Raw genomic sequence first — 171,275 nt, forward strand, 5'->3', positions numbered from 1 at the left:
CCGGACAAGATCGACACCTGGCGCGAGGTCGGCTTCGACGTGATCTTCAAGGGCGACGACTGGCGGGGCACCGCCAAGGGCACCAAGCTCGAGCAGGACTTCGCCGCCGTCGGCGTGGAGGTCCGCTACTTCCCGTACACGATGCACACCTCGAGCACCGTCCTGCGCCGGGCGCTGGCCGCCATCGAGGCGCAGGCGCCGGCCGAGACGGGCGCCCCCGTGCTCGCCGACGCCGCCCGCCGCCGGTGACCGCCGCCCCGGCGCGGCAGGTGCGCCTGCACGTGCCGCCGGTGCTCATGTACCACTCGATCAGCCCGTCGGCCGAGCCCGACCCGCACCGGCTGCGGGTGCACCCGGACCGACTGGACCGGCACCTGCGGCTGCTGCGCCGGCTCGGGCTGCGCGGTGTCTCGCTGACCGAGCTGGTACGCGCGGTCGACCGCGGGGAGGCCGACCGCCTGGTCGGGCTGACCTTCGACGACGGCTACAGCGACTTCCTCGACCACGCCGTCCCGGTGCTCCAGCGCCACGGCACGACCGGCACCGTCTACGTCGTCGCCGGCCGCATGGGCGGGCAGAACGAGTGGGACACCGGGCCGCGCTTCGACATCATGGACGCCGCCCGCGTGCGGGCCGTCGCGGCCGCCGGCCAGGAGGTCGGCAGCCACACGATGACCCACGCCCGCCTCGCCGGCGCCGACCCGGCGACGCTGGCCGCGGAGGTCGGGGACAGCAAGCGGGTGCTGGAGGACGTCCTCCAGGCCGAGGTGCCCAGCTTCTGTTACCCGTACGGCAGCTACGACGAGGCCGCGGCGGACGCCGTCCGGGCCGCCGGCTACGACAACGCCTGCGTCACCGGCGACTACGCCCCGGGGAACCGGGTCACCCTGCCGCGCTGCTACGTCAGCCCCGGGGACACACGCGCGCACATCGTCGCCCGCCTGGCGCGGCACGTCGTCCGCCAGCGCCGCGCCGAGGCGTCGTCACGGGGCTGACCTCGTGACGTCGCGGGTGCTGGACCTGCTCCGCCGCCGGGCCGTGGCCGCGGTCGTGGGGCAGGGGACGCAGGCGGTCGCGGGACTGGCGCTGCAGGTGGCCGCCGCGCGCGTGCTCGGGGCCGGCGGGCTGGCCGTCTTCGCCCTCGTCTACGGCACGCTCGTGCTCGTCACCGCCGTCTGCAGCGGGCTGGTCGGCGACTCGCTGACCGTGCTGGACCGCACGGACCGCGGCGTGCGCGCCGGGCTGCACGTGTGGACGCTCGTGGTGTCCGCCGGGGCCGGCCTGGTCGGCGCCGTCGCCGCCCTGGTCAGCGGGCTGGTGCCGGTGTGGGCCGGGCTGCTGCTCGGCCCGGCCTGCGCCGCGTTCATCGTCGAGGACACCCTGCGCCGGCTGCTCATGGCCACCGGGCGGTACTGGTCCCTGGCCGTGGTCGACACGACCAGCCTGGTCGGCGCCATGACCGCGCTCGGCCTGGCGGGCGCGACCGGCGGGATCACGCTGAGCTCCTTCGTCGTCGCCCTGCTGGCCGGGCAGAGCGCCGCCGCCGTCGTCGCCTGGTGGCTCGTGCCGGCCGACGAGCGCCCGCGCGGCCCCTGGCGGCGGCCGGCGCTGCGCACCGTCGCCTCCTTCGGGGTGTGGCGGGCGGCGGCGCAGACGATCCGCCCCGGGTCGCTCACCCTGCTGCGCGTGCTCGTGGTGGCCGTGGCCGGCGCCGCGGCGTACGGGCCGCTGGAGGCCGCGCGGGTGTACACCGCGCCGACGCTGACGCTGCTGGCCGGCCTCGGGTCCTTCCTGCTGCCGCACTTCGTCGGCCTGCGGTCCGGCCCGATGGCGGCCGGCCTCCGCGTCGCCGACCGCGCCGCGCTCGGCATCGGCCTGGCCGTGGCGGTGATCGGCGCAGCCGGGCTGCTGGCGCTCCCGTGGCTCGGCCCGCTGCTGACCGGTGGCGACTACGCCGTCCCCGCCGAGGCCGTCGCCGGCTGGGCGGCCTACGCGGTCGCCGGTGCGGCGCTGCTGCCGTACTCCTCGCTCGCCTCCGTCCACGGCGGGCAGCGCCGCGTGCTGGCGCTGCGCTCGCTGGAGTTCGCGTCGCTGGGAGCGGTCGCGCTGCTGGTGCTGCTGGTGCCCGCCGGGACGCCGTGGGCGCCGCTGGCCCTGGCCCTCGGCCCGGCGCTGGCCGCGGTGGCGGTGCGGCAGTCGGTGGTGGTGCCGATGGTGAGACGCAGCTCGCCGGTGCCGGTGCGGGAGCCCGTCGCCGCCTGAGCGGGCGGCCTTTGCGGGCGTTCTCCGCGCTCTGCGGGTACTGCAGCGCCCGCAGAGCGCGAGTTCCACCCGCAACGGGTCTCACTCGTCGCGCGACGGGCGGGCGGACCTCCTCTTGTGCCGGCGGACGCGCTCCGTGCGCGCCAGCACGGCTACCAGCAGGCCGGCGCCCGCCAGGAGGAACGCGGCCAGGTAGGGCCGGATGCCAGGTGTGCTCAGGCGGACCTCGTCCAGGGCGGCGACCCCGCCGAGGAGCACCAGGATCCCGAGCACCAGGACCGCCTGGACGACACGGCTCGTCGCCCGGTCCGGCGTCTCCTCCACCGGCCGCCACCAGCGCGGGCTCATCCCGTGGCGTCCCCCATGCCGCTGATCCTCACGGATGCCGCGACGCGGCGCCTCAGCGACGCGGGTGCGATGCCGCTCGGCCACGTGCGGGCGTCCGCGCCGTCCTCGGACCCCGTGGACACGACGCCGTTCGAGGGACACCCTGCACCACCCTGGGGTGACGGCGCGGAGGAGCGGCCATGGCACGCAACGGGATCGGGGTGCTCGCGGTGCTGGCCGTGGCCGTCGTGGGCTGCGGGCAGACCGACTACTCCGGGGGGCTGGAGCAACCGCCCACCGAGGGTGTCCCGACGGCGGGGCCCGGGTCCGGCGAGAGCATCGCGGCGCACCTGCACTACACCATGCAGAGGAACAACCCCGAGACGCTGTTCGAGGACCCGGACTGCCCCGACGTCCCGGAGGCCGTGCCAGGCGCCGAGGTCACCTGCCAGATGACGGTCGGCGCGGACGAGCAGGAGCGGCGGGACTTCCTCCTCCGCATGGACGCCGCGGGCCTCTGGCAGATCGTGGAGGGATGACGCAGCCTCGCGCGCTCAGCGGCGGCGGAACTCCGGGACCAGCGCGGCGTCCTCCGCCAGCCGCTGCCGTGAGGCGCCCTCGCAGAGCGCCGAGATCGCCAGGAAGAAGAGGAACGCGGGGGTCGCGTCGAACAGGCCGCTCTCCACGACGCTGCGCCCCACGATGAACACCAGCAGGCCGAGGAAGAGCACCCGCAGCGGGTGCGGGGCGTGCAGCGCGCCGCGGAACACCCACAGCGCCCACAGGCCGGCCACGACCATCCCGAGCACGCCGGCCTGCACCAGCAGCGACACCCAGCTGCTGTCGAGGGGCTGGGTGTCCCACCACTGGCCGCGGACCGGGATGATCTTCATCGCGAGCCCGGCGCCGAAGGTCTCCTGCCACCAGGACGCCGGCAGGTCGACCGCGGCCCGCCAGGCGATGAACCGGGACTCCAGCGTGCTGGCGCCGTCCCCGTCGCGCTCCAGGAACGAGGTGACGACGCCGGTCGCGACGGCCGCGATGACCGCGAGCGCACCCAGCACGAGCGCGCTCACCACCAGGCCGACCCGCGGCCGGCGGATCTGCACGGCCATCACCGCGATGGCCACCAGGAGCATGAGCAGGCCGGTGCGGGACTCCGTCAGCCAGATGACCCCGAGGAACCCGGCCCCGGCGACCATCGCCCCGAGGCTGGCCTCCCCGAGGACCGCGCGCCAGGCCAGGAAGGCCACGGCGATGCCCGCCAGCAGCGACATCTCGTTGGGGCTGAGCGCCGGCACGCCACCGGCCAGCCGCCCGTCGGCCAGGGTGGGCAGCCCGGTGACCGCGGCGACCACGGCCACGGCGCCGCAGGCGGTCGCCAGGCTCGTCAGGACCTGCAGCCCGGGGGCGGCCCGGAGCAGGAAGTGCACGGTCGCGCCGAGGATCGCGACGCGGGCCGCGACCACGCCGCCGGAGACCAGGTTGCCGGTGGCCAGCGCGCCGAACATCGAGCAGCCGAGGACGACGCCGAGCCACCACAGCGACGCGCTGCCGACCCGGTGCCGGTGCTGCCCCGCCGACTGGGCGAGCAGGAACGCCAGGCCCATCGCCAGCAGGCAGACGGCCGCCTTGGCCGCGACGACCGGGTCGACCGACCCGGTGAAGTACTCACCCCGCCGCCAGCCCACCGTCGCGGCGACCAGCAGGAACGCGATGAGCAGCACGCTGCGCCGGTGCCGGCCGGCCGCGGGCGACCCCGCCGGCGCGGCGGTCGGGACGGGCGCGCCCACGCTCAGCGGGCGACCGTCAGGGGCTCGGCCGCCCCGTCCGCCACCTTCGCCGCCGCGGCCGCACCGGATGCCGAGGCCGGACGGCGACGGCGGACGGCGCTCACGACCACGGCGAGCGCCGCGACACCGGCACCGGCCAGGATCGACCGCAGCTCGGCCAGCTCGGCCCGCTCGACCCGGCCCGGGGCGACGACCGGGACGACGCCGTCGAACTCCTCGGCGACCTGCTTCCACGTGCGGAGGCTGAGCAGCGAGGAGCCGAGCACCAGGCGGACGCGAGCGGAACCCTCGCGCGGGACGGCGGGCAGCCGGGTGGGGTCCTCGGAGGGGCCGGTCACGATCGTGGCCACGCCGCGTGCGCGCAGCTCCTGGGCGACCTCGTCGGCGAACGCCCCCGGCACGAGCGCCGGGCTGGGGGACGGGGACAGCAGCAGCACCCGCACGGGCCGGTCCTCGGTGAGTGCCTCGATCCGGCGGGCCAGCCGGGCGGCGGGACGGCCGATCAGCGCGCTGCGGCGGGCGTGGCCGGAGGGCCGGGTCAGCAGCGGCGGCAGGTCCCCGTCGCCCCACGCCGCCCGGACGTCGTCGGGACCGTGCACGGTCGTGTCCATCCGGCTGCGGACGACGGCCAGGGCGGCACCCAGGGCCAGCCCGACCGCCAGGCCGAGGCCGAGCAGCAGCGTCGTCTGCGGGGAGTCGGGGCTGCTCGGGACGGTGGCCGGGTTGGTCACCGTGAGGTCGACCGGGGAGACGCCGCCCTCCGGCCGTTCGAGGTCCTCCACCACGACGCGGAACTCCTCGGCGATGGCGTTGGCCACCTCGGTGGCCTCGGTCGCGTCGTGGCCGGTGACGGCGATGTCGATCTGGGAGGTGTCCGGCGGGTTGACGGCCTCGACCCGGGCGCGCAGGTCGGCGAACGACCCGGTCAGGCCGAGGTCCTCGATGACCGGCCCGAGGACGGCGCGGCTGCGGGCGACGTCGGGGTAGCTGGTCACACGCTGGTTGACGAACTGGGACCCGCTCGTGCCCTCTCCGGTGCTCGCCACGAACACCTGGGCCGTGGCGCGGTAGCCGGCCGGCGTGGCCAGGACGACGACCAGCGCGGCCAGCACACAGGCCAGCGTCACGCCGAGGGCCGCCGCCCAGTGGCGGCGCAGCGCCACCGCGTAGTCCTGCAGTTCCATTCTTGACTCCCCGTTCTCGCCGGCCGACGAGGGCGGGGTGGCACACGTGGAGCGACCCGTCCCCCGCCCATCGCAGGTACTCCGGGGGCGACAGTAGGTCCGGGGCGCCTCCGGGCAGGTCGCCCGGACGGGGAGGCTCACTCGATCGGGCGTGCGCCGTGGTGACGCCCCGTGACGGCGGCGGGGGTGCGGTCCCGGGACTAACCTGGGGGTCCGGCCCCCCGCGCACCCGGCGCGACGTGCGTGGCCCGAAGTCTCAGGAGACGGTCTCGTGACCTTGCGCGGCGTGCTCGACGTCGTCCTCACCGACCCCGGCATGGCCCGCGTGGTGGCCGCCGCGGGGAACGCCGAACTGGCGGTCACCGCCCCGCCGCCGGTGCAGCCGCTGGTCGCCGCCGCGCTGGCGGCGGCGGGCGGGGAGGGCGGCGTCCCCGTCCTGGTCGTGACGGCGGGGGAGCGGGACGCCGACGCCGTCGCCGACCAGCTGCGCTGCTTCCTCCCGGACCGGCGCACCGAGGTGTTCCCCGCCTGGGAGACGCTGCCCCACGAGCGGCTCTCCCCGCGCGCGGACACCGTCGGCCGCCGGCTGGCGGTGCTGCGCGACCTCACGCACCCGGGCGTGGGCGGCGCGATCGACGTGCTGGTCGCGCCGGTGCGCAGCGTGCTGCAGCCGCTCGCGCCGGGGCTGGGCGACCTCGTCCCGGTGGAGCTGGAGCCGGGGGACTCCGCGGAGCTCGACGACGTCGCGCAGGCGCTGACCGACGCCGCGTACACCCGCGTCGAGCTGGTCGAGAAGCGCGGCGAGTTCGCCGTCCGCGGCGGGCTGGTCGACGTCTTCCCACCGACCGAGCCGCACCCCGTGCGCGTGGAGTTCTGGGGCGACGAGGTCGAGGAGCTGCGCTACTTCTCCGCGGCCGACCAGCGCTCCCTCGACGAGCGGCCCGAGCGGCTGTGGGCCCCGCCGTGCCGCGAGCTGCTGCTCACCACCGAGGTGCGTGAGCGGGCGGCTGCGCTGGCCGTGGAGCGCCCCGGGCTGCTGGAGATCCTCGGCAAGCTCGCCGAGGGGATCGCCGTCGAGGGCATGGAGTCGCTGACCCCGGCCCTGATCGGCGGCCAGCACATGGACCTCCTCACCGACCTCGTGCCGCGCGGCACCCACGTGCTGGTCTGCGACCCCGAGCGGGTGCGCAGCCGTGCCGCCGACCTGGTCCGCACCGCCGAGGAGTTCCTCGCCGCGTCGTGGGCCACCGCCGCCGAGGCAGGGGAGGCGCCGCTGGACCTCGGTGCGTCGTCCTTCCGCGACCTGGCCGACGTCGAGACCGCCGCCCGCGGCCGGGGTCTGCCGTGGTGGAGCACCGGCGCGTTCACCCTGGCGATCGAGGACGACGACACGCACGTCGCCCTCGACGCGGCCACCGTCGACCGCTTCTCCGGCGACGTGCCGCGCGCCATCGACCAGCTGCGCACGTGGTCGCGGGCCGGCTGGCAGCTGGTCGTCACCTTCGCCGGCCCGGGCCCCGCCCAGCGCGCCGCCGACCAGTTCGCCGAGGCCGACCTCGGCGCCCGGCTGGTGCCCGACATCGCGACCGCCCCCGAGCCGCGGCTGACCCACGTCACCCAGGGCAACCTGGAGGCCGGGTTCGCCTTCCCCGGCGTGGGCCTCGCGCTGCTCACCGAGCACGACCTCACCGGGCAGCGCGGCACCTCGATGCGCGACGCGGTCAAGATGCCGGCCCGCCGGCGCAACGCCGTCGACCTGGTGCAGCTGCAGCCCGGCGACCTCGTCGTCCACGAGCACCACGGCATCGGCCGCTACATCGAGATGGTCAGCCGCACCGTCAACGGCGGGCAGCGCGACTACCTGATCGTCGAGTACGCGCCGTCCAAGCGGAACCAGCCGCCGGACCGGCTGTTCGTGCCCACCGACGCCCTCGACCAGCTGACCCGCTACGTCGGCGGCGAGGCCCCGGCGCTGTCCAAGCTCGGCGGCGCCGACTGGCAGAAGACCAAGGGGCAGGCGCGCCGGGCGGTCAAGCAGATCGCCGCGGAGCTGATCCGGCTCTACTCGGCGCGGATGGCCACCCAGGGGCACGCGTTCGGCCCGGACACGGTCTGGCAGCGCGAGCTGGAGGACGCCTTCCCGTTCCACGAGACCCCCGACCAGCTGGCCGCGATCGACGAGGTCAAGGCCGACATGCAGAACCCGGTCCCGATGGACCGGATCATCTGCGGCGACGTCGGCTACGGGAAGACCGAGATCGCCGTCCGGGCGGCGTTCAAGGCGGTGCAGGACGGCAAGCAGGTCGCCGTCCTCGTGCCGACGACGCTGCTGGCCAACCAGCACTTCAAGACCTTCTCCGAGCGGATGGCGCAGTTCCCGGTGACGGTGAAGGCGCTGTCCCGGTTCCAGTCCGACGCCGAGAGCGCCGAGACGCTGCGCCAGCTGGCGGCAGGGGAGGTCGACGTCCTGGTCGGCACCCACCGGCTGCTGCAGCCGACCACCCGGTTCAAGGACCTCGGCCTGGTCATCGTCGACGAGGAGCAGCGCTTCGGCGTCGAGCACAAGGAGTACCTGAAGACGATGCGGACGGCGGTCGACGTCCTGTCGATGTCGGCCACCCCGATCCCGCGCACCCTGGAGATGTCGCTGACCGGCATCCGCGAGATGTCGACGATCCTGACCCCGCCGGAGGAGCGGCACCCGGTGCTGACCTACGTCGGCGCCTGGGACGACAAGCAGATGGCCGCGGCCATCCGCCGCGAGCTGCTGCGCGACGGCCAGGTGTTCGTGATCCACAACCGGGTGCAGTCGATCGACAAGGCCGCGGCGAAGATCCGCAACCTGGTGCCCGAGGCCCGCGTCGCCGTCGGCCACGGGCAGATGAAGGAGCACGAGCTCGAGCGGATCATGGTCGGCTTCTGGGAGAAGGAGTACGACGTCCTGGTCGCGACGACGATCGTCGAGTCGGGCCTGGACATCCCCAACGCCAACACCCTGATCGTCGACCGCGCCGACACCTTCGGCCTGTCCCAGCTGCACCAGATCCGCGGCCGCGTCGGCCGTGGCCGCGAGCGGGCCTACGCCTACTTCACCTACGACCCGTCGCGCCCCCTGACCGAGACGTCCGTGGACCGGCTGACCACGATCGCGCACAACACCGACCTGGGCGCCGGCATGGCGGTGGCGATGAAGGACCTCGAGATCCGCGGCTCGGGCAACCTGCTCGGTGGCGAGCAGTCCGGGCACATCGCCGGCGTCGGGTTCGACCTGTACGTGCGGCTGGTCGGCGAGGCGGTGGCCGACTACCGCGCCCAGGTCACCGGCGAGGAGGCCCCGGCCGAGCCGGCCGAGGTGCGGGTGGACCTGCCGGTGGACGCGCACCTGCCGCACGACTACGTGCCCGGCGAGCGGCTGCGGATGGAGGCCTACCGGAAGGTCGCCTCCGTCCAGTCCGACGAGCAGGCGCAGGCGGTGCTCGACGAGCTGACCGACCGTTACGGCGCCCCGCCCGCGCCGGTGCTCAACCTGATGGCCGTCGCCCGGTTCCGCGCCGCCGTGCGGAAGTGGGGGATCACCGAGGTGTCGATGCAGGGCCGGGCGATCCGGATCTCGCCGGTGCCGCTGCGGGAGTCCCAGCAGATGCGGCTGGCCCGGCTGGCCGACGGCGCGACCTACAAGTCCACCGTCGACACGATCTCCCTCAAGGTGCCGGTCGGCCCGGACCGGCGGACGCCGCTGCGCGACGTGGCGCTGCTGGAGAACCTGCACTCGCTGCTGGCCGCCGTCCTCGAGCAGCCCGTCGCCGCCTGACAGCCGCGGGAGCATCGCAGCGAGCGCCAGCGAGCGAGGAGCGGACCGGGGCGTGGAAGGCGGCTGTGTCGTCGCCGCCTGACAGCCGCGGGAGCATCGCAGCGAGCGGAGTCGGTCGAGTGCGGAACCGCACTCGACCGACTCCGCCTGCGTCGTGCGTCACAGGCGGTGTGGCACCCTCGGCCGCGTGCAGAGCCGTCGCCTGACCGCATCGCTGGCCCTCGGTGTCGTCGCCCTGGCCGGGGTGGCCGGCTGCCGCACGTCGCCCAACGTCGCCGCCTACGTCGGCGACGAGCGGGTCACCGTGGCGCAGCTGCAGACGGCGGTGGACGAGCGGCTGGCCGACCCGGCGCTCGCCGCGGCCACCGAGGGCCGCGAGGACGAGTTCACCCGGCTCGTGCTCACCCGGATGGTCCAGGCCGAGGTCTACGCGCAGGCCGCCGAGGCGTACGGGGTCACGCCGTCCGACGCCGAGGTCCAGACGTTGCTCGACGAGCTGATCGGCGACCAGGACCCCGAGGCGCTCTACAGCCAGGCCGCCGCCCAGGGCGTGGGGCGGACCGACATCTTCGAGACCGTCCGGCAGCAGCTGGTGCGCCAGCGCATCGCGGTGGAGGAAGGGCTCGACGCGGGGCTGACCGAGGAGCAGCTGCGCGCCGACTACGAGGAGGCGCTGCCCTCCCTCTCGCAGGTCTCGCTCGGCTACGTGACCGTGCCCGACCAGGCCGCCGCCGACGCCGCCGTCGCCACGCTGCAGGCCGACCCCTCCGCCTACCCGGCCGTCGCCGCCCAGTACCCGTCGAACACCACCCTCCCGCAGGTGACGCCGCGCGCGGCCGACCAGGTGCCGACCGCGATCGCCGACCAGGTCACCGCGGCCGCCCCGAACAGTGCGTTCACCGTCGCCGTCCCCGAGGTGGGCGGCGTGCTCGTCGTCTTCGTCGGGCAGCCGGTGGCGCCGAGCTTCGAGGAGGCGCGGGGCGACCTGGAGGACGCCGCCGCCTCCGAGGTCGACGACGCCGCGCAGCAGCTGGTCGTCGACGTCCGCGACGACCTCGACATCACCGTCAACCCGCGCTACGGGACGATCGAGGACGGCCAGATCGTCCCGGCCGACGACGGCGTCGTCGACGTCCTCGACGCCGCGGGCGGCACCGGCCCGGCCACCGGTCCGGCGGCTCCCGGAGACTGACCGGGTGCCCGTCGCGCTCGCTGTCACCGTCAGCCCCTCCCTCCCCGGACTGCTCGGTCCCGCCGGCTGGCGGGCGGTGACCGGCGAGCGCGCCGTCGTGGCGCTGCCGGGTGCCGCGGCTGCCGCCGCCGCGCTGCGCGCGGCCGGCTGGGCGGTCGAGGACCTGCCCGACGCCGCCGCGGCGGCGGCCCGCCCCGACGACGTCGTCGCCCTCGTGGCGGGGGAGGACGTCGGCGCCGCCGAGGTGGTCGAGGGAGCGCCCGAGCCGCCCGGCACCCGGCTGCTCGACGTCGTCACCGTGATGGACCGGCTGCGCTCACCCGGCGGCTGCCCGTGGGACGCCGAGCAGACCCACGCCTCGCTGCGCGGTTACCTGCTGGAGGAGGCGCACGAGGCCTACGACGCGATCGTGGACGACGACGCCGCGGCGATGCGCGAGGAGCTCGGCGACGTGCTGCTGCAGGTGGTGTTCCACGCCCGGGTGGCCGCCGAGGCCGGGGCCGACCGCCGGTTCACCGTGGACGAGGTTGCCGGCGACCTGGTCGACAAGCTGGTCCGCCGGCACCCGCACGTGTTCGGGGACGTCGGGAGCGCGGGGCCTCGCCCGGACACAGCGCAGGTCGAGGCCGGCTGGGAGGAGATCAAGAAGGCGGAGAAGCAGCGCCGGTCACCGACCGAGGGCGTCTCCCGCTCCCAGCCGGCCGCGGCGTGGGGCGCGGCGCTCGTGCGCCGGGCCGGCCGGGCGGGGCTGCCCGTCCCCGAGCCGGCCGAGCTGTCCGCCCGCAGCCCGGAGGAGCTGGGGGAGCGGCTGCTGGCCGTGGTGAGCGGCGCTGCCCAGCGCGGGTGGGACGTCGAGGACGCGCTGCGCGAGGCGGTGCGCCGGTACGCGGGCGAGCTGGACGCGGCGGCGGAGGAACGCACCCGGGGATGAGTGCCGGTTTCGACCGGCGGGACGGCGCGTCCGGCGGGATCATCCAGGGGTGGTCACCTCCGGCCGGCCGGGAGCGGGCGTGTCCCGGCACCGCACGTGGATCGCCGTCGCGGTCTTCGTCTGGCTGGTCGGCGGGATCGTCGTGGGTGAGTTCGTCGACGGGCCGTTCGACCCGGTCCGGGTGCTGGTCCACCTCGTGCTCGCCGGCCTGGTGGCCTGGTTCATCGGCTGGCTCTTCCGGGGAGCCGACCGGGACGGGGGCTGACCCGCCCGACCGGGACGGGCGCTGGCCCGCCCCGGTCGGACCCGGTCAGCCGGCGGCCGGCCCGTAGGTCAGGTGCGCCACCCCGTTGCTCAGGCCCTCGGCGCCGCGCAGGGACAGCGGCGTCCGCGGGGCGCCATCGGGGAACAGCCGGATGCCGGTGCCGACGGCCAGCGGGTACACGTACAGGTGCAGCTCGTCGACCAGCCCGTCGGCCAGCAGGGCCCGCACCAGCGTGGCGCTGCCGCTCACGTAGAGGTCGCCGTCCACCTCGCCCTTGAGCGTGCGCAGGCGCTCGGCGTCGTAGCCCCCGACCACCGTGGAGTTGCGCCACACCGACTCGGCGTCGGACAGCGTGGACGAGACGACGTACTTCTGCGTGTCGTTGAAGAAGGGCGCGCCCTCGTCCTCCTCCACGGTCCGGGTCGACCAGGCCGGCGCGAACATCTCGAAGGTGGTGCGGCCCAGCAGGATGCCCGAGGCCGTGCCGGTGAGGGCACCGATCGAGGCGGCGAGGTCCTCGGGGAAGCCGTAGTCCATCGTCCACATGGGGGCGTCGACCACCCCGTCGACGGTGGTGAACTCGTGGACCTTGATCGCGCCCAATGTCTTCTCCTCAGTTGGTCGTCGGCTCTGCGCCGCCGGAACGGTGTCGGAGGAGAGACGATGCCCGACGCCGGTTCTCATCGGTGCGGCGACACAGCGTCAGCGGGCCGTGGCGCCGGGGCAGGGCGGCGGGGGCGTCCACGCGCGGCGGGTGAGCGCTCCCGGGGTGGCTGGCTAGGCTGCCCCCGTGCCCAGCATCGACGCCGTAGGCGCGCGGGAGATCCTCGACTCGCGCGGAAACCCCACCGTGGAGGTCGAGGTCGCCCTCGACGACGGGACGATCACGCGGGCCGCGGTGCCCAGTGGCGCCTCCACCGGCGCGTTCGAGGCGGTGGAGCTGCGCGACGGCGGTGAGCGCTACGGCGGCAAGGGCGTGACCAAGGCCGTCGACGGCGTCCTCGACGTCATCGGCCCGGAGCTGGTCGGCTACGACGCCAGTGAGCAGCGGCTGGTGGACCAGCGGCTGCTCGACCTCGACGGGACGCCGGACAAGTCCCGCCTCGGCGCCAACGCGCTGCTCGGGGTGAGCCTGGCGGTGGCCAAGGCCGCCGCGGAGTCCGCCGGGCTGCCGCTGTTCCGCTACGTCGGCGGGCCGTCGTCGCACCTGCTGCCGGTGCCGATGATGAACATCCTCAACGGTGGCGCCCACGCCGACAGCAACGTCGACGTGCAGGAGTTCATGATCGCCCCCATCGGCGCGGCGACCTTCGCCGAGGCGCTGGCCGTGGGCACCGAGACCTACCACGCCCTGAAGTCGGTGCTGAAGGGTCGCGGGCTGTCCACCGGCCTGGGTGACGAGGGCGGCTTCGCCCCCGACCTGCCCAGCAACCGCGACGCGCTGGACCTCATCGCCGAGGCGGTCGAGAAGGCCGGCTACAGCCTGGGAACCGACGTCGCCCTGGCGCTGGACGTGGCCGCCACCGAGTTCCACGCCGACGGCGGCTACGACTTCGAGGGGCAGACCCGCTCGGCGGAGTACCTCACCGACTACTACCGCGAGCTGGTCGACGCCTACCCGATCGTCTCGATCGAGGACCCGCTGTCCGAGGAGGACTGGGACGGCTGGATCGCGCTGACCGCCGCGCTCGGCGACCGCGTGCAGCTGGTCGGCGACGACCTGTTCGTCACCAACCCGGCGCGGCTGGCCGACGGCATCGCCCGCAAGGCGGGCAACGCGCTGCTGGTGAAGGTCAACCAGATCGGCACGCTCACCGAGACCCTCGACGCGGTCAACCTGGCCCACCGCAGCGGCTACCGCTGCATGATGAGCCACCGCTCCGGCGAGACCGAGGACACCACGATCGCCGACCTCGCCGTCGCCACCGACTGCGGGCAGATCAAGACCGGCGCCCCGGCGCGCAGCGAGCGGGTGGCCAAGTACAACCAGCTGCTGCGCATCGAGGAGGAGCTCGACGACGCGGCCCGGTACGCGGGTGCGGCGGCGTTCCCGCGGCTGACCGCCCGATGAGGTCCGCCCGCCGATGAGCGCCGCGCGCGCCCGCCGGGGCGGGCCCGCGCCCACCGGGCGCCGCTCGACCGGGCGGCCGATCACCCATGCCGCCTCCCGACCGGTCCCGGCCGGCTCCCGCTCCGGCGCGGGCAGCCGGCCGGAGGCGCGGCGACCGGGTCGCCGCACCCCGCGGACCGCGGCGGCGCCGGGCACGCCCCGGCGGCCGCTGTTCACCGGCCGGGCGGTGGTGCTCGGCGGGCTGGTGCTGCTGCTGGCCCTCACCCTCGCCGGGCCGGTCCGCCAGTACCTCGCCGGGCGGGCGGAGCTGACCCGGCTGGCCGCCGAGGGCGTCGAGCTCGACCAGCGCATCGAGGACCTGCAGGACCAGCTCGAGCGCCAGGGCGACCCGGCCTTCATCGCGCGCGAGGCACGGGAGCGGCTGACCTACGTGCTCCCTGGCGACCGCCTCGTCGTCGTGGTGGACGGCGACGCGGTCGAGGGGGACGCCGGCACCGTGCCCGAGCCGGACGACGGCGAACGGCCCTGGTACGACGCGCTGCTGCAGTCGGTCGCGGAGGCCGACGGCGACGAGGAGTCGAGCGAGTGAAGGAACCGGTCACCCCGGCGGAGCGGGAGGTCGTCGCCCGCCAGCTGGGCCGGCCGCCGCGTGCGGTGCACGCCGTGGCCCACCGCTGCCCGTGCGGGCAGCCCGACGTCGTGGAGACCTCCCCGCGGCTGGAGGACGGCACCCCGTTCCCGACGCTGTACTACCTGACCTGCCCGCGGGCCAACGCCGCCGCCAGCCGGCTGGAGTCGGCCGGCCGGATGCGGGAGTGGCAGGACGAGCTGGCCACCGACCCGGAGCTCGCCGCGCGGTACCGCGCCGCCCACGAGGCCTACCTCGCCGAGCGCGACGCCCTGGGCGTGCTGCCCACCCGCAACACCGCCGGCGGCATGCCCGACCGCGTCAAGTGCCTGCACGCGCTGGCCGGCCACGCGCTGGCCGCCGGGCCGGGCGTCAACCCCATCGGCGACCGCGCGGTGGCCGAGATGGGGGAGTGGTGGGCGAACGGGCCCTGCGCGCAGGATCGCGAGGACGACGGCCGAGCGAGCATCGCAGGGAGCGCCAGCGACCGAGGAGCGGAACGAGCCAGGAGTCGAGCCGTGGGCGAGGAGCCGCGGTGACCCGGGTCGCCGCGATCGACTGCGGCACCAACTCCATCCGCCTGCTGGTCGCCGACGTCCCCCCGGAGGGGCCGCACACCGACCTGCTGCGCCGGATGGAGGTGGTCCGCCTCGGCCAGGGCGTCGACGCCACCGGCCGGCTGGCGCCCGAGGCGATCGAGCGCACCCGCGTCGTGCTGGCCGAGTACGCGGCCCAGGCGCGCGAGCTGGGCGCCACGGCGGTGCGGATGGTGGCGACCAGCGCCAGCCGGGACGCCGCCAACCGCGGGGACTTCGAGGCGATGGTCGTCGCCACCCTCGGCCAGCTGCCCGACGTCGTCGCCGGGGACGAGGAGGCGCGGCTGTCGTTCCTGGGGGCCACCGCCTCGCTGGACGCCGCGGTCGCCGCGCACGGCCAGCCCGCGCCGCACCCGCCGTACCTGGTGGTCGACATCGGCGGCGGGTCGACCGAGTTCGTGCTCGGCGACGCCGGCGGGGTGCGCGCGGCCCGCTCGGTCGACGTCGGCTGCGTCCGGCTGACCGAGCGGCACCTGCACGGTGACCCGCCCACCGCGGACGAGATCCAGCGCGCGGAGGCCGACATCCGCGCCGCACTGGCCGACGTCGTGGCCACGGTGCCGGTACACGAGGCGGCCACGCTGGTCGGGCTGGCCGGCTCGGTGACGACGGTCGCGGCGCTGGCGCTGCGCCTGCCCGCCTACGACCCGGTGGCCATCCACGGCTCGCGGATCCCGGTGGCCGGCGTCCGCTCGGTGACCGCCGGCCTGCTCACCGCCACCCGGGAGCGGCGGGCCCGGGAGGCGGTCATGCACCCCGGCCGGGTCGACGTCATCGGCGCCGGCTCACTCATCCTGCGGGTGATCATGGACGCCTTCGCCCTCGACGACGTCGTGGTCAGCGAGCACGACATCCTCGACGGCATCGCCCTGCAGGTGGCCCGCGGCTGAACCGGGCTCAGGTGGTGCCCTGGTTGATCCCCGGGGGCAGCTTGCCGGTCAGCTTCTCGTAGCTGGCCGCGGCGCCGCGGGCGGCCGCGAGGCGCCCGGCGGCGACGGCGAGCCCGGAGACGCCGGCCCAGGCCAGCGCCTCGGGCCAGCTGACCCCCGGCGCCGCGGGGTTCTTGGGCGGTGTCGTCCCGCGCACGCCGAACCAGGCGGCGTCGGTGAGCTTCCGGACGGCGATCCCCGCCGGCACCGCGAAACCCGCCGACAGCAGCTTCCAGCTGAGCGGGGCCTTCTGCTTCTTCTTCCTGGCCACGACGGTGATCATGCCGGGGTCGGCGTCGGCACGCAGGGCGCGGGTGGTTCCCTGACGGGGTGGCGACCGACGCGGCCGGCTTCCCGGTGACCCGAACCCCCGCCGGCGTCGCCCGTTCGGCGCGCAGCACCCGCGACCTCGCCGTCCTCGACGCCCGGGTCTCCGGCTGCCGGGCCTGCCCCCGTCTGGTGGCCTGGCGGGAGGAGGTCGCCCGGGTGAAGCGGGCGTCGTTCCGCGACGAGGACTACTGGGGCCGTCCGGTGCCGGGGCTCGGCCCGGCGGACGCCCGGATCGCCGTCGTCGGGCTGGCGCCGGCCGCGCACGGCGGCAACCGCACCGGCCGGGTGTTCACCGGCGACCGCAGCGGGGACTGGATCTTCGCCGCCCTGTGGCGGGCGGGGCTGGCCAGCCAGCCGACGTCCACGCACGTCGGCGACGGGCTCGAGCTGACCGGCGTCCGGGTGGCCGCGGCCGTGCGCTGCGCGCCGCCGGCGAACGCGCCGACGCCGGAGGAGCGCGACACCTGCTCACCGTGGCTGGCGCGGGAGCTGGCGCTGCTGCCGGAGCTGCGGGTCGTCGTCGTGCTCGGCGGGTTCGGCTGGACGGCGCTGTGGCCGGTGCTGGCCGAGGCCGGCTACCGGCTGCCGCGGCCCCGGCCGGCGTTCGGGCACGGGGTCGAGGTGACCCTCGAGGGGCCGCGCGGCCCGCTCACCCTGCTGGGCAGCTACCACGTCAGCCAGCAGAACACCTTCACCGGCAAGCTCACCGAGCCGATGCTCGACGCGGTGCTCACCCGGGCCACCGAGCTCGCCGAGGCCCTGCCGGGAGAGGTGCCGCGGCCCTAGGCTCCCTCCATGGCGCAGCGTCCGGTCGTCCTGGTCGTGGGTGGCGGTTACGTCGGCCTCTACACCGCCCTGCGGCTGCAGAAGAAGCTCTCCCGCGGGAGGGCGGAGATCGTCGTGGTCGATCCGCAGCCGCACATGACCTACCAGCCGTTCCTCCCCGAGGCGGCGGCCGGCTCGGTGGAGCCGCGGCACGTCGTGGTGCCCCTGCGGCGCACGCTGCCGCGCTGCCGGGTGATCACCGGCGCGGTCACCGGGCTCTGCCACGCCGAGCGGCGGGCCCGGGTCGCGCCGCTGGAGGGCGATCCGTTCGAGCTCTCCTACGACGTGCTCGTCATGGCGGCCGGGTCGGTGGCGCGCACCCTGCCCATCCCGGGGCTGGCCGAGCACGGCATCGGCTTCAAGAACGTCGGCGAGGCCATCTACCTGCGCAACCACGTGCTCGCCCGGCTGGACGCGGCCAGCTCCACCGACGACCCCGAGGTCCGCCGCCGGGCACTGACCTTCACCTTCGTGGGCGGCGGGTACGCGGGTGTGGAGGCGTTCGCCGAGCTGGAGGACATGGCCCGTTACGCCGTCGAGCACTACTACCCGCGGCTGTCGCCGGCGGACATGCGGTGGGTGCTGGTCGAGGCGATGGGGCGGATCCTGCCCGAGGTCGACCTGGACATGGCCGCGTGGACGGTCAAGCAGCTGACCGCGCGCGGCATGGACGTCCGGCTCAACACCCGCCTGGAGTCGGTGACCGACTGCCACGTCCGGCTCAGCGACGGCGACGAGTTCGACAGCGACACCCTCGTGTGGACGGCGGGCACCAAGCCCAACCCGATGCTGGCCGAGACCGACCTGCCGCTGGACGGCCGCGGCCGGGTCGTCTGCGAGCCGACCCTGCAGGTGCACGGGATGCCCGAGGCCTGGTCGGCCGGCGACCTCGCCGCCGTCCCGGACCTCACCAAGGAGGCCCCGGACGCGACGACGGCGCCCAACGCCCAGCACGCCGTCCGGCAGGCCAAGCGGCTGGCCGACAACATCGTCGCCGTCCTGAACGGCCAGCAGCCGCAGCCCTACCGGCACTCCTACGCCGGCTCGGTGGCCAGCCTCGGCCTGCACAAGGGCGTGGCCCAGGTCTACGGGGTGAAGCTCAAGGGCTGGCCGGCCTGGTTCATGCACCGCACCTACCACGTGAGCCGGGTGCCCACCTTCAACCGGAAGGCCCGTGTGGTGGCCGACTGGACCCTCGCCGCGGTGTTCCGCCGCGAGGTCATCTCCCTCGGTCAGCTGCAGGACCCGCGGCGGGAGTTCGTCGCCGCCGCCAGCACCGGACGGGCCGGCTCGCTGCCGCCGCCGTCGGCGGCCGACCGCGCGCAGTCCCGCCCGGCCCAGGCGTCCTGAGGTCGGTGCCGGTCGGGCTACCGTGCGCTGCGGGCCCCCGTAGCCCAATCGGCAGAGGCAGGCCCCTTAAAAGGGTCCGAGTGTCGGTTCGAACCCGACCGGGGGCACAGCGTGACGACGTGCGCCGCGCGAGTTCCGGAACGCGGGCCCGTCGCCGGTGGCGTCCGGACGGCGGTTGACGCCTGCCGGACACCGGGTCCACGTTCGCGCTGCCCTGAGCTCATCGGGGCCGATGTCGAGCCGAGAGCGAGGCCAGGTCATGGCCCGATCGCGCCCCTCCGACGTCCTCCGTGGTCGGGGGAGGCCCTGAGATGCGCCGGGCAGCGACCCTCGCGGCGGCACTCGCCGCGACCGTGCTGGCGACCTCCCCGGCCACCGCCGCGGACGACGGCGGCGCCGGGCTCGTCAGCGGCGTCGAGGGGACCAAGGCCGCCCTCGTCCGCATCGAGACGTCGGTGATCGCGGAGATCGTGCACATCAACCACTCGACCGGCGAGGTCGACCTGGTACGCGGCCGCTACACCGTCCCGCTGGGTACCGGGACCGGCGTCTTCACCTCCGCGGACGGCGTCATCGTGACCGCCGGTCGCACCGTGGAGGTCGATCCGGACGTGGTGTCCGTGTCGGCGGCCAACCAGCTGTTCACCGACCAGCTGGGCCTCACGCTCGTCGGCAACGACGGGGACACGGCGCGGCGCGCGACCGCCACCGACCAGTTCTGGAACGCCCACCTGCAGCACTGCTACGACCGCGTCGAGCACTGCGTCCAGTTCACCGTCACCGAGTACACCGTCATCCCGCACACCGGCACCCCGACCCGCGCCCAGGCCGACCTGATCGGTCAGCCCGACGGGCCGGGCGGCGTCGCCGTCCTGCGCATCAGCGGCGGTGGCGGGACGCCGACCGCGGAGCTCGCCGCCGACGACGAGAGCGCACCGGCCGACGCCCTGCTCGCCGGGTTCGACCAGCCGCCGGCGCCGGACCAGTCGGCCGCCACCATGCCGGTGCGGGCCGAGGAGGGCACCGACCGGCTGACCGCGGAGGGCGACCTCGCCGCGGCGCTCGCGGCCGGGATGGGCGGCGGCCCGGTCACCGACCCGGACACCGGCCGGCTGGTCGGCCTGGCCACGACCGCGGACGACGGGACGCCGACCCTCGTCCCGGCCGCCGCCGTCCGGACCGCTCTGGACGCCGCCGCGGCACCACCGAGCGCGTCGGCCTTCGACGCCGTGTTCCGCCGCGGGGTCGACCACCTCGCCGGCGGGGCGTCCGGTGGTGCGGCGACCAGCGCGTTCGAGGAGTCACTGACCTACTACGACTCCGCCCTGGCCGCCCAGCACCTGCAGACCGCCCGGGCGCAGGCACCCGGGGAGGGCGGCACCGACGCCAGCGGCGACGACGAGGGGCTGCTCGCCGGCACCACCGGGTGGCTGGTCCTCCTGGGCGCGCTGGTGGTCGCCGCCGTCCTCGCCGCCCTCCTGGTCCGCCGCGGCCGGACCCGGCGGCCCGCCGCGCGGCGTCGCGGAGGCGGGGCCGGGCGACCGGCCCGCACCGGCCGGGACGAACCGGCGCTGCCCGCCACGGCGGCCGCGATGCCCGCCACGACGGCCGGCGGTCAGGTGGCGCCCACCACGGCGGCCGCCACTCCGCGCAGCGGGCGGGGCGCGGGGTCCGACGGGGGGAGCCGGTCACCAGCCGCGGACGCCACGACCGCGGTGCCGCGCGCCACGCCGCCACGGATCGCGCCGGTGGCCGTGCCGCCGCCGGCCCGCGCCGGCAGTGAACCACCGCAGGCGGCCGCGGGCGCGGGCGCCGCCAGGGCCCGGGCGGCCGCGCCGGCGGTCGTGGACGCACCGGGCTTCTGCTCCGACTGCGGGAAGGGACTGCGCGCCGGAGCCCGGTTCTGCGGTGCGTGCGGTGCCCGGGTCGGATGAGATGGCTCTGCCGGAGTCCCTGCTGGAACCCGGCGGGCACTTCGGGAGCTACCTGATCGAGTCGATCGTCGGCCGGGGCGGGATGGGCGTGGTCTACCGGGCCCGCGACACCCGGCTCGACCGGCCGGTGGCGCTCAAGCTGCTGGCGCCCGAGCTCACCGTCAACAGCAACTTCCGCAGCCGGTTCGTCCGGGAGTCACGGCTGGCCGCCGCCGTCGACCACCCCAACATCATCCCGATCTACGAGGCCGGGGACGCCGGGGGCCGGCTGTACCTGGCGATGCGGTTCGTCCGCGGGGTCGACCTGCGCACCGAGCTGGACCGGCGTGGCCCCCTCCCGCTGGACGAGGCGCTGGACGTGCTCGGCCAGACGGCGGCGGCCCTCGACGCCGCCCATGAGGCAGGCCTGGTCCACCGCGACGTGAAGCCGGCCAACATCCTGCTGGCCGAGGCGCCGCCCGGAGGCCACCGGCACGTCTACCTGACCGACTTCGGGCTCACCAAGCGCTCCGCGTCGGAGTCCGGGCTCACCGCCACCGGCCACTTCCTCGGCACGCTGGACTACGTCCCCCCGGAGCAGATCCGGGGAGAGCAGGTGGACGCGCGCGCCGACGTGTACGCCCTCGCCTGCGTCGCCTACGCCGTGCTGGTCGGTCACCCGCCGTTCGACCACGAGGACGAGGCCGCGGTGCTGTGGGCGCACATGTCGACCGAGCCCCCGCCGCCCAGCGCGGAGCGGCCGGACCTCCCGGCCTCGGTCGACCGTGCGCTGGCGGCCGGGCTGGCGAAGGACCGGGACGACCGGCCGGCCACCTGCGGTGAGCTCATGGCCCTCCTGGAGGCCGCCCCGGAGGAGCGGCCGGTGCGGGAGCGGTCCCGTCCGCCGCTGCCGCCGGAGGACCGCGACGGGTCCCGGTGGCCGAGGCGGTCGGTGCTCCTGACGGTGGCCGCGGCGCTGGTGCTCGCCGTGGCCGCCGTGGCCGTCGTCCTGCTGCGCGGCGAGCGGGCGTGGACGACGTTCACCGACCCCGGCGTGCCCTACTCCCTCGACGTCCCCGGGGACTGGGTCGCCCGCACCGACGGCGCCGGGGACAGCACCGTCACGGTCCTCTCGCCGGCGGACCTGTCCGGGCTGTTCGCCGACGACCCCGCCGCGATGGAGGCCGCCGCGGCCGGTGCCGCGGACGACCCGGGGTCGGTCGTCGGGCTGGCCGTCTACCACCGCCCCCGGCTGGGCGGTGGGTCGGCGGCGGTGGTGCTGGAGTCCGCCCGCGCCCTGCTGCCGGGGCAGCAGGCCACGCTGACCCCGCGCGGGACGACGGAGGCCGGCGACCTCGGCGGGCAGCTCATGACCGGCCAGTTCGGGCTCACCGAGGACGCAGCGCTGCAGGTGCGCGTGCTGGTGGTCGACTCCACGCCCCAGCAGTTGCTGGTCTTCTTCGCGCCGCCGTCGGAGTTCGCCGCGCAGTCGGCGACCTTCGACCGGGTGCTCCGATCGCTGCGCAGCACCGGCTGACCCGGAGGCAGGCATGACGCGGACCCCCCACCGACCGACGCAGGACGTCCTGGAGGTCGCGGGCGCGGGCGGGGTGTGGACGTTCCCCCGGTCGCAGCCGGTGGTCGTCGGCCGGGACCCGCGATGCGACGTCCACGTGACCGACGAGCGGGTCAGCGGCATGCACCTGGCCCTGCGCTACGACGCCGACGGCTGGGCGCTGCGCGACCTCGGCAGCCGCAACGGCACGTGGGTCGACGGCGTTCCGCAGCAGCGGGCGCGGGTCGGCCCCGGGCGCGAGGTGAGCGTCCGGGTCGGCGGCGCGGACGGCACCGAGCTGCGGCTGCGTTGCGTGCCGCCCGGCGCGCCCGGCCGTGCGGACGACGGCGCCGGTCGGCGGGTCCTGGTCATCGGTCGCGACCCCGGTTGCGACGTCGTCGTCGCGGACGACCCCGTCCTGTCCCGGCGGCACGCGGCCGTGGACGTCCCGGAGGACGGCACCACCGCCGTCCTCCGGGACCTCGGCAGCTTCAACGGCACCTACCTCAACGGCCGCCGGATCCACGGGGCCGAGCCGGTGCGGCCGGGGGACCGGATCGGCGCCGGCGGGAGCACGTTCGGCTGGGACGGGCGCACCGTCACCCTGCCGGCATCGCGGCGTCCGGCCCTCGACGCCCGGCACCTGACCGTCACGACCCCGCGCGGCACCCGCCTGATGGACGACCTGAGCCTCACGGTGCGGGCGGGGGAGCTGGTGGCGGTCATCGGGCCGTCGGGAGCGGGGAAGTCCACCCTGCTGGGGGCGCTGACGGGGCTGCGTCCCGCCGGTGCCGGCCGGGTGACGTGGGACGGCCGAGACCTCTACGACGAGTACGAGCAGCTGCGGTTCCTGATCGGGCTGGTGCCGCAGGAGGACATCCTGCACCGCCAGCTCACCGTGCGGCGGGCCCTCGACTTCGCCGCCCGCCTGCGACTGCCGCCCGACACCACCGCCGACGAGCGGGCGCAGCGGGTCGGGGAGGTGCTCGAGGAGGTCCGGCTCACCGCGCAGGTCGACCAGCGGATCGACTCGCTGTCCGGCGGGCAGCGCAAGCGGACGTCGATCGCCCTCGAGTTGCTGACCGCGCCGCAGATGCTCTTCCTCGACGAGCCGACCTCCGGCCTGGACCCCGGTCTGGACCGGCAGGTGATGGACGGCCTGCGCGCCCTGGCCGACGCCGGTCGGGTCGTGCTGGTCGTCACGCACAGCGTGCTGGCCCTCGACCGGTGCGACCGGGTCCTGTTGCTCGCGCCCGGCGGCCGGGTGGCGTTCTTCGGGCCCCCCGACCGGCTGCTGCCGTTCTTCGGCGTCCGGGACCACCCGTCGGTCTTCGCCGCCCTCGAGGATCCCGGCTGGGTGGAGCGGTTCGCCGAGTCGACGCTCAAGCACCGCTACGTCGAGCCGACCACCGAAGGCGTGACGCCGTGCCCCGCCGGCACCGCACCGGTGCCGCCGCGGCCAGCACCGCTGCGGCAGCTGGCCACCCTGGTCCGCCGCAACCTGGCGGTCGTGGCCGCGGACCGGTTGTTCCTGGCCTTGCTCGTGGGCATGCCCGTCGTCCTCGCGGTCATGGCGCACGCCTTCCCGGGGGAGGGTGGCCTGTCGATGTCGGCGGCCGGTGGGGACCCGGCGGAGGCACAGCAGCGGATCATCGTGCTGGTCGTCGGTGCCGCCTTGATGGGCTCGGCCCTGGCGGTGCGGGAGCTGGTGGGGGAGCGGCCCATCTACCGCCGCGAGCACGCCGTGGGGCTGTCCCCGACGGTCTACCTGACGGCCAAGGTGCTGGTCGTGGGCGGCTGCGTGACCCTCCAGTCGGTCGCGTTCTGCCTGCTCGCGCTGCTGGGCCTGCCGGGACCGGACGACGGGCTCCTCTTGCCGTGGCCGCGGCTGGAGGTGGCCGCCGCGGTCGCCGCGGTGGGCGTCACCATGACGATCGCCTCGCTGGCGGTGTCGGCGTTCGCGCGGTCGGCCGACCAGACGATGCCGGCGCTGGTGGCGCTGGTCATGGGGCAGCTGGTGTTCTGCGGGGGGCTGTTCCCGCTGGCCGGGCGGACCGGCCTGGAGCAGTTCTCGCTGGTGCTGCCCGCCCGGGCGGGCTACGCGGCGATGGCGGCGACGGTGGGCCTGCAGCCACTCGACGGGCCGCAGCCGGACCGCCTGTTCCGGCCGACCGCCGGTCAGTGGGGGCTGGACATGGGCCTGCTGGCCGCGCAGTCAGCGGTGTTCCTGGCCCTGGCCGCCTGGGGGCTGTCCTGGACCATCCGGCACACCGGCGACGGGCGGTGAGGCCCGCGCTCAGAGGTCGCGATCCCGGACGACTCCGCTCTGCAGTGCCCGCTGGACCAGCCGCAGCCGCTTCTGGTTGTGGGGGAGGTCCTCGACGCCGAACTTGGCGAACAACGTCCGCAGGTGGGTCTTCACGGCGTCCGCGCTGAGGAACAGCTCCGCGGCGATCTGCTGGTTGGTCGCCGGCACGGCGTAGGCGCTGCCGTGCTTGAACGGCCGGCACAGCGCCAGCAGCACCCGGCGCTGGGTCTCCGACAGCGAGGCCGGGGTGGGCAGGACGGCGGCCGCCCGCGTCGACTCGTCACGACGCGGCTCGTACTCCCGGTACTGCAGCAAGGAACCGCCGACCCGGATGCCGTCCCCGGCCCGCAACGTGCACCGCCCGGTCAGCCGTTCGCCGTTGACGTAGGTGCCGTTCCGCGAGAGGCCGTCGTCGGTGATCGTCCAGCGCCCGGCGATCTGCTCCACCGTGGCGTGCAGGCGGGACACCTCGGCGTCCCACGGCAGGGCGAGGTCGTTCTCGGGCGCCCGGCCCACCGTCAGCCGCCGCGCCTCGCCGGTCAGGAGCAGTTCCCGCGTGCGGCCGTCGGCGTCGGTGTACCGCAGCAGCGGGCAGGCCCCGGGCCCCTCGTGCACCGGCACATCGTGCGGTGAGCCGTGCGGCAGGACAAGGGCACGCGGGCCGGCCGGAGGACGCCGGTGTCCTCTGGCCGGCAGGTGGGGTCACAGGGAGCACGCGGTGTCCTGCGAGTTGCCGAAGGCGCCTTCGGTCCAGTACTCGCTGAGCCACTCGCCGACGACCAGCCAGCCGCCGGAGGCGTCCTGCCAGATGTACTCGACGTAGACCGCGTACCGCCCCGCCGGGAAGGCGGCCTGGTAGGTGGCGAAGCCGGAGGTCTGGTCGCCCACGACCAGGGGGTCGAGCAGCAGGTCGCTGGCCAGTTCCCGCCCGGTCGTGAGGTCCCGGACGTGGATCCGGCCGATGGCGCCCGGGACCGGGGACGCCTGCACCCGGACGTCGTGGAGGATCGGGTCGCAGATGGCCAGGGAGTGGACCTGGGTGCCGTGGGGCGTGAGCACGTCCGCACTGGCCGGGGTGGCCGCGCCCAGGAGCCCGGCGGTGACGGCAGCGGCCGCCGCCGCGCGGGCCAGCAGGCGGGGGCGACGACGCCGCCGGGCGGTGCGGGTGGTCGTCGCGTCGTCCGTCGTGGTGCGGGGGGCGGAGGGGGTGCGGTGGAGGCTCATCGGGTTCTCCTCGGGTCCGGGCGGTCGTTCGATCCGCTGCGACCAGCGTCGGGGCCGTCGACGCGCCCCACGAGCACCCCTGGGGGTGGGATCCGCCCACCCTGCGGTGCCGGTCGGGCACCCTTGCGGTCCCGGGTCCCGGTGCCGGCGACGGGCGGGGAGGCCCGTCCTCCACCCCGTCCGGGTGCCCTGCCGGGGATCAGGAACGCAACGCGCCCTCCAGGCGTTGACCTGCTCGAGTGGGTGCAGCACCGTTGGGCCCACGAACCGCCAGGTCACCTCGAGGAGATGACGATGCCCAGCCACAACCCGGTCTTCGGACGGGGCTTCGCGAACGCGGGCGCCGGCAACGGCCAGCAGTCCGCCCAGTGGGGTGCCCCCCAGTACGGCGCGCCGCAGTACGGTGCCCCGACGCAGGACCCGTACGCCGCCCCGGCGCCGTACGCCCGCTCGCCGTACGCGCCGACGACGACCCGCTACATGACGATGGACGACGTCGTCCAGAAGACGGGTCTGTCCTTCCTGGTGACCGTCCTGGCCGCCGCCGCAGTCTGGGCGATGCCCGGGCAGGCCGCGTGGGGTCTGGCGCTGCCGGCCGTCCTGGTCGCGTTCGTCCTCGGCCTGGTGATCTCGTTCAAGCAGATCGCCAACCCGGCCGCCACGCTGGCCTACGGCGCGCTCTACGGTGTCGCGCTCGGCGCCATCAGCGAGGCGTTCAACACGATCTACCCGGGCATCGTCGTCCAGGCGCTGATCGGCACCTTCGGTGTCTTCGCCGGCATGCTCGTCGTCTACAAGACCGGCGCCATCCGGGTCACCCCGAAGCTGACCCGCTGGATCGTCGGCGCGATGTTCGGTGTGCTGGCGCTGGTGCTGGTCAACCTGATCGCCGGTTTCTTCACCCCCGGCGGACTGGGCCTGCGCGACGGCGGCCCGCTCGCCATCCTGTTCAGCGTCGTCGTGATCGGTGTCGCAGCGTTCACGCTGCTGCTGGACTTCGACACGGCTGACGAGGCGATCCGCCGCGGCGCCCCGGCGAAGTTCGCCTGGTTCATCGCCTTCGGTCTGCTCGTGACCGTCGTCTGGCTGTACCTGGAGATCCTGCGGCTGCTGTCCTACCTCCAGGACAACTGAGCACGGGCCCCGCTCCGGCGGGGCCAGCACGAGGCAGTGGCCCGGTCCCCGTGAGGGGGCCGGGCCACTGGCCGTTGGTGGGGCCGTCGCCCCCGCCGCGATCATGGCGCCGTGACCACCCCGGGAGCCCGTCGGGGGTCACGGCGCCATGATCGTCGGGTCGGCCGGTCAGGAGAGCCGCTCCAGCACCATCGCCATGCCCATGCCACCACCGACGCACATGGTCTCCAGGCCGAAGGTCTTGTCCTCGGTCCGCAGGCCGTTGATCAGCGTGCCGGTGATGCGGGCGCCGGTCATGCCGAACGGGTGGCCGACGGCGATCGCCCCGCCGTGCACGTTGAGCCGGTCGATGTCGATGCCCAGGTCGCGGTAGCTCGGGATGACCTGCGCGGCGAACGCCTCGTTGATCTCGACCAGGTCGATGTCGCCGATGCTCATGCCGGCCCGCTGCAGCGCCAGCTTGGAGGCGTCGACCGGCCCGTAGCCCATGATCTCCGGCGACAGGCCGGTGACGGCGGTCGACACGATGCGGGCCAGCGGGGTCAGGCCCAGGTCACGGGCCTTGGTGTCGCTCATGACCACGACCGCGGCCGCGCCGTCGTTGAGCGGGCACGCGTTGCCGGCGGTGACCCGGCCGTCGGGGCGGAACACCGGCTTGAGGGCGGAGATGCCCTCCAGCGTGGTGCCCGGCCGCGGGCCGTCGTCGGTGCTGACGACGGTGCCGTCCGGCGTCGTGACCGGGGTGATCTCCCGCTGCCAGAAGCCGCTCGCGATCGCCTGCTCGGCCAGGTTCTGGCTGCGGACGGCGAACTCGTCCATCTCCTGCCGGGAGACGTCCTTGAGCAGCGCCAGGTTCTCGGCGGTCTGGCCCATCGCGATGTAGATGTCGGGGATCTCGCCGTTCTCCCGGGGGTCGGTCCAGGAGTCGGCGCCGCTCTCGGCGATCTTGGCGACCCGCGCCTCGGCGTCTGTGAACACCGGGTTCTTGGTGTCCGGGTGCGAGTCGCTGCTGCCCTTGGCGAAGCGCGACACCATCTCCACGCCGGCGGAGATGAAGACGTCCCCCTCGCCGGCCTTGATCGCGTGCATCGCCATCCGGGTGGTCTGCAGCGACGACGAGCAGTAGCGGGTGACGGTGGTGCCCGGCAGGTGGTCCATGCCGAGCAGCACGCTCACCACGCGGCCCATGTTGTAGCCCTGCTCGCCGCCGGGCAGGCCGCAGCCGAGGATGAGGTCGTCGATGTCGGTCGCGTCGAGCGCGGGCACCTGGTCCAGCGCCGCGCGCACGATGGTGGCGGTGAGGTCGTCGGGGCGCAGGTCCTTGAGCGAGCCCTTGAACGCGCGGCCGATGGGGGAGCGGGCGGTCGCGACGATGACGGCTTCGGGCATGGGTCCTCCACGATGAGGCGGATCCGACGGTGACGCCGGACGTCGGGTCGGCCCCGAACCTACTCCCCGGTAACGGCCGCTGGGGGCCGCGTCAGCCGACGGTCGCCTGCTCGGCGCGCTCGGCCTGCTCGGCCGTCGGGATCTCCGGCGGGCGGCGCCGGCGCAGCCGTGCCCAGGGCCCGCGCGGACCGGTCTCGGAGCCGCGGACCTCGGTGGCCTGGACCTCGGTGCCGGTCCGGCCGGCGGCGTGCGCGGCGGCACGGGCGACCGGGCGGACGGTGTCGCGGCGCAGGTTGCGCAGCCCGCGGTCGGCGGTGGCCGGCCAGACGCCGAGGGCGTCGGCCACCGAGGGCAGCAGGACGGCGGCCGCCGCGGCGTACCCGGCGGCGCTCGGGTGGAACTCGTCGACGCTGAACAGGCCGCGGTCCTTGGCGAACGTCGGGCCCAGCACCGACCCGAGCGACACGGTGCGACCGCCGGCCTCGACCACGGCGATGGTCTGCGCGGCGGCCAGCTGCCGGCTCCAGCGGCGGGCCAGCAGGCGCAGCGGCTGCGCGATGGGGCGGATGGTGCCGAGGTCGGGACAGGTGCCGACGACGACCTCCGCGCCGCCCTCGACCAGCCGGTGGACGGCGTCGCGCAGGTGGCGGACCGAGACCGACGGCCGGGTGCGGCTGGTCACGTCGTTGGCACCGATCATGATCATCACGACGTCGGGGTGCTCGACCAGCGCCTTGTCGACCTGCTCCTCGAGCTCCCACGACTCCGCGCCGGAGACCGCGAGCCGCACCAGCCGCACCGGCCGCTCGGCCAGCTCGGCAAGGGCGGCGGCGAGCAGGACGCCGGGGGTCTCCGCGGAACGCTCCACGCCGAGCCCCACGGCGCTGGAGTCGCCCAGGACGGCCAGCACGATCGGCTTGCCCCGGCCCCGGCCATAGATGCCGTTGCCCGACGGCGGGTCGCCCTTCGACGTCCGCGACTCCACGCGACGCCGGGCGGACCGGGCCTGCGCGCGGAGGAGGGCCACCATCGCCGCCCCGGCCAGACCCACCCCGCCGCTGCCGTAGGCGGCGCCGGTGGCCAGCCGCCATGCCGTGCTCGCTCGAGTCACCGCCGTCCGACCTCCCCAGCTGCGTGGATCTCTGTCCCGCAGGTTAACCGCCGCCTACGGTCGCCCCGTGACAGATTCCCCCGCAGGGGTCACCGCGGGACCAACGGACGGTGAACGCAGTCAGGTGATCGTCGACGTGCTGGTCGATGCCTTCTCCGAGCTGATGACCGCCGACGCCGACGCGTTCCGCACCAAGTTCCGCAAGATGGCCGCCGACCCGTTCGCCTTCTACCGGGGCAGCGCCTGTCTCTTCTACGCCGACATGGCGCAGTTGGAGGACCGCTGGAGCGACGAGCGCACCGGCCGGGTGTGGATCCAGGGCGACCTGCACGCGGAGAACTTCGGCACCTACATGGACGGCGGCGGGCGCATCGTCTTCGACGTCAACGACTTCGACGAGGCCTACCTGGGCCACGTCAGCTGGGACCTGCGCCGGTTCGCCGCCAGCTTCGCCCTGCTGGCCTGGCGCAAGGCGCTCGGCGACGACGTCATCGCCGACCTGCTGCGCGGCTACCTCGGCGCCTACCTCGACCAGGTGGCGGCCTTCACCCGGCTCGACGACGACAAGTCCTTCGCGCTGGTGCGGGAGAACACCGAGGGCGCGGTGCACGACGTGATCATGCAGACCAGCGCGCGCAGCCGGCTGGCGCTGCTGGACCGGATGACCGTCGTCGAGCGCTACGAGCGGCGGTTCGCCGAGGGGCCGCGCAACCGCCGGCTGGACGGCGACGAGCGGGAACGGGTGCTGGCCGCGCTGGAGCGCTACCGCGGGACCGTCTTCCCCCCGCGCCGCCGCCGCGACGTCGCCTTCGACGTGAAGGACGTGATCGCCACCGGCGGGTTCGGCATCGGCAGCGCCGGGCTGCCGGCCTACAACGTGCTGATCGAGGGCTACGACCAGGCGCTGGAGAACGACGTCGTCCTCTCGCTCAAGCAGGGCAACGTCCCGGCGCCCAGCCGGATCGTGCGCGACCCGGGGATCCGCGGCTTCTTCGAGCACGAGGGGCATCGGACGGCGATCTCGCAGCGGGCACTGCAGGCCAACGCCTCGCAGTTCCTCGGACACACCGAGATCGACGGCGTCGGGTTCGTCGTCCAGGAGCTCTCGCCCTACGAGGTGGACCTGGACTGGGACGACCTCACCGAGCCCGAGGAGATCGCCCCGGTGATGGCCCAGCTGGGCCGGGCCACGGCGAAGATGCACTGCGTCGGGGACGCCGACAGCGACCACACGCTGGTGCCGTTCCAGACCGAGGACGCGATCACCGCCCTGGTCGGCGACCGTCGGGAGGAGTTCATCGCGGACCTCGTCGACTTCGCGCACTCCTACGCCCGGGCCACCCAGCGCGACCACCGGCTGTTCGTCGACGCCTTCCGTGCCGGGGCGATCCCGGGGATCAGCTCGAGCGGGGCGCAACCGGTACGCCGTTGACCCGTCCGGGCAGGTAGCCGGCGAGGTCGGCCGCCCGCCAGCGGTGCCCACTGCCGGGCACCACCGCACGCTCGGCGGTGGCCAGCGCGCCGACGATGGGGGCGGCGGCGTCGGCCGTGAACGGGACGGTCACGTACTCGGTCGTGCCGGTGCAGACCCCCCGCCGGCCGCGGAACTCAGCGCCCGGCCGGCTCCCGCAGCATCCCCAGGTGCGGCCCGATGCCGGGCTTGTCGTAGGGGCCGGCGACCACCGTGAAGCCGTGGCGCTCGTAGAAGCCCGCGGCCGTGGTCCGCGCGTCGCACCACAGCAGGTCCCCGCCCCGCTCGGCCACCAGGGCGAGCGAGGCCTCGACCAGCGCCCGGCCGACGCCTGCCCCGCGCACCGCCGGATCGGTCGCCATGCCCCGCAGCTGCCACGGGGCACCGGCGTGCGGCCGCCACGGGCAGGGCGCCGGCCCCAGCCGGGCCACGCCCACCACCCGGCCGTCGGCGTCGCGGGCGGCCAGGTGGACCGTCGCCGGGTCGTCGTCCCCCGGCATGCCGGCCGGGCCGCCGCCGCGCAGGACGGCGCTGCGCAGCGGCAGGACGACGTCGACGCCGACCTGCTCGATCGCCACGCCGCTCGGCTCGGTGGTCGGCGCACTCGGTTCGGCGGTCACCGGCGCAGTCTGCCGGTGGCCGGCGGCCCCTCTGCAGGGTCCCGACGCGGGCTTGCGAGTGGTGGGGGCAGAGGGGTCCTCCTTCAGCGTGCCCGACGGCCCCGGCGGGTGCGCAGGTAGTCGGCGACGACGTACTCGCCGAGCCGCTCGCTGTCGGGGGTGAACACCCGCCCGCCGGCCCGCTGGGTGATGTCGTGGACGAAGTGCACCAGCCCCGGCTCGGGGTCGAGGGCGAACACGTTCATCGTCGCGCCGGACCGCGCCACCCGCTCCACCTCGGCGACGGTGCGGGCGATCGTCTCGGGCATCGGCGGCCAGCAGAAGAACGGCGTGCCGTCGTCCTCCAGGTGGGCGGTGGGCTCCCCGTCGGTGACCACCAGGACCACCGGCTCGGCGTCCCGGTGCCGGGCGAGGAACCTCCGGGCCAGCATCAGCCCGTGCTGCAGGTTGGTGCCCTGCAGCGTGTCCACCGACAGCTCCGCGAGGGTCTCCGGCCGCAGCACCTGCGCGGTGGAGGAGAACCCGATGATCTGGATCGCGTCCTGCGGGAAGCGGGTCGTGACCAGCGAGTGCAGCGCCATCGCCGTCGACTTGGCCGCGCCCCACGTGCCGCGCAGCGCCATCGAGTAGGAGAGGTCGACCAGCAGGGCCACCGCCGCGCCGGTGCGCCGCTCGGTCTCGACGACCTCGAAGTCCTCGACGGCGATGCGGACGGCGCGCCGGCCCTCGACGTGCGGCTCGTGCGCGGTGCGCAGGACGGCGTTCTTCACCGTCCGGACGACGTCCAGCGGCTGTTCGTCGCCGAACCGCCACTCCCGTGAGCTGCCGGTGAGCTCCCCGGCCGAGCCCGCGTCGGTGACGTCGTGCTCGCCCCGGCCGGTGGCGTCGAGCTTGGCGAACACCCGCCGCAGCGCGGTCGCCCCCAGCCGGCGGACCGCCTTGGGGGAGAGCTCGAGCTTGCCGTCGGAGCGGTTGAGGTAGCCCTGCCGCTCCAGCTCGCGCTCCATCTGGCGCAGGGCGGCGAGGTCGTCGACGGCCGGCCGGCCCAGCGCCCGCTCCAGCAGCTCCTCGTCGACGTCGGACAGCGAGGCACCGGCGTAGCCCTGGGAGAGCTGGTTGGACAGCGACTCCAGGTCGGCGAGCTCGGCCACGGCGCTGGTCGCGTCGCCGAGGCCCAGGGACTGCTCGCCGTCGGGCACCTGGCCGCGCTGGCCCCACGGCAGGTCGGGGCGCGCCTGGCGCAGGGCGTCCTGCAGGTGCGCCATCTCGCTGGCCAGGCCCATGTCGGCCATCGTCTGGGCCATGAGGTCGGCCAGCTCGGCCCGCTGCTCCGGCGAGAGACCGGCCATCATCCGCTCCTGCGCGGCGGCCCGGCGGGCGAGGGAGTCGATGAGCTCCTCGACCGACTGCGGGTCGTCCGGGAAGAACTGGCCGTGCTTCTGCATGAACTGCTCGAACCGCTCGTCGGTGTCCTCGCCGCGGTTGTGCGCGTCGATGAGCTGCGAGAGGTCGGCGACCATGTCCTTGACCGCCTGCATGTCCTGCTCGGTGGCGTTCTCCAGCGCCTGCTTCATCGAGGCGAAGGAGCTGTCGAGCACCTCCCGGCGCAGCAGGTCCTGGATCTGCTCGTAGGCCTGGCGCGCCTCGTCCGACCGCCACGCGTAGTCCTTGAGCGCCCGGACCGCGCCGGCGGTGTCCTCCGGGAGGGCGTCGAGCTCGGACTCGGCCAGCCGCGCCGCGTCGTCCGGGTCCGGGAACAGCTCCCGCCGCTCGGCCTCGACGGCCCGGTCCAGCAGCTCGCGGACCTCCTGGAGCGTGCCGTCCATCCGCCCGGCGGTGCGGGCCTGGCGCAGCCGCTCGCGCACCGACCGGCGCAGCTCGTCGAGACCGCGGCGGCCGTCCATGCCGCGCCGCAGCAGCTCGCGCAGCGCCTCGCGCACCCCGCTGCCGCCGAGCACGGAGTCGCCGATCTCGTCGACGGCGCTGCCGAGGTCGTAGGGCGGGGCCAGCGGGTCGGGCCCGCCCCGCCAGCGCCCGTACCGGTAGCCCTTCCCGGGCCGCCTCACCATGTCAGGCCCCGTACACCGTGCGGGTGCCGTCGGTGTCCTTGGCCAGCCGGCGGGTGAGGTACAGCCCCTCGAGGGCGAACTCCACCGCGGCGGCGGCCTGCTCGGCCGACTGCTCGCCCTCCGGCACGCCGAGCCGGCCCAGCAGCTCGGCGAGCTTGGGGATGGTGCCGAGCTGGCCCAGCAGCGCCGCGGCCGGCACCAGCTCGCCGGACTCGACGGTCTCCCCGCCGGTGAAGTGCTCCTGCAGGCCGGTCAGGTCCAGGCCGGCGCAGCGGGCGCGGAAGGTCTGCGCGGTCGCCTGGCGCAGCAGGTGCTCGAGGATCTCCAGCTCCCGCTCGTCGTCCGGGTCGGCCCCGGAGTCGGCGAACTCGACCTTGCCGCGGCTGGCCGGGACGACGCTGGGCAGGTCGACCACCCGGGCCACCGGCCGCGTCTCCCCGGCCACCGCGGCGCGGCGGACGGCGGAGGCGGCGACGGTCTCCAGGCCCGCGATCGCGAACCGGGCGCTGACCCCGGAGCGCTGGTCGACGTGGCTGGACTCGCGGACCAGCCGGGTGAACCGGGCGATGATCTCGGCCAGGTGCTCGGGGACGACCGGGGTGTCGAAGTGCCCGTCGCCGGCCACCGCACCCAGCCAGCTGGTGTGCGCCTCCTGGTGCAGCAGCCGGATCTCGTCGGCGAGCTCGATCGGGTAGTGGGTGCGGACCTCGGCGCCGAAGCGGTCCTTGAGCGGGGTGATGATCCGCCCGCGGTTGGTGTAGTCCTCGGGGTTGGCGCTGGCCACCAGCAGGAGGTCCAGCGGCAGCCGCACCCGGTAGCCGCGGATCTGGATGTCGCGCTCCTCCAGCACGTTGAGGAGCGCGACCTGGATGCGCTCGGCGAGGTCGGGCAGCTCGTTGACGCTGAAGATGCCGCGGTTGGTGCGCGGCACCAGGCCGTAGTGCACCGTCTCCGGGTCGCCGAGGGTGCGGCCCTCGGCGACCTTGATCGGGTCGACGTCGCCGATCAGGTCGCCGACGCTGGTGTCGGGCGTGGCCAGCTTCTCGCCGAAGCGCTCGCCGCGGTGCAGCCAGCCGACGGGCGTGGCGTCGCCGTGCTCGGCGATCTGCCGGTGCGCCCAGACGCTGATCGGGTGCAGCGGGTGCTCGTTGAGCTCGCTGCCGGCCAGCACCGGCGTCCACTCGTCGAGCAGACCGACCAGCGTGCGGATCAGCCGGGTCTTGCCCTGGCCGCGCTCGCCGAGCAGGACGAGGTCGTGGCCCGCGATGAGGGCCCGCTCGACCTCGGGGACGACGGTGTCCTCGAAGCCCACCATGCCCGGCAGGCTGGGCTCGCCGGCACCGAGCCGGGCGAGCAGGTTGGCGCGGATCTCGGCCTTGACCGGCCGGAAGGCGGCCCCGCTGTCGCGGAGCTCGCCCAGGGTCGTGGGAGCGGGGGGAGCGGAGGCGAAGGCGCCAGGGTCCGTCACCCCCGACACGGTACGACGAGGGTGCGACCCTCGGCACCCGTCCGGGGACGCTCGCCGGCACTCCTGCCTGGGAGGATCCGGGCATGGTCGCGGACGAGGTGCCCCTGCTCGCCGGGGCTGACGTCGCCGCCGCGGCGGCGCTGCTCGGCGGCGTCGTGCGCCACACGCCGCTGGAGCACTCCCGGGCGCTGGCCGAGCGGGTGGGCGGGCCGGTGTGGCTCAAGTGCGAGAACCTGCAGCGCACGGGCTCGTTCAAGATCCGCGGCGCGTACACGCGGCTGGCCCGGCTGACCGCCGAGGAGCAGGCCCGCGGGGTCGTCGCCGCCAGCGCGGGCAACCACGCCCAGGGGGTGGCGCTGGCCGCGCAGCTGCTCGGCATCCGGGCCACGGTGTTCATGCCGGAGTCCGCCCCGCTGCCGAAGGTCGCCGCGACCCGCGGGTACGGCGCCGACGCGCGGCTGGTGGGGCACGACCTCACCGAGGCCATGGCCGCGGCCGTCCAGCACGCGGAGCGCACGGGTGCGGTCTTCATCCACCCGTTCGACCACCCCGACGTCATCGCCGGGCAGGGCACGGTCGGGCTCGAGGTGCTCGACCAGTGCCCCGACGTCGCCACGGTCGTGGTGTGCACCGGCGGCGGCGGCCTGGTCTCCGGGGTGGCGGCCGCGGTCAAGGACCGCCGTCCCGACGTCCGGGTGGTCGCCGTCCAGGCCGCGGAGGCGGCGGCGTTCCCCGGCTCCCTGGCCGCCGGGCACCCGGTCGCGCTCCAGGGCATGGCGACGATGGCCGACGGCATCGCCGTCGGCGCGCCGGGTGAGCTGACCCTCGCGCACGTCCGCGACCTGGTCGACGAGGTGCGCACGGTGACCGAGGAGGACCTCTCCCGCGCCCTGCTGTTCTGCCTGGAGCGGGCCAAGCTCGTCGTCGAGCCGGCGGGCGCCGCGGCGGTGGCCGCCGTCCTGGCCGACCCGGCGGCGTTCGCACCGCCGGTCGTCGCCGTCGTCTCCGGTGGCAACATCGACCCGGTCCTGCTGCTCAAGGTCGTGCAGCACGGCATGGCCGCGGCCGGCCGCTACCTGCGGCTGCGGCTGCGGGTCCCCGACCGGCCCGGGTCGCTCGCGGCGGTGCTCACCGAACTGGCCGACGTCGGCGCCAACGTGCTGGAGGTCGAGCACGAGCGGACGGCGACCCGCCTGGACCTCGGCGAGGTGGAGGTCTTCGTCGTCCTGGAGACCCGCGGCCCCGAGCACGCGCGGGAGGTCCTCGCCCGCCTGGACCGCGCCGGCTACGCGGTGACCACCGGCTGAGCGACGAGTTCCGGCCGTCGCCGCCGTCTCCACTGCGTGCCCCGCACCCGGCGGGGTCGTGGACGAGGGAGCGACGTGGACCAGCCGTCAGTGGACCGGGACCCCCGGGCCGGAAAACCAGTCGGGAACCGTCGGTGCCCCGGCCTAGCGTTCCGAGCATGACCGACGCGATTGTCGTCGAGGGGCTGGTGAAGCGCTTCGGCGCGACGACGGCGCTCGACGGGGTGGACCTGACCGTGGCCGAGGGCTCCGTCCTCGGGCTCCTCGGTCCGAACGGCGCGGGCAAGACGACGGTGGTGCGCATCCTCACCACGCTGTTGCGCGCGGACGCCGGGCGGGCGGAGGTGGTCGGCCTCGACGTCGTGCACGAGGCCGACGCGGTGCGCGCCTGCATCGGGCTGACCGGCCAGTACGCCGCCGTCGACGAGTACCTCACCGGGTTCGAGAACCTGGAGATGGTGGGCCGGCTGTACCGGCTCGGCCGGCGTGAGGCCCGGTCGCGCGCGGGGGAGCTGCTGGAGCGGTTCGACCTGACCGCTGCGGCCGACCGCCCGGCCAAGACCTACTCCGGCGGCATGCGCCGCCGGCTGGACATCGCCGCCTCGCTGATCGCCCGCCCGCGGGTGCTGTTCCTCGACGAGCCGACCACGGGCCTGGACCCGCGCAGCCGGCTGTCGATGTGGGAGTTCATCGCCGACCTCGCCGGTGGCGGGACGACCATCCTGCTGACCACGCAGTACCTGGAGGAGGCCGACCGGCTGGCCGACCGGATGGTGGTCATCGACCACGGCCGGGTGATCGCCCGCGGCACCGCCGACGAGCTGAAGGCGCAGGTCGGCGGCCAGCGGCTGGAGCTGACCGTCGGCGACGCCGGGGACCTCAAGGAGGCGGCCGGCCTGCTGCGCCCGCTCGCGGTCGACGAGCCGCGGCTGGACGAGTCGACCCGCCGGCTCTCGCTGCCGGTCAGCGGCGGCACCGACGACCTCGCCGAGGCGCTGCGGCTGTTGGCGGGCACAGCGGTGCAGGTGCTCGACATCGGGCTGCGTCGTCCCGACCTCGACGACGTGTTCCTCACCCTCACCGGCCACGCGGCCGAGGAGACGACCAGCGGCCCGGACGGCGACGCCGGTGCCGGAGACCGGACGCCGGTGCGCGCCGGGGGAGGTGCCCGATGAGCAGCACGCTCGCGCAGACGCTGGCCGACAGTGCCACCATCACCCGGCGCAACCTGATCAAGGTCAAGCGCGTGCCCGACCTGCTCGTGTTCGCGACGCTGTCGCCGATCATGTTCGTGCTGCTGTTCCGCTACGTGTTCGGCGGCGCGATCCAGGTGCCCGGCGGGGTCAGCTATGCGGAGTTCCTGCTGCCGGGCATCTTCGCCCAGACCGTGGTCTTCGGCAGCACCATCACGGGGGCCAGTCTCGCGGAGGACCTGCAGAAGGGGCTGATCGACCGGTTCCGGTCGCTGCCCATGTCGCGCTCGTCGGTCCTGGTGGGGCGCACGGTCGCCGACCTCGGGCTCAACGTCATCTCCATCGCGGTGATGGCGCTGACCGGTCTGGTGGTCGGGTGGCGCATCCACACCTCGGTGCTGGAGGCGTTCGGCGGCTTCCTCGTCCTGCTGGTCTTCGCCTTCGGCATCTCCTGGCTCATGGCGCTGGTCGGGCTGCTGGTCCGCACGCCTGAGGTGGTCAACAACGCGAGCTTCATCGTGATCTTCCCGTTGACCTTCATCGCCAACACCTTCGTGCCGCTGGAGACCTTCCCGCCGGTGCTGCGCACCTTCGCGGAGTGGAACCCGGTGTCGGCGGTGGTGCAGGCCGCCCGCGACCTCTTCGGCAACACCGTGCCGGGGACGCCGGTGCCCGACGCCTGGTCCCTGCAGAACCCGGTGCTGTACACGCTGATCTGGACGGTCGTGATCCTGGCGGTGTTCGTGCCGCTGTCGGTCCGGGCCTACATGCGCACCGCCAGCCGCTGACGGGGAGCGGCTCGCGTCGGGCTTCCCGGGGCGAGCCGCCGTCCCGACTCGCGGGCTGTCGCGGGCAGGGGCTCCGCGCAGCCGGGGGACGGCACCTGCCCGCGGTGCGGTCCGGTGGGAGCGCAGTGACACAGTGGGCGGCGATGAGCGCCACCGAGACCACCGCCACCGCCGTCCCGTCCGCCGACAACCCGCTGCTCGAGCCGTCCGAGCTGCCGTTGCAGCTGCCGCCGTTCGCGGCGATCACCCTGGAGCACTGCCGCGAGGCGCTGCTGGCGGGCATGGCCGAGCAGCGGGCCGAGGTCGCCGCGATCGTCGCGTCCGCCGGGGCGCCGACCTTCGAGGACACCGTGGTGGCGCTGGAGCGCTCCGGCCGGCTGTACCGCCGGGCCGGGGCGGTGTTCCACAACCTGGCCTCGTCGGTGTCCTCCGACCGGCTGCGGGAGATCGAGCGCGAGCTCGCGCCGCTGGAGTCGGCGCACGCCGACGCGCTGCGGCTGGACCCGGCGCTGTTCGCCCGCATCGACGCCGTCCACGCCGGCCGGCACGAGGCCGGGCTCGACGCCGAGGCGGTGCGGCTCGTCGAGCGCTACCACCTGGACTTCGTGCTCGCCGGCGCCCGGCTCGACGACGCCGGGCGGGCGAAGCTGTCGGAGCTCAACCAGGAGCTCTCGGCCCTGTCGACGACGTTCGGGCAGAACCTGCAGCTGGCCACCGAGGCCGCCGCGGTCGTGGTGTCCGACGCCGACGAGCTCGACGGACTCGGCGACGAGGAGGTCGCGGCGGCGGCCCGGGCCGCCGCCGACCGCGGCGTCGACGGCTTCCTGCTCCCGCTGCTGCTGCCCACCGGTCAGCCGGTGCTCGCCAAGCTGCGCAACCGGTCGCTGCGGCAGCGGGTCTTCGAGGCGTCGGTGGCCCGCGCCTCGGCCGGCGAGCACGACAACGGCCCCGTCGCGGCGCGGATCGCATTGCTGCGCGCCGAGCGGGCCCGCCTGCTCGGCTTCGCCACCCACGCCGACCTGGTGCTCGCCGACTCGACCGCGCGGACCACCGAGGCCGTCGACGCGATGCTCGCCTCGATGGTGGGTCCCTCACTGGCCAACGCGCAGGCGGAGGCGGCCGCGCTCACCGAGGTCGCCGCCCGCGACGGGGTGACCGACCTCGCGCCGTGGGACTGGGCCTTCTACAGCGAGCGGGTCAGGGCCGAGCGCTACGCCGTCGACACCTCGGCGTTGCGGCCGTGGTTCGAGCTGGACCGTGTCCTGGTCGACGGCGTCTTCCGCGCCGCCGAACTGCTCTACGGCTACCGGTTCACCCCGCGCGCGGACCTCGTCGGCTACCACCCCGACGTCCGGGTCTGGGAGGTCACCGACGCCGACGGGCAGACCATCGGTCTCTACCTCGGCGACTTCTACGCCCGCGAGGGCAAGCGCGGCGGGGCGTGGATGAGCTCCTTCGTCACCCAGTCGCGGCTGCTCGGCACGCGGCCGGTGGTCGTGAACAACCTCAACGTCACCCGCGCTGCCGACGGCCGCCCGACCCTGCTCACCCTCGACGAGGTCGACACGCTGTTCCACGAGTTCGGGCACACGCTGCACGGGCTGAGCTCCTCGGTCACCTACCCGCGCTTCGCCGGCACCGCCGTCCCCCGGGACTTCGTGGAGTTCCCCAGCCAGGTCAACGAGATGTGGGCGCTGTGGCCCGAGGTACTCGGCGGCTACGCCCGGCACGTCGAGACCGGCGAGCCCCTGCCGGCCGACGTCGTCGAGGCGATCGAGGCGGCCCGGCTGTGGGGTGAGGGCTTCGCGACCCTGGAGTACCTCGCCGCGACCCTGCTCGACCAGGCCTGGCACCGGATCACCCCGGAGACCGAGGTCGGCGACCCCGGGGAGTTCGAGCGGGCGGCGCTGGAGGCCGCCGGCGTCGCCTACGACCTGGTGCCCCCGCGGTACCGGACCACGTACTTCCAGCACGTGTTCGCCGGGGGCTACGCGGCCGGCTACTACTCCTACATCTGGTCGGAGGTGCTCGACGCCGACACCGTGGAGTGGTTCCGCGAGAACGGGGGCCTGCGCCGGGAGAACGGCGACGTCTTCCGGGAGCGGCTGCTGTCGGTCGGCGGGTCGGTCGACCCGATGGAGGCCTTCCGCGCCGTCCGGGGCCGGGACGCCGACCCGACGCCGCTGCTGCGCCGCCGCGGGCTGCTGAAGACGACCTGAGCGACGACGCGGGCGGAGTGTCACAGGCGTTCCCGCGCCGTGACACTCCGCCCGCGTCAGGGGCTCACAACCAGGGCAGCCCGAGGACGACGTCGAGGTCGTCGGGGCCGTCGCCCTCGCGGACCAGCCGGTTGGGCTGGCGGTGGCCGCACGCGGTGCAGCGGTGGACCACCTGCCAGCCCTTGCCCGACTTCTCCACCAGGCCGATCGGCTCCATGGGCGCCCGGCACTCGCTCGCGCGGTCGCCGGGGAGGTCGTCGACGTGCAGCGACCACAGGCACACGGGGCAGTGGTTGCGGTAGTGCCCGTCGGTGTTGGCCGGCACCGGGCAGCCGCAGTGCACGCAGGCGAACCCGGTGTTCTCCGCCCGCCGGGAGCGGGCGGGGCGGGTCACGGCGGAGCCCCGGTCAGGGGACGAAGGGCTCGACCGCGACGACCTCGACGGTGATGTCCCGGCCGTTGGGCGCCTGGTAGGTCACCGTCGTCCCCGGCGCGGCGCCGAGGATGGCCGACCCGAGGGCGGACTCGGGCGAGTAGACCTGCAGCCCCGTGGTGCCGGCGATCTCCCGGGAGCCGAGGAGGAACTTCTCGGTCTCGTCGTCGCCCTGGAAGCGGATGGTGATGACGGTGCCGGTCGCGGCATGGGTGGCCGTCGTCGGCGCGGCTCCGACCTTCGCGGTGCGCAGCAGGTCGGTCAGCTGGCGGATGCGGGCCTCCTGCTTGCCCTGCTCGTCCTTGGCGGCGTGGTACCCGCCGTTCTCCCGGAGGTCGCCCTCCTCGCGGCGGGCGTTGATCTCGGCGGCCATCGCCGGACGGCCCGCCACCAGCTGGTCGAGCTCGGCCTTCAGCCGGTCGTGGGCCTCCTGGGTCAACCAGACGCCCTGGTGCTGCTCGTCAGTCGGGGTGGACACGGCGCTGCTCCTGAAAATGTCGGTGGCCGCCCCCCGTCAGGGGAACGGCCGCGTTCGGAACGGTCAACGTAACACCGTCGGACGGCGGGGTGTTCCTCCGCACACCGACGGGAAGCGGAACGGTACCGTCTCGGCAGGTGACGAGCACCACGTCCACCCGATCGGTGGGTCCGGGAGCGGCGGGGCCCCCTCCGGACGGGGGATGATGTCCCGGTGACCGAAGCAGACCCGTTGCGCCTGCTCGCCGTGCACGCCCATCCCGACGACGAGTCGAGCAAGGGCGCCGCGACGATGGCGAAGTACGTCGCGGAGGGCGTCCGCGTGATGGTGGCCACCTGCACCGGGGGCGAGCGCGGCTCCGTGCTCAACCCGGCGCTCGACCGGCCGGAGGTCTGGGAGCGGTTGCCGCAGATCCGGGTCGAGGAGATGGACCGGGCGCGGGAGATCCTCGGCGTCGAGCAGGAGTTCCTCGGCTTCGTCGACTCCGGGCTGCCCGAGGGCGACCCGCTGCCGCCGCTGCCGGAGGGCTGCTTCGCGCTGGTGCCCACGGAGGAGGCCGCGGCGCCGCTGGTGGAGCTCATCCGCCGGTTCAAGCCGCACGTCATCACGACCTACGACGAGCGGGGCGGCTACCCGCACCCGGACCACATCAAGACCCACGAGATCTCCGTGCACGCGTTCGACGCAGCCGGGGACCCGGACCGGTACCCCGAGCTGGGAGAGCCGTGGCAGCCGCTGAAGCTCTACTACCACATGAGCTTCACGCTGCCCCGCACGCGGGCGCTGCACGAGGCCATCATCGCCTCCGGCCACGAGTCGCCCTACGCCGAGTGGCTGGAGAACTGGGACCCGGACCGCGACATGTCCCACCGGGTCACCACCCGGGTGCACTGCGCGGAACAGTTCGCCGTGCGGGACGCCGCACTCATCGCGCACGCCACCCAGATCGACCCCAACGGCCGCTGGTTCGCCTGCCCGCTGGAGGTCCAGCAGAAGGTGTGGCCGACCGAGGACTACGAGCTGGCCCGGTCGGTCGTCGACTCACCCGTGCCCGAGGACGACCTGTTCGCCGGCGTCCGCAGTGAGGTGACCGTTCGATGAACGCCGCGCTCGTCACCGTCGTGCTCGCCGCCAACGACGACCAGCTGCCCTCCGACGTCGGCAAGTCCGGCCCGCTCGGGTTGCTGTTGATCGTGCTGCTGCTCATCGCCACCGCGCTGCTGGTGAAGTCGATGAGCCGGCACCTCAAGCGGCTGCCCCGCAGCTTCGACCCCGCGGACGACGGCCGGCGGGTCGCCGTCCCCGACACCCCGGCCGAGCTGCTCGAGGAGCGCACCGAGCCGGGTCAGGAGCTGCTGGACACCCTGCGCCGGGCGCCCCTGGCCATCGAGCCGCCGCGCCGGGACGACGACGGCCGGCCGGAGGCCCCGCGGGGCTGACCGGCCGGCCGTCGCGCGGACCTACCAGCGGTGCGCGACGTCGATCACGAGCCGGTCGACGCGGCTGGAGCCGCCCTCGAGGATGAACGCGCGGAACGGCAGCCGCGCCCGCGTGCCGACGCCGACCTCCGACTGGCCCTCGAACGAGCCCAGCCAGGCCACCTGGCGCAGCGTGCGGAACCCCGCCACGTCGGCCGCCTCGAGCGGGTCGGCCGGCGAGTAGGTCGCCCGCCCCGCGTCGTCGTCGTAGCCGACGGCGCCGAAGGTCACCTGCAGCGCGGCGCCGCCGCGGAGGTCGACCGCCTCGCCGCTGCCGTCCCGCCGCACCACGGGCACGTAGCGGATGTCGTAGGAGTCGAAGTGGTCGACCTCGGCGACGTCGACCACCACCCGGTCGTAGCAGGTGTGCTGACCGGCGCGGACGTCCTGGACGAGGTCGCTGCCCGGTTGGTACGGGTTCAGCGTCTTCGCCCCTGAGCCCCAGGTGATGCCGCAGTAGGGCGCGGCGCTGGCCGAGGCGGGTGCGACGAGGCCCAGGGCGGCCAGCGCGGAGACGAGGGTGACGAGGATCCGGGAGCGGGTCATGGCGACCTCCAGGTGGTGTGTGCCCCGTCGTGAGAATCCGCCGACGCGCCGAACGGGCACCAGAGTCCCCGGCGTCTGCTCTCGACGAACCCATCCCGGTCGCATGGTCACAGTTCCACCATGATCCGGCGCGCCTGCTCGCCTCGTCGGGCAAGGTGTGCTCTCGGTGACGACGGCGGTGGAGCGTGTCCGGCCGCTACGGGCGGCGCCGGACGAGGGCCTTCCAGGCCGGACGCCGGGGGATCCGCTCGCGGACGCGCTCGCGCGGCAGGTCCGCGTCCCACGCGTCCTGCCGACCGCCCGGGCCGGTGGCGGTGAACCGGACCGCCGCGCGCCAGCCGGTGCCGTCGTCGTACATGCGCCACGCGTGCTGCACGCCGGGCCACCAGCGTCCGGCCGACCGGACCTCGACCTGCCGTGGCGGGTCGATCCGGCGTTCAACGAGGACCTGTCCGTCGTGCACGAGGCGGAGAGTCAGTTGCGTGACCCGGTCCACATGAGGGCCGACCCGGATCCCGGGGCCCGTTCGCGCGCGCACCGGGGAGGGAAGGGGAGGGGCATGCCGAACCGTCTCGCCCGTGCGACGAGCCCGTACCTGCTGCAGCACGCGGAGAACCCGGTCGACTGGCGCGAGTGGGGGGACGAGGCGTTCGCCGAGGCCCGCGAGCGCGACGTCCCGGTGCTGGTCTCGGTCGGCTACGCCGCCTGTCACTGGTGCCACGTCATGGCGCACGAGTCGTTCGAGGACGACGCGACCGCGGCGCAGATGAACGCCGACTTCGTCTGCGTGAAGGTCGACCGCGAGGAGCGGCCGGACGTCGTCGGCGTCTACATGACCGCCACCCAGGCGCTGACCGGCTCCGGCGGCTGGCCGATGACGGTGTTCACGACGCCCGACGGGCGGCCGTTCTACTGCGGCACCTACTTCCCGTCGCGGCCGGCGGGCGGCATGCCCGCCTTCCGGCAGGTGCTCGCCGCGGTCACCGACGCCTGGCGCACCCGGCGGGAGGAGCTGGAGTCGGCGAGCGCCCGGATCGTCGAGGCGATCTCCGCGCGCCTGGAACTCGGCCCGCCCGCCCCGCTGTCGGCCGCGGACCTCGACGCCGCCGTGACCGCCCTGGCCGACAGCTACGACGAGCGGTGGGGCGGCTTCGGCGGGGCGCCGAAGTTCCCGCCGTCCATGGTGCTGGAGTTCCTGCTCCGTCACTCCGCCCGCACCGGGGACGCCGAGGCGCTGCGCATGGCCCGCGGCACGCTCGAGGCCATGGCCCGCGGCGGCATCCACGACCAGCTCGCGGGCGGCTTCGCCCGGTACTCCGTCGACGAGCGGTGGATCGTGCCCCACTTCGAGAAGATGCTCTACGACAACGCGCTGCTGCTGCGGGCGTACGTGCACCTGTGGCGGGCGACGGGGGAGTCCTGGGCCCGCGAGGTCGCCGACGCGACGGCCGCCTTCCTGGTCCGTGACCTGGGCACCGCCGACGGCGGCTTCGCCTCCGCGCTGGACGCCGACACCGAGGGCGTCGAGGGGCTCACCTACGTCTGGACCCCCGCCCAGCTCGTCGACGTCCTCGGCGAGGACGACGGCCGGTGGGCCGCCGGGGTGTTCGAGGTGACCGCGCACGGCACGTTCGAGCACGGGACGTCGACCCTGCAGCTGCTCCGGGACCCCGAGGACACCGCCCGGCTGACCTCGGTGCGTGATCGGCTGGCTGCGGCGCGTGCCCGCCGTCCGCAGCCGGCCCGCGACGACAAGGTGGTGACCGCGTGGAACGGGCTGGCGATCGCCGCGCTGGCCGACCACGGCGTCCTGACCGGCGACGGGAGCTCCGTCGCCGCCGCCCGCCGCGCGGCCGGACTCCTCGCCGATGTGCACTGGGTCGACGGGCGGCTGCGGCGGGCCTCGCGGAACGGCGTCGCCGGCGCCCCCGCCGGTGTGCTCGAGGACTACGCGGACCTCGCCGAGGGGCTGCTCGCGCTGCACCAGGCGACGGGGGAGGGGCGCTGGCTGGAGCTCGCCGGAGACCTGCTCGACGTCGTCGCCGAGCAGTTCATCGACGTCGAGGGCTGGCACGACACCGCCGCCGACGCCGAGGCGCTCGTGCACCGGCCGTTCGACCCCGCCGACGGCCCCACCCCGGCGGGGATGGCGGCGGCGGCCGGCGCCCTCGTCACCTACGCCGCGCTGACCGGGTCGCCGCGGCACCGGGAGCTGGGTGAGGCGGCCGTCGGTTCCCTCGCACCCCTGGTCACCCGGGCGCCGCGCGCGGCCGGGTGGGCCGCTGCCGTGGGCGAGGCGCTGCTGGCCGGTCCGGTGGAGGTCGCGGTCAGCGGCCCGGCGGGTCCGGCCCGGGATGCGCTGGAGGCGGCGGCGCGCGCGGCGACCAGCCCCGGCGCGGTCGTCGTCGCCGGCGAGCCGGACGCGCCGGGTGTCCCGCTCCTGGCCGGCCGGCCGCTGGTGGAGGGGAGCCCGGCGGCCTACGTCTGCCGGGGCTTCGTGTGCACCGCACCGGTGACCGACGTGTCCGCTCTGAGCGCAGCCCTCGCACTTTCCTGAGTACGACACCGCGGCTTACGCTGCAAGCGTGTAATCACAGACGCGCCTGGAGGTCGTCGTGCACGGACACCACTCCCGCTTCTCCGACTCACCCAACCCCTTCATGCGTGGCTTCCGCGGGCGGGGTCCCGGCGGCCGTGGCCGCGGGCCCGAGGCGCCGCCCCCCGTGGAGCGCACCGAGGTGGCCGGGTGGTTCACCGGCCGGCTGCCCGACGGCTGGTTCACCGGGCCGGTGGAGCTGACCGTCGACCGCGACGAGATCACCGTCGTCGGCACGCTGCCCGAGCCGGCCCCGGGCGAGGGCGACGCGGCGGCCGCCCGCGCCGGCCGGATCGCCCGCTTCCGCGAGGAGACCCGCGAGCAGCGGATGGCGATCGCCGATGCCGCGCAGGCCCGCTACGGCCGCTCGGTGGCCTGGGGCGCGGCCTGCGGCGACGCCCGCGAGCTGTTCACCAACCTGTCGGTGCCGGTGATGACCCGGCTGCGGCAGCCGGAGCGCCTCGTGCTCGACACGCTCGTCGACGCGGGGGTCGCCCGGTCGCGCTCCGAGGCGCTGGTCTGGGCGGTCCGCCTCGTGGGCGAGCACGCCGAGGCGTGGCTGGCCGAGCTCCGCGACGCGATGGCCGCGGTGGAGGAGGTCCGCGCGCGCGGTCCCCGCACCGAGTGAGCTCTGCCAGGCTGGCCCGGTGCCCGACCCGGTCGACCTGCTGCGCACCGCCTACACCGACCTCGCGGAGGAGGTGCGCCACCTGACCGCGGCCGGCCGGGCGTGGACGCCGACCGGCTGCACGGGCTGGGTGGTCGGCGACCTCGCGTGGCACCTGCTCGCGGACGCCCGCCGGGCGCTCGTGGCCCTCAACAGCCCCACCGGCGGGCCTGCCGACACGGACGCGGTCAGCTACTGGCGGGGGTGGCGCCCGCCGGGGCCGGGCGACGAGGTCGAGCTGCGCCGCACCCGCGCCGTGGCCAGCCTCATGGCGCCGTCGGCCGACCTCGCGGAGCTGTACGCCGAGACCGCGGCCGCCGTGGTCGTGGCCGCGGGCAGGGTGGCCCCGACCGACCGCGTGTGCACGCAGGGCCAGGTGCTGACTGCCGGGGAGCTGCTGTCCACGCTCGTCGTCGAGGCCGCCGTCCACCACCTCGACCTGGTCCTGCACCTGGACCGGCCGGGGCCGGCCGCGGCGCCGCTCGCGGAGGTCCGCCGCGTGCTGGAGGGGTTGCTGGGCGGCCCACTGCCGGCCGCGTGGGACGACGCCACCGCGGCCCGGCGCGGCACCGGACGCGAGCCGCTGGACGCGGCGGACCGGGCGGCGCTCGGGACGGCGGCCGACCGCTTCCCGCTGTTCGGCTGAGCGCTGCACCGGCCGGTGGCCCCGACCAGGGACACTGGCCGGGTGACCGCCGACGCCGCCGCCCCGACCGCGACCGACGTCCTGGTCGTCGGAGCGGGCCCCGCGGGCGCCGCCGCCGCGGCCTGGGCGGCGCGGGCCGGGCACGACGTGGTGCTCGCCGACGCCGCGGTCTTCCCCCGCGACAAGACCTGCGGGGACGGCCTCACCCCGCGCGCCATGGCCGAGCTCGACCGCCTCGGCCTCGGCGACTGGGCCCGCGGCCACGCCCGCAACCGCGGCCTGCGCGCCGCGGGGTTCGGCCGGGAGTGGCAGCTGCCCTGGCCCGGCGGGGAGTTCCCGGCCCACGGCAGCGCGGTGCCCCGCACCGAGCTCGACGCGCGGATCCGCCGGGTGGCGCTGGACGACGGCGCGACCCCGCTGGAGGGGGCGCGTGCCGTCGACGTCGAGCGGGACGGCGACCGGGTGACCGGGGTGGTCTTCGAGGTCGGCGACGACACGGTGACCGTGGGCTGCCGCCGGCTCGTCGTCGCCGACGGCGCTCGTTCGCCGCTGGGCCGGGTGCTCGGCCGCGAGTGGCACCGGGGGACCGCCTACGGCGTCGCCGCGCGCGGCTACGTGCGGTCCGCGCGGGCGGACGACGAGTGGATCTCCTCCCACCTGGAGCTGCGGGGGGCCGAGGGGGAGTTGCTCTCCGGCTACGGCTGGGTGTTCCCGCTCGGGGCGGCCTCGGGGCAGGTCAACATCGGCGTCGGCACCCTCGCCACCGCCCGCCGGCCGGCCGGGGTGCAGCTCAAGGCGCTGCTGGAGACCTACGCCGACGCCCGCCGGGACGACTGGCGGCTCGACGGGCCCGTGGAGGCACCGGCCTCGGCGCTGCTGCCGATGGGCGGGGCGGTGTCGAACGTCGCCGGGCGGAACTGGGCGCTGATCGGTGACGCCGCCGGCTGCGTGAACCCGCTCAACGGCGAGGGCATCGACTACGGCCTCGAGACCGGCCGTAGCGTCGCCGGGCTGCTCGACGAGGACGACTGGACGGCGGCCTGGCCGGCGTCCCTGCGGCGGCACTACGGGGAGGCGTTCTCCATCGCCCGCCGGCTGGCCGGCCTGCTCACCGTGCCGCGGTTCCTGCCCGCCGCCGGGCCGGTGGGGATGCGGTCACGGGCGCTCATGACCGTCGCGCTGCGGGTGATGGGCAACCTGGTCACCGACGCCGACCGCGACCTCGTGGCCCGCGCCTGGCGGACGGCGGGCCGGCTCAGTGTACGGGTGGACGAGCGGCCACCGTTCAGCTGAGCCGGGGCCCCGGAGGGGTCCCCGGTGACATGGCGGTCCTCCGGACCGCACCGCGACCAGGTGCCGTGCCCCGGTGGCGTCGAGCCGGCCCCGTCCGACGTCGGGGAGCCCTCCGGGCTCCCGCTCCGCCGGACCGCGGCTCACGCCGCGGGTTCCGCCTCGGCTCACGTCCCGTTCGTCTTCGGGGGGTCCTCCGGACCCCCGCTCAGACGAACGGACTGTTGTAGAGGGCGAAGTAGACGGCGATGTAGTGGCAGATCGCGGCCACGATCGTCATCGCGTGGAAGACCTCGTGGTAGCCGAACACCCCGGGCCACGGGTTCGGCTTCTTGATCGCGTAGGTGACGCCGCCGGCCGTGTAGAGCAGGCCGCCGACCGCCAGCAGCACCAGCGAGGTCACGCCGGCGATGTGCAGGATGTCGGTGAGGATGAACACGGCCACCCAGCCGAGGCCGAGGTAGAGCGGCACCCCCACCCAGCGCGGCGCGGTCGGCCAGCTCAGCTTGAGGAACACCCCGGCGAGCGCACCGGCCCAGACCCCGGCGAGGATCCAGTACCCCGTCGGCTGGTCGACGGCCAGCAGGGCGAAGGGCGTGTACGTGCCCGCGATGAACAGGAAGATCATCGAGTGGTCGAGCCGCTTCATGATCTTCCAGCCGCGCGGTGACCAGCGGCGCCGGTGGTACAGCGCGCTGATGCCGAACAGGCCGCAGATGGTCAGGCAGTAGAGGGCCACCGAGAACCCCGAGCGGGCGCCGAGGACCGCGGCCAGGGGCACCAGCACGGCTCCCGCCACGATCGCTCCGAAGAAGGCGAACAGGTGCAGCCAGCCGCGCAGCCGCGGGCGGGTGTCGGGGTGGTCCCAGTCGTCGTCGGCGAAGTCCGCCGCCGTCCAGGTCTGCTCGACGCGCTCGCCCTCCTCGAGGACGGCGCTCACGGCCTGGCCGCGGGGGGCCTGCAACTCGGCGCCGTCCGCCTCGATCCGCACCGGTTCACGGTTGTCGGGGAGAGCGCTCATGACCCGAGGTTACGCAGCCGTAGGTGGACCCGCAGGGGCGCGCACGTGAGCTGCCCGAAGCTCCCGGGGGCCTTTCGTGCAGGTCGCTGACGGGTGCCCGGAGCGCCCGGGCGAGGGGCCTAGGGTGACGCCTCGTGGGGGTTCGGCAGTGGGTGCGTGACGTCCTCACCGAGATCTACGAGCGCCGGCTGGCCCGGGCCCTGGTGGGCGCCGACATCCCCCGCCACGTCGGGGTGATCGTCGACGGCAACCGCCGCTGGGCGCGGGCCATCGGGCTGGAGGACCCCAACGCCGGCCACCGGCGCGGAGCCGACAAGATCGCCGCCTTCCTCGGCTGGTGCGACGAGGCGGGCGTCGAGGTGGTCACGCTCTTCCTGCTCTCCACCGACAACCTGTCCCGGCCCGAGCCCGAGCTCGTCCCGCTGCTGCGGATCATCGAGGGCGTCGCAGAGGACCTCGCCGCGCCCGACCGGCGCTGGCAGCTGCGCCCGGTCGGGGCCCTGGAGCTCCTCCCGGCCGAGACCGTCGCCGTCCTCAAGCAGGCGGAGGAGACCACGCGCGACCGGCCGGGGGCGACGGTCAACCTCGCCGTCGGGTACGGCGGACGGCGCGAGATCGCCGACGCTGTCCGCTCGCTGCTGGCCGAGCACGCCGAGCGCGGGACGTCGCTGGACGAGCTCGTCGGCGTGCTCGACGTCGAGCACATCGCCGAGCACCTCTACACCCGCGGCCAGCCCGACCCCGACCTGGTCATCCGCACCAGCGGCGAGCAGCGGCTGTCGGGCTTCCTGCTCTGGCAGACCGCGCACTCGGAGTTCCACTTCACCGACGTCTACTGGCCCGACTTCCGGCGGGTGGACTTCCTCCGCGCCCTGCGTGCCTACGCCGCGCGGCACCGTCGGTTCGGCAGCTGAGAAACTCCCTGCTCATGGCGGCCCGACCTCTCGACGTCCCCCAGGCCTACGTGGAGCTCGGGCTGCGGTTCGACCGGCTGGAGTCCGGCTTCGTCGACGCCTACACCGGCGACCCGCGCGTCCGGGCCGCGGTGGACGACGAGCCGGCGCCCACCCCGCAGGCCCTGCGCGACCAGGCCCGCGCGCTGCTGGGGGAACTGGGTGCCTCCGGCCTCCCGGCGGACCGGGCGGAGTTCCTGCGCGGCCAGCTGGTCGGCCTGGAGTGCAGCGCCCGGAAGATGAGCGGCGAGCCGGTGGCCTTCCTCGACGAGGTGGCCAGCTACTTCCAGGTCGAGCTCACCCTCGGCGACCCCGCGGCCTACGCCGCCGCCCACGCCGAGCTCGACGCCCTGCTGCCCGGCAGCGGGACCCTCGCCGAGCGGTACGCGGCGTACCGGCGTCGCGAGGAGTGCCCGCCCGAGCGGCTGGCCGAGGCGGTGCACGCGCTGTCCAGCGCGCTGCGCGACGAGGTCCGCGGGGAGTACGGGCTGCCCGAGGCCGAGACGGTCCGGTACGAGGTGGTCACCGACAAGCCGTGGTCGGGCTTCAACTATTACGAGGGGGACTACCGCTCCCGCGTGGCGATCAACGCCGACCTGCCGCACCGCCTGGGCCAGCTGCCGCACCTGGTCGCCCACGAGTCCTACCCGGGCCACCACACCGAGCACTGCCGCAAGGAGCAGGGGCTGGTCGAGCGGGCCGACCGGGTGGAGCACACCGTCTTCCTGGTCAACACCCCGGAGTGCCTGATGGCCGAGGGGCTGGCCGACCTCGGGGTGCAGGCCTCGATCGGCGAGGGCTGGGGGCCCTGGGCCGCCGAGGTGCTCGGCGACCTGGGGCTGCGCCTCGACGGGCACCTCGCCGAGCGGGTCGCGGCCGCGGCCGCCCCGCTGAACCGGGTGCGCCAGGACGCCGCCGCCCTGCTGCACGACCGGGGCGCCGACGCCGACGAGGTCGTGGCATACCTGCAGCGCTGGTCGCTGGTGAGCGCCGACCGGGCGCGCCAGCAACTGCGCTTCCTCACCCACCCGCTGTGGCGGGCCTACATCACCACCTACGTCGAGGGCTTCGACCTGCTCTCGTCGTGGCTGGACGCGCGGCCGGCGGGCCAGCGCGTGGCCGACCGGTTCGTGCGGCTGCTGGACGAGCCGCTGACCCCGGCCGCCGTCACCGCCGAGCTGCGTGCCGCCTGATCGCATGGCGTCCCACGACCCCGAAGAGGCCCGCGACCTGGGCCTGTGGACGGCGGGCTGGCTGGCGGTCCTCCTGGTCGGCGGCCTGTGGTGGGTGGGCGACCTCCGGCTGCAGTGGCCGGTGCTGCTGGTCCCGCTGACCTGGGCGCTGGTCGCCGTCCGCCCCCGCCGGTCGCGCTGATGCGGCTGGTGCGCGTGGTGCCTCGTCAGGGTGACACGACGCCGTTTCGACACGTTCCTGTCACCTCCCGGGCCTAACGTCCGCGGTGGACGACGAGCTCACCTCGTCGTCCACGGGAGGCCCGGTTGGTGCGACAGCGTTCGTCGACCAGAGGGGCCGGTGCCCGGCCCCTGTGCCGGGGCCCGGCCGCCTTCGAGCCGGGGCGCAGACAGCGCCCCACGGGAGTCGACTCGTGACCACTCGCCGCACGTTCGTCCTCGACACCTCCGTCCTGCTCTCCGACCCCGGTGCGCTGCTGCGCCTCGGCGACTCCGACGTGGTGCTCCCGCTCGTCGTGATCGGGGAGCTGGAGGACAAGCGCAACCACCCCGAGCTCGGCTGGTTCGCCCGGCAGGCGCTGCGTCTCCTCGACGACCTGCGGGTGACCCACGGTCGCCTCGACGCGCCGGTCCCCGTGGGCGACGAGGGCGGCACCCTGCACGTGGAGCTCAACCACAGCGACCCGTCGGTGCTGCCGGCCGGCTTCCGCAACGACAGCAACGACAGCCGGATCATGGTGGTGGCGCTCAACCTGCGTGCGGAGGGGCGCGACGTCTGCCTGATCACCAAGGACGTCCCGCTGCGGGTGAAGGCGGCGGCGGTCGGTCTGGAGACCGACGAGTACCGGGCCCTGGACGCCGTGGACGCCGGCTGGACGGGGATGGCCGAGCTGTCCCTGGAGGACGACGAGCTGTCGGCGCTCTACGACCAGGGCGAGGTCTACGTGCCGACGGCGGCCGAGCTGCCCCCGCACACCGGGCTGGTGCTGCTGTCCTCCCGCGGGTCGGCGCTGGGCCGGGTCACGCCGGACAAGCAGGTGCGGCTGGTCCGCGGCGACCGCGAGGCGTTCGGCCTGCACGGGCGGTCGGCCGAGCAGCGGGTCGCGCTGGACCTGCTGCTGGACCCGGAGATCGGCATCGTCTCTCTCGGCGGGCGGGCCGGCACCGGCAAGTCGGCGCTGGCGCTGTGCGCGGGCCTGGAGTCGGTGATGGAGCGGCGGGCGCACAAGAAGGTGGTCATCTTCCGCCCGCTGTACGCCGTCGGCGGCCAGGAGCTGGGCTACCTGCCGGGCAGTGAGGGCGAGAAGATGTCGCCCTGGGCGCAGGCGGTCTACGACACGCTGGGCGCGCTGGTCTCCAAGGAGGTCCTCGAGGAGATCGCCGGGCGCGAGCTCATCGAGGTGCTGCCCCTGACCCACATCCGGGGCCGGTCGCTGCACGACTCCTTCGTGATCGTCGACGAGGCGCAGTCGCTGGAGCGCGGCGTGCTGCTCACCGTGCTCTCGCGGCTGGGCTCGGGGTCGCGGGTGGTGCTCACCCACGACGTCGCCCAGCGGGACAACCTGCGGGTGGGCCGGCACGACGGCATCGCGGCGGTGGTCGAGCAGCTCAAGGGGCACCCGCTGTTCGCGCACGTCACCTTGACCCGCTCCGAGCGCTCGCCGATCGCGGCTCTCGTGACCGAGATGCTGGAGGACATCCCGCTCTGAGTGCCCCGCGCCGCCCGGCGCCGCCTCGCGACTCCTGCGGTGTCTCCTCCCCTCTCGCGGTGCAGCAACACCGCGAGAGGGGACGGAAGACCGCAACAGTGCGCTCACCCGGCGCGGGCGCCCCTCGCGAAGGCCCGGCGCAGGCGGGCGCCGACCACCGGGGGGCGATCCAGGTCCGCCCACGTCCAGCGGGCCATCTCCCAGCCCGCGTCGCGCATCGCGTCCTCGCGGAGCTTCTCCTCGAACACGACGTCCCCGGGATGCTGCCCCGGACGTAGGGCCCGCCCGTACTTCACCCGGCCGTCGAACTCCGCCAGGATCCGGTGCTCGTGCCACCCGAAGTCACTCCGGCCGATCAGGTCGCCGTCCAGGTGGTGGACCCGGACCTGGAGATCCGGCGCCGGTAGGCCGAGCCGCCGGATCAGGACACGGCTGCGGCTCTCCCCGACGCTCTCGCTGCGCCCGTCGGCGAACTCCAGCACCCGCGCCGCCCGGCGCACGCCCGGGACAGCGCCCATCCCGGCGAGCCGCGCACGCAGCGACGCGACGGAGACGGCCCCGGCGGCGAGAGCCGCGTCCGCGGTGACCACGGCGGACTCGAAGGGCACGGTCCGGGCGAGGTCCACCACGGTGCGGGACGGATCGGTGACGAGCAGGCCGTCGACCAGGGTGACCTGCTCCTCGGGGAGCCGGGCCACGTGGAGGTGCACGCGCGCGCTCCCGCTGCCCGCCGCGGGCGGCCGGCGGATGAGGTGCACCCGAGAGGTGGCCACGCGCCAGAGCGGCAGACCGTGCAGGACGGCGGCCGAGGCGTGGCTGACCACACCGGGGCGACGCAGCCCGGCGACGGTCGCGACCACCCCCGCGCGGTGGCGGTCGACGGCCGCTCCCGCGCTCAGGAATGCGCCGCGCTGGAGGCGTTCCAGGTCGCCACGGCGGACCAGCCGGGCCAGTTCGCCGTCCGAGAGGCCGCCGGCGAGGGCGTCGACCCGGCGGAGCAGGCCGGGCCACGGTTCGGTTTCGTTCACGTCCGGAGCCTCACCCACATCCCGGGTCAGGCGGTTGAGCTGCCGGTTTCTGTGGACAAGGCCCCGGACACCTGCGGTGCCTCGCCCGCTCTTGCGGCGTTGCACGACCGCGAGGGTGTGCGAAGTACCGCAAGAGCGGCGGGGACAGCGGGTCAGGACGCGGGAGGCTCCGGCTCGCGATCCCTCGCCGCCGCCGGGGGACGACGCGGTGTGCCGGCCCAGCGCAGCAGCGCGACCGCCGCCCACGCGGCGCCCAGGCACCACGGCAGCCGGACGGCGACCTGGTCCATGCCGAGGTCGCCGCGAACGCCGAGGACCAGGACGGGCAGGGCGAGGAGCAGCCCCACCGCGAGCACGTCCCAGCGCAGCGGGCTCATCTCCCCGGGGTCTCCAGCCGCTCGCACAGCAGGGAGGCCCACCGGTGCACGGTGGCGCGGGCGCCGTCGAGGAGGGCCACGGGCGTGGCGGTGCGGCAGAGGACCGCCGCCGGGTCGGCGGTGAGGTCGGTGTCCTGCACCATGAGCGCGTCGACCCGGGCCAGGCCGTCCAGCCAGGGGCCGACGTCCTCGGGCTTGCGGGTGGCCTCGACCACGGCCCACACCCCGGCGGGGGCGAAGACGGCGACCAGCTGCTCCAGCCAGGTGCTGCTGCCGGCGCGCATCGGGGCGTCGACGGCGACGATCGTCAGCGTGCCGGAGCGGTCGATCTCCTGCTTGCGCTCGAGCGCGGCATCGATGCTGCTGATCCGGTTGCCCTGCGGGGCGAGGGCGGCCAGGTCGCCGCGGGAGGCCCACTGCAGGCGCTCGGCGTCCAGCCGCAGGGTGGCGGCCAGCGAGCGGGCGGCGGCGAGGGTCTCGACGCCCGGGCCCACCACGAGCAGCACCTCACCGGGTCCGCTGGGCAGCGCCGGCGGCGTCGGCAGGCCGGCGGCCAGGGCCCCGGTCAGCGCCGCGTACGTGCCGCGCCGGGCCACGTCGGCGGCGAAGTCGCCGCCCAGCAGCCGCTCCGGGACGCCGAGCTCCAGCAGCCGGCGGACGACTGCTTGCTCGGCCGCACCCGGGCCCGGGGGAACCGGGGCGCCGCCGTGCGGGTCCTCGCGGACCGACGTCACGACCATCGGCGCGCTGCGGCGCCAGGAGGCGGCCCGCTTGTCGACCGGCAGCCGGGTCACCGTGGCCAGCCCGGAGGTGGCACCCGAGGTGCGGGCGACCTGCCCGCCGGCGCCCGGACGGCGGATCGCCGGCGGCACGGGCGGGCGGGACAGCAGCGGCGGGACGGCGAGGGCGGTGCCCGGCGCCGGCGGCGGCAGCAGCGACAGCGGGGGCAGGACGGTGGTGGCGTCCAGGGGGAGGGGGGCGGGATCGCTCGCGGTCGGGGCGAGCACCTCGGCGACGACCTCCCACTCGTCGGCCTCGGCCTCGGCGTCCACGTAGGCCGGGATGCGGGCGGTGTGCGCCTCCGCGAAGGCGTGGTCGTCGAGGTAGCCGTCGGTGTACGCGTACGCGTCGGCGTCCTGCCCGACGGTCTCCTCGTGCGCCGCCGAGTCCGCGAGCACCCCGCGCAGGAGCTGGGTGAGGGCCGCGTCGGAGGTGTCGTGCGCGAGCGCGGCTCGCAGGACCTCGGCGATCGCCTCCTCGCGGGAGGTGATGGGGCCGGTGCTGAAGTCCGGCTCGTGCACCCAGTCGGGAACGCGCGGCGGCTCCGGCGCGACGGGCGTCGCGGCCGGCGGCACCTCCGCGGCCACGACCGGCTCGGCGACGACCGGCGGCGCGGCGGGCACGTCGGTGGTGACCGGGGCGGCCGACGCGACAGCGGGCGCCGGGACGTCGACCGGCGCCGGGGCGGCAGCCGGTGCCGGGGCGGCCACGGACGGCGCGGGGGCGGCCGCGGGCGCGGGGCCCCAGAGCGTGGCGGAGATCGGGTGCTCGGCGACGACCGGTGTCGGTTCGTCGGCCGGGGCGACGGGAGCCGGCGGCGCGACCGGGACAGACGCGGCTGCCGCAGGCGGGGCGACCGGTGCAGACGCGGCGGTCGCAGGCGGGGCAACGGACGGAGCGGCGGGCGCCACCTCGGCGACCGGCTCCCGTCCCGGGGCCTCCTCGGGGACCTCCGACCAGGCGTCCTCGGCGGCCGGCTCCCACGCGGGTGCGGGCGCCGCGGCGGCGACCGCGGCGATGGCCTCGTCGACCGCCTCGCGCACGTCGACGTCCCCGGCCACCATCTGCGCCAGGGCGGCGGTGAACGGCGAGGGCTCCGGTGCGACGTCCACCCGAGCGGCGGTCCGGCTGGGCGCTGCGGCCCGCGCGGCGGCACGCGCCGGCTCGGGCGCACGGGCGGGTGCACGGGCGGGCTCCGGCGCGGTGGCGCGGGCCGGTGCGGCGGCCGGCCACCCACCGGACCGCGGCGCGCGGCGGTCCGTGGCCGGGCGGGCCGCGCTGCGCGAGTACAGCCCCACCGCCGGCTCGTCGTCCCCGGCGAGCAGCCCGGCGACCTCGTCGACGGGGTCGGGCAGCACCGGGGCACGGCGCAGGGCGGCCTCGATGCGGGCCGCGGACTCGGCGCGGGAGGCCGGCCGGCGCTCGACGGGGGTGGGCGCGATCTCCTCCACCTCGGCGACGTAGCGCTCGGTGGTGAAGAACCCCATGACCCCGCCGGTGCGGACCCGGCGGATCCCGACGATCCGCACGGAGGAGCCGTACTTCTCGCGGGCGGCGGCGATGGCGGCCTCGCGCGAGGCGGCCTCAACGGACGGCAACGGCACCGTTCACCACTCCCAGTGACTCGATCTGGGCCGTCCGGGAGACCTCCGTGTAGGAGATCACCGGCAGGCGGGGGAGGATCTGACGCATCAGGCGGGACAGGGCGGCCCGGACCTGCGGGGAACACACGAGCACGGGGGCCAGCCCCAGCCGCTCGGCGTCGTCGAGCAGGCCGGTGCACCCGTTGACGAGCGCGTCGACCGTGCCGGCGTCGAGCGCGAGCACCTGACCGGCGTCGCTGTGCCGCACCGCCTCCAGGAGCCGCTGCTCGAACGCGGGCTCGAGGGTCAGCACGTGCAGCCGCTCGTCGGGGGTGACGTAGGGGTGGCTGATCGCCGCGCCGAGCGCCGAGCGGGCGGCCTCGACCAGCCCGTCGACGTCGGTGCCGACCTTCGCCCGCACCGAGAGCGCCTCGAAGATGCGCACCAGGTCGCGGATGGAGACGTTCTCGTCGAGCAGCCCGTGGAGCACCCGCTGGATCTCGCCGAGGGTGAGCAGCGCCGGGGTGAGCTCCTCGACCACGACCGGGTGGGTGCGCCGGACGGTCTCCACCAGCAGCCGCACGTCCTCCCGGCCGAGCAGCTCGGCGGCGTGCTGGCGGACCACCTCGGCCAGGTGGGTGGTGATGACCGAGGAGCGGTCGACGACGGTGGCGCCGGCCATCTCGGCCTGCCGCTGCAGCTCGACCGGCACCCACTTCGCGGCCAGGCCGAACACCGGCTCGCGGGTGGGCTTGCCGGGCAGCCCGTCGAGGGCGTCGCCGATGGCCAGCACGGTGCCGGCCGGCGAGATGCCCTTGGCGGCCGGGACGCCGTTGAGCCAGATGACGTACTGCGAGGCCGGCAGGTCCAGGTTGTCGCGGGTGCGCACCAGCGGGATGACCAGGCCGGTGTCCATCGCGACCTTCCGGCGCAGCGCCTTCACCCGGTCCAGCAGGTCGCCGCCGCGGGCGGTGTCGACCAGGTCGACCAGGTCGAAGGCCACCTCGAGCTCCAGCGGGTCCACCCGCATCTTCTCGGCGATCGCCTCGGGGGAGTCCGGCCGCGGCTCGTCGGCAGCGCCGGCCTGCACGGCGACGTCCGCGTCCTCGGCGGGGGCCTCCTTCATGCGGGCGGCCATGAGCAGGAACAGGCCACCGATGACCAGGAACGGCAGCTTGGGCAGGCCGGGGATGAGGCACAGCGCGATGGCCGCGCCGCCGGCGATCCGCACCGGCTGCTTGAACCGGCCGAGCTGGGCGATCAGGTCGCTGCCCATGTCGCCCTCGGAGGCCGAGCGGGTGACGATGATGCCGGTCGCGGTGGACAGCAGCAGCGCGGGGATCTGCGAGACCAGGCCGTCGCCGACGGTCAGCAGCGAGTACGTGGAGACGGCGTCGCCAGGAGCCATGCCCAGCTGCATGACGCCGATCGCGAACCCGCCGATCAGGTTGATCAGCGTGATGATGATGGCGGCGATCGCGTCGCCCTTGACGAACTTCGAGGCACCGTCCATCGAGCCGTAGAAGTCGGCCTCGGCGGTGACCTCGAAGCGGCGCCTGCGGGCCTGCTCCTCGTTGATCAGCCCGGCGTTGAGGTCGGCGTCGATCGCCATCTGCTTGCCGGGCATGGCGTCGAGGGTGAAGCGGGCGCCGACCTCGGCGACGCGGCCGGCACCGTTGGTGATGACGACGAACTGGATGATCGTGAGGATCACGAAGATCACCAGGCCGACGATCAGCGAGCCGCCGATGACGAAGTGCCCGAAGGCCTCGATGACCTTCCCGGCGTAGCCGTCGGAGAGCACCAGGCGCGTCGAGGAGACGTTCAGCGCCAGCCGGAACAGCGTCGCGATGAGGATCAGCGACGGGAAGACCGCGAAGTCCAGCGGCCGCTTGATCTGCATCGACACCAGCAGGATCAGCAGCGCGGCGGTGATGTTGAAGCCCAGCAGCAGGTCCAGCACCGCCGACGGCAGCGGCACGACCAGCATGAGGACGATGGCCACAACGCCGATGGGGACGGCGGCCTTCGTCAGTCTCTGCACGAGTCAACTCATCGGCAGTTCGGCTTGAGTGGGGCACCGCGGCAGCGCCGTCCGCCCCACCCGTCACAGGTGTCCCAGCGGGTCAGCCGGCCGGGACCCGCCGGCGGCCGGCCTTGGGGAGGCCCTCGACGTCGGGCGCCTCGAAGCCGGGCCGGTGCAGCCCGCCCCGGACGCCGCGGGCCGACAGCTGCATGACGAAGGCCAGCACCCGGGCCACCGCGGTGAACAGCTGGGTGGGCACCTCCTGGCCGAGCTCGCAGGAGGAGTGCAGGGCCCGCGCGAGCGGGATGTCCTGGACCATCGGCACCCGCGCCTCCGCGGCGCGCTCGCGCAGCTTCGCCGCCAGCTCGTCGGCGCCCTTGGCCACGACCCGGGGGGCGCCGCGCTCGGGCTCGTACTTCAGCGCCACGGCCACGTGGGTGGGGTTGACCAGCAGGACGTCGGCGGTGGCGACCTCGCTCATCATGCGGTTGCGCGACATCGCCAGCTGCGCGGAGCGGCGCTGGCCCTTCACGTGCGGGTCGCCCTCCGACTGCTTGTGCTCCTGCATGATCTCGTACTTGCTCATCTTGAGCTTCTTCATGATCTGCTTGCGCACGACGATGTAGTCGATGACCGCGATGGCCAGGCCGGTCACCGCCACGACGCGGAACATCAGGACGGCGGAGTCGGTGAACGTGGCCGCGATCGCCGACAGCGGCAGCGACCCGGACGACGACACCAGGTCCTGCGCCCGGTCGCTGGTCATGATCACGACGACCGCCAGCGCGACCGTCTTGATCACCGACTTGGCGGCCTCCCACGCGCCGTGGGCGCCGAACATCCGCTTGATCCCGGGGAACGGGTTCAGCTTCGCGAGCGTCGGCTTCATCGACTTGGTCGAGACCGTCACCCCGCCCTGGGCCGCCGTGGCGAGGGCGCCGATGCCCATGAGGGCCAGCGCCATCGGCAGCACCGTCGTCAGGAAGGTGCTCAGCGCCTGGCCGAGCAGGGCGGAGACCGCACTGACCTCCGGGTGGGCGGCGATCCCGCGGACCTGCACGAACAGCTCCGCCACCCCGTCGAAGGCGTTGCCCACGAGCATCGGCAGCAGCACGCTGGCCGCCGCCGCCCCGATCCAGGTGCCGAGCTCCTGGGTCCGGGGGATCTGCCCGTCCTTGCGCGCCTCCCTGAGGCGTTTCGGAGTCGGGTCCTCGGTCTTCTCACCGCCGGGTCCGTCCTGGGCCACGGGTCACCCGCTCCGCAGGGAGACCATGGCCCGCGCCGCGGCGTCCACCAGTGAGTCGAGGGCCGCGGGCAGCAGCGGGAAGGTCAGGCCCAGCAGGGCGAGCGTGAGCATGATCTTCACCGGGAAGCCGAAGGCGAAGATGTTCAGCGCCGGCGCGGCCCGGCTGAGCAGCGCGAGCGCGACGTCGGCGAGCAGCAGCACCGCCACCAGGGGTCCGGCGATCTGCAGCGCGGCCAGGAACATCATCGACAGGGCGGTGATCAGCACCTGGGCGAGCTGGTCGGTGGGCACGCCGCCCCCGACCGGCAGCCCCTCGTAGGAGGTGGCGAAGCCGCGGACGATGAGCAGGTGGCCGCCGCTGGTGAACAGCAGCGTGGTGGCCAGCAGGTAGTGCAGGCGGCCGATCGCCCCGGTCGTCGTCATCGACAGCGGGTCGTAGGACGGCTGCATCGTGAAGCCGCCGGAGGTGTCGATGAGGTCGCCGGCGTACTGGACGGCGGCGAACAGCAGCTGGACGACGAAGCCCAGGGCCGCGCCGATGACCACCTCCGTGATCGCGCCGACGACGAGGAAACCGGCCGTCGGCTCGGGCAGCCCGGGGGCGATCCGGCTCAACAGCGCCACCGACAGCGCCAGGGCCAGCGCGCCCTTCACGGGGGCCGGGATGCTGCGGGAGGCGAACGGGGGCGACAGCAGCACGAAGCCGGCGGCCCGGGCGGTGCCGAGCAGCAGTGCCGCCAGGGTCGTCGCCGGGACCTCGAGGTCCACGGCGGCTACGTCCGGTCGAGCAGGCGCGGGAGCATCTCGAACAGGCCCTGGGTGAAGCTGACCATCTCCGACAGCACCCAGTTGCCGGTCACCAGCAGCGCGATGGCGACCGCGATGATCTTCGGCACGAACGAGAGGGTCTGCTCCTGGATCTGCGTCGCGGCCTGGAACAGGGAGATGAGGAACCCGACCAGCAGGGCGGTCAGCAGGATCGGTGCGGCGATCTTCGCGGCGACCATCATGGTCTGCACCGCGATCTCGGTGACGTCGGCGTCAGTCATCAGCCGTAGCTCCCGACCAGCGCCGTCGTGATCAGCGCCCAGCCGTCGACCACCACGAACAGCAGCAGCTTGAACGGCAGGGACACGATCACCGGCGGCACCATCATCATGCCCATGGACATCAGCGCGGCGCTGACCAGCATGTCCAGCACCAGGAACGGGATGAACACGACCAGCCCGATGATGAAGGCGCTCTTGAGCTCGGAGAGCACGAACGCCGGCACCAGCGTGGTCATGCTGACCGCCTCGCGGTCGGCCGGCGCCTCCTCCCCGGAGAGGCCGACCATCAGCTCGAGCTCGTCCTCGCGGGTGTTGTCGAGCAGGAACTCCTTGAGCGGCACGACGCCGACGTCGTAGGCCTGCGTGACCGACATCTGCCCGTCGAGGTAGGGCTGCACCGCCACCTCGTTGACGTCGCCGAACACCGGCCCCATCACGAACAGGGTCAGGAACAGCGCGAGCCCGGTGAGCACCTGGTTGGGCGGCGCCTGCTGCATGCCGAGCGCGTTCCGGGTCAGCGACAGCACCACGACGATCTTGGTGAACGACGTCACGAGCAGCAGCGCCGACGGCGCGATCGACAGCACGGTGAGCGCCAGGATGAGCGTGACCGTGCTGCTCGGGCTGCCGCCGCCGACGGAGATGTCCACGCCGCCGTCGACGGCGGGGGCCACCGGGGCCGTGGGGGCGGTGGGGGCGGTGGGCGCGGTGGGCGCCGCGGAGGCCGGGTCGGCCAGCAGTGCCAGCAGGACGCCGACCAGCGCGACGAGCAGCAGGACGAGGCCGGCTCGCCGGGCGAAGGGGGCGCCCCGCGCGGGTGTGGGGGCGGAGGTCATCAGCGGCGGACCGTCCGCTCCCGCAGCTGCTGCACCAGCGTCGTCCAGCTGCCGCGGTCGAACACCGACCCGGACAGCGTGCCGGTCGCGGACGCCGGCAGCGGCCGGGCGGCCAGGAGCGACTGGCGCTCGGCGATGGCCTCCTCGACGGTGTCACCGTCGACCTCGGCCAGCAGGGTGACCTGCTCCTCGGTGGCGCCCACGACGAGGACGCGGCCGGCGATGCGGACGACGTTGACCGAGCTGGCCCGGCCCATGCGCTGGCGGGCGACGACCTCGATGAGCCCGTTCCCCTGGCCCAGGCCCCGCTTCTTGGCCAGCCGCGCGGCGAACCAGAGCACCACGCCGATGAAGGCCAGCGACAGGATCAGCCGGATGACCATCCAGGTCATGGGGTGACCTGCCCGATCTCGGAGTGGGCGTCGGTGACGATCTCGCTGATCCGCAGGCCGAAGTCCTCGTCCACGACGACGACCTCGCCGCGCGCGATGAGGGTGCCGTTGACCAGCAGGTCGGCCGGGGCGCTGGCCGCGCGGTCGAGCTCGACGACCTCGCCGGGGTGCAGGGACAGCAGCTCGCCGACGGTCATGCGGGTGCGGCCGATCTCGACGGTGACCTCCATCGCCACGTGCCGCAGCAGGTCCAGGCTGCCGCGCTGGGTGCGGGGCTGGGGAAGGGTCACCTGCAGCGCGAAGGTCGCCTCGACGGTGCCGTTGCCGGCCAGCAGCGGGACGGCGACGAACATGCCCTTGTCCCGCAGCCCGTCCATCGCGGTGTCGGGGTCCTCGGTGCGCTCGGAGTCCACACGCACCCGGCCGAGCGTGCCGGCGGCCGCCTCGAGGGCCGGGCGGAGCGCGACGGCGACGTCCATGGGGCCGACCGGGGAGTTGGCCAGGGCGTCGACGATCTGGTCGGAGACCACGAGGACGACGTCCCCGCTGACCTCCCCGGACAGGCGGGCCATCACGGCACCGGCGGCCTCGGCCGGCAGCAGCACCGCGTCGGGGTCGCTGACCGGCGCGCCGGGCGTCAGCTCGACGGTGGCCGGCACGTGGGCCGCCGCGGCGCGGGCGGCGGAGGCGACGACGGCGATCACGGTCTCGGAGGCCTGCGAGTGCTCCACGGAGGCGGTCATGCGGTGTCCTTCTGGGCAGCGAGGGGGGTGGGCACGATGGCGGCGGCGAGCCGGCGTCGGTGGTTGCTGGCGATCGCGTAGGCGAACGTCACGTCGTTGGTGGTGACCTCCAGCGGCGCGTCCTGCGGGTGGCGCAGGAGGAGGACGTCGCCGACGGCGAGGGACAGGAGGTCCTCGGAGGAGACCTCGAGCGGGGTGAACCGGACGCCGACCTCGACCGGCACCTGGGTCAGCCGCTCGGTGAGGGCCTCGGTGGCGCGGCGGCGCTTGGCCTGCGCCGACTCCGACAGCTGCGGGGAGGCGGCGTTGTTCAGCGCGGGGGCGAAGGAGGAGAAGGGCAGCACGAGGGTGGCCTCGCCGACCCGGTTGCCCACGGCCATGGTGAACGTCGCGACCATGACGGTGTCCGACCCGGCCGCGGCCTGCGCCAGCTGCGGGTTGTACTCGATCTCGCTGAGCTCCGGCTGCAGGCTCGCGATGTGGGAGAAGGCGGCGACCCACTCCTGCAGCAGCCGGTTGAGCAGGTGGTTGGTGATGGTCGTCTCCATCACCGTCATCGGCCGGTCGGGCTGGTCGGAGGTGCCGGAGCCGCCGAGCATGTGGTCGACGGTGGCCATCGCGATGTCCAGCGGGTAGGCCAGCAGGCCCTTGCCGGCCAGCGGCTCCAGCGTGAACGTCGCGACGAAGGAGGGGTTGGGCAGCGTGGCCACGTAGTCGTCGTAGGAGTGCTGCTCGATGCCGATGAGCTCCATCCGCGCGCCGGCGCGGAGCATGGAGGTCAGCACGGTCGTCGCCTGGCGGGCGAAGGCCTCCTGGGCGATCTGCAGGACCCGGACGTGCTCGCGGGAGAGCTTCGTGGGCCGGCGGAAGTCGTAGGTACGGGGCTCTCCGCGCCGGCTGCGCGTGCCCGGTACTGACAGCGGGCCCTGGGCGGGTCCGTTCTCGGGGCGGGTCACCCTCCCCTCATCGGCTGGGAACGACACCGCCCTGACCGGCGCCGCGGGGCGCTGCCGGTCAGGGCGGGCGGGTGTGACGGGTGGTTCGGGTGGGGCGCGGAGCCCCGCGGGTCAGCAGGTCACTGGGTGACGTACTCGGTGAGGTACACGTCCATGACCATCTCGTGGCCGTCGACGGTGTAGGCCTCGACGATCTTCTGCTCGAGGGCCTCCTTGAGCGCGTCCCGGGCACCGACGACGTCGGACGGCTGCGCCTGCGAGTAGGTGGAGATGACCAGGTCGAGGGCCTTGGAGCCGTCGACGCCGGAGCCCCCGTGGCCACCGCCGGCCGCGGACTCGGTCAGCTGCAGGGCGATGCCGACCTTCAGGTAGCCGCCCCCGGCGAGGTTCACCGCGATCGACTCCAGCGGCAGGACCTCCCCGGCCACCGGCTCCTCGGCCGCGGCCTCGCCGCTGCCGGCGAACAGGAAGTAGTACCCCGCCCCGGCCAGGACGAGCACCGCCACCAGGGCGATGACCAGGATCTTCTTCTTGCCGCCGCCCGTGGCCTCGCCGTCCTCGGGGGTCGCCGCCTTCTTGTCCTTCTTGTCCTTCTTGTCCTCAGCCATGGGTCTCCTCCTGGGACGTGCCGGCGGCCAGGCCGGGCAGCAGTTCGTTGGCCTCCGCAGAGGCGGTGGACAGGACGACGACGTCGACCCGCCGGTTGACGGTGATGGCCTCCGGGTCCGACGTCGGCACCAGCGGGCGGGTGTCCGAGTAGCCGTTGGCGGCCATGCGGTCCTGCGGGACGCCGTCGGCGGCCAGGGCGCGGACGACGGTGGTCGCGCGGTAGGCCGACAGCTCCCAGTTGGACGGCCACGGCCCGCCGGGGGTCACCGGCAGGTGGTTGGCGTGGCCCTCGACGCCGAGTTGGTTGGGCAGCTCGCGCAGGGCGGGGGCGATGGCGTCGAGGATCTCCCGGCCGTCGGGCCGCAGCTCGGCCTCCTCGGCGTCGAAGAGGACCTGGTCGGCGACGATGTGCACCACCAGGCCGCGCTCGTCGATCTCGAACCGGGCGGCACCCGCGTGGCCGGAGGCCTCGAGCGCGGTCTCGATCCGCTCGCGGGCGGCGGCCAGCGCGTCGTACTGGGCCTCGGCCTCGGCGGCGACCTGCTGCGACTCGGCCAGCGCGGCCTGGGCCGCGGCGGCGTCGACCTCGGCCTGCGGGACCGTCTGCTGCGGCGGGATGACCGAGGCGATGTCGATCGCGCCGGGCAGCCCGTCGAGCACGGAGCCGTCCGGGGAGGACGCCGGCATCACGCTGATCGGGCCGCCGAAGGCCTCGGACAGGCCGCTGGCCAGCGCGGCGAACTTCTCCTTGTCCACCTGGCTCATGGCGAAGAGCACCACGAACAGCACGAAGAGCAGGGTCAGCATGTCCGCGTAGGACACCATCCACCGCTCGTGGTTCTCGTGCTCCTCCTCCTCGTGCTTCTTCGGCCGGCGGCGGCCGGAACTCACGCCGCCTCCTTGGCGGCCTCACTCGGCGGCACGAGGGAGGTGAGCTTCTGGCGCACCGCGCGCGGGCTGGTGCCGGCCTGGATCTCGGCGATGCCCTCGACCAGCAGTTCCATCTGCGCCGCCTGCAGCTCGCTGACCCGCAGGATCTTGGCGCCCATGGGCAGGAACCAGAAGTTGGCGGCCATGACGCCCCACAGGGTGGCGACGAACGCCGAGGCGATCATCGGGCCGAGCGACGAGGGGTCGTCGAGGTTGGCCATGACGTTCATCAGACCGACGATGCAGCCGACGATGCCGATGGTCGGCGCGTAGCCGCCCATCGCGTTCATGAACTTGGCGGCGACCTTGTCCTCGGCCTTCTTGGCGGCGATCTCGCTCTCGAGGACGCCGCGCAGCTCCTCGGGGTCGGTGCCGTCGATGCCCATCTGCAGGCCGCGCTTGAGGAACGGGTCCTCGATCGCCTTGACCTGGGCCTCGAGCGCGAGCAGGCCCTCCTTGCGGGCCTTCTCGGCGAGGCTGACCAGCGTCTGGATCTGCTCGGTGGCCGGCGGGACCTTGCCCGGCATCAGCGCCATCTTGAACCAGCCGGGCATCTTCTTGAGGTCGGCCATCGTCTGGCTCGACATCGCCGCGCCGAACGTGGCCACGATGACCAGCACGATCGCGGGGAGGAACAGCAGCGAGGTCGGGTCGGAACCCTCCAGCACCATGAAGACCAGGAGGGCGACGAGCGAGACGACGAACCCGATCAGGGTGGCCGGATCCATGGGTCAGCGCTCCTCGCGGGCCGGGAAGGGGACGACGGCGGCGTCCCCGTCGTCCTCCGTCGTGTGCAGCGGCGAGCGGTAGGTGCCGCGGTCCATCTCGTAGGCCGTCGCGAGGATGCTGGCGCGGTACTCGCGGATCTCCACGAGCACCTCGTCCACGCTCTCCGACACGACGTACTTGGTGCCGTCGACCAGGAAGACGACGGTGTCGGGGTGGCCCTCGACCCGTTCGACGAGGTCGGGGTTGAGCGCGAACCGCTCTCCGTTCAGGCGCGTCACACGGATCACGGGTGGTCCTCTGGATCGATCGGAGGGGGACTGGGGGTGCTGTGGAGCGGCACCGCTCTGTGGTGGGTCATCGGCCCCGCGGGCGTGTGCCTTGAGCCGAACGGGTGGCCTCACCCCGCGGGGTGACCTGCGTGGACGCCCCCCGGACGGGCGACGGCCCGGCCCCTCGCGGAGGGACCGGGCCGCGGCGACGTGCTGGAACGGCCTCTCTGCAGGGCCCCGCGCTGAGCCTGCGAAGCGTGGGGGCAGAGAGCGGGAGGGCCCGCCTGCCCCCGTCGCTCGCACGGTCGCGGCGGGGTCCTGCAGGCGGGCCGACGAACTAGCGCTTGAGGTTGACCAGGTCCTGCAGGATCTCGTCGGAGCTGGTGATGACGCGGCTGTTGGCCTGGAAACCGCGCTGCGCGACGATCAGGCCGGTGAACTCCTCGGCCAGGTCGACGTTGGACATCTCCAGCGCGCCGGCGTTGAGGACGCCGCGGCCACCCGTGCCCGGCTGGCCGATCAGCGCCAGCCCGGAGTTGTTCGCGGGCCGGTAGGTGCTGCTGCCGGACTTCTCCAGACCGCCGGGGTTGGCGAAGGTGGCCAGCGCCAGCTGCCCGAGGACCTTGGTCTGCTGGTTGGAGAAGACCCCGGTGATCGTGCCGTCGTTGCCGAGGCTGAACGACTCCAGGACACCGGCGCTGTAGCCGTTCTGCTCGTCCGCCGCCACGGTCGTCGGGCTGCCGTACTGCGTCACGGCGGTGACGTCGATCGTCACCGGGCCGGTCCAGCCGGGCGGGAGGCTGTTCAGGGCGAAGGTCGTGGGACCGGTGAGGTTCCCGCTGCCGTCGAAGGTGAGCGCCACCGGGGCGGTCATGAGGTTGACCGGCGGCGCGGTGGTGGCCGGGGGCACCGGCGTGCCCGGCATGGTGACGTTGACCGTCCAGCCGGTGGCGCCCTTCTCGAAGGTGTAGGAGACGGGCACCTCCTCGCCGAGGTCGTTGTACATGGTGATCGACGTCTCGACCTTCTTGCCGGTCTCGGCGGCCGCGGAGAGGTTGCCCGTGACCGAGCCGCCGATCGCCGGCGCGGGGCCACCGGTCGCCTTGGGGGCGGTGCCCTGGCCGAAGGGGATCATCAGGTTCCCGATGCGACCGTTCGCGTCGACGACGCCGTTCACGTCCGCCGTCCAGCCCTGCAGGATGCCGCCGCTGTCGGTCATCATGTTGCCCGCCGCGTCGAAGCCGAAGGAGCCCGAGCGGGTGAACAGCTGCTGGTTGCCCACCTGGACGACGAAGAAGCCGTCGCCCTCGATCATGAAGTCGGTGGCGCGGCCGGTGGTCTGCGTGGCGCCCTGGGCCCAGTTCGTGCTGATGCCGGCGACCTTGACGCCGAGGCCGACCTGCGCCGGGTTGCTGCCACCGGCCGAGTCGGTCGGCGCCCCGCCGGCCCGCAGCGTCTGGGACAGGGCGGCCTCGAAGACGGTCGACTGGCTCTTGTAGCCGACGGTGTTGACGTTGGCGATGTTGTTGCCCGTGACGTCCATCTTCGTCTGGTGGGCACGCAGACCGGAGATGGCCGAGAACATGGAACGCAGCATGGAGGGGGCTCCTCGGGTTCGACGCCGGCCCGCCTGGGGACCGGGCGGGCGGGTCAGGACGTGGTGGTCTGGGCGATCTCGGTGATGCGGCCCGTCTCGACGGCGGTGGAGCCGATCATCGCCACCGCGTCGGAGCTGCCCGTGCCGAGCCGCACGGAGGTGACGACGCCGGAGACGCTGGCCCCGGTCGTGTCGGTGTAGGTGACGGTCCGGCCGACGAGCGCGCCGGCGCTGCTGGACCGCTGCAGCGCGAGCAGCGACGCGTTCTGCTCGACCATCTGCTCGAGCTTCTCGACCTGACTGAAGGTCGCGGTCTGCGACATCATCTGGCTGCTGTCGGCCGGGTTGGACGGGTCCTGGTACCGCAGCTGGGCCACGAGGAGCTGGAGGAAGGTGTCCTTCCCCAGCTGGTCGGGCCGGTCGACCGTGGACGTCGGCGGGGGATAGGCCGCTGCGACGCCGCTGATTGCGTCGGGCATGGGTCTGCGTTCTCCGTTCTCAGACGCGGACGTCCACGCCGCGGGACGTGGAGGTCGGGGGAGCGGGGGCCGGGCGGCCCTCACCGGGCTCGGTGGCGCGCGCCCACGACCGCGGCCGGCCGTCGCCGCGGTCGTGGCCGCCGGCCTGGTCCCGCCCGGTGTGCTGCTGGGCGGTGGTCCAGGTGCTGCCGGGATCGCGGTCGACGGAGGCGCTGGTGCAGGTCAGCCCGGCGCTCTGCAGGTCGCGGCGGAGGTCGGGGAGGGCGTCGAGGAGCGCGGCCCGCCCGGCCTCGGTCGCGCCGCGCAGGGTCAGGTCGACCGCGCCCTGCTGGAGGGTCACCTGCACCTCGACCTGGCCCAGCGTCTCCGGGGTCAGGACGACGGTCATGGTGTGCACGCCGTCGGGCGCGGTGCGCAGGACGGCGACGTGCCCCGCGACCTGGGTGGCCACCGGCGGCGCGGCGTCCGCGTCGGCCGGGGCGGCCGCCGGCTGGACCACGGTCGTGACCGAGACCGGCGCGGGGCCGGCGGCCGCCGGGCTCGCCGCGCCCGGTGCCGCCGGGGCGGGGGAGTCCTCCCGCGGGCCGGCGCCGGTGCCGGTGTCCGCCGTCGTGCTGCCGGAGGGGGTCGCGGCGGGTGGGGCCGCCACGGCGCCCGCGGTCGGGGCCGGCGGTGTGTCCTCGGCCGCGGGTGCGGAGGCCGGCACGACGACGACCGGCAGGCCGGGCAGCGGGCCGGCGTCCTGTGGCGCGGCGGGGGAGCCGGCCGCGACGGGGCCGCCCGGCACCGGTGCGGTCGCGTCGGCCGCCGGTGCCGGGGTGGGGACCGTGCCGGTCGGCACCGTGCCGCCCGCGAGGGCGGACCCCGCGGGGGCGGCCGCGCCGGGCAGCACCGCCGCGGCCGCGACGGCACCGGGTCCGGCCGCGTCCGGCACGACCGCGCCGGGGACGACCGCGCCGTCCGCCACGACGGGGAGGCCGCCCGCGGGGAGGCCAGAGGTGGCGACGGCGCCGACGCCGGCGGTCCCTGCCGGGGTCGTGGGGGTGGCGGTCCCGTGCAGCAGCAGCCAGAGGCCCGGGGGCATCCCGGTCACCGGCGGCACGGTGCCGTCGGCAGGGGCCGCGTCGGCGGGTGCCGACGTCGTCCCCTCGTCGTCGGGGGTGCCCTCGGCCGGGGCCGCGTCGTCCCGGCCGCCGGGGTTGCCGGCGACTGCGTCGTCCAGGGCCGCGGCGAACTCCTGGCGGGAGGCCGGGTCGGCCGGCGACGAACCCGGGGTGGGCACCGCCGCGGGCGCGGCCGGCATCACGGGGGCTGTCATCGATAGGTCTCCGCCTTGCTCATCACGGACCGGACGTAGTTCTGCGTCTCGGGGTAGGGCGGGATGCCGCCGAAGCGGCTCACCGTCCCGGGGCCGGCGTTGTAGGCGGCCAGGCCCAGCTCGGTGGACCCGAACCGGTCGGTCAGTTGGCGCAGGTAGCGGGCGGCGCCGTCGACGGCGGACGCCGGGTCGAGCGCGTCGACCCCGAGCCCGGCGGCGGTGGCCGGCATGAACTGCATGAGGCCCTGGGCGCCGGCCGGGGAGACCGCCGAGGCGTCGAAGCCGGACTCGGTCGACGCGACCGCCGCGAGCAGCGCCGGGTCCACGCCGTACCGGTTGCCGGCCCGCGTGAACAGGTCGGCGTACGGAACGCCGGACAGCGCCGCGCCGGAGGACGCCGACGCCGTCGCCGCGGCCTGCTCGGGCAGCACCCGGCGGATGACGGTGGGGTTGCCCACCGACTGGACCTTGACCGTCTCGCCCTCCTGCGGCGCGGCGATCATCTTGCCGTCGCCGACGTAGATGCCGACGTGGTCGATGCCGGGGCGGCTGGAGGTGTGGTCGAAGAACACCAGGTCGCCGGGGCGCGCGTCGGCCAGCGAGGCGACGGCGGTGCCGGCGGTGGCCTGCTGCGAGGAGGTGCGGGGCAGGTCGATGCCCAGGTTGCCGAAGACCAGCTGGGTGAACCCGGAGCAGTCCAGGCCCTTCGACGGGTCCGTGCCGCCCCAGAGGTAGGGGACGCCGAGGTACTTCTGCGCCTCGGTGACGACCGCCTGCTCCGAGGCGGTACCCGCCCGGCCGGCAGCGGGAGCCGTGGCCGATCCGGTGCCGGTGAGCCCGGCGGCGGAGGCCGCCGAGGCCCAGGCGCCGGCGGACGACGTCTGCACGGGCGCGGCGAAGCGGGCCTGGATCTCGCTGATCCGGCTCTGCACGGCGATCAGTCCGTCCACGGCACCTCCCCGGAGGGGGTGCGGCGGCCCGATCGGCCGGTCACGAGGTCGTCCACGGTCCTCTCCTCGGCAGCCTGCTCCGCGAGTCGCACCGTCTGGAGGTGACGTTCGCGCAACCGCTCCAGGCCCTTGGTCCGCTGCGCCGCCGCCGTCCAGGCCGCGCGCACCAGCGCGGCCTGCTCGGCGGAGGCGGTGGCCAGCGACCGCGCGGCCGCGGCGTCCTCGGCCGCGACCCGGGCGAGCACCATCGAGGCGCGGAAGACGCCGGAGCTCAGGGTGCCGGTCGGCGCCGCGGCGGCGAGGGCGTCCTCTGCCTCGGTGGCCCGGCGGTCGGCGTCGGCGGCCGCGCGGGCGGCCTCGGCGGCGGCCAGCGCGGCCGCGCGCTCCTCGACCCGCCGGACCTCGAGCACCGGCTGCAGGCGGAACGCGCGCGCCTTCACCACGTCGCGGTCGGCGCGCTCACGCCGACCTCACGATCCGGTTCAGCCACGCCCACGACTCCTGCGCCGGCGTCAGCTCGCCGGTGGGCTGCTGCAGGAACGACTCGATCGCCGGCGCCAGGTGGCGCGCCCGGTCGACCAGCGGGTCGCTGCCGGCCTGGTAGGCGCCGATCTCGATGAGCTCCTTGACGTCGCGCAGCGCCCCCATCAGCCGCCGCACCTCGCGGGCGTCGGTCATCTGCGCCGGCGGGACGACCGCCCCGGCCACCCGGGAGATCGACTCGAGGACGTCGATGGCAGGGAAGTGGCCCGCGGTGGCGAGCTTGCGGGTCAGCACGATGTGGCCGTCGAGGATGGAGCGCGCGGTGTCGGCGATCGGCTCGTTGTGGTCGTCGCCGTCGACGAGCACCGTGTACAGGCCCGTGATGGAGCCCGTGGCGGCGGTGCCGGCCTTCTCCAGCAGCTTGGGCATCATCGCGAAGACGCTCGGCGGGTAGCCGCGGGTGGCCGGCGGCTCGCCCGCGGAGAGCCCGACCTCGCGCTGGGCCATCGCCGTGCGGGTGATGGAGTCCATGAGCAGCAGGACGTCGCGGCCCTGGTCGCGGAAGCCCTCCGCGATGCGGGTGGCGACGAACGCGGCCTTGAGCCGCACCAGCGGCGGCTCGTCGGAGGTGGCGACGACGACGACCGTGCGCGCCATGCCCTCCGGCCCGAGGTTCTCCTCGAGGAACTCCTTCACCTCGCGGCCACGCTCGCCGATCAGCCCGATGACGCGGACGTCGGCGTCGGTGCCGCGGGTGATCTGGGCCAGCAGCGTGGACTTGCCCACGCCGGACCCGGCGAAGATGCCGAGCCGCTGGCCCTTGCCGCAGGGGACGAGGGTGTCCAGGGCGCGGACGCCGAAGGTCAGCGGCTCCTGCACGCGGCTGCGGGCCAGCGGGTGCGGGGTCTCGCTGGCCAGGTCGACGAACTCCAGGCCGGCGTCCAGCGGGGGGCCGCCGTCCACCGGCCGGCCGAGCCCGTCGAGGACCCGGCCGAGCAGTGCCTCGCCGACCGGCACCTGCAGCGGCATGCCGGTGGCGCGGACAGGGGCGCCGGAGTGCACGCCGGACAGCTCGCCGAGGGGCATGCAGGTCAGCCGGTCGCGGGTGACCGCGACGACCTCGCCGAGCAGGCCGCGCGGACCCGGGTTGACCTCCACGAGGTCGCCGACCGAGGCGACGATGCCCTCGACGGACAGCGTGAGGCCCATCGCCCCCACGACCTGGCCGGTGACCTGCGGCCGGGCCGCGGCCCGGGCCCGGTCGAGCAGCCCCGGACCGCTCACGGCGCCAGCACCGCCCGCACCCGCTCCAGCGCCGAGCCCAGCTGGGCGTCGACGCGGGACGGGCCGGTCTCGGCGACGGCGCCGGCCCGCTCCACCGAGAGGTCACCCACGACCCGCACCGTGGCGGGCAGCTCGGCGAGCGCCTCCGCGGGCAGCTCGGCGAGGTCGTCGGGGTGCAGCCGGACGACGACGGGCGCGTCGGCGGGGCAGAGGGTGAGCGCCCGCCGGACCGCGTCGAGGGCGGGGGAGTCGGCGATCGCCAGCTCCCGGCACAGCAGGTCCTCGACCAGGGTCAGCACGACGGAGATGACCGAGTCGCGGACGTCGTCGGCCACCGGGACGGCGGCCGCCTCCAAGTGGGCCACCGCCGCTCCGAGGGCGGCGGTGGCCGACACCATGCGGCGCTCCCACCGCGCCTGCACCTCGGCCAGGCGCGCCTCGGCGGCCCGCTCGGCCTCCGCCACGACCGCACCGGCGGCCTGGACGCCCTCGGCGTGGCCGGCGGCGTAGCCCTCCCGGCGCGCGTGCTCCCGCAGCCGGGCCAGCTCCTCGGCGTAGACGTCGCCCAGCCGGAAGGAGGCCCGGTTGGCCGGCACCGGCATGTCGGCGGCCCGCCGGATCGTCGTCCGGCGCTCGCCCACGGGCGGCGCCTCCCGCGGCGGCGGGACGGCGCTGCGGTACGGCGCGGCCGCGGCGGCCGAGGCCCCCCGCAGCAGCGACGTCTCCCTGGGGGAGTTGTCAGGCGAGGCCATGGCGTGCCTCCGCGCCGCTGTCCGCTCCTCGCTCGCCGGCGCTCATCGCGCTGACCTCGACGGCCCCTGGACGGGGTCCTCGCTCACGCGACGAACTCATCGTCCCCGCCGCGCGAGATCGTCAGCACGCCCTGCTCCTCGAGCGTGCGGATGACACCGACGACCTTGCCCTGGGCCTCCTCCACGGTCCGCGTGCGGACCGGGCCGAGCAGCTCGATCTCCTCGGCGAGGTTCTCCGCGGCACGCTCGGAGAGGTTGCGGACCACCTTGTCCCGGACGTCGGGGCGGACGCCCTTGAGCGCGGTGGCCAGGTCGTTGGCCTCCACCTCGCGCAGCACCAGCTGCAGCGACCGGTCGTCGATGGACACGATGTCCTCGAACACGAACATCTGGGCCCGCACCTGGTCGGCCAGGTCCGGGTCGGTGCTCTGCAGCCACTCGAGGATCGACCGCTCGGTCGGTCGCGGCGAGCGGTTGATGATCTCCACGAGCGTCTCGACGCCGCCGACGGTGCTCATGTCCTGGTGCGCCAGCAGCGACCCCATGCGCCGGCCGAGCTCCTCCTCGACCAGGCGGACCATCTCGGGAGAGGTCCGGTCCATGGTCGCGATCCGGTGGGCGACCGCGGCCTGCTGCTCCGGGGCGAACCCGGACAGCACCTCGGCCGACTGCGCCGGCGTCAGGTGGGCGAGGACCAGCGCGATCGTCTGCGGGTGCTCGTCCTTGAGGAACGTCACCAGCTGACGGACGTCGGCGTTGCGCAGCGAGGAGAACGGCACCTCGGAGTAGACGACGTTGAGCCGGGACAGGATGCCCTCGGCCTTGTCCTCGCCGAGCCCCGCGGCCAGGATCTCGCGGGCGAAGTCGATGCCGCCGCGCCCCACGAAGCGCTGGGCGGTCATCAGGTGGTGGAACTCCTCGAGGACGCCGTCGACGTCGTCGGGCTCCACCGTGCCGAGCTTCATGAGCTCGCGGGTGATCTGCTCGACCTCCCGCGGGCGCATCTTGGACAGCAGCGCGCCGGCCTCGTCCTTGGACAGCTGGGCGATGAACACCGCGGCCTTGCGCAGGCCCGGCATGGCGACCGGCTGCCGCACGGCCGGCAGCCGCACGGCCGGCAGGACGGCGGTCGGGTCGGCCGGGGTCATCCCGACCATCTGCTCCACGCTGGCGAGGGTCATGACCGCTTCCCGCTCCCGCTCTCGCTCAGCCAGCCGCGCAGCATCGCTGCGACCTCGTCCGGCTTCTCACTGACCATGCTGGCGATCTCCCCCCGCACCCGTTGCCGCTCGGCGGCCTCGAGCTCGGCCTGGGCGTTGTCGACCGGGATCTCCCGGGTGCTCTCGATCCGGATCCGGTCGAGCTCGGCGAGCACGTCGTCGGGCAGGGCGAGGTCCTCGTAGTCCTCGTCGTCCGCCCGGTTGCGGCGCGACCGCAGCCAGACGATGAGCACCAGCAGGGCGATGCCCAGCGCGATGCCACCGGTCTTGACCATCGACCAGAGCTGGGCCTGCTCCTCGGCGGCCTGCACGGCCTCCAGTTCGGCGGCGGCCTGGTCGGCGGCGGTCGTGTCGAACGCCATCGAGGCCACGGTGATGTCGTCGCCGCGGGCGGTGTCCAGCCCGACGGCGTTGCCGATGAGGTCCTCGACCTGGTTCTGGTTCAGGTTGCCCGCGACCGCCTGGTCCATGACCACCGAGACGGTCAGCCGGTTGATCGCACCCGGCGCGCCCTGGACGGTCTCGACGGTCTCGCCGACGGCGTTGTTCGAGGTGGTCGACTCCTTGCTGTACGTGGAGTCGCCGTCGGTGCCGGCGTCGGCGGTGTTCTCCGGGCCCAGCACGCCGCCGACGGTGGCGCCGGTGCCGCTGTACTCCTCGGTGCTGGTGCTCTCCGAGACCGGCGGCGTGCCCTCCTCGTAGGTGTAGGTCTTGGAGGTGGTGTCCCGCTGGCTGAGGTCGAGGTCCGCGCGCACGGACACCTGGGCGTTGCCCGGGCCGAGCACCCGGTCGAGGATGACCTGCGCGTTGGCGGCCAGGCGGTCCTCGTACTCCTGCTCCAGCTGGGACCGGGCGTCGCCGGCGGCGGCGGTCACGCCCTGGCCGGGCGCCGAGAGCACCTGGCCGGTGGAGTCGGCGACGGTGACCTGGTCGGGGTCCATGCCCTCGATGCTCGAGGAGACCAGGTTGGTGACCGCCTGGACCTGCCCGCCGGACAGCGTCGTGCCGGGCGCGAGGTCCAGCAGCACGGAGGCTGTGGGCTCCTTCTCGTCGGAGACGAAGACCTCGTCCTCGGGGAGGGCCACGTGCACCACCGCCGAGCGGACGCCCTCCAGCGCCTCCAGCGTCTTGGCCAGCTCCCCCTCGAGGGCGCGCTGGTAGGACACCTGCTGCTGGAACTCGCTGGTGGTGATGCCCTGCTCCTCGAGCAGCGCGTACCCGGTGTCGGAGCCGGCGGGCAGGCCCTTGCCGCTCATCGACAGCCGCAGGTCGTAGACCTGGTCGTTGGCGACCATGATCGTGCCGCCGCCGTCGGCGAGCTCGTAGGCGACGCCGGACGCGTTGAGCTCGTCGACGATCGCGGACGCGTCGGTCGACGCGAGGTTGGAGAACAGCGGTGCCATCGTCGGTGCGGTCGTCCACCGGACGAAGAAGAACCCGCCGAGGAGCAGCCCGGCAGCCAGCAGGCCGATGACGACCTTCTGGCCGAGGCTGATCGTGGACAGCGTGGAGCGGATGCGCTCCAGCGGTCCGGCGAGGGCGGGGGGCATCAGACCGGCATCCTCATGATCTCGGAGAAGGCCTCAACGGCCTTGTTCTTGACGGTCACGACCATCTCGGTCGCCAACTTCGCCTCGTTCGCGGCGATCATGTAGTCGTGCACGTCCCGCAGGTCGCCGGTGGCGGCCTGGGTGGCCAGCGCGTCGGACGCCGACTGGGTCGACTGCAGCTGGTCCAGCGCGGTGGCCAGGACGTCGGCGAAGCCGGTGCCCGTGGCGGACTGCGTGCCGGTGGTCGCCTCGGTGGCGGCTCCGACGTCCGCGACCGACCCGACGGCGGGGATGGACACGGTGGGGAACGAGATGGCGCCGATCGGCGAGGTCATCAGTTCTTCCCGAGCTGCAGGGCGGCCTGGTAGGCGTTCGTCGCCCGCTCGATGGTCGCGAGGTTCGCCTGGTAGCCGCGCTGGGCCATGATCAGGTTGGTCATCTGCTCCGACAGGTCGATGTCGGGGTACTTCACGTAGCCGTCGGCGTCCGCGAGCGGGTGGTCCGGCTCGTACACCAGCCGGCCCTCGGCGCTGCCGAACTCGGCGCGGGCCGTGCGGACGCCGCCCTCGCCGGAGCCGTAGTCGACGGCCTGGGCGACGATGAAGCGCTCCTGGAACGCGTCCTCGTCGGTGGTCGTGACCGTGTTCAGGTTGGAGATGTTGTCCGAGACGGCGTCCAGCCACTTCCGGTGCGCGAGCATCCCGGAGCCGGCGACGTTGAGGGCGTCGAACATCCCGTCACGCCGTCCGCAGGGCCGTGCGCAGGGTGCTGTACTTGCCGTCCAGCGCGTTCAGGGCCAGCTGGTATCGCAGCCCGGTCTCCGTGGCGATCAGCGTCTCGCTGTCGAGCTTCACGTTGTTGCCGTTCGTGTTGGTCGGCTCCAGGGACCGCGCGACCGTGCTGCCGCCGATCGTCGGCGCCGCACCGCTGCTGAGCTGGCTGCGCAGGCTGGACTCGAAGTCGACGCGGCCGGCGAGGAAGCCGGGCGTGTTGACGTTCGCGATGTTGTCGGCGGTGACGCGCTGCCGCTGGGACAGCCCGCTCAGTGCGGCGTGCAGCGTCGTCGCGGTGACGTCGCCGATCATCGGGCGGTCGCCACGTGGGCAGGGCAGGACACGATCGGCCTCCGGGTACGCGGAAGAGACACTCGCGAACGAGTGGGGGGTCCGCCGATCCGTGGCGAGGTTGTGCTGTCCGTGCCCCTGTTCCATCGGCATCCCGCGCCCCAGACATGACCAGATGTCGCCCGCGGGAGTGGCCGCAGTTGGCAGATGGTGTGTGCGGGACGGATGTGACTGCTGGGAGTGGGCAGCCGTCCGCGGGTCCCGGCAACGCGAACGCCCCCGCGGCGCCGGGAGGCGCCGCGGGGGCGGGGGAGTGCGGGGGTGCGGTCTCTAGAGGGCCCGGTCGATGAAGGAGGCGACCGGCCGGGGCGGGCCGTAGGACATCCGGGCGGCGACGTCGCGCTGCCGGCGGGACTGGATGATCCGCTCGACCAGCTCCTCGGCGACGGCCAGTTGGTGCTGCAGCAGCCGGGCGGCACGCTCGCGGAGCTCGTCGGGGAGCGGGCCGAGCCCGGAGGGCGGGATCCAGTCCTTCGCCCGTCGGCCCCAGGCGGCGATCTCCTCGGCCCGGTCCTCGGACACGTCGGCGGCCGCCATCGTGGTCTCGGCGGCGAGGACCTCACCCTCCAGCTCGTCGAGGACGGTCGCCCAGTCGGTGGCCCCCCGGTCGCCGCCGGCCGCCGGGGGACGGGGCGGGGTCATGCGGGGGTCGCGGCGAGGGACGCGGCGGCCTGCCGCCACGCGTCGCGGAGGGGCTCCACGATCTGGCGGCAGGAGGCGACCCGGTTGCGGTCGTGCTTGACGGTGGCGGTGGTCAGCTCGGTGATCAGCCAGGTGTAGAGCGCGGCCAGCCGGGGGCCGCCCTCCCAGACCTCGACGCGCAGGCTCGTGCGCAGCTCGAAGACGATGTCCTGGGCGTGGCGGAGCTGGTTGCCCGCCTCCTCGCGGTCGCCGGCGACCAGCGCGTTCTCGGCACGCTCGAGGTCCAGGGCCAGGCGGTCGTAGAGCATGACCAGCAGCTGCTGGGGCGAGGCGGTGGCGACCGAGTCGCCCAGGTAACGGGCACGCAGGGCGGCGGCTGCACTCATGGGAAGAGGACTCCTGGTTCAGGGGACGGAACGGGGGAGCGGCGGAGCGTGGTCAGTCCGAGGAGGTCGACCACTTGGGTAGGGAGGAGAGCTGGGAGGACAGCCACGAGGACTGGTTCTGCAGCGAGCTCAGCGCGGTCTCCATGGCGGTGAACTGCCGCGTCAAGGTCGCCCGGCGCAACTCCAGCCGCCGGTCCCAGTCCTCGATCCGCTTCTCGAGGTCCTTGGCTTCGGTGTCCTGGGTCTCGGCCCGCTTCAGCAGCAGGCCGGTGGTCGAGTCGGTGGCCTTCTTCGCCAGGGTCAGCAGCTTCTGGGCGATCCCGGGGACCGTGCTGTCTCCGCTGACCAGTTTCTGGGCGATCTCCGGATCGGTCTTCAGGGCGGCGGTGAAGGTCTCCGCGTTGAACACGATGGTGCCGTACCGATCGAGCTGGATCCCGGCGGTCGCCGCGGACCGGCCGCCGATGGCGGAGGACACCTGCGCGAGCACCTCGTTGGCCAGCCCTCGAAGCGTGCTGTCGCCCTTGAGCACGGCAAGGGGGCTCTCGCTCGTGGTGCTCGTGTACAGCGAGATGCTGGACAGGACGTCGTTGGCGGCCTTGACCAGTCCCTGCACCGCGGCGGTGACCGCCTCGGGGTCGCCGGCGACGGTCACGGTGACCGGACCGCCGGTCTGCGTGACGGTCAGGGTGGTGCCGGGGAGCACGTCACTGAGCGTGTTGGTGGGGGAGCTGACCTCGTACCCGACGGTGCCCGTGCCGACCTTCAGGACGGCGTCGGCACCCGTGGAGAGCGCCTGGAACCCGGTGCCCACCTCGAACTTCGACGCGACGCCGGTCGCGGTGGACGTGAGCTGCAGGCGGTAGCCGGTGGTGGTCCTCACCGTGGCCGCGGTGACACCCTCGGCCTGGTCGTTGATCGCCGAGACGACGTCGCCGAGGGTGGCGCCGGCGGCCAGGGTGATCGCCTGGGACGTGCCGGTGGTGGTGTTCTTGATGGCCAGCGGCAGCGTCAGGTCGTAGGTGTCGGTGGTCGCCGCCCAGCTCTTGTCGCTGAGGATCGAGTGGTTCACGGCGAGGGACGTGACGCTGAAGGTGAGCGAGCCGGGGCCGGCGCCGGCGGTCGAGGTGGCGGTCACGCCGCTGGCGGAGCTGGTCGCCTTGACCGCGCCCCAGGTGGTGGACCTGGTGAGCGCCTCGGCGGCCGCGCGCAGCGCGTCGAACTTGGTGTTGACGGTGCGGTAGGCCTTGGCGTCGTCCTGCGCGGCGGCGAGCTTCTGCTTCAGCAGGGTCTGCGGGTTCGCCTCGACCGCCATCAACTGGTCGATGAGGGAGGCGGTGTCCATGCCCGAGATGAGGCCGACGTTCATGCCTGCCATGTCGGTTCCTCCGGGGTGGGGAGTCGAGGGATGGGACGAGGTGAGGGGGAGGGCTGAGGCCCTGCCCCCTCACCTCGTGGTGCTCAGGTGGTGCGGAGTGCTCAGCCGAGCAGCTTGAGGATGCCCTGCGAGCCCTGGTTGGCCTGGGCCAGCATGGCGGTGCCGGCCTGGCTGAGGATCTGGGTCCGGGAGAAGTTGGTCATCTCCTGGGCCATGTCGGTGTCGCGGATGCGCGACTCGGCGGCGGAGAGGTTCTCCACCGAGGTGTTCAGGTTGTTGATCGTGTGCTCGAACCGGTTCTGCAGCGCACCGAGGTTGGCCCGCAGCGCCGACGTCAGGGTGATGGCCGCCTGGACGTCGTTGCTCGTGGTCCCCCCGACGCCGTCGTCGGCGGCACCGTCGATGTCCAAGCCCGTGACGGAGATGAACTTGCTCAGGTCGACGTCGATCTTGTCGGTGCTGGCGTAGCCCACCTGGAAGGAGAGCACGCCGGCGCTGCCGGCGGCCGCGGCGGTGTTCACGTTGGCCGCCGTTGCCGCAGTGGCACCGAACAGGCTCACCCCGTTGAACTTGGTGTTCGTCTGGATGCGGCCGATCTCGGTCTTGAGCTGCTCGTACTCGCTCTTGATGGCGGCCTTGGAGTCGGTGTTCTGGGTGCCGTTGTTGTACTGCACGGTCAGGTCGTTCATCCGCTGCAGCATCGAGGTGACCTCGGTGAGGGCGCCTTCCGCGGTCTGGACCACGGAGATGCCGTCCTGGGCGTTGCGGGCGGCGACCTTGAGGCCACCGATCTGCGAGCGCAGGCCCTCGGAGATGGCCAGGCCGGCGGCGTCGTCGGCGGCGCGGTTGATGCGGAAGCCGGAGGAGAGCTTCTCCAGCGACTTGCTCATCTGCCCGTCGGTGACCGACAGGTTGCGGTACGCGTTCATCGCCGCGATGTTGGTGTTGACGCTCAGACCCATGGTGTTCCTCCTTGGAATGGGGTCCCGGTGGTGATCCCCGCTGCATCCGTGCGGCGGGTCGTGCCTTCCTGTTGTCGGCCGGGATCAAGGAGACCTTGACCCCAAGCGCCGAACTTGTCCCGGACCACCACCTGCGAGACGCCGTCGGCCAGGACCGGGCCGCTGGACCCGGGTGCTTGCGCCTGTCGGCCACGTGCCGGCTGGATCGGGACTCGGGAACGCGATGAGGGGGAGGCCGTCGGGCCTCCCCCTCATCGGGTGTTCAGGTGGTGCGGAGTGCTCAGCCGAGCAGCTTGAGGATGCCCTGCGAGGCCTGGTTGGCCTGGGCCAGCATGGCGGTGCCGGCCTGGCTGAGGATCTGGGTCCGGGAGAAGTTGGTCATCTCCTGGGCCATGTCGGTGTCGCGGATGCGCGACTCGGCGGCGGAGAGGTTCTCCACCGAGGTGTTCAGGTTGTTGATCGTGTGCTCGAACCGGTTCTGCAGCGCACCCAGGGTGGCCCGCAGCCCCGAGGTCTCCGTGATCTTCGCCTGGACGGCGTTGCTGGTCGAGGTCGCGATGTCCAGCGCCGAGGCGTCGATCTCCTTGGACAGGTCCACCGTGATCTTGTCGGTGGAGGCGTAGCCCACCTGGAAGGAGACGACGCCGGACGCGCCGTCGGTCGTGTTCCCGAACAGTGCGACGCCGTTGAACTTGGTGTTGTCCTGGATCCGGCTGATCTCGGTCTTGAGCTGGTCGTACTCGCTCTTGATGGCGGCCTTGGAGTCGGTGTTCTGGGTGCCGTTGTTGTACTGCACGGTCAGGTCGTTCATCCGCTGCAGCATCGAGGTGACCTCGGTGAGGGCGCCTTCCGCGGTCTGGACCACGGAGATGCCGTCCTGGGCGTTGCGGGCGGCGACCTTGAGGCCACCGATCTGCGAGCGCAGGCCCTCGGAGATGGCCAGGCCGGCGGCGTCGTCGGCGGCGCGGTTGATGCGGAAGCCGGAGGAGAGCTTCTCCAGCGACTTGCTCATCTGCCCGTCGGTGACCGACAGGTTGCGGTACGCGTTCATCGCCGCGATGTTGGTGTTGACGCTCAGACCCATGGTGTTCCTCCTTGGAATGGGGTCCCGGTGGTGATCCCCGCTGCATCCGTGCGGCGGGTCGTGCCTTGTTCATCTCGGCAGCCACCGAGGTTTCCTTGAGCCGCGGACGGGACTTTCTCGACCGACCCGGCGGCGGAGGAGTGCGCCATCCTGGTGGACGGCGAGTGCTGGTGCCGGGAACGCGATGAGGGGGAGGCCGTCGGGCCTCCCCCTCATCGGGTGTTCAGGTGGTGCGGAGTGCTCAGCCGAGCAGCTTGAGGATGCCCTGCGAGGCCTGGTTGGCCTGGGCCAGCATGGCGGTGCCGGCCTGGCTGAGGATCTGGGTCCGGGAGAAGTTGGTCATCTCCTGGGCCATGTCGGTGTCGCGGATGCGCGACTCGGCGGCGGAGAGGTTCTCCACCGAGGTGTTCAGGTTGTTGATCGTGTGCTCGAACCGGTTCTGCAGCGCACCGAGGTTCGCCCGGAGGCTCGACGTCGCGGTGATGTACCCCTGGATCTGGGTGCTGGTGACGGTGGCGATGTCGGCGAGGTTCGCCAGAGGGTCGCCGTTGGCGTCGTTCATGGTCCCGTCGAGCACGACCTTCTTGCTCAGGTCCACGTTGATGCGGTCGCCGCTGGCGTAGCCCACCTGGAAGGACACCTCGCCCGCCGCCGTGCCGTAGGTGGCGTTGGCGGCCGTGGTGTTCCCGAACAGTGCGACGCCGTTGAACTTGGTGTTGTCCTGGATGCGGCCGATCTCGACCTTGAGCTGGTCGAACTCGCTCTTGATGGCGGCCTTGGAGTCGGTGTTCTGGGTGCCGTTGTTGTACTGCACGGTCAGGTCGTTCATCCGCTGCAGCATCGAGGTGACCTCGGTGAGGGCGCCTTCCGCGGTCTGGACCACGGAGATGCCGTCCTGGGCGTTGCGGGCGGCGACCTTGAGGCCACCGATCTGCGAGCGCAGGCCCTCGGAGATGGCCAGGCCGGCGGCGTCGTCGGCGGCGCGGTTGATGCGGAAGCCGGAGGAGAGCTTCTCCAGCGACTTGCTCATCTGCCCGTCGGTGACCGACAGGTTGCGGTACGCGTTCATCGCCGCGATGTTGGTGTTGACGCTCAGACCCATGGTGTTCCTCCTTGGAATGGGGTCCCTGTGGTGATCCCCGCTGCATCCGTGCTGCGGGGCACTGCACTACCGGTAACGGCAGCTGGTGGTCGGAGCTGAAGGCGAGTCCCGAACGCCTCCTCGCCGGTCGGTTCAGGCCGGACGAGAGGCGGGGTCGGCCACTCCCACCCACGGGTTGCGGTGGGCGGGCGGGGGTGCCGCACGGCGGTGGGCGGGCAGGGACGCCCCGGTGCGGTGGGCGGGCACCGCCGCCGCAGGCCGGGGGGAGGGGAGCGGCGGGGCGTTGCGCCCGGCGACGCGGTCGACGTAGGAGCGCTGCTGGTTGCGGGCGCGGACGCCCCCGTCGGCCGGCACGGCCCGGCCCTCCCACAGTTCGCTCATGGCCGCGTGCAGCAGGGTGAGTGCGCGGGCGCGCATCTGGGAGACGCGCGACAGGGTGACGCCGAGGTCGGCGGCGATGTCGGTGAGCGACTCCCCACCGAAGAAGTTGCGCTCCACGACCTCGTCGAGCCGGTCGGGCAGCGCCCGGATCGCCTCGTGCAGGTAGCGGCTGCGCTCGCTGCGCAGCAGCGCCCGCTCGGGGGACTCGCCGGTGTCGGGCAGGTCGAGGGAGCCGCCGTCGGGCCCGCTGTCGGCGTCGATGCTCACCATCACCGCGCGGTGGACGTCGACCTGCAGCGAGTCCAGCTCCCTGGTGGCCATGCCGAGGCTGGCGGCGAGCTCCTCGCGGGTCGGTGGCCGGCCCAGCGACATGGCCAGGGCGTCCGCGGCGGCGTCGGTGCGCCGGGCGGCGGCCCGCACGCTGCGGCTGGCCCAGTCCCCGGAGCGCAGCTCGTCCAGGACCGCGCCCTGCAGGCGGGCCAGGGCGTACGTGGCGAAGGAGGCGCCCGCCGACGGGTCGAACCGGCGCGCCACCTCGACCAGCGCCACCCGGGCGCAGGAGAGCAGGTCCTCGCGGCTGACGTGGCTGGGCAGCGAGATGCGTGAGGCCACGGCGTTGACGGCGAACGCGGCCAGCGGCAGGTGCTCGGTCACGAGGGTGTCGACGTCCCGGGCGGGGAGGTCCCCGGCGGCGGGGGGCCGCGGGGCAGGGATCCGCTCGGACGCCAGGGCACGCGGTGGTCTCACGTCCCCTTCCTCGGCAGGCCGGGAGGCGAACGGGACCTGGTGCCCGAGGAATCCGTGTCGACTTGAGGACCTCGGCTTGAGGGGGCACGCCCCGGTGCCGATGGCAGTTGCTGAGAACCCGCTGGCAGCACCGAGGTCTGGCAGCCGGGGAGAGCGGAAGGACGGTGAGGGACGTGGACTACCAGCACCTGTCGACGTTGCTCTGGCGGGAACAGGAGCTGCTGGACCTGCTCCTGTTCAAGGCGGAGGAGAAGCAGTACCTGATCGTCACGGGCAAGACGCGCTGGCTGTCGCGCATCGCCCACGAGATCGAGGTCGTCCTCGACCAGCTGCGCACCCTCGAGGTGGAGCGCGCTGCCGCCACCGAGGTCATCGCCGCGCGCCTGGGTGTGGGTGCCAATCCGTCACTGCGCAAGCTCGCCGAGGCCGCCCCCGCGCCGTGGAACGACCTGTTCGGCAAGCACCACGAGGCGCTCCTGGTGCTGGTCACCGAGCTGCGCAGCCTGTCCGACGCCAACCGCGAGCTGATCGCGGGCGGCCTGGCCGCCATCGGGGACGCCCTGCTGTCGGTCAAGGCTCCCTCGGCCGGCACCTACGGCTCCACCGGCCGCAGCGACGAGCGGGCGCACCGCGCGGTCACCCTGGACGGAGCACTGTGAGTTCGTTCTCGGGTCTGAACGCTGCGACGACGGCGCTGTGGGCCGCGCAGCGCGGTCTCGACGTCGTCGGGCAGAACGTCGCCAACGTCAACACCGAGGGCTACTCCCGCCAGCGGGTGTCGCTGCAGGCGATGGGCGGCACCGCCGTCCCCGCCATCTACTCGGTGAGCGACGCCGTCGGCTCGGGCGTCGACTCCGACACGATCATCCGCATCCGGGACGCGTTCCTCGAGGGGCGCGGGCAGGTCGAGTCGGCGCGCACGGCGAGCCTCACGGTCTCCGACGACGTCCTCACCCAGGTGCAGACGGCGTTCCGTGAGCCGGGCGAGAGCGGCGTCCAGAGCATGCTGGCCGACGTGTGGGCCGGGTTCAGCGACCTGGTGAACAACCCGACCGAGCCGGCCGCGCGCAGCCAGGTGCTGGAGCGGCTGGACATCCTGGCCGGCGGCCTGCGCACCACCAGCGCGTCGCTGGACCAGCAGTGGACCCAGACCCGCGACAACCTGCAGGCGCTGGTCGCGGAGGTGAACTCCACCGCGGCGTCGATCGCCGAGCTGAACGCGTCGATCCAGGCGGCCGGCAACCTCGGTCTGCCGGTCAACGAGCTGAGCGACCGCCGTGACGGGCTGGTCCTCTCGCTGGCCAAGCAGGTCGGCGGCACGGCCGTCCCCGACGACGACGGCATGGTGAAGGTCCTCGTGGGCGGCACCACCGTGGTGTCGGGTGGCCGGGCCATCACGCTGCAGGCCGTCGGGGCGGCCGGTCTGGCCGGAGTGGGCTCCGGGGACGACCCGCGCGTCGTCACCGTCCCGGGCGGCACGACGGTGGCCCTCGGGGGCACCGGCGGCGGTCAGCTCCAGGCGCTGACGACGACGATCCCGAAGTACAGCCGGGAGCTCGACGCCGTCGCCCGCCAGCTGGTCACCGCGCTCAACGGCGTGCAGACCACCGGCTACGACGCGGCGGGCGCGCCGGGCGAGCCGCTCATGGACGACGGTGCCGGGGGCACGGGTGCCACGGTGACCGCCGGCAACATCTCGCTCCGGCTCACCGACCCGGCGAAGCTCGCCGCGGCCTCGGTGCGGCCCGCTGACCTGGGTGGCGCGGTCTCCGGCGACGGCATCAACGCCGACCGGTTCGCCCAGCTCGGCCTGGCCGCCAACGGCGTCGACGTCAACTACCGGGCCCTCGTCGTCGCCCTGGGCGTGGAGGCCTCCGTGGCCGCCCGCGACCTGAAGGTGCAGACGGTGATCTCCACGCAGGTGGACGCGGCGCGGGAGTCGGTGTCGGGCGTCAACCTCGACGAGGAGATGACCTCCATGCTGTCGTTCCAGCACGCCTACAACGCCGCGGCCCGCATGGTCACCGCGATCGACGAGGCCCTGGACAAGCTCATCAACGGCACCGGCGTCGTGGGGCGCTGATCCTGATGCGCATCACCCACCGGGCCGTCACCCAGACCGCCCTCAACGGCCTCAACAGCAACCTGTCGGCGGTGAACAAGCTGCAGCAGCAGCTGACGTCGGGCAGGCAGATCAGCATGCCGTCGGACTCGCCGACCGGCACCAACAAGGCCATGCAGGTCCGCCAGGAGCAGAGCGCGACCACGCAGTACGCGCGCAACATCTCCGACGGCAAGACCTGGCTCGACGCCACCGACAGTGCCCTGAGCTCGGTCATGAGCCAGGTGCAGCGGGTCCGGAACCTGACCGTGCAGGCCATGAACACCGGCAGCATGTCGGAGACCTCGCGCGAGGCCATCAGCGCCGAGATCGTCGCGCTGCGCGAGAGCCTGCTCGGCATCGCCAACCAGACCATCGCCGGCCGGCCGATCTTCGGTGGCGTGACGACCGGGAGCCGGGCCTACGACACGGCGACCGGCGGCTACGTCGGCGTCGACGGTGCCGCGCTGGTACCCGAGGTGGTCGTGCGCCGCCGCATCTCGAGCACCGAGGAGGTGAGGATCGACGTGACCGGCCCCGAGGTGTTCGGCCCCCCCGGCGGTGACCTGTTCGGTCTGGTCGGGAACGTCGCGGACCACGTGACCAGCGACCCGTCCGCGCTGGGGGCCGACCTGACCGCCCTGGACGTCGCGATCGACCGGCTGCTCAGCGCGACCTCGACGATCGGCGCCCGGTCGGCCCGCCTGGAGGCCGCCGGTCAGGTGAACTCCGACCTGCAGCTGACGCTGAAGACCCAGCTGGCATCGGTCGAGGACATCGACATGCCCAAGACGATCATGGAGCTCAACCAGCAGCAGGTCGGCTACGAGGCGGCGCTGCAGGCCACGGCCAAGGTCATCCAGCCCACCCTGCTGGACTTCCTGCGATGACGCTGTCCGCGGTGGCGACGCTCCCCCTGCTGTCGCTCACCGAGGCGCTGCCCGGCTTCCCGGGGCACCGTGACTACGTGCTCGTCACGGCGGACGGCGACGGCCGGCTGTTCTGGCTGCAGTCGATGGCGCCCGAGGGGCCGCGGTTCCTCGCCATCGACCCGGGCATGTACTTCCCGGGGTACGCGCCGGTGCTGCCCCGGTCGGTGCGCGCCGACCTGGAGCTCGCCGATCCGACGGAGGCCCGCGTGTACTGCCTCGTGACGGTCCCGGCCGAGGGGCCGGCGGCGGCCACGGCGAACCTGCGGGCCCCGATCGTGGTCAACCCGGCGAACTGGCGGGCCACCCAGGTGGTCCTGCCGGACTCCACCCATCCGATCCGGCGTCCCCTGCGCCGATAACTGAGGAGGGCGGCGCACCGCCCGGGGCCCGGACGGCGCCCGGCGGTCCCGCCCGGCACCACCGCCAAGGACGGCTCCCACACACACCCATGGAGGGGTACCCATGCTCACTCTCACCCGCAGCGTCGGCGAGACCATCCGCATCGGCGACGACATCGAGGTGCACGTCGTCGAGGTCCGTGGCGGCACGGTGCGCCTGGGGTTCAAGGCCCCGCGGGAGGTGACCATCCACCGCGAGGAGGTCTACCGGCAGATCGCCGAGGCCAACCTGCTCGCGGCCCAGGTCACCGCCGACACGCTCGGCGCGCTCGCCGCGTTCGCCCCCGCGGCGGTCGGCGCGCCCGAGTCGGCTCCCGACGGCGCCGCGACGGAGGCACCCGAGGCCCCGGCGGGCACGCCCGCGGGTCGCGGGAGGGCCGCGGAGGACGCCGCCGGCTGACAGATCTGACCGGGGGATGACCCCCCGCAGCTGGCGAGACCTGCCGAGCACCGCATCGGCCGGTTCCGATCCGCCACCGACACGGGCAAGACCTGCCGAAGAGAAGGCCCGACAACTGCGTTCGGCACAGCGAGTGTTGTGCTGCCTCTTGGCGTTGCATGCGCGAGAGTTGCCCCAAGCACGTCACAGGGGGCGATCACCATGCAACAGAGCGCAGTCACCGCGACCGGCATCGACGCCGGCGACCTCGGCACCGAGTCCGACACCGTGGTCGTGCACGTCCAGCTGCGGCCGCGTCGCGGGTCGACCCGGCGCTGCCTGGCGGCGCTGGCCGAGCTGGCCGGGGTCCACCCCGACGTCTCCTTCGACCTCACGGGGCTGAGCAAGGACGACCGCGTCGTCCGCGTCACCGTCGGCGTGGAGCTCGGCCCGCGCGCCGCGGTCGCCCGGTTCTCACCCGAGGCGCAGGCGGCGTACGCCTTCGTGAGCGCCATCTTCACGACGCTGTACGACCACATGCCCGTCTACACCGTCGAGCCGAGCGGGGCCGAGCGGGCCGCCGCGGCCGACCTGATGAGCCGCCTGGAGTCGGGGTCGGCCACGCCCGCCGCCGTCCCCGCCCCGCGCCAGCCCCTGCCGGCCGAGCAGATCCCGGCCTGAACCCTCCCCGGGCGCCCTGCGTGGTGCCCGGCGCGGCCACGTCTTCCCCACACAGTCGCCCAGGAGTCCCGGTGTCCGACCGCATCCCCACCTCGTCCGACGTCCCCGCCGCGGCGCGCGGCCGCGCACCCCTCGTCTTCGGCGGCCTCCCCGAGGCCGAGGGCTGGGCCCTCGCCCCGATCACCCCGCGCGACCGGGTGCACTTCCGGGTCGACCGCGAGCTGCCCCTGGAGGAGTTCCGGCGCGAGCTGCCGGACGGCGTCACCGTCAGCTACGACCAGGGCGACGGCCTCTACCGGGTGGACGGCGCCTGCGGCTCGGCGCAGGTGCTGGCCGACTGGGTGCGGGCCTGGTGCGCCGGGCGCGGCTGCACGACGGTGGGCCTGCGGGCGGAGACCGACGTGCGGCGACGGGCCGCCCGCGACCTGCCGCCGGCCTACCTCGACGAGCTGTGCCGCCACTACCTGCCGGTGAGCCTCAAGCGGCTGCAGCGGAACATGAGCACCCTGCGGCTGCACCTGCCCGACCCCGACGACCTCACCCAGCAGGTGAGCGAGTGGATCCTCAAGGCGGTCGGGCAGTACGACGAGACCAAGGGCGTGCCGTTCGGGGCGTTCCTCGCCACGCAGCTGTCGAAGTGGGTGCACGACCTGGGCCGCAACGCCCACGGCCGCACCGCCGCCGACACGGAGAACAAGCAGCAGAAGGCGATCGCGGCCTTCACCGCCGAGCACCAGCGCAAGCCGAGCGAGAAGGAGCTGGCCGCCTACATGGGGCAGAGCGTCGCGACGCTGCGGCGCAACTCGCAGACGGTGGCGACCCTGAACGGGCTGCGCAACCTGCAGTCGCTGGACGGCGGGCCCGAGGGCACCGAGATCATGCTGCCCGACACCAGCGAGGCGCCCGACGAGATCATGGGCGAGGCGGAGCAGACGCTGCTGTCGCACGCGCTGACCGCCGCCTGCGCCCCGGACCCGACCGCGCGGCCGGACCAGCGGGCCGGCCAGCCCAACGTGCTCGGCTGGGCCACCTGGTACCTGACCACCTGGGGTGGCAGGACCAAGACGCAGCTGTCGGCCGACCTGGGCACGTCGGTGCGGAACATGAACGTCCACGCCGACCGCGTCGAGCGCAGCCTCAAGCAGCGGCTCGCCGAGCTCGCGGACTGATCCGTTCCGTCGGGAGAAAAGGGGCGGGGGACGGGTCGAATGCGCCGCCGGCCTGCCGATATCTCCTTCGTGATGGAACGCACGGGTCCCCGCCGCGACGGTGGGACCGTGCCGGGGCGGGACGGCGCCCGATGAGCGCCCTCGCCGCGGGAGAGCCCACCCCTGACGTGCTCCTGCCGCACTGGCTGGCCGCCACCGACCGCGAGCAGCTGGCCGCCGTCGTGCGCCGGGCGCTGGAGGACTCCAGCGTGCACCCGGTCGCGGCGGTGCACCTCGCCGACGTCCTGACCGAGCTGCACGTGGCGGCCGCGCGCGACGCCGTCTGGCCGGCGTCGGCCGCCCGCGTGCGGCGGGTGACCGGCTGGGGCGCCGACGTCCTCCCGGTGCGGCTGTCCGCGCGCGAGCTCGCCAGCGTCCTGGACCTGCCCGCCCTCCCGCCGCCCGTGCGGACCGCGCTCGGCCGGGGCCGCGTGTGACCACCGGTCCGGGCGGGGGCTCCGGCCTGCTGCAGCGGCTGCGCCCCGTGCCGGTGACCGTGGCCGACCTGCGACGGGCGGTGGCCGACGCCGTGCCGCGGCTCCGGACGCCGCGGCTGCGGATCACCCTCGTCGAGGACCGGGTCGACGGCCCGGTGCTCGTGGTCGTGGAGGGCGAGCGGCGCGAGCGGGTGCCGCTGCGCGACCTCGCCGAGGACATGACCGACGCCCGTGTCGCCCCCGGGCCGGACTCCCTGGCCGCGGCGCTCGCCGCCTGGGTCGAGTCGCGGCCCGTGCCGGACACCGCCGCGGCCGAGGCCGGGATCGCCGTCCTGGACTGGACCGACCGGAGGCAGACCGCGATCGGCTGGCGGGTCGTCGTCCGCCGGGGGCGGACCGCCCTGCCCTGGACGCCGTCGGCCGGACTCGGCCCGCGCGAGGTGCACCGGGTGCGGGCGGACGCCGCCGACCGGTCCGCGGCGGTCGCCGGCGAGCTGCGGGTCGAGGGACCGGTGGCGCTGTGGTCCCACCCGGAGGTGCCGCTGCTGGCCTCCGCGGTGCTGGTGCGCCCCGAGCGCCTGCTCGACCGGATCGCCGCGGCGGGCCTGGAGGTGGCCGACCCCCACGTGGTCGTCACCCCGAGCTCCGCAGTGGCGTGTGCCGGCGCGGGTGTCGCCGCCCGCCTCGCCGGGGAGACCGGCGAGGCGTGCGTGCGCCTGCCGTGGCAGCAGCTCGCCCGGCTCCGCTGGCTGTAGAAGGACCTCGTCCCCTCACCGCTCGCGGGCTCGCGGCGAACCTCTGGACGCGGCCGACCGGGTCGGGTCGTCGGCCGGCTCCCGTTCAGCTGAGCAGGCCGAACTCCCAGTGCCAGGGCTCGGGCTTCTCGCCACCGGGCCGGGCCCACTCCGGCTGGACGAACCCGAAGCGCCCCGCGTTCTCCGCCATCCACGTGTTCTGCGCCGTCCCGGCGACGTTGATCCCGCCGCACAGGTCGACCGCCAGCGCCCACCCGTGGTTCGACGTCCCGGGCACGGCGGCCAGGGCCGGCTTGGCGCGGAACGCCGTCACCTGGGCGGCGTGGGACCGGTAGGAGTCGGTGATGCACAGCGCGCGGCCGAAGGCCGCCTCGAAGGCGGTGGCCATCGCCGTGTAACCGGCGGCGGCGTCGCACCGCAGGGAGTGCCCGCGGGCGATCGTGCAGAGCGTGCCCGCCGGGATCCTCCCGTTCGACCAGCCCCCCCACGCGGGGCTGACCGGGCCCACGGGCGTCGGGGGCGCGCCGCACGCGCCCCGGCCCGCGGTACCGGCCGGCAGGGCCGGGTTCGGCTCGGCCGGGCCGGGCAGGGTGGCCCGCACCGCGCCGGTGGCGTCGGACAGCGTCCGCACGCCGACCTGGTAGGTCGCGGCCGAGGCGGCGACGACCTGCCCCTCGCCGAGGTAGACCCCGACGTCCGTCCCGCCGTCTGCGAAGACGAGGTCGCCGACCTGGAGCTGGGACAGCGGGACGGCCGCCCCCCGGGTCCACTGCTCGGGAGAGCCGGTGGGCAGCGCGTACCCCGCCAGCAGCCACGCGCCGGCGGCCAGCCCGCCGCAGTCGTAGCCGTCCGGACCGGCGCCGCCGGGCACGTACGGCTTGCCGAGCTGGGCCAGCGCGCTGCTGACGGCCGCCACGGTCTCGGCCGGCAGCACGGTCACCGGCCGGCTGCCGACGACGGCCCACGCCACACCGGGGACCGGCTGGCCGGCGCCGTCGAGGGCGGGGGAGAAGCCGGGCGGCAGCGCAGCCGGGTCGGCCAGGGCGGCCGCCGGCGGCGGCGTGATGCCGGCCGCGGCCAGCGCCCCCAGGTGGTCCTGCCAGCGGCGCAGCGCCTGCTCGTTGGTCTCCTGCTGCGCGCCCGCCGACGGCACGGTGCCGAGTGCGGCCAGCTGGGCGGCGACGTCGGTGCGCAGCCCGCCGCTGTGCGCCCGCACGTCCGCGAGGACGGCCGCGGCCTGCCGCTCCACGGTGGCGACGGCGGCCTGCGCGGTCGCCACCCGCTCGACCGCGATCGCCAGGGCCGCCGCGGCACGGTCGGCCCGGACGACGACCCGCTCCAGGTCCCGTCCGGAGAGCTCGGTCAGCGCCGCCTCGCGCAGCACGTCGGCGGTGGCGGCCGGCTGCCGCACGCTCAACGTGAGGAGGGGGTGCCGCGCCTCGGGAGAGGTCCGGTAGAGCGCCGCGGCGCGGGCCCCGACGTCGGTGCGGGCGGTGGCCACGGCGTCGCGGGCGGCGCGCTCGGCGTCCTGCGCCTGCTGCAGCTCGGCCCGGCGGGCGGCGAGGTCCTGCTGCAGCGCCCGGTAGTGGTTCGCGCCGTCGAGCATCGTGCCCTGCGCGGCCAGCGCCAGGCTGGTGCTGTCGGTGGGTTCGGCCGCGCTGCCGGGAGCCTGCGTCCCCGGGGCCAGCAGGCCGGCGAGGACCGGCAGCACGAGACCGAGGGCGGCCAGCGACACCCGCACCTGCCAGTGGCGACGACCGGCGGGGGCGCCGTCGGGCCGCGCGCGGCCGGTGCCCCGCCGCGACCGCGACCTCGCGCGGGAGCGGGCCTTCCGGGCCGGGGGACGCCGCCGGGCGGCACCCGACCGGCCGGCTGGGGGAGTGGAGCCGTCGGCCCGGGCGGCGAGCGTCGCCCGCAACGCCCTGACCTGCTCGGGGGTGAGCGCGGGACGCGCCGAGGCCGCTGCGGGGCGAGGACGAGTGGCGGGGGCCCGGCCGGCGGGAGTCGTCGTGGTGGCGGGGGTCGTGCCGGCGGTGGCGCGCGGGCCGCTGGTCCGGGCGGCCTGGCGGAGGGCGGCCTGGCGGGCGGTGGCCTGGCGGAGGGCGGCCTGGCGAGCGGCGGCGACCAGCGCCGCCTGGCGTTCGGCCGGCGTGCCGCCGGGACGGGAACCCCTCGTGCGTGGTGCGGGCACTGCGGATCCCCCGGCGTCCTCGTCGTACGTGGCCGGCTCCGCGATGTGCAGCGGAGCTCTCGGCCGTCGTATCGACGGACGCGGCGGGTGCCCGGAGGGCTCCGGGCGCCGGCGTCACCCCTCCGGGGGAGGGTGGATCACGGGTGGCACCCGATCGGCGTAGCGGTCAGCGACCGGCGGGGGTGCGCTCGGCGGGGGGCCACCAGCCGCCGTGGTGGTGCTCGAGGGGGATGCGCAGCTCGCCGCCGTCCTCGGTGGAGACGACCAGCTCGACCTGCGCGACGCGGCGGTCGGCGCCGTCGAGGCGGACCACCTCACCGGTGGCCAGGGGGACAGGAGGGAGGGTCAGGTCGTCCTCGGGCGAGGACTCGGCCATGGGACTCCTCCCCGGGAGGCGCGGCTGGACGGTGTCATGCTGCCCGAGACGCCGAGGTCCCGTCGCCCGGGTGGACGACGGGACCTCGGAGGCCGGTTCTCAGCGGTCGGCGATGTCCACGAACGCCCGCTCGGTCTCGCCGGTGTAGACCTGGCGCGGGCGACCGATCTTGGTGGACGGGTCGGCGATCATCTCGCGCCACTGGGCGATCCAGCCGGGCAGCCGGCCGAGGGCGAACAGCACGGTGAACATCCGCGTCGGGAAGCCCATCGCCCGGTAGATCAGCCCGGTGTAGAAGTCGACGTTCGGGTAGAGCTTGCGCTGGATGAAGTAGTCGTCGCTGAGCGCGATCTCCTCCAGCTGGCGGGCCAGGTCGAGCAGCTGGTTGTCCCCACCGAGCTTGTCCAGCACAGCATCGGCGGTCTTCTTCACGATCGCCGCGCGCGGGTCGTAGTTCTTGTAGACCCGGTGCCCGAAGCCCATCAGCTTGACGCCGGGCTCCTTGTCCTTCACCCGCTGCACGAAGCGGTTGATGTCGCCGCCCTCGCGCTGGATGGACTCGAGCATCTCCAGCACCGACTGGTTTGCCCCGCCGTGCAGCGGACCGAACAGGGCGTTGATGCCGGCCGACACCGAGGCGAAGAGGTTGGCGTTCGAGGAGCCGACCAGGCGCACCGTCGACGTCGAGCAGTTCTGCTCGTGGTCGGCGTGCAGCACGAAGAGCATGTCCAGTGCCGCGGCGAGCTCGGGGTCGACCTCGTAGGGCTCGGCGGGGAACCCGAAGGTCATCCGGAGGAAGTTCTCCGTCAGCCCCAGCGAGTTGTCGGGGTACAGGAACGGCTGCCCGACGGACTTCTTGTACGCGTAGGCGGCGATCGTGGGCAGCTTGGCCAGCAGCCGCAGCGTGGAGATCTCGACCTGCTCGTCGTCGAACGGGTCCAGGGAGTCCTGGTAGAAGGTCGACAGGGCGCTGACCGCCGAGGACAGCACCGGCATGGGGTGCGCGTCGCGGGGGAAGCCCTTGAAGAACTGCTTGAGGTCCTCGTGCAGGAGGGTGTGCCGCCGCAGCCGGCAGTCGAAGTCGGCCAGTTGCTGGGCGTTGGGCAGCTCCCCGTAGATCAGCAGGTAGCTGGTCTCCAGGAAGCTGGCCTTGCCGGCCAGCTGGTCGATCGGGTAACCGCGGTAGCGCAGGATCCCGGCGTCACCGTCGATGTAGGTGATCGCCGAGGTGCACGACGCCGTGTTGACGAAGCCGATGTCGAGAGCGACCTGGCCGGTCGTGGCCAGGAGCTTGCTCGTGTCGATGCCGTCCGCGCCCTCCGTCGCGGGGACGACGGGAAGGGGCAGGTCTCCACCGGGATAGCGCAGGGATACGTCGGCGGTGCCGGCGGGTGCGCTCGCTGTCTCGCTCATCAGATGCGCACGCTACTCAATACCGGTCCGTAGGGCACCTGCCGGTCTCGGGGCGGTCAGGCGGAGGAGGGGACGGCCGGCGTCGCGCCGTGCCCCTGTCCCGTGCCCGCGGCGTCCGGGGCCGACCACAGTGGCGAGGCGACCAGCCGTTCCAGCCGGTCGAGGACGCCGTCGGCGAACACCGGCCGGCGGCCCGTCTCGGGGACCCGGAACGGGGCGTCGAGGCGCCGGAGGACGGCGGCGAGCAGGTACGCCCGCATGGTGTCGTCGAACAGCCCCGGCACCCCGACGCGGACCGCCCCCGCCCGGCCGGTCGCGGGGCCCGCGACCGGCCGGTGCGGCTCAGGGGTGGGTCATCGACAGGACGTCGAGCGCCTCGTCGAGCTGGGCCTCGGTGAGCTTGCCCTGCTCCACGTAGCCGCGCTCCACGACCACCTGGCGGATCGTCTTCTGCTCGGCCAGCGACTGCTTGGCGACCTTGGCGGCCTCCTCGTAGCCGATGTACTTGTTCAGCGGCGTCACGATCGACGGCGAGGACTCGGCGTAGGCCCGGCACTGCTCGACGTTGGCGACGATCCCGTCGACGCAGCGGTCGGCGAGCAGCCGGCTGACGTTGGCCAGCAGGCGGATCGACTCGAGCACGTTGCGCGCCATGAGCGGCAGGGTCACGTTGAGCTCGAAGACACCGGTGGTGCCGGCGTAGGTCACCGCGGCGTCGTTGCCGATCACCTGGGCGCCGACCTGGATGACCGCCTCGGGGATCACCGGGTTGACCTTGCCCGGCATGATGGAGCTGCCCGGCTGCAGGTCGGGCAGGAAGATCTCGCCGAGCCCGGTACGCGGCCCCGAGCCCATCCACCGCAGGTCGTTGGCGATCTTCACCAGGCCGACGGCGATGGTCTTGAACTGACCCGAGGCCTCCACCAGCGCGTCGCGCGAGCTCTGCGCCTCGAAGTGGTTGCGGGCCTCGGAGAGCGGCAGGTCCAGGTCGGCGGCGAGCCGGTCGATGATCGCCGCGGCGAAGCCGGGCGGGGTGTTGATGCCGGTGCCGACCGCGGTGCCGCCCAGCGGCAGCTCGCCGACGCGGGGGAGGGAGGCCTCCAGCCGCTCGACCCCGTAGCGGACCGCCGCGGCGTACCCGCCGAACTCCTGGCCGAGGGTGACCGGGGTGGCGTCCATCAGGTGGGTGCGGCCGCTCTTGACGACCTCGGCGAACTCCGCCTCCTTGCGGGCGAGGGAGGCCTCCAGGTGCCGCAGCGCCGGGATGAGGTCGCGGACGATCGCCTTCGTCGCGGCCACGTGGATCGCCGACGGGAAGACGTCGTTGGACGACTGCGAGGCGTTGACGTGGTCGTTCGGGTGCACCGACGAGCCCAGCGCCTCGGTGGCGAGGGTGGCGATGACCTCGTTGGTGTTCATGTTGCTCGACGTCCCGGAGCCGGTCTGGAAGACGTCGATGGGGAAGTGCTGGTCCCAGTCGCCCTGGGCCACCGCGCCGGCGGCGGTGCCGATCGCGTCGGCGACCTCCTGCGGGAGCACGCCCAGCGAGGCGTTGACCGCGGCGGCCGCGCCCTTGATGGCGGCGAGGGCACCGATCAGCTCGCGCTCGATGGGCGTGCCGGAGATCGGGAAGTTCTCGACGGCGCGCTGGGTCTGCGCCCGCCACTTCGCCCAGGCGGGGACCCGCACCTCGCCCATGGAGTCGTGCTCGATGCGGTACTCGTCCTGCCCTGCGCCGTCCTGCTGTGGGGCCACGCTGCGCTCCCGGTTCGTGGTGTGTCGGATCAGTGCTCCGCCCGCGACCCTAGAGGGCTCGCGCGGGCCGCTCGGGACGGACGCCGTCCCTGCCGCCGGCACGGGGACGACGGTCCTGGTCGCGGCGGCGGGTGGCCCCTAGCATGCCGACCGGCCGTCCGGCCTCCCTCTGGACCCGAGGACCGCCATGTCCCAGCCGCCGTCGAACCCGCCGCCCGGCGCCCCCGAGCCGCCGGGCGGACAGCCCGGCCGCCGGGGCCCGGACGACGAGGAGACCCAGCAGCTCGTTCCGTCCGGTCCGGACGACACGACGACGCAGCGGCTCGGCGGGGACGGCGGGACGACGCAGCAGATCAGGCCCGGGGACGTGCCGCCGCCCCCGGTTGCGGAACGGCAGGACACCCGGCGGTTCGGCCCGCCGCAGGCCGGTCAGCAGCCACCGGGGTACGGCCCGCCACCGGGCTACGGCGCGCCCCCGGGGTACGGCGCGCACCCGGGGTACGGAGCGCCCCAGGGGTACGGCCCGGGATACGGACCGCCGCCCGGGTACGGCCAACCGCCCTACGGACCGCCGCCGGGCTACGGCCGGCAGCCGCCGTACGGGGGGCCGCCCTACGGGCAGGTGCCCTACGGCCAGCCGCCGTACGGGCCGCCCCCTCCCAGCCGCAGCCGGCGGACCGCGGTCCTCGCCGCGGTCGTCGCCGGCGTCGTGGTCCTCGCCGCCGTCGCCGTGGGGCTGTTCTTCCTCCTGCGCGACGACGGCTCCGGCCCCTCGTCGCGGACGACGGAGCCCTCCGCCTCGCCGTCGGAGTCCGCGCCGACCGGGCCCCCGCGCCGGACCGCGACCCCCAGCCGGCCGGTCCCGGCGCCGGCGCCCGCACCGGAGCCCTCCGGTGGACCGGACGTGCCGGCCGGTCGGCCGCCGGGCACCCTCGGCGACGACCCGGCGCTCGACGCCCTGGCCCAGCAGTGCTCCGAGGGCGACTGGACCGCCTGCGACACCCTCTACCTGGAGAGCGGGATCGACTCGGCGTACGAGGCCTACGCCGAGACCTGCGGTGGCCGCAACGAACCCGACCCGGGCGGCTGCGTGGGCCGCTACGCCGAGGGGGCGGCCGGTGGCATCCCGGCCGGCCTGCCGCCGGCCCAGCCGGCCCCGACCGGGATCGGCGACGAGGACGTCCAGCAGGTGGCCGACGGCTGCGAGGCCGGGATCATGGCCTACTGCGACATCCTCCGGCTGGCCACGCTCGACGAGACCGATCCGGCGCTGCGGCCCTACGGCGAGTACGGGCTCACCTGTGGCGGCCGCAACGAGCCGAGCGACACCGCGTGCACAGACCTGTACCCGGCCTGACGACGGTCCCCGCGAGCCGGGCGGTCCACTAGCGTCGGGGCCCGTGAGCACGAGCCCGGACGCCGTCCCCGACCCCGCCCCCGCCGTGCGCGCCTCCGACGCCGACCGCGAGGTCCTCGTCACCCGGCTGCAGAAGGCCCTGGCCGAGGGCCGGATCGACCTGCACGAGTTCGGCGAGCGGGTGGAGGGCGTCTACGCCGCCGTCACGACCGCGGACCTGGGGAGGTTCGTCGCCGACCTGCCGCCGGACGCGCCGCCGCCGGTGGAGATCGTGGGCACCCGCGTCCCCGAGTCGATGACGGCGGTGTTCGGCGACATCAAGCTGGAGGGCACCGCCGACGTGCCGCGGGACGTCTCGACGGTCTTCGGCGACATCCGCCTGGACCTGCGGAACCTGCGCACCGACGCCGACCGGGTCGAGCTGGTGCTCGGCACCGTGTTCGGGGACGTCGACGTGATCGTCGCCGAGGGCGTCGACGCCGAGATCTCCGGCTGGACGGTGTTCGGCGACAAGAGGACCCAGCTCGCGCCGGTGCCCCGGCTGGCCGGCACCCCGCGCGTCGTCGTCCGGGCGCGGACGGTGTTCGGCGATCTCAAGCTGCGCAGCCTGGCGCCGGGGGAGTCGCCGAGCCGCTGGCGGGCGGTCATGGACCGCCTCGCCCAGCGGCACCTGCCCCCGCCGCCTCCGCTCCCGCCCCGCCCGCCGGTCTGACCCCGGCCGGACCCGGGCCCGGCCGGGGCCAGAGGCCCGCCGCGAGCTCGCGAGCGGTGAGGGGGACGGGGTCCTTCGTCAGTTCTCCCGGTCGAACGGCACCGCGGAGTACGCGCGCAGCTTGGCCAGCGAGTGCAGGCTGTCGATGGAGCGGATGGTGCCCGAGCGGGAGCGCATGACCAGCGACTGCGTGGTGCAGCCACCGGCCCGGTACTGCACGCCGCGCAGCAGCTCGCCGTCGGTGATGCCGGTCGCGACGAAGAAGACGTCACCGCGGACCAGGTCGTCGATGTGCAGCACCCGGTCGAGGTCGTGACCGGCCGCGACGGCCTTGTCCCGCTCCTCGTCGTCCTTGGGCCACAGCCGGCCCTGCAGCGCACCACCCATGCACTTGAGCGCGCAGGCGGCGATGATCCCCTCCGGGGTGCCGCCGATGCCCAGCAGCAGGTCGACGCCGGTGCCCTCCCGGGCGGCGGCGATCGCACCGGCGACGTCGCCGTCGGTGATGAACTTGATCCGGGCGCCGGCCTCGCGCACCTCGTGCACCAGCTGCTCGTGCCGCGGGCGGTCGAGGATGCAGACGGTGACGTCCTCGGTCGAGATGCGCTTGGCCTCGGCCACCCGGCGGATGTTCTCCGCGACCGGGACGGTGATGTCGACGACGTCGGCGGCGGCCGGCCCGGTGGCCAGCTTCTCCATGTAGAAGACGGCCGACGGGTCGTACATGGCCCCGCGGTCGGCGACCGCCATGACCGCGATGGCGTTGGGCATGCCCTTGGCCATGAGCGTCGTGCCGTCGATCGGGTCGACCGCGACGTCGCACTCCGGACCGTTGCCGTCACCGACCTGCTCGCCGTTGTACAGCATGGGCGCCTCGTCCTTCTCGCCCTCGCCGATCACGACGACGCCCTTCATGCTGACCGTGCCGATGAGCGCGCGCATCGCGTCGACCGCGGCGCCGTCCCCGCCGTTCTTGTCCCCGCGCCCGACCCACCGGCCCGCGGCCATGGCCGCCGCCTCCGTGACGCGGACCAGCTCCATGGCCAGGTTGCGGTCGGGAGCCGGACGGTCGGCGCGGAAGGTGCCGCCGTGGGGGTTCAGGGGGCCTTCGGGGAGCGGCAAGGACACGGGACCTCCTGGGAAAGGACCCCGTCCTCCCCGCCCTCGGCAAGCTCAGGGTGGGGCCCGGGACGGGGCACGTACGCGTGGCGGCGGAGCGGGGGAGCAGTGCTGCGATCCTAGGGGAATGACCGGAGTCGGCCCGACGAGCCAGCCCCCCGCCGGGGCCCCGCCCACCCCCTCGCCCGCGATCGAGCGGGCCAACCGCATGAGTGCGGCCAACATGATCCGGTCGCTGGTCCCGCTCGTGGTCATCTGCCTGCTGATCGTCGCCTGGGTGACGTTCCGGCAGCCGGACGTGGACCCGGTCCGCGAGGTCGACCCCAGCAGCACCCTCCAGCTGGCGGCGGCCCGCGCCGGCTACCCGCTGGTCGCCCCGGCCGGCCTGCCCGACGGGTACCGGGTCACCAGCGCCCGCACCGACGCCGGCGGCGCCGACGCCGGGGACCCGGTGACCCTCGAGCTGGGCTACGTCACCCCGTCGGAGGAGTTCGCCGGCTACGTGGTCAGCGACGACGCCCGGGCCGACGCGGTCACCGGCGTCCTGGCCGGCGCCGAGGAGGAGGACACCGTCGACGTCGACGGGCAGCCCTGGACCCGGTCGACCACCGCGCGCGGGGAGACGGCGCTGTGGCGCGAGGACGCCGGGGTGACGGTGCTCGTCACCGGCTCCGCGACCGACGACGAGCTGACCGAGGTGGCCGGCGCGGTGCGGCCCTACTCGGGCTGATCACCCGGCGCGGCCGAGGCCAGGCGCTCTCGGGCGCGGTCCAGCCAGTGCTGGCACAGCTCGGCCAGGGCCTCGCCGCGCTCCCACAGGGCCAGCGACTCCTCGAGGGTGAGCCCGCCGGCCTCCAGCTTCCGGACGACGTCCGCGAGCTCCTCTCGGGCCTGCTCGTAGGTCGTCGTCGGCTCGTTCGTCGGCTCGCTCACGGCTGCACATCCTCCCTGTCGACGCGCACCGGCAGCCGGCCGCCCGCGACCCGCACCGTGAGCCGCTCGTCGTCGGCCACCTCGGCGGGGTCGCGGACCAGGGCGCCGTCGGCCCGCTGCAGCACCGCGTAACCGCGCTGCAGCGTCGCCGCGGGGGACAGTGCCGCGACCCGCGCGCGGGCGTGCTCCAGGTCGCGCTCGGCCCCCTCCACCCGGTGGGTGAGCGTGCGGCGGGCCCGGGTGCGCAGCGCCAGCACGTCCTCGGCGCGGCCGTCCAGCAGCCGCTCGGGGGCGGCCAGCGCCGGCCGGCTGCGCACGCTGTCCAGCCAGCGTTGCTGCTGGTCCAGCCGGGCGGCCAGCAGGTGCCGGGCGCGGGCCCGCAGGCCGTCGACCAGCCGGCGCTGCTCGCCGATCTCGGGGACCACCCGGTGGGCGGCGTCGGTGGGGGTGGCCGCCCGGACGTCGGCGGCGTGGTCGACCAGCGTGGTGTCGGTCTCGTGGCCGACGGCGGTGACCACGGGGGTGCGGCAGGCGGCGATCGCCCGGACCAGCCCCTCGTCGGAGAACGGCAGCAGGTCCTCCACCGAGCCGCCGCCGCGGGCGACGACGATGACCTCCACGGCCGGGTCGGCGTCCAGCCGGCGCAGCCCGTCGATCACCGAGGCGGCGGCGCTGGGCCCCTGCACCAGGCTGTGGTGGACGGCGAAGCGCACGGCCGGCCAGCGACGCCGGGCGGTGACCAGGACGTCGCGCTCGGCGGCGCTGTCCCGGCCGGTGACGACCCCGACGACGGCCGGCGCGAACGGCAGCGGGCGCTTGCGGGCGGCGTCGAACAGACCCTCGGCGGCCAGCAGCCGGCGGATCCGCTCGATGCGGGCCAGCAGCTCACCCAGCCCCACCGCGCGGATCTCGGTGGCCCGCAGCGAGAAGGAGCCGCGGGCGATGTAGTAGTCGGGCCGGGCCCGCACGATGACCCGGGCGCCCTCGGTCAGCTCCAGGCCCGGCCGGTCGGCGACGTCCCGGGCGCAGGTGACCGGCACCGAGAGGTCGGCCGCCGGGTCGCGCAGCGTGAGGAAGACGGTGGCCGACCCGCGCCGCGACAGCTGGGCGATCTGCCCCTCGACCCACACCTCACCCAGCCGGCCGATCCACTCGGCGACCTTGCGGGCCACCGTGCGGACCGGCCAGGGGGCTTCCGGGGAGGACGGGGCGGTCATGCCCCCGAGGGTGCCAGCAGGCGACGACCGTCCCACGAGGGGTCAGGCGCCGCGCGGTGCGAGCGGGCTGTTCTCCACGGCCTGCCGGTCCAGCTTCTCCAGCCGGTTGCGCAGCATGCGGAGGTAGGGCTCCCGGGCGCCGTGGGACTCCTCGTAGTCCAGGAGCTCCTGCACGGTCACGGCCTGGTAGCCGCGCAGCCGGCCGCGCAGTTGCGCGACGGTGAAGGTCTCGTAGCCGTCGACCGGCGCCGCGGCCTGGTCGCCGCCGCTCGCCTGCTCGCCGCCGGTGGCCGCGGCCACCGGGGTGCCGCCCTCGTCGGTGGCCACCACCGGCTCGGTCCGCCCCTCGGCGGCCTCGCTCCCGGCGCCGCCGAGGGCGTCGTCCACGCGGGCGCCCGCGGCGGTGACGACCTCCTCGCCGCGGCCGGTCGCGTCGGCGTCGGCCGCCGGGGTCGCGGTGTCCGCCGCCGTCGTGGCGCGGCCCTCCCCGGCGCTGGACTCACTGCCGAGCGCCTCGTCGACCCGCGCCTCCTGCTCGGTGACGACGCGGTCGACCGCGGTGCCCTCGGCCGGCGTCGGCTCGCCGGGGACGGCCTCGGGACCCGGCGCCTCCGGGGCGGCGACGCCCTCGTCGGTCACCGTGCCCTCGACGGTCTCGACCTGGCCGTCCGGGGTCAGGACGTCGACGTCGGTGGCGACGTCCGGCGTCTCTCCCGGCTGTGCGGCGTCGATCGCCGGACCGGCCGTGTCCTCGGCGGCGGTGTCGGCCGCGGCGCCGTTCCCGGTGACCGGGGCCGGCGGCGTGGTCGGGCTCTCCGCGATCAGGTCGGTGTCGACCAGGCCGCCGTCGGTGCCGCCGCCGTCGACCAGGGCGGTGTCGGGGGCCCCGTCGGCCTCCAGGAGCGCGGTCTCGAGCGCGTCCTCGGCGGTGAGCCCGGGCTCGGGCAGCTGCAGCTCGGCCGCCTGCACCTCGTCGGTGATGTCCTGGAGCGCCTCGACGACCTCCTCCGGCGAGGGCTCCGGGGGCAGCCCGGAGACCTCGTCGTCGACGAGACCGGCGGCCTGGTCGGCGACCTCCGCGTCGCCGGCCCGGTCGAACGCCGACGTGTGGACCCGGGTGTCGGACGTCGCCTCGGGCAGGTCGTCGTCGAAGGTGGCCAGCCCGGGCTCGTCCTCGCCCCGGATCCCGGTCAGCAGCTCGTCGCCGCGGGCGACCAGGCCCGCGTAGTGCTGTTGCAGCTTCATCGTGGCCTGCATGGCCAGGCCGAGCACGCGGACCGGCAGCCCCGGCAGCGTCTGCGGGAGCCGGCGGGCCTCGTCGAGGACGGTGGCGGCCAGGCCGGCGACGGCGCGGACGGCCTGGGGGATCTCACGCGACATGCCCCCAGCCTGCCGCAGCCGCTGCCGGTTGGCAGCCTCGTGCCGGCCGACGCCACCCGGACGGGCGCGGGGAGTGGCGGGCGTCTCCTCGCGCGGCCGGGCCGGAGGGCGCCGCCCACCTACCATGGAGCCATGGCTGATCAGCGCGGACGCGTCCTGCTGGCCGATCCCCGGGGTTACTGCGCCGGGGTGGACCGGGCGGTGGTCGCGGTCGAGCGGGCCCTGGAGATCCACGGCGCCCCGGTCTACGTCCGCAAGCAGATCGTCCACAACAAGCACGTGGTGGCCACCCTGGAGCGGCGCGGGGCGGTGTTCGTCGACGAGACCGCCGAGGTGCCCGAGGGCTCGGTGGTCGTCTTCAGCGCCCACGGCGTCTCCCCGGCGGTGCACCAGGAGGCCGCCGACCGGCAGCTGAAGACGATCGACGCCACCTGCCCGCTGGTGAGCAAGGTGCACCAGGAGGCCAAGCGGTTCGCCAAGGAGGACTACGACATCCTCCTGATCGGCCACCGCGGCCACGAGGAGGTCGAGGGCACCGCCGGCGAGGCCCCGGCGCACATCCAGCTCGTGGACGGCGCCGAGGACGTCGCCAACGTGCAGGTGCGCGACCCGGAGAAGGTCGTGTGGCTGTCGCAGACGACGCTCTCGGTCGACGAGACCCTCGCCACCGTCGACCGGCTGAAGAGCCGGTTCCCCGGTCTGCAGTCCCCGCCGAGCGACGACATCTGCTACGCCACGCAGAACCGCCAGCAGGCGGTCAAGCAGATGGCCGGAGAGTGCGACCTGGTGGTCGTCGTGGGCTCGACGAACTCGTCGAACTCGGTGCGGCTGGTCGAGGTGGCACTGGAGGCCGGCGCCCGCGCCGCGCACCTGGTGGACTTCGCCGCCGAGATCGACCCCGCCTGGCTCGAGGGGGTCACCACCGTGGGGGTGACCAGCGGCGCCTCGGTGCCGGAGGTGCTCGTCGGGGAGGTGCTCGACTGGCTGGCCGAGCGCGGCTACCCCGACGTCGAGACGGTCAAGGCGGCCGAGGAGAAGCTGGTGTTCGCGCTGCCGCACGAGCTGCGGGTGCGCCGCGCCGAGCCGGCGGCCGACCCGGCCTGAGGGTCGCCCTACGCACCGCAGACGACGGTGGCCCCCTCCCGTGCGGGAGGGGGCCACCGTCGTGTCGGGGCCGCGCGGCCGCTCAGCGGCGGGCGGCCCACCGGATGAGGGCGACCACGAGCGCGACGCCGGTCGCGACCGCCATGGACGGGAAGCCGCGGATCAGCAGGGTGGCCAGGCCCGCCAGGTTGACCGTCCCGAACACGGCGGTGACGGCGACGGCGGCGACGATGTACACCAGCGGCGGGGCGATCACCATGGTGGTGAGGTCGCGGCGGCGGACCAGCAGGGTGCCCAGCGCGGCGGCGATGGCGAGCGTGCCCAGCGTGAGGACCCCCAGGCCGGCGCTCAGGTAGGAGTCCGCGGCGGCGCCGACCAGCGTGACGACGAGCACGGCGAGGACGGCCGCCCAGCCGCGCAGCCGGCTGCCGCGCTCCGGCTGGTCGGCGGCCGGCCGGCCGGCGGAGCGGGACTCGGCCGGACGCGGGGCGCGGCGGCCGGAGGCGGGCTGGTCCTGGTCGGCCCGCTCCGAGGACCGCGGGCGCTCCTGGCGGCTGCGCTCGACCGGCGGGACGGCGGCCGAGCGGTGCGGCACCGGCGGCCGGGTGGAACGGGCACGGTCGTCCTCGGGGCGCCGGCGCTCGAGGCGGGCCAGGTGCTCGGGCAGCGGGGGGATGTCGGTCGAGCGCATCGGCCCGGCCGGTCGCGCCCGCGGGGGCACCGGCGGGCGGGGGATGCGCGACACGTACTCGGCCGCCTCGGGGCGGGGCGCCCGGGGGCCGGAGCGCATCCCGGACTCCCGCCAGGTGTCAGCCGTGCTCGCCGAGGCCATGGCGCACCTCCCCTTGCTCGTCGGGGGACCCCCGTCGTGGGGTTCCGCTCACGGGCAACGGTAGCCACGGGAGGGGGCCGGTGCCGGGAGGACCGACCGGGGGAGCGCTGTGCAGACCTGCCAAAACGACGGCTCCCGGCGCACACCTGGCGGTGGAGCAGGGACAGCTGTGACGAACCGGTACAGACGCGACGGCTGGGACGTCGCCGGCCGGTCAGCCCGTGGTGCCGTCCCGGTCGACGTCGACCCCGGCCGGGCGCTCACCGAGCGGCGGCAGCTCGGCCGGCCGCAGCGTGCGGATCGTCGCCTCCACCGGCGGCGGGGTCGGCACCGGCGTCTCGGAGACGCCCAGGTCGTCGAAGCGGCGGGCGGCGACCAGCACCGACGACTCGTAGGAGCCGACCGTCTCGTTGTAGCGGGTCATCGTCGAGCTCAGCGCCGAACCCAGCCGGGCGAGGTGCCCCGACAGCGTGCTCAGCCGCGCGTGCAGCCGGCGGCCCACCTCGAGCACCTGGTCGGCGTCGCGGGCCAGCCGCTCCTGCCGCCACGAGTAGGCCACCGTGCGCAGCAGGGCCAGCAGCGTGCTGGGGGTGGCGAGGACGACGTCGCGGGCGAAGCCGTACTCCAGCAGCCCGGGCTCGGCCTCCAGGGCGGTGGTGAGGAACCCGTCGGAGGGGACGAACAGCACGGTGAAGGGCGCGGCCGGGCAGAACGCCGTCGGGTAGCGCCGGGCGGACAGGGCGTCGACGTGGGCGCGCAGCTGGCGGGCGTGCGCGGCGATCCGCTCGGCGCGGACCGTGACGTCCTCGGCCTGCACCGCCTCGATGTAGCCGGTGAACGGCACCTTCGCGTCGACGATCACCTGCCGGCCGTCGGAGAGCGTGACCACCAGGTCGGGCCGGACGCCGGCGCCGGCGTCGTTGGTGCCGCTGGGCTGCTCGACGAAGTCGCAGTGCTCCAGGAGGCCGGCCACCTCGACCACCCGGCGCAGCTGCACCTCGCCCCAGCGGCCGCGCACGTGCGGCGTGCGCAGCGCCGTCACCAGCGCCGCCGTCTCCTGCCGCAGCAGCGACGAGGCCTGCCCGACGGTGCCCATCTGCTCGCGCAGCTCCCCGTGCGCGGTGGCCCGGGCCCGCTCCATGCCGGCCAGCAGCCGGTGCAGGTGGTCCAGCGACTCGTGCAGCGGGTCGAGCCCGTCGTCGGCCGGCCGGCGCCGGGAGAGCAGTGCGACGACGCCGAGGGTGGCCGCGGTGGCCAGCAGCGCGCCGAGGAGGAGACCGGTGAGCAGGGAGGCGGCGTCCATGATCGGCGAGCCTGCCGGACGGGTCCGACAGTTCGGGGGAGGCGGGTCAGACGAGGGTGAGGTGGCGCCGGGGTGTCGCGGCCGCCGCCTCGTGGTCGAGCAGCCACCGCTTCACCGGCGTCCCCCAGCGGAAACCGCCGAGGCCGCCGTCGGAACCGAGCACCCGGTGGCAGGGCACGAACAGCGCGGCGGCGTTGCGGGCGCAGGCGTTGGCCGCCGCCCGCACGGCCGAGGGCCGGCCGCACCGCGCCGCGAAGGCGGCGTAGGTGTCCGGCTCGCCGGCCGGCACGGTGCGCAGCACCTCCCAGGCGTCCTCGAGGAACGGACCGGAGCGCTGCCGGACGGGGACGCCGTCGATCGCGGTGACGTCGCCGTCGACGAAGGCGGTCACCGTGTCGAGGACGGGCAGGTGGTCGGCCCGCTCCACCCACGTGGGGCGCAGCGAGCGGTGGACCACCGGGAGCAGCTCGGCGACGTCGTCGGTCCAGCCGCTGGCGAGGACGACGTCGGAACCGTCCGGGGCGGCGGTGACGACGACGGTGAACGGTCCGGGCGGGGTGTCCACGGTGGCGAACCGGGCGGGCTGGGCGGTCATGATGCGCTCCGTTCGGAGTGGGACGGCGGGCGGCGGGTGAACAGGTCGGGGACGGCCATCGCCCACAGGTGCATGACCGCGTACGAACGCCACGGGCGCCAGCGGCTGACGGCCTCGGTGTCGGAGCTGCCGAGTGCCACCAGCGAGCGCCGCAACGCGAGGTCACCGGGCAACCACACGTCGGGGTCGGCCAACCCGCGGAGGGCGACCAGGGCGGCGGTCCAGGGGCCGATCCCGGGCACGGCGCGCAGCGCCCGGACGGCGTCGTCGCGGTCGGCACCCGGGTCGAGGGGCACCGCGCCGTCGGCGAGGGCCGCGGCCAGCGCGTGCACCGTGGCCCGGCGCGCCCCGGTGAGGCCGACGGTGGTCAGGTCGGCCTCGGCCAGCGCGGCGCCCCGCGGGAACACGTGCGTGAGCGTGCCGACCGGCTCGGGCAGCGGCGTGCCGGCCGCCGCCAGCAGCCGGGCGCCGAGGGTGCGGGAACCGGCCACCGAGACCTGCTGGCCGAGCACCGCGCGCACGGCCAGCTCGCCGGCGTCGGGGGCGGCGGGCACCCGGCGGCCGGGGGCGGTGGCGACGAGCGCGGCCAGGGCCGGGTCGGCCCCCAGGACGTCGTCCACCGCGGCGGGGTCGGCGTCCAGGTCGAGCATCCGGCGGCAGCGGGCCACCGCCACCCCGAGGTCCCGCAGCTGCGTCAGCCGCAGTCGTGCGGTCACCCCGGGGGCGCCGGCGGTGGGGGAGAGCCGGACGACGGCCGGGCCGTGCGGCAGGTCGAGCACGCGGGCGTACGTCGTCCCGTCCCACTCCTCGAGGCCGGGGACGGCGTGCGCGCCCAGGAAGAGCAGGACCTCCTCCGCCGGGTAGGGGTCGCGGGCGGCCAGCCGGAGGGTGAGTTCCCCCGGGGCGCCGGAGGGGGCGGCGGGGGCGGTCCGGCGCAGTCCGGTCGGGGTGGTCGCGAAGAGCTCGCGGACGGTGTCGTTGAACTGCCGGATGCTGGCGAACCCCGCGGCGAAGGCGACGTCGGCCATGGGCAGGGTGGTGGTCTCGACGAGCACGCGGGCGGTCTGCGCGCGCTGGGCGCGGGCGAGGGCCAGCGGTCCGACGCCCAGCTCGGCCACGAGCAGCCGGTGCAGCTGGCGCTCGGAGTAGCCCAGCCGGGCGGCCAGGCCGGGGACGCCGGAGCGCTCCACCTCGCCGTCGGCGATCAGCCGCATGGCGCGGGCGACGACGTCGGCGCGGACGTCCCACTCCGGGGAGCCGGGGACGGCGTCGGGGCGGCACCGCCGGCAGGCCCGGTACCCGGCGGCCTGGGCGGCGGCCGCGGTGGAGAAGAAGCTGACGTTGCGGGCCAGCGGGGTGCGGGCCGGGCAGGAGGGCCGGCAGTAGATGCCGGTCGTGGCGACGGCGGTGAAGAACCACCCGTCGAAGCGGGCGTCGCGGCTGGTCACCGCCCGGTAGCACCGCTCGGCGTCGAGGGAGCTCGTCATGCACCGAGCATGGCAGCCGGAGGGGCGGAGGACTGGCGGTTTTCGGACGGGGCCGTCGTCCTAGTGCAGGCGCCCGTCGTCCCGGACGACGCGCAGGTGCGGCCCGGTGCCGACGTCGCCGCGGACGTCGTGCACCTGCGGCAGCCCGGCCGCCCGCCGCACGCGGTTCTCGGGGACGTCGATCGCCGTGGCCAGCGCCGCCGCCAGCCGCTCGCTGACCATGCCCGAGTGCCGGCCGTGCGCGATCCGGGCGATCGTCTCCGGGGCGACCGCCCAGTGCGCCCGCCGGGAGGCGTCCTCGGCGGTCGCGCCCAGCTCGATCAGGCGCCGCTGCACCAGCTGCTGCAGCTCGTTGTCGGCCACCCCGGCAGGCTATGCGCGGACGCGCCGCCGGTCAGCCCGGATCGCCGGACCGGCGGGTCGCCGGGTCAGCGGGGGAGGGCGACCCGGGCGCGCGGAGCGGGAGCGCTGCGGCGCCGGATCCAGCGGGCCCAGGAGTCCAGCGCGGCCGCGAGGAGCACCAGCCCCAGGCCGCCGAACAGGTTGGCCGGGCGCGTCTCGGGCAGCAGCACGGCGAGCAGCAGCGCGGCGGTGCCGCCGACGACGAGCACGCCCGCCGCCGGGCCGGTCCACAGTCCTCGTTCCACGGTCGTTCCCCCCGTCGACCCGCGGATCCCCCGATACGCGGTGAGGTCACGGACGGTAGTGGCTGCCCGTGGCGCTGACCAGGTGTTCTCCTCCTGAGGGGTGGTGGCGGTCACCATCCGTGTGTGCGTGACACCGGGGCGAGGATGGGCCGATGACACAGCCGGAGCCGGACGTCGTCGTCCGCCGGGCGCGCCCGGCCGACGCGGCGGAGCTGGCCGCGGTGAGCCGGGCGGCCATCGAGGGCTCCGCCGCCGGGCACTACACGCCGGCGCAGCTCGCGGCGTGGGCCGCGCGGCGGTCCGACGCCGCGCACGCGCGGTTCGTCGAGACGACGACCGTGCTGGTGGCCGAGGTGGACGGCGTCGTGGCCGGGTTCGCCTCGGTGGCGCTGTCGCCCGTCGACGCGCTGGTGGCGGGGGAGGTCGACCAGCTGTACGTGGCGCCGTCCGCGGGCGGGCGCGGGGTGGCGCGGGCGCTGCTGACGGCGGTGGAGTCCGTGGCGCGGACCGCCGGGCTGGCGTCGCTGGTCACGCACGCGTCGTGGCGGGCGGCGCCGGTGTTCGAGCGCATGGGCTTCCGGCAGGTCGCGGTCGAGAGCGTGACGCTGGACGGCGAGACCCTGACCCGGGCCCGGATGGTCAGGCCGCTGGACTGACCGGCTCTCCCGCCGGCGACGCGTCGGCCGCGGGCGGCAAGGCGCGGGCGAGCAGCTCGACCAGCAGCCGGCTGACCTCCGCGCGGCGCTCCAGCTGGACCATGTGCCCGACCCCCGGGTACACGGCGAGCTCGGCCATCGGCAGCGCGTCGGCGATGACCCGGCTGTGCTGGACCGGGCAGAGCCGGTCGGCGTCCCCGACGACGACCAGCGCGGGCACCTCGGCGAGCGCCGCCAGCGCCCGGACCCGGTCGTGGTCGGAGAAGGTCGGCAGGAAGGCGGCCACGGTCTCGGCGGAGCAGGCGCGGTGCACCTCCCGCGTCATGGCGACGTCCGCGGGGTCGGCGTCCGGACCGAACACCAGCCGCATGGCCGACCCGCCGACCGTGCGCGCCCTCCCGGCGAGCTCGGCACGGGCGTTGCGCTCGTTGAGCACCGGCAGCACCTTCTTGACCACCCGGGCGACGGGCGCCGGGAGGCCGTACGTGACGGCGTCCATCTGCCCGGAGCTGGTCGCGACGAACGCGGCGGCGACGACGCGGTTACCGAACAGCTCCGGCCGCTGCTCGACCAGGGCCATGAGCGTCATCCCGCCCATGGAGTGACCGCCGAGGACGACGGGCCCGGCCGGGGCGACGGCCTCGACGACGCGCGCCAGGTCGCGGCCGAGCTGCTCGATGGTGGCGCGGTCGCGGGCCGAGCGGCCGGAGGCGCCGTGCCCGCGGTGGTCGTAGGTGACGACGCGGAGGTCGGGGCGGGCGTCGAGGAGGTCCCGGACCTGGCCGGCCCACAGGCGGGAGGACTGCACGTAGCCGTGCGCCAGGACGACGGTGGCGCTGGGCTGGTCGGCGCCGAAGACCTCGACGTGCAGCGGGACGCCGTCCTCGGTGGTCACGGTGCGCTCCTGACCGCGCGGCACCGGGACCGGCCGTGACGGGGCGGCGGGCCGGGCAGCGCGGCGGCGGGCGGCCGCTGCGGCGGCGACGGTCAGGCCGGCGAGGGCCACGGTGCGCGTGCGCATCGGCACAGTCTGCCTGCGGGCGAGCCACGTAGGCTGGACCCCCGTGAGTCTCACCATCGGCATCGTCGGGCTGCCCAACGTCGGCAAGTCGACGCTGTTCAACGCGTTGACCAAGAACGACGTCCTGGCCGCGAACTACCCGTTCGCCACCATCGAGCCCAACATCGGTGTGGTAGGCGTGCCGGACCCGCGGCTGGCGAAGCTGACCGAGCTGTTCGGCTCGCAGAAGACCATCCCGGCCACGGTGTCGTTCGTGGACATCGCCGGCATCGTGCGCGGCGCCTCCGAGGGGGCCGGGCTGGGCAACAAGTTCCTGGCCAACATCCGCGAGAGCGACGCGATCTGCCAGGTGATCCGGGTGTTCACCGACCCCGACGTGGTGCACGTCGAGGGCAAGGTCGACCCGGCCGACGACATCGAGACGATCAACACCGAGCTCGTCCTCGCCGACATGCAGACGCTGGAGAAGGCGATCCCGCGGCTGGAGAAGGAGGCGAGGAAGGACAAGGAGCGCGCCGCGCTGCTCTCCGCCGCCCTCGACGCGCAGAAGGTGCTGGACGAGGGCCGGACCCTGTTCGCCGCCGGCGTCGACCCCGAGCCGCTGCGCGAGCTGACCCTGCTGACCACGAAGCCGTTCCTCTACGTGTTCAACGTGGACGAGGAGGAGCTGGCCAACGAGTCGCTCGTCGCCGAGCTGCGGGCCCTCGTCGCGCCGGCCGAGGCGATCCTCATGGACGCCAAGATCGAGGCCGAGCTCGCCGAGCTGCCCGAGGAGGAGGCCGCCGAGCTGCTCGCCGGCATCGGCCAGGAGGAGCCCGGCCTGCACCAGCTGGCCCGCGTCGGCTTCGCCACGCTCGGCCTGCAGACCTACCTGACCGCCGGGCCCAAGGAGGCCCGCGCCTGGACGATCCCGGTCGGCGCGACCGCCCCGCAGGCGGCCGGCGTCATCCACACCGACTTCCAGCGCGGCTTCATCAAGGCCGAGATCGTCTCCTTCGACCAGCTCGTCGAGGCCGGGTCGATGCAGGAGGCCAAGGCCCGCGGCTGGGTCCGAATGGAGGGCAAGGACTACGTCATGGCCGACGGCGACGTCGTGGAGTTCCGCTTCAACGTGTAGACGAGCACGGACCTGCAGGAGCGTGCTCGTCACCGACGCGTACCCGAGGGTGCCCTGCACGGTGACCACGTCGCAGCCGGCGGCGATCGGACCCGAGGCACAGAAGTGCCGGAGTGCTCATGGCCATGCCGGGGTTGGACCGGCGATCCGCGCCGCGGTCGGGCTGCTGGGCTGCCGGTGACGCCAGGCGGCGACGCTGCGTGCGGCCCAGGTCACCCGGGTGACGCCTTCGCCGGCCAGCCGGCGCAGCGCCGGGCCGGCCGGACCCCCATCGACGTGGACAGAAATGGCGTGGATGCCGCGCACGCCGTGCGGGAACGGCGTGCTGGTGGCCTCCTCCTGCCACTGCCCGGTGGTGGTGCGGCAGCGCACCCGTAGCTGGTGCCGGCCGGGTGTGGCCGTCCAGCTGGCGGTCCAGGGCCGCCAGGCGTCCGGGCCGAGGTCGATTCCGAGGTCGGCGTCGGTCCACGGGCCGCCGTCGATCTCCAGCTGCACGCGATCGACCCCGACCCGTGGCGCCCATGCGTAGCCGCGGACGGTGACTTCGCCAGGCTCGAGGTGGGCGTGGGTGCGCGGGGTGTCGATGCGGGAGCCCGGGTGGACCGGGTAGGTCCCGTCGACCCAGCCACGGGAGCCCCAGTAGGACAGCGGCGGGGTGGTGGTGACGGTCAATCGCCGCAGCCACTTGAGGTTGCCGTCCTGCCCGTGCCGGCCGGAGACGAGCAGCCGGGCGGGACTGCCGTGCTCGCGGGGCAGCGGCTGCCCGGCCATGCCGACGGCGAGGAACCCGTGGGCGCGCGCGACGTCGAGGGGCAGCACGTTGGTGTATCCGTCGACGGCCTCGGCGACCAGCCAGTCGTTCCCGTCGGCAACGTCGGCCAGATCGAGCAGGTCGGCCAGGCCGATGCCGGTCCAGCGGGCGCAGCCCATGCGATCGCCGCCGACCGGGTTGTGCACGCAGACCATCAGCAGGTCCCGCTCGGCCAGCGGCAGGGCGAGCAGTTCGGGCAGGGAGAGCGACAGCGGCTCCCCTACTTCGCCGTCCACCTGGAGCCGCCAGGCGTCGGGGTCGGTGCGCGGCTCCGGAACGGTGACGTCGATGACGACCAGTTCTCCGGGCTGGGCGAGCAGCGACGCCACTCCCGGCTGCGCTGCGGCGGCGGTCACCGGGACCGGCGGCAGCGGCCGGGCCGGGGCCGGCAGCCGTACCCGGTCGCGCAGCGCAGAGGCAGCGCGGCGGCGGGCCCGGCGGTCGGTGACCACGACGGCCGCCGTGGCGGCTGCTCCGGCGGTCAGCACGGCGGGCATCCGGACCGGCAGCGGGGCGACCGCGGTCGCGGCGGTGAGCATGCCGGCGACCGTGGCCGCGGCGGTGTCCCCGACCGAGGCGTCGCCGCGGCGCAGCGCGAGGTAGCCGCCGAGCGCGTGCGGCACCGCCGCTACTGCGGCACCGAGCAGCGGCCGCCGGCCGGCCAGGGCACCGCCCACGGCGGCGGCCAGGCCGCTGGTGCCGGCCGCGAGCACGGCCAGGCCCGGCTTGTCGGCCCGGCCGACGAGGGCGACGCCGCCATCGACCAGCATCGCCGGTGCGGCATCGACCAGCCCGCGCGCCAGGCCCGAGGACGGTGAGCGGCCGCGGCGGGTGGCGGAGGCGGTGATCTCTCCGGCCACGGCGGCCAACAGCCCGGCGAGCAGGCCGGCCCCGGGACGTGCGATGTGGTGAGCGGTCATCGGGATCTCCTCGGGTGCTGGTTCGGTCGGTCGGTCAGTCGTGAGCAGGGGCCGTCGCGGACGGCGGGCCGCTCGGCGTCAGCGGCTGGACGGGTATCGCCACCGCCACGGCGAGCACGGTGGTGACCGGCCCCCACAGCACGAGCCCGGCCGGGGACAGCCAGCCGAGCGCGGCCGGTCCCGCCAGCACGACCACCGGCGCCCCGATGACCGTGAGCACGGCACCGGCCGGCCAGCCGCGGCACCACAACCATCCGGTGCCGGCGAGTGCCCAGCCGGTGACGACGGCAGCGGCGGCCGGCCAGGTGGTCGCGCCGAACCGCGACCATCCGAGCTGGAGGGCGACCACGGCGGCCAGCAGCGGCAGCAGCGTCACGCTCACACCGATGAGGAACCGGGCCATCGTGCGGTCGCCGCGGACCGCAGGGGCCGCCGACGGGGCCGGACGCGTCGTCCAGACGGGCGCCACGGACGCGTCGTGCACGGCGGGACAGCGCAGGGTCGCGGGGGACATCGGTGCCTCCTTCGGCGGGTGGGTGCCAGGGATGCTGAAGACGCACCTGGGAGGTCACGCCGGCAGAACCGCCGGGTCGCGGTCGGTCGTGCGAGCGGCGTCCTGGCCGGCGTCGGTGGCCATGCGGTCGGAGAGGGCGGCGGCGTCGGCGCCGACGAAGCCGAGCAGCGCCGAGCCGCGGCGGGTCTGCCAGGGCAGGCCGAGGAAGTACAGCCCGGGCACGCCGGTGACCCCGGCGTCGTGGCGGACGGTGCCGGCGTCGTCGACGACGCCGGGCGCGTGCAGCCAGGAGTAGTCGGGGCGGTAGCCGGTGGCCCACACGACCGCGTCGACGTCGACGGTGCTGCCGTCGGCGAAGGTGGCGGTGCGCCCGCTGAGGCCCGTCAGCCGCGGCCGGAAGTCGATCCCGCCGCGCCGTAACCGACGGCTGCGAGTGCCGATGACCAGGTCGCCGCGGGCGTGCAGCCGCCGGGCGATGCGGGTGTGCGCGGGCACGGTGAAGAACCCGGACTTGGTGAGCCAGGAGAACAGGTCGCGGCCGGCGATCCGCTGGGGGAGCTCGGTCGGGCGCGTGCCGACCGCAACGGTGACCGGCTGGGTGGCGCCCAGCTCGGCGGCGATCTGCAGGCCGGAGTTGGCCGCACCGACCACCAGCACCCGGCCGGCGCCGGGCAGCTGGGTCGGGTTGCGGTACTGGGCGCTGTGCAGCTGTGGCACGCCCCGGTCCAGCCGGCCGGCGATCGCGGGGATGTGCGGGGTCTGGAAGGGGCCGGTGGCGACGACGACCTGCTTCGCGCGCAGGATGCCGGTGGGCGTGGTGGCCGCGAAGGTGCCGTCGGCGTCGCGGTGCAGCCGCAGCACCCGGGTGTTCAACCGGACCGGCAGGGCGAAGTGGGCGGCGTAGGCGGCGAGGTAGTCGGCGACGTCGTCCTTGCTCGGGTGTGTGTCGGCCGGGGCGGGGAACGGCAGGCCGGGCAGCGCGTCGTACTGGGCCGGGCTGAACAGCCGCAGGGAGTCCCAGCGGGACCGCCAGGAGGAGCCGATCTCCGGGCCGGCGTCGACGAGCAGGAAATCCGCGCCGCGGGCGGCGAGGTGGTGGCCGAGGGCGAGGCCGGCCTGGCCGGCGCCGATCACGAGGACGTCGAGCGGCTCGCCGGTTCCCGCGGGCCGGGGCGCGGGCAGAGGCGTGGGCATGGGGATCTCCTGACGGGCGAGGACGGGACGCGGCATGACGGGTGCGGTGCGACGGCAGGCGCGCGGGCGGTCAGACGAGGCCGACGGTGAGCAGCGCGGCGGCGAGGATGGGGTCGGCGACCAGGCAGGTCTCGGCGTACCAGCGCGGCACCGCCCGGCCGATGCGGTGGTGGACGACGTCCCAGGCCGCGTGCGCGATCCAGCCGGCGGCGAGCACGTACCGGGCGGTGGCGACGTCGACGGTGACCGCCGCCATCGCGATCGCGCCGAGGGCGAGCACGGCGGTGGTCTGCGCGGTCAGCAGCCGCCGGTCCGTCAGGTCGCCGCGGGCGGTACCCCAGGCGAGGTAGATGACCGCGGCGAGCAGCACGCACCAGGCGCTGACCCACACCTGCACCTGGGCGGGGAACCGCGCGACGAGCACGAAGCTGTTGACGGCGGCGACGGCGCCGAGCGCGGTCGGCCAGCGGTGGGCCAGCGCGCCGCGCAGGCCGCCGGCCCGCCGGGCCGGGGACTCCGTGGTTGCCGCGGTGGCGCTGGTCATGGGTGGGCTCCTTCGTCCGGGCTGGGTCTGGCTCGGACGCTAGGAGCGGGCCGGCGGCGTCACGCCGGGAAAACCGCCAGGTTCACAGCCGGACACCGTCACCGACGGGCCGGTGGGCGGTGCCTAGTCCAGGGGAAGGGCGGTGAGCTCGGCGCGGGAGGCCACGCCGAGCTTGCTGAACACGTTCCGCAGGTGGAAGTCGATCGTGCGGGGACTGACGAACAGCCGCGCGGCGGCGTCCCGGTTCGACAGTCCCTGCCGGACCAGGGCGGCGACCTGGCGTTCCTGCGCGGTCAGGTCGGTGGCGGTGGTGACATCGCGGCGGCGGGCGCTCTCCCCGGAGGCTCGCAGTTCGGTCGTCGCGCGGGCCGCCCAGCGGGTGGCCCCGAGGTCCTCGAACACCTCCAGGGCGTCGCGCAGGTGCGCGCGGGCATCGACCCGGCGGCGCGCGCGGCGCAGGTACTCGCCGAAGCCGAGGTGGATGCGGGCCCGGTCGAACCGGTGGGTGCCCGCGTCGGCGTACTTGGCCGCCCGCTCGAACTCGGCCTCGGCGTCTGCTCCGTCGGCCACCAGTGCCCGGCCGTAGGCGGCCGCGGCCAGCGCCCAGCCGGCGTCCGTGGCGCTCCCGAAGTTCTCGAGGTCGTCAGCCCAGGAGCGGGCCAGGTCGGGGCGGTCGGCGCGGACGGCGGCGTCGAGCCGGTCGAGCGCGGCCATGTGCTGGGTGCTGCGAGTGGTCACCTGCTGCAGGTGGTGCAGGGCCGCGGCGGGCGTGTCGGCGGTGAGTCCGCGGGCCCAGCGGACCAGGTCGTCGACGATCGGCGCGGTCACTCCGGCGTCAGGTGAGCCGTCCAGGGCGGCCAGGTGCCCGGCGAGCTCGCTCCCGTCGTTCCTCAGCGCGGCCAGCAGCGCCAGCCAGGCGCGCGGTAATCGCGTGAGCGCCGGCTGGCCGCTGCTGCCGGCCAGGTCGAGGGCCTCGGCCGCCCCCGCGGCGGTGGCCGTCCAGTCCCCGGTCGCGATCTCACCCCAGGCCCGCCGGGTGAGGGCGTAGACGATCAGCACGAGAGCACCGCGTTCCCGTGCGTCTGCGAGCAGCCTCGCGTGCTCGGACAGCACGACGTCCCACCGGCCGAGATGGGCCGCGGCGATGCCGAGGTTGGAGCGGAGATCGGTGTCGTCGCCCGGGTCACACCCGGTGAAGGCGGCGCGGAACTGTGTCGCGGCCTCGGCGAACCGCCCGTGGCGGAGGTGCACGTGGCCCGACAGCAGCCGGGCGTAGCAGCGGCCGCGCTCGTCGGTCGCCGTGGCCGGGTCCCCGAGGGTGGCCAGCTGAGCCGTCATGTCCTCGGCGCCCTCGTCACCGAAGGACACGACCGCAGCAGCGAGCATGGTCATCGCGCGGGCGCGGTCGACGTCGAAGGGGGCGACCTCGCCGGCCGCCTGCAGCAGGATCCGGTGCCCGACCAGCGGCGATGCGACGTTCCAGTCCACCCGGGCGCGGAGCCGGTCCAGATCGGCGCGCAGCAGCGGATCGGTGGTGAGGGGACGCGCGGCATCGGCCAGCGAGCGAGCCCGCTCGGGCTGGGCGGCGAGCCAGGCCGAGTGGGCGGCGGCGGCGAGCCGGCGAGCGCGCGCCGCCGGATCCGCGGTGAGCTCGGCGGCGCGCGCCCACGCCGCGGCCGCCGCCTCGTGCCCGCCGCGCCCGGCGGCCCGGTCGGCCACGCCGTCGAGGGCGGCGACCACCGTGTCGTCGGGCCGGTCGGCCGCGGCGGCCAGGTGCCAGGCGCGCCGGTCGGGGTCGGCGCCGAGGACGTCGGCCAGCGCCCGGTGCGCGGCGCGGCGCTGGGCGCTGGTGGCCGCCCGGTACACCGCCGAGCGCACCAGTGGGTGGTAGAGGGCGAGGCCGTCGCCGTCGACACGCAGCAACCCGGACCGTTCCACGGTGTCGAGTGCGTCGTCACCGGCGTCGAGTCGTTCGGCGGCATCCCGCACCACGGTCAGCCGCCCGGTGTCATCGGCGGCGGCGATCAGCAGGAATCGCTGCGCCGAGTCGTCCAGGCGCCGGAACCGGTCGAGGAAGCCCCGCTCGACGCCGCCGGTGAGCGGCAGCGCTGCGGGCAGCGGCGCCCGCCCGGCCAGCTGCTCGCCGGTCAGGGCGGCGGCGAGCTCACCGAGCGCCAGCGGGTTCCCGCCGGTCGCGGCCACCAGCCGGTCGCGCACCGCCGGATCGACCGTCCCGCCGGCCCGCGCCGCCAGCAGTGTGTGGGCGTCGGCCCCGGTCACGCCGCCGAGGACGGCGGTGGGCAGGTCGGGAACGTCGAAGCCGTAGGGCTCGCCGTCGCGGGCGGCGAACAGCAGCGCGACCCGCTCGGCCTGCAGCCGGCGGGCGACGAACAGCAGCGCCGCGGCCGAGGCGTCATCGAGCCAGTGCGCGTCATCGACGACGGCCAGCACCGGGGCCTCTTCGGCGGCGTCGGCGAGCAGGCTCAACGTCCCGAGGAACGCCAGGAACCGATCGCCCTCGCCCTCGGTCTCTCCCAGTGCGGCGCGCAGCGCCGCGGCCTGCGGCGCGGGCAGCGCGTCGATGCGGGTGCGCAGCGGCCACAGCAGCCGCTGCAGCGCGGCGAAGGCCAGCGGCGACTCCGACTCCACCCCGGAGGTGCGCAGCACCCGCATGCCGGAGGCGGCGCTGACAGCATCGGCCAGCAGCGTCGACTTGCCCGACCCGGCCACGCCACGGACGACCAGCGATCCGCCGGTCCCGGTGCCCGCAGCGTCGAGCAGGGCGGCGATCGCCGCGCGTTCCGCATCCCGTCCGGCCAGCACCGGCGGAACAGTACCGACCGCAGCGGACAGGGCCCGTGATCGTGAACCTGGTGGTTTTCCCGGCGTGAGTCATCTCGGCGGTGGCGAGCGTATGAGCCAGTCCCGCAGTTCCCACCCCGAGGAGGAGCCATGTCGGCCCACCCCGCCGCCGAACCAGCGGTCCCCGCCCGCGGTCACCAGCACGCCCCCGGCCACGCTGCGCCCCACGCCCACGGGCACCCGTCCCACCACGCGCCGGGCCGCCCGTCGCCGGCCGCGGACGAGCTGCGCCGGCCGTGGACGGTGTTCGCGCTGATGATCGCCGCCCAGTTCATGGTCATCCTGGACGTGTCGGTGGTGAACGTCGCCCTGCCGTCGATCAGCGACGCGCTGCACCTGTCCGCCGGGGACTACCAGTGGACGATCAGCGCCTACGTGCTGCTGTCCGGGGGGTTGCTCCTGCTCGGCGGCCGGATCGCCGATCTGCTCGACCGCCGGGGCGCGTTCCTGACCGGCGTCGGCCTGTTCACCGCCGCCTCGCTGGTCAGCGGCCTGGCGCAGACCCCGCTCACGCTCATCCTGGCCCGCGCGGCGCAGGGAGCCGGCGCCGCCCTGCTCACCCCGGCCGCGCTGTCGATCATCATGACCGCCTACGCCGGCAAGCAGCGGCAGACCGCGCTCGCGGTGTGGGGCACCGTCGGCAGCCTCGGCATCGCCGCCGGCGTGCTCTTCGGCGGAGCGCTCACCAGCGGGCTCGGCTGGCGCGCGGTGTTCTTCATCAACGTCCCGATCGGCGTCGCCGTCGTCGCCGGCACCCTGCGCGCCGCGGCCCGCGGCGGCTCCCAGGCGCGCGCGCTGCGCCGCCTCGACGTGCCCGGCGCCCTCACCCTGGTGAGCGGGCTGCTGGCGCTGGTGTTCGGCATCGAGGCCATCCGCTCGGCCGGCTGGACAGCGCCCCGCACCTGGCTGGCGCTGGCCGCCGCCGCGATCCTGCTGGCGGTGTTCGCCCGACTCGAGCGCCGCGCCGCCGACCCCCTGGTGCCGCCGTCCACCTGGCGGATGCGGTCGCTGGTGTCGGCCTCGGCGGTGATGGCCGGCGTGACCGGCGTCGTGGTCGGCGCGATCTTCCTGACCTCGCTGTACCTGCAGGAGATCGTCGGCTCCTCACCCCTCGTCGCGGGGCTGCAGTTCCTGCCGCTGGCCACCGCGATCACCCTCGCCGCCGCCGCCGCGTCGAAGGTCATCGGCCACCTCGGGGCCCGCACCCTGATCCTCGGTGGGCTGGTCGTCATGGCCGCCGGCGTGCTGCTGCTGGCCGCCGGTGCCGGCGGCACCTCCTACGCCGCCGACGTGCTGCCCGGCTTCCTGCTCGTCGGCGCCGGCGTGGGCCCGATGTTCGTCGCCATCGCCGTCGCCGCGATGAGCGACGTCCCGGGCGAGAAGTCCGGACTGGCGTCCGGGCTGATGATGACCGGCCACGAGATCGGGGCCGCTCTCGGCGTCGCCGCCCTCACCGCCGTCGCCGGCACCCTGGCCACCTCCGCCGGCCTCATCGACGGCTACGCCCGCGCCTTCCAGCTGACCGCCGGGATCCTCGCCGCGCTGCTGCTGCTGACCGCGCTCGCCGTCCCCGTCGGCAAGCCCGGAGCCGGTGCGGGCGTCCACGGCCACGGCGCTCACGGCCACTGAGCCCCGGACCACTGGGCGGTGCGGGCCGGAACCGGCCGCACCGCCCAGTGCGGCGTCCGCCACCACGGCGGCCGCCCCCATCGCCCCGGCAGCACCCGGCCCCGCGCGCTCCGCCAGGCACGAGCTGTCCCGAGAGCGCGCCACCGGCCCGCTGCGGGGCACGAGTGTGCCCCGCGTACCACCAGGCACCCGAGGAGCCCGATGCACGCCATGCAGTACGAGACACCCTGCCCGCCGACTAGGACATGACGATCATCCGCCGCCGAGTGGCTACGAGGGGCTCAGCCACCGATGCCTTCCCCGGCCCGGGTGTGAAGGCCTGTGCCATCCGGGAGCGGGGTGTGCTCGGTTCACCGGTCAACCAGTACGCGCCGTCCTACCTGTTGGGCCGATCCGGCCGGCATGGACGAGTTCCTCTTCGGGCCGCCGTTCGCGAGGCTGGCCGCCGACTCCGGCAGGCCCGTCGTGAGGCACTGGATCGGCGTGGTCTTCCGGCCGGGGCCCCGCCTGGGAGGGCCAGCCCATCGCGGCGACCCGCACCACGAGCAGCCTGCCGGCGGAGATTCCGGTGGCCGACGTCGTCGACGCGGCCCTCGCCGACCTGGACGCGGGGCACGCCACCGGCGGATCGCACAGCTGCGCGCTGGTGGTGGACCCGGCCACGTGGGAGATCGTGCACGTCCGCCTCTGGGCTGAGGAGCCAGCGGACCGTTTGGGGGCAGCGGTACCGGGTCCTGCGCGTCCCGGCCCCGCACGTGCACGCCCTTCCCGGCGTAGGGCGGGAACCCGGAGGTCGACTCCGCGCGGGCGGCCGGCCGCAGGCAGGTACCTGTTGTCGGTGACCGCACGGCGGATCGCCGATTCGGCCGGACGGAGCCCCGGCTGAGGCGCAGGGCGGTGGGAGGGCCGTCAGATGGACGCAGAGCGGCTGTCGCGACGCTCGTCGAGGCCGGGTGGGCGCACGGCTCGTGCGCGGCGACCTGCCGGCGCGTCCCGGATCACCGCGCCGACCAGCCGCCATCGGAGGCGATCACCTGCCCGGTGATCCACTCGGCCTCGTCACTGACCAGCCAGGCCACCAGGCGGGCGGTGTCGGCGGGAGTGCTCCACCGCCGGCCCGGGTTGGCCGCGGCCACCGCTGCTCGCGTGCGCTCGTCGGCGTAGCCGGTGTCGTTCGGGCCGGGGTCGATGCAGTTCACCGTGATGCCCCGGGGCATCAGGGCGACGGCCAGGCTGGGGGTGAGCTGGTGCAGGGCGGCCTTTGTGGCGATGTAGGGCAACTCGTCGGGCATCGCGGAGTGGTACTGACCGGAGGTGAACGTCAGCAGTCGCCCGCCGGGGCGGCCGTCGTGCTGGGCGGCGAAGAACCGGGCCAGCAGCAGGGTGGCGCGGGTGTTCACCGCGTAGCTGAGGTCCAGCTCGGCGGCGGTCAGCGTGTCCAGGTCCTGCGCGCTGCTGCGGGCGTGGTTGGCGACGAGCACGTCGACGTGCCCGAACGCCGACCGGGCGGCCTGGATGAGCCGCGCGGGGGCGTCCGGGTCGGCCAGGTCAGCGGCGACGTGGCGGACCCGGCCGCCGGCGGCGCGCAGCTCGGCGACGAGCGCCTCAGCGCCGCCGGGGTCGGCGCCCCAGGGCTGCTCGGCGTCGTGCGGCGCCCAGGAGTGCAGCACCACGGCGGCGCCGTCGGCGACGAGCCGTCGGGCGATCGCCGCTCCGATGGCGATGCGGCGGCTGGCACCGGTCACCAGCGCGACCCGCCCCCGCAGCGGGCCGGACCTCGGTGCGTGGTCCTCACTCACCGCGGAGGATCGTTCCCTCCAGGGCGCGCACCAGGTCGACGATCGGTGCGGGCGCGGTCCGCGGGGAGCCGGTGTCGTGCGGCGGCTGGGGGTCGTACTCCATGCCCAGCTGGATGGCCTGGGCCGTGGCCGCGCCGGCGATCCGCTCGACCAGGGCCAGGCCCATGTCGATCCCGGCGGAGACGCCGGCCGCGGTGACGTACTTGCCGTCGACGACGATCCGCTCGTCGGCCCGCAGCGCACCCCAGTCGCCCAGCTGGTCGGCGGCCAGCCAGTGCGTCGTCGCCCGCCGCCCGGCCAGCAGGCCGGCGGCGGCCAGGACGAGCGATCCGGTGCAGACCGACGTCGTCCACGTGCTGGTGCGGTCGGCGGCGCGCAGCCACTCGTGCACCGGGCCGTCGGCCATGTGCGCGGTCTGGCCGAACCCGCCGGGCACCAGGACGACGTCCGGCGCCGGCACCTCGGCCAGCGTGGCGTCCACCTGCAGGCCGAGGCTGCCGACGTCGGTGCGCACCGGGCCCAGCCGCTCCCCGACGAACACCGTCTGTGCCCCCGGCAGGCGGCTGAGCACCTCGTAGGGGCCGACGGCGTCGAGGGCGGTGAGGCGCTCGAACAGGAAGATGGCGATCTGCATGGCGTGTCCCTGGGGATCGGTGGTCGTGTGAGCCGAACGCTAGGGACGGCTCCGGCCGCCTCACACCGGGAGGACCACCGGGTTCGGGGCGACCCGCGGCGGCACAGGACACCGGGACGGGCGGGCGCCATCCAGCCGGTGCCGGCCACGGCAGCGCGTCCCTGACCGGCACGACCGGCCGAGATCCCGGCGCCGGCGGCGACGCCGGCGGGAGCCGGCCACCGTGGCCGCGCTGACCGCGCTCGGCGCCTCCCCGGAGGAGCTGCGCGTGCACACGGCGGCCGCCCGGCGGGCGGGCGCTGACCCCGACGAGCTGGCCGCACTGCTGCACCACACGGTGCCCTACACCGGGCTGCCGCGCGTCCTGCAGGCGACCCGCGCGCTGGACGGGCTGCTCCCCGTCGGCTGGCCCGAGCGCCCGGTGCAGCTCACCGATCACCGGACCGCGGTGTTCGACCGGCCGGCGCAGGGCACGCCCGCCGGCCCGCCGATGGTCCTGGTGCACGCCCTCAGGTTGGACCGGCGCAAGTGGCGCGACACCGTCGCCGCGCTCCCGACCGACCGCCGCGTCATCGCCTACGACCTGCGCGGGCACGGCAACGCTGGTGAAGCGCCGCAGGGTGAAGGCTGCAGCACTCAGCCCAGGACCTCGACGACCTCCTCGAACGGCTCGCCATAGACACCGCCCACCCCGTGGGTCTGTCCCTGGGTGGGGCCATGGCGCAGGTGTACGCGCTGACCCGCCCGGAACGGACCAGCGAGTTCACCCTCGTGGCCACCGTCGCCACCCCGCAGCCGGCGTTTCCAGCGGCGCGGCCCCGCAGGCAGGCGGCATGGCCGGCGTGCTGGCGGCCACCATGACCCGCTGGTTCACCCCCGAGGCACTGGCGGTCAACGGAGGGCCGGTCCGCTACGCCCGCGACCAGGTCCTCCGCGCCGACCCCGACACCTGGGCCGCCAGCTGGCGGGCCCTGGCGGGGATCGACACGCTGCGGCGGCTCCCCGAGCTCCGGATGCCCACCCGGCTCATCACCGGCGAACTCGATCCCTCCACTCCGCCGCAGCTGATGGCCGAGATCGCCGCCCACGTCCCCGGCGGCCGGCTGACCGTCATCGACGGCGGCCCGCACGTGCTCAGCCTCGAGCGGCCCCGGGAACTGGCCGCAGCCATCACCCGGTGACCCACGCGGTCGCAGCCGGCTGACCGATCACCGGGCGCCGCCCTGACCGGCTCTCTGGGTGCAGATCCCGGCGATTTCCCCGGTGAGACGACCCCACCCCCGCGCCGACTCTCATTCCCGACCGCACCACCACCCGCACCGCCGAGGAGTTCCCATGCTGTCCGGTACGCCCCGCACCTTCATCGGTTCGACCACGTTCACGGTCACCGGCATGACCTGCGCGCACTGCCGGCGCGCGGTCACCGAGGAGATCGCCGCCGTCACCGGCGTCGAGTCGGTCACCGTCGACCTGGCCAGCGGCACCGTCACCGTGAGCGCCGACCGCCCGGTCGACCGCGCCGACATCGCCGCCGCCGTCGACGAGGCCGGCTACGCCCTCGTGCCGTAGCCCTCCTCGCGCCCCGCTGCCCGGGTCGCCCACCGGCACCCCACCCAGACGGCCCGGGCAGCGGCACCGGGCGCCCCACCGTCCGCCACCGCTGCGCAGGAGATCGCCATGACCTTCACCCACGAGCACCTCAGCCACTTCCGCCAGCAGGAGCTGATCCGCGAGGCCCAGCACGCCCGCCTCGTCCGCTGCCTGCGCCCGGCCCGGCCCTGGCGGCGCCCCCGCCCGTGCCCCTGCCCCTGACCGCGGCCGCCCTCACCACCTCGACCCGCTCGCCGCCCCGGCGACCCGCTCCCCGCAGGAGAGACGATGACCGTCACCGACACGCAGTCCGCCCCACCATCGACCCGGCCCGTGATCGCCGCCCGCGCGGTCGACGTGGTCAAGACCTACGGCCGTGGCGAGGCCTCAGTTCGTGCCCTCGACTCGGCCAGCGTCGCCATCCCGGCGGGGGAGTTCACCGCCGTCATGGGACCGTCCGGGTCGGGCAAGTCCACCCTGATCCACGCCCTCGCCGGCCTGGACGACATCGACTCCGGCCTCGTCCTGGTCGGAGACACCGACCTGAGCGCGCTGTCCGAGCGCGACCGCACCCTGCTGCGCCGGGAGCGGCTCGGCTTCGTCTTCCAGGCGTTCAACCTCATCCCGGCGCTGACCGCCGCGGAGAACATCGCGCTGCCGCTGACACTGGCCGGCAAGAGGCCGGACCCCGGGTGGATGAGCGAGCTCGTGCACATGCTCGGCCTGCAGTCCCGGCTCGACCACCGCCCGGCTCAGCTCTCCGGCGGCCAGCAGCAGCGGGTCGCCGTGGGCCGGGCGCTGATCGCCCGCCCGGAGCTCGTGTTCGCGGACGAGCCGACCGGCAACTTGGACTCCCGCGCCGGCGCCGCCCTGCTGACGTTCCTGCGCGACGCCACCCGCAGCTTCGGCCAGACGATCGTCATGGTCACCCACGACCCGGTCGCCGCCTCCTACGCCGACCGGGTGGTCTTCCTCGCCGACGGCCGGATCGTCGACGAGCTGACCGACCCCAACGCCGAGACGGTGCTGGCCCGCCTCGCCCGCCTCGACGGCGCCCGCCCCGACGAGCCGGTGGGGGCGTGATCGCGATGTGGCGCCTGTCCTGGTCCAATGCGCTCGCGCACCGCTCCCGGCTGACGCTGACCTGGCTGGCCGTCGCGCTCGGCGTCGCGTTCGCCGTCGGCAGTCTGGTGCTCACCGACACCAGCACCCGGCTGCTCGATGAGCAGTTCCGCACCACCGCCGCCGGGGTGGACGTCACCGTCCGGGACGCGGCGGCCTTCGACGCCGCGATGGGCGTGGAGGTGGCCCGCGATCCGCTGCCGGCCGACCTGGCCGACCGGATTGCCGCCATCGCCGGCGTCGACCGGGTCCGCCCGGTCGCGTCCGGACCCGGGCAGCTGCAGGTCCGCGGCACCGCCGTGGAACCGGCCGGGCCGACGATCCTCGGCACCTGGGCCGAGGCTCCGTTCACCGCCTACAGCCTGCGCGCCGGGCGCGCCCCGCACGGCGACGAGGTCGTCCTGGACGCCGCCACCGCCGCCGATCACGGCATCGCCGTCGGTGACACCGTCACCGTCTCCTCGACCGCCAGCCGGCCGCTGCGCGTGGTCGGCCTGACCGGCGTCGGCGATGGCGACGGGCTGGCCAACAGCACCGTGGTGCTGGTCGACCTTCCCACCGCGCAGACGCTGCTCGACCTCGGCTCCGGGGTCACCTCGGTCGACGTGATCGCCGCCGACGGTGTCGCCGTGACCGACCTGCGCGCCGACCTGGCCGCGGCTCTCGGTGGGCTGTACGCCGTCACCGGCGGCCAGGACGCCGCCGCGGCCAGCGCCGACGCAGCGAAGGAGAGCATCAGCTACCTGCGCATCGTGTTGCTGGCACTGGCCGCCGCGGGGCTGGTGGTCGGGGCGTTCCTGATCGCCAACACCTTCGGCATCGTGCTCACCCAGCGGGCCCGGGAGCTGGCGCTGCTGCGCGCCGCCGGCGCCACCGGCCGGCAGGTGTCCGCCTCCGTGCTCGGCGAGGCGTTGCTGGTCGGGATCACCGGCGCGGCCGGCGGCACCGCGGCCGGGATCGGCGCCGCGTACGCCCTGCGCGAACTCGCCTCCGGCGCCGGGCTGGCGCTGCCCGACGGCCCGCTCACCGTCACCGCCCGCACGCTGGCCGTCGGCCTGGCCGCCGGCACGCTGGTCGCCCTGCTCGCCGCGCTCGGCCCGGCCCGCCGCGCCGCCCGCACCCCACCGGTCGAAGCGATGCGGGCCTCCGACCCGGCGCCCACCGCCCCTCGGCGGGGCCGGCTGATCGCCGGCTGGATCCTGCTCGGCCTGGGCCTGGTGCAACTGGTCGCGGCCGCGCTGCTGGGCAACGTCGCCGGCGTCGGTCTCGGCGCGGTGCTGCTGCTGGCGGCGCTGGTCGTGCTCGGTCCCGTGCTCGCGCCGCGGCTGGCGCAGGCCGTCGGCCGCCCGCTGACCGGCCTCGGCGTGCCCGGGCGGCTGGCCAGGGAGTCCACCGTGCGCAACCCGCGGCGCACCGCAGCCACCGCGATGGCCCTGGCACTCGGCCTGGCGCTCATCTCCTTCGTCGCAGTGCTCGGCAGCTCGGTCAAGGCGATCGGCGCCGCGTCCACCGAGGCCATCACCGCCGACCTGCTCGTGCAGAGCTCCCGCGACGAGATGCTCGGCGGGCTCTCCCCGGAGGTCGCCGCTCGCGTCGCCGACCTCCCGGAGGTCGCCGCGACCTCCTCGGTCCGCTTCGGGCACTGGCTGGACGGCGGCATGACCAGTGCGCTCACCGCCGTCGACCCGGCCACCCTGCCGAAGGTCGCCGACGTGCAGATGACCGCCGGCAGTCTGGCGGCGCTCGACGGCGGGGGCGTCGTGCTCGCCGCCGACGTCGCCGCCGAGCGCGGCCTGGCCGTCGGCGACACGCTGGCGATGACCTTCTCCCGGCACGGTGAACAGCGGCTGCAGGTGGTCGGCTTGATGGCCGATGACTCGGCCCGGGCGCTGTCGACCAGCTACGTCCTCTCGCTGGGCACCTACGCGCAGCACTTCAGCGAGAACGTCGACGCCACCGTCTACGTCGCCCTCGCCGACGGCGTCGACCCGGGCCAGGCGCGGACGGCGCTGAAGTCGGCGGTCGCGGACTTTCCCAACGCGGAGGTGCTCGACCAGGCCGAGGCCGCCGCCGGCCGCGCGGCCGCGGTGGACCAGGTGCTCGGGCTGATCACCGTGCTGCTCGGGTTCGCGGTCCTGATCGCGCTGCTGGGCATCACCAACACCCTGGCGCTGTCCATCGTCGAGCGGACCCGGGAGATCGGGCTGCTGCGGGCGGTCGGCATGACCCGGGTGCAGCTGTCCTGGATGGTCCGCGCCGAGGCGGTGCTCATCGCGGCGGTCGCCGTGGTCACCGGCGTCGCCCTCGGGCTGGGCCTGGCCGCGGCCACCCTCGCCGGGCTGGCCGCGGACAACCCCCTGGTCATCGAGGTTCCCGTCGGACAGCTGCTGGCCGTCGTCTCCGTCGCGGTGCTCGCCGGGCTGGTCGCCGGCCTGTTGCCCGCCCGCCGCGCCGCCCGGCTCGACGTGCTCACCGCCATCGCCACCCAGTGACCGGTCGCGCCGGCCCGCCACCGAGCGGGCCAGCGCGCCAGGGATCAGTGCCCGCACCCCCCGTCCGCCGGCGACCGGCCGCCGCCGACCGCCCATCCGATCAGGAGCTGCCATGACCGACGCCCCCACGACCGCCCCCACGCCGCGGTCGAGATCCGCCGGGCCACCCCGGCCGATGCCACCGAGGTAGTGACGATGGTCCGCGAGATCGCCGTGCACGAGGACCAGGCCGCGCACGTGAGGGTCACGGACGAGCAGTGGCACGGGCTGCTCGAGCGGCCCGAGGTGGTCGTGCTGCTCGCCGAGCGTGACGGCGCTGCCGTCGGCTACGTCTCCGCGATCCGGCAGCTGCACCTGTGGACCGGTGGCGACGTGCTCGACCTCGACGACCTGTACGTCCGGCCCGGGCACCGCGACGCCGGCGTCGGCCGGCGGCTGATGGCCGCCCTCGCCACCGTGGCCGCACCCGAGCAGCTGCTCATCCGGTGGGGCATGGAGGTCGACAACGTCGCCGCGCAGCGGTTCTACCGCCGCCTCGGCGCCACCCTGCGGCCCAAGATCCTCGCCGCCTGGCCGCCCGCCGCCTACGCCGGCCTGGCCGCCGGCAGCTGACCTGACCCCGGCACCGCGCCAGGCCGGTGAACCTGGCGATTTCCCCGGTCCGAGGCCGCCCACCGACGCCGACGATCGAGCCGTAGCCCGACCCGCCCGTCCACCAGGAGACCGCGATGACGACCACCGCACCGGCCACCGCAACCGCGGCGACCGAGGCCAGCGCCAGCTGCACCCTCGACATCGGCGGCATGACCTGTGCCTCCTGCGTGGGCCGGGTGGAGAAGGTCCTGCGCCGGGTCGACGGCGTGGCCGGCGCCGAGGTCAACCTGGCCACCGAGGTCGCCACCGTCCGCTTCGACCCGGCCCAGGTGAGCCTGGAAGAGCTGACCGCCGCGGTGGCCCGCGCCGGCTACACCGCGACCCCGCGCCGCGAGGCCCAGCCCACCGCGGAGCGCCCCGCCGCCGGCGCACCCGACGGGGACCGGGACGGTGAGGTGCACCTGACCTCCCTCAAGCGCAAGTGGCAGATCACCCTCGCCACCGGCCTCGGGCTGATGGCGCTGATGTACGTGCCGCTGTACCTGGACACGATGGACTGGCTGATGCCGGCGATCCTGGTCGTCGCCACCGTCGTGCAGGTCTGGGCCGGCCGCGACGTCTACCGCGCCGCGTGGACCGCCGCCCGGCACCGGTCCACGAACATGAACACCCTGGTGGCGCTGGGCACCGGCGTCGCCTACGGCTACAGCGCCTTCGTCACCCTCTGGCCCGCTGCGGCCGAGCGGTGGGGGCTGCCGCTGCACGTGTACTTCGAGACCTCGCTGGTGATCCTCGCCCTGGTCCTGGCCGGCCGGTGGATGGAGGCCCGCGCCAAGAAGCAGACCGCCGCGGCGATCACCGCCCTGGTCGGCCTCGCCCCGAAGACCGCCCGGGTGGTGCGTGACGGCGCCGAGGTCGACGTGCCCGTCGAGCAGGTCGTCGTCGGCGACCGGGTCCGGGTGCGGCCGGGGGAGAAGGTCCCGGTCGACGGCGTCGTCACCGACGGAGCGACCGCGGTGGACGAGAGCATGCTGACCGGGGAGAGCCTGCCGGTCGACAAGACGGTGGGGGACACCCTCATCGGCGCCACGATCAACCGCACCGGCACCGTGGTGCTGCGGGCGACCGCGGTCGGCGCCGACACCGCGCTGGCGCAGATCGTCCGCCTGGTGGAGGACGCGCAGGGCGCGAAGGTGCCACTGCAGCGCCTCGCCGACCGGGTCTCGGCGTGGTTCGTGCCGATCGTCCTCGGCCTGGCCGCGGCCACGTTCGTCGCCTGGACCCTGCTCGGCCCGGACACCGGCCGGTTGACGATGGCCATCACCACCACCATCGCGGTGCTGATCATCGCCTGCCCGTGCGCGCTCGGACTGGCCACGCCGACCGCGGTCATGGTGGGCACCGGCCGCGCCGCCGAGCTGGGCATCCTGATCGGCAACGGCGACGCGCTGGAGACCGCCCGCCGGGTCACCGCCGTCGTGCTGGACAAGACCGGCACCATCACCCGCGGCAAGCCCGCGCTCACCGGCATCACCACCACCGGGGGCTGGACCGAGGACGACGTCCTGGCCCTCGTGGCGGCCGCGGAGACCGGCAGCGAACACCCCGTCGGTGAGGCGCTCGTCGCCGCCGCCCGGGCCCGCTTCCTCGACCTGCCGCCACTGCGCACCTTCGACGCCGTTCCCGGCCACGGCATCGACGCCGTCGTCGACGACCGGCACGTGCTGGTCGGCAACGCCGCACTGATGACCGCCCACGGCGTGGACGTCACCGCGCTCGCCGGCACCGCGGCCTCCGCAGCGGCGGCGGGTCAGACCCCGATGTTCGTCGCCGTCGACGGAGCCCCGGCCGCGGTGCTGTCGGTCGCCGACACGGTCAAGCCCGAATCGGCTGAGGCGGTCGCCCAGCTGCGGGCGCTGGGTCTGCAGGTGTGGATGCTCACCGGTGACAACGCCGCCACCGCGGCCGCGATCGCCGAGCAGGTCGGCATCGAGCACGTGCTCGCCGAGGTGCTGCCCGCCGACAAGGCGGCGCAGGTCCGCCGACTGCAGGAGCAAGGGCACGTCGTCGCCTTCTGCGGGGACGGCATCAACGACGCCGCCGCCCTCAGTGCGGCCGATGTGGGCATCGCCATCGGCACGGGGGCGGACGTCGCCATCGCCGCCTCCGACATCACCCTCATCGGCGGCGACCTGCGCGGCATCGTCTCGGCGATCGGGCTGTCCCGGCGCACCGTGACCACCATGAAGCAGGGACTGGGCTGGGCGTTCGGCTACAACCTGCTGCTGGTCCCGGTCGCGGCCGGCGCCCTGTACTGGTGGGACGGGCTGCTGCTGGACCCGGTGCTGGCGTCGGCGGCGATGGCGATGAGCTCGGTCAGCGTCGTCACCAACGCGCTGCGGCTGCGCCGCTTCCGCCGGCCGGCCACGGCGGCCGAGATCCTGTCGCCGCCGCTGCGCGCCCGCATCGGCCAGTACGCCTACCTGACCGGCGTGGCGGTCGTCGCGCTCGCCCTCGGCGCGGGGCTGACCGCCGTGTCGCGGATGGACTTCGCCGAGCGCGGCATGAACGGCCAGCTGGCCTGGGCACAAGGCACCGGCATGCCGATGCGCCCGGCGATGAGCGAGATGATGACCGCCGAGGTGCCGCCCACCGACGCCACCGACGCCGGCGTCGACGTCCGCCTCCACCTGCCCGCCGACGTGCGCCCCGGGCAGCCGACCCGGCTGGTCGCCACCGTCGTCGACGGCGAGACCGGCGAGCCGGTCGAGGACCTCACCCGCAGCCACGAGGCCTGGATGCACCTGATCGCCACCCGCGAGGACGTGGGCACCTTCGCCCACGTCCACCCCCAGCCCACCGGCGAGCCCGGGCAGCTGGCCGTGGAGATCACGTTCCCGACCGCCGGCCGGTACATCGTCAACACCGAGTTCCGCCGGCAGGGCGAGATGGGCGACGTCCACCAGCGCCAGGTCATCACGGTGGCCGGTCCCGCGCCGGAGCCGGTGAGCCTCACGGCCGGGCCGCGGAGCGTGGTGGTCGACGGGGTCCGCGTCGAGCTCGAAGGGGAGGCGACGGCCGGGAGTGTGAGCGACCTGGACTTCACGTTCACCGACGACACCACCGGCCGGCCGGTCGACGACCTGCAGCCCCACCTCGCCGCCGCCGGCCACGTCGTGGTGATGCGGGCCGACGGGCAGACCTTCGCCCACGAGCACGCCGAGGTCACCGACGCGTCCGGCCGCCCGGTCTTCGCCCTGCCGGGCCAGACCTTCGGCCCGGAGCTCGACGTGCACGCCGAGTTCGCCACCGCCGGGACGTACCGGCTGTGGGCCCAGTTCCGGCTCGCCGACGGCGACGTGATCACGGTGCCCTTCACCATCGATGTCCTCTGACCGCGGGACCGGCGTCCCCGTCTGCTGCGATCAGCGTGCGGGGGCCGCCGCTCGACCACGGATCCACCCGGCCGTGGAAGCCCCGAGAACCGACCGAGGAACGAATGACACCGCACGTGCGCGCGGCGGCGCCCGACGACGTCCCGGCCGCCGCCGAGGCGCTCGCCGACGCCTTCGCCGACTACCCGTGGACCCGGTGGACGGTCGACGCCGACGGCCACGGAGATCGGCTCCGGGCGCTGCACCACCTCTACCTGTCCGCCGTCGCTGTGCCCTTCGGCCACGTCGACCTCGGGGAGGCGGGGCAGGAACTCGTGGGCATCGCGGTCTGGGTGCCCAGCACCGGTGTCCCGGACGGGGTGTGGGCGCACGTCGGCCCAACCGCCGCGGAGCTGGCCGGGCACCGGGCGGCAGCCGCCGCCGAGGCCGAGGAGGAGCTGGCCGGCCGCCGACCGAGGGAGCCGCACCTGACCCTGGCCAGCCTGGGCGTCGTGCCGCACCGGCAAGGGCAGGGTGTCGGTGCAGCGCTGCTGGCCCCCGGGCTCGGTCGCGCCGACCGGGACGAGCTGCCGGTGTGGCTGGAGACGAGCGCCGAGCGCAACGTGCGGTTCTACCGCCGCCTCGGCTTCGCGTTGACCGACGTCGTCGACCTGCCCCGCGGTGGCCCGCGCACCTGGCTGATGCTCCGCAGGCCTGGAACGACGACCGCCGATCGGACGGCAACCGTGGCGGTCGGGCGCCGGGCGGAGAGCGCCCCGTGACCGGGATCCTGATCGTGCTCGTCGTGCTCTGCCAGATCGGGTTCTGGTGCCTGTTCGGCGCCGGCCTGGTGGCTCGGTACGTGATGCTTGGACCTCCGCTCGGGGAGCACGGCGAGCGCCGCGCACGGGCTCGCCGCCGCGGAGATCGGCTTCTCGGTCGCCTTCGGTTCGACGACACTGCGGTGGGCTGACCAGCGCTTCGCCCCACCACTTCGCCGCCGGCCCGCCACCGCGGCGCGTGTCACCCCAGGCGGTCGAGGACCTCCTGCAGGATCGGTGGGCCCAGCAGCACCACGTCGGGGACCGGTTGCAGCGCCCACGGCGCCGGCTCGGTGCCCTGCGCCTGCGCGGCCATCCGGGCGAACTGGCGCTCGAAGCCGGCAGGCGTGCACACGAGCAGGTACCGCGCCGGGGCGTCCCGGCGGTTGGCGAGTGCGTGAGCGGTGCCCCGCGGGGCGAAGGCCAGTTGCCCCGCGGTCCGGGCGAGGAGCACCTCGCCGACGCGGAAGACGAGCTCGCCGTCCAGCACGTAGAAGGTCTCGTCGAAGTCGTGGCGGTGCAGCGGTGGTCCAGCGCTGAGGGCAGGGACGGTGTTCTCCACGACGGACACGTGGCCGTCGCTGTCCTCGGCTCGCAGGAGGACGGCGCTGCGGAGGTCGGTGGGCATGGGATTCCTCTCGAGGTCGACGGTGGGCCGCACTCCTCGGCGCCGGCGGGTCCGGGAACGGGACGGGGTCGCCTGTCACATCGCCGCGGTCGGCGCCGTCACAGCACTGACGGTCCGCGGCGGGAGGATGTGACAGGTGAGTGAGGACCCGGCGCGCGCGGAGCTGGCGCTGGCGGAACGGTTCCAGGCGCACCGCGCCCACCTGCGGTCGGTGGCGCACCGGATCCTCGGTTCCACCGACGAGGCCGACGACGCCGTCCAGGAGGCGTGGCTGCGCCTGCAGCGCAACGGGTCCGCCGACGTGGACAACCTCGGTGGCTGGCTGACCACCGTCGTCGGCCGGTTGTGCCTCGACGTGCTGCGCCGCCGGAGCGCGCGCCCCGAGGAGTCGCTCGAGCTCCACCTGCAGGATCCCGAGGGCGGCCCCGAGCCCGAGCGTGAGGCGGTGCTGGCTGACTCCGTCGGCCGTGCGCTGCTCGTCGTGCTGGACACGCTGACCCCGCCCGAGCGGATCGCGTTCGTGCTGCACGACCTCTTCGCCGTCCCGTTCGGCGAGGTCGCGGCGGTCCTCGACCGCAGTCCCGCCGCCGTACGCCAGCTGGCCAGCCGCGCCCGGCGGCGGGTGCAGGGTGCAGCGCCGGACGGCGGGGGCGCATCGGCCGCCGGGCGCCGCCAGGAGGTGGTGCAGGCGTTCCTCGTCGCCGCGCGCGGGGGTGACCTCGCCGGACTGCTGGCCGTCCTCGACCCGGACGTCGTGCTCCGGGCGGACGCTGCCGTTCCCGCGCTCGGCGGGGTCGAGCGGCTCGACGGTGGGGAGGCGGTCGCCGGTGCCTTCCTCGGCAGGACGCGGGCTGCGCGTGCCGCGCTGCTCGACGGAGCCGCCGGCGCGGTGTTCGTGTCGGACGGCAGGCTGACCGGGGCACTGGAGTTCGTCGTGACGGGCGGCCGGATCGCCGCCGTCGAGGTCGTCTCCGACCCCGTCGTCCTCGGCGGCCTCGACGTCGTGCTGCTCGAGACCTGAACCCGTCGACCGACACCGCAGCGCCCCGCGGCACCTCGGTGTCTATTGACAATCGATAGGTAAACGTCGAAACTCGATGTCCAGCCGACTCGATGAACGGCATCGATCGGTCGACCGTCGGGGCCTCCCGACCGGCTGCGCCGTCCGCTCCCGAGGGAGGCGGCCGCACCGGCCCGCACCACGACGGACGGGGACAGGGGAGTGGTGCGTGGAGAGCGTCGACGTGCTGGTCGTGGGAGCCGGTCTGGCCGGGTTGCACACGGCCACCCTGCTGGCCGAACGGGGCCACGACGTGCTGCTGGCCGAGCGGCGCCCCACCCTCACCGGCGCGATCCGCACCACGGGGATCTTCGTCCGGAAGACCCTCGACGACTTCCCGCTGCCGCCCGCGTGCCTCGGGCCGCCGATCCGCCGGGTGGTGCTCTACCCGCCGGGTCTGCGCCGCCCGGTCATCCTCGACAGCGCACGCGACGAGTACCGGGTGGGCGACATGGCGCCCCTCTACGGAACGGCGGCCCGGCGCGCCGCCGACGCCGGGGTCCGCATCGAGTTCGGCACCCGCTACGCCGGCCGTCGGCACGGCACGTTCCTCCTGGAACGGCCGGACGGGCCGACCCAGGTGCGGGCGCGGTTCGTCGTCGGTGCCGACGGCGCCCGCTCGCGGGTCGCCCGCGACCTCGGTCTCGACCGCAACGAGCACCTGCTGGTCGGGGCCGAGGAGGTCTTCACGGTGCCGGGCAGCGAGGAGCCGCCGGCGTTCCACTGCGTGCTCGACCCCTCGCTGGCCCCCGGCTACCTGGCCTGGGTGGTCAACGACGGCCGGCACGCGCACGTCGGTGTGGCCGGCTATGCCGACCGCTTCCCCGAGGGCATGCGCCGGGCCCTGGAGCGGTTCGCCTCGACGGCGCCGGGGCTGCCCGGCGTCGACCGGCCGCGCGAGGTGGAGCGGCGCGGGGGACCGATCCCCGTCGGGGGCCTGCTGCGCCGCATCGGCTGTGCCGACGGGCTGCTCGTGGGGGACGCGGCCGGCGCCGTCTCCCCGCTCACCGCGGGCGGCCTCGACCCGTGCCTGCGGCTGTCGCAGCACGCCGCCGCCGTGCTCGACGACGCCCTGCGCAGCGGGCGGCCGGATCCGCTGGCCTCCTACGACGGAGCCACCCTGCGGGCCCGCTTCCGCGGGCGGCTCGTGCTGCGCCGCGGGCTGGCCCAGGTGCGCACCCCCGCCGTCGCGACGGCGGCGTTCGCGGCGTTGCGGACGCCGGTCGGGCGGGCCGCCGCCCGCCGGGTCCTCTTCGGCGACCGGTCCTTCCCCGCACCCTGACGGGCCCCCCGGTGCCAGACTCACCGGGTGTCGTCGCACCGGCTCGTGTTGATCCGCCATGCCGAGGCCGCCTCCGGTCCGGTCGACCTGGAGCGACCGCTGACCGCGCAGGGCGAGCGGCGGGCCGGGGCGATCGGGACCTGGCTGGAGCGGGCCGGGCTGGTGCCGGACCGGGTGCTCGTGTCCCCGGCACGGCGCGCGGTGCAGACCTGGGCGCGGGCGGCCGGCGTCCTGACGTCGGCACCGCAGCCGGCCGTCGACCAGCGGATCCACGACAACACCGTCGAGGCGCTGCTCGCGGCCGTGCGGGAGACGCCCGAGGACGTCGGCACCCTCGTCGTCGTCGGGCACAACCCGGCGGTGGGGGAGTTGGCGAGCGTGCTCGACGACGGGCGCGGCGTCGAGGGGTTCCCGGCCGGCGGGGTCGCGGTGTTCGACCTCCCCGGGGCCTTCTCCGACGTCGCCCCGGGCCCGGCGACGCTGCGCGACCTCACCGTCCCGGAGGGCTGACCACCGGCCGGCGGGCCGCCCTCGAGCAGCCTTGACACGTGGTCTGGAGCACTCCAGCCTCCTCGGTCAAGCGCTCGACCGGGACGTCGCAGGCCGGGCGACCACGACGTCGCGGTCGGCACCTCGAGCGGGCCGGTCGCGGCGCGGACCGCCCCGAGCAGAGAGGTCTCCCGATGGCACTGGACAACCCCTTCTACACGCCCGAGGTCCAGGGGGCGTACGAGCTGCACAGCCTGGGCGAGTTCCGGCTCGACGAGGGCGGGGTCATCCCCGACCTGCAGCTCGCCGTCGCCACCCACGGCACGCTCAACGACGCCAAGGACAACGCGATCCTCATCCCGACCTGGTTCTCCGGGACCCACCAGACGTGGGAACTGGTCTACATCGGGCCGGGCCGGGCGCTGGACCCCGAGAAGTACTTCATCGTCGTGGTCAACCAGATCGGCAACGGGCTGTCGACCTCGCCGCACAACGCCGACGGGCCCAACAGCGCGATCGCCATGTCGCAGTTCCCGAAGGTGCACATCGGGGACGACGTGCGCGCCCAGGAGCAGCTGCTCCGCGAGGTGTTCGGCATCGAGCGGCTGCACGCCGTCGTCGGCGCCTCCATGGGGGCCCAGCAGGCCTGGGAGTGGGCCGTCCGGTTCCCCGAGAAGGTGCAGCGGGTGGCGCCGATCGCCGGCACCGCGCAGAACACCCCACACGACTTCCTGTTCACGCAGACGCTGCTCGACGTGATCACCGACGACCCGGGCTGGAACGGTGGGGAGTACGAGTCGAACGTCGACGTCGCCCGCGGTCTCGCCCGGCACGCGGACCTGTGGGCGGTGATGGGCCTGTCCACCGAGTTCTGGAAGACCGAGTTCTGGCGCGGGGTCGAGCTGCCGGACGTCACCTGGGACGACGAGTTCGAGTTCAGGGACCGGTTCATCCGCGCGGTGTTCAGCGCGATGGACCCGAACTCGCTGCTCGTCCAGGGCTGGAAGTGGCAGAGGGGCGACGTCTGCCGGAGGGACGCGAGCGACCTCCCGGCGGCGCTGGGGAAGATCACGGCCAAGGTGTTCGCGATGCCCATCGACGAGGACATGTTCTTCCCGGTCCGCGACGTCCGGGCCGAGCAGGAGCTCGTGCCCGGCAGCGAGCTGCGCGTCCTGCACTCGGTCGCCGGCCACTTCGGGCTGTTCGGCTTCGAGGAGTCCTACCTCAAGGAGGTCGACGACAACCTCACCGAACTGCTGACGACGCCGGTCTGACCGGCGGGCGGACGGCCGCGGGACCCGCGGCCGTCCCGCCTCCCGGGCGCCGCCGAGCTCCGCTCCGAGGGGCCGGCGCCGCCGGATCCGGTTAGCGTGCGGCCGTGACCACCGACGACGGCATGTGGGTCTCCATCGACTACACGGTGGCCTGGGCCCCGACGACCACCTTCAGCCGCGTCTACCACCTCGAGCAGCAGGAACCCCGTGAGGTCACCCGGTGGGTGAGCGAGGGGATCGCGAAGGTGGGGGAGTCCGAGCACCCGTGGCTGCTGGTCGACGCCTGGCGGATGATCCGCGTCGACCAGGTCGTCGCGTTCGGGGTGCGCCAGCTGCCCGGCGAGCCGACCGAGAAGCCGCCCTACGGGTTCGGCGGCCCCGAGTTCGACAGCTGACCCACCGTGGGGTGCGTCACCCGCCCGCCGAGCGGGTAGCCGCCGGTACCGCAGTGTCCAGCGCGGATCCGGCGACGAGGGAGTGCGAGCGATGACCACCAAGGTCGAGAAGTCGATCCAGGTCGACGTACCGGTGAGCACGGCTTACAACCAGTGGACCCAGTTCGAGGACTTCCCCCACTTCATGGGCGGGGTGAGGGAGGTCCGCCAGCTCGACGACCAGCGGCTGCACTGGGTCGCGGAGATCGCCGGGGTGCGGCGGGAGTGGGAGGCCGCGATCCTCGAGCAGGTGCCGGACCAGAAGGTCGCCTGGGCCGCGACGGGCGGCGCGACCAACGCCGGCGCGGTCCGCTTCGAGCCCGCCGGCCCGGGTTCGACGATCGTGTACCTGGAGTTGGAGTACGAGCCCGAGGGCCTCGTGGAGCAGGTGGGCGACAAGCTGGGCATCGTGGGACGCCAGGTCACGAGTGACCTGGAGAGGTTCAAGGCGCTGATCGAGGACCAGGGCTACGAGAGCGGTGCCTGGCGGGGCTCGGTGAACGAGCACCTCGACGTCGGTACGCCAGGTACCGATGCCGCCTTCGGCTCGCACGGAGACAGCGGTAAGGCCGGGGTCTCCGCGAAGAGCGTCATCGCCGGCGCGGCAGCCGTGGCCGGTGCGGCGGCGGGCGTCGCCGCGGCCGCGTCGACGCGCGGCGGGAGCGCGGAGCAACCCGATGAGGTCGGCCAGCCGCAGGAGGTCGCGGTCGTCCCGCAGCCCCCGCCGGACGTCGTGCGGACCGAGGTGCTGGTCGAGGAGTCCGACCCCGAGGGCTACACCACCCGGTCGTCGACGGAAGGTGTCGAGCGGGGCGTCACCGGGACCGACGACGACCCGATGATCGGGGGCGGCAGCCGCTGATCCACCCGTGGTCGGTGGAGGCGGAGCGCCGTCGCCTCCACCGACCGGCGGTCAGGTGCCGCAGAAGGTTCGGTAGGTGCCGAAGTCCTGCGGGGCCGGCGCGGCGTAGCGCGCCAGGCCGGGGCGCTCCTCGAAGGGGTCGGTCACCGCCTCGACGAGCCGGCCGAGCGGGTCGAGGTCGCCGTCGGTCGCGGCGGCGAGCGCCTCCTCGACCAGGTGGTTGCGGGGGATGTAGAGCGGGTTGACCCGGTCCATCGCGTCGGCGTCCGGACCCAGGGCGCGCCAGCGCTCCAGCCAGCCGTCGAACCCGGCGAGGTCGAGGAACAACAGGCGGGCGGGCTCGGCGTCCCCGCGGGCGGCGGCGCCGAGCGTGCGGAAGAACGACGTCCAGTCGACGTGGTCGGCCTGCAGCAGGGGCAGCAGGTCGTCGGCCAGGGCGGCCGCGACCTCGTCGTCCAGACCCTCGGGCAGGCCGAGCTTGGCCCGCATCCCCGCCGTCCAGGCGGCGTCGTACGCCGGGCGGAACGTGCCGAGTGACTCCGTCGCCAGCGCGACCGCCTGCTCGTGGTCGTCGGAGAACAGGGGGAGGAGGGCCTCGGCGAAGCGGGCCAGGTTCCACTCGGCGGCCAGCGGCTGGTTGCCGTAGGCGTAGCGCCCGCCGTGGTCGATCGAGCTGTACACCGTCGCCGGGTCGAAGGCCTCCATGAAGGCGCACGGCCCGTAGTCGATCGTCTCGCCGGAGATCGTCATGTTGTCGGTGTTCATCACGCCGTGGATGAACCCCAGGAGCATCCACTGCGCGACCAGCGACGCCTGGGCCGCGACGACGGCCTCGAACAGCGCACGGTGGGGGTGCTCGGCGTCCGCGGCGGCGGGGTGGTGGCGGCTGATCGCCGCGTCGGCGAGGCGGCGCAGCAGGTCGGCGTCCCCGGTGACGCGGGCGTACTGGAAGCTCCCCACGCGCAGGTGGCTGCTGGCGACCCGGGCGAGCACCGCGCCCGGCAGCACGGTCTCGCGGCGGACCGGACGGCCGGTCGCGACGACGGCGAGGGACCGGGTCGTCGGGACGCCGAGGGCCTGCATCGCCTCGCTGACGACGTACTCCCGCAGCATCGGCCCCACCACGGCCAGGCCGTCGGCGCCGCCCCGCGCGAACGGCGTCCGTCCGGAGCCCTTGAGGTGGAGGTCGCGCAGGCGGCCCCCGGTGTCGACGAGCTCGCCGAGCAGCAGGGCGCGCCCGTCGCCCAGCCGCGGGTTGAACCCACCGAACTGGTGGCCGGCGTAGGCCTGCGCGACCGGGGTGGCGCCCTCGGGCACCTGGTTGCCGACCAGCAGCCGCACGCCCTCGGGGGTGCGCAGCCAGGCCGCGTCGAGGCCGAGCTCGACGGCCAGGGCCTCGTTGAGGACCAGCAGCCGCGGGTCGCGCGCCTCCTCGGCCTGCCACGGGACGGCCATCTCGGAGAACTCGCGGGCGAAGCGGTCGTCGAGGGGGACCGTCGGCGTCGGGGCGATGCTCACGCCCTCGACGGTACGTGCGACGCCGGGATCCGGCGCTCCGTCGCACCCCCGGGACGGCGCAACTGTTCGCGACACTCCTGGCCGCCCGGAAGGGAGCGCGCTCATGGACGTCGGCGCGGACACCCTGCAGAAGGCCCTGCAGGTCAACCTCGACCCCCGCTGGTACGGCACGATCGCCGAGATCGGCGCCGGCCAGGAGGTCGCCCGCTGGTTCTTCCGGGCCGGCGGGGCGGCGGGCACCGTCGCCAAGACGATGTCGGCCTACGACATGGCGGTCAGCGACGCGGTGTACGGGAAGGCCGACCGCTACGTCTCCAAGGGCCGGCTGCAGGCGATGCTCGACCACGAGTTCCAGCTCGACCTGGACCGGCTCGGGGAGGCCCGCGGCGACGAGACGGCGTTCTTCGCCTTCGCCGACACCGTGGTGGCGCGCAGCTACCGCGGGGGGAACGAGTGCCACGGCTGGATGGGCGTGAAGTTCCAGTCCCACCCGCGCGACGAGCCGAGCCAGGTCGTGCTCCACGTCCGGATGCTGGACGACGAGGCCGCGCTGCAGCAGGAGGCCCTCGGCATCGTCGGGGTCAACCTGCTGCACGCGGCGTTCTTCCAGCACCACCAGCCGGAGGCCATGGTCGAGAGCCTGCTCGACCGGCTCACCACCGGCCGCATCGAGATCGACATGATCGAGTTCACCGGCATCGAGTTCCGCGCCGTCGACAACCGGCTCATGGCGCTCACGCTCGTCCAGCTCGGCCTCAGCGGCGCGGCCATGTTCGGCCCGGACCGGCGGGTGCTGCAGCCGAGTGAGGTCCTGCGGAAGAAGGCGATCCTCGTCGAGCGCGGCAGCTTCCGCCCGCCGACGGTGGTCAACATCGACATGCTCGAGGCGGCCCGCGCGGCGTTCGAGACCGACCCCGCGGTCGCCGGTCGCGACATCCTCCTGCTCACCGAGCTGACCATGGCCAACCTCCGCGCCGGCGGGGACGTCGTCGACCGGCGGGACTTCCTCGCCCGCGCCGACCTGCTCGCCGCCTGCGGGATGACGGTGCTCATCTCCGACTACGTCGCCTACCACCGGCTGGCCGCCTACCTCGCCTGGCGCACCGACGGCCGCATCGGGATGGTCATGGGGGTCCCGAGCCTCGCCGACCTCTTCCACGAGGAGAACCACGCCGCCTTGCCCGGCGGGATCCTCGAGAGCTTCGGCCGGCTGTTCAAGAACGACCTGAAGCTCTTCGTCTACCCGATGCTGCGCAACGGCGAGGTCGTCACCGTCGACACCCTCCCCGTCGACGACGACCTCCAGCCGCTCTACGACTACCTCCACCGGCGCGGCAGCTTCGTCGCGCTCACCAACTACAAACCCGACTACCTGCCGATCCTCAGCCGCGACGTCCTGCGGCGGATCCCCACCGACGACCGGACGTGGACGTCGATGGTGCCGCCCGAGGTGAGCGAGCTGATCACGCGGCGCGGCTTCTTCGGCTACCAGCGGGACCGCTGACGCCGGCCATCGCCGGCACCGTTCAGCGGCGTGCCTCGGACGGCGAGCACCCGTACTTCCGGCGGTAGGCGGCGGCGAACCGGCTCGCGCTGGAGAACCCCCAGCGGGCGGCGACGTCGCTGACGGTGGGGGCGGGAACCGCCAGCAGGTCGGCGTGGGCGCGCCGCAGCCGGACGTCGACCAGGTACTCCGTCGGCGTGCAGTCCAGCCACTGGCGGAAGCCCTCCTGCAGCCGCCGGACGCCGGTGCCGGCCAGCGCGGCCATCTCGCCGGCGGTCCAGGGACGGGCGGGGTCCTCGCGGAGGGCGTCCACGACCCGCTTGACGGTGCGCGGCTGGGCCGCACCGCGGCCGTCGGGCGGGCAGCCGGTGAGCAGGAAGCCCGCGGTGAGAGCGCCGGCGAGCTGGTCGCGCACCAGGCTGCTGTCCCCGAACAGGTCCGGTGAGCGCAGGTGGGCCGACAGGCCGGTGACCAGCTGCCGCCACGCCAGCCCCTGCCCGGAGTTGAGGTCCAGCTGGTCGGGGAGGGTCGCCCGCGTGGTCGCGCGGTCGGCGCCGAGGACGCGCTCGGCCTCGCGCTCGAGCCACGCCCGGTCGAACTTGACCCCGAGGACGGTGCAGGTCGCGTCCCAGTGGCTGATCAGCGACGGGGTGTCGGCCCGGAAGACCGTCGCCTGCCCGGGCACCGACGTCACGGGGCTGTGCCGGCCGCGGCTCTCGAGGTGCCCGGTCAGGGGCATGTTGACCTCGTAGGCGCCGGGGTAGTCGCACTCGACGGCGACGTCGGCGCCCCAGCCCACGTGCCCGATCAGCACGTGCCCGAGGTCGAGGGTGCGCAGCGTCAGCCGGGGGTGGGAGGCACCGCCCACCAGCCGCAGCTGGTGCGGGAAGTAGGCCTCGGCCACGACGCGGGAGGCCGCGCCCCAGTCGGAGGGGCCGGGACGCCGCCGTCCGGACATGCGCCGCAGGGTACCTGCGACCGGCGTCACACATCGCCGCGCGATCGGTACCGGGACCGCGCTTCCTGTGTCGCAGGTCACCAGCGGCCTCCCTACCTTTCCCGATCGACCGCGGCCCACCAGTGGCAGCCGAGGAAGACCGGAGGGACCCCATGACGACCGTCCAGCAGCCCGCCACCGCCACCCTGCAGCGCGACCTGTCCTGGCTCGACGAGGTCACGATGACCCAGCTGGAGCGCAACCCCTACCCGGTCTACGAGCGGCTCCGCGCCGAGGCGCCGCTGGCCTACGTGCCGGTGCTCGGCTCCTACGTCGCCTCCACCGCCGAGGTGTGCCGGGAGATCGCGACCAGCCCCGACTTCGAGGGCGTCATCACCCCGGCCGGCGGCCGCACCTTCGGCCACCCCGCGATCATCGGCGTCAACGGCGACGTCCACGCCGACCTGCGCTCCATGGTCGAGCCGGCCCTGCAGCCGGTGGAGGTCGACCGGTGGATCGACGACCTGGTGCGGCCGATCGCCCGCGGCTTCCTCGAGCAGTTCGAGGACGACGGCCGCGCGGAGCTGGTCGCGCAGTTCTGCGAGCCGGTCAGCGTCCGTGCCCTCGGCGACCTGCTGGGTCTCAAGGACGTGTCGTCGGACACGCTGCGCGACTGGTTCCACAAGCTGAACCGCTCGTTCACCAACGCCGCCATGGACGAGAACGGCGAGTTCGCCAACCCCGAGGGCTTCGCCGAGGGCGACGCCGCCAAGGCCGAGATCCGCGCGACCGTCGACCCGCTCATCGACCGCTGGACCGTCGAGCCCGACGACAGCGCCATCTCGCACTGGCTGCACGACGGCATGCCGCCCGGTCAGACCCGGGACCGCGAGTACATCTACCCGACGATCTACGTCTACCTGCTCGGCGCGATGCAGGAGCCCGGCCACGGCATGGCCTCGACCCTCGTCGGGCTGTTCAGCCGGCCCGAGCAGATGGAGGAGGTCGTCGACGACCCGACGCTGATCCCGCGGGCCGTCTCCGAGGGCATGCGGTGGACCTCGCCGATCTGGTCGGCCACCGCCCGCATCTCCACCAGGCCGGTCACCGTCGCGGGCGTGGACCTCCCGGCGGGGACGCCGGTGATCCTGTCCTACGGGTCGGCCAACCACGACACGGGCGTCTACGAGGCGCCGACCGCCTACGACCTGCACCGGCCCCCGCTGCCGCACCTGGCCTTCGGCGCCGGCAACCACGCCTGCGCGGGCATCTACTTCGCCAACCACGTGATGCGCATCGGCCTCGAGGAGTTGTTCGAGTCCATCCCGGTCATGGAGCGCGACACCACCGAGGGCGTCGAGTTCTGGGGCTGGGGCTTCCGCGGCCCGACGAGCCTGCACGTCACCTGGGAGGTCTGAGGTGACGACGACCGGGACGACGACGTGGTCGCTCACCGTCGGCGACCGCCGCGTCGAGTGCGCCCCAGACCAGACGGTGCTCGACGCGTTCCTCCGGGCCGGGGTGTGGATGCCCAACTCCTGCAACCAGGGCACCTGCGGCACCTGCAAGCTGCGCGTCCTCGACGGCGAGGTCGACCACCGCGACTCGCCGCCGGACACCCTGACCGCCGAGGAGCGGCAGGCCGGGATGGCGCTGGCCTGCCAGGCCACCCCGCGCGGGGACGCCGTGGTGAGCGCACCGGCCGGTGACGGCGACGTCCGCGGCACGCACGCCCTGCGCGACCTGGTGGCGACCGTCCGCGCCGTCGAGGACGTCGCCCGCGACACCCGCCGCGTGCTGCTCGGCCTGGACGAGCCGCTGGCCTTCTCCGCCGGTCAGTACGTCGAGCTGGTCGTGCCGGGCGGCGGCGTGCGGCGCCAGTACTCGCTGGCCAACACGCCGGAGGAGGACAAGGTGCTCGAGCTGCACGTGCGGCGGGTGCCGGGCGGCGTGGCCAGCGACGCCTGGCTGTTCGGGTCGGTGCAGGTCGGGGACCGGGTGGAGCTGACCGGGCCGCTCGGGGACTTCGCCCTGCCCGACGAGGCCGACGACCAGGGCGAACCCATGGCCTGCATCGCCGGCGGTACCGGCCTGGCCCCGTTGGTCGGGATCGTGCGGACGGCGCTGCAGCGGCGGCCCGAGCGCGAGATCGTGCTCTACCACGGTGTCCGCGCCGCCGAGGACCTCTACGACGTCGACCGGCTGACCGAGCTCGCGGCGGCCCACCCCGGCTTCCGGTTCGTGCCGGTGCTGTCGGACGAGCCGGACCCCGGGGCGCACCGCACCGGCTTCCCGACCGACGCGTTCGTCGAGGACCTCGCCAGCGCCAAGGGCTGGTCGGGCTGGCTGTGCGGTCCGCCGCCGATGGTGGAGGCCGGGGTCAAGGCGTTCAAGCGTCGCCGCATGGCGCCCCGCCAGATCCACCGCGAGAAGTTCACCCCCGCCGACGCGCTGGGCGCCGAGCCGCCGGAGGGGTGAGGGTGTCGACGGGCCGGTGCGGTCGGGGCACCGTGGTCGGAGCCGGCACCGAGGAACCTCGGGACGTGGACTCCGAATCCGTCCGGGCGACGCTGCAGCGCCACTTCGACCTGGCCCGCACCGACGCGGACGCCGCCCACGAGGTGTACGCCGAGGACGCCGTCCTGGAGTTCTCGCAGTCGGGCGAGCGGTTCGAGGGGGTCGCCAGCTTCCGCGAGTGGCGGCGGATCCACCCATCGCGGTCGACGTCGAGATCGACCGGGAGCTGAGGTCCGCGCCCTGGCCGCAGGATCACTCGCAGGCGACGCCGTCGCCGTCCCGGTCCAGCTTCGGGGCGTAGCCGGGGCTCCCGCGGTACAGCGGGGCAGCCCCTGCGGCCCGGGCCGCGTCGCAGTTGGCGAAGGCGCCCGACGGCGCGGGAGCCGGAGCCGGAGCGGGTGCGGGAGCCGGAGCGGGTGCGGGAGCCGGAGCGGGTGCGGGGCGAGGAGCAGGTGCCGGTGCGGGCACGACCACCGGGGCGCGCGGGGCAGCCGTCGTGGTCACAGGAGCCGGAGCGGGCGAGGGCGACGGGGTGGGTGAGGGCAGCGGCGCGACCACGCCGCCGGGCAGCGGCTCGTCGGGGCAGGAGCTCAGCACGGTGGCGATGGCGTTCTTCTCCGCCTGGGTCATCCAGAGCCCGTAGCCGACCTTGACCGCCACCTGCCGGGCCACGTAGGCGCAACGGTAGGACCGGTGGGGCGGCAGCCAGGTGGCGGCGTCGCCGTCCCCCTTCTGCATGTTCAGCGGGCCGTCGACGGCCAGCAGGTTCAGCGGGTCGTTGGCGAACGCGGTGCGGCGGGCGGGGTCCCAGCCCTGCGCGCCCTTCTGCCAGGCGTCGGACAGGGCGACGACGTGGTCGATCTGCACGGCGGCGCTGGTCGACTCACCGCGCTGGAAGGCGATGCCGCGACCGGAGTACGGGTCGGCCAGCGAGCCGGTGAGGACCACGCAGTTGCGCGTGCCCGGCTTGAACGCCTCGCCGGTCAGGTCGCGGGCCAGGACGTCGTTGCGGGTGTCGCAGCCGTTGCGGTCGGTGTCGACCCAGCCGGAGCCGAACAGGTCCCGGTCGTAGCCGGTCCGCGGTGCGCGGCCCCGCACCTCCACCGCGGCGAGGGCGGCCAGTGCCGAGGTCCGCGCCGCCCCGGTGACGGCGGCCTGCGCGGCCTCGTCGCTGAGCAGGCCGGTCACCGGGCTGGTCGCGGCGCTGCTCGGCGTGACCTCCGCGGTCTCCGTGTCGAGCAGGGCTCGCTCCGCGGCGGCGATCCGGTCCTCGGCCGGGGTGGGCGAGGCGGTCGCGGACGGGGTGGCCGTCGGTGTCGAGGCGGCCGACGCCGACGTCGTGGTCGGCGTGCCGGCAGCACCGGCGACGAGCGCGACCACGCCCGCGGCGGCCACCACGCCGGCCACCCTGCGGCTGGCGATGAACGCCCACCGGGCCCGGCCGGTGATGGCCGCACCCCCGCCGAGCAGCAGGGCCACCAGACCGGCCATCAGCAGACCGCCGGCGACGCCGTTGGTGGCGGCCCCCGCGGCGACGAACAGCAGGGCCACGGCGGCGGCCACCACGAGGACGACCCGGCGCACAGGCCAGGACGGACGACTGGTCACGAGCTTCCCCCCGAACGGAACCGCGGAGGTCGCAAGCTACGGCCGGGAGGGCGGTCGTCCGCGGGAAGTGGCCCGGGGCACGCCCGCAGTCGACCACCGCCGTCACTCGAGGCACACCAGCCGCGCGGCGGACGACGGTGCCGCGGCCCGGCCCGATCGGGCACCCTCCCCGTCATGAGCGACGCCGCCCGCACCGCCCTGACCGTCTTCTGCTACTGCGTGGCGGCCCTCGCGCAGCTGGCGGCGATCGCGCTCCTCGTCGCGGAGGGGCGGCGGACCGGTGCCGCCCTGCGCCGCTGGGCCGCCGCCGACCCGGGGCCGGTCGCGGTGACGGGGCCCGCCGGGACCACCGCCGTGACCGGCCCGCCCCCGCCGTCCGGGGCGACCGCCGTGACGGGGCCGCGCCCGTCGCCGTCCCTGCCGGCCGTGGACGGTCGCAGCGTGGACGGGCGCGGCGCGGACCGGGTCGCCCTCGTGGACCCGCTGCTGGGCAACCGGTTCGACCGCACCGGCGCCGTCGTCCTCCTGGCCGCCGGGGTCGTCGTCGGCACGATCGGCCACCTCCTCAGCCTCTGAGCGCGGCCGGCAGGGCATCCCCGGAGTGCGCGAACCAGGGGCGGATCGGGGCGTTCCCCGATGGTGTCCGGCACCCCGTCGCGGCGAGGCTCGTGCCATGACATCAGCCGTTCCCCCCACCCCGCCGCCGGTCGACCAGCCCTGGACCCAGCCGCCCGTCCGCACCCTCCGCCGCAGCGGCACCGACCGGATGGTCGGCGGCGTCAGCGGCGGGCTCGCCGAGTACACCGGCATCGACGCCGTGCTGTGGCGGGCCGCGTTCGTCCTCGTGACCCTGGCCGGCGGTGCCGGCGTCCTCGTCTACCTGCTGCTGTGGGTGCTGATGCCGGCCGGACCGTTGCCCGCCGGCCAGGTGCCCGGGCCGCTCGACCAGCTCGCGATGCGCCTCCACGACGCGGTGACCAGCCGGACGTCGGCGTCGCGCAGCTGAGCCGGGCCGGCGGGCGGAGCGCGCGGTCCGCCGCGCGCCCCGCCGGTCCCGGCGGCCCGCGACGGTGGCACCCTTCCCGTGCAGACGGGCGCCGGCATCGAGGGGCGGCGGGGCCATGACCGAGGAAGCCGTGCGGGCGGTGCTGGAGCACTACCTGAGCCACAGCGCGGCCGGCGACGAGCAGGCCGCGAGCACCATCTACCGCGCGGACGCCGTGCTGGAGTTCCCGCAGTCGGGGGAGCGGTTCGAGGGCGTCGACCACTTCCTGCCGTGGCGCCGCGAGTACCCGGCGCAGGTGGAGTACGAGCTGGACCGCATCCGCGGCGCGGACGACGTGTGGATCGCCGAGCTCCGCATCCGCTACGACGGCGGGCCATGGCAGCACGCCGTCGACGTCCTCGAGTTCGACGGCGACCTGGTCCGCTACGAGTCGATCTACGTCGCCGAGGGCTGGCCCGCGCCGGACTGGCGGGCACCCTGGCGGGCGGCGCCCCCGCGGTCGGCCGAGCCGGACGGAACGGAGCCGGCCTGAGCCGGGCGGGCGGTGCACCCCGCGAATCGCGGTCGGAGCAGCGCCTGGCTACGGTTGCCAGAGCCACAGTGCCCTCACCGTTCGTGGAGCAGCGGTGTCCCGGGTCCGGGTGGGCGGTGGCGGTCGCCGGAGGCAGGAAGGCGGCGTGCACGGAACCCACCCGCACGGGGGAGCGGAGGTGCTGATGTCCATCCACGAACGTCGCCGGCGCACGCACACCGTCGGCACGACGGTCACGAGCGCCGTCGCCGGCTCCGTCGCGGCCGGCTGACCCGCCGCGCGACGGACTCCCTCCCGAGGACACGCATGGACATCCCCGCGATGCGGGCCTGCTTCGCCAAGGCCGCGGCGGCCGGCGACGAGGCCCCCCTGTACTTCTACTCGCACCTGTTCCTGACCCATCCCGAGACCCGGGCGCTGTTCCCCGTCTCGATGGCGCACCAGCGCGACCGGCTCTTCCAGGCCCTCGGCGAGGTCATGGCCCGGGTCGACGACCTCGAGGCACTCGTGCCGATCCTCCAGGAGCTCGGCCGCGACCACCGCAAGTTCGGGACCGTCGCCGCGCACTACCCGGCCGTCGGCGCCAGCCTGCTCGCGACGCTCCAGCACTTCGACCGCGAGTGGGACGACCGGCTCGCCGGGGACTGGACGGCGGCCTACGAGCTGATCGCGAAGGTCATGATCGAGGCCGCCGACGCCGCCGCCGACCAGCCCGCGTGGTGGGACGCCGAGGTCGTCGAGCACGAGCGGCGCACCCTCGACGTCGCCGTCCTGCGGGTGCGGGCGCTCACCGAGTACCCCTACCGCGCCGGCCAGTCGATCTCGCTGGAGTCCGACGCCCGGCCCAAGCTGTGGCGCTACTACTCGCCGGCCAACGCCCCGCGCCCGGACGGGCTCATGGAGCTGCACGTCAAGGCGCGCGACGGCGGCCCCGTCAGCACTGCCCTCGTGCGCCGCGTCGGGGTGGGCGACACGCTGCACCTGGGCCCGCCGATGGGGCACATCGCCTTCGACGAGGAGTCCGACCGAGACCTGCTGCTGGTCGCCGGTGGCACGGGCCTGGCCCCGCTGAAGGCCGTCGTCGACCAGGTCGCCCGCCACGGCCCGCCGCGCCGCGTCGACCTCTACGTCGGGGCGCGGGCCGAGATGTACGTCTACGACCGGGCCGACCTCGAGCGCCTGGACCAGGAGCACCCCTGGCTGACGGTGACCTTCGCCGTCTCAGAGGACAAGGAGTCCACGCTCGAGCAGGGCGACGTCGGCGAGGTCGTCCTGCGGCACGGGCCGTGGACCAGCCGGGACGTGTACGTCGCGGGCCCGGCCGCCATGGTCGAGGACACGACCTCCCGGCTCCTGCAGCACGGGGTGCGGCGGGAGCGCATCCGCAGCGAGGTGTTCGCCCCGAGCCGCCTGGGGCCCAGTCTTGACGGAGAGGTGACCGAATGACCACCGGCGAGTACGGGCCCGGGGACGCCGAGCGGCGGCTGACCCCGGCCGACGTCCAGAACGTGCGCTTCTCGCGGGCGCCCATGCTGCACCCGGGCTACAGCGATGCGGAGGTCGACCGGTTCCTCGTGCGGACGGCGGGGGAGCTGGCCCGCCTGCACGCGGAGAACGCCGACCTGCACGACCACGTGGAGCACCTGCAGCAGCAGGTGCGTGAGCAGCAGGAGCAGCTCGCCCGCGCGGCCGCCGTGGAGCCGCCGAGCGAGCAGGCTGTCCGCATCATCGCCACCGCGCAGCAGACGGCGGACAGCTACGTGGCCGAGGCCGAGGACTTCAGCCGGCAGATGACCACCGACGCCCGCGCCCAGTACGAGGAGCAGGTGCGCCGGGCGCGGGAGAACGCCGGCGCGATCATCCAGGCCGCGCAGGAGGCCGCGGCGCGGATGGTCGCCGGCGGGCAGCCCGCGGCCGCGGTCGAGGGGGACGGCGAGCGCGCCACCACCCAGGACCTCGAGGAGCAGGTGGCCTACCTCAAGGCGTTCGCGCAGGCCTGCCGCGTGCAGCTGCGCTCCTACCTGGAGGCGCTGCTCACCGACGTCGAGACGGAGTGGGGACGCGCCGACCCGGCGTCCCTCCAGCAGCTCCCGCTGCGGACGCCGGCCCAGCGACCGGCCGTTCCCGCGGGGCCGAACGTCGCCCGGGAGGTGCCGCCGGACGACAGCACCAGCGAGAACCCGGCCGTCGGCGGGAACTCCGAGGTCACCACGCGCCGCCGGAGCTGAGCCGGCGCGGGGTCAGCCCGCGACGGGGGGCTGGGCCTCCGGCTCCTCGGTCAGCTGCCACGGGCGGACGACGGTGACCAGCACGGCGATCGCCACCAGCAGGGCGCCGACGATGACCGTCCCCATCGCGGCGGCGTCGTTGCCCAGGACGCCGACGAGCGGGGCGACGGAGGCGCCGACCCCGAACTGGACGGCGCCCAGCAGCGCCGCGGCCGACCCGGCCGCCTCGCCATGGCGGGCCAGCGCGAGCGCGGGGGCGTTGGGCAGCGCGAGCCCGCCGGCGAACAGCACCGCCCACAGCGGCACCACCACGCCGGGCAGCCCACCGGTGCCGGTGGCGGCCAGCACGAGCAGGACGGCGCCGGCGACGGTCCCGGTGACCACACCGGCGACCAGGATCTGGGCCGGCGACCAGCGGCGCAGCGCGACCGGGTTGAGCTGGGTGGCCGCGATGAGCCAGAACGCCCCCGCCCCGAACAGCAGGCCGAACTGCTGCTCGTCGAGGCCGAACTCGCGCTGGTAGACGAACGAGGAGCCGGACACGTAGCTGAACAGCCCGGCCATCGTCAGCCCGGCGACCAGCACCAGGCCCACGTACGTGCGGTCGCGCAGCAGCCCCCGGTAGGTCCGGAGCGTGCCGCGGACGCCGGCGCTGCTGCGCCGCTGCGGCGGCAGCGTCTCCCGCAGCACGACCGTCCCGACGGCCAGCAGCAGCACGCCGTAGAGCGCGAGCAGCACGAAGATGCCCCGCCACGAGGTGAACCGCAGGACCTCGCCGCCGATCGTCGGCGCCAGCACCGGGGCGGCCCCGAGCACCAGGAACAGCCGGGACAGCATCGTGGCCGCGGCCCGGCCCGTGAGCAGGTCGCGGACGACGGCCATCGCGATCACCGCGCCGGCCGCGCTGCCCACGCCCTGGAACACCCGCAGCGCCCCCAGGACGGCGACGTTCGGCGCCACGAGCACCAGCAGGGAGGCCACCACGTAGAGGGCGGTCCCGGCCAGCAGCGGGCGGCGCCGGCCCAGCGCGTCCGAGAGCGGCCCGAGCACCAGCTGGCCCAGAGCCAGGCCGATGAGGGTGCCGGTCAGCGTCAGCTGGATCGTCGCCGACGTCGTCCCCAGGTCGGCGGTGATCGTCGGCAGCGCCGGCAGGTACATGTCGATGGTCAGCGGCCCGACGGCGACGAACGCGCCGAGGACCAGCGTGAACAGGGCCTGCCGCCGCGGCCCCATCGCGGGCGCGGCGGTGCTGGGTGTGGACGGCGCGGTCGTCGTGGTGGTCAACGGGTCCCCCGGCTCGGACGGTTGCGGATGAGGCCCTCGTCGGCCACGTACGTCGGCTGGCAAGGCGGTGCGCCCGCCGTTCATTCCGGGGGCGCCGCACCCGGCGTGTCGAACCGGTCACGTGCGCGAGGATGGGCGCCCACCAGCGCCGACGTCCGCGAGGAGACCGCCGTGACCATGCCCCCAGGAGCGCCGCCGACCGGAGACCAGCCGCCGGCCCCGATGGTCGTGCCGCAGTTCTTCGTCAAGCAGCGGATCACGGTCATGGTCAACCGCTACGAGCTGGTCGCGGCCAACCCCGACGGGTCCGAGGGGCACGTGCTGGCCTTCGCCGAGCAGAAGCGGATGAAGCTCAAGGAGGAGGTGGTCTTCTACGCCGACGCGAGCAAGAGCCGCCCGGTGTTCTCCTTCAAGGCCCGGCAGCGGCTCGACGTCCACGCCGAGCACGACGTCTTCGACGAGTACGGCCGGGCGCTCGGCACCTTCAGCAAGCAGTTCGGCGCTAGCCTGCTGCGTTCGACCTGGACGCTGTGGGCCCCCGGGGTCCAGGCGGTGGGCCAGGAGCGGCGGATGAGCATCGCGATCCTGCGCCGGGTCTGGGACCTCATCCCGTACGTCGGCGACGTGTGGGTGCCCTTCGTCTTCCACTTCGACTTCGTCGACACCGCCACCGGGGCTCCGGTGATGGTCAGCGAGCGCCAGAAGGCCATCCGAGACCGCTACCTCGTGACCGTCCCCGACCCGCGCCTGGACTTCCGCGTCGCCGCCGCGATGGCCGTGGCCCTGGACGCGCTGCAGAGCCGGTGAGCCGGGTGCGGACGGTTGACCGTGTGACGGCCATCACCTAGGTTGCCCTGCGGACGTACCGTCCGGAAACCGCACCTGCGTACGGATGCCGCACACTTCGGCTCCCCGCTGGGCTCTCCTTGGAGGACCGTTGCGCACATCGACCAGGGCCCGCGCCACCTCGCTCGCGGCCGCGCTCGCGCTGATGCTGACCGCCTGCGGCGGGGACTCCGGGGAGGAGGGCTCCGGGGGGGAGGGCGGCTCGGCGTCCGGCACCCAGACCGTCCAGGTCGGGATCATCCCGGTCAGTGACGTGGCGATCCTGCACCTCGGCCAGGACCAGGGCTTCTTCGCCGACCGGGGGATCGAGCTGGAGTTCAACCTCGGCCAGGGCGGCGCCGCGCTGGTCCCCGCGGTGGTCACCGGCGAGTACCAGTTCGGGTTCAGCGGCATCGTCTCGATCCTGCAGGCGCGCGAGCAGGGCCTCCCGGTCACCGCCATCGCGCCGACGTCGTGGAGCAACGGCGAGGAGGGCCAGCACATCAACGCCCTGATGGCCAGCGACCCCGCGATCCAGGACGCCGGCGACCTGGAGGGCAAGACCGTCGCCCTCAACATCCTCAACAGCCAGGTCGAGACGCTGGCCCGCAACTCGATCGAGGTGGCGGGCGGCAACCCCGACAACGTCAACTTCGTCGAGATGTCCCTGCCCGACGCCGTCACGGCGCTCGGCAGCAACCAGGTCCAGTCCTTCGTCTGCGGCGAGCCGTTCTGCACCCTGGCCCAGGACGCCGGGGCGCGGGTCATCGCGGACAACTGGCTGGACCTGGTGCCCGACGGCATCGGCCTGTCCGGGGTCTACTTCTCCACGACCGACCAGATCGAGGCCGACCCGGAGCTGTTCGAGAACATCCAGGCCGGGATCCTCGAGTCACTCGACTACGCGCAGGCCCACCCCGACGAGTGGCGGGCGCAGATCCCCGAGTACACCGAGATCGACCCCGCGCTGGTGGAGCGGCTGACCATGCCGCTGTTCAAGTCCGACCTGACCGAGGAGGAGTTCCGGGCGGCGCCGGAGAAGGCCCGCGAGTACGCGATCCTCGACCAGGACGTCCCCGCCATCGAGGACTTCTTCTGGGAGTCGCAGAACATCGTCCCCTGACGCTCCACCCGGCGCGGGCGGCGGCTCCGGCCACCGCCCGCGCCGGCGCGTCCCCACCCCGTCCTCGGGCCGCCCTCGGACGCCCCCCGCCCGGCTTCCGCCGGCCGGGAGCGGCCCTGACGCCGGGCCGGCGGCGCCCCGGACTCGGTCTCCCGCCGATCCGAGGAGAGCGCCGACGATGACGTCGACCCAGGCGCCGGAGCAGGTCCCCGCCGTGCAGGCCGAACTGAGCTACCCGGCGGAGGGGTCGACCGTCCTGCGCCGGTTCACCGCACCCGGGCACAGCGTGAACACCGGGCGGTACGAGACGCACGTCGTCCCGATCCCCAACGGCCGCCCCGTGCAGGAGCGCTTCACCGTCGAGGCCAACGGCTTCCGGATCGCCCGCCACGAGAGCGCAGGCCACCGTGCCCCGCCACAGCATCGAGTTCCGCACCTTCGCGTTCTTCGAGTAGGCGCCCTCACGCCAGGTCCAGCGGCGGGGTGTGCGGGTAGCGGACGGTGAACCGGCCCGACACCCGCTCCGCGCCCCGGTACCCGTGGTGGTCCGGCGCCGGCCCCACGGGGCGCCCGGCCGGCAGCAGGCTGCGGTGCTCCAGGTGGTCGAACACCGCCAGCGGGGACGGCGAGACGTCCAGCGCGCGCAGGGAGTCGGCCACCGGGTGGTCGCCCAGCCGCAGCGCACCCGCACCCCCACCGAAGGCCACCCGCAGCCGGCCGGCCATCGGGACGACCGTCTCCAGCAGCCGGCCGCCCAGCGTGGTGTACATGACCGCCGGCCGCCGATCGGGGAGCACCGGCCCCCGGCCGCGGACGGCGAGCTCGAGCACCGTCCTCCCGCCCTCGGCCACCGTCACCCGGCGCACCGTCCGCTGCTCGGCGAAGTCCATGTCGGCCACGAACTTCGGGAAGCCCCACAGCGTGGCCCCGGCGTCCCGGGCCTCGACCGTGGTGACCGGCAGGTGCAGCACGAACAGCGCGAGCCGCCGGCGGGCCAGCGGTACCACCGGGGGCGCCGGCCCGTGGGTCACCACGACGGCGACCGCCACCTCCCCGTAGGGTGCGAGGTGGCCCGCGGGGACGTCGGTGGTGGTGACCGCGCGGTACCGGAACGCCGCCACCGACAGCAGGGCCCGGCCGTCGGCCCAGCGCACCGGCCGCAGGCCGTCCCCGGGCAGGGCGGCGACGACGGCCTCGTACGAGGCGGTGTGCACGGCGGCGAAGCAGGCGTTGTCCGGGTAGCGCAGCGGCAGGGTCAGCGACCGGTCGCCCACGCGCACCTGCGGTGTCGGGCCCGCCCAGGCGTCGGGGTCGCAGGTGCGCACGGTGCCTCCCTCGGGCCGGCCGGTCCCAGGCTGGCGGTCCGCCGCGGGCGCCGTCCAGGGAGCGCGTGCGGCGACCCCGGGCGTGTCGCCGACAGTCCGGGCAGGCTCACCGGGAGTGGTCACCGGGCGGCGGTGGCCGACGTCCGGCCAGGAGGCGGCCCGGTGCCCGACACCGTGTTCTACGTCAACGCGCACGCCGACGACGCCCTCTTCTTCCGCGGGGAGGGGCTGTACACCGACATGCACACGCCGGAGGTCAAGACCGTCCAGGTGCTGGTGACCGCCGGGGACGCCGGGCGCACCGACGGCTGGTGGGAGACGCGGGAGACCGCCTGCCTGGAGGCCATGGCCGGCACGCTCACCCCCGGCCCGGTCACCTCGGCGCGCGTCACGGTCAACGGGCACCGGGTGCAGCGGTACACCGCCCCCACCTGGGTCGTCTACGCCCTGCGCCTGCCCGACGGCAACCTGGACGGCAACGGGTTCCCGGCCACCGGCAACCGGTCCCTCACCAAGCTGCGCAACGGGACGATCGGCTCGATGCCGGCCGTCGACGGCTCCACCACCTACAACGGGTGGGGCGACCTGGTGGCCACCCTCCGCGCGATCGTCACCGCCCAGCGGGGGACGACGGTGCGCCCGTGGGTCAACGCGCCCGACCCCGACCGGGCCACCAGCCCCGGCGACCACCCCGACCACTGGGCCACCGGCGAGGCGGTCCGGGACTTCGCCGCCGCGGCGGGCCTCAACCGGCTGTGGTGGGTCTCCTACGACACCCAGAACCGCCCCGTGAACCTCGCCGGGTACGCCCTGGACATCAAGTGGTTCCCGGTCCGGCTCCACGGCTGGGCGACCGACGACCTGATGGGCGTCCCGCCCAACGCGCAGGAGTGGGCCTGGTGGGGCGCGCGCAGCTACGCGCGGGAGGAGACCGGCTGAGCCGCCCGGTCCCGCGCCAGCCACGCGGTGAGCTCCGCGGCGGGCACGGGGCGCTGGTGGAGGTACCCCTGGACGGCGGTGATCCCGGCCCGTTCCACGAACCGCTGCTGCTCGACGTCCTCCACGCCCTCGGCCACCGACTCCAGCCCCAGCCGGTGCGCCATCTGGGCGATCGCCTCCAGCACCGCCTGGTCGGCGACCTCGGTGGCCGCGCCGGCGACGAAGGACTTGTCGATCTTCACGACGTCCACCGGCAGGCTGCGCAGGGTGGTCAGCGCCGAGTAGCCGGTGCCGAAGTCGTCCACCGCCAGCCCGACCCCCAGCCCGGCGAGGACGTCGAGGGTGAGCTGCACCGACGGCGCGTCCAGCACCGTGGACTCGGTGATCTCGACCAGCAGCTGCTTGGGGGCCAGCGCGTGCGCGGCCAAGCACTCCCGGACGACGGTGACGAAGTGCGGGTGGGCCAGCTGGGACGGGGACGCGTTGACGTGCAGCGACACCCGCTGCCCGCCGTCCTCCCAGGAGGCGGCGTCCGCGCACGCCCGGCGGAGCACCTGTTCGCCGATGCGGTTGACGAGGCCGGTGCGCTCGGCGACGTCGAGGAAGTGCTCGGGTCCGAGCAGCCCGCGGGTCGGGTGCGCCCACCGCACCAGCGCCTCCACGGCGGTGCACCGGCCGTCGCGGGTGGCGACGATCGGCTGGTAGTGCACGACGAACTCGCCCCGGGTCGCCGCGGTGTGCAGCTCGGCCTCCAGCGCCGCCGTCCCGTCCGCGTCGAGCAGGGCGGGGGAGAAGGTCTGCACGCGGTTCTTGCCCGCGGCCTTCGCCGCGTACATCGCGATGTCGGCCTGCTGCACGGCCTCGGTCTCGGACACCCCCGGGCGCAGCACGGCCAGGCCGACGCTGGCGCCGATCTGGGTGAGCCGGCCGTCCAGGCGCGTCGGCGCCGACAGCAGCTCGACCAGGCGCCGGCCGATCCGCTCGGCCTCGTCCTGCTCGGCCCCGCGCAGCAGGACGCCGAACTCGTCGCCGCCGAGGCGGGCGCAGAGGTCCTGGCTGCGCAGGGCGCCCGAGACGCGGGTGGCCACGTGCTGCAGCAGACGGTCGCCGGCGGCGTGCCCGAGCCCGTCGTTGACCACCTTGAAGTCGTCGAGGTCGAGGAAGACCACCCAGGTGTCACCGCAGCGGTCCGCGGCCGCGGAGCGGAGGGCGGCGGTGAAGGCCGACCGGTTGGCCAGCCCGGTCAGCGCGTCGGTGCGCGCCTGCACCTCGAGGTCGCGGTGCGCCTGGCTGGTGCGCATGGCCAGGACCACCTGGTTGTTCAGGGACCGGACCGCGGTGATGGCCTCGGCCGGGACGCCGTCCGGTGAGCCCAGCAGCATGAAGTGTCCCGGTGCGGGTGGCAGCGGCATGCACAGCCACTGGCGGCCGAACCCCGCAGCCGACCTCAGCGCGAGGGGCGCGGGGATCTCGTAGGTCTCGTTGGGCACGTCGCCCGCGGGCAGGACCTCCCGCGGCAGGCGGAGCAGCAGCCGGTCCAGCCCGCCGGTCTGGGCCGCGACCCGCACCAGGTCGGTGCCGTCGTCGTCGGCGAGGAGCAGCGCACGCAGCCCCGGCGTCATCCGGCAGATCTCCTCGACGGCCGCCCAGCCGTGACGCCGGATCTGCATGAGGTCGACGACGCCGAGCAGGTTGTTCCCCAGGTCGAACAGTGCCTGGTCCCGGCCGCGGGTCTGCTCGCGGGCGAACAGGACGAGGGCCAGGTGCCGCGCCCCGACCCCGCTCAGGAGCAGGACCACGAGGGCGGTTCCGACGAACCGCGGATCGGTGGTGGAGAAGTGGCCGGGCAGGGCCCGGGCGACGGCGTTGGTGGCCAGCAGCGCCGCGCTCAGCGTCAGTGCGTACCCGACGACCGGCCGCGTGCGGCCGTACATCACCCGGAACCACACGGCCGGGAAGGCGGCCCCGAAGCCGACGACCGGCGCCGGGCAGGCGAGGGTGAAGGCGACGAGGGCCAGCACCTCGACCACGTCGCGCAGGGGCGTGGCCGTCTGGGTCCGGTAGCGGCGGGACCACGCCAGCAGCAGCGTCGGCGCGCTGACGGCCACCAGCGCCACCCGCCACGAGCCGGCGCCGGCCAGGGCCGCCGGCGTCGTCACCAGCAGGGAGCACGTCGCGATCCCGCAGAACAGCCAGCGGGTGCGCTGCACCAGGTCGGTGGGCCGGGCCACGAGCCGCCGCGCGCGTCGCCACAGCGGCGCGGCAGCGGTGCTGGTCATGGTCGTCCTCCGGTCGGCGGTTCGGTCCGCTGACCCCATCGACCGGGACGCCGCAGCTCTGGAGACCGTGGCCGCGGTCTCACCCCAGCGGGGGTGCGTGTCCGTGGCGAGGGCAGGGGTAGGCGTGCGGGGTGACCTTCTCGATCGTCGCCCGCGACACGCAGACCGGTGAGATGGGCGTCGCGACCCAGTCGCAGGCGTTCGCCGTCGGCAACAGCGTGCCCTTCGCCCTGCCCGGCCAGGGGGTGATCGCCACGCAGTCGATGGCCGAGCCCATGTACGGGCAGATCGGCCTGGACCTCCTGCGCGGTGGCTTCACCGCCAACGAGGCGCTGACCGCGCTGCGCAGTGTGGACCCGAACCCGGAGCGACGGCAGGTCGCCGTCCTCGACGTCTCCGGCGACCTCGCCGTCTACACCGGCGCCAACTGCGTCGCCGAGGCCGGCCACCTCGTGGGCGAGGGGTGCGTCGCGCTGGCCAACATGGTCACCGCGCCGGAGGTGTGGGAGTCGATGGTGGCGACGTTCGAGACCTCCGACGGGCCGATGGCCCACCGGCTGCTCAGTGCCCTGCGCGCGGCCGAGGACGCCGGCGGCGACCTGCGGGGGCGGCGGTCGGCGGCGATCATGATCGTCCGGTCGGTCACCACGGGCCGGCCCTGGCACGACACCGTCGTCGACCTGCGCGTCGACGACTCACCGGACCCGGTCACCGAGCTCGGGGACCTCGTCGTGCGGCTGGCCCGCTACCACGACGTCGTCCGGGCCTTCCAGCAGGCGATCGGCGGGGACCCGGTCACCGCCGACCGCGTGCTCGAGGAGCTGCGGCTGCCCGATCCGCGCACCGAGCCCGACCACGTGCTCTGGCGCGCCGTCGTCGCGGCGCTGGCCGGCCGGGAGGACGCCGCGCGGGCCCTGCTGACCGACCTCGCCGGGGTCGCCCCGCAGTTCGTGGAGGTGGGCCGCCGCTTCGGCGCCGCCGGGCTGGTGCCTCCCGACCTGATCGAGCGGATCCTGCCGGCGGGACCCCGCACCGACACCCCCGGGGACGTCGACGGCGCGGTGCTGCCCGCCGCGCCCGTCGTGCCGTCGGCCGACCCGGCCGCCGCCGCCGTGTGAGGCCGCTCAGCCGGGCAGCGGGAAGACCAGCAGCGAGCTGGACGCCGTCGCCACCGTCGCCCCACCGGCGTCGCGGACCTCGCCCTCGGCGAAGGCCACCCGCCGGCCGGGCTTGACGACGGTGCCGACCGCGGTCAGCGGCCCGCTGCTGGCGTGCACCGGACGCAGGTAGCTGACCTTGAGCTCGATCGAGGTGTAGCCGGTGCCGCGGGGGAGCGTCGAGTGCACCGCGCACCCGGCGACGGTGTCCAGCAGCGTGCAGACCAGCCCGCCGTGCACGACCCCGATGGGGTTGTATGCGGACTCGTCGACCGCGCAGCGGAACTCCACCCGGCCCTCGGTCACGGCGACGACGTCCATCGCGAACAGCCGGGCGATCGGCGGCGGGGGCAGGACGCCGTCCCGGATCGCGGTGAGGGTCTCCAGCCCGCTGCGCTCGAGCGCGCCCGCCGCCACGACGAGCGGGTCGTGCCACGTCACGGTGCGCGAGCGGGGCTCGCCCCACGCGGTCGGGGAGGTGGTCGGGATGTCGGTCTGCTCGGTCGTCACCGAGCTAGGTTCGCACATCGAACCCAGACGGTGTGCGGTGGGGCACACGACAGCGGGCGGGGACCCCCGGAGGGATCCCCGCCCGCTGTCGGTCGGCCCGGCTCAGGCCGGGCCGGGCGTCAGCTCTTCGGCCGGGCGCCGGCGCGCAGGGCGCCGAGCAGGTCGTGGTTGAGCCGCGAGATGGTCTCCATCGAGATGCCCTTGGGGCAGGAGGCGGAGCACTCACCGATGTTGGTGCAACCGCCGAAGCCCTCACGGTCCTGCTGGGCGACCATGTTCACCACGCGGTCGTTGCGCTCGGGCTGGCCCTGCGGCAGCAGCCCGAGGTGGGTGACCTTGGCGGCGGTGAACAGCATCGAGGAGGCGTTCGGGCAGGCCGCCACGCACGCGCCGCACCCGATGCAGGTGGCGGCGTCGAACGCGGCGTCGGCGTCCTTCTTCGGCACCGGCACGGAGTGCGCCTCCGGGGCGGTGCCGGTCGGGACGCTGATGTACCCGCCGGCCTGGATGATCCGGTCGAACGCCCGGCGGTCGACGGCGAGGTCCTTGATCACCGGGAACGGGGTGGCCCGCCACGGCTCGATGTCGATCGTGTCGCCGTCCTTGAACGACCGCATGTGCAGCTGGCACGTGGTGGTCTGCTGCGGACCGTGCGCCATGCCGTTGATCATGACGCCGCACATGCCGCAGATGCCCTCGCGGCAGTCGTGGTCGAAGGCCACCGGGTCGTCGCCGGCCTCGATCAGCTGCTCGTTGAGCACGTCGAGCATCTCGAGGAACGACATGTCCGGGGAGATGTCGGCGACCTTGTAGGTGACCATCCGGCCCTTGTCGCGCGGACCGTTCTGCCGCCAGATCCGCAGGCTGAGGGTCATGCCACGCTTGTCGGCCCGCGCGTCCTGCGCGCCGACCGTCGAGTGGGCGCCCTCGTGGGTGACTGTCACTTGTAGCTCCGCTGGGCGAGGTGGACGTACTCGTACTCGAGAGCTTCACGGTGCAGGACCGGCGGAGCGCCTTCCGGCGTCCACTCCCACGCGGCGACGTAGGCGAAGTTCTCGTCGTCGCGCAGTGCCTCACCGTCGGGCGTCTGGCTCTCGGCCCGGAAGTGCCCGCCGCAGCTCTCGTTGCGGTGCAGGGCGTCGATGCACATCAGCTCGGCGAGCTCGATGAAGTCGGCGACGCGGCCGGCGAGCTCGAGGGTCTGGTTGAAGGACTGGCCGTCGCCGGTCACCTTCAGGTTGGTCCAGAACTCCTGGCGGATCTCGGGGATCCGGTCGAGGGCCTTGCGCAGGCTCTCCTCCGAGCGCTCCATGCCGCAGAGGTCCCACATGAGCTTGCCGAGCTCCCGGTGGAACGACGACGGCGTGCGGGTGCCGTTGATGCTCAGGAGCCGCTGCACCTGGTCCTGCACGCCCTGGATCGCCTCGGCCGCCGCGGGGTGGCTCTCGTCGACCGTGTCGAAGGGGGCGTCGGCCAGGTACTCGGTGATGGTCGCCGGCAGCACGAAGTAGCCGTCGGCCAGCCCCTGCATGAGGGCGCTGGCGCCGAGCCGGTTGGCGCCGTGGTCGGAGAAGTTGGCCTCACCGATCACGAACATGCCGGGGATGGTCGACTGCAGGTCGTAGTCGACCCACAGGCCGCCCATCGTGTAGTGGACCGCCGGGTAGATGCGCATCGGCGTCGCGTAGGGGTCCTCGCCCGTGATCTGGGCGTACATGTCGAACAGGTTCCCGTACTTGGCCTCGACCGCCTTGCGGCCCATCCGCTGGATGGCCTCGGCGAAGTCGAGGTACACGCCGAGCCCGCCGGGGCCGACGCCGCGACCCTCGTCGCAGACGTTCTTGGCCTGCCGGGAGGCGATGTCACGCGGGACCAGGTTCCCGAACGAGGGGTAGATCCGCTCGAGGTAGTAGTCGCGCTCGTGCTCGGGGATGTCCCGCGGGTCGCGGGTGTCGCCGCGCTCCTTGGGGACCCACACACGGCCGTCGTTGCGCAGCGACTCGCTCATCAGCGTGAGCTTGGACTGGTAGTCGCCCTTGACCGGGATGCAGGTCGGGTGGATCTGCGTGTAGCAGGGGTTGGCGAAGTACGCGCCCTTCTTGTGCGCCCGCCAGATCGCCGTGGCGTTGGAGCCCATGGCGTTGGTGGACAGGTAGAAGACGTTGCTGTACCCGCCGGTGGCGAGGACGACGGCGTCGGCGAAGTGGGTGCTGATCTCGCCGGTGACCAGGTCGCGGGCGACGATGCCGCGGGCGCGGCCGTCGACGACGATCAGGTCGAGCATCTCGGTGCGGGCGTGCTGCACGACGTTGCCGGCCGCGATCTGCCGTTCGAGCGCCTGGTAGGCGCCGTAGAGCAGCTGCTGACCCGTCTGGCCGCGGGCGTAGAAGGTCCGCGACACCTGGGTGCCACCGAAGGAGCGGTTGTCCAGCAGGCCGCCGTACTCGCGGGCGAAGGGCACGCCCTGGGCGACGCACTGGTCGATGATGTTGACGCTGACCTCGGCCAGCCGGTGCACGTTGTTCTCGCGGGAGCGGAAGTCACCGCCCTTGACCGTGTCGTAGAACAGCCGGTGCACCGAGTCGCCGTCGTTGCGGTAGTTCTTGGCGGCGTTGATCCCACCCTGCGCGGCGACGCTGTGCGCGCGGCGCGGGCTGTCCTGGTACCAGAACGACTGGACCTTGTAGCCGGCCTCGCCGAGCGTGGCGGCGGCCGCGCCGCCGGCCAGGCCGGTGCCGACGACGATGACGGTCATCTTCCGGCGGTTGGCGGGGTTGACCAGCCGGCCGCGGAAGCGGCGGGTGCTCCAGCGCTCACCGATCGGCACGTCCATGGGTGCCTTGGTGTCGGCGATCGGATCGCCGACGGTGAAGAGGTCGAGAGGCATCGCGGTGGAGCTCCTCAGTCGATGATGTTGAAGAGGACGGAGAAGGGCACGAGCAGGAAGCCGAGCGTCAGCAGCGAGGCGAAGACGATCGCGAACGCGTTGACCGTCTTCTCGCGGCGCCGGTTGCTCTGGCCGAGCGTCTGGGTGGCGCTCCAGATGCCGTGTCGCAGGTGCATGCCCAGCAGGAGCAGGGCGATCACGTAGAAGGCGGTGACGAAGGGGTTGGAGAAGCCGGCGACCAGGCGGTCGTAGGGCGTGGTGTCCCCGCCGTCCGGGTTCACCGTGCCGGTCGTCAGGTCCAGGATGTGGTAGATGACGAAGAAGAAGATGATGACGCCGCCCCAGCGCATGGTGCGCGAGGCGTAGCTCTGGGCCACCGCCTTCTTGGTGACGTAGCCCTGCGGCCGGGCCCGCTTGGCCTGGCGCCACAGGGTGACCGCCGCCCAGATGTGGGCGACGACGGCGGCGAGCAGGACGACCCGGATGATCCACAGCGTGGTCTGCGCCGGCACCGCCGGCTCACCGATGGTCCGGATCCACTCCGAGTAGTGGTTGAACGACTCCCGGCCGGTGAAGGCCTTGAGGTTCCCGATCATGTGGGCGATCAGGTACAGCACGAGGATGATGCCGCTGACCGCCATCACCGCCTTCTTGAAGACCGAATTGGTCTTCGCGGCCTTGGGGGTCCTGCGCTGGGCAGAGTCTGTCACCGTCACCACGTCTGCCAACGCTAGGTCTTTGCCGTCTGGACGGCCAAGTTAACGTGAGGTGACACAGCTCTCGTAAGGCTTGCCTAACCGGCAGATCCCGCTAAGGTGCCTGCGCCGGCGGCTCCGGGGAGGGTCGCGGCACACCCCGTGGGGGGAGGATCACCCCGTGCCTGGACCCACCCGCGGCTTCCTCGGCCGCCGTGCCCGCGACCCCCGGCTGCCTCCCGGCCAGTACGACGCCGGCCGCGACTGGCCGGTGCTGACCGCCGAGCCCACGCCGCGCATCAGCCCCGAGACGTGGAGCATCACCGTCGACGGGCGGGTCGACACACCGACCACCTGGACCTGGGACGAGGCGCACCGGCTGCCGCGGTCGGAGTACCGCGGCGCCATCCACTGCGTCACCACGTGGTCGAAGTTCGACACCTGGTTCGCCGGCGTCAGCGTCGACACCCTGCTCGAGGCGGCGCGGCCGACGTCCGAGGCGCACTTCGTCATGGCGACGTCGAAGACCGGCTACACCACCAACCTGCCGCTGGAGGACGTCACCGGCGGCAAGGCCTGGGTCGTCTGGGAGTACGACGGCGGGCCGCTGCCCGTCGAGCACGGCGGGCCGGTGCGGCTGCTCGTGCCGCACCTGTACTTCTGGAAGAGCGCCAAGTGGGTCAGCCGGCTCACCCTGATGCAGCGGGACCAGCCCGGGTTCTGGGAGCAGAACGGCTACCACGACCGCGGCGACCCGTGGCGCGAGCAGCGGTACCAGGGTGACTGAGCTGCCGCACCGCCCGCTGGCGCCCAGCGGCGGCTGGCGGACGGCGACCGTGACCGACGTCCGGCACCCCCTGCCGGACGCCGTCCTGCTGCGGCTCGACGTGGCCGACCGGATCCAGCACATGGCCGGCCAGCACTACGTCGTCCGGCTGACCGCCCCGGACGGGTACACCGCGCAACGGTCCTACTCGGTCGCCTCCGCCCCCGACGACCCGCAGGTCGAGCTCTTCGTCGAGCGGCTGCCGGACGGTGAGGTCTCGACCTTCCTCGCCGACGTCGTGGAACCCGGCGACGAGCTGGAGCTGCGCGGGCCGATCGGCGGCTGGTTCGTCTGGGACGGCGAGATGCCGGCGCTGCTGGTCGGCGGCGGCACCGGCGTCGTCCCGTTCGTCGCGATGCTGCGGACCGCGCGGGCACTCGGCCGGACCGACCTGCTCCGCGTGGCCGCCGCCACGCGGACCCTCGCCGGGCTGCCCTACGCCGAGGAGCTGGTCGACGCCGGTGCGCTGGTCGTCACCAGCCGGGAGCCGCACGGCATCCGGCCCGCCGGCCGGCTCACCCCCGCCGACCTCGTCCCGCTGTGGGAGCCGGGGCAGACCGCGTACGTGTGCGGGTCGGCGTTCTTCGCGGAGGCGGCCAGCCAGCTGCTGGTGGGCATGGGCGTGCCGGCTCCGGACATCCGGGTGGAGCGGTTCGGCCCCAGCGGCTGAGGACGAGGGTCGTCCCGCCGCCGGGGGCGGCCGCTACCGGCGCGCCACCTCGGCGAGTGCGGTGCAGGCCTCCCGCTCCAGGGGGAGCACCTCGGCGGCCAGCGCGGCGATGCGGTCCAGCTGGGCCAGGCGGTCGGCCTCGGCCACGTCGAGGTCGCTGGTCATCCCCGCCGCCTCCTGGGCGAGCCGCTGCAGGTCGTCGGTCGCCGCGCTGCCCAGGTCCAGCAGCAGCTCCGTGCGCCGCTCGACCAGGGCGCGGTAGGGCGCCATGACGCCGGTGACCGCCTCGTCCGCGATCCGGGCCCACAGTTCCCCGGCCCGCGCGTACAGCCCGGCCGCCTCGGCCGCCGCGGGGTCGTCGAGCACGACCCCGGCCGAGGTGAGGAAGTCGGCGTACAGGGGCCGCATCGCCCCCGGCGAGGAGTGGTCGGTCGTCAGGCAGTCGTGCAGCCGGCGCATCGCCGTCCCGAACGCCGGGCCGCTGCCGAACAGGCGTGCCCAGCCGGTCTTGGTGCGCCGGTCGGCGACGGCGTCGGCCCACCTCGCCAGGCCGCGGAGGCCGAAGTTGCCGGCGAAGGCGTTGGGCATGACGTCCTCGGTGAGGTCGTGCACGGTGACCGCCAGCGCGGCGCGCACCGCCGGCGCCAGCTCGACGGGCGGGCCTCCGGGGTCGACGACAAGGAGGCGGTGGCGGCTCTTGCGGGACGCGGCGCGGGCGGCGGCGAACGCGTCGGCCGGCACCTCGTTCGGCTCGAGACGCTCGTCGTCCAGGAGCACGGTGCCCTCTCCGCGGCCGACCACCGCCACGTCGTAGGGCTCGGCGCCGGCCATGCTGTCGGCCCACACCTGGTAGCCGAGCCCGGCCCGGTCGACGGTGCAGATCGGCCTCCGGCCCTCGTCGAGGGCGGCGGCCAGGTCGCGCGCGGCCTTGGCCGGGCTCCCGGTCTCCAGCACGCGGTGCGGCACGCCGGCCCGCTCGAGCGCGCCGGTCAGGAACGGCCGCGGGTGGATCCGCGGCACGATCGTCATCGTCGGCAGCGAGCCGGCGTAGCTGAACGAGAAGTACATGAACCCGATGCCACCGGCCAGGCCGGCGACGGTGGGCTCGTCCAGCGGCTGCCCGTCGTGGGCGGCGGTCACCCCCGCCGCCGCCAGGACGTGGGTGAGCAGCGCGCTGTCGTGGTGCCGGCCTCCGCCGACGTCGGGGCCCGGACGCTCGGGCGAGCCGGTGAGGTGGCGCCGGGCGGTCGTGTACCGCTCGCCGGTGCGGGCCATCCGGGCGCGGACGGCGGCCTTGAGGTGCTTCTGGCGGGTCATCGGTGCTCCTCCGGCGGCGTCGGGCCCCCGACCCCACGCGTCGACGGACCCGGGCCGCAGCGAGGCAGGACCGGTCAGCTGCGTTTCGTGGCCCCGAGGACGTGCATCCCCTCTGCCCTCGCACGGCCGGAGGCGTGGGCAACCGGTCAGAGGGTGCGGCGTGGGGTCCGCCGCCCGGGACGCTACCGGAGGCGGGGAGGCCGCGGGACGGCGCCGCTGCCCCGGCGGCCCGGTGCCCGCGTCGGGGCGACCGGGGCCTCAGCGCGAGAATCGTCGCCATGCACTCCGAGGTCTCCCCGATCGCCACCGTCGACGAGGAGCTCCGCGCGCAGCTGCTCACCTGCTGGACCGACGTGAGCAACGCCGGGGGAGCGGTCGGCTTCGTCCCGCCGGTGACGGCCGAGGAGGTCGCGCCGGTGCTCGACGCGGTCGTCGGCCGGGTGCACGAGGGGCGCGAGGTCGTCGCCCTCCTCCGCGTCGACGGCGAGGTCGCGGGGTTCGCCGTCCTGTCGCTGTCGCTGAGCCCGCTGCGCCGGCACTGGGCCACCGTGCTGCGCGTGCAGGTGCACCCGAGCCGGCAGGGCCAGGGGCTGGGGCGGGTCCTCATGACCGGCGTCCACGACATCGCCCGCGCCCGCGGCCTGGAGTTCCTGCACCTCACCGTGCGCGGCGGCACCGGCATCGAGGCGTTCTACGAGGGGCTCGGCTACCGGCAGTTCGGCCGGATGCCCGGCGCGATCCGCGTGGCCCCCGGCGACGACCGCGACGAGATCCACCTGACCTGCCGGCTGTAGCCGTCCCGCCGCGCGCGCCGGCTCAGGCCAGCGGGTCGCGGCCGCCGATCGTCCCCTCGGCCGACAGCAGCCCGAACCGGGCGAAGAGCTCCTCGGCGTACCAGCCCTCCTCCGCCGTCCGCCGGACGACGGCGACGTGCGGCGCCCGCTCGTGGGCGAAGGCGTTCAGCGCGGCGGGGGAGTCCCAGACGCTGACGGTGCCCTGCAGGCCCAGCGGTGCCTCCCCGACCCCGAGGGCGAACCGCAGGCCGGGGCTGGCGTGCAGGTCGGCCGAGACCGGGGGCACGGCCCGCCAGAAGGTCAGGGCCTTGCGCGGCCTGAGCCGGGCGCGGGTGACCGCGGCGACCGGCCCGTCCCACCGCTGCGGCCACGGTCGCCCGAAGGGCTCCTCGCCCGACCACCGGCCGCGGGCGGTCAGCGGCCGCAGCCGGGCGGTCCACTGCTCGTCGGCGATCCGCCGCCACCGCGCGACGACCGGCCCGGCCTCGAAGGCGTCGGCCGCCCGCGCGTCGTCCCACACGGCCAGCAGCGCCCACCGGCGGGGATCGGCGTCCCGGAGGGTGAAGGTCCGCCCGCTCCCGGTGCCCAGCAGCTTGGCGAACCGCAGGCCGGGGGTGCGGCGCAGCGGACGCCGGTCGGCGGCCATCCGCAGCAGGGCCGCGGGCACCGCGCGCCCGGGGACGCCCCACACGTGGAGGGTGGTCACGCGCCGGCTCGTCACGTGCCGATCCTCCCCGAGGGCGTGTGCCGCCGCGCGGCGCCGGGGTAGGGGGTGGACGCCGCCCGCAGCCCCCGGGCGAGGGGTGCACGGGAGGAGAGCGACGTGGCGCAGTCGGTACGCGAGGAGCTGGGCGAGACCGACGCCCCGGCCGAGGACCAGGTCGCCCGGGCCTTCGACCGGATCGTCGACGAGGGGGCGCAGCGGCTGCACCGCTCGTGGCGCGAGGTCCTGACCACCGGCCTGGCCGGGGGGCTGGAGGTCGCCACCGGTGTGGTGGCGATGCTGGCCGTCTACGCGGAGACCGGCAGCCACCTGCTGGCCGGCCTGGCGTTCGGCATCGGCTTCGTCGCGCTCATGCTGGCCAAGAGCGAGCTGTTCACCGAGGGGTTCCTCGTGCCGGTCACCGCGGTGGTCGCGGGCCGGGCCGGCGTGGCACAGCTCGGCAAGCTGTGGGCCGGCACGCTGGTCGCCAACCTGGTCGGCGGCTGGGTGGTCATGTGGCTGGTCGTGCACGCCCTGCCCGAACTCGGCGCCACCGCGGTCGAGTCCGGCCGGGCCTTCGTCGACGCGCCGCTGGACCTGCGGGCGGTCTGCCTGTCGCTGCTGGCCGGCGCGTTCATCACCCTGATGACCCGCATGCAGCACGGCGCCGACTCCGAGGCCGGCAAGCTCGCGGCCGCCGTCGCCGGGGCCTTCCTGCTCGCCGGCCTGGTGCTGTTCCACTCGATCCTGGACTCGCTCATCCTCTTCGGCGCCCTCCACGCCGGCGCGCCCTACGGCTACGGCGACTGGCTGGCCTGGTTCTGGTACACGACCCTGCTCAACGTGGCCGGCGGCCTGCTGGTGGTCACCCTCCTGCGGCTGGTGCGCAGCAAGGAGCTGATCGAGCGGGAACGAGCGGCTGCCCGGGCCTGAGGACACCGTCCCGCCGAGCCTCCCGCGTGCGCGGCCCCCCGCTCGCCATGCTGTCGCTCGTGATCCAGCTCGACGGCCTCACCAAGCAGTACCGCGACCGGGTCGCCGTCGACGGACTCACGGTGCGCATCCACCCCGGCCGGGTCACCGGTTTCCTCGGGCCCAACGGCTCGGGCAAGACGACGACGATGCGCTGCGTGCTCGGGCTGACCCGGCCCACCGCCGGGACGGCGACCGTGCTCGGCGTGCCCTACCGGCAGCTGGACCACCCGATGCGGCGGGTCGGTGCGCTCGTCGACCCCCGGGCCCGCCACCCCGGGCGCACCGCCTACCAGCACCTCGCGGTGCTCGCGCAGAGCAACGCGCTGCCGATGCGGCGGGTCGACGAGGTGGTCGGGCTCGTGGGGCTCGACAGCGTCGCGCACGAACGGGTGCGGGGCTTCTCCCTCGGCATGGGCCAGCGGCTGGGCATCGCCGCGGCGCTGCTCGGCGATCCCGAGGTGCTCCTGCTCGACGAGCCGGTCAACGGCCTGGACCCGGAGGGCATCCGCTGGGTGCGCGAGCTGTTGCGCAGCCTGGCCGACGAGGGCCGCACGGTGCTGGTGTCCAGCCACCTGATGAGCGAGATGGAGGACACCGCCGACCACCTCGTCGTCCTCGGCCGCGGGCGGCTGCTGGCCGACGTCTCGATGGCCGACCTGCTCGGCGCGCACGCCGCCGTCCGGGTGCGCAGCCCGGAGGCGCCGCTGCTGTCGACGGCGCTGCGCGACGCCGGCGCGCACGTGACGCTGGAGCTCGACGGCGCGCTGCGGGTGGAGGGCCTCGACGCCGCCCGGGTGGGGGACGTCGCCTTCGCCGCGCGGGTCCGGGTGCACGAGCTCACCCGGGTCGTGGCCTCCCTGGAGGCGGCCTACCTCGAGCTGACCGGTGGGGACGTCGAGTACCGGGCCGGTGTGGCGTGAGGGCGACCGTGCCGGTGCGGGCGGTCCTGCGCAGCGAGTGGACCAAGCTGCGTTCGGTGCGCTCCACGTGGTGGTGCACGGTCGTGTACCTCGTCGTCGTGGCCGCGTTCGGCTGGCTGGCCGCGGCCAGCACCCCCACGTCGGTGCGCCCGGAGCTCGCGGTCGGCGTGGCGATGACCGGCTTCGGCTTCGGTCAGCTGGTGCTGGTCGTCCTCGGCGTCCTGTCGGTGTCGGCCGAGTTCGCGACCGGGGCCGCCCTGGTGTCGCTCACCGTGGTGCCGCGCCGGACGCGGCTGCTGGTCGCCAAGACCGTCGTCGTCGCCGCGTGGGCGGCCCTGCTCACCGCGGTGCTGGCCTTCGTCTGCTGGCTGGCGGCGCGCACGCTCACCGCCGTCCCGGGCGGCGTCCCGCTGGGGGACCCGGACGTGCTGCGCCCGCTGGCGCTGCAGGTCGCCTCCGCCGTGCTGGTCACGGTGCTCGCGGTCGGCCTGGGAGCGGTGCTGCGCGCCACGGCGGGCGGGGTCGGGCTGGGGGTGGCGCTGGTCTTCGTGCTGCCGCCGGTGCTGGCCCTCTCCGGGGGTGTGCTCGCGTCCCGGGTGTCGCAGAGCCTGCCGGCGTTGCGGGTGGGGGAGGACGCGTTCCTCGCCGTCCCCACGGCCTGGCCGGTGGGCCTGGTGGTCTGCGGTGCGTGGGCGCTGGGGGCCTGGGCGATCGGCGCGGTGCTGCTGGAGCGCCGCGACGTCTAGACGAGTAAGTCCTATCGGCGGGTAGCGCCGCAGGGCCGAAGGACGGTGTAGGCGCGGGCGGAGGGTGTTCAGGCTCGGGTTGTGAGGACCGACCTAAACACCCTCCTGACCGCACTGTATGTCTGGATCGACGACCATCGGGGCGGTCGC

General features: G+C 74.7%; 173 protein-coding genes, 1 tRNA gene and 4 pseudogenes (1 of these 178 cut by a window edge). 90 read left to right on the plus strand and 88 right to left on the minus strand.

Going from position 1 to position 171,275, the window contains the following annotated elements; genetic code table 11:
- The 3 genes in view from ACI784_RS04305 to ACI784_RS04315 are tightly spaced (at most 4 nt apart) and all read left to right on the plus strand, a layout consistent with a single transcriptional unit that may run on beyond the window.
- On the plus strand, positions 1-249 hold the 3' portion of the coding sequence (locus ACI784_RS04305; RefSeq protein WP_456921645.1) for an adenylyltransferase/cytidyltransferase family protein. Its footprint begins 225 nt before the window's first position; only the last 249 of its 474 coding nucleotides appear in the window; its start codon lies beyond the left edge, outside the window; it ends in the stop codon at positions 247-249.
- Entirely contained in the window at positions 246-995 is a 750-nt protein-coding gene (locus ACI784_RS04310) for a polysaccharide deacetylase family protein (protein WP_457012595.1), read from the plus strand. Before ACI784_RS04305 ends, ACI784_RS04310 begins: the two co-directional genes overlap by 4 nt.
- 4 nt (positions 996-999) lie before the next feature.
- Positions 1,000-2,262 carry an oligosaccharide flippase family protein gene (locus ACI784_RS04315; RefSeq protein ID WP_457012596.1) on the plus strand — a complete coding sequence of 421 codons (1,263 nt, stop codon included), beginning with the start codon at positions 1,000-1,002 and terminating at the stop codon, positions 2,260-2,262.
- An 81-nt stretch (positions 2,263-2,343) separates the two neighbouring features.
- On the opposite strand, the gene ACI784_RS04320 is transcribed toward ACI784_RS04315, so the two are convergent.
- Positions 2,344-2,610 carry a hypothetical protein gene (locus ACI784_RS04320; protein ID WP_456921648.1) on the minus strand — a complete coding sequence of 89 codons (267 nt, stop codon included), beginning with the start codon at positions 2,608-2,610 and terminating at the stop codon, positions 2,344-2,346.
- A gap of 179 nt (positions 2,611-2,789) precedes the next feature.
- Here ACI784_RS04320 and ACI784_RS04325 point away from each other — a divergent pair, with 179 nt between their 5' ends.
- Positions 2,790-3,128: a hypothetical protein gene (locus tag ACI784_RS04325; RefSeq protein WP_457012597.1), complete on the plus strand. Its 339-nt coding sequence runs from the start codon at positions 2,790-2,792 to the stop codon at positions 3,126-3,128.
- A 15-nt stretch (positions 3,129-3,143) separates the two neighbouring features.
- Here ACI784_RS04325 and ACI784_RS04330 read toward each other — a convergent pair whose 3' ends face one another.
- Positions 3,144-4,382: a hypothetical protein gene (locus ACI784_RS04330; protein WP_456921650.1), complete on the minus strand. Its 1,239-nt coding sequence runs from the start codon at positions 4,380-4,382 to the stop codon at positions 3,144-3,146.
- Between the two features lie 2 nt (positions 4,383-4,384).
- Complete coding sequence (locus tag ACI784_RS04335; RefSeq protein WP_456921651.1) at positions 4,385-5,566, minus strand: YveK family protein; 1,182 nt, start codon at positions 5,564-5,566, stop codon at positions 4,385-4,387.
- 271 nt (positions 5,567-5,837) lie between these two features.
- Here ACI784_RS04335 and mfd point away from each other — a divergent pair, with 271 nt between their 5' ends.
- From mfd to ACI784_RS04355, 4 genes are all read left to right on the plus strand, one after another.
- Positions 5,838-9,377 carry a transcription-repair coupling factor gene (gene mfd / locus ACI784_RS04340; protein ID WP_457012598.1) on the plus strand — a complete coding sequence of 1,180 codons (3,540 nt, stop codon included), beginning with the start codon at positions 5,838-5,840 and terminating at the stop codon, positions 9,375-9,377.
- A gap of 187 nt (positions 9,378-9,564) precedes the next feature.
- Positions 9,565-10,569: a SurA N-terminal domain-containing protein gene (locus ACI784_RS04345; protein WP_457012599.1), complete on the plus strand. Its 1,005-nt coding sequence runs from the start codon at positions 9,565-9,567 to the stop codon at positions 10,567-10,569.
- A gap of 4 nt (positions 10,570-10,573) precedes the next feature.
- Positions 10,574-11,500 (plus strand): MazG family protein, encoded by a 927-nt coding sequence (locus ACI784_RS04350; RefSeq protein ID WP_456921654.1) that lies wholly within the window; start codon positions 10,574-10,576, stop codon positions 11,498-11,500.
- Between the two features lie 79 nt (positions 11,501-11,579).
- Positions 11,580-11,765 carry a hypothetical protein gene (locus ACI784_RS04355; RefSeq protein WP_456921655.1) on the plus strand — a complete coding sequence of 62 codons (186 nt, stop codon included), beginning with the start codon at positions 11,580-11,582 and terminating at the stop codon, positions 11,763-11,765.
- Between the two features lie 45 nt (positions 11,766-11,810).
- Here the strand turns inward: ACI784_RS04355 and ACI784_RS04360 are convergent, their stop codons facing one another.
- Entirely contained in the window at positions 11,811-12,368 is a 558-nt protein-coding gene (locus tag ACI784_RS04360) for a dihydrofolate reductase family protein (RefSeq protein ID WP_456921656.1), read from the minus strand.
- A gap of 187 nt (positions 12,369-12,555) precedes the next feature.
- Here ACI784_RS04360 and eno point away from each other — a divergent pair, with 187 nt between their 5' ends.
- The 4 genes from eno to ACI784_RS04380 are packed head-to-tail and all read left to right on the plus strand — an operon-like array spanning position 12,556 to position 15,950.
- Positions 12,556-13,836 (plus strand): phosphopyruvate hydratase, encoded by a 1,281-nt coding sequence (eno, locus tag ACI784_RS04365; protein WP_456921657.1) that lies wholly within the window; start codon positions 12,556-12,558, stop codon positions 13,834-13,836.
- A gap of 13 nt (positions 13,837-13,849) precedes the next feature.
- Positions 13,850-14,425 (plus strand): septum formation initiator family protein, encoded by a 576-nt coding sequence (locus ACI784_RS04370; protein WP_457012601.1) that lies wholly within the window; start codon positions 13,850-13,852, stop codon positions 14,423-14,425.
- Positions 14,422-15,003 (plus strand): DUF501 domain-containing protein, encoded by a 582-nt coding sequence (locus ACI784_RS04375; protein WP_457012602.1) that lies wholly within the window; start codon positions 14,422-14,424, stop codon positions 15,001-15,003. Before ACI784_RS04370 ends, ACI784_RS04375 begins: the two co-directional genes overlap by 4 nt.
- Positions 15,000-15,950 (plus strand): Ppx/GppA phosphatase family protein, encoded by a 951-nt coding sequence (locus tag ACI784_RS04380; protein ID WP_457012603.1) that lies wholly within the window; start codon positions 15,000-15,002, stop codon positions 15,948-15,950. The genes ACI784_RS04375 and ACI784_RS04380 overlap by 4 nt, the downstream gene beginning before the upstream one ends.
- A gap of 7 nt (positions 15,951-15,957) precedes the next feature.
- On the opposite strand, the gene ACI784_RS04385 is transcribed toward ACI784_RS04380, so the two are convergent.
- A complete protein-coding gene (locus ACI784_RS04385) occupies positions 15,958-16,260 on the minus strand; it encodes a DUF4235 domain-containing protein (protein WP_456921661.1) in 303 nt (100 codons plus the stop codon).
- 59 nt (positions 16,261-16,319) lie between these two features.
- Between ACI784_RS04385 and ACI784_RS04390 the strand changes: the two genes are divergently transcribed.
- The 6 genes from ACI784_RS04390 to ACI784_RS04415 all read left to right on the plus strand — a co-directional run bounded on the left by ACI784_RS04390 (position 16,320) and on the right by ACI784_RS04415 (position 24,249).
- Positions 16,320-17,105 (plus strand): uracil-DNA glycosylase, encoded by a 786-nt coding sequence (locus ACI784_RS04390; RefSeq protein ID WP_457012604.1) that lies wholly within the window; start codon positions 16,320-16,322, stop codon positions 17,103-17,105.
- Between the two features lie 9 nt (positions 17,106-17,114).
- Entirely contained in the window at positions 17,115-18,494 is a 1,380-nt protein-coding gene (locus ACI784_RS04395; RefSeq protein WP_457012605.1) for an NAD(P)/FAD-dependent oxidoreductase, read from the plus strand.
- Positions 18,495-18,527: 33 nt separating this feature from the next.
- A tRNA-Leu gene (locus ACI784_RS04400) sits at positions 18,528-18,601 on the plus strand.
- 204 nt (positions 18,602-18,805) lie between these two features.
- A complete protein-coding gene (locus tag ACI784_RS04405) occupies positions 18,806-20,428 on the plus strand; it encodes a zinc ribbon domain-containing protein (RefSeq protein WP_457012606.1) in 1,623 nt (540 codons plus the stop codon).
- Position 20,429: 1 nt separating this feature from the next.
- Positions 20,430-21,944, plus strand: a complete 1,515-nt coding sequence (locus tag ACI784_RS04410) for a serine/threonine-protein kinase (RefSeq protein ID WP_456921665.1) — start codon at positions 20,430-20,432, stop codon at positions 21,942-21,944.
- Positions 21,945-21,957: 13 nt separating this feature from the next.
- A complete protein-coding gene (locus tag ACI784_RS04415; protein ID WP_457012607.1) occupies positions 21,958-24,249 on the plus strand; it encodes an FHA domain-containing protein in 2,292 nt (763 codons plus the stop codon).
- Between the two features lie 9 nt (positions 24,250-24,258).
- Here ACI784_RS04415 and ACI784_RS04420 read toward each other — a convergent pair whose 3' ends face one another.
- On the minus strand, positions 24,259-24,885 hold the full coding sequence (locus tag ACI784_RS04420) for an FHA domain-containing protein (protein ID WP_457012608.1): 627 nt from the start codon (positions 24,883-24,885) through the stop codon (positions 24,259-24,261).
- A gap of 87 nt (positions 24,886-24,972) precedes the next feature.
- Positions 24,973-25,494, minus strand: a complete 522-nt coding sequence (locus tag ACI784_RS04425; RefSeq protein WP_456921668.1) for a hypothetical protein — start codon at positions 25,492-25,494, stop codon at positions 24,973-24,975.
- Between the two features lie 294 nt (positions 25,495-25,788).
- On the opposite strand from ACI784_RS04425, the gene ACI784_RS04430 reads away from it, so the two are divergent.
- A complete protein-coding gene (locus ACI784_RS04430; RefSeq protein WP_457012609.1) occupies positions 25,789-26,628 on the plus strand; it encodes a Bax inhibitor-1/YccA family membrane protein in 840 nt (279 codons plus the stop codon).
- A 168-nt stretch (positions 26,629-26,796) separates the two neighbouring features.
- Here ACI784_RS04430 and ACI784_RS04435 read toward each other — a convergent pair whose 3' ends face one another.
- The gene (locus tag ACI784_RS04435) at positions 26,797-28,017 is read right to left on the minus strand and encodes an acetyl-CoA C-acetyltransferase (protein ID WP_457012610.1); all 1,221 of its coding nucleotides are present in this window, start codon (positions 28,015-28,017) and stop codon (positions 26,797-26,799) included.
- 91 nt (positions 28,018-28,108) lie between these two features.
- The gene (locus ACI784_RS04440; protein WP_456921671.1) at positions 28,109-29,128 is read right to left on the minus strand and encodes an SGNH/GDSL hydrolase family protein; all 1,020 of its coding nucleotides are present in this window, start codon (positions 29,126-29,128) and stop codon (positions 28,109-28,111) included.
- Between the two features lie 124 nt (positions 29,129-29,252).
- Between ACI784_RS04440 and ACI784_RS04445 the strand changes: the two genes are divergently transcribed.
- A complete protein-coding gene (locus tag ACI784_RS04445) occupies positions 29,253-30,560 on the plus strand; it encodes a DUF2252 domain-containing protein (RefSeq protein ID WP_457012611.1) in 1,308 nt (435 codons plus the stop codon).
- Here the strand turns inward: ACI784_RS04445 and ACI784_RS04450 are convergent.
- The 4 genes from ACI784_RS04450 to ACI784_RS04465 form a co-directional block, all read right to left on the minus strand.
- Complete coding sequence (locus ACI784_RS04450; protein WP_456921673.1) at positions 30,526-30,693, minus strand: hypothetical protein; 168 nt, start codon at positions 30,691-30,693, stop codon at positions 30,526-30,528. The genes ACI784_RS04445 and ACI784_RS04450 overlap by 35 nt on opposite strands.
- 43 nt (positions 30,694-30,736) lie before the next feature.
- Positions 30,737-31,219, minus strand: a complete 483-nt coding sequence (locus tag ACI784_RS04455) for a GNAT family N-acetyltransferase (protein WP_457012612.1) — start codon at positions 31,217-31,219, stop codon at positions 30,737-30,739.
- Between the two features lie 83 nt (positions 31,220-31,302).
- A complete protein-coding gene (locus ACI784_RS04460; protein WP_456921675.1) occupies positions 31,303-33,288 on the minus strand; it encodes a VWA domain-containing protein in 1,986 nt (661 codons plus the stop codon).
- A gap of 1 nt (position 33,289) precedes the next feature.
- On the minus strand, positions 33,290-34,756 hold the full coding sequence (locus ACI784_RS04465) for a sigma 54-interacting transcriptional regulator (protein WP_456921676.1): 1,467 nt from the start codon (positions 34,754-34,756) through the stop codon (positions 33,290-33,292).
- A gap of 83 nt (positions 34,757-34,839) precedes the next feature.
- Here ACI784_RS04465 and ilvA point away from each other — a divergent pair, with 83 nt between their 5' ends.
- The 4 genes from ilvA to ACI784_RS04485 all read left to right on the plus strand — a co-directional run bounded on the left by ilvA (position 34,840) and on the right by ACI784_RS04485 (position 40,263).
- Positions 34,840-36,063, plus strand: coding sequence for a threonine ammonia-lyase (gene ilvA, locus ACI784_RS04470; protein WP_456921677.1), 1,224 nt, complete (start codon positions 34,840-34,842; stop codon positions 36,061-36,063).
- Positions 36,064-36,221: 158 nt separating this feature from the next.
- Positions 36,222-37,238 carry an ATP-binding cassette domain-containing protein gene (locus ACI784_RS04475; RefSeq protein ID WP_456921678.1) on the plus strand — a complete coding sequence of 339 codons (1,017 nt, stop codon included), beginning with the start codon at positions 36,222-36,224 and terminating at the stop codon, positions 37,236-37,238.
- Positions 37,235-38,044, plus strand: coding sequence for an ABC transporter permease (locus tag ACI784_RS04480; protein WP_457012613.1), 810 nt, complete (start codon positions 37,235-37,237; stop codon positions 38,042-38,044). The genes ACI784_RS04475 and ACI784_RS04480 overlap by 4 nt, the downstream gene beginning before the upstream one ends.
- Before the next feature lie 143 nt (positions 38,045-38,187).
- Complete coding sequence (locus ACI784_RS04485; protein ID WP_457012614.1) at positions 38,188-40,263, plus strand: M3 family metallopeptidase; 2,076 nt, start codon at positions 38,188-38,190, stop codon at positions 40,261-40,263.
- Between the two features lie 64 nt (positions 40,264-40,327).
- Here the strand turns inward: ACI784_RS04485 and ACI784_RS04490 are convergent, their stop codons facing one another.
- Complete coding sequence (locus ACI784_RS04490) at positions 40,328-40,657, minus strand: RNHCP domain-containing protein (RefSeq protein WP_456921681.1); 330 nt, start codon at positions 40,655-40,657, stop codon at positions 40,328-40,330.
- 13 nt (positions 40,658-40,670) lie between these two features.
- Complete coding sequence (gene greA / locus ACI784_RS04495) at positions 40,671-41,174, minus strand: transcription elongation factor GreA (RefSeq protein ID WP_456921682.1); 504 nt, start codon at positions 41,172-41,174, stop codon at positions 40,671-40,673.
- Between the two features lie 213 nt (positions 41,175-41,387).
- On the opposite strand from greA, the gene mca reads away from it, so the two are divergent.
- Positions 41,388-42,275 carry a mycothiol conjugate amidase Mca gene (gene mca, locus ACI784_RS04500; RefSeq protein ID WP_456921683.1) on the plus strand — a complete coding sequence of 296 codons (888 nt, stop codon included), beginning with the start codon at positions 41,388-41,390 and terminating at the stop codon, positions 42,273-42,275.
- Positions 42,272-42,613 (plus strand): hypothetical protein, encoded by a 342-nt coding sequence (locus tag ACI784_RS04505; protein WP_457012615.1) that lies wholly within the window; start codon positions 42,272-42,274, stop codon positions 42,611-42,613. The genes mca and ACI784_RS04505 overlap by 4 nt, the downstream gene beginning before the upstream one ends.
- Before the next feature lie 21 nt (positions 42,614-42,634).
- On the opposite strand, the gene ACI784_RS04510 is transcribed toward ACI784_RS04505, so the two are convergent.
- Positions 42,635-43,198: an AMIN-like domain-containing (lipo)protein gene (locus tag ACI784_RS04510; protein WP_457012616.1), complete on the minus strand. Its 564-nt coding sequence runs from the start codon at positions 43,196-43,198 to the stop codon at positions 42,635-42,637.
- A gap of 196 nt (positions 43,199-43,394) precedes the next feature.
- Entirely contained in the window at positions 43,395-43,661 is a 267-nt protein-coding gene (locus tag ACI784_RS04515; protein ID WP_457012617.1) for a hypothetical protein, read from the minus strand.
- A gap of 96 nt (positions 43,662-43,757) precedes the next feature.
- Here ACI784_RS04515 and ACI784_RS04520 point away from each other — a divergent pair, with 96 nt between their 5' ends.
- The 4 genes from ACI784_RS04520 to ACI784_RS04535 all read left to right on the plus strand — a co-directional run bounded on the left by ACI784_RS04520 (position 43,758) and on the right by ACI784_RS04535 (position 48,400).
- On the plus strand, positions 43,758-45,755 hold the full coding sequence (locus ACI784_RS04520; RefSeq protein ID WP_457012618.1) for a thioredoxin domain-containing protein: 1,998 nt from the start codon (positions 43,758-43,760) through the stop codon (positions 45,753-45,755).
- Positions 45,756-45,921: 166 nt separating this feature from the next.
- Positions 45,922-46,422, plus strand: coding sequence for a hypothetical protein (locus ACI784_RS04525; RefSeq protein WP_456921688.1), 501 nt, complete (start codon positions 45,922-45,924; stop codon positions 46,420-46,422).
- A 19-nt stretch (positions 46,423-46,441) separates the two neighbouring features.
- Positions 46,442-47,107 carry a maleylpyruvate isomerase N-terminal domain-containing protein gene (locus ACI784_RS04530; protein ID WP_457012619.1) on the plus strand — a complete coding sequence of 222 codons (666 nt, stop codon included), beginning with the start codon at positions 46,442-46,444 and terminating at the stop codon, positions 47,105-47,107.
- Positions 47,108-47,149: 42 nt separating this feature from the next.
- Positions 47,150-48,400: a geranylgeranyl reductase family protein gene (locus ACI784_RS04535; RefSeq protein WP_456921690.1), complete on the plus strand. Its 1,251-nt coding sequence runs from the start codon at positions 47,150-47,152 to the stop codon at positions 48,398-48,400.
- Positions 48,401-48,605: 205 nt separating this feature from the next.
- Here ACI784_RS04535 and trhA read toward each other — a convergent pair whose 3' ends face one another.
- Entirely contained in the window at positions 48,606-49,418 is an 813-nt protein-coding gene (trhA, locus tag ACI784_RS04540; RefSeq protein WP_456921691.1) for a PAQR family membrane homeostasis protein TrhA, read from the minus strand.
- 134 nt (positions 49,419-49,552) lie between these two features.
- On the opposite strand from trhA, the gene ACI784_RS04545 reads away from it, so the two are divergent.
- From ACI784_RS04545 to ACI784_RS04560, 4 genes are all read left to right on the plus strand, one after another.
- Positions 49,553-50,332, plus strand: coding sequence for an isoprenyl transferase (locus ACI784_RS04545; RefSeq protein WP_456921692.1), 780 nt, complete (start codon positions 49,553-49,555; stop codon positions 50,330-50,332).
- 14 nt (positions 50,333-50,346) lie between these two features.
- A complete protein-coding gene (locus ACI784_RS04550) occupies positions 50,347-51,564 on the plus strand; it encodes a DUF885 domain-containing protein (RefSeq protein ID WP_456921693.1) in 1,218 nt (405 codons plus the stop codon).
- A 4-nt stretch (positions 51,565-51,568) separates the two neighbouring features.
- Positions 51,569-51,745 (plus strand): hypothetical protein, encoded by a 177-nt coding sequence (locus tag ACI784_RS04555; protein WP_456921694.1) that lies wholly within the window; start codon positions 51,569-51,571, stop codon positions 51,743-51,745.
- Between the two features lie 232 nt (positions 51,746-51,977).
- The gene (locus ACI784_RS04560; RefSeq protein WP_457012620.1) at positions 51,978-53,273 is read left to right on the plus strand and encodes a PhoH family protein; all 1,296 of its coding nucleotides are present in this window, start codon (positions 51,978-51,980) and stop codon (positions 53,271-53,273) included.
- Between the two features lie 104 nt (positions 53,274-53,377).
- Here ACI784_RS04560 and ACI784_RS04565 read toward each other — a convergent pair whose 3' ends face one another.
- The 34 genes from ACI784_RS04565 to ACI784_RS04730 all read right to left on the minus strand — a co-directional run bounded on the left by ACI784_RS04565 (position 53,378) and on the right by ACI784_RS04730 (position 84,265).
- Positions 53,378-54,301 carry a type IV toxin-antitoxin system AbiEi family antitoxin domain-containing protein gene (locus ACI784_RS04565; protein ID WP_457012621.1) on the minus strand — a complete coding sequence of 308 codons (924 nt, stop codon included), beginning with the start codon at positions 54,299-54,301 and terminating at the stop codon, positions 53,378-53,380.
- A 152-nt stretch (positions 54,302-54,453) separates the two neighbouring features.
- On the minus strand, positions 54,454-54,678 hold the full coding sequence (locus tag ACI784_RS04570) for a hypothetical protein (protein WP_456921697.1): 225 nt from the start codon (positions 54,676-54,678) through the stop codon (positions 54,454-54,456).
- Entirely contained in the window at positions 54,675-57,062 is a 2,388-nt protein-coding gene (locus ACI784_RS04575; RefSeq protein ID WP_457012622.1) for a hypothetical protein, read from the minus strand. The genes ACI784_RS04570 and ACI784_RS04575 overlap by 4 nt, the downstream gene beginning before the upstream one ends.
- Complete coding sequence (flhA, locus tag ACI784_RS04580; RefSeq protein ID WP_456921699.1) at positions 57,043-59,085, minus strand: flagellar biosynthesis protein FlhA; 2,043 nt, start codon at positions 59,083-59,085, stop codon at positions 57,043-57,045. The genes ACI784_RS04575 and flhA overlap by 20 nt, the downstream gene beginning before the upstream one ends.
- An 82-nt stretch (positions 59,086-59,167) precedes the next feature.
- Entirely contained in the window at positions 59,168-60,313 is a 1,146-nt protein-coding gene (locus ACI784_RS04585; protein WP_457012623.1) for an EscU/YscU/HrcU family type III secretion system export apparatus switch protein, read from the minus strand.
- Positions 60,314-60,316: 3 nt separating this feature from the next.
- Positions 60,317-61,081, minus strand: a complete 765-nt coding sequence (gene fliR, locus ACI784_RS04590) for a flagellar biosynthetic protein FliR (RefSeq protein ID WP_457012624.1) — start codon at positions 61,079-61,081, stop codon at positions 60,317-60,319.
- Between the two features lie 5 nt (positions 61,082-61,086).
- Positions 61,087-61,362, minus strand: a complete 276-nt coding sequence (gene fliQ / locus ACI784_RS04595) for a flagellar biosynthesis protein FliQ (protein ID WP_456921702.1) — start codon at positions 61,360-61,362, stop codon at positions 61,087-61,089.
- A complete protein-coding gene (gene fliP / locus ACI784_RS04600) occupies positions 61,362-62,198 on the minus strand; it encodes a flagellar type III secretion system pore protein FliP (protein WP_456921703.1) in 837 nt (278 codons plus the stop codon). Before fliP ends, fliQ begins: the two co-directional genes overlap by 1 nt.
- A complete protein-coding gene (locus tag ACI784_RS04605) occupies positions 62,198-62,590 on the minus strand; it encodes a FliO/MopB family protein (RefSeq protein ID WP_457012625.1) in 393 nt (130 codons plus the stop codon). Before ACI784_RS04605 ends, fliP begins: the two co-directional genes overlap by 1 nt.
- Positions 62,587-63,333 carry a flagellar motor switch protein FliN gene (gene fliN, locus ACI784_RS04610; RefSeq protein WP_457012626.1) on the minus strand — a complete coding sequence of 249 codons (747 nt, stop codon included), beginning with the start codon at positions 63,331-63,333 and terminating at the stop codon, positions 62,587-62,589. The genes ACI784_RS04605 and fliN overlap by 4 nt, the downstream gene beginning before the upstream one ends.
- Entirely contained in the window at positions 63,330-64,289 is a 960-nt protein-coding gene (locus ACI784_RS04615) for a flagellar motor switch protein FliM (protein WP_456921706.1), read from the minus strand. Before ACI784_RS04615 ends, fliN begins: the two co-directional genes overlap by 4 nt.
- A 119-nt stretch (positions 64,290-64,408) precedes the next feature.
- Positions 64,409-64,897, minus strand: coding sequence for a flagellar basal body-associated FliL family protein (locus tag ACI784_RS04620; protein ID WP_456921707.1), 489 nt, complete (start codon positions 64,895-64,897; stop codon positions 64,409-64,411).
- On the minus strand, positions 64,890-65,789 hold the full coding sequence (locus tag ACI784_RS04625) for a flagellar motor protein MotB (RefSeq protein WP_457012627.1): 900 nt from the start codon (positions 65,787-65,789) through the stop codon (positions 64,890-64,892). The genes ACI784_RS04620 and ACI784_RS04625 overlap by 8 nt, the downstream gene beginning before the upstream one ends.
- Positions 65,786-66,556, minus strand: coding sequence for a flagellar motor protein (locus tag ACI784_RS04630; RefSeq protein ID WP_456921709.1), 771 nt, complete (start codon positions 66,554-66,556; stop codon positions 65,786-65,788). Before ACI784_RS04630 ends, ACI784_RS04625 begins: the two co-directional genes overlap by 4 nt.
- A 3-nt stretch (positions 66,557-66,559) precedes the next feature.
- The gene (locus tag ACI784_RS04635) at positions 66,560-66,844 is read right to left on the minus strand and encodes a flagellar FlbD family protein (RefSeq protein WP_456921710.1); all 285 of its coding nucleotides are present in this window, start codon (positions 66,842-66,844) and stop codon (positions 66,560-66,562) included.
- 319 nt (positions 66,845-67,163) lie between these two features.
- Positions 67,164-68,423 carry a flagellar hook protein FlgE gene (locus ACI784_RS04640; RefSeq protein ID WP_456921711.1) on the minus strand — a complete coding sequence of 420 codons (1,260 nt, stop codon included), beginning with the start codon at positions 68,421-68,423 and terminating at the stop codon, positions 67,164-67,166.
- Between the two features lie 53 nt (positions 68,424-68,476).
- Entirely contained in the window at positions 68,477-68,902 is a 426-nt protein-coding gene (locus ACI784_RS04645) for a flagellar hook capping FlgD N-terminal domain-containing protein (protein WP_456921712.1), read from the minus strand.
- A gap of 19 nt (positions 68,903-68,921) precedes the next feature.
- A complete protein-coding gene (locus ACI784_RS04650; RefSeq protein ID WP_457012628.1) occupies positions 68,922-70,220 on the minus strand; it encodes a flagellar hook-length control protein FliK in 1,299 nt (432 codons plus the stop codon).
- Positions 70,217-71,170 carry an NlpC/P60 family protein gene (locus ACI784_RS04655; protein WP_457012629.1) on the minus strand — a complete coding sequence of 318 codons (954 nt, stop codon included), beginning with the start codon at positions 71,168-71,170 and terminating at the stop codon, positions 70,217-70,219. Before ACI784_RS04655 ends, ACI784_RS04650 begins: the two co-directional genes overlap by 4 nt.
- Positions 71,158-71,610 carry a flagellar export protein FliJ gene (locus ACI784_RS04660; RefSeq protein ID WP_457012630.1) on the minus strand — a complete coding sequence of 151 codons (453 nt, stop codon included), beginning with the start codon at positions 71,608-71,610 and terminating at the stop codon, positions 71,158-71,160. Before ACI784_RS04660 ends, ACI784_RS04655 begins: the two co-directional genes overlap by 13 nt.
- A 19-nt stretch (positions 71,611-71,629) precedes the next feature.
- Positions 71,630-72,937, minus strand: a complete 1,308-nt coding sequence (locus ACI784_RS04665) for a FliI/YscN family ATPase (RefSeq protein ID WP_457012631.1) — start codon at positions 72,935-72,937, stop codon at positions 71,630-71,632.
- Positions 72,934-73,689, minus strand: coding sequence for a FliH/SctL family protein (locus tag ACI784_RS04670; RefSeq protein ID WP_457012632.1), 756 nt, complete (start codon positions 73,687-73,689; stop codon positions 72,934-72,936). Before ACI784_RS04670 ends, ACI784_RS04665 begins: the two co-directional genes overlap by 4 nt.
- A gap of 83 nt (positions 73,690-73,772) precedes the next feature.
- Complete coding sequence (gene fliG / locus ACI784_RS04675; RefSeq protein WP_456921718.1) at positions 73,773-74,870, minus strand: flagellar motor switch protein FliG; 1,098 nt, start codon at positions 74,868-74,870, stop codon at positions 73,773-73,775.
- Positions 74,867-76,459 carry a flagellar basal-body MS-ring/collar protein FliF gene (gene fliF, locus ACI784_RS04680; protein WP_457012633.1) on the minus strand — a complete coding sequence of 531 codons (1,593 nt, stop codon included), beginning with the start codon at positions 76,457-76,459 and terminating at the stop codon, positions 74,867-74,869. Before fliF ends, fliG begins: the two co-directional genes overlap by 4 nt.
- A complete protein-coding gene (gene fliE, locus ACI784_RS04685; protein ID WP_457012634.1) occupies positions 76,459-76,794 on the minus strand; it encodes a flagellar hook-basal body complex protein FliE in 336 nt (111 codons plus the stop codon). The genes fliF and fliE overlap by 1 nt, the downstream gene beginning before the upstream one ends.
- Positions 76,794-77,192 (minus strand): flagellar basal body rod protein FlgC, encoded by a 399-nt coding sequence (flgC, locus tag ACI784_RS04690; RefSeq protein ID WP_456921721.1) that lies wholly within the window; start codon positions 77,190-77,192, stop codon positions 76,794-76,796. The genes fliE and flgC overlap by 1 nt, the downstream gene beginning before the upstream one ends.
- A gap of 4 nt (positions 77,193-77,196) precedes the next feature.
- Positions 77,197-77,544, minus strand: coding sequence for a flagellar basal body rod protein FlgB (flgB, locus tag ACI784_RS04695; RefSeq protein ID WP_456921722.1), 348 nt, complete (start codon positions 77,542-77,544; stop codon positions 77,197-77,199).
- Between the two features lie 309 nt (positions 77,545-77,853).
- Entirely contained in the window at positions 77,854-78,225 is a 372-nt protein-coding gene (locus ACI784_RS04700) for a hypothetical protein (RefSeq protein ID WP_456921723.1), read from the minus strand.
- Positions 78,222-78,611 carry a flagellar export chaperone FliS gene (fliS, locus tag ACI784_RS04705; protein ID WP_456921724.1) on the minus strand — a complete coding sequence of 130 codons (390 nt, stop codon included), beginning with the start codon at positions 78,609-78,611 and terminating at the stop codon, positions 78,222-78,224. Before fliS ends, ACI784_RS04700 begins: the two co-directional genes overlap by 4 nt.
- Before the next feature lie 52 nt (positions 78,612-78,663).
- Positions 78,664-79,989: a flagellar filament capping protein FliD gene (gene fliD / locus ACI784_RS04710; RefSeq protein ID WP_457012635.1), complete on the minus strand. Its 1,326-nt coding sequence runs from the start codon at positions 79,987-79,989 to the stop codon at positions 78,664-78,666.
- 101 nt (positions 79,990-80,090) lie between these two features.
- A complete protein-coding gene (locus tag ACI784_RS04715) occupies positions 80,091-80,951 on the minus strand; it encodes a flagellin N-terminal helical domain-containing protein (RefSeq protein ID WP_457012636.1) in 861 nt (286 codons plus the stop codon).
- Between the two features lie 280 nt (positions 80,952-81,231).
- Positions 81,232-82,035: a flagellin N-terminal helical domain-containing protein gene (locus ACI784_RS04720; RefSeq protein WP_457012637.1), complete on the minus strand. Its 804-nt coding sequence runs from the start codon at positions 82,033-82,035 to the stop codon at positions 81,232-81,234.
- 241 nt (positions 82,036-82,276) lie between these two features.
- On the minus strand, positions 82,277-83,137 hold the full coding sequence (locus ACI784_RS04725; protein WP_457012638.1) for a flagellin N-terminal helical domain-containing protein: 861 nt from the start codon (positions 83,135-83,137) through the stop codon (positions 82,277-82,279).
- Positions 83,138-83,269: 132 nt separating this feature from the next.
- On the minus strand, positions 83,270-84,265 hold the full coding sequence (locus ACI784_RS04730) for a sigma-70 family RNA polymerase sigma factor (RefSeq protein WP_457012639.1): 996 nt from the start codon (positions 84,263-84,265) through the stop codon (positions 83,270-83,272).
- A gap of 173 nt (positions 84,266-84,438) precedes the next feature.
- Here ACI784_RS04730 and ACI784_RS04735 point away from each other — a divergent pair, with 173 nt between their 5' ends.
- From ACI784_RS04735 to ACI784_RS04775, 9 genes are all read left to right on the plus strand, one after another.
- Positions 84,439-84,924 (plus strand): flagellar protein FlgN, encoded by a 486-nt coding sequence (locus ACI784_RS04735; RefSeq protein WP_456921728.1) that lies wholly within the window; start codon positions 84,439-84,441, stop codon positions 84,922-84,924.
- Positions 84,921-86,348 (plus strand): flagellar hook-associated protein FlgK, encoded by a 1,428-nt coding sequence (gene flgK / locus ACI784_RS04740; RefSeq protein WP_457012640.1) that lies wholly within the window; start codon positions 84,921-84,923, stop codon positions 86,346-86,348. Before ACI784_RS04735 ends, flgK begins: the two co-directional genes overlap by 4 nt.
- Before the next feature lie 5 nt (positions 86,349-86,353).
- A complete protein-coding gene (gene flgL / locus ACI784_RS04745; RefSeq protein WP_457012641.1) occupies positions 86,354-87,256 on the plus strand; it encodes a flagellar hook-associated protein FlgL in 903 nt (300 codons plus the stop codon).
- Positions 87,253-87,657, plus strand: a complete 405-nt coding sequence (gene fliW, locus ACI784_RS04750) for a flagellar assembly protein FliW (RefSeq protein ID WP_457012642.1) — start codon at positions 87,253-87,255, stop codon at positions 87,655-87,657. Before flgL ends, fliW begins: the two co-directional genes overlap by 4 nt.
- A 103-nt stretch (positions 87,658-87,760) precedes the next feature.
- Positions 87,761-88,096: a carbon storage regulator CsrA gene (gene csrA / locus ACI784_RS04755; RefSeq protein ID WP_456921732.1), complete on the plus strand. Its 336-nt coding sequence runs from the start codon at positions 87,761-87,763 to the stop codon at positions 88,094-88,096.
- Positions 88,097-88,297: 201 nt separating this feature from the next.
- Positions 88,298-88,756 (plus strand): hypothetical protein, encoded by a 459-nt coding sequence (locus ACI784_RS04760; protein ID WP_456921733.1) that lies wholly within the window; start codon positions 88,298-88,300, stop codon positions 88,754-88,756.
- Positions 88,757-88,827: 71 nt separating this feature from the next.
- The gene (locus tag ACI784_RS04765; protein WP_456921734.1) at positions 88,828-89,925 is read left to right on the plus strand and encodes a flagellar biosynthesis protein FliA; all 1,098 of its coding nucleotides are present in this window, start codon (positions 88,828-88,830) and stop codon (positions 89,923-89,925) included.
- Between the two features lie 131 nt (positions 89,926-90,056).
- Positions 90,057-90,401, plus strand: coding sequence for a hypothetical protein (locus tag ACI784_RS04770; RefSeq protein WP_456921735.1), 345 nt, complete (start codon positions 90,057-90,059; stop codon positions 90,399-90,401).
- Positions 90,398-91,156 carry a hypothetical protein gene (locus tag ACI784_RS04775; protein WP_457012643.1) on the plus strand — a complete coding sequence of 253 codons (759 nt, stop codon included), beginning with the start codon at positions 90,398-90,400 and terminating at the stop codon, positions 91,154-91,156. Before ACI784_RS04770 ends, ACI784_RS04775 begins: the two co-directional genes overlap by 4 nt.
- A gap of 85 nt (positions 91,157-91,241) precedes the next feature.
- Here ACI784_RS04775 and ACI784_RS04780 read toward each other — a convergent pair whose 3' ends face one another.
- From ACI784_RS04780 to ACI784_RS04800, 5 genes are all read right to left on the minus strand, one after another.
- Entirely contained in the window at positions 91,242-93,347 is a 2,106-nt protein-coding gene (locus ACI784_RS04780) for an NlpC/P60 family protein (protein WP_457012644.1), read from the minus strand.
- A 166-nt stretch (positions 93,348-93,513) separates the two neighbouring features.
- A complete protein-coding gene (locus ACI784_RS04785; protein ID WP_457012645.1) occupies positions 93,514-93,723 on the minus strand; it encodes a hypothetical protein in 210 nt (69 codons plus the stop codon).
- Positions 93,724-93,822: 99 nt separating this feature from the next.
- Positions 93,823-95,136, minus strand: coding sequence for a citrate synthase (locus ACI784_RS04790; protein WP_456921739.1), 1,314 nt, complete (start codon positions 95,134-95,136; stop codon positions 93,823-93,825).
- Between the two features lie 56 nt (positions 95,137-95,192).
- A complete protein-coding gene (locus ACI784_RS04795) occupies positions 95,193-95,420 on the minus strand; it encodes a hypothetical protein (RefSeq protein ID WP_456921740.1) in 228 nt (75 codons plus the stop codon).
- 58 nt (positions 95,421-95,478) lie between these two features.
- Positions 95,479-96,891, minus strand: coding sequence for a class II fumarate hydratase (locus ACI784_RS04800; protein WP_457012646.1), 1,413 nt, complete (start codon positions 96,889-96,891; stop codon positions 95,479-95,481).
- A 187-nt stretch (positions 96,892-97,078) separates the two neighbouring features.
- On the opposite strand from ACI784_RS04800, the gene ACI784_RS04805 reads away from it, so the two are divergent.
- Entirely contained in the window at positions 97,079-98,248 is a 1,170-nt protein-coding gene (locus ACI784_RS04805; protein WP_457012648.1) for a hypothetical protein, read from the plus strand.
- 43 nt (positions 98,249-98,291) lie between these two features.
- The gene (locus ACI784_RS04810) at positions 98,292-98,960 is read left to right on the plus strand and encodes a DUF1707 domain-containing protein (protein WP_457012649.1); all 669 of its coding nucleotides are present in this window, start codon (positions 98,292-98,294) and stop codon (positions 98,958-98,960) included.
- Positions 98,961-99,038: 78 nt separating this feature from the next.
- Here the strand turns inward: ACI784_RS04810 and glpX are convergent, their stop codons facing one another.
- Entirely contained in the window at positions 99,039-100,088 is a 1,050-nt protein-coding gene (gene glpX, locus ACI784_RS04815) for a class II fructose-bisphosphatase (protein ID WP_457012651.1), read from the minus strand.
- A gap of 118 nt (positions 100,089-100,206) precedes the next feature.
- Between glpX and ACI784_RS04820 the strand changes: the two genes are divergently transcribed.
- The gene (locus ACI784_RS04820) at positions 100,207-100,809 is read left to right on the plus strand and encodes a DUF4245 domain-containing protein (RefSeq protein ID WP_457012652.1); all 603 of its coding nucleotides are present in this window, start codon (positions 100,207-100,209) and stop codon (positions 100,807-100,809) included.
- Here the strand turns inward: ACI784_RS04820 and ACI784_RS04825 are convergent.
- Genes ACI784_RS04825 through ACI784_RS04835 form a run of 3 tightly spaced genes read right to left on the minus strand, consistent with a single transcriptional unit; the run spans position 100,797 to position 103,609 of the window.
- Positions 100,797-101,012 (minus strand): exodeoxyribonuclease VII small subunit, encoded by a 216-nt coding sequence (locus ACI784_RS04825; protein ID WP_456921746.1) that lies wholly within the window; start codon positions 101,010-101,012, stop codon positions 100,797-100,799. The genes ACI784_RS04820 and ACI784_RS04825 overlap by 13 nt on opposite strands.
- Entirely contained in the window at positions 101,009-102,229 is a 1,221-nt protein-coding gene (xseA, locus tag ACI784_RS04830; RefSeq protein ID WP_456921747.1) for an exodeoxyribonuclease VII large subunit, read from the minus strand. The genes ACI784_RS04825 and xseA overlap by 4 nt, the downstream gene beginning before the upstream one ends.
- A 42-nt stretch (positions 102,230-102,271) precedes the next feature.
- A complete protein-coding gene (locus ACI784_RS04835; protein ID WP_457012653.1) occupies positions 102,272-103,609 on the minus strand; it encodes a hypothetical protein in 1,338 nt (445 codons plus the stop codon).
- A 132-nt stretch (positions 103,610-103,741) separates the two neighbouring features.
- On the opposite strand from ACI784_RS04835, the gene ACI784_RS04840 reads away from it, so the two are divergent.
- Positions 103,742-104,713: a 4-hydroxy-3-methylbut-2-enyl diphosphate reductase gene (locus ACI784_RS04840; RefSeq protein ID WP_456921749.1), complete on the plus strand. Its 972-nt coding sequence runs from the start codon at positions 103,742-103,744 to the stop codon at positions 104,711-104,713.
- A gap of 82 nt (positions 104,714-104,795) precedes the next feature.
- Here ACI784_RS04840 and ACI784_RS04845 read toward each other — a convergent pair whose 3' ends face one another.
- From ACI784_RS04845 to ACI784_RS04870, 6 genes are all read right to left on the minus strand, one after another.
- Positions 104,796-105,545 carry a DUF6542 domain-containing protein gene (locus ACI784_RS04845; RefSeq protein WP_456921750.1) on the minus strand — a complete coding sequence of 250 codons (750 nt, stop codon included), beginning with the start codon at positions 105,543-105,545 and terminating at the stop codon, positions 104,796-104,798.
- A 214-nt stretch (positions 105,546-105,759) separates the two neighbouring features.
- Positions 105,760-106,848 (minus strand): DNA recombination protein RmuC, encoded by a 1,089-nt coding sequence (locus tag ACI784_RS04850; RefSeq protein ID WP_457012654.1) that lies wholly within the window; start codon positions 106,846-106,848, stop codon positions 105,760-105,762.
- 46 nt (positions 106,849-106,894) lie between these two features.
- Complete coding sequence (locus ACI784_RS04855; protein ID WP_456921752.1) at positions 106,895-107,443, minus strand: methylated-DNA--[protein]-cysteine S-methyltransferase; 549 nt, start codon at positions 107,441-107,443, stop codon at positions 106,895-106,897.
- The gene (locus ACI784_RS04860) at positions 107,440-108,930 is read right to left on the minus strand and encodes an AlkA N-terminal domain-containing protein (protein ID WP_456921753.1); all 1,491 of its coding nucleotides are present in this window, start codon (positions 108,928-108,930) and stop codon (positions 107,440-107,442) included. The genes ACI784_RS04855 and ACI784_RS04860 overlap by 4 nt, the downstream gene beginning before the upstream one ends.
- A gap of 60 nt (positions 108,931-108,990) precedes the next feature.
- Positions 108,991-109,293, minus strand: coding sequence for a hypothetical protein (locus tag ACI784_RS04865; RefSeq protein ID WP_456921754.1), 303 nt, complete (start codon positions 109,291-109,293; stop codon positions 108,991-108,993).
- A 65-nt stretch (positions 109,294-109,358) separates the two neighbouring features.
- Entirely contained in the window at positions 109,359-109,577 is a 219-nt protein-coding gene (locus tag ACI784_RS04870; protein WP_456921755.1) for a hypothetical protein, read from the minus strand.
- Between the two features lie 152 nt (positions 109,578-109,729).
- Here ACI784_RS04870 and ACI784_RS04875 point away from each other — a divergent pair, with 152 nt between their 5' ends.
- Complete coding sequence (locus ACI784_RS04875; RefSeq protein ID WP_456921756.1) at positions 109,730-110,233, plus strand: N-acetyltransferase family protein; 504 nt, start codon at positions 109,730-109,732, stop codon at positions 110,231-110,233.
- Here ACI784_RS04875 and ACI784_RS04880 read toward each other — a convergent pair.
- Positions 110,217-111,254: an alpha/beta fold hydrolase gene (locus tag ACI784_RS04880; RefSeq protein WP_457012655.1), complete on the minus strand. Its 1,038-nt coding sequence runs from the start codon at positions 111,252-111,254 to the stop codon at positions 110,217-110,219. The two genes, ACI784_RS04875 and ACI784_RS04880, sit on opposite strands and share 17 nt — an antisense overlap.
- A 43-nt stretch (positions 111,255-111,297) precedes the next feature.
- Here ACI784_RS04880 and ychF point away from each other — a divergent pair, with 43 nt between their 5' ends.
- Complete coding sequence (gene ychF / locus ACI784_RS04885) at positions 111,298-112,371, plus strand: redox-regulated ATPase YchF (RefSeq protein WP_457012656.1); 1,074 nt, start codon at positions 111,298-111,300, stop codon at positions 112,369-112,371.
- A 117-nt stretch (positions 112,372-112,488) separates the two neighbouring features.
- Here the strand turns inward: ychF and ACI784_RS04890 are convergent, their stop codons facing one another.
- From ACI784_RS04890 to ACI784_RS04910, 5 genes are all read right to left on the minus strand, one after another.
- Entirely contained in the window at positions 112,489-114,102 is a 1,614-nt protein-coding gene (locus tag ACI784_RS04890) for a molybdopterin-dependent oxidoreductase (RefSeq protein ID WP_457012657.1), read from the minus strand.
- Positions 114,103-114,136: 34 nt separating this feature from the next.
- Positions 114,137-114,616, minus strand: coding sequence for a hypothetical protein (locus ACI784_RS04895; protein WP_457012658.1), 480 nt, complete (start codon positions 114,614-114,616; stop codon positions 114,137-114,139).
- A 54-nt stretch (positions 114,617-114,670) separates the two neighbouring features.
- Positions 114,671-115,810, minus strand: a complete 1,140-nt coding sequence (locus ACI784_RS04900) for a flavin-containing monooxygenase (protein ID WP_457012659.1) — start codon at positions 115,808-115,810, stop codon at positions 114,671-114,673.
- A gap of 70 nt (positions 115,811-115,880) precedes the next feature.
- On the minus strand, positions 115,881-116,354 hold the full coding sequence (locus ACI784_RS04905) for a hypothetical protein (RefSeq protein ID WP_457012660.1): 474 nt from the start codon (positions 116,352-116,354) through the stop codon (positions 115,881-115,883).
- 123 nt (positions 116,355-116,477) lie between these two features.
- Entirely contained in the window at positions 116,478-119,177 is a 2,700-nt protein-coding gene (locus ACI784_RS04910; protein ID WP_457012661.1) for an AAA family ATPase, read from the minus strand.
- Positions 119,178-119,306: 129 nt separating this feature from the next.
- On the opposite strand from ACI784_RS04910, the gene ACI784_RS04915 reads away from it, so the two are divergent.
- The 4 genes and pseudogenes from ACI784_RS04915 to ACI784_RS04930 all read left to right on the plus strand — a co-directional run.
- Entirely contained in the window at positions 119,307-120,845 is a 1,539-nt protein-coding gene (locus ACI784_RS04915) for an MFS transporter (RefSeq protein WP_457012662.1), read from the plus strand.
- Between the two features lie 245 nt (positions 120,846-121,090).
- A pseudogene (locus tag ACI784_RS04920) lies at positions 121,091-121,216 on the plus strand (DUF4865 family protein); the annotation flags it as partial.
- Positions 121,185-121,328 (plus strand): annotated as a pseudogene (locus ACI784_RS04925) (DUF4865 family protein); the annotation flags it as partial. The pseudogenes ACI784_RS04920 and ACI784_RS04925, both read left to right, overlap by 32 nt.
- A 25-nt stretch (positions 121,329-121,353) precedes the next feature.
- Positions 121,354-121,731: pseudogene (locus tag ACI784_RS04930) on the plus strand (DUF4865 family protein); the annotation flags it as partial.
- A 112-nt stretch (positions 121,732-121,843) separates the two neighbouring features.
- On the opposite strand, the gene ACI784_RS04935 reads toward ACI784_RS04930, so the two are convergent.
- Together ACI784_RS04935 and ACI784_RS04940 are read right to left on the minus strand one after the other, a co-directional pair.
- On the minus strand, positions 121,844-122,644 hold the full coding sequence (locus ACI784_RS04935; protein ID WP_457012663.1) for an SDR family oxidoreductase: 801 nt from the start codon (positions 122,642-122,644) through the stop codon (positions 121,844-121,846).
- Positions 122,637-123,278 carry a DJ-1/PfpI family protein gene (locus tag ACI784_RS04940; RefSeq protein WP_457012664.1) on the minus strand — a complete coding sequence of 214 codons (642 nt, stop codon included), beginning with the start codon at positions 123,276-123,278 and terminating at the stop codon, positions 122,637-122,639. The genes ACI784_RS04935 and ACI784_RS04940 overlap by 8 nt, the downstream gene beginning before the upstream one ends.
- 211 nt (positions 123,279-123,489) lie before the next feature.
- Here ACI784_RS04940 and ACI784_RS04945 point away from each other — a divergent pair.
- From ACI784_RS04945 to ACI784_RS04995, 11 genes and pseudogenes are all read left to right on the plus strand, one after another.
- A pseudogene (locus ACI784_RS04945) lies at positions 123,490-123,957 on the plus strand (carboxymuconolactone decarboxylase family protein); the annotation flags it as partial.
- Between the two features lie 14 nt (positions 123,958-123,971).
- Complete coding sequence (locus tag ACI784_RS04950) at positions 123,972-124,139, plus strand: hypothetical protein (protein ID WP_457012666.1); 168 nt, start codon at positions 123,972-123,974, stop codon at positions 124,137-124,139.
- The gene (locus ACI784_RS04955) at positions 124,112-124,459 is read left to right on the plus strand and encodes an alpha/beta fold hydrolase (RefSeq protein WP_457012667.1); all 348 of its coding nucleotides are present in this window, start codon (positions 124,112-124,114) and stop codon (positions 124,457-124,459) included. The genes ACI784_RS04950 and ACI784_RS04955 overlap by 28 nt, the downstream gene beginning before the upstream one ends.
- A gap of 154 nt (positions 124,460-124,613) precedes the next feature.
- Positions 124,614-124,847, plus strand: a complete 234-nt coding sequence (locus ACI784_RS04960; RefSeq protein ID WP_457012668.1) for a heavy-metal-associated domain-containing protein — start codon at positions 124,614-124,616, stop codon at positions 124,845-124,847.
- A 108-nt stretch (positions 124,848-124,955) separates the two neighbouring features.
- Complete coding sequence (locus ACI784_RS04965; RefSeq protein ID WP_457012669.1) at positions 124,956-125,090, plus strand: hypothetical protein; 135 nt, start codon at positions 124,956-124,958, stop codon at positions 125,088-125,090.
- Positions 125,091-125,156: 66 nt separating this feature from the next.
- Positions 125,157-125,951 (plus strand): ABC transporter ATP-binding protein, encoded by a 795-nt coding sequence (locus ACI784_RS04970; RefSeq protein ID WP_457012670.1) that lies wholly within the window; start codon positions 125,157-125,159, stop codon positions 125,949-125,951.
- 5 nt (positions 125,952-125,956) lie between these two features.
- Complete coding sequence (locus tag ACI784_RS04975; RefSeq protein ID WP_457012705.1) at positions 125,957-128,482, plus strand: FtsX-like permease family protein; 2,526 nt, start codon at positions 125,957-125,959, stop codon at positions 128,480-128,482.
- A 195-nt stretch (positions 128,483-128,677) separates the two neighbouring features.
- On the plus strand, positions 128,678-129,094 hold the full coding sequence (locus ACI784_RS04980) for a GNAT family N-acetyltransferase (protein ID WP_457012671.1): 417 nt from the start codon (positions 128,678-128,680) through the stop codon (positions 129,092-129,094).
- A gap of 116 nt (positions 129,095-129,210) precedes the next feature.
- On the plus strand, positions 129,211-132,471 hold the full coding sequence (locus tag ACI784_RS04985) for a heavy metal translocating P-type ATPase (RefSeq protein ID WP_457012673.1): 3,261 nt from the start codon (positions 129,211-129,213) through the stop codon (positions 132,469-132,471).
- Positions 132,472-132,575: 104 nt separating this feature from the next.
- Positions 132,576-133,232 carry a GNAT family N-acetyltransferase gene (locus tag ACI784_RS04990; protein WP_457012675.1) on the plus strand — a complete coding sequence of 219 codons (657 nt, stop codon included), beginning with the start codon at positions 132,576-132,578 and terminating at the stop codon, positions 133,230-133,232.
- The gene (locus ACI784_RS04995; RefSeq protein WP_457012677.1) at positions 133,229-133,423 is read left to right on the plus strand and encodes a hypothetical protein; all 195 of its coding nucleotides are present in this window, start codon (positions 133,229-133,231) and stop codon (positions 133,421-133,423) included. The genes ACI784_RS04990 and ACI784_RS04995 overlap by 4 nt, the downstream gene beginning before the upstream one ends.
- 50 nt (positions 133,424-133,473) lie before the next feature.
- Here the strand turns inward: ACI784_RS04995 and ACI784_RS05000 are convergent, their stop codons facing one another.
- Positions 133,474-133,899 (minus strand): cupin domain-containing protein, encoded by a 426-nt coding sequence (locus tag ACI784_RS05000; protein WP_457012678.1) that lies wholly within the window; start codon positions 133,897-133,899, stop codon positions 133,474-133,476.
- A gap of 136 nt (positions 133,900-134,035) precedes the next feature.
- Here ACI784_RS05000 and ACI784_RS05005 point away from each other — a divergent pair, with 136 nt between their 5' ends.
- The 6 genes from ACI784_RS05005 to ACI784_RS05030 all read left to right on the plus strand — a co-directional run bounded on the left by ACI784_RS05005 (position 134,036) and on the right by ACI784_RS05030 (position 139,300).
- Complete coding sequence (locus ACI784_RS05005) at positions 134,036-134,920, plus strand: sigma-70 family RNA polymerase sigma factor (RefSeq protein WP_457012679.1); 885 nt, start codon at positions 134,036-134,038, stop codon at positions 134,918-134,920.
- A gap of 208 nt (positions 134,921-135,128) precedes the next feature.
- The gene (locus tag ACI784_RS05010; protein ID WP_456921761.1) at positions 135,129-136,241 is read left to right on the plus strand and encodes an NAD(P)/FAD-dependent oxidoreductase; all 1,113 of its coding nucleotides are present in this window, start codon (positions 135,129-135,131) and stop codon (positions 136,239-136,241) included.
- A gap of 27 nt (positions 136,242-136,268) precedes the next feature.
- On the plus strand, positions 136,269-136,751 hold the full coding sequence (locus ACI784_RS05015) for a SixA phosphatase family protein (protein WP_457012680.1): 483 nt from the start codon (positions 136,269-136,271) through the stop codon (positions 136,749-136,751).
- 173 nt (positions 136,752-136,924) lie between these two features.
- Positions 136,925-138,004, plus strand: a complete 1,080-nt coding sequence (locus tag ACI784_RS05020) for an alpha/beta fold hydrolase (RefSeq protein WP_457012681.1) — start codon at positions 136,925-136,927, stop codon at positions 138,002-138,004.
- Positions 138,005-138,108: 104 nt separating this feature from the next.
- Complete coding sequence (locus tag ACI784_RS05025) at positions 138,109-138,399, plus strand: hypothetical protein (protein ID WP_456921764.1); 291 nt, start codon at positions 138,109-138,111, stop codon at positions 138,397-138,399.
- A 91-nt stretch (positions 138,400-138,490) separates the two neighbouring features.
- The gene (locus tag ACI784_RS05030; RefSeq protein ID WP_457012682.1) at positions 138,491-139,300 is read left to right on the plus strand and encodes an SRPBCC family protein; all 810 of its coding nucleotides are present in this window, start codon (positions 138,491-138,493) and stop codon (positions 139,298-139,300) included.
- Between the two features lie 51 nt (positions 139,301-139,351).
- Here the strand turns inward: ACI784_RS05030 and ACI784_RS05035 are convergent, their stop codons facing one another.
- Positions 139,352-140,818: a protein adenylyltransferase SelO gene (locus tag ACI784_RS05035; RefSeq protein WP_457012683.1), complete on the minus strand. Its 1,467-nt coding sequence runs from the start codon at positions 140,816-140,818 to the stop codon at positions 139,352-139,354.
- 103 nt (positions 140,819-140,921) lie between these two features.
- Between ACI784_RS05035 and ACI784_RS05040 the strand changes: the two genes are divergently transcribed.
- Complete coding sequence (locus ACI784_RS05040) at positions 140,922-142,322, plus strand: TonB-dependent receptor (RefSeq protein ID WP_456921767.1); 1,401 nt, start codon at positions 140,922-140,924, stop codon at positions 142,320-142,322.
- A 22-nt stretch (positions 142,323-142,344) separates the two neighbouring features.
- On the opposite strand, the gene ACI784_RS05045 is transcribed toward ACI784_RS05040, so the two are convergent.
- On the minus strand, positions 142,345-143,280 hold the full coding sequence (locus ACI784_RS05045; protein ID WP_456921768.1) for an AraC family transcriptional regulator: 936 nt from the start codon (positions 143,278-143,280) through the stop codon (positions 142,345-142,347).
- A 152-nt stretch (positions 143,281-143,432) separates the two neighbouring features.
- Here ACI784_RS05045 and ACI784_RS05050 point away from each other — a divergent pair, with 152 nt between their 5' ends.
- The 3 genes from ACI784_RS05050 to ACI784_RS05060 all read left to right on the plus strand — a co-directional run bounded on the left by ACI784_RS05050 (position 143,433) and on the right by ACI784_RS05060 (position 146,006).
- Complete coding sequence (locus ACI784_RS05050) at positions 143,433-144,677, plus strand: cytochrome P450 (protein WP_457012684.1); 1,245 nt, start codon at positions 143,433-143,435, stop codon at positions 144,675-144,677.
- A gap of 1 nt (position 144,678) precedes the next feature.
- Positions 144,679-145,737: a 2Fe-2S iron-sulfur cluster-binding protein gene (locus ACI784_RS05055; protein WP_457012685.1), complete on the plus strand. Its 1,059-nt coding sequence runs from the start codon at positions 144,679-144,681 to the stop codon at positions 145,735-145,737.
- Between the two features lie 65 nt (positions 145,738-145,802).
- Positions 145,803-146,006, plus strand: coding sequence for a hypothetical protein (locus ACI784_RS05060; protein ID WP_457012686.1), 204 nt, complete (start codon positions 145,803-145,805; stop codon positions 146,004-146,006).
- A gap of 22 nt (positions 146,007-146,028) precedes the next feature.
- Here ACI784_RS05060 and ACI784_RS05065 read toward each other — a convergent pair whose 3' ends face one another.
- A complete protein-coding gene (locus ACI784_RS05065) occupies positions 146,029-147,384 on the minus strand; it encodes a GmrSD restriction endonuclease domain-containing protein (RefSeq protein WP_457012687.1) in 1,356 nt (451 codons plus the stop codon).
- A 174-nt stretch (positions 147,385-147,558) separates the two neighbouring features.
- On the opposite strand from ACI784_RS05065, the gene ACI784_RS05070 reads away from it, so the two are divergent.
- From ACI784_RS05070 to ACI784_RS05095, 6 genes are all read left to right on the plus strand, one after another.
- Positions 147,559-147,960, plus strand: coding sequence for a hypothetical protein (locus ACI784_RS05070; RefSeq protein ID WP_456921773.1), 402 nt, complete (start codon positions 147,559-147,561; stop codon positions 147,958-147,960).
- A 97-nt stretch (positions 147,961-148,057) separates the two neighbouring features.
- Positions 148,058-148,390 (plus strand): PspC domain-containing protein, encoded by a 333-nt coding sequence (locus ACI784_RS05075; protein WP_457012688.1) that lies wholly within the window; start codon positions 148,058-148,060, stop codon positions 148,388-148,390.
- A gap of 115 nt (positions 148,391-148,505) precedes the next feature.
- A complete protein-coding gene (locus ACI784_RS05080; protein ID WP_456921775.1) occupies positions 148,506-148,922 on the plus strand; it encodes a nuclear transport factor 2 family protein in 417 nt (138 codons plus the stop codon).
- Between the two features lie 145 nt (positions 148,923-149,067).
- Positions 149,068-149,193: a hypothetical protein gene (locus tag ACI784_RS05085; protein ID WP_457012689.1), complete on the plus strand. Its 126-nt coding sequence runs from the start codon at positions 149,068-149,070 to the stop codon at positions 149,191-149,193.
- Positions 149,194-149,228: 35 nt separating this feature from the next.
- A complete protein-coding gene (locus ACI784_RS05090) occupies positions 149,229-150,368 on the plus strand; it encodes a globin domain-containing protein (protein WP_456921777.1) in 1,140 nt (379 codons plus the stop codon).
- Positions 150,365-151,150 carry a DivIVA domain-containing protein gene (locus tag ACI784_RS05095; RefSeq protein WP_457012690.1) on the plus strand — a complete coding sequence of 262 codons (786 nt, stop codon included), beginning with the start codon at positions 150,365-150,367 and terminating at the stop codon, positions 151,148-151,150. The genes ACI784_RS05090 and ACI784_RS05095 overlap by 4 nt, the downstream gene beginning before the upstream one ends.
- Positions 151,151-151,162: 12 nt before the next feature.
- Here ACI784_RS05095 and ACI784_RS05100 read toward each other — a convergent pair whose 3' ends face one another.
- Positions 151,163-152,434 (minus strand): multidrug effflux MFS transporter, encoded by a 1,272-nt coding sequence (locus ACI784_RS05100; protein WP_457012691.1) that lies wholly within the window; start codon positions 152,432-152,434, stop codon positions 151,163-151,165.
- 177 nt (positions 152,435-152,611) lie between these two features.
- Here ACI784_RS05100 and ACI784_RS05105 point away from each other — a divergent pair, with 177 nt between their 5' ends.
- Positions 152,612-153,241, plus strand: coding sequence for a hypothetical protein (locus ACI784_RS05105; protein WP_457012706.1), 630 nt, complete (start codon positions 152,612-152,614; stop codon positions 153,239-153,241).
- 130 nt (positions 153,242-153,371) lie between these two features.
- Complete coding sequence (locus ACI784_RS05110) at positions 153,372-154,382, plus strand: ABC transporter substrate-binding protein (RefSeq protein ID WP_457012693.1); 1,011 nt, start codon at positions 153,372-153,374, stop codon at positions 154,380-154,382.
- A 461-nt stretch (positions 154,383-154,843) separates the two neighbouring features.
- Here the strand turns inward: ACI784_RS05110 and ACI784_RS05115 are convergent, their stop codons facing one another.
- Positions 154,844-155,707: an acetoacetate decarboxylase family protein gene (locus ACI784_RS05115; RefSeq protein WP_457012694.1), complete on the minus strand. Its 864-nt coding sequence runs from the start codon at positions 155,705-155,707 to the stop codon at positions 154,844-154,846.
- Positions 155,708-155,869: 162 nt separating this feature from the next.
- Between ACI784_RS05115 and ACI784_RS05120 the strand changes: the two genes are divergently transcribed.
- The gene (locus ACI784_RS05120) at positions 155,870-156,646 is read left to right on the plus strand and encodes a hypothetical protein (RefSeq protein WP_456921782.1); all 777 of its coding nucleotides are present in this window, start codon (positions 155,870-155,872) and stop codon (positions 156,644-156,646) included.
- On the opposite strand, the gene ACI784_RS05125 is transcribed toward ACI784_RS05120, so the two are convergent.
- A complete protein-coding gene (locus tag ACI784_RS05125) occupies positions 156,622-158,925 on the minus strand; it encodes a putative bifunctional diguanylate cyclase/phosphodiesterase (RefSeq protein WP_457012695.1) in 2,304 nt (767 codons plus the stop codon). The genes ACI784_RS05120 and ACI784_RS05125 overlap by 25 nt on opposite strands.
- 131 nt (positions 158,926-159,056) lie before the next feature.
- On the opposite strand from ACI784_RS05125, the gene ACI784_RS05130 reads away from it, so the two are divergent.
- Complete coding sequence (locus tag ACI784_RS05130; protein ID WP_457012696.1) at positions 159,057-160,043, plus strand: DUF1028 domain-containing protein; 987 nt, start codon at positions 159,057-159,059, stop codon at positions 160,041-160,043.
- Between the two features lie 6 nt (positions 160,044-160,049).
- On the opposite strand, the gene ACI784_RS05135 is transcribed toward ACI784_RS05130, so the two are convergent.
- The 4 genes from ACI784_RS05135 to ACI784_RS05150 all read right to left on the minus strand — a co-directional run bounded on the left by ACI784_RS05135 (position 160,050) and on the right by ACI784_RS05150 (position 164,189).
- Entirely contained in the window at positions 160,050-160,592 is a 543-nt protein-coding gene (locus ACI784_RS05135) for a PaaI family thioesterase (RefSeq protein ID WP_456921785.1), read from the minus strand.
- A 119-nt stretch (positions 160,593-160,711) separates the two neighbouring features.
- Positions 160,712-161,536, minus strand: a complete 825-nt coding sequence (locus tag ACI784_RS05140) for a succinate dehydrogenase/fumarate reductase iron-sulfur subunit (RefSeq protein WP_457012697.1) — start codon at positions 161,534-161,536, stop codon at positions 160,712-160,714.
- Positions 161,533-163,479, minus strand: a complete 1,947-nt coding sequence (locus ACI784_RS05145; protein WP_456921787.1) for a fumarate reductase/succinate dehydrogenase flavoprotein subunit — start codon at positions 163,477-163,479, stop codon at positions 161,533-161,535. The genes ACI784_RS05140 and ACI784_RS05145 overlap by 4 nt, the downstream gene beginning before the upstream one ends.
- Before the next feature lie 14 nt (positions 163,480-163,493).
- A complete protein-coding gene (locus ACI784_RS05150) occupies positions 163,494-164,189 on the minus strand; it encodes a succinate dehydrogenase cytochrome b subunit (RefSeq protein ID WP_456921788.1) in 696 nt (231 codons plus the stop codon).
- A 166-nt stretch (positions 164,190-164,355) separates the two neighbouring features.
- On the opposite strand from ACI784_RS05150, the gene ACI784_RS05155 reads away from it, so the two are divergent.
- Complete coding sequence (locus tag ACI784_RS05155) at positions 164,356-164,961, plus strand: sulfite oxidase-like oxidoreductase (RefSeq protein ID WP_457012698.1); 606 nt, start codon at positions 164,356-164,358, stop codon at positions 164,959-164,961.
- The gene (locus ACI784_RS05160) at positions 164,954-165,670 is read left to right on the plus strand and encodes an FAD-binding oxidoreductase (protein ID WP_457012699.1); all 717 of its coding nucleotides are present in this window, start codon (positions 164,954-164,956) and stop codon (positions 165,668-165,670) included. Before ACI784_RS05155 ends, ACI784_RS05160 begins: the two co-directional genes overlap by 8 nt.
- A 33-nt stretch (positions 165,671-165,703) precedes the next feature.
- Here the strand turns inward: ACI784_RS05160 and ACI784_RS05165 are convergent, their stop codons facing one another.
- Positions 165,704-166,987 carry a BtrH N-terminal domain-containing protein gene (locus tag ACI784_RS05165; RefSeq protein WP_457012701.1) on the minus strand — a complete coding sequence of 428 codons (1,284 nt, stop codon included), beginning with the start codon at positions 166,985-166,987 and terminating at the stop codon, positions 165,704-165,706.
- A gap of 278 nt (positions 166,988-167,265) precedes the next feature.
- Here ACI784_RS05165 and ACI784_RS05170 point away from each other — a divergent pair, with 278 nt between their 5' ends.
- The gene (locus ACI784_RS05170; RefSeq protein ID WP_456921792.1) at positions 167,266-167,781 is read left to right on the plus strand and encodes an N-acetyltransferase family protein; all 516 of its coding nucleotides are present in this window, start codon (positions 167,266-167,268) and stop codon (positions 167,779-167,781) included.
- 22 nt (positions 167,782-167,803) lie between these two features.
- Here the strand turns inward: ACI784_RS05170 and ACI784_RS05175 are convergent, their stop codons facing one another.
- A complete protein-coding gene (locus ACI784_RS05175) occupies positions 167,804-168,502 on the minus strand; it encodes a monooxygenase (protein ID WP_456921793.1) in 699 nt (232 codons plus the stop codon).
- A 102-nt stretch (positions 168,503-168,604) separates the two neighbouring features.
- On the opposite strand from ACI784_RS05175, the gene ACI784_RS05180 reads away from it, so the two are divergent.
- From ACI784_RS05180 to ACI784_RS05190, 3 genes are read left to right on the plus strand one after another with little or no spacing between them, the layout of a single operon-like run.
- A complete protein-coding gene (locus tag ACI784_RS05180; RefSeq protein ID WP_456921794.1) occupies positions 168,605-169,417 on the plus strand; it encodes a formate/nitrite transporter family protein in 813 nt (270 codons plus the stop codon).
- Positions 169,418-169,476: 59 nt separating this feature from the next.
- Positions 169,477-170,379 (plus strand): ABC transporter ATP-binding protein, encoded by a 903-nt coding sequence (locus ACI784_RS05185; RefSeq protein WP_456921795.1) that lies wholly within the window; start codon positions 169,477-169,479, stop codon positions 170,377-170,379.
- Positions 170,376-171,125, plus strand: coding sequence for an ABC transporter permease (locus tag ACI784_RS05190; protein WP_456921796.1), 750 nt, complete (start codon positions 170,376-170,378; stop codon positions 171,123-171,125). Before ACI784_RS05185 ends, ACI784_RS05190 begins: the two co-directional genes overlap by 4 nt.
- The last annotated feature ends 150 nt before the right edge of the window (positions 171,126-171,275 follow it).

This window comes from Geodermatophilus sp. SYSU D01186, from assembly GCF_054050215.1.

Coding starts and splice junctions, on each gene's coding strand:
- fliQ (WP_456921702.1), bottom strand. CDS start 61,362: ATGACTGACGCCGACGTCACCGAGATCGCGGTGCAGACCATGATGGTC.
- ACI784_RS04430 (WP_457012609.1), top strand. CDS start 25,789: ATGCCCAGCCACAACCCGGTCTTCGGACGGGGCTTCGCGAACGCGGGC.
- ACI784_RS05095 (WP_457012690.1), top strand. CDS start 150,365: ATGACCACCGGCGAGTACGGGCCCGGGGACGCCGAGCGGCGGCTGACC.
- fliG (WP_456921718.1), bottom strand. CDS start 74,870: ATGACCCTCGCCAGCGTGGAGCAGATGGTCGGGATGACCCCGGCCGAC.
- ACI784_RS04650 (WP_457012628.1), bottom strand. CDS start 70,220: ATGACAGCCCCCGTGATGCCGGCCGCGCCCGCGGCGGTGCCCACCCCG.
- ACI784_RS04415 (WP_457012607.1), top strand. CDS start 21,958: ATGACGCGGACCCCCCACCGACCGACGCAGGACGTCCTGGAGGTCGCG.
- flgC (WP_456921721.1), bottom strand. CDS start 77,192: ATGTTCGACGCCCTCAACGTCGCCGGCTCCGGGATGCTCGCGCACCGG.
- ACI784_RS04425 (WP_456921668.1), bottom strand. CDS start 25,494: ATGAGCCTCCACCGCACCCCCTCCGCCCCCCGCACCACGACGGACGAC.
- ACI784_RS04630 (WP_456921709.1), bottom strand. CDS start 66,556: ATGGATCCGGCCACCCTGATCGGGTTCGTCGTCTCGCTCGTCGCCCTC.
- ACI784_RS04785 (WP_457012645.1), bottom strand. CDS start 93,723: ATGGCCGAGTCCTCGCCCGAGGACGACCTGACCCTCCCTCCTGTCCCC.
- ACI784_RS04405 (WP_457012606.1), top strand. CDS start 18,806: ATGCGCCGGGCAGCGACCCTCGCGGCGGCACTCGCCGCGACCGTGCTG.
- ACI784_RS04605 (WP_457012625.1), bottom strand. CDS start 62,590: ATGACCTGGATGGTCATCCGGCTGATCCTGTCGCTGGCCTTCATCGGC.
- fliD (WP_457012635.1), bottom strand. CDS start 79,989: ATGGCAGGCATGAACGTCGGCCTCATCTCGGGCATGGACACCGCCTCC.
- ACI784_RS04715 (WP_457012636.1), bottom strand. CDS start 80,951: ATGGGTCTGAGCGTCAACACCAACATCGCGGCGATGAACGCGTACCGC.
- ACI784_RS04725 (WP_457012638.1), bottom strand. CDS start 83,137: ATGGGTCTGAGCGTCAACACCAACATCGCGGCGATGAACGCGTACCGC.
- ACI784_RS04790 (WP_456921739.1), bottom strand. CDS start 95,136: ATGAGCGAGACAGCGAGCGCACCCGCCGGCACCGCCGACGTATCCCTG.
- ACI784_RS04720 (WP_457012637.1), bottom strand. CDS start 82,035: ATGGGTCTGAGCGTCAACACCAACATCGCGGCGATGAACGCGTACCGC.
- ACI784_RS04960 (WP_457012668.1), top strand. CDS start 124,614: ATGCTGTCCGGTACGCCCCGCACCTTCATCGGTTCGACCACGTTCACG.
- ACI784_RS04980 (WP_457012671.1), top strand. CDS start 128,678: ATGGTCCGCGAGATCGCCGTGCACGAGGACCAGGCCGCGCACGTGAGG.
- ACI784_RS05080 (WP_456921775.1), top strand. CDS start 148,506: ATGACCGAGGAAGCCGTGCGGGCGGTGCTGGAGCACTACCTGAGCCAC.
- ACI784_RS04475 (WP_456921678.1), top strand. CDS start 36,222: ATGACCGACGCGATTGTCGTCGAGGGGCTGGTGAAGCGCTTCGGCGCG.
- ACI784_RS05105 (WP_457012706.1), top strand. CDS start 152,612: ATGCCCCCAGGAGCGCCGCCGACCGGAGACCAGCCGCCGGCCCCGATG.
- ACI784_RS04670 (WP_457012632.1), bottom strand. CDS start 73,689: ATGGCCTCGCCTGACAACTCCCCCAGGGAGACGTCGCTGCTGCGGGGG.
- ACI784_RS04335 (WP_456921651.1), bottom strand. CDS start 5,566: ATGGAACTGCAGGACTACGCGGTGGCGCTGCGCCGCCACTGGGCGGCG.
- fliW (WP_457012642.1), top strand. CDS start 87,253: ATGACGCTGTCCGCGGTGGCGACGCTCCCCCTGCTGTCGCTCACCGAG.
- ACI784_RS04895 (WP_457012658.1), bottom strand. CDS start 114,616: ATGTCCCCCGCGACCCTGCGCTGTCCCGCCGTGCACGACGCGTCCGTG.
- ACI784_RS05070 (WP_456921773.1), top strand. CDS start 147,559: ATGAGCGACGCCGCCCGCACCGCCCTGACCGTCTTCTGCTACTGCGTG.
- ACI784_RS04520 (WP_457012618.1), top strand. CDS start 43,758: ATGCCGAACCGTCTCGCCCGTGCGACGAGCCCGTACCTGCTGCAGCAC.
- ACI784_RS05030 (WP_457012682.1), top strand. CDS start 138,491: ATGACCACCAAGGTCGAGAAGTCGATCCAGGTCGACGTACCGGTGAGC.
- ACI784_RS05040 (WP_456921767.1), top strand. CDS start 140,922: ATGGACGTCGGCGCGGACACCCTGCAGAAGGCCCTGCAGGTCAACCTC.
- ACI784_RS04905 (WP_457012660.1), bottom strand. CDS start 116,354: ATGACCAGCGCCACCGCGGCAACCACGGAGTCCCCGGCCCGGCGGGCC.
- ACI784_RS04480 (WP_457012613.1), top strand. CDS start 37,235: ATGAGCAGCACGCTCGCGCAGACGCTGGCCGACAGTGCCACCATCACC.
- ACI784_RS04620 (WP_456921707.1), bottom strand. CDS start 64,897: ATGGCTGAGGACAAGAAGGACAAGAAGGACAAGAAGGCGGCGACCCCC.
- ACI784_RS05090 (WP_456921777.1), top strand. CDS start 149,229: ATGGACATCCCCGCGATGCGGGCCTGCTTCGCCAAGGCCGCGGCGGCC.
- ACI784_RS04915 (WP_457012662.1), top strand. CDS start 119,307: ATGTCGGCCCACCCCGCCGCCGAACCAGCGGTCCCCGCCCGCGGTCAC.
- ACI784_RS05125 (WP_457012695.1), bottom strand. CDS start 158,925: ATGACCAGCACCGCTGCCGCGCCGCTGTGGCGACGCGCGCGGCGGCTC.
- ACI784_RS05075 (WP_457012688.1), top strand. CDS start 148,058: ATGACATCAGCCGTTCCCCCCACCCCGCCGCCGGTCGACCAGCCCTGG.
- ilvA (WP_456921677.1), top strand. CDS start 34,840: ATGGTCGCGGACGAGGTGCCCCTGCTCGCCGGGGCTGACGTCGCCGCC.
- ACI784_RS04900 (WP_457012659.1), bottom strand. CDS start 115,810: ATGCCCACGCCTCTGCCCGCGCCCCGGCCCGCGGGAACCGGCGAGCCG.
- ACI784_RS04550 (WP_456921693.1), top strand. CDS start 50,347: ATGGCGGCCCGACCTCTCGACGTCCCCCAGGCCTACGTGGAGCTCGGG.
- ACI784_RS04645 (WP_456921712.1), bottom strand. CDS start 68,902: ATGCCCGACGCAATCAGCGGCGTCGCAGCGGCCTATCCCCCGCCGACG.
- ACI784_RS04845 (WP_456921750.1), bottom strand. CDS start 105,545: ATGGCCTCGGCGAGCACGGCTGACACCTGGCGGGAGTCCGGGATGCGC.
- ACI784_RS04850 (WP_457012654.1), bottom strand. CDS start 106,848: ATGGACGCCGCCTCCCTGCTCACCGGTCTCCTCCTCGGCGCGCTGCTG.
- ACI784_RS04970 (WP_457012670.1), top strand. CDS start 125,157: ATGACCGTCACCGACACGCAGTCCGCCCCACCATCGACCCGGCCCGTG.
- trhA (WP_456921691.1), bottom strand. CDS start 49,418: ATGAGCGCTCTCCCCGACAACCGTGAACCGGTGCGGATCGAGGCGGAC.
- flgL (WP_457012641.1), top strand. CDS start 86,354: ATGCGCATCACCCACCGGGCCGTCACCCAGACCGCCCTCAACGGCCTC.
- ACI784_RS04700 (WP_456921723.1), bottom strand. CDS start 78,225: ATGACCCCGCCCCGTCCCCCGGCGGCCGGCGGCGACCGGGGGGCCACC.
- ACI784_RS04875 (WP_456921756.1), top strand. CDS start 109,730: ATGACACAGCCGGAGCCGGACGTCGTCGTCCGCCGGGCGCGCCCGGCC.
- ACI784_RS04955 (WP_457012667.1), top strand. CDS start 124,112: ATGGCCGGCGTGCTGGCGGCCACCATGACCCGCTGGTTCACCCCCGAG.
- ACI784_RS04320 (WP_456921648.1), bottom strand. CDS start 2,610: ATGAGCCCGCGCTGGTGGCGGCCGGTGGAGGAGACGCCGGACCGGGCG.
- ACI784_RS04505 (WP_457012615.1), top strand. CDS start 42,272: ATGAACGCCGCGCTCGTCACCGTCGTGCTCGCCGCCAACGACGACCAG.
- ACI784_RS04325 (WP_457012597.1), top strand. CDS start 2,790: ATGGCACGCAACGGGATCGGGGTGCTCGCGGTGCTGGCCGTGGCCGTC.
- ACI784_RS04395 (WP_457012605.1), top strand. CDS start 17,115: ATGGCGCAGCGTCCGGTCGTCCTGGTCGTGGGTGGCGGTTACGTCGGC.
- ACI784_RS04855 (WP_456921752.1), bottom strand. CDS start 107,443: ATGACCGCCCAGCCCGCCCGGTTCGCCACCGTGGACACCCCGCCCGGA.
- ACI784_RS04460 (WP_456921675.1), bottom strand. CDS start 33,288: ATGGTGAGGCGGCCCGGGAAGGGCTACCGGTACGGGCGCTGGCGGGGC.
- ACI784_RS05145 (WP_456921787.1), bottom strand. CDS start 163,479: ATGCCTCTCGACCTCTTCACCGTCGGCGATCCGATCGCCGACACCAAG.
- fliP (WP_456921703.1), bottom strand. CDS start 62,198: ATGACCTCCGCCCCCACACCCGCGCGGGGCGCCCCCTTCGCCCGGCGA.
- flgB (WP_456921722.1), bottom strand. CDS start 77,544: ATGATCGGCGACGTCACCGCGACGACGCTGCACGCCGCACTGAGCGGG.
- ACI784_RS04880 (WP_457012655.1), bottom strand. CDS start 111,254: ATGCGCACGCGCACCGTGGCCCTCGCCGGCCTGACCGTCGCCGCCGCA.
- fliE (WP_457012634.1), bottom strand. CDS start 76,794: ATGACCTCGCCGATCGGCGCCATCTCGTTCCCCACCGTGTCCATCCCC.
- ACI784_RS05000 (WP_457012678.1), bottom strand. CDS start 133,899: ATGCCCACCGACCTCCGCAGCGCCGTCCTCCTGCGAGCCGAGGACAGC.
- ACI784_RS04760 (WP_456921733.1), top strand. CDS start 88,298: ATGCAACAGAGCGCAGTCACCGCGACCGGCATCGACGCCGGCGACCTC.
- ACI784_RS04840 (WP_456921749.1), top strand. CDS start 103,742: ATGGCTGATCAGCGCGGACGCGTCCTGCTGGCCGATCCCCGGGGTTAC.
- ACI784_RS04435 (WP_457012610.1), bottom strand. CDS start 28,017: ATGCCCGAAGCCGTCATCGTCGCGACCGCCCGCTCCCCCATCGGCCGC.
- xseA (WP_456921747.1), bottom strand. CDS start 102,229: ATGACCGCCCCGTCCTCCCCGGAAGCCCCCTGGCCGGTCCGCACGGTG.
- ACI784_RS04990 (WP_457012675.1), top strand. CDS start 132,576: ATGACACCGCACGTGCGCGCGGCGGCGCCCGACGACGTCCCGGCCGCC.
- ACI784_RS04485 (WP_457012614.1), top strand. CDS start 38,188: ATGAGCGCCACCGAGACCACCGCCACCGCCGTCCCGTCCGCCGACAAC.
- ACI784_RS04820 (WP_457012652.1), top strand. CDS start 100,207: ATGACCGGAGTCGGCCCGACGAGCCAGCCCCCCGCCGGGGCCCCGCCC.
- ACI784_RS05165 (WP_457012701.1), bottom strand. CDS start 166,987: ATGACCCGCCAGAAGCACCTCAAGGCCGCCGTCCGCGCCCGGATGGCC.
- ACI784_RS05020 (WP_457012681.1), top strand. CDS start 136,925: ATGGCACTGGACAACCCCTTCTACACGCCCGAGGTCCAGGGGGCGTAC.
- ACI784_RS04965 (WP_457012669.1), top strand. CDS start 124,956: ATGACCTTCACCCACGAGCACCTCAGCCACTTCCGCCAGCAGGAGCTG.
- fliN (WP_457012626.1), bottom strand. CDS start 63,333: ATGACCGCCTCCGTGGAGCACTCGCAGGCCTCCGAGACCGTGATCGCC.
- fliF (WP_457012633.1), bottom strand. CDS start 76,459: ATGCCCCCCGCCCTCGCCGGACCGCTGGAGCGCATCCGCTCCACGCTG.
- ACI784_RS04805 (WP_457012648.1), top strand. CDS start 97,079: ATGTCCCAGCCGCCGTCGAACCCGCCGCCCGGCGCCCCCGAGCCGCCG.
- ACI784_RS04835 (WP_457012653.1), bottom strand. CDS start 103,609: ATGTCGCGTGAGATCCCCCAGGCCGTCCGCGCCGTCGCCGGCCTGGCC.
- fliS (WP_456921724.1), bottom strand. CDS start 78,611: ATGAGTGCAGCCGCCGCCCTGCGTGCCCGTTACCTGGGCGACTCGGTC.
- ACI784_RS04890 (WP_457012657.1), bottom strand. CDS start 114,102: ATGACCGCTCACCACATCGCACGTCCCGGGGCCGGCCTGCTCGCCGGG.
- ACI784_RS04940 (WP_457012664.1), bottom strand. CDS start 123,278: ATGCAGATCGCCATCTTCCTGTTCGAGCGCCTCACCGCCCTCGACGCC.
- ACI784_RS04985 (WP_457012673.1), top strand. CDS start 129,211: ATGACGACCACCGCACCGGCCACCGCAACCGCGGCGACCGAGGCCAGC.
- ACI784_RS04510 (WP_457012616.1), bottom strand. CDS start 43,198: ATGACCCGCTCCCGGATCCTCGTCACCCTCGTCTCCGCGCTGGCCGCC.
- ACI784_RS04975 (WP_457012705.1), top strand. CDS start 125,957: ATGTGGCGCCTGTCCTGGTCCAATGCGCTCGCGCACCGCTCCCGGCTG.
- csrA (WP_456921732.1), top strand. CDS start 87,761: ATGCTCACTCTCACCCGCAGCGTCGGCGAGACCATCCGCATCGGCGAC.
- ACI784_RS05170 (WP_456921792.1), top strand. CDS start 167,266: ATGCACTCCGAGGTCTCCCCGATCGCCACCGTCGACGAGGAGCTCCGC.
- ACI784_RS04410 (WP_456921665.1), top strand. CDS start 20,430: ATGGCTCTGCCGGAGTCCCTGCTGGAACCCGGCGGGCACTTCGGGAGC.
- ACI784_RS04555 (WP_456921694.1), top strand. CDS start 51,569: ATGGCGTCCCACGACCCCGAAGAGGCCCGCGACCTGGGCCTGTGGACG.
- ACI784_RS05045 (WP_456921768.1), bottom strand. CDS start 143,280: ATGTCCGGACGGCGGCGTCCCGGCCCCTCCGACTGGGGCGCGGCCTCC.
- ACI784_RS05050 (WP_457012684.1), top strand. CDS start 143,433: ATGACGACCGTCCAGCAGCCCGCCACCGCCACCCTGCAGCGCGACCTG.
- ACI784_RS04860 (WP_456921753.1), bottom strand. CDS start 108,930: ATGACGAGCTCCCTCGACGCCGAGCGGTGCTACCGGGCGGTGACCAGC.
- ACI784_RS04770 (WP_456921735.1), top strand. CDS start 90,057: ATGAGCGCCCTCGCCGCGGGAGAGCCCACCCCTGACGTGCTCCTGCCG.
- ACI784_RS04570 (WP_456921697.1), bottom strand. CDS start 54,678: ATGAGCCCGCTGCGCTGGGACGTGCTCGCGGTGGGGCTGCTCCTCGCC.
- ACI784_RS04640 (WP_456921711.1), bottom strand. CDS start 68,423: ATGCTGCGTTCCATGTTCTCGGCCATCTCCGGTCTGCGTGCCCACCAG.
- ACI784_RS04370 (WP_457012601.1), top strand. CDS start 13,850: ATGAGCGCCGCGCGCGCCCGCCGGGGCGGGCCCGCGCCCACCGGGCGC.